The 230,686-nt window shown below is 48.3% G+C and carries 203 protein-coding genes, 4 tRNA genes, 1 other RNA gene and 1 riboswitch (2 of these 209 running past the window's edge); of the genes, 80 read left to right on the top strand and 128 right to left on the bottom strand.

The features are described from left to right. The 4 genes from J0A67_RS11280 to J0A67_RS11265 all read right to left on the bottom strand — a co-directional run. Positions 1 to 345 carry the 5' portion of a (2Fe-2S)-binding protein gene (locus J0A67_RS11280; RefSeq protein WP_206569434.1) on the bottom strand. It extends 114 nt beyond the left edge of the window, so only the first 345 of its 459 coding nucleotides appear in the window; its start codon is at positions 343 to 345; its stop codon lies beyond the left edge, outside the window. 182 nt (positions 346 to 527) lie between these two features. Further along, positions 528 to 1,418: an alpha/beta hydrolase gene (locus J0A67_RS11275; RefSeq protein WP_241265144.1), complete on the bottom strand. Its 891-nt coding sequence runs from the start codon at positions 1,416 to 1,418 to the stop codon at positions 528 to 530. Positions 1,419 to 1,695: 277 nt separating this feature from the next. Next, positions 1,696 to 2,217: a DinB family protein gene (locus tag J0A67_RS11270; protein ID WP_206569433.1), complete on the bottom strand. Its 522-nt coding sequence runs from the start codon at positions 2,215 to 2,217 to the stop codon at positions 1,696 to 1,698. Between the two features lie 149 nt (positions 2,218 to 2,366). After that, positions 2,367 to 2,750: an aldo/keto reductase gene (locus J0A67_RS11265; RefSeq protein ID WP_241265143.1), complete on the bottom strand. Its 384-nt coding sequence runs from the start codon at positions 2,748 to 2,750 to the stop codon at positions 2,367 to 2,369. A 118-nt stretch (positions 2,751 to 2,868) separates the two neighbouring features. Here J0A67_RS11265 and moaA point away from each other — a divergent pair, with 118 nt between their 5' ends. The 7 genes from moaA to moaCB (J0A67_RS11230) all read left to right on the top strand — a co-directional run bounded on the left by moaA (position 2,869) and on the right by moaCB (J0A67_RS11230) (position 8,634). Then, on the top strand, positions 2,869 to 3,849 hold the full coding sequence (gene moaA / locus J0A67_RS11260; RefSeq protein ID WP_206569431.1) for a GTP 3',8-cyclase MoaA: 981 nt from the start codon (positions 2,869 to 2,871) through the stop codon (positions 3,847 to 3,849). Beyond that, positions 3,849 to 5,036: a molybdopterin molybdotransferase MoeA gene (locus J0A67_RS11255; protein ID WP_206569430.1), complete on the top strand. Its 1,188-nt coding sequence runs from the start codon at positions 3,849 to 3,851 to the stop codon at positions 5,034 to 5,036. The genes moaA and J0A67_RS11255 overlap by 1 nt, the downstream gene beginning before the upstream one ends. Positions 5,037 to 5,039: 3 nt before the next feature. Then, positions 5,040 to 5,774 carry a sulfite exporter TauE/SafE family protein gene (locus J0A67_RS11250; protein WP_206569429.1) on the top strand — a complete coding sequence of 245 codons (735 nt, stop codon included), beginning with the start codon at positions 5,040 to 5,042 and terminating at the stop codon, positions 5,772 to 5,774. Positions 5,775 to 5,803: 29 nt separating this feature from the next. Then, a complete protein-coding gene (locus J0A67_RS11245; protein WP_206569428.1) occupies positions 5,804 to 6,043 on the top strand; it encodes a MoaD/ThiS family protein in 240 nt (79 codons plus the stop codon). A gap of 3 nt (positions 6,044 to 6,046) precedes the next feature. Beyond that, complete coding sequence (locus J0A67_RS11240; protein WP_206569427.1) at positions 6,047 to 7,114, top strand: HesA/MoeB/ThiF family protein; 1,068 nt, start codon at positions 6,047 to 6,049, stop codon at positions 7,112 to 7,114. A 6-nt stretch (positions 7,115 to 7,120) separates the two neighbouring features. Then, a complete protein-coding gene (locus J0A67_RS11235; protein WP_206569426.1) occupies positions 7,121 to 7,567 on the top strand; it encodes a molybdenum cofactor biosynthesis protein MoaE in 447 nt (148 codons plus the stop codon). A 161-nt stretch (positions 7,568 to 7,728) separates the two neighbouring features. After that, positions 7,729 to 8,634, top strand: coding sequence for a bifunctional molybdenum cofactor biosynthesis protein MoaC/MoaB (gene moaCB / locus J0A67_RS11230; protein WP_206569425.1), 906 nt, complete (start codon positions 7,729 to 7,731; stop codon positions 8,632 to 8,634). Positions 8,635 to 8,771: 137 nt separating this feature from the next. Here moaCB (J0A67_RS11230) and J0A67_RS11225 read toward each other — a convergent pair whose 3' ends face one another. Then, a complete protein-coding gene (locus J0A67_RS11225; protein WP_206569424.1) occupies positions 8,772 to 10,565 on the bottom strand; it encodes a hypothetical protein in 1,794 nt (597 codons plus the stop codon). A gap of 175 nt (positions 10,566 to 10,740) precedes the next feature. Between J0A67_RS11225 and J0A67_RS11220 the strand changes: the two genes are divergently transcribed. After that, positions 10,741 to 11,349 (top strand): hypothetical protein, encoded by a 609-nt coding sequence (locus J0A67_RS11220; protein ID WP_206569423.1) that lies wholly within the window; start codon positions 10,741 to 10,743, stop codon positions 11,347 to 11,349. A gap of 15 nt (positions 11,350 to 11,364) precedes the next feature. Here J0A67_RS11220 and J0A67_RS11215 read toward each other — a convergent pair whose 3' ends face one another. Together J0A67_RS11215 and J0A67_RS11210 are read right to left on the bottom strand one after the other, a co-directional pair. Next, positions 11,365 to 13,698 (bottom strand): glycoside hydrolase family 95 protein, encoded by a 2,334-nt coding sequence (locus J0A67_RS11215; protein ID WP_206569422.1) that lies wholly within the window; start codon positions 13,696 to 13,698, stop codon positions 11,365 to 11,367. A 97-nt stretch (positions 13,699 to 13,795) separates the two neighbouring features. Next, the gene (locus J0A67_RS11210) at positions 13,796 to 14,368 is read right to left on the bottom strand and encodes a TlpA family protein disulfide reductase (protein WP_206569421.1); all 573 of its coding nucleotides are present in this window, start codon (positions 14,366 to 14,368) and stop codon (positions 13,796 to 13,798) included. Between the two features lie 195 nt (positions 14,369 to 14,563). Between J0A67_RS11210 and J0A67_RS11205 the strand changes: the two genes are divergently transcribed. Beyond that, on the top strand, positions 14,564 to 16,843 hold the full coding sequence (locus J0A67_RS11205; protein WP_241265142.1) for a Tex family protein: 2,280 nt from the start codon (positions 14,564 to 14,566) through the stop codon (positions 16,841 to 16,843). A gap of 65 nt (positions 16,844 to 16,908) precedes the next feature. Here the strand turns inward: J0A67_RS11205 and J0A67_RS11200 are convergent, their stop codons facing one another. The 3 genes from J0A67_RS11200 to J0A67_RS11190 all read right to left on the bottom strand — a co-directional run bounded on the left by J0A67_RS11200 (position 16,909) and on the right by J0A67_RS11190 (position 18,629). Continuing rightward, positions 16,909 to 17,115, bottom strand: coding sequence for a hypothetical protein (locus J0A67_RS11200; RefSeq protein ID WP_206569420.1), 207 nt, complete (start codon positions 17,113 to 17,115; stop codon positions 16,909 to 16,911). A 43-nt stretch (positions 17,116 to 17,158) separates the two neighbouring features. Beyond that, entirely contained in the window at positions 17,159 to 17,467 is a 309-nt protein-coding gene (locus tag J0A67_RS11195; RefSeq protein ID WP_206569419.1) for a DUF3784 domain-containing protein, read from the bottom strand. Between the two features lie 211 nt (positions 17,468 to 17,678). Further along, the gene (locus tag J0A67_RS11190) at positions 17,679 to 18,629 is read right to left on the bottom strand and encodes a helix-turn-helix transcriptional regulator (protein ID WP_206569418.1); all 951 of its coding nucleotides are present in this window, start codon (positions 18,627 to 18,629) and stop codon (positions 17,679 to 17,681) included. Positions 18,630 to 18,740: 111 nt separating this feature from the next. On the opposite strand from J0A67_RS11190, the gene J0A67_RS11185 reads away from it, so the two are divergent. Further along, positions 18,741 to 19,226, top strand: a complete 486-nt coding sequence (locus J0A67_RS11185) for a DinB family protein (protein WP_206569417.1) — start codon at positions 18,741 to 18,743, stop codon at positions 19,224 to 19,226. Positions 19,227 to 19,308: 82 nt separating this feature from the next. On the opposite strand, the gene J0A67_RS11180 is transcribed toward J0A67_RS11185, so the two are convergent. Beyond that, positions 19,309 to 22,059 (bottom strand): outer membrane beta-barrel protein, encoded by a 2,751-nt coding sequence (locus J0A67_RS11180; protein WP_206569416.1) that lies wholly within the window; start codon positions 22,057 to 22,059, stop codon positions 19,309 to 19,311. Between the two features lie 317 nt (positions 22,060 to 22,376). Between J0A67_RS11180 and J0A67_RS11175 the strand changes: the two genes are divergently transcribed. Both J0A67_RS11175 and J0A67_RS11170 read left to right on the top strand, forming a co-directional pair. Then, the gene (locus tag J0A67_RS11175; protein WP_206569415.1) at positions 22,377 to 22,634 is read left to right on the top strand and encodes a hypothetical protein; all 258 of its coding nucleotides are present in this window, start codon (positions 22,377 to 22,379) and stop codon (positions 22,632 to 22,634) included. Continuing rightward, positions 22,631 to 23,404: an XRE family transcriptional regulator gene (locus J0A67_RS11170; protein WP_206569414.1), complete on the top strand. Its 774-nt coding sequence runs from the start codon at positions 22,631 to 22,633 to the stop codon at positions 23,402 to 23,404. The genes J0A67_RS11175 and J0A67_RS11170 overlap by 4 nt, the downstream gene beginning before the upstream one ends. A 1-nt stretch (position 23,405) precedes the next feature. Here J0A67_RS11170 and J0A67_RS11165 read toward each other — a convergent pair whose 3' ends face one another. From J0A67_RS11165 to J0A67_RS11155, 3 genes are all read right to left on the bottom strand, one after another. Next, complete coding sequence (locus J0A67_RS11165) at positions 23,406 to 24,452, bottom strand: toll/interleukin-1 receptor domain-containing protein (protein WP_206569413.1); 1,047 nt, start codon at positions 24,450 to 24,452, stop codon at positions 23,406 to 23,408. Positions 24,453 to 24,510: 58 nt separating this feature from the next. Next, positions 24,511 to 25,173: a toll/interleukin-1 receptor domain-containing protein gene (locus J0A67_RS11160; protein ID WP_206569412.1), complete on the bottom strand. Its 663-nt coding sequence runs from the start codon at positions 25,171 to 25,173 to the stop codon at positions 24,511 to 24,513. Between the two features lie 68 nt (positions 25,174 to 25,241). Next, a complete protein-coding gene (locus J0A67_RS11155) occupies positions 25,242 to 26,003 on the bottom strand; it encodes a hypothetical protein (protein ID WP_206569411.1) in 762 nt (253 codons plus the stop codon). Between the two features lie 74 nt (positions 26,004 to 26,077). Between J0A67_RS11155 and J0A67_RS11150 the strand changes: the two genes are divergently transcribed. After that, positions 26,078 to 26,689, top strand: a complete 612-nt coding sequence (locus J0A67_RS11150; protein ID WP_206569410.1) for a 2OG-Fe(II) oxygenase — start codon at positions 26,078 to 26,080, stop codon at positions 26,687 to 26,689. Here J0A67_RS11150 and J0A67_RS11145 read toward each other — a convergent pair. Both J0A67_RS11145 and J0A67_RS11140 read right to left on the bottom strand, forming a co-directional pair. Next, entirely contained in the window at positions 26,686 to 27,111 is a 426-nt protein-coding gene (locus J0A67_RS11145; protein WP_206569409.1) for a DUF2141 domain-containing protein, read from the bottom strand. The genes J0A67_RS11150 and J0A67_RS11145 overlap by 4 nt on opposite strands. Beyond that, positions 27,105 to 28,172, bottom strand: coding sequence for an AMP-binding protein (locus J0A67_RS11140; RefSeq protein WP_206569408.1), 1,068 nt, complete (start codon positions 28,170 to 28,172; stop codon positions 27,105 to 27,107). Before J0A67_RS11140 ends, J0A67_RS11145 begins: the two co-directional genes overlap by 7 nt. Positions 28,173 to 28,270: 98 nt before the next feature. On the opposite strand from J0A67_RS11140, the gene J0A67_RS11135 reads away from it, so the two are divergent. Further along, positions 28,271 to 29,104 (top strand): 1,4-dihydroxy-2-naphthoyl-CoA synthase, encoded by an 834-nt coding sequence (locus J0A67_RS11135; protein ID WP_206569407.1) that lies wholly within the window; start codon positions 28,271 to 28,273, stop codon positions 29,102 to 29,104. Between the two features lie 110 nt (positions 29,105 to 29,214). On the opposite strand, the gene J0A67_RS11130 is transcribed toward J0A67_RS11135, so the two are convergent. Further along, the gene (locus J0A67_RS11130) at positions 29,215 to 30,033 is read right to left on the bottom strand and encodes an alpha/beta hydrolase (RefSeq protein WP_206569406.1); all 819 of its coding nucleotides are present in this window, start codon (positions 30,031 to 30,033) and stop codon (positions 29,215 to 29,217) included. A 19-nt stretch (positions 30,034 to 30,052) separates the two neighbouring features. Continuing rightward, positions 30,053 to 31,015 (bottom strand): formimidoylglutamase, encoded by a 963-nt coding sequence (hutG, locus tag J0A67_RS11125; RefSeq protein ID WP_206569405.1) that lies wholly within the window; start codon positions 31,013 to 31,015, stop codon positions 30,053 to 30,055. Between the two features lie 86 nt (positions 31,016 to 31,101). Between hutG and J0A67_RS11120 the strand changes: the two genes are divergently transcribed. Further along, a complete protein-coding gene (locus J0A67_RS11120) occupies positions 31,102 to 31,725 on the top strand; it encodes a Uma2 family endonuclease (RefSeq protein WP_206569404.1) in 624 nt (207 codons plus the stop codon). A 44-nt stretch (positions 31,726 to 31,769) separates the two neighbouring features. On the opposite strand, the gene hutU is transcribed toward J0A67_RS11120, so the two are convergent. From hutU to hutH, 3 genes are all read right to left on the bottom strand, one after another. Further along, a complete protein-coding gene (gene hutU, locus J0A67_RS11115) occupies positions 31,770 to 33,770 on the bottom strand; it encodes a urocanate hydratase (protein WP_206569403.1) in 2,001 nt (666 codons plus the stop codon). Between the two features lie 74 nt (positions 33,771 to 33,844). Beyond that, positions 33,845 to 35,083 carry an imidazolonepropionase gene (gene hutI / locus J0A67_RS11110; protein WP_206569402.1) on the bottom strand — a complete coding sequence of 413 codons (1,239 nt, stop codon included), beginning with the start codon at positions 35,081 to 35,083 and terminating at the stop codon, positions 33,845 to 33,847. Positions 35,084 to 35,101: 18 nt separating this feature from the next. Next, positions 35,102 to 36,667 (bottom strand): histidine ammonia-lyase, encoded by a 1,566-nt coding sequence (hutH, locus tag J0A67_RS11105; protein ID WP_206569401.1) that lies wholly within the window; start codon positions 36,665 to 36,667, stop codon positions 35,102 to 35,104. 138 nt (positions 36,668 to 36,805) lie between these two features. Here hutH and J0A67_RS11100 point away from each other — a divergent pair, with 138 nt between their 5' ends. Continuing rightward, positions 36,806 to 37,672 carry a LysR family transcriptional regulator gene (locus tag J0A67_RS11100; protein ID WP_206569400.1) on the top strand — a complete coding sequence of 289 codons (867 nt, stop codon included), beginning with the start codon at positions 36,806 to 36,808 and terminating at the stop codon, positions 37,670 to 37,672. Between the two features lie 54 nt (positions 37,673 to 37,726). Here J0A67_RS11100 and J0A67_RS11095 read toward each other — a convergent pair whose 3' ends face one another. Then, complete coding sequence (locus J0A67_RS11095) at positions 37,727 to 37,870, bottom strand: hypothetical protein (protein ID WP_206569399.1); 144 nt, start codon at positions 37,868 to 37,870, stop codon at positions 37,727 to 37,729. 166 nt (positions 37,871 to 38,036) lie between these two features. Here J0A67_RS11095 and hisS point away from each other — a divergent pair, with 166 nt between their 5' ends. Beyond that, entirely contained in the window at positions 38,037 to 39,407 is a 1,371-nt protein-coding gene (gene hisS, locus J0A67_RS11090) for a histidine--tRNA ligase (RefSeq protein WP_206569398.1), read from the top strand. On the opposite strand, the gene J0A67_RS11085 is transcribed toward hisS, so the two are convergent. Continuing rightward, positions 39,395 to 39,676: a hypothetical protein gene (locus tag J0A67_RS11085; protein ID WP_206569397.1), complete on the bottom strand. Its 282-nt coding sequence runs from the start codon at positions 39,674 to 39,676 to the stop codon at positions 39,395 to 39,397. The genes hisS and J0A67_RS11085 overlap by 13 nt on opposite strands. Positions 39,677 to 39,862: 186 nt before the next feature. Between J0A67_RS11085 and J0A67_RS11080 the strand changes: the two genes are divergently transcribed. Then, positions 39,863 to 40,198, top strand: a complete 336-nt coding sequence (locus J0A67_RS11080) for a YbaB/EbfC family nucleoid-associated protein (protein ID WP_206569396.1) — start codon at positions 39,863 to 39,865, stop codon at positions 40,196 to 40,198. Between the two features lie 87 nt (positions 40,199 to 40,285). Beyond that, positions 40,286 to 41,287, top strand: a complete 1,002-nt coding sequence (locus tag J0A67_RS11075; protein WP_206569395.1) for a glycosyltransferase family 2 protein — start codon at positions 40,286 to 40,288, stop codon at positions 41,285 to 41,287. Here the strand turns inward: J0A67_RS11075 and J0A67_RS11070 are convergent. Beyond that, positions 41,284 to 41,502 carry a PspC family transcriptional regulator gene (locus tag J0A67_RS11070; RefSeq protein WP_077347269.1) on the bottom strand — a complete coding sequence of 73 codons (219 nt, stop codon included), beginning with the start codon at positions 41,500 to 41,502 and terminating at the stop codon, positions 41,284 to 41,286. The genes J0A67_RS11075 and J0A67_RS11070 overlap by 4 nt on opposite strands. Before the next feature lie 138 nt (positions 41,503 to 41,640). Here J0A67_RS11070 and J0A67_RS11065 point away from each other — a divergent pair, with 138 nt between their 5' ends. The 4 genes from J0A67_RS11065 (at position 41,641) to J0A67_RS11050 (ending at position 52,533) form a co-directional block, all read left to right on the top strand. Continuing rightward, positions 41,641 to 43,347, top strand: a complete 1,707-nt coding sequence (locus J0A67_RS11065) for a tetratricopeptide repeat protein (RefSeq protein WP_206569394.1) — start codon at positions 41,641 to 41,643, stop codon at positions 43,345 to 43,347. A 455-nt stretch (positions 43,348 to 43,802) separates the two neighbouring features. Beyond that, a complete protein-coding gene (locus tag J0A67_RS11060; RefSeq protein WP_206569393.1) occupies positions 43,803 to 47,093 on the top strand; it encodes a SusC/RagA family TonB-linked outer membrane protein in 3,291 nt (1,096 codons plus the stop codon). A 51-nt stretch (positions 47,094 to 47,144) separates the two neighbouring features. Beyond that, complete coding sequence (locus J0A67_RS11055; RefSeq protein ID WP_206569392.1) at positions 47,145 to 48,878, top strand: RagB/SusD family nutrient uptake outer membrane protein; 1,734 nt, start codon at positions 47,145 to 47,147, stop codon at positions 48,876 to 48,878. A gap of 130 nt (positions 48,879 to 49,008) precedes the next feature. Then, positions 49,009 to 52,533 carry a VCBS repeat-containing protein gene (locus J0A67_RS11050; RefSeq protein ID WP_206569391.1) on the top strand — a complete coding sequence of 1,175 codons (3,525 nt, stop codon included), beginning with the start codon at positions 49,009 to 49,011 and terminating at the stop codon, positions 52,531 to 52,533. Here the strand turns inward: J0A67_RS11050 and J0A67_RS11045 are convergent, their stop codons facing one another. Next, on the bottom strand, positions 52,534 to 53,295 hold the full coding sequence (locus J0A67_RS11045; protein ID WP_206569390.1) for a creatininase family protein: 762 nt from the start codon (positions 53,293 to 53,295) through the stop codon (positions 52,534 to 52,536). A gap of 84 nt (positions 53,296 to 53,379) precedes the next feature. Between J0A67_RS11045 and J0A67_RS11040 the strand changes: the two genes are divergently transcribed. From J0A67_RS11040 to J0A67_RS11025, 4 genes are all read left to right on the top strand, one after another. Next, positions 53,380 to 54,369, top strand: a complete 990-nt coding sequence (locus tag J0A67_RS11040) for an isoaspartyl peptidase/L-asparaginase family protein (protein WP_206569389.1) — start codon at positions 53,380 to 53,382, stop codon at positions 54,367 to 54,369. Next, positions 54,366 to 55,103, top strand: coding sequence for a copper homeostasis protein CutC (locus tag J0A67_RS11035; RefSeq protein WP_206569388.1), 738 nt, complete (start codon positions 54,366 to 54,368; stop codon positions 55,101 to 55,103). Before J0A67_RS11040 ends, J0A67_RS11035 begins: the two co-directional genes overlap by 4 nt. A 6-nt stretch (positions 55,104 to 55,109) precedes the next feature. Then, positions 55,110 to 56,648 (top strand): FG-GAP repeat domain-containing protein, encoded by a 1,539-nt coding sequence (locus J0A67_RS11030; protein ID WP_206569387.1) that lies wholly within the window; start codon positions 55,110 to 55,112, stop codon positions 56,646 to 56,648. Between the two features lie 118 nt (positions 56,649 to 56,766). Beyond that, on the top strand, positions 56,767 to 57,225 hold the full coding sequence (locus J0A67_RS11025) for a CBS domain-containing protein (RefSeq protein ID WP_206569386.1): 459 nt from the start codon (positions 56,767 to 56,769) through the stop codon (positions 57,223 to 57,225). Positions 57,226 to 57,285: 60 nt separating this feature from the next. Here the strand turns inward: J0A67_RS11025 and J0A67_RS11020 are convergent, their stop codons facing one another. From J0A67_RS11020 to J0A67_RS11005, 4 genes are all read right to left on the bottom strand, one after another. Further along, entirely contained in the window at positions 57,286 to 58,452 is a 1,167-nt protein-coding gene (locus tag J0A67_RS11020) for a trans-sulfuration enzyme family protein (protein WP_206569385.1), read from the bottom strand. Positions 58,453 to 58,550: 98 nt separating this feature from the next. Further along, positions 58,551 to 58,654: riboswitch (SAM riboswitch) on the bottom strand. Between the two features lie 61 nt (positions 58,655 to 58,715). Continuing rightward, positions 58,716 to 59,276, bottom strand: coding sequence for an aminoacyl-tRNA hydrolase (pth, locus tag J0A67_RS11015; protein WP_206569384.1), 561 nt, complete (start codon positions 59,274 to 59,276; stop codon positions 58,716 to 58,718). An 81-nt stretch (positions 59,277 to 59,357) separates the two neighbouring features. Further along, positions 59,358 to 59,930, bottom strand: a complete 573-nt coding sequence (locus J0A67_RS11010) for a 50S ribosomal protein L25/general stress protein Ctc (RefSeq protein ID WP_206569383.1) — start codon at positions 59,928 to 59,930, stop codon at positions 59,358 to 59,360. A gap of 25 nt (positions 59,931 to 59,955) precedes the next feature. Further along, positions 59,956 to 60,882 (bottom strand): ribose-phosphate pyrophosphokinase, encoded by a 927-nt coding sequence (locus J0A67_RS11005; protein ID WP_206569382.1) that lies wholly within the window; start codon positions 60,880 to 60,882, stop codon positions 59,956 to 59,958. A 265-nt stretch (positions 60,883 to 61,147) separates the two neighbouring features. On the opposite strand from J0A67_RS11005, the gene J0A67_RS11000 reads away from it, so the two are divergent. Then, the gene (locus J0A67_RS11000) at positions 61,148 to 63,865 is read left to right on the top strand and encodes a M14 family metallopeptidase (RefSeq protein WP_206569381.1); all 2,718 of its coding nucleotides are present in this window, start codon (positions 61,148 to 61,150) and stop codon (positions 63,863 to 63,865) included. Between the two features lie 109 nt (positions 63,866 to 63,974). Then, positions 63,975 to 64,739, top strand: a complete 765-nt coding sequence (locus tag J0A67_RS10995) for an EcsC family protein (protein WP_262897492.1) — start codon at positions 63,975 to 63,977, stop codon at positions 64,737 to 64,739. A 47-nt stretch (positions 64,740 to 64,786) separates the two neighbouring features. Here J0A67_RS10995 and J0A67_RS10990 read toward each other — a convergent pair. Continuing rightward, positions 64,787 to 64,859: transfer RNA gene (locus J0A67_RS10990), tRNA-Gln, on the bottom strand. A gap of 320 nt (positions 64,860 to 65,179) precedes the next feature. On the opposite strand from J0A67_RS10990, the gene J0A67_RS10985 reads away from it, so the two are divergent. After that, the gene (locus tag J0A67_RS10985) at positions 65,180 to 65,422 is read left to right on the top strand and encodes a hypothetical protein (RefSeq protein ID WP_206569380.1); all 243 of its coding nucleotides are present in this window, start codon (positions 65,180 to 65,182) and stop codon (positions 65,420 to 65,422) included. Positions 65,423 to 65,475: 53 nt separating this feature from the next. Here J0A67_RS10985 and rplI read toward each other — a convergent pair whose 3' ends face one another. The 4 genes from rplI to J0A67_RS10965 all read right to left on the bottom strand — a co-directional run bounded on the left by rplI (position 65,476) and on the right by J0A67_RS10965 (position 67,657). Beyond that, positions 65,476 to 65,919, bottom strand: coding sequence for a 50S ribosomal protein L9 (gene rplI, locus J0A67_RS10980; protein ID WP_206569379.1), 444 nt, complete (start codon positions 65,917 to 65,919; stop codon positions 65,476 to 65,478). A 39-nt stretch (positions 65,920 to 65,958) separates the two neighbouring features. After that, positions 65,959 to 66,210 carry a 30S ribosomal protein S18 gene (rpsR, locus tag J0A67_RS10975; protein WP_092729973.1) on the bottom strand — a complete coding sequence of 84 codons (252 nt, stop codon included), beginning with the start codon at positions 66,208 to 66,210 and terminating at the stop codon, positions 65,959 to 65,961. Continuing rightward, the gene (rpsF, locus tag J0A67_RS10970; protein WP_206569378.1) at positions 66,207 to 66,578 is read right to left on the bottom strand and encodes a 30S ribosomal protein S6; all 372 of its coding nucleotides are present in this window, start codon (positions 66,576 to 66,578) and stop codon (positions 66,207 to 66,209) included. Before rpsF ends, rpsR begins: the two co-directional genes overlap by 4 nt. 149 nt (positions 66,579 to 66,727) lie before the next feature. After that, positions 66,728 to 67,657 (bottom strand): DUF8428 domain-containing protein, encoded by a 930-nt coding sequence (locus tag J0A67_RS10965; protein WP_206569377.1) that lies wholly within the window; start codon positions 67,655 to 67,657, stop codon positions 66,728 to 66,730. Between the two features lie 29 nt (positions 67,658 to 67,686). On the opposite strand from J0A67_RS10965, the gene J0A67_RS10960 reads away from it, so the two are divergent. Continuing rightward, entirely contained in the window at positions 67,687 to 68,283 is a 597-nt protein-coding gene (locus J0A67_RS10960; RefSeq protein ID WP_206569376.1) for a class I SAM-dependent methyltransferase, read from the top strand. On the opposite strand, the gene J0A67_RS10955 is transcribed toward J0A67_RS10960, so the two are convergent. Both J0A67_RS10955 and apaG read right to left on the bottom strand, forming a co-directional pair. After that, positions 68,266 to 69,045 (bottom strand): O-methyltransferase, encoded by a 780-nt coding sequence (locus J0A67_RS10955; protein ID WP_206569375.1) that lies wholly within the window; start codon positions 69,043 to 69,045, stop codon positions 68,266 to 68,268. The two genes, J0A67_RS10960 and J0A67_RS10955, sit on opposite strands and share 18 nt — an antisense overlap. Position 69,046: 1 nt before the next feature. Next, complete coding sequence (gene apaG, locus J0A67_RS10950; protein WP_206569374.1) at positions 69,047 to 69,433, bottom strand: Co2+/Mg2+ efflux facilitator ApaG/CorD; 387 nt, start codon at positions 69,431 to 69,433, stop codon at positions 69,047 to 69,049. A gap of 62 nt (positions 69,434 to 69,495) precedes the next feature. Between apaG and ung the strand changes: the two genes are divergently transcribed. After that, positions 69,496 to 70,158: a uracil-DNA glycosylase gene (ung, locus tag J0A67_RS10945; protein WP_206569373.1), complete on the top strand. Its 663-nt coding sequence runs from the start codon at positions 69,496 to 69,498 to the stop codon at positions 70,156 to 70,158. A gap of 63 nt (positions 70,159 to 70,221) precedes the next feature. Here the strand turns inward: ung and lepB are convergent, their stop codons facing one another. From lepB to pyrG, 7 genes are all read right to left on the bottom strand, one after another. Beyond that, positions 70,222 to 71,298, bottom strand: coding sequence for a signal peptidase I (gene lepB, locus J0A67_RS10940; protein WP_206569372.1), 1,077 nt, complete (start codon positions 71,296 to 71,298; stop codon positions 70,222 to 70,224). Positions 71,299 to 71,313: 15 nt separating this feature from the next. Further along, positions 71,314 to 72,036 (bottom strand): 4-hydroxy-tetrahydrodipicolinate reductase, encoded by a 723-nt coding sequence (dapB, locus tag J0A67_RS10935; protein ID WP_206569371.1) that lies wholly within the window; start codon positions 72,034 to 72,036, stop codon positions 71,314 to 71,316. After that, positions 72,036 to 72,653, bottom strand: a complete 618-nt coding sequence (locus J0A67_RS10930; RefSeq protein WP_241265141.1) for a DUF5683 domain-containing protein — start codon at positions 72,651 to 72,653, stop codon at positions 72,036 to 72,038. The genes dapB and J0A67_RS10930 overlap by 1 nt, the downstream gene beginning before the upstream one ends. A 4-nt stretch (positions 72,654 to 72,657) precedes the next feature. Continuing rightward, complete coding sequence (locus tag J0A67_RS10925) at positions 72,658 to 73,569, bottom strand: ParB/RepB/Spo0J family partition protein (RefSeq protein ID WP_206569370.1); 912 nt, start codon at positions 73,567 to 73,569, stop codon at positions 72,658 to 72,660. A gap of 2 nt (positions 73,570 to 73,571) precedes the next feature. Then, the gene (locus J0A67_RS10920) at positions 73,572 to 74,354 is read right to left on the bottom strand and encodes a ParA family protein (protein ID WP_206569369.1); all 783 of its coding nucleotides are present in this window, start codon (positions 74,352 to 74,354) and stop codon (positions 73,572 to 73,574) included. A gap of 199 nt (positions 74,355 to 74,553) precedes the next feature. Continuing rightward, positions 74,554 to 76,344 carry a membrane protein insertase YidC gene (gene yidC / locus J0A67_RS10915; protein WP_206569368.1) on the bottom strand — a complete coding sequence of 597 codons (1,791 nt, stop codon included), beginning with the start codon at positions 76,342 to 76,344 and terminating at the stop codon, positions 74,554 to 74,556. A gap of 40 nt (positions 76,345 to 76,384) precedes the next feature. Further along, a complete protein-coding gene (gene pyrG / locus J0A67_RS10910) occupies positions 76,385 to 78,004 on the bottom strand; it encodes a CTP synthase (protein ID WP_206569692.1) in 1,620 nt (539 codons plus the stop codon). A 334-nt stretch (positions 78,005 to 78,338) separates the two neighbouring features. Here pyrG and J0A67_RS10905 point away from each other — a divergent pair, with 334 nt between their 5' ends. Together J0A67_RS10905 and J0A67_RS10900 are read left to right on the top strand one after the other, a co-directional pair. Beyond that, positions 78,339 to 79,112, top strand: coding sequence for a hypothetical protein (locus J0A67_RS10905; protein ID WP_206569367.1), 774 nt, complete (start codon positions 78,339 to 78,341; stop codon positions 79,110 to 79,112). Between the two features lie 125 nt (positions 79,113 to 79,237). Then, the gene (locus tag J0A67_RS10900; RefSeq protein ID WP_206569366.1) at positions 79,238 to 79,642 is read left to right on the top strand and encodes a hypothetical protein; all 405 of its coding nucleotides are present in this window, start codon (positions 79,238 to 79,240) and stop codon (positions 79,640 to 79,642) included. A gap of 47 nt (positions 79,643 to 79,689) precedes the next feature. Here the strand turns inward: J0A67_RS10900 and J0A67_RS10895 are convergent, their stop codons facing one another. Beyond that, the gene (locus J0A67_RS10895) at positions 79,690 to 80,106 is read right to left on the bottom strand and encodes a hypothetical protein (protein WP_206569365.1); all 417 of its coding nucleotides are present in this window, start codon (positions 80,104 to 80,106) and stop codon (positions 79,690 to 79,692) included. Then, positions 80,103 to 80,678 carry an RNA polymerase sigma factor gene (locus J0A67_RS10890; protein ID WP_206569364.1) on the bottom strand — a complete coding sequence of 192 codons (576 nt, stop codon included), beginning with the start codon at positions 80,676 to 80,678 and terminating at the stop codon, positions 80,103 to 80,105. Before J0A67_RS10890 ends, J0A67_RS10895 begins: the two co-directional genes overlap by 4 nt. 112 nt (positions 80,679 to 80,790) lie before the next feature. Between J0A67_RS10890 and J0A67_RS10885 the strand changes: the two genes are divergently transcribed. From J0A67_RS10885 to J0A67_RS10870, 4 genes are all read left to right on the top strand, one after another. Beyond that, positions 80,791 to 81,123, top strand: coding sequence for a DUF6249 domain-containing protein (locus J0A67_RS10885; protein WP_206569363.1), 333 nt, complete (start codon positions 80,791 to 80,793; stop codon positions 81,121 to 81,123). Positions 81,124 to 81,249: 126 nt separating this feature from the next. Beyond that, positions 81,250 to 81,723 (top strand): hypothetical protein, encoded by a 474-nt coding sequence (locus J0A67_RS10880; protein WP_206569362.1) that lies wholly within the window; start codon positions 81,250 to 81,252, stop codon positions 81,721 to 81,723. Further along, complete coding sequence (locus J0A67_RS10875) at positions 81,720 to 83,168, top strand: CCA tRNA nucleotidyltransferase (protein ID WP_206569361.1); 1,449 nt, start codon at positions 81,720 to 81,722, stop codon at positions 83,166 to 83,168. Before J0A67_RS10880 ends, J0A67_RS10875 begins: the two co-directional genes overlap by 4 nt. Positions 83,169 to 83,170: 2 nt before the next feature. Further along, on the top strand, positions 83,171 to 83,878 hold the full coding sequence (locus J0A67_RS10870) for a tetratricopeptide repeat protein (RefSeq protein ID WP_206569360.1): 708 nt from the start codon (positions 83,171 to 83,173) through the stop codon (positions 83,876 to 83,878). Between the two features lie 65 nt (positions 83,879 to 83,943). Here the strand turns inward: J0A67_RS10870 and J0A67_RS10865 are convergent, their stop codons facing one another. The 6 genes from J0A67_RS10865 to ffs all read right to left on the bottom strand — a co-directional run bounded on the left by J0A67_RS10865 (position 83,944) and on the right by ffs (position 87,602). After that, positions 83,944 to 84,156, bottom strand: coding sequence for a hypothetical protein (locus J0A67_RS10865; RefSeq protein WP_206569359.1), 213 nt, complete (start codon positions 84,154 to 84,156; stop codon positions 83,944 to 83,946). Between the two features lie 120 nt (positions 84,157 to 84,276). After that, positions 84,277 to 85,662, bottom strand: coding sequence for a S41 family peptidase (locus J0A67_RS10860; protein ID WP_206569358.1), 1,386 nt, complete (start codon positions 85,660 to 85,662; stop codon positions 84,277 to 84,279). Positions 85,663 to 85,743: 81 nt separating this feature from the next. Next, positions 85,744 to 86,454: a cell division ATP-binding protein FtsE gene (locus J0A67_RS10855; protein ID WP_206569357.1), complete on the bottom strand. Its 711-nt coding sequence runs from the start codon at positions 86,452 to 86,454 to the stop codon at positions 85,744 to 85,746. A gap of 3 nt (positions 86,455 to 86,457) precedes the next feature. After that, complete coding sequence (locus J0A67_RS10850) at positions 86,458 to 86,661, bottom strand: fructose-6-phosphate aldolase (protein WP_206569356.1); 204 nt, start codon at positions 86,659 to 86,661, stop codon at positions 86,458 to 86,460. A gap of 55 nt (positions 86,662 to 86,716) precedes the next feature. Beyond that, complete coding sequence (gene fsa, locus J0A67_RS10845; RefSeq protein WP_206569355.1) at positions 86,717 to 87,376, bottom strand: fructose-6-phosphate aldolase; 660 nt, start codon at positions 87,374 to 87,376, stop codon at positions 86,717 to 86,719. A gap of 139 nt (positions 87,377 to 87,515) precedes the next feature. Next, positions 87,516 to 87,602, bottom strand: an RNA gene (gene ffs, locus J0A67_RS10840) — signal recognition particle sRNA small type. 136 nt (positions 87,603 to 87,738) lie between these two features. Here ffs and J0A67_RS10835 point away from each other — a divergent pair. Next, positions 87,739 to 89,379, top strand: coding sequence for a M28 family metallopeptidase (locus tag J0A67_RS10835; RefSeq protein WP_206569354.1), 1,641 nt, complete (start codon positions 87,739 to 87,741; stop codon positions 89,377 to 89,379). A 37-nt stretch (positions 89,380 to 89,416) separates the two neighbouring features. Here the strand turns inward: J0A67_RS10835 and J0A67_RS10830 are convergent, their stop codons facing one another. Both J0A67_RS10830 and J0A67_RS10825 read right to left on the bottom strand, forming a co-directional pair. Further along, positions 89,417 to 89,977 (bottom strand): pentapeptide repeat-containing protein, encoded by a 561-nt coding sequence (locus J0A67_RS10830; RefSeq protein ID WP_206569349.1) that lies wholly within the window; start codon positions 89,975 to 89,977, stop codon positions 89,417 to 89,419. Between the two features lie 120 nt (positions 89,978 to 90,097). Beyond that, on the bottom strand, positions 90,098 to 90,673 hold the full coding sequence (locus tag J0A67_RS10825; protein ID WP_206569348.1) for a hypothetical protein: 576 nt from the start codon (positions 90,671 to 90,673) through the stop codon (positions 90,098 to 90,100). A 442-nt stretch (positions 90,674 to 91,115) separates the two neighbouring features. Between J0A67_RS10825 and J0A67_RS10820 the strand changes: the two genes are divergently transcribed. Further along, on the top strand, positions 91,116 to 91,973 hold the full coding sequence (locus tag J0A67_RS10820; protein ID WP_206569347.1) for an ROK family protein: 858 nt from the start codon (positions 91,116 to 91,118) through the stop codon (positions 91,971 to 91,973). A gap of 56 nt (positions 91,974 to 92,029) precedes the next feature. On the opposite strand, the gene J0A67_RS10815 is transcribed toward J0A67_RS10820, so the two are convergent. After that, a complete protein-coding gene (locus J0A67_RS10815) occupies positions 92,030 to 93,277 on the bottom strand; it encodes an ROK family transcriptional regulator (protein WP_206569346.1) in 1,248 nt (415 codons plus the stop codon). Between the two features lie 203 nt (positions 93,278 to 93,480). Between J0A67_RS10815 and J0A67_RS10810 the strand changes: the two genes are divergently transcribed. Beyond that, positions 93,481 to 94,002, top strand: coding sequence for a cupin domain-containing protein (locus J0A67_RS10810; RefSeq protein WP_206569344.1), 522 nt, complete (start codon positions 93,481 to 93,483; stop codon positions 94,000 to 94,002). A 300-nt stretch (positions 94,003 to 94,302) separates the two neighbouring features. Here the strand turns inward: J0A67_RS10810 and J0A67_RS10805 are convergent, their stop codons facing one another. The 5 genes from J0A67_RS10805 to J0A67_RS10785 all read right to left on the bottom strand — a co-directional run bounded on the left by J0A67_RS10805 (position 94,303) and on the right by J0A67_RS10785 (position 99,317). Next, positions 94,303 to 95,847 carry a toxin-antitoxin system YwqK family antitoxin gene (locus J0A67_RS10805; protein ID WP_206569342.1) on the bottom strand — a complete coding sequence of 515 codons (1,545 nt, stop codon included), beginning with the start codon at positions 95,845 to 95,847 and terminating at the stop codon, positions 94,303 to 94,305. A gap of 106 nt (positions 95,848 to 95,953) precedes the next feature. Next, on the bottom strand, positions 95,954 to 96,529 hold the full coding sequence (locus J0A67_RS10800) for a hypothetical protein (protein ID WP_206569341.1): 576 nt from the start codon (positions 96,527 to 96,529) through the stop codon (positions 95,954 to 95,956). Further along, complete coding sequence (locus J0A67_RS10795) at positions 96,529 to 97,527, bottom strand: 3-oxoacyl-ACP synthase III family protein (RefSeq protein WP_206569339.1); 999 nt, start codon at positions 97,525 to 97,527, stop codon at positions 96,529 to 96,531. Before J0A67_RS10795 ends, J0A67_RS10800 begins: the two co-directional genes overlap by 1 nt. Positions 97,528 to 97,628: 101 nt before the next feature. Beyond that, positions 97,629 to 98,327, bottom strand: coding sequence for an SOS response-associated peptidase (locus J0A67_RS10790; RefSeq protein WP_206569337.1), 699 nt, complete (start codon positions 98,325 to 98,327; stop codon positions 97,629 to 97,631). Between the two features lie 30 nt (positions 98,328 to 98,357). Then, entirely contained in the window at positions 98,358 to 99,317 is a 960-nt protein-coding gene (locus tag J0A67_RS10785) for a YheT family hydrolase (RefSeq protein WP_206569335.1), read from the bottom strand. A gap of 111 nt (positions 99,318 to 99,428) precedes the next feature. Between J0A67_RS10785 and J0A67_RS10780 the strand changes: the two genes are divergently transcribed. From J0A67_RS10780 to J0A67_RS10765, 4 genes are all read left to right on the top strand, one after another. Next, positions 99,429 to 101,078, top strand: coding sequence for a pyruvate dehydrogenase complex dihydrolipoamide acetyltransferase (locus J0A67_RS10780; protein WP_206569334.1), 1,650 nt, complete (start codon positions 99,429 to 99,431; stop codon positions 101,076 to 101,078). Positions 101,079 to 101,215: 137 nt separating this feature from the next. Continuing rightward, positions 101,216 to 101,758, top strand: coding sequence for an ATP-dependent protease subunit HslV (gene hslV / locus J0A67_RS10775; protein ID WP_206569333.1), 543 nt, complete (start codon positions 101,216 to 101,218; stop codon positions 101,756 to 101,758). Between the two features lie 114 nt (positions 101,759 to 101,872). Continuing rightward, the gene (locus tag J0A67_RS10770) at positions 101,873 to 102,538 is read left to right on the top strand and encodes a TetR/AcrR family transcriptional regulator (RefSeq protein ID WP_206569332.1); all 666 of its coding nucleotides are present in this window, start codon (positions 101,873 to 101,875) and stop codon (positions 102,536 to 102,538) included. A gap of 3 nt (positions 102,539 to 102,541) precedes the next feature. Continuing rightward, complete coding sequence (locus tag J0A67_RS10765) at positions 102,542 to 103,861, top strand: ABC1 kinase family protein (RefSeq protein ID WP_206569331.1); 1,320 nt, start codon at positions 102,542 to 102,544, stop codon at positions 103,859 to 103,861. A 19-nt stretch (positions 103,862 to 103,880) separates the two neighbouring features. On the opposite strand, the gene J0A67_RS10760 is transcribed toward J0A67_RS10765, so the two are convergent. After that, positions 103,881 to 105,059, bottom strand: a complete 1,179-nt coding sequence (locus J0A67_RS10760) for a PQQ-dependent sugar dehydrogenase (RefSeq protein ID WP_206569330.1) — start codon at positions 105,057 to 105,059, stop codon at positions 103,881 to 103,883. A 93-nt stretch (positions 105,060 to 105,152) separates the two neighbouring features. Here J0A67_RS10760 and J0A67_RS10755 point away from each other — a divergent pair, with 93 nt between their 5' ends. Then, positions 105,153 to 107,078 carry an ABC-F family ATP-binding cassette domain-containing protein gene (locus tag J0A67_RS10755; RefSeq protein WP_206569329.1) on the top strand — a complete coding sequence of 642 codons (1,926 nt, stop codon included), beginning with the start codon at positions 105,153 to 105,155 and terminating at the stop codon, positions 107,076 to 107,078. 36 nt (positions 107,079 to 107,114) lie between these two features. After that, positions 107,115 to 108,389 carry a type IX secretion system plug protein gene (locus tag J0A67_RS10750; RefSeq protein ID WP_206569328.1) on the top strand — a complete coding sequence of 425 codons (1,275 nt, stop codon included), beginning with the start codon at positions 107,115 to 107,117 and terminating at the stop codon, positions 108,387 to 108,389. A gap of 36 nt (positions 108,390 to 108,425) precedes the next feature. Here J0A67_RS10750 and cas6 read toward each other — a convergent pair whose 3' ends face one another. The 5 genes from cas6 to J0A67_RS10725 all read right to left on the bottom strand — a co-directional run bounded on the left by cas6 (position 108,426) and on the right by J0A67_RS10725 (position 112,543). After that, positions 108,426 to 109,319 (bottom strand): CRISPR-associated endoribonuclease Cas6, encoded by an 894-nt coding sequence (cas6, locus tag J0A67_RS10745; protein ID WP_206569326.1) that lies wholly within the window; start codon positions 109,317 to 109,319, stop codon positions 108,426 to 108,428. A 93-nt stretch (positions 109,320 to 109,412) separates the two neighbouring features. After that, on the bottom strand, positions 109,413 to 110,510 hold the full coding sequence (gene ychF / locus J0A67_RS10740) for a redox-regulated ATPase YchF (RefSeq protein ID WP_206569323.1): 1,098 nt from the start codon (positions 110,508 to 110,510) through the stop codon (positions 109,413 to 109,415). Continuing rightward, a complete protein-coding gene (locus J0A67_RS10735; protein ID WP_206569321.1) occupies positions 110,510 to 111,604 on the bottom strand; it encodes an AI-2E family transporter in 1,095 nt (364 codons plus the stop codon). The genes ychF and J0A67_RS10735 overlap by 1 nt, the downstream gene beginning before the upstream one ends. Before the next feature lie 80 nt (positions 111,605 to 111,684). Further along, entirely contained in the window at positions 111,685 to 112,014 is a 330-nt protein-coding gene (locus tag J0A67_RS10730; protein WP_206569320.1) for a DUF3276 family protein, read from the bottom strand. Positions 112,015 to 112,195: 181 nt separating this feature from the next. Further along, positions 112,196 to 112,543, bottom strand: coding sequence for a 4Fe-4S binding protein (locus J0A67_RS10725; RefSeq protein ID WP_206569319.1), 348 nt, complete (start codon positions 112,541 to 112,543; stop codon positions 112,196 to 112,198). Positions 112,544 to 112,660: 117 nt separating this feature from the next. Between J0A67_RS10725 and J0A67_RS10720 the strand changes: the two genes are divergently transcribed. Further along, positions 112,661 to 113,698, top strand: a complete 1,038-nt coding sequence (locus tag J0A67_RS10720) for an acyl-CoA reductase (RefSeq protein ID WP_206569318.1) — start codon at positions 112,661 to 112,663, stop codon at positions 113,696 to 113,698. On the opposite strand, the gene J0A67_RS10715 is transcribed toward J0A67_RS10720, so the two are convergent. Then, complete coding sequence (locus tag J0A67_RS10715; RefSeq protein ID WP_206569317.1) at positions 113,686 to 115,458, bottom strand: sensor histidine kinase; 1,773 nt, start codon at positions 115,456 to 115,458, stop codon at positions 113,686 to 113,688. The two genes, J0A67_RS10720 and J0A67_RS10715, sit on opposite strands and share 13 nt — an antisense overlap. Positions 115,459 to 115,783: 325 nt before the next feature. Here J0A67_RS10715 and J0A67_RS10710 point away from each other — a divergent pair, with 325 nt between their 5' ends. From J0A67_RS10710 to J0A67_RS10700, 3 genes are all read left to right on the top strand, one after another. After that, positions 115,784 to 118,045 (top strand): aconitate hydratase, encoded by a 2,262-nt coding sequence (locus J0A67_RS10710; protein WP_206569316.1) that lies wholly within the window; start codon positions 115,784 to 115,786, stop codon positions 118,043 to 118,045. A 109-nt stretch (positions 118,046 to 118,154) separates the two neighbouring features. Beyond that, positions 118,155 to 119,312 carry a porin gene (locus tag J0A67_RS10705; RefSeq protein WP_241265140.1) on the top strand — a complete coding sequence of 386 codons (1,158 nt, stop codon included), beginning with the start codon at positions 118,155 to 118,157 and terminating at the stop codon, positions 119,310 to 119,312. A gap of 126 nt (positions 119,313 to 119,438) precedes the next feature. Beyond that, on the top strand, positions 119,439 to 122,369 hold the full coding sequence (locus tag J0A67_RS10700; RefSeq protein WP_206569314.1) for a PAS domain-containing hybrid sensor histidine kinase/response regulator: 2,931 nt from the start codon (positions 119,439 to 119,441) through the stop codon (positions 122,367 to 122,369). On the opposite strand, the gene J0A67_RS10695 is transcribed toward J0A67_RS10700, so the two are convergent. From J0A67_RS10695 to J0A67_RS10660, 8 genes are all read right to left on the bottom strand, one after another. Continuing rightward, positions 122,357 to 123,289 carry a tetratricopeptide repeat protein gene (locus tag J0A67_RS10695; RefSeq protein ID WP_206569312.1) on the bottom strand — a complete coding sequence of 311 codons (933 nt, stop codon included), beginning with the start codon at positions 123,287 to 123,289 and terminating at the stop codon, positions 122,357 to 122,359. The two genes, J0A67_RS10700 and J0A67_RS10695, sit on opposite strands and share 13 nt — an antisense overlap. Continuing rightward, the gene (locus J0A67_RS10690; RefSeq protein ID WP_206569310.1) at positions 123,273 to 124,367 is read right to left on the bottom strand and encodes an AI-2E family transporter; all 1,095 of its coding nucleotides are present in this window, start codon (positions 124,365 to 124,367) and stop codon (positions 123,273 to 123,275) included. Before J0A67_RS10690 ends, J0A67_RS10695 begins: the two co-directional genes overlap by 17 nt. Before the next feature lie 58 nt (positions 124,368 to 124,425). Continuing rightward, positions 124,426 to 126,456, bottom strand: a complete 2,031-nt coding sequence (locus tag J0A67_RS10685) for a M3 family metallopeptidase (protein WP_206569308.1) — start codon at positions 126,454 to 126,456, stop codon at positions 124,426 to 124,428. Between the two features lie 24 nt (positions 126,457 to 126,480). Continuing rightward, a complete protein-coding gene (locus tag J0A67_RS10680; protein ID WP_206569307.1) occupies positions 126,481 to 127,854 on the bottom strand; it encodes a tetratricopeptide repeat-containing protein in 1,374 nt (457 codons plus the stop codon). 131 nt (positions 127,855 to 127,985) lie between these two features. Next, on the bottom strand, positions 127,986 to 130,400 hold the full coding sequence (locus J0A67_RS10675) for a zinc-dependent metalloprotease (protein ID WP_206569305.1): 2,415 nt from the start codon (positions 130,398 to 130,400) through the stop codon (positions 127,986 to 127,988). 65 nt (positions 130,401 to 130,465) lie between these two features. Continuing rightward, complete coding sequence (locus tag J0A67_RS10670; protein ID WP_206569304.1) at positions 130,466 to 132,550, bottom strand: ComEA family DNA-binding protein; 2,085 nt, start codon at positions 132,548 to 132,550, stop codon at positions 130,466 to 130,468. Continuing rightward, the gene (locus tag J0A67_RS10665) at positions 132,547 to 133,368 is read right to left on the bottom strand and encodes a PorV/PorQ family protein (RefSeq protein WP_206569302.1); all 822 of its coding nucleotides are present in this window, start codon (positions 133,366 to 133,368) and stop codon (positions 132,547 to 132,549) included. Before J0A67_RS10665 ends, J0A67_RS10670 begins: the two co-directional genes overlap by 4 nt. A gap of 72 nt (positions 133,369 to 133,440) precedes the next feature. Further along, the gene (locus J0A67_RS10660) at positions 133,441 to 134,886 is read right to left on the bottom strand and encodes a BamA/TamA family outer membrane protein (RefSeq protein WP_241265139.1); all 1,446 of its coding nucleotides are present in this window, start codon (positions 134,884 to 134,886) and stop codon (positions 133,441 to 133,443) included. Positions 134,887 to 134,960: 74 nt separating this feature from the next. Between J0A67_RS10660 and yidD the strand changes: the two genes are divergently transcribed. Continuing rightward, positions 134,961 to 135,170: a membrane protein insertion efficiency factor YidD gene (gene yidD / locus J0A67_RS10655; protein ID WP_206569300.1), complete on the top strand. Its 210-nt coding sequence runs from the start codon at positions 134,961 to 134,963 to the stop codon at positions 135,168 to 135,170. Here the strand turns inward: yidD and J0A67_RS10650 are convergent. Genes J0A67_RS10650 through J0A67_RS10630 form a run of 5 tightly spaced genes read right to left on the bottom strand, consistent with a single transcriptional unit; the run spans position 135,167 to position 140,404 of the window. Further along, positions 135,167 to 136,270, bottom strand: a complete 1,104-nt coding sequence (locus J0A67_RS10650; protein ID WP_206569299.1) for a prolipoprotein diacylglyceryl transferase — start codon at positions 136,268 to 136,270, stop codon at positions 135,167 to 135,169. The genes yidD and J0A67_RS10650 overlap by 4 nt on opposite strands. A gap of 14 nt (positions 136,271 to 136,284) precedes the next feature. Continuing rightward, entirely contained in the window at positions 136,285 to 138,123 is a 1,839-nt protein-coding gene (nadE, locus tag J0A67_RS10645; RefSeq protein WP_206569297.1) for an NAD(+) synthase, read from the bottom strand. A 28-nt stretch (positions 138,124 to 138,151) separates the two neighbouring features. After that, positions 138,152 to 138,892: a ribonuclease III gene (gene rnc, locus J0A67_RS10640; protein ID WP_317195059.1), complete on the bottom strand. Its 741-nt coding sequence runs from the start codon at positions 138,890 to 138,892 to the stop codon at positions 138,152 to 138,154. Between the two features lie 5 nt (positions 138,893 to 138,897). Further along, the gene (fabF, locus tag J0A67_RS10635; protein ID WP_206569295.1) at positions 138,898 to 140,148 is read right to left on the bottom strand and encodes a beta-ketoacyl-ACP synthase II; all 1,251 of its coding nucleotides are present in this window, start codon (positions 140,146 to 140,148) and stop codon (positions 138,898 to 138,900) included. Between the two features lie 19 nt (positions 140,149 to 140,167). Further along, positions 140,168 to 140,404, bottom strand: coding sequence for an acyl carrier protein (locus J0A67_RS10630; RefSeq protein WP_026950184.1), 237 nt, complete (start codon positions 140,402 to 140,404; stop codon positions 140,168 to 140,170). A 152-nt stretch (positions 140,405 to 140,556) separates the two neighbouring features. Here J0A67_RS10630 and J0A67_RS10625 point away from each other — a divergent pair, with 152 nt between their 5' ends. From J0A67_RS10625 to J0A67_RS10615, 3 genes are all read left to right on the top strand, one after another. Beyond that, the gene (locus J0A67_RS10625) at positions 140,557 to 140,985 is read left to right on the top strand and encodes an IPExxxVDY family protein (RefSeq protein WP_206569293.1); all 429 of its coding nucleotides are present in this window, start codon (positions 140,557 to 140,559) and stop codon (positions 140,983 to 140,985) included. Between the two features lie 7 nt (positions 140,986 to 140,992). Beyond that, positions 140,993 to 142,423, top strand: coding sequence for a pyruvate kinase (gene pyk, locus J0A67_RS10620; RefSeq protein WP_206569292.1), 1,431 nt, complete (start codon positions 140,993 to 140,995; stop codon positions 142,421 to 142,423). Between the two features lie 117 nt (positions 142,424 to 142,540). Then, the gene (locus J0A67_RS10615; protein WP_206569290.1) at positions 142,541 to 143,512 is read left to right on the top strand and encodes a fasciclin domain-containing protein; all 972 of its coding nucleotides are present in this window, start codon (positions 142,541 to 142,543) and stop codon (positions 143,510 to 143,512) included. A 166-nt stretch (positions 143,513 to 143,678) separates the two neighbouring features. Here the strand turns inward: J0A67_RS10615 and J0A67_RS10610 are convergent, their stop codons facing one another. From J0A67_RS10610 to J0A67_RS10590, 5 genes are read right to left on the bottom strand one after another with little or no spacing between them, the layout of a single operon-like run. Next, on the bottom strand, positions 143,679 to 145,265 hold the full coding sequence (locus tag J0A67_RS10610) for an NFACT RNA binding domain-containing protein (RefSeq protein WP_206569289.1): 1,587 nt from the start codon (positions 145,263 to 145,265) through the stop codon (positions 143,679 to 143,681). After that, the gene (locus J0A67_RS10605; RefSeq protein ID WP_206569287.1) at positions 145,265 to 146,029 is read right to left on the bottom strand and encodes an MBL fold metallo-hydrolase; all 765 of its coding nucleotides are present in this window, start codon (positions 146,027 to 146,029) and stop codon (positions 145,265 to 145,267) included. The genes J0A67_RS10610 and J0A67_RS10605 overlap by 1 nt, the downstream gene beginning before the upstream one ends. Then, complete coding sequence (locus J0A67_RS10600) at positions 146,026 to 146,304, bottom strand: hypothetical protein (RefSeq protein WP_206569285.1); 279 nt, start codon at positions 146,302 to 146,304, stop codon at positions 146,026 to 146,028. The genes J0A67_RS10605 and J0A67_RS10600 overlap by 4 nt, the downstream gene beginning before the upstream one ends. Beyond that, on the bottom strand, positions 146,304 to 146,681 hold the full coding sequence (locus J0A67_RS10595; protein ID WP_206569284.1) for a response regulator: 378 nt from the start codon (positions 146,679 to 146,681) through the stop codon (positions 146,304 to 146,306). Before J0A67_RS10595 ends, J0A67_RS10600 begins: the two co-directional genes overlap by 1 nt. Beyond that, on the bottom strand, positions 146,678 to 147,430 hold the full coding sequence (locus tag J0A67_RS10590; protein ID WP_206569282.1) for a response regulator: 753 nt from the start codon (positions 147,428 to 147,430) through the stop codon (positions 146,678 to 146,680). Before J0A67_RS10590 ends, J0A67_RS10595 begins: the two co-directional genes overlap by 4 nt. A gap of 132 nt (positions 147,431 to 147,562) precedes the next feature. Between J0A67_RS10590 and miaA the strand changes: the two genes are divergently transcribed. After that, positions 147,563 to 148,471 (top strand): tRNA (adenosine(37)-N6)-dimethylallyltransferase MiaA, encoded by a 909-nt coding sequence (gene miaA / locus J0A67_RS10585; RefSeq protein WP_206569281.1) that lies wholly within the window; start codon positions 147,563 to 147,565, stop codon positions 148,469 to 148,471. On the opposite strand, the gene J0A67_RS10580 is transcribed toward miaA, so the two are convergent. Both J0A67_RS10580 and pfkA read right to left on the bottom strand, forming a co-directional pair. Further along, on the bottom strand, positions 148,459 to 148,794 hold the full coding sequence (locus tag J0A67_RS10580) for a hypothetical protein (protein WP_206569279.1): 336 nt from the start codon (positions 148,792 to 148,794) through the stop codon (positions 148,459 to 148,461). The genes miaA and J0A67_RS10580 overlap by 13 nt on opposite strands. Position 148,795: 1 nt before the next feature. After that, positions 148,796 to 149,770, bottom strand: a complete 975-nt coding sequence (gene pfkA / locus J0A67_RS10575) for a 6-phosphofructokinase (RefSeq protein ID WP_206569277.1) — start codon at positions 149,768 to 149,770, stop codon at positions 148,796 to 148,798. 151 nt (positions 149,771 to 149,921) lie between these two features. Between pfkA and J0A67_RS10570 the strand changes: the two genes are divergently transcribed. The 9 genes from J0A67_RS10570 (at position 149,922) to J0A67_RS10530 (ending at position 162,564) form a co-directional block, all read left to right on the top strand. Then, positions 149,922 to 150,809, top strand: coding sequence for an aldo/keto reductase (locus tag J0A67_RS10570; protein ID WP_206569275.1), 888 nt, complete (start codon positions 149,922 to 149,924; stop codon positions 150,807 to 150,809). A 64-nt stretch (positions 150,810 to 150,873) separates the two neighbouring features. Continuing rightward, a complete protein-coding gene (locus J0A67_RS10565) occupies positions 150,874 to 153,027 on the top strand; it encodes a penicillin acylase family protein (protein WP_206569273.1) in 2,154 nt (717 codons plus the stop codon). Positions 153,028 to 153,133: 106 nt separating this feature from the next. Then, positions 153,134 to 155,140 carry a glycogen debranching protein gene (locus J0A67_RS10560; protein ID WP_206569272.1) on the top strand — a complete coding sequence of 669 codons (2,007 nt, stop codon included), beginning with the start codon at positions 153,134 to 153,136 and terminating at the stop codon, positions 155,138 to 155,140. A gap of 168 nt (positions 155,141 to 155,308) precedes the next feature. After that, positions 155,309 to 156,661: an anaerobic C4-dicarboxylate transporter family protein gene (locus J0A67_RS10555; protein ID WP_206569271.1), complete on the top strand. Its 1,353-nt coding sequence runs from the start codon at positions 155,309 to 155,311 to the stop codon at positions 156,659 to 156,661. Between the two features lie 46 nt (positions 156,662 to 156,707). Next, positions 156,708 to 157,757 (top strand): type II asparaginase, encoded by a 1,050-nt coding sequence (locus tag J0A67_RS10550; protein WP_206569270.1) that lies wholly within the window; start codon positions 156,708 to 156,710, stop codon positions 157,755 to 157,757. 86 nt (positions 157,758 to 157,843) lie between these two features. Then, complete coding sequence (locus tag J0A67_RS10545) at positions 157,844 to 159,307, top strand: aspartate ammonia-lyase (RefSeq protein ID WP_206569269.1); 1,464 nt, start codon at positions 157,844 to 157,846, stop codon at positions 159,305 to 159,307. A gap of 45 nt (positions 159,308 to 159,352) precedes the next feature. After that, the gene (locus tag J0A67_RS10540) at positions 159,353 to 160,564 is read left to right on the top strand and encodes a porin (protein WP_206569268.1); all 1,212 of its coding nucleotides are present in this window, start codon (positions 159,353 to 159,355) and stop codon (positions 160,562 to 160,564) included. A 90-nt stretch (positions 160,565 to 160,654) separates the two neighbouring features. Then, positions 160,655 to 161,929, top strand: a complete 1,275-nt coding sequence (locus tag J0A67_RS10535; RefSeq protein WP_241265138.1) for an OprO/OprP family phosphate-selective porin — start codon at positions 160,655 to 160,657, stop codon at positions 161,927 to 161,929. Positions 161,930 to 162,009: 80 nt separating this feature from the next. Next, on the top strand, positions 162,010 to 162,564 hold the full coding sequence (locus J0A67_RS10530; protein ID WP_206569266.1) for a TetR/AcrR family transcriptional regulator: 555 nt from the start codon (positions 162,010 to 162,012) through the stop codon (positions 162,562 to 162,564). 18 nt (positions 162,565 to 162,582) lie between these two features. Here the strand turns inward: J0A67_RS10530 and J0A67_RS10525 are convergent, their stop codons facing one another. After that, entirely contained in the window at positions 162,583 to 163,647 is a 1,065-nt protein-coding gene (locus J0A67_RS10525) for a hypothetical protein (RefSeq protein WP_206569265.1), read from the bottom strand. A 431-nt stretch (positions 163,648 to 164,078) separates the two neighbouring features. Then, complete coding sequence (locus J0A67_RS10520; RefSeq protein WP_206569264.1) at positions 164,079 to 165,923, bottom strand: DUF748 domain-containing protein; 1,845 nt, start codon at positions 165,921 to 165,923, stop codon at positions 164,079 to 164,081. Positions 165,924 to 166,295: 372 nt separating this feature from the next. On the opposite strand from J0A67_RS10520, the gene J0A67_RS10515 reads away from it, so the two are divergent. The 5 genes from J0A67_RS10515 (at position 166,296) to J0A67_RS10495 (ending at position 171,557) form a co-directional block, all read left to right on the top strand. Beyond that, positions 166,296 to 167,003 (top strand): outer membrane beta-barrel protein, encoded by a 708-nt coding sequence (locus tag J0A67_RS10515; protein WP_206569263.1) that lies wholly within the window; start codon positions 166,296 to 166,298, stop codon positions 167,001 to 167,003. 56 nt (positions 167,004 to 167,059) lie between these two features. Beyond that, positions 167,060 to 167,590 (top strand): GNAT family N-acetyltransferase, encoded by a 531-nt coding sequence (locus J0A67_RS10510; protein WP_206569262.1) that lies wholly within the window; start codon positions 167,060 to 167,062, stop codon positions 167,588 to 167,590. A 217-nt stretch (positions 167,591 to 167,807) separates the two neighbouring features. Further along, on the top strand, positions 167,808 to 168,644 hold the full coding sequence (locus tag J0A67_RS10505; protein ID WP_241265137.1) for a sugar phosphate isomerase/epimerase family protein: 837 nt from the start codon (positions 167,808 to 167,810) through the stop codon (positions 168,642 to 168,644). Positions 168,645 to 168,735: 91 nt separating this feature from the next. Beyond that, positions 168,736 to 169,821: a DUF6807 domain-containing protein gene (locus J0A67_RS10500; RefSeq protein ID WP_241265136.1), complete on the top strand. Its 1,086-nt coding sequence runs from the start codon at positions 168,736 to 168,738 to the stop codon at positions 169,819 to 169,821. 98 nt (positions 169,822 to 169,919) lie between these two features. Beyond that, entirely contained in the window at positions 169,920 to 171,557 is a 1,638-nt protein-coding gene (locus tag J0A67_RS10495) for an FAD-dependent oxidoreductase (RefSeq protein ID WP_206569260.1), read from the top strand. Between the two features lie 8 nt (positions 171,558 to 171,565). On the opposite strand, the gene J0A67_RS10490 is transcribed toward J0A67_RS10495, so the two are convergent. From J0A67_RS10490 to J0A67_RS10410, 17 genes are all read right to left on the bottom strand, one after another. Then, positions 171,566 to 172,333 (bottom strand): ankyrin repeat domain-containing protein, encoded by a 768-nt coding sequence (locus J0A67_RS10490; RefSeq protein ID WP_206569259.1) that lies wholly within the window; start codon positions 172,331 to 172,333, stop codon positions 171,566 to 171,568. Then, a complete protein-coding gene (locus J0A67_RS10485; RefSeq protein ID WP_206569258.1) occupies positions 172,302 to 172,997 on the bottom strand; it encodes an HAD family hydrolase in 696 nt (231 codons plus the stop codon). Before J0A67_RS10485 ends, J0A67_RS10490 begins: the two co-directional genes overlap by 32 nt. An 84-nt stretch (positions 172,998 to 173,081) precedes the next feature. After that, positions 173,082 to 173,993 carry an alpha/beta hydrolase gene (locus J0A67_RS10480; RefSeq protein ID WP_206569257.1) on the bottom strand — a complete coding sequence of 304 codons (912 nt, stop codon included), beginning with the start codon at positions 173,991 to 173,993 and terminating at the stop codon, positions 173,082 to 173,084. Between the two features lie 26 nt (positions 173,994 to 174,019). Then, positions 174,020 to 174,358, bottom strand: coding sequence for an L-rhamnose mutarotase (locus tag J0A67_RS10475; RefSeq protein WP_206569256.1), 339 nt, complete (start codon positions 174,356 to 174,358; stop codon positions 174,020 to 174,022). 166 nt (positions 174,359 to 174,524) lie between these two features. Then, complete coding sequence (fucP, locus tag J0A67_RS10470; protein WP_206569255.1) at positions 174,525 to 175,838, bottom strand: L-fucose:H+ symporter permease; 1,314 nt, start codon at positions 175,836 to 175,838, stop codon at positions 174,525 to 174,527. Then, positions 175,835 to 176,605 (bottom strand): L-fucose dehydrogenase, encoded by a 771-nt coding sequence (locus J0A67_RS10465; RefSeq protein ID WP_206569254.1) that lies wholly within the window; start codon positions 176,603 to 176,605, stop codon positions 175,835 to 175,837. The genes fucP and J0A67_RS10465 overlap by 4 nt, the downstream gene beginning before the upstream one ends. 96 nt (positions 176,606 to 176,701) lie before the next feature. Continuing rightward, positions 176,702 to 177,526, bottom strand: coding sequence for an amidohydrolase family protein (locus J0A67_RS10460; RefSeq protein WP_206569253.1), 825 nt, complete (start codon positions 177,524 to 177,526; stop codon positions 176,702 to 176,704). After that, positions 177,523 to 178,386, bottom strand: a complete 864-nt coding sequence (locus tag J0A67_RS10455; protein ID WP_206569252.1) for a fumarylacetoacetate hydrolase family protein — start codon at positions 178,384 to 178,386, stop codon at positions 177,523 to 177,525. Before J0A67_RS10455 ends, J0A67_RS10460 begins: the two co-directional genes overlap by 4 nt. 145 nt (positions 178,387 to 178,531) lie before the next feature. Next, positions 178,532 to 179,290, bottom strand: coding sequence for an SDR family NAD(P)-dependent oxidoreductase (locus tag J0A67_RS10450; RefSeq protein ID WP_206569251.1), 759 nt, complete (start codon positions 179,288 to 179,290; stop codon positions 178,532 to 178,534). A 77-nt stretch (positions 179,291 to 179,367) separates the two neighbouring features. Further along, positions 179,368 to 179,754: a response regulator gene (locus tag J0A67_RS10445; RefSeq protein WP_206569250.1), complete on the bottom strand. Its 387-nt coding sequence runs from the start codon at positions 179,752 to 179,754 to the stop codon at positions 179,368 to 179,370. Then, on the bottom strand, positions 179,744 to 180,772 hold the full coding sequence (locus J0A67_RS10440; RefSeq protein WP_206569249.1) for a PAS domain S-box protein: 1,029 nt from the start codon (positions 180,770 to 180,772) through the stop codon (positions 179,744 to 179,746). Before J0A67_RS10440 ends, J0A67_RS10445 begins: the two co-directional genes overlap by 11 nt. Positions 180,773 to 180,778: 6 nt before the next feature. Next, positions 180,779 to 181,213 carry a response regulator gene (locus J0A67_RS10435; protein WP_206569248.1) on the bottom strand — a complete coding sequence of 145 codons (435 nt, stop codon included), beginning with the start codon at positions 181,211 to 181,213 and terminating at the stop codon, positions 180,779 to 180,781. Next, positions 181,210 to 183,192, bottom strand: a complete 1,983-nt coding sequence (locus J0A67_RS10430; protein WP_206569247.1) for an ATP-binding protein — start codon at positions 183,190 to 183,192, stop codon at positions 181,210 to 181,212. Before J0A67_RS10430 ends, J0A67_RS10435 begins: the two co-directional genes overlap by 4 nt. Positions 183,193 to 183,204: 12 nt before the next feature. Beyond that, positions 183,205 to 185,118, bottom strand: coding sequence for a PAS domain-containing sensor histidine kinase (locus tag J0A67_RS10425; RefSeq protein ID WP_206569246.1), 1,914 nt, complete (start codon positions 185,116 to 185,118; stop codon positions 183,205 to 183,207). Between the two features lie 72 nt (positions 185,119 to 185,190). Further along, the gene (locus J0A67_RS10420) at positions 185,191 to 186,264 is read right to left on the bottom strand and encodes a Gfo/Idh/MocA family protein (RefSeq protein ID WP_206569245.1); all 1,074 of its coding nucleotides are present in this window, start codon (positions 186,262 to 186,264) and stop codon (positions 185,191 to 185,193) included. Beyond that, positions 186,257 to 189,406 carry an AsmA family protein gene (locus tag J0A67_RS10415; protein ID WP_206569244.1) on the bottom strand — a complete coding sequence of 1,050 codons (3,150 nt, stop codon included), beginning with the start codon at positions 189,404 to 189,406 and terminating at the stop codon, positions 186,257 to 186,259. Before J0A67_RS10415 ends, J0A67_RS10420 begins: the two co-directional genes overlap by 8 nt. A gap of 21 nt (positions 189,407 to 189,427) precedes the next feature. After that, positions 189,428 to 190,000, bottom strand: a complete 573-nt coding sequence (locus J0A67_RS10410; RefSeq protein ID WP_206569243.1) for a peptidylprolyl isomerase — start codon at positions 189,998 to 190,000, stop codon at positions 189,428 to 189,430. A gap of 135 nt (positions 190,001 to 190,135) precedes the next feature. Between J0A67_RS10410 and J0A67_RS10405 the strand changes: the two genes are divergently transcribed. Then, on the top strand, positions 190,136 to 191,374 hold the full coding sequence (locus J0A67_RS10405; protein WP_206569242.1) for a GAF domain-containing sensor histidine kinase: 1,239 nt from the start codon (positions 190,136 to 190,138) through the stop codon (positions 191,372 to 191,374). Positions 191,375 to 191,377: 3 nt separating this feature from the next. Here J0A67_RS10405 and J0A67_RS10400 read toward each other — a convergent pair whose 3' ends face one another. After that, complete coding sequence (locus J0A67_RS10400) at positions 191,378 to 192,526, bottom strand: 1-acyl-sn-glycerol-3-phosphate acyltransferase (protein WP_206569241.1); 1,149 nt, start codon at positions 192,524 to 192,526, stop codon at positions 191,378 to 191,380. Between the two features lie 87 nt (positions 192,527 to 192,613). Beyond that, positions 192,614 to 193,468, bottom strand: a complete 855-nt coding sequence (locus tag J0A67_RS10395; protein WP_206569240.1) for an alpha/beta hydrolase — start codon at positions 193,466 to 193,468, stop codon at positions 192,614 to 192,616. Between the two features lie 138 nt (positions 193,469 to 193,606). Between J0A67_RS10395 and J0A67_RS10390 the strand changes: the two genes are divergently transcribed. Beyond that, positions 193,607 to 194,698 carry an AI-2E family transporter gene (locus J0A67_RS10390; protein WP_206569239.1) on the top strand — a complete coding sequence of 364 codons (1,092 nt, stop codon included), beginning with the start codon at positions 193,607 to 193,609 and terminating at the stop codon, positions 194,696 to 194,698. Positions 194,699 to 194,707: 9 nt separating this feature from the next. On the opposite strand, the gene J0A67_RS10385 is transcribed toward J0A67_RS10390, so the two are convergent. The 5 genes from J0A67_RS10385 to J0A67_RS10365 form a co-directional block, all read right to left on the bottom strand. Further along, positions 194,708 to 194,780 (bottom strand) — tRNA-Thr (locus J0A67_RS10385). 312 nt (positions 194,781 to 195,092) lie between these two features. Further along, positions 195,093 to 195,175: transfer RNA gene (locus J0A67_RS10380), tRNA-Leu, on the bottom strand. A gap of 109 nt (positions 195,176 to 195,284) precedes the next feature. Beyond that, positions 195,285 to 196,706, bottom strand: coding sequence for an alanine/glycine:cation symporter family protein (locus J0A67_RS10375; RefSeq protein WP_206569238.1), 1,422 nt, complete (start codon positions 196,704 to 196,706; stop codon positions 195,285 to 195,287). A gap of 213 nt (positions 196,707 to 196,919) precedes the next feature. Continuing rightward, positions 196,920 to 198,347 (bottom strand): sulfatase family protein, encoded by a 1,428-nt coding sequence (locus J0A67_RS10370; protein ID WP_206569237.1) that lies wholly within the window; start codon positions 198,345 to 198,347, stop codon positions 196,920 to 196,922. Positions 198,348 to 198,588: 241 nt separating this feature from the next. Further along, a tRNA-Pro gene (locus J0A67_RS10365) sits at positions 198,589 to 198,662 on the bottom strand. A 243-nt stretch (positions 198,663 to 198,905) separates the two neighbouring features. Here J0A67_RS10365 and J0A67_RS10360 point away from each other — a divergent pair. From J0A67_RS10360 to moaCB (J0A67_RS10345), 4 genes are read left to right on the top strand one after another with little or no spacing between them, the layout of a single operon-like run. Further along, positions 198,906 to 200,084 carry a molybdopterin molybdotransferase MoeA gene (locus J0A67_RS10360; protein WP_206569236.1) on the top strand — a complete coding sequence of 393 codons (1,179 nt, stop codon included), beginning with the start codon at positions 198,906 to 198,908 and terminating at the stop codon, positions 200,082 to 200,084. Between the two features lie 13 nt (positions 200,085 to 200,097). Beyond that, positions 200,098 to 200,682 (top strand): molybdenum cofactor guanylyltransferase, encoded by a 585-nt coding sequence (locus J0A67_RS10355; RefSeq protein ID WP_206569235.1) that lies wholly within the window; start codon positions 200,098 to 200,100, stop codon positions 200,680 to 200,682. A gap of 1 nt (position 200,683) precedes the next feature. After that, positions 200,684 to 201,487, top strand: coding sequence for a uroporphyrinogen-III C-methyltransferase (cobA, locus tag J0A67_RS10350; protein ID WP_206569234.1), 804 nt, complete (start codon positions 200,684 to 200,686; stop codon positions 201,485 to 201,487). Between the two features lie 57 nt (positions 201,488 to 201,544). Next, the gene (gene moaCB / locus J0A67_RS10345) at positions 201,545 to 202,423 is read left to right on the top strand and encodes a bifunctional molybdenum cofactor biosynthesis protein MoaC/MoaB (protein WP_206569233.1); all 879 of its coding nucleotides are present in this window, start codon (positions 201,545 to 201,547) and stop codon (positions 202,421 to 202,423) included. Positions 202,424 to 202,532: 109 nt separating this feature from the next. Here moaCB (J0A67_RS10345) and J0A67_RS10340 read toward each other — a convergent pair whose 3' ends face one another. The 9 genes from J0A67_RS10340 to nirB all read right to left on the bottom strand — a co-directional run bounded on the left by J0A67_RS10340 (position 202,533) and on the right by nirB (position 217,453). Beyond that, the gene (locus J0A67_RS10340; protein WP_206569232.1) at positions 202,533 to 203,810 is read right to left on the bottom strand and encodes an alginate export family protein; all 1,278 of its coding nucleotides are present in this window, start codon (positions 203,808 to 203,810) and stop codon (positions 202,533 to 202,535) included. Positions 203,811 to 204,506: 696 nt separating this feature from the next. Further along, positions 204,507 to 205,949 carry a rubredoxin gene (locus J0A67_RS10335; protein WP_206569231.1) on the bottom strand — a complete coding sequence of 481 codons (1,443 nt, stop codon included), beginning with the start codon at positions 205,947 to 205,949 and terminating at the stop codon, positions 204,507 to 204,509. A 177-nt stretch (positions 205,950 to 206,126) separates the two neighbouring features. Then, positions 206,127 to 209,651: a molybdopterin-dependent oxidoreductase gene (locus J0A67_RS10330; protein WP_206569230.1), complete on the bottom strand. Its 3,525-nt coding sequence runs from the start codon at positions 209,649 to 209,651 to the stop codon at positions 206,127 to 206,129. A gap of 96 nt (positions 209,652 to 209,747) precedes the next feature. Next, on the bottom strand, positions 209,748 to 211,172 hold the full coding sequence (locus tag J0A67_RS10325) for an MFS transporter (protein ID WP_206569229.1): 1,425 nt from the start codon (positions 211,170 to 211,172) through the stop codon (positions 209,748 to 209,750). Between the two features lie 250 nt (positions 211,173 to 211,422). Next, complete coding sequence (locus tag J0A67_RS10320; protein WP_206569228.1) at positions 211,423 to 212,085, bottom strand: response regulator; 663 nt, start codon at positions 212,083 to 212,085, stop codon at positions 211,423 to 211,425. Between the two features lie 61 nt (positions 212,086 to 212,146). Further along, positions 212,147 to 213,955, bottom strand: a complete 1,809-nt coding sequence (locus tag J0A67_RS10315; RefSeq protein WP_206569227.1) for a sensor histidine kinase — start codon at positions 213,953 to 213,955, stop codon at positions 212,147 to 212,149. Further along, the gene (locus J0A67_RS10310; protein WP_206569226.1) at positions 213,948 to 214,538 is read right to left on the bottom strand and encodes a DUF4202 domain-containing protein; all 591 of its coding nucleotides are present in this window, start codon (positions 214,536 to 214,538) and stop codon (positions 213,948 to 213,950) included. Before J0A67_RS10310 ends, J0A67_RS10315 begins: the two co-directional genes overlap by 8 nt. A gap of 9 nt (positions 214,539 to 214,547) precedes the next feature. Then, positions 214,548 to 214,925: a nitrite reductase small subunit NirD gene (gene nirD / locus J0A67_RS10305; protein ID WP_206569225.1), complete on the bottom strand. Its 378-nt coding sequence runs from the start codon at positions 214,923 to 214,925 to the stop codon at positions 214,548 to 214,550. Between the two features lie 17 nt (positions 214,926 to 214,942). Further along, complete coding sequence (gene nirB / locus J0A67_RS10300; protein WP_206569224.1) at positions 214,943 to 217,453, bottom strand: nitrite reductase large subunit NirB; 2,511 nt, start codon at positions 217,451 to 217,453, stop codon at positions 214,943 to 214,945. A gap of 241 nt (positions 217,454 to 217,694) precedes the next feature. Here nirB and J0A67_RS10295 point away from each other — a divergent pair, with 241 nt between their 5' ends. From J0A67_RS10295 to J0A67_RS10280, 4 genes are all read left to right on the top strand, one after another. Beyond that, positions 217,695 to 218,009 (top strand): hypothetical protein, encoded by a 315-nt coding sequence (locus tag J0A67_RS10295; RefSeq protein WP_206569223.1) that lies wholly within the window; start codon positions 217,695 to 217,697, stop codon positions 218,007 to 218,009. A 61-nt stretch (positions 218,010 to 218,070) separates the two neighbouring features. Beyond that, entirely contained in the window at positions 218,071 to 220,242 is a 2,172-nt protein-coding gene (locus J0A67_RS10290) for a TonB-dependent receptor (RefSeq protein WP_206569222.1), read from the top strand. A gap of 263 nt (positions 220,243 to 220,505) precedes the next feature. Beyond that, positions 220,506 to 220,853, top strand: coding sequence for a hypothetical protein (locus J0A67_RS10285; protein WP_206569221.1), 348 nt, complete (start codon positions 220,506 to 220,508; stop codon positions 220,851 to 220,853). A gap of 753 nt (positions 220,854 to 221,606) precedes the next feature. Continuing rightward, on the top strand, positions 221,607 to 223,898 hold the full coding sequence (locus tag J0A67_RS10280; RefSeq protein WP_206569220.1) for a hypothetical protein: 2,292 nt from the start codon (positions 221,607 to 221,609) through the stop codon (positions 223,896 to 223,898). Between the two features lie 267 nt (positions 223,899 to 224,165). Here the strand turns inward: J0A67_RS10280 and J0A67_RS10275 are convergent, their stop codons facing one another. The 7 genes from J0A67_RS10275 to J0A67_RS10245 form a co-directional block, all read right to left on the bottom strand. Continuing rightward, positions 224,166 to 226,832, bottom strand: coding sequence for a glycosyl hydrolase (locus J0A67_RS10275; protein ID WP_206569219.1), 2,667 nt, complete (start codon positions 226,830 to 226,832; stop codon positions 224,166 to 224,168). A 183-nt stretch (positions 226,833 to 227,015) separates the two neighbouring features. Further along, on the bottom strand, positions 227,016 to 228,110 hold the full coding sequence (locus tag J0A67_RS10270; protein WP_241265135.1) for a fatty acid desaturase family protein: 1,095 nt from the start codon (positions 228,108 to 228,110) through the stop codon (positions 227,016 to 227,018). 62 nt (positions 228,111 to 228,172) lie between these two features. Then, positions 228,173 to 228,367 carry a hypothetical protein gene (locus tag J0A67_RS10265; protein WP_206569218.1) on the bottom strand — a complete coding sequence of 65 codons (195 nt, stop codon included), beginning with the start codon at positions 228,365 to 228,367 and terminating at the stop codon, positions 228,173 to 228,175. Continuing rightward, complete coding sequence (locus J0A67_RS10260) at positions 228,360 to 229,364, bottom strand: beta-1,6-N-acetylglucosaminyltransferase (RefSeq protein ID WP_206569217.1); 1,005 nt, start codon at positions 229,362 to 229,364, stop codon at positions 228,360 to 228,362. The genes J0A67_RS10265 and J0A67_RS10260 overlap by 8 nt, the downstream gene beginning before the upstream one ends. Before the next feature lie 45 nt (positions 229,365 to 229,409). After that, entirely contained in the window at positions 229,410 to 229,580 is a 171-nt protein-coding gene (locus J0A67_RS10255; RefSeq protein ID WP_206569711.1) for a hypothetical protein, read from the bottom strand. Positions 229,581 to 229,598: 18 nt separating this feature from the next. Continuing rightward, the gene (locus tag J0A67_RS10250; RefSeq protein ID WP_206569216.1) at positions 229,599 to 229,949 is read right to left on the bottom strand and encodes a cupin domain-containing protein; all 351 of its coding nucleotides are present in this window, start codon (positions 229,947 to 229,949) and stop codon (positions 229,599 to 229,601) included. Between the two features lie 467 nt (positions 229,950 to 230,416). Continuing rightward, a protein-coding gene (locus J0A67_RS10245; RefSeq protein WP_206569215.1) for a helix-turn-helix domain-containing protein crosses the window boundary here: on the bottom strand, positions 230,417 to 230,686 show its end. Its footprint extends 288 nt past the window's final position; the window shows 270 of its 558 coding nt (coding positions 289–558); its start codon lies off the right edge, out of view — the gene reads right to left on this strand; the stop codon is at positions 230,417 to 230,419.

Below are 230,686 nucleotides of genomic sequence, written 5' to 3'. Positions count from 1 at the left end.
TTGTGCCAAAAGCGCTGCCGCACTCATGATCTGACCGGCCTGACAGTAGCCACATTGCGGCACGTCATGCTCGATCCAGGCTTTTTGCACGGGGTGGTCGCCCGCTTCGGAAAGCCCCTCGATGGTGGTGATTTTCGAGTCTTCGGCAGCAGAGACGGGCAGCTGGCAAGAGCGTACCGCATTGCCGTCCAGATGGATGGTGCAGGCGCCGCATTGGGCGATGCCGCAGCCAAACTTCGTGCCCACCAAATCCAGGTGATCTCTCAGCACCCACAGCATGGGGGTGTTGGGATCTACGTCGACCTGCTGGGACTTACCGTTGATGTTGAGGTTGTATAGGGCCATAGTATGTTGAATTTAGAATTTCAAGTTACAGATTTGTGTTCGGGTAAGCCCTACGAAAATCAAATTGAAGGCTTTATAAATCAATTGTTTATGAGTTCTACTTGATTTCTTCGGCTGCCCAATCACCTCTTTGGCATTCTTGCATGTTTCAAACATCTCCTGAACCAATCGACGAACCGCCCTTATTTTAGGTGCTTTTCCAGAAAAGAAAAGATCGCAGTCCGGATCTCCGGTGCATCAAACATCGCCCCGAAATGAGGTGCACCCTTAACCACAATTAGTTCGGTTGGTACGCCTTTTACTTTCAGCCAAGAATTCAAAAGATGGGATTGGTTGGGGGAGACCATGTCGTCTTTTTCCCCATGGATAATCAAGAAAGGTGGGTCTTTTTCGTCCACATAGGAGACCGGACTCGCAACCTTGGCCAAATCTGGTCTATTCAAAGGTGCTGCTCCGATCAAGAGGCCTTCAGGTGATTTGGCATCTACTGCTCCTGGAAATAGTGTCAAATCAGCTGGCCCATAGAAATCAACGACGGCCTTGAACGCGAACTTTTTGCTGGTTCCCGGCATGAAGAATTCCTTCACGTCCTGATTTTTGGAAAGACCCAACATTGCAGCTAAATGTCCACCCGCAGAAAATCCCATTAAAGCAAATCGATCGGTGTCAAAGCCAAATTTGGAGGCGTTTTCGTACAAATAGGAAACCGCAGAATTGCAGTCCAGCATCTGGGCCGGGAAGGTCGCTTGGGTACTGAATCGATAGTCGATGGAAGCCAAAGCATAGCCCTTTCTCATGATTTCGGCGATGGTTTCCTTCATATAGCTCATGTCCGCGTATTTGTCGTTGCTGAGCCATCCCCCTCCATGAACCCAAATCACCAGGGGAACTTTCCCTGTTGCATTGGGTGGAAGATAGATGTCTAACAGGTGTTTTTTGAGTGTGTCGTACTGATAGGGAATATTTCCGTGAAGCATTGTGCCTTCCGGGAAAATGTTCATAACCCGGTTGGATTGCGACATGCCTAGGCTTCCGATGGAAAAGAGCAGAAGGAAAAAAAGTGCCTGTTTCATTAGCTTGGATGGGTAGAAGTCGACAAAAGAGCAGAAGAGATTTCAGCTCGCTTTGAATTTTAATTTAGCTATGTTTCTGTAGATTTTTTTTTATGCCCTATGACACTCACGGATACGTATTACCACTCGAAAAGGCCGGTAAGGCGCTTTGACTAAAACCAAACTCAATTACTGCCCAAAGGGAAAAGTTAGGCCTGAACCTCACCAAACGAGAAGTTCAGGCCTAGGAATGTTGGTTGATTTTCGTCCGATTAATCGCAACGAAAATGATCTCAGATCAGAATAGCTTTTCCTGTGGAGGAGTTGCTCCGCCAAGTCGAATGTAGACGGTTGCCTGACCTCTGTGGTGAGTCTGATGTTCAAAGGCCTTTTCCAATGCTTTGCCCTTGCTCATCTCAAATCTCCCAAAGAGCGTCGTGTTTTCAGCCAGTTTTTCCGGAGTCATGGTCTTAATGCTGCCGATCACGAAGTCGTAACTCGCCATGACAAGCTTTGTAGTATTTTCTTTTGATTGATCCTCCGCTTTTTCTGAGGCCCCCATTCCGACTGGGCTTGCTAGACCAGTTGCTGCGGCAATGAAGCCGTAGTTGGCATCGGCCAAGTGGAGCATCTGTTGGGCAAAGGAGCGCATCTCAGGAGTTGGTTTTAAATTGTACTTGTCGGCTGGCATGGCATCAAGGTATTCCTTGGTGAAGGCTTTGGCGCGCTCCCAGTCTTTGACCATATCGTCAACGGGACTCTGGGCGAGTGTGAGGGATGTGAATCCCAAAAAGAAGGCGAGGATAGCTAAGAGTTTCATGGGGATTGTTTTTTTTTGCTAGAAGTTACGAAATTCCTTACTTCACTTCTACTCAGAACAGCGATAAGGAAGATTCTTCTTGATTTAAAGGGTCGTCTGGCATTTCGACCAGTGCAAACCGGCGCTACCAATTTGCTGTGTCCCAAATCCTATCGGTCAATCATTTTTTTGGCAGCTTCTGGATAGCGATTGCCCACAATGGTCAATTCTTTGAAAACCCGGTCAATCTCCGCCAAGTCCGTGGAGGACAAATGAATAGAAGCACCTCCTAAGTTTTCTTCCAGACGATGCTTTTTGGTGGTACCGGGAATGGGCTCGATCCATAGTTTCTGTGCCAAAATCCAGGCTAGGGCAATTTGCGCGGGAGTGGCCTGCTGGGAATCAGCAATCAGCTGCAAGGTGTCTGTGACCGCTTGATTTGCTTTTCGGTTTTCCTCGGCGAATCTCGGAACCACATTTCTGAAATCTCCAGCCTCAAAGGAAGTGGAGGCGTCGATTTTTCCGGTCAAAAACCCTTGTCCCAATTTCTTCAAAAAGCATCTCAATCTCAATCCAACTCAATTCCGAAAAGTTGGATAAAATCTAAAAAAAGGACTTGTCCATTGAAAAAGGTTTAATTTCATTTCAAAATTTTATTGCCTAACATAGCGTATGCTTAAAGACAATTTTGGACGTATTCACGATTACCTGCGGATATCGCTCACTGATAACTGCAATTTCCGCTGCTCCTACTGCATGCCAGTGGAGGAGATGGAGTGGATGCCTTCGTCCAAGCTGATGAGCAAGGAGGAAATCCTAAAATTGGCAGAGGTCTTTGTGGGTTTGGGGATAAACAAGATACGTCTAACTGGGGGAGAACCCTTGGTCAGAAAGGAATTTCCTGAGATTCTGGAAGGGATTGCGAAAATGGGAGTAGAAACTACCCTCACTACCAACGGAGTCCTTATTCACAAGCATGTCGAGCAGTTGAAGTCAGCAGGTGTTCGCTCCGTGAATGTCAGTTTGGATACTCTCAATCGGGAGAAGTTTCAAAAATTGACTCGACGTGATCAGTTTGACAAAGTCTGGGAAAATATCAACCTGCTTTTGGAAGAAGGTTTTCGGGTCAAAGTGAATGCCGTGGCACTTCATGGGCTGATCGAGGATGAACTCTGTGGCTTCGTAAGAGCCACGGAAAAGCTGCCTCTACATGTCCGGTTTATCGAATTTATGCCCTTTGCCGGTAACCACTGGTCCAGCAAGCAGGTAGTCACCGCGAATCAGATGCTTGAGTTGGTCAAAGCCGAATTTCCGGTCATCAAACTGGAAGATCTCAAACACGACACCGCCAAGAAATACCAAGTACCTGGATTTGCCGGAACTTTTGCCTTCATCACCACGATGAGTGAGCACTTTTGCAGCAATTGCAACCGGCTTCGATTGACTGCCGACGGAAAGATCAAAAATTGCCTTTTTGGCAAAGATGAATTGGATTTGTTGACCGCACTTCGCTCAGGTCAGGAAGTTGTGTCTTTGATTGAGCAATCCTTGTCTAAAAAACATGCTGCTTTGGGTGGGCAGTTTACAGCCGATTACAAAAAAGCTGATCCAGACAAAATGGAAAATAGAAGTATGATTACAATCGGTGGGTAATGCTTGAATTTGTTTCTGTTTCCAAAGCCAAAGAGCTTTTAAAATCTCTCGACCTTTTCCAAAAAACTGAGCAAAGTCCTCTGGGGAAATCTTTGGGCAAATACACTTCGTCTCCGATTATTTCTCCTATGAACGTGCCCTCCTTTGACAATTCCGGAATGGATGGATATGCCTTTTCTTTTGCGGATTCGGGAGAAAGCAGAACGGTCGTAGATGTTATCCAAGCGGGATCAGCCACTGATTTTCAACTGAAAGCTGGTGAAGCAGCTCGGATTTTCACAGGAGCCCCAGTTCCAAAAGGAGCCGATACCGTCATCCAGCAAGAATGGGTTACGATAGTTGGGGATAAGGTGTTCTTTGAGCAGGAGAGAGTTACCAAAGGAATGAATGTCCGCGAAGCCGGAGCTCAATGTCAAGTGGGAGAAGTGGTGTTGCCCAGTCATTCCCTAGTCACACCTGGAACCATAGGCTTGTTGGCTTCCCTTGGAATCCAAGAGCTAGAAGTTTTTGTCTCTCCGAAAGTGGGGATTATTCTTACTGGAGACGAGATCATCGAAATCGGGAATCCTTTGGCTTCCGGCCAAATCTACAATGCCAATGGACCCGCTTTGCGGGCTTATTTGCAGCTTTTGGGTATTGAAAATATTCAGATTTTCAAAGTGAAAGACGAAGCGACTGAGGTGACTCGAGTCATTGGAGAGGCATTGGAACGTGTGGATTTGCTTTTGTTGACCGGAGGAATTTCGGTAGGGGATTTTGATTTTGTCAAACCAAGTCTTCTGGAGAATGGCGTGGAGCAAATCTTCTATAAAGTCAAACAAAGACCCGGAAAGCCACTTTTTGTAGGGAGGAAAAAAGAGAAAATTGTTTTCGCTTTACCCGGAAATCCAGCGTCGGTGTTAAGTTGTTTTGTCCAATACGTCAAGCCTTTGATCCAAGAATGGAACGGCAAATCCAATTCCTGGAATGCACCAACTTATTACCCTATTTCCAAAGACTTCAAGAAAAATGCACCCTTGACCTTTTTCTTAAAAGCCAAGCTGGAGTCTGGAAAAGCAGAAATATTACCCGGACAAGAGTCGTTCAATTTGCTTCCTTTTGGTGTCGCTGATGGCTTAGTGGAGATTCCTGAAGATCTCAGCCATGTGGAAGAAGGAAGTCTTGTTGCCTATTATAGCTGGATTTAGGACATGGAACTTTGGGATTGGTTTTTATACTTCCTAATGCCCTTTGCGGCGTTTATGTATGCTTCAGTTGGACACGGAGGCGCGAGTAGTTACTTGATGATCTTGGCTTTGATGGGTTTTGCTCCAGAGGAAATTCGCCCATCTGCGTTGATTCTGAATATGTTCGTGTCTATGATTTCCTTCCTGAATTATAGGAAATCCGGCCAATTTCCCCTGAGCCTGTTTTTGTCCCTGATCATCTTCTCTATCCCGGCGGCCTATTTGGGCGGAACCTTGTTGCTGGAAACGGGTATATACAAGAAGATCTTGGGTGTCTTACTCATATTTCCTGTATTGAGGTTTGCGGGGGTGTTTCCAATTTCGGATACCGAAAAGGTTGAGCGAAAATGGTGGATGGGTCCTATGCTGGGCTTCGCCATCGGTTTGCTTTCCGGCATGATTGGGATAGGCGGAGGAATCATCCTTTCACCAATTATCCTGATGCTGGGATGGGCAGGGGTGAAGGAAACAGCGGCCTTGAGCGCTTTGTTTATCTTTTTAAACTCGGTTTCAGGCTTCCTCGGCGCTTCGGTATTTCATATTGAGTTTTCAACCCAGTTATGGATACTGTTGCCTCTCACGATAGCTGGAGGTGCGGCAGGTGCCTATTTGGGGGCAAAAAAGTTCAGCCCTAAGTTCCTGAAATACCTCCTGGCCTTTGTGCTTGCTTTTGCAGCAGTCAAGTTGATAATTGGATAAAACGGGCAGGGAGTTGTAGATTAGTTGCCATGAATGAAGTAATACTCATCAAAGCATTTGGAATGATCGCCGAGAAAATCGGCGGGAGTGAGTTGGAGTGGAAGAATCCGGGGACCCTGGAGGCGCTCAGGGCGAAGTTGGAAAATGAATTTCCAGATCTTAAGGCCGCCAAATTTGGTTTTGCAATCAATAAGAAGCTGCTTCAGAGCGATGCGGAGATTCCAGCAGGAGCTGAGGTGGCGCTTTTACCACCCTTTTCTGGAGGATAGCCGATGAGCCGATTTGACAGACAAGAAATCTTGCCCGGATTTGGTAAAGAAGGGCAGCAAAAACTTCGGAATTCCTCAGTGTTGGTGATCGGCGCGGGAGGATTGGGATGTCCGATTTTGCTTTATCTGGCTGCTGCAGGCGTCGGGAAAATCGGATTGGCGGACGGAGATACCGTTGCGCTTTCCAATCTCAACCGACAGGTGCTGTTCGGCGTCGGAGACTTGGGAAAAAACAAGGCCGAGACAGCAGTCCGGTACTTTCAGCATAAATACGACGATATCCAGTGGGAGATTATTCCCGAATTTTTTTCCGTGGAAAATGCCCAGGAAATCATTTCAGGTTACGATTTGGTCGTTGACGGCACGGACAATTTTCCAACAAGATATTTGGTCAATGACGCTTGCGTACTGATGGAAAAGCCGCTTGTTTTCGGCGCGATCTATCAGCATGAGGGACAGGTTTCAGTTTTTAACCTGGGACCAAATTCCGCCAATTACCGGGACTTGTATCCCAAGATGCCAGCCGCTTCCGAGATTCCCAACTGCGCCGATACAGGAGTCTTGGGTGTTTTGCCTGGGATTATTGGCAACTTGATGGCTTTGGAAGCGATCAAGGTTTTAAGCGGATTCTGCAAGCCGCTGAAAAATAAGGTGCTTTTTTTCAACAGCCTGACTGCTCAAACCTATGAAGTGGAGCTTGTCCCCAGCGCGGAAACGAGGGAAGCTATGCCCCGGTCACTTGCTTCATTCGAAATTATGGACTACGAGCTGGCTTGTGAGGGCATCAAGCAATTGACCTGGTCTGAGGCTATGCGTAAAATGAATTCGGATGTGGCTTTTGTGGACGTGCGCGAACCCGGCGAAATGCCTCCGCTTGAATGCACGGGCTTGATCAAAATTCCCCTTTCAAACCTTAGCGCGCAACTGGACCGCCTCGAAGAATCGGAGGAGGTCTTGTTTTTCTGCCAAAGCGGTATCCGCAGCCAACAAGCCGCGCAACAGCTTCAGCAGACCTATCCGGACAAAAAGATCTATTCAATCCGAGGCGGGATCAATGCCTTGAAGACCTAAGCAAGCATGGAAAAAGAACGCAAACCGAAGAACATATTCGTACAGGGAGCAATCACACCCGAGAAGATCGCCCAGTCGATCGCCAACCATTCCACTAAAACGGACATTGGAGGGCATTCCATATTTCTTGGGCAAGTCCGGGCGGATGAAAAGCCCGAAGGCAAGGTCGTTGCCATTGACTATTCCGCATACGAGGAGATGGCTTTGGAAAAGGCTTTTGAAATCCGTGAGGCCATTTTTGCCAAATACCCACTGACCTGTATGCACATTTACCACAGTTTGGGAGAGGTAAAAGTGGGAGAGCTTTGCCTGTTTGTATTCACCTCTTCCAAGCACCGCAATGCTGCGATGGATGCCTGTGACAAATTGGTCGAGCGGATCAAAGCCGAGCTGCCCGTTTGGGGAAAGGAAATCCTAGACTCGGATGGCCACGTGTGGAAGGTGAATGTCTGAAGTCCATAGACCACAGTCGACTATCAACTGCCGGTAGAGTCAAATGTCCGGTGTCCGATGACGGATGTGTAAAAGACGGAAGTGCCGACTTCGATATCGATTGAGTAAGGACGACATGTTCGGTGGACTGTTGACCGTCGACCGTTGAAAAAAATAGAACCATGATCAACATCACCCATAAATCCACAACCCTAAGAAAGGCTATTGCCCAAGCTGTTGTTTGCGTGAGCAAACCGGAGACGATTCAGGCAGTAAAAGACCGAACCGTTCCCAAAGGCGATGTGCTGGAGATGGCCAAAACGGCCGGACTCTTTGCCGCCAAACGGACTGCCGACATGATTCCCGATTGCCATCCTTTACCGATTGAGTTTACCTCCGTAAGCTATGAGATAGGGGAGATGGAGATCCAAGTCTTGGTGGAAGTCCATACCGTATACAAAACCGGCGTGGAAGTCGAAGCCATGCATGCCGCTTCGGTAGTGGCGCTGACTATGTACGATATGCTGAAGCCTATAGACAAAGGCATCAGCATTCAGCACATCAAACTAATGGAAAAGCGCGGAGGGAAGTCAGACCAGAAAGCAGACTTTAGCAAGCTGCGAGCTGCTGTGGTGGTCTGCTCCGACTCGATCTCCAAGGGGCTGGGAGAGGACAAATCGGGTAAAACCATCATAGGGAAGTTGGAGGGTCTCGGCATACAGGTCACCAACTATGTCGTAATCCCTGACGATAGCGACAAGATTCAAAACGCTGCCCATGACGCCGTCGCGCAGGAAACCGACATTCTGATCTTCACGGGCGGAACGGGACTTTCGCCCAGGGATATCACACCCGAGGCGTTGGAGCCGATCTTGACCCGGAGAATTCCTGGAATCGAAGAAGCGATCCGAAGCTACGGACAGCAGCGCGTGCCCACTGCTATGCTGTCCAGATCGGTGGCAGGCACAATTGGTAAAATGCTCGTACTTGGGCTTCCAGGTTCAGCCGCCGCAGCTGGCGAGTCCATAGATGCGATATTCCCAGCAGTCTTGCATGTGTTTCATATCCTCGGAGGAGGAAGGCATTGAGGGAGTAGCTAGTATCAAGAACCTAGAGCCAAGAATCAAGATTTAGGTAGCAGGGATTGGCGTTTTTTCTCAATGCAAGATGAAGATGAAATACACGGGAGATGTGCTGCCACCGCAGAAAACTCATAACTTTTCCCCTAAATCAAAGCAGGCTTTATCGCTTCAATTTCCGCCTTCAGCGCATCCAGCTGTAGCCTTATCTTTTCGATGATTTCTTCAGAGTCCAGCTGTATGGAGTTAACCAAATCCTGATAATAGGATAGGCCCAGGTTCAGGTTTTTTCTGAATTTCTCCAGATAAGCTTCCTGCTTGGCTGAGGCTTCAGGCAGAAGTTTTTGAAATTCCTTTTTCAGGTAATCCACATAGAGCTGGGCCTCTTTGACAAAGATATGCGGGCGATCAGATTCCAGTTTCAGCGCGATCTTGCCGTAGATGTGATCAACCATTTCCTTGAGGCTGAAGACGCCTTTGAAATAGGCCAAATTGGGTCCGGGGCAGATGGTCACGGCATTCAGATTTCTTCTCGGATTTTCGCCTTGAGCCAAGATTGCCGGGGCGCTTAGTCCTTCGCAGAGACAGTCTTTTTCCAAGACCTCATTGAGATCTTCCTGACTCACTTTTCCTTCCTTGAAAAGTTCTGCTTTTAAATTCTGGTATTGACGGGAGGCAGTACAGATCGGCTTTTCGGTAAACTCTGTACTGAAACTCAGGAATTTTTTGTAGCAAGGACTGCCCGGACGGCCTTTTTCTATGCGTTCTTTGCGCTGCTCTTCTCCGCTGCTGGTTCGTAGATTGTTGAAAGGCACACCGAGGGGAGAAGCTTGGCTGAGAAAAAAGTCGGACTGCTTTGCAGCGATGATGCGTTGGATGGTCTCATCATCCACGGCCGTGGCTTCTGGTACTAGGAGAAAGGGACTTCCCCAGCCGGTGCCGTCCAGTTCATAGTAGCTTCGTAGGAAGCTGTCCTCACCTGCCGTGCCGATTCCGCCTTGGTAGGTGATTTTGATGGTTTCATTTTCAGACAAAAGCTTTAGCCCTTTTTCAGCCAAGGCTTGATTGCAGGATTGACGGATCGTGTTGATTAGCTCTTTTCTGTTGCTTTTGAAATCTTCCAAAATCGGTCCGGCGAGAAAGCCGTCTGAAGCAAAGGCATGACCGCCACAGTTGAGGCCCGATTCTATGCGGAACTCCGAGACCCAAAGGCCTTTTTTGGCCAGGAATTTTCCTTGAATCAGGGCGGATCTATAATCGCTGACCTTGAGGATAATACGTTTTTTGAGCTGACTATTTTTGTCGGGGAAAAAGTCGGCAAACTGCTCCGCATAGCTGTAGAGTGCTGGATTCATACCTGCTGAGAACACCACGGCTGCATTCAGCTTGCTTTTGGCGAAGCCTCTCAAGGAAGAAAGCGCATCAGAAAACTCTCTCGGCAGTGCTTGGCCTTCTTTGTCGTAGTTGAGCTTGTCGACCTTGGTCATGATATTGACATCCACGGATCCAGGCTTTAGCAGCGAGTTGATTCGGTTTTTCAGGTTTGGCTTTTCCTCGTCCTCTGCCTTCTGGTATTCCGCGAAAAGGTTAGCGAGTTTGCTCTCTTGCGGAAGCAGGGCGACGAGCTGGGTCATGGCCTCGCCAGTTTCCCAACTTTCGTTTTTGAGCTCTTCCACCTGAGTTTGGATGGCATCGTGCAGTAGGTCGAGGTAGGCTTGGACTCTTTTTGCACGGTAGTCCTCTTCAGTTTCCAAAATCGGCATGAAAGGAAGATTGAGCTTTGCGGAATGGATCTTTCGCATATCCTCCAGAAGAAAATCGTCCATGATGGATACGACGCTGGAAATGCCGAATCGGGCGACTTTGAGTGGGGTATCGACGGTATAGCCCAATCCCATCACCGGGATGTGGAAAGTGTGGAGTCCTGAATTCTGAAGCATTGAACTGGAAGGATAGACTGTTGAGATGCCAAAATTATCCCCGACTGTGGGCTTGAATGGCTGTTTTTAACTTTGTCTCTACCTGACTTTTGTCAGGGATTATTCCGAGAATGACTTTAGGTCGATTAGGAATAGTAACTTTTGGGTTAGATTAAGCTATCAAAATCAAACCCTTATGATTGAGAAGTTCAATGTCGGATTGCTGGACTTGCTTTCCATTCTATTGCCTGGTGGTTTTTTGGCTGGATTAGCGTGGCAATCGGGTTGGCTGGAAGAATGGTCCATGCTGCAGGAACTATCCGAAAGCTGGCTTTCTGCAGCTGCTTTTGCTGCCTCCTCATACGTGCTTGGCCATTTTATCCATATGGTGGCGAGCTACCTCGATGGCTTGCTTTTTGAAAAAATCAAGAAAAGGAGATGGCCAGATGAGACTTTGGTGAATATAGTCATCAAGATTAAGGACGAAGAGATCGGAAAAATCGACAGAAAATATTTCAATGCGTTCAAATGGTCGCTTGCCCACCTCATGCAGCATCAGCCAGCAATGTATCAAGCAGTGGAAAAGCACATCGCCGAATCAAAATTTTTCAGGAGTTTTGTGATCGTTCTCCTGTTCGCCGGCGCTTGGGCCTTTTTCCAAAACAGCTGGCTGGAGGGGAGCCTATGTTTGCTATTTGCTTTCCTTTCTTTGATCAGATATGCTTCGCAAAGGCAAAAATCGATCGACTCCGCTTACCAATATGTGATTGCGTCGATGGGGAAAAAGAGGGAGGAGAAGGGTTAAGGCTCAATTCTGTTTTCAAAACTCCATCTCGATACTCTCTCCGGCTTTGAGCTGCAAATCTATTTCGGAACCGTCGGCGAAGAGCACGACGGATTCCCCCTTTTCTGAGTAAATCTTGACTTTATTCACCTGGCCACTTTCCCAAGAAAAGTCCAAGGTAAATCCTCCTCTGGCTTTGAGGCCTTTTACATTCCCTGATTGCCAAGCCTTGGGCAAAGCGGGCAGTACACGGATCACGCCTTCCTCGTGGGACTGGAGGAGCATCTCGGCTACTCCGGCAGTGTAGCCGAAATTACCGTCAATCTGGAAGGGCGGATGCGCGTCAAAAAGATTGGTATAGAGCCCGGTGGCCAGCAATTTTTGGATGTGCTCATGGGCCATTTCTCCGTCCATGAGCCTAGCGGAAAAGTTGATCAGCCAGGCGCGTGACCAGCCCGTCCCCGCTCCACCGTTGGCTAGGCGATAGTCGAGGGTCTTTTTCACCGCTGCAAAATGATCTGGCGTCCCATCTCGTGTGATAGCATCGCCCGGATGAAAGGCGTAGAGGTGAGACATGTGTCGATGGCCTTTTTCCGGCTCTTCATATTCTCGATCCCATTCCAGGATCCGTCCGTCCGAACCCAACTGTACCCCAGGTCGAAGTTGGGCTAGCTGGCTTTGGATCTTGTCGCTCAATTCGGACCTAGACCCAACGAGCTCGATCGATTGGAGGTAGATGTTGAAGATGTCAGCGATCAATTGCTGGTCCATAGCCGCACCCATGGTGGAGGCGGCTTTAGCGCCTTTTTCGTCAATGAACTGGTTTTCGGGAGAGGTCGAAGGCGCAGATACGAGAGATCCGTCTCTGGGGTCCACGATCAGCCAATCGGAATAGAATTGGGCGATTTCCTTAAACGCTGGGAGAGCTCTTTTTTTCAAAAACTCTTGATCTTGGGTATAGAGGTAGTGCTCCCAATAATGCCTCGCCAGCCAAGCTCCGGCTCCGATCCAGCTTCCCCAGAAAGCGGTACGTGCCTGTAGAAAGGGAATCTTCCATAGGTCGGTTGTATGGGGAAGCATGGCTCCGCTCATGTCGAAGTTTTGCGAAGCGGGCTTTTTGCCGTTTTCTATCAATTGGTCTGTAAAGTCGAAAAGCGGCATGTGCAACTCGCTAAGGTTTGTGACTTCGGCAGGCCAATAGTTCATCTGCAGGTTGATGTTCAAATGGTAGTCCGCATTCCAGGGTGCGGAGATATGTTGGTTCCAAAGTCCCTGAAGGTTGGCGGGATTGGTGCCGGGACGGGAACAGGAGATCAGCAGGTAGCGACCGAAGTCAAAGAGAAGTTTTTCGAGCCTAAGATCCGTATGACCGGTCTTGGCGTTTTTGATGCGTTGGTCGGTCGAGATTTCATCGGAAGTCGGAGCTCCGAGCAATAGGCTCATCCGGTCAAACCAGGGACTATATTCTGTTTCATGGGATTGACGAAGCTGTCCCCAGCTGGCAAAGGCGATTTCGTCGAGTGTAGCTTCTGCTTTTTTCTCAAAATCCGAGTGGTAGAAGCTCGTTTCTGCGACCAGTTTGACATGGATTTCCTTGGCACCATCTACCCGTAGCCCTTCAGGTACGGCTCGGATTTCCCCGTCTTGGTTCTGAGCCAGCAGGAGTACGCGGAATTTGACCCCGTTGAGAATCGGCGCGGGTTTAGAGTCGATTTGTCCACCACGCTGGGAGACCATACCCTTCATTTCGAGGAGATTGTCGTTGAGTGCTTTAGTTTCGGCGGTGGGATGATTTTGATCGGTGGGGCGGTCCATGCGGATCAGTCCTCTGAATCCATCCGGATGGGTGGTTTGAAGTTTGATTAAAATAGCCTGATCGGGCGCAGAGGCGAAGACCTCCTGAGCGACCGAATAACCCCCGCTTTTGAATTCGGTGTGTGCGATGGCGGTGTTCAGATCCAAGCTTCTTTTATAATCCGTCACGTTATCCCAATTGAAGTCAAGCCAAAGATCTCCCATAGTCTGATGGGATCGAGTCACGTCCTTGCGGGAAAATTTCAATACGAGCAAGGAGTCCGCACTGCTATGGTCTCCGGAGATGAGGTATTCGCGGATTTGTGCTAAGTCTGCCGGTGTGCCTTCGGCCAAGCCCCAATCATCGGGCCCGCCGGGCCACATGGAATCCTCGTTTAGCTGGATGCGTTCTTTGCCCGGGATGCCGAAAATCATGGCGCCCAACCTGCCATTTCCGATGGGAAGGGCGTCTTCCCACTTTTCGGAAGGCTGTAGGTACCATAGGACGGAATTTTGGGCATGGACAGAAAATACTGCAAAAAATGCCCATAGGACTAAAATGGGGTACTTTTTCATGGGTTACTTGGGTATCTGCCAAGATTACGACAAATAGCCATTCCTGCCAACCTGTTCGCCTAAAAAATGGCTTTAAAGGGCTAGATATCCACTTTGTCTACAGGGATCTCAAGAAGTCCCGAAACTCATCCGTGTCGAAATTGCTCATACCCTGCTGGTAGAAGACGATTTTCCCTTCTTTATTCACCACCAGAGTGGTGGGGATGGACTCGCTTTCCAAGCTTTGGTTAAGTCCATAGCTGGCATGGACGACCGGAAATGCCCAGCTTTTTCCCTCCATGAAGTTGCGACTTTTGGCGATGTCGTTGTCGAGACCGATCATCATAAACTCAAGATCGGGAGTGTCTTTTACCGATTTGTACAGTTCTGAGATGTGTGGCATTTCCGCGCGGCAGGGCCCGCACCAGGAAGCCCAGAGATTGATAAATAGAACTTTGCCCCGATAGTCTTGGAGGTCGATCACTTTTCCCTCCATGTCTTTGAACCGACCCAGGTAGTCGAATTTTTGGTCTGTCAGATCCGGAATTTCAATCTTTGGCTTCATCAATCCTGTCGAAAGCAGCACAGACTGTAGACCTCCCTGAATCACAGGCAGCAGACCAGTGAAGTAGAGAAATGCAAAAAAGGCCAGTATCAGGCCCCAGGACTTTATTTCTTTTTTCCAATCCATTCTCAAGGACGATTTACGAAATACGATTTGCGAGGTTTTTTGGAACCTTGGAGGTTTTAGAGGACTCGAAGGTTTGAGATGTAGGCCCCAATCTTTCAATTTTTTGATCTTTCAATTTTACAATCTTAAAATCAGACCTTTAGTGACCAAGCGCACATATTCTCCTTTTTCCAATGTAAAGGAGGCTTAACTTGCATGGTTGACAAGAAGTACAGAATTCCCAAGAATATGCAATACGAGATTAAAATAGCTTCCGAACTTGAAGTAAAACCCCATCAGGTTCAGGCGACAATAGCGCTTTTGGACGGAGGGGCGACGGTTCCCTTTATTTCACGCTATCGGAAGGAAGCCACCGGTACACTTGATGAGGTGCAAGTCGCCGCGATTAGAGATCGGATTGAGCAGTTGCGTGAACTGGATAAGCGTCGGGAAGCCATCCTCAAATCCATCGAGGAGCAGGGCAAGCTGACTCTTGAATTGAAGAAGTCGATTGATGCAGCCGAGACCATGTCCAAGCTGGAAGACATCTATCTGCCCTACAAACCCAAGCGGAGGACCAAGGCGACGATAGCAAGGGAAAAGGGTCTGGAGCCGCTGGCGGAGCGTATTTTCGCGCAAGAGTCCTTCGACTTGGAAGCGGAAGCTCATAACTATCTCGACGCTGACAAAGAGGTGAACTCGGTCGAGGAAGCCCTTCAGGGAGCTCGTGACATCATCGCCGAGTGGGTCAACGAAAACGCCCAAATCCGTGAAAAAATGCGCAAACTGTTTTTGGAAGAAGGCAATTTTACTTCCCGAGTGATTCCTGGCAAGGAAAACGAGGCCATCAAATACAAAGACTATTTTGACTGGTCTGAGCCGATCAAGTCTGCTCCTTCCCATCGTGTTTTAGCGATGCGGAGAGGAGAGAAGGAACTCTTTTTGATGCTGGATTCCTGTCCGGAGGAGCTTTCGGCCATTGCTGTGATGGAACGGGAAATTCTGAAGAATGGCGCCAATTCCGCTGTGGATCAGGTGAAGCTTGCCATCAAGGATTCTTACAAAAGATTATTGAAGCCGAGCATGGAGACGGAAATCCGCTTGCTGACCAAGAAAAAAGCCGACGAGGAGGCGATCCGGGTTTTTGCGGAAAATCTCCGCCAGCTGCTGCTCGGAGCGCCTTTGGGCGAAAAGTCAGTGATGGCAATTGATCCAGGTTTCCGTACGGGTTGCAAGCTCGTCTGCTTGGGACCACAGGGTCAATTTTTACATTATGAGGCGATCTATCCCCACGAACCCCAGCGGAGAACTGTCGAGGCGGGCATGACGGTGAAGGGTTTGGCCGAAAAGTTTGGAATTCAGGCCATCGCTATCGGAAATGGTACGGCGGGACGAGAAACTGAAGCCTTTGTAAAAAATCTCGGCCTTCCCAAATCTGTCATCGTAACGATGGTCAATGAAGCTGGAGCCTCTATCTACTCGGCTTCAGATGTGGCCAGGGAGGAATTTCCTGACTTGGATCTGACCGTCAGAGGGGCTGTTTCGATCGGTCGCCGACTGATGGATCCTTTGGCAGAGCTGGTGAAAATCGATCCCAAATCCATCGGCGTGGGCCAGTATCAACATGACGTGGACCAAAATGCGCTGAAAAATTCTCTGGACGACACCGTGATGTCAGCAGTGAATGGAGTAGGAGTGGAGGTCAATACCGCATCCAAACAGTTGCTGACTTATGTTTCCGGTTTAGGACCGGTTTTGGCACAGAATATCGTGGATTTCCGTACCGAAAACGGACCTTTTACCAGCAGAGCTCAATTGAAAAAAGTGCCTCGATTGGGTGACAAGGCCTTTGAACAAGCCGCAGGTTTCTTGAGAATCAGCAAAGCAAAGCATCCCTTGGATGCATCAGCTGTCCATCCGGAACGCTACGAATTGGTAGAAAAAATGGCCAAGGATCTGAATACCTCGGTGAAAGAGCTGATGAGTTCGGATGATTTGCGAAATAAAATCGTTCTGAAAAACTATGTTTCCGAGACGGTAGGCTTGCCCACATTACAGGATATCCTGGAGGAATTGGCAAAGCCAGGACGCGATCCGCGGGAGACTTTTGAAGTGTTCCAGTTCCAGGACGGGGTGAACTCCATGTCCGATCTGAAAGTTGGGATGAAGCTGCCGGGCGTAGTGACGAATATCACAGCCTTCGGGGCTTTTGTAGACGTTGGGGTGCATCAGGACGGTTTGGTTCACCTGAGCCACTTGGCGGATCGATTTGTGAAAGATCCCAACGAGGTTGTGATGGTGAATCAAAAAGTGCAAGTGACGGTGATGGAAGTGGATATTCCGAGAAAGCGGATAGCGTTGAGCATGAAATCCGATCCTTTTGCGGAGCGGGGCAAAAGTCAAGGAAAGCCTGCGCCGAAGTCCCAGAAAACTGAAGAACCGCAAGGTACGATGGCCGAAAAGCTGGCGATGCTGAAAGGGAAGTTCGGAGGTTGATTATCGAAAATTAAGCCCTGGGTAATGAAAATCGCCTGGGGCTTTTTGTCCGTTGGTGTCCTGCTTTACAAGACTTTTTCACGGTTTCCCGATGGCCGGGCCCAAATCCCACCTTTGGTAGAATAGCTCACTACATTTAGGACAAGTCCCAGAAAAGCAGATATACCAGCATAGGAAAGCATTCTTCCAGAATACGAAAATTCAATTGCAAGCCAAATTGAGGCGATCAGCACGACAAGGCTTAAGATGTAAAGGAGAACGTTAATTTTCATATCGAAGGTGTTTTAGAATAAGGTTTTATCGAATGGATTGGTTTTATCTGCTTCGGTTATTGACCAAAAAATTTCCGCCGACTACTGCCAACACCATCCCCACCATCGTGGCGATGATTGCGATTGTAGTGGATAGTTTTGGGGATTCAAGCCAAATAGACGCGAGATAGCCGAGCAATGTGATTATACCCATCAGGATGAAAAGCAAGAACCCGTAAAAGCGCAGCCCGTTTTTCTCGGCATTGTCCCGCCCAGACTGCGATAAACTTCCATATCCTGCCAAAATGTTAGGATATGCCCTGAGCACCAAGCCTAATATCAAAAACAGTATTCCTATTATTAAAGCTTCCATGGTATTGATTTTCAAGAGGTTTGTTTTAACAAATTAGTGAAATATCGGAAAAGGTCAAACGCTTGGGCAGCCGACATTTTGGTATGTCGTTTTTTTTTTGAGATACGGGGAAGCTGCCTTTCCTGTAGCCGATAAGCAAGGTGAAACCAAATGCGAGCGAAAAGCCAAATGCCGAGGAGATAGAAGATGAATGATAATTGGCGCATTTTTTTTAGTTTGAGTTATTTCTGATCTCTTCCGCCAATTCTCTCAACCTTTCCTTTGCCTCGGGAGGGGAGATGATTTTTATTTGGTCTGCCAAGCAGACGACCCATCGAATAAAGCCTTCTAGGTGCGAAGTCATAAAGGTCATTTCCACACTATCCTCCGATCGTTTTTCCATCACAAAGCCTTGGTTGTACTTTTGAACCCGAAGATATTTCTCAAAGGAAAGCGGTACAGAAAGTACGATTTGAATGAGATTTTCAGCGGCGCGGACTTTGTCAATGTATTCTTTCAGAGTGGGGTGCGCTAGCGGGTCATAGGTTTCTTCGAGTGTTTTTAAGCTATTCATGCGATCCAGACGAAAGGTCCTGTAATCCTTTCTCAGCCGACACCAACCAATCAAATACCACTGCTCAAAGGCATAGTACACCCCCACGGCTTCCACGGTCCGTACGCTGGTCCTTTCTTCGTCAAAGGTCGTATAGCTCATCTCCAGCAGTTTTTTGGAACTAAGCGCATCTAGGATTACCCGAAGATGTTCGTCTTTTCCTTTTAGCTGGAGTTGGTTGCGATTGCGGAAGACGGCGACCAAAGGAGAAAGCTGGTCAAGTCGATCCTTTTCGGAGCTGCGAAGCACGGATTTGATTTTGAGCATGGCGGAGCGGAAGTGCTCTCCACTGCTCCTGTCGGATAGTTTTTCGAAGATTTTCTCCGCTACCAAAAATGCCTGTGCTTCCTCCTGCGTGAACATCACCGGAGGCAATCGATACCCTTCCACCAAAGAATAGCCTTGTCCGGCTTCCCCGATGACCGGCACTCCGGCTTCCTCAAGCGCGCGGACATCCCGGTAGACCGTCCTCAAACTTATAGAAAACCGGTCGGCGATTTCATGTGCTTTGATGACACGTTTGGACTGAAGCTGCGTGAGAATGGCCGTAAGTCGGTCGATCCGGTTCATTGTTTCTATTTTTTTCTAAAAAAATGAAAAATACGAAAAGCCTACTGACATACTGTTGTCACTAAGCTGCAGTTTCTTTGAAACAGTTAAACAACCTAACCAAAAAAAACTATGGAAACTCAAGTGAAAAACGAAACGCTGATTTCAAGGGAACAACTTCTGGCGCACTGGCAGGGACACCGGGCACTCACCCGCAGAACGATCGAAGCATTTCCTGAAAAAGACCTGTTCTCCTTCAGTATTGGAGGCATGCGGACTTTTGCCGAGCTCGCGGCAGAACTGCTAGCCATCGCCGGGCCAGGGGTAGTAGGCCTCGCAACCGATGAATGGAAAGAGCTGGATGAGCGCGATCAGGCCAAGGGGAGCAAGGAGAAGCTGCTCGAACTTTGGGATAAGACCACAGCGCAGATTGACCAATATTGGGAGCGGATTCCCGAGGGGAGATTTCAGGAAAAGCTAGTGGCTTTTGGTCAATATGAGGACCAAGGATATTGCACGCTTCTTTATTTCATCGACAATGAAATCCATCACAGAGGACAGGGCTATGTGTACCTGAGAGCTTTGGGGATTGCTCCTCCGGCCTTTTGGGAAAGATGATTTCAGTAGGCAATGATCTGTCGCGATTGGCATCTGAAAAATGGAAAAAGCCTTGGAGATTCTTTCTCCAAGGCTTTTTCAGCTAGTTATTCTGATACATCTGATTATACTCTCCCTCATCCATCCCCTTGCTGAACCTGCGTAGATTGTAAGTGAAGGACAGCATCACATATTGTTGAAGGACGTTGGTCTGCACGTCTTCGATGTAGGTCTCTGCGATGTTTCTGCGGACGTTGGCGTTTTGGCCCAAGAGGTCGTAGACCATTACGCTCACTTCTCCGCGCTGATTGTTGAAGACCTTTTTTCCCAAGCTCATGTTGACCAAGGAGAAGTTGTTGTCGTATCCCTCCGAAAGTCCGGAGTTGATTTGGTGGTTGAGGTCGAGTCTGTAGACGAAGCCCGCCCAAAATATCCAGTTGAAGTTGACCCGGAAGCGCTGCTGGAAGAACTGGTTGTTCAAACTTGGATTGACGGTGTTTTCCACTTCGTTAAAAGATGACCTCGACCAGATATTGAAGTCAATCTGGTCACTGATGCTGGAATTGACGGAGAACCCACCAACGATCCTTTGGGAGTTATTGAAGCCCACTTGATCATTGACCAAACTGGGTAGTTTGGACACTCCGCCGCCCAGGTTGACGTTCAGTTTGGACTGGATAAAATCCAGAGGCATGCCATAGTTCATCCAAGACCTGAATTCGAAGTACCCGTCTAAGTTGACGGGTTTGTTGAGTTGGGAACCCTTTTCGAGGATGATTCCGTCCTGAATTTCGGTCGGCTCCTGGGCGATGAAAGAACTGTTGGTGATGTAATCGTCAATGACGCTCGCCTGGGCGTAGACAAACCAGCTTTTGTCCGTGTCGGGATTGTTGCTTCTCAGCCTCATTCTCCATTGATTTCGATAGGACTGGTCGAGCTCGGGGTTTCCTGTTCGGAGCTGGAGTGGGTTGGAGTTGTCTATAACCGATTGCAGCTGGCTTATCTGCGGTTCGTCTGTTTGGGTATCGTAGTCGAGCTGTATGTTGGTGTTGGGTGAAAATTGGTATTCCAGCCGCACGGTAGGCAGGATACTATTGAAGTTGCGGCTTAGTTCAAAAGCCTGCGGGAATTCCTGGGAATTGTCCAACCGGGCATCCTGGTATTGGATTTCCGCTTGCATTTTCAGCTTTTCCGCGCTGTATTGATAGCCGAACTCAAGCTCTTGGGTTAGGTATTCACTTTGGAACGTGTTGCTGAGCGCTGTGTCAAGGTAGAGTGTCCCTGTCTCGAAGTCCCCACCTTCGACATCATAGGTCAATTTGTCCGAATCGTTTCCTCTGTTGCCGATTTCGTACTCTAATTCCATCTGTCCTCTTTTTCCCAAAGCCTCGGTGTAAGAGATGCCCGTCTCCCAGGAGTCGCCGGTGCGTTCACGGGTGGTGCGCTGGTCCAGGTTTTCATTTCTTACCCCGTCGGATTCATAGTAGGTGTTTCGGGCCTTGCGATCGGACTCGTCGATATTCAGGTTGTTTGCCAAATTGGCTCTCAGCGTGAGCGTACGACCAGGCTTGTCAAATTTGTGGCTATAGAGGAGTCTATTGAACAAGTCGTAGTCTTTGTAGGATCCGGTCTTGAGGTTGTCCACCTCATTGATCAAGCTGTTGCCGTCTTCGGTCTGGCCGACAAACGCAGAACGCTCTGTCTCAAATCGGGCCGAGAAGCGTGGAATGTAAAGAATTCGGTTCTTGTCGTCTATGTTGTAGTCCAAGCGAAGATGGGCTTGGTGCTCGTCATTAATGCGAAAATCTGTGGCGGTCTCCGTGTAAAACTGGCTGGATTCGTCCGTGGTGACATAGTCCCGGAAGCGGTTGACCACGCCTACATTTTCTCTTTTGGAGAAGACATAGCTTCCGGTCACCTTGATCTTTTCCGCCCACAGATCCGTGTAGTTCAGTCCCAGAATATTGGTCGTGATGATCCCTTCTTGGGGATTGGCGTTGTCTTGGGAGTTGGGGTCGCTCGAATAGTTGAGCATGTTGACGTTGTTGGTCAATCCAGTAAAGGTGATACGTCGATTCTCGTCAAAGGCATTGATACTAGCCCCAGCCAGGTAGCGCTCGTCGGTGCCGTATCCGGCCGTAGCCTTTCCAAACTGGCCCTTTCGTCGATTGGGCTTGGTGATGATGTTGATTGTCTTGAGTCGCTGTCCGTCATCAAATCCACTTAGCTGGGCTTTTTCGCTTTTTTGATCAAAGATCTCTATGCTTTGGATCACTTCTGCGGGGAGGTTTTGCAGGGCGGTCTTCACGTCGGTCCCAAAAAACGGTTTGCCATCGACCAGGATTTGGGCGATACTTTCCCCCTGTGCCTGCAGAGCGCCGTTTTCGGATACCACTCCGGGAAGCTTCTCGATCAATACCTGTGCACTGGCGTCCTTCATGGTCTTGAAGGCATCTGCGTTGTACATGGTGGTGTCACTTTTTTGAGTGCCTGTCGCCCTTCTTGCCGCGACCACGACCTCGCTCAGTGCGGTGGTTTCCTCTGCGATTGCGATCGTGCCCACATCCAAATCGCCCGTGATATGGATATTTCTGAAAGCATTGTTGTAACCCAGATACTGGATTTTGAGAATGTGGTCTCCTTCGGATGATGTTGTCAATTCAAAATTTCCCTCAAGGTCAGAAATGACTCCAGTTACTTGAGCCGAATCCGCAACAGAAAGCAGGAGGACGTTGGCATAGGGGACTCCCTGATTGCTGCTGGTGTCCAGTACTTTTCCCCGAACCGTGTAAGTCTGGGAAAAGGAGGCGCATAAGCTTGTCAAAAAAAGCAAAAAGGTTAATAGGTATTTCATGGTTTGGTTTAATTTCTCTTTTCTACACAGTGCTGTTGATGGGTAGTCGGAAGAGCGGAGGCATTAGGCTACAAAGGAAGCCATATATGGGAAGGAAGTCAGGCCAGAATTAGTTGAGCGGTAATAAAACCGATTAAGCAGTGGATCTTGTCAAAAAAAACAGAATTCACCATGCTGATCTGTGTTGGTTTATAGAGACTTGTGTGTTTTTTAACAAGTCTGACAGAAATCGTCAATGAAAATGTTTATTTTTCACTCATTAATATGTTTATAAAAACAACATTTTTTAACTTAGCAGGCATAAATCTGGAACAACTATGGAACAAGCCGAAAAGATCAGCATCACGACCAAGACTCTTGCCTCTGGCAATTGTCAGGTTAAATTTTTTGTGGAGGACCAGCAAAAGCCTCAGTATGGCTACCTGCTGGTGACCGAGCCCAAGCCGGTCGGAGATATCATCGAGGAGATCAAAAACCGCCTCGAGCAAAGAAGGATGGAAACGATGAATATCAATCCGTTTTTTCCGGTAGCACCGAGTTCAGATGATCACAATTTTTATCTCTTTTCGGCATGAGTTTTCTGGCATCCAATCTCCGTTTTTTGCGAAAGCAGAAGGGAATCACCCAGAATGACCTGGCAGATCAGCTGGATGTGCAGCGTACGATGATATCTGCTTATGAAGATGGGCGTTCCGAGCCTAAGTTGACGACCTTGCAAAAGCTCTGTGAAATCCTCGAAGTCGGAGTAGAGGAGCTTTTAGAGCACGATATTGAGAAGCTGGGAAGAAGGGCGATACAAAAACGAGGGCTCAACATCCTGACCATCGCCGCGGACGAATCTGACAAGGAAAATATCACGTTGGTGGGTCAAAAAGCCTCTGCGGGCTATTTGAACGGCTTTGCGGATCCGGAGTATATGGAGACGTTGCCGCAGTTTCACTTGCCCAATCTTTCCCGTCAGGCCACCTATCGAGCTTTTGAGCTTTCGGGCGATTCCATGCTTCCTCTTGTGCCGGGAACTATTGTGATCGGATCCTATGTGGATCAATTGAAGCAGATCAAAAGCGGAGGTACCTACGTCCTAGTGACCCAAACTGAAGGCGTGGTCTACAAGCGGGTTTTCAACTATCTTGAGGAAAATGGAAAGCTCTTTTTGGTTTCTGACAACGAGCACTACAGACCCTATGAGGTCAAGGGCGAAGATGTGTTGGAAATTTGGGAAGCGAAGGCTTTTATCAGCACCGATTTTCCGAATCCTGGAGACAAGAAAAAGCCGCTCACACTTGATGATCTGGGAGAAATGATCCGGGATATCCATGCGGATTTGAGAAAGATCCGGGGGTGATTTATCTAGTGAGCTTCAGCTCGGCGGTTACGGCTGTAGCTGGAAAATAGATGGTTCCAACCCAGGTCTGGCCGGAATTGTTCGTGCTCATTGATATGGTGCCGTTTACTCCGGTTGCGCCGTAGTAGTCCATAGCGAGATATTGCCCGTCGACCTGTCCATTACCTTCTGCTGTTTTTTGATTCAAAAGATTGTATTCGTAGTAGGCAAGGTTTACGCCTTCTTGGCTCATCATGAGAATACTCACTTTCTGTCCGTTCAGGTACAGCGACCATTCTCCCGCCAGATCAAACTCGTACTGCTCGGAACCCTGGTTTCGGTTTTCTTCGAAATCTGGCTCTCCGACGGTTCCCGAGGCCATCGCCGTGTCCTCATCAAGGAAGTCTGTTGCGACGTTGCCGGAATCGTCAATTGGGTAGGTTTCGGTTTCTGGGTTGGAGCACAATCCTACCAAGCCAATAAACACTACGAAACCACCAAGCAGCCAGAGGTAGTTTTTTGCCCACCAGCTTTTGGGCTTGGCGACGGGAGGAGAAAAAGGTCTGGGGTTAGGCTGAGGCTGTGGTTTGGGCTCCGGTATTTTGGCTATGATTTTTTCAAGCACCTTGGTCAATTCTCCCACATCGTAGTTCCATCTGGAGCTACTTAGTTCTTGGGCATGCTTTAGTGATAGCTCCTTTAAGTCTTCAGGCAGCTCGGTTTGGTCGGGCATTTCGGCTCCATTGACCAAGACGGGGATCACCCTCAGGTTTCTTCTCAAGGCTTCGGAAATTTCCTTTCTCACCCAATCGTCGGGCTTTTGGATTCGGAGTACACCTTTGGAGTCGGAGACTTTAAGCCAATGGGGCCCTATCATCGCAAGGAGCACTTTGCTTTCGCCCAGAGCCTTGGCAATAGACTCGTCAAAATTCAGCCCGGCTTCCAGAGTTTCTACATCGTAGAAAATATTTTCCTGGCCGAATACCTGCTCAAGTTTGTCTTTGAGTCTGCCGGACTCCCCCGAAGTATCCTCTCTTCGGTAGCTGATGAAAATTTTCCCGTTTGACATAATCTCTTTTTTCGCTTTAGGATATCAAATGCTAATGAAATAGTTATATAAACTGCATTCAAAATCCGCCATAGAGCAAATCTTCGCATGCCTGAATGAGAAAAATCGCGACGATTACCCCTAATACCCATTTGTAGTTTCTACCCCACCAAGCACGATATTTAGTTGCCCAGTCGCTGGACTGTATTGTCCAATCAATAGCGGAATTGGCTGAGGGAATAGGGTTGGGGCGTACTGATTGGGGAATGGGTTGAGGAATCACCAATTTTTTCAAAACCCTTACCAGCTCGCTCACGTCGTAGTTCCATCGCGAGCTGCTCAATTCTTGGGCATGTTTGAGGGAAAGCTCTCTGAGATCCTCGGGAAGATCCGCTTGCTCAGGCATGTCGGCTCCATTGACCAACACGGGGATCACTCTCAGATTTCTCCTCAATGCTTCGGAAATTTCGCTCCTTACCCAGTCGTCGGGCTTTTGGATTCGGAGGACACCTTTGGAGTCGGAGACTTTTAGCCAATGGGGCCCTATCATCGCAAGGAGCACTTTGCTTTCGCCCAGAGCCTTGGCAATCGACTCGTCAAAATTCAGCCCGGCTTCCAGAGTTTCTACATCGTAGAAAATGTTCTCCTGGCCGAATACCTGTTCAAGTTTGTCCTTGAGTCTGCCGGACTCCCCCGAAGTATCCTCTCTTCGGTAACTGATGAAAATTTTTCCACCTGTCATGAAAATGCCTGATTTGCAACTTTCTAAAGTTAGAAAAATCAGGCATTTTTTTTCAGATTTGTAAAATTTTATCCAAGCAATAAGTCATAAAACCCAGATTTGATTTTGCCGACTGCATCGAAGGATGGATCGATGTTAACCACGCCTTTTCCCAGTTCATGCCAATAGCCATCGCCACAGTCGATGTACGCCCCCCGTTTTTTGCCAGGCACTTCCTTGGCCATCTCGTAGTGGTAGTCAGGTGTGAAGACGAGCTTCATGAGCTGTATGGCGTATTCCCAGTTGATGGTGCGCGATGCTCCCCCTTTCTCAAAAATCACCTCCCGGTTGGAAAAATGCACGGTGATGCTGCAGTCAGTAGAAGTGTCTCCCTCGACTAGTCGGTAGTGGATCTGCAAAGGGGCTTCTTTGTTGACCGTTTCATAGATAGCTTGGATCAAGTCCTGCGCCATGAGTTGCCATTCTTCTTGGTTGGCGGGGATTTTTACGCCGTTGTCTTTCCCTTTTTCAATCGGAGTAACGGTGATTCCACCGTCTTCGATGTCCTTGTTGGTCCAGCGGCTTTTGTCATAAAGCTGCTGCAAGGGTTTGATCCAGACTCCGTTCAATGGGCCTTTGTGGCTGTAGTCGTCGTTGAGGGTGAAGCCTTCGTCGAGGATTTCTTCTTCGCTGAGTTCGTCCCTATCGGTGTAGTGAAGGTCCAGTGCCACGTCCAATTGACCTTTGCTCCAGTCCAAGGCGAGACGGAAAACATGGCTGTAAGGCGGGGGAACAATTCCAGAGTCGTATTCCAATACCAGGCCGCTATAGGTTTTCGTTGAAGAATTCATCGTTTTTGCTTTGCGCAAAAGTATGGTTTTTCGGCCAATTAAGTAGTTATTTTGCAGGGCTAAACCCCGTTCCCTTGGAAGAGCTTCTGGATCATATCTCTGCGGAGATTTATGAAAAATCCTATGCCATCGTCGATGGATTTGTTGATGAGAGCTTTCGAAAGGCCCTTTTGGAAGAGCAGATTGACCTTCTCAATCGGGGTAAATTCCGGCAGGCGGCGGTTGGGGTTGGGGAGAATAAGCAGATCCGAACAGAGATTCGAAGCGATGAAGTACTCTGGATGGATGCGGACAATCTCAGTGCTAATCAAGCGACCTATTGGGCTAAAGTTGAAGAGATCAAGAAGATTCTGAATCAGCGATGTTTTCTTGGATTGCGTTCATTCGAGGGGCATTTCGCCCGATATCCAATTGGATCCTTTTACAAGCGTCACCTTGATCAGTTTCATGCGGTGCCCCACCGTGTGGTGACGGTGATCCTGTATCTCAATGATTCTTGGGCTCCAGAGGATGGAGGAGCTTTGCGGATGTATTTTCCGCAGGAGGATGGTACTGAGCTCACAGAGGATGTGCTCCCTTTGGGCGGGAGGCTGGTCGTTTTCCTGAGCGCCGAGATTCCCCATGAGGTTCTTCCCACCCACAAAGAACGAATCAGCATCACAGGCTGGCTGAGGGATATAGACTAGCGGAGGTTGATGACAGTGCTTTTCGATTCGGTATCAAAACTAATTGCGGCTTTTTCGAAACTGGGAGGGCTGAAATAGATTCGGGGATTGTTGGAAAATCCATACTTCTCCGTCGGCAAACCAAGGAAACTGGTGTTCATGACTTCATTGTTGTCCGCGTCGTGGAGTACGGTGAAGGCATATTTTCCCGGAGGTAAGTCCGTCAGTTCGAGCTCTACCTTTCCGTTTTTTGGGGCAATAGCGAATTTTCTAAAAGCCTTGTCCACTTGGTCGGGAAACCCATCTTCCTGATCAAAAACCAAGATCAAAACTTTTCCTTTGTCTGACTCGGCGTCTTGGATCGTTACTCGCAAAACGTTTTCAAACTCCGCTGATTTCGGAATGGAAAAAAGAAGAATGGAAAGCAAGAATGAGATTAGCATTGAGACTCAATGGTTTTTAATCGATTTATTTTTCCGCTGTCAGTCATGACAAAGGAATTGAGGAATCGGACGCGTTTTGGGATCTCGTAGGGATGCAGGATTTCACTCAACTTCTCCAAAAGCAATTCGGATTTCTCATTGTTTTCTTCTGTCTCCAAAACTAGAACAAGCTTGTTGCCAAGCCTTTCATCCGGTTCTCCAAAGAAGAAAAACTGAGAACCGGGGAAAACTGTTTGGATAATTGTTTCACTTCTTTTCTCCAGCAATTCTGGATGGAGTTTGACACCACCGGAATTGACCGTAAAATCCACGCGACCCAGCCAGCGAAAAGAAGAGTCTGAAAGCAATTCAACAAGATCGTTGGTTTGGATCTTTTCTGTTCCGCTCATAGGAGACTTTACCCAAAGAGCACCACGCTCATCCATGCCAATTTCCACACCGGGCAGTACTTGGTAAAGGAGTTCTTCGTCATTGATTTTTGCCAAGGCAATATGCGAGACTGTCTCCGTCATTCCATAGGTCTGCCAAGCCAGGATTTGGTTTTCGGCCAGTTGCTTTTTCAGCAACTCGGAAGTTTGGACTCCGCCGATGATGAGATTTCCGACCTTTTTGAGGATATCAAGAGACTTGGGATTGTTCAAAGATTTTTCCACTTGCAGCGGTACCATGGCCACAAAATCAGGAATGAAGCCAAGATCCTCAAGCGGATTTCCACTAGGTTCAACCAGCCAAACCGGGCAATTCCAAACCATTGCTCGCACCAGCATCATCTTGCCTGCGATGTATTCCGGGCTAAGACAGCAGAGGAGGCGAGTATCGGAAGTTGTTTTGAAGAAAGCCCCCGTCGCCGTGGCGCTTGCCTGCATTTGATCCCGGGTTAGCTCGATTCTTTTTGGAGCTCCCGTGGAACCGGAAGTTTGTTGGAAAAATGTTTGATCGCCCGAAAGCCAAGCTTTACAAAATGCCAAGGCTGCCTTTTTTCCTTCTGAAAATGCGGAAGCATCCAACTCAAAGTCTGCGGCATCGCTGAAAACCTGATTTCCAATATGGAGCTGAAACATCTAAAAGGAGGGATTAGAAAGGGTTTTGTGTATTCGTCAAATTCCAGGCTAGGCTGCTATCTTGCACAAAAATCGGATTTTTAACCAAAACGAAAATCATGGAGTGGATTACTGCCAAAGAATACGAAGATATCACCTATAAAAAATGCAATGGTGTGGCTCGCATTGCCTTCAATAGGCCCGAGGTTCGCAATGCCTTTCGTCCAAAAACTACGGCCGAGCTTTACGATGCTTTTTATAATGCGCAGGAAGATACTTCGATCGGAGTGGTTTTGCTTTCCGGTGAGGGGCCATCACCCAAAGATGGAGGCTGGGCGTTCTGTTCAGGAGGCGACCAAAAGGCACGTGGAAACCAGGGTTACGTGGGTGAGGATGGCTACCATCGATTGAATATTTTGGAAGTGCAGCGCCTGATCCGCTTCATGCCCAAAGTGGTGATCGCGGTAGTTCCAGGCTGGGCAGTGGGTGGCGGACACAGTCTTCACGTAGTTTGTGACCTGACCTTAGCGAGTAAGGAGCACGCGATCTTCAAGCAGACGGATGCGGATGTGACCAGCTTTGACGGGGGCTACGGCTCTGCCTATCTCGCCAAGATGGTAGGGCAAAAGAAAGCCCGTGAAATCTTCTTTTTGGGTAGAAACTATTCCGCGCAAGAGGCTTTTGAGATGGGAATGGTGAATGCAGTGATTCCCCATGAGGAGCTGGAAGCCACCGCATACGAGTGGGCGCAGGAGATCCTAGCCAAATCCCCAACATCTATCAAAATGCTCAAGTTTGCCATGAACCTGACCGACGATGGGATGGTGGGGCAGCAGGTTTTTGCGGGAGAGGCTACCCGACTGGCCTATGGAACGGAGGAAGCCGTGGAAGGAAGAAATGCCTTCTTGGAGAAGCGTAAGCCTGATTTCAGTAAGGTGAAGTGGATTCCTTAAATCATGGTTAAGACCTTCCCAGGTTTCAAAAACCAGGAAGGTCTTATGTCAAAAAGAAGAGCTTGATTCGATCGCCAGGCTCTTTTTCTTTGTGGGGCATGGGCAGCTAATCAACTCTTTAGGAAATTTTCGATTTGCTCAATGAACCAGCCTCCAAAGCCTTTGGTTTCATAGTCTACTTGAAATCCACTCAGATGAGTCCCTTTATATTCAATTGTCTTGCAATTTTGACCAAGTTGGGATTGGAGATTTAATGCGTCTTGTGGAGAGGTGATCGTATCATCCGAAGCAGATAAGATCAAAAGTGGAGTTTCGATGGTATGGATCAGTTCTTCATAGGATTGAGAGGCTTCTGGGAGCAGAATTTCCTTACCCAACTTTTGATGACGATCTACTATTGCAGATGGATTTGTCACAAATCCCTCGCCTATGATGAAGTTGATTTGGTTTTTGATTTTAGGGTATGCTCTGGAGATGATCGTGGTTCCCATCGACATTCCCCAAACTCCGATTTCGTTGTCAGCAAACTTTTTTGAAGTGAACCCGACAACGGCTTCTAGATCTAAGGCAAATTCTGGGTAATACAGGTATTCCCTTTGTATTTCAAAATCATCACTTTTTCCAAATCCTCTGTAATCAAAGGTGACGACGGTATATCCGGCGTTAGCAAGAATCGCCGAGTGATAGACAAAGTAAGACATATTTCCCGCGTCTGGATAGGCCAAGATTAAGACGGTATCTTTGTCGTTTTTCTCATTGGCTTTGTAAATCCAGGTGTTTAATACGTAATTATCTTTGGTAGGAATCTTCAATTCTTGGTATTGCCAGTTGACGGAGTCTGGAGTTCTGATGTATTCCCGATCCGGATTAATGGCAAAAACTCTGCAGATACTGAAGAATATAAATACGAGAAGAATTAAAGGTTTCATGCGAGTGTGAGTCTTATTTCTACTGAGTCACAAACTTTTTTCTCACAATATATTCTACCGCTCTAGCCGCCAGCCTCGCCGTGGCGTTGTCCTGGTCGAACTGAGGGTTGAGTTCGACCACATCCATACTGATCAGCTTGTCGCTTTTTACGATCAGCTCAAAAACCTTAAAGGCAATCTGAGGGTTGAAACCCATCGGCGAAGGCGCGGAGACTCCCGGCGCAAAGGCAGAGGAGAAGCCGTCCATATCTATGCTGAGGTAGATCTTGTCGACAGAATCGATAAACCAAAGAATTTGCTCCTGGATAAACTCCCAGTTGTGAAGCCGAAATTCCTCCATCACGATGTATTTGGCCTTCAATCTCTCGGCTGTTTCGAAGAGGGAGCGGGGATTCGCTGCTCGCTGGATACCCAGCGCTAGGAAGTGGAAATCATTAGGGAATTCCTCGGCGAGTTGAAGAAACGGAGATCCAGAGTGTCCTTTTTCCTTGACCAATGGGCGAAGGTCAAAGTGAGCGTCTAGGTTGATGATGCCCAATTTCTCGTTCTTTTCTCCAACATAATTCAAGACTCCCCGTCCGTGGGCGAAGGCCAAATCGTGACCGCCTCCAAGCAATACCGGAAAGTGATTGCTGGAAAGCAGATCATAGGTGATTTGGGTGATTGCGTCATGGGAGGATTCCATATCCTGATCCAGCGTGAAAATATCCCCATAGTCCAAGATCGGCAGTCCTTCAGGCAAGTGCAAGGCTATCGCGCCAAGCATTTTTCGGATCACCGAAGGTCCCTCTATTGTCCCTGTTCGACCTTGATTCCTGATTACGCCTTCTTCGCTGGAATATCCCAAAATCCCGATTTTATCGGATGAATCTTGTCTGATATTTAGGTTTGCGATCGTTTCTACCGCCTGGTGCCAGTAGTCAATCTGGTCTGACTTTCTTCCGGACCAATGGAAAGGAGAGGGGTTTTGGTTTAGGTTCATGGTATTTGTATTCGAGGGAAAAGTTTAATTATGCTAACTTAAGAAAAGTTGTCTGTTAGTTTTGTTGACAAATAAAGCTTCTGATCATGAAAGAGTATCGGATACCCCAAAAGGAAAAGATCGATTTGAGCACTTTTCAGGAGCCAAATGATTCCTTTGCCGGCTATACTTACGCCGATTACCTCAAATGGGACTTTGAGGAAATCGTCGAGCTGATCAAAGGGAAGGTGTTTAAGAAAGCTGCTGCTCCTAGCAGGAGACACCAGAAAGTCTCTATGGCTTTGTCCCGAATTCTTGCAAACTTCTTAGAACGGCAAAAATGTGAGGTTTATGCAGCGCCTTTTGATGTGCGATTTTCCAGAAATCCTGAGGACAAAAAGGTGGATTCGGTAGTTCAACCTGATCTTTCCGTAATCTGCGATCCGTCGAAACTGGATGAAAAAGGCTGTTTAGGTGCGCCAGACCTGATTGTAGAGATTCTCTCACCGAGCAACAATCGAGTGGAGCTTCAGAACAAGTATGAGCTGTATGAGGAGTTTGGAGTTCGGGAATATTGGGTCATCCATCCCGTCGAATGCACGCTTCTGGTCTACACCCTGATAGAGGGAAATTATCAGTCCTCCAGACTTTTTACCATTGGAGACAAAATCAAGTCGACGGTCCTTTCTGGCTTTGTTCTGGATTTGGAAGAGGTCTTTTCGGAGGATTGAAGGCCCGGCTTTACCACAATTTGAAACTTTGAAAAAGCGGCCTGTTACAAAACACCGTTTAAAATATCCTTATCCACCAGATTGGGAAGAGTTACTTTCAGTCCCGGACTTCTTTCCATTTCTCTTTGGATAGCTTCCAAAGATCCCGAATTCCTTGCCCAAGCGCGACGGGCGATTCCGTTATTCACGTCGTAAAATAACATGGACTTCAGTCTTCTTTCAGCTTCATTGCTACCATCGAGCACCAGCCCGAAGCCGCCATTGATTACCTCGCCCCAGCCGACTCCGCCACCATTGTGAATCGAAACCCAAGTTGCTCCCCTGAAGCTGTCGCCAATGACGTTGTGGATTGCCATGTCGGCGGTAAACCGGCTGCCGTCATAGATATTGCTGGTTTCTCGATAGGGTGAATCTGTTCCGCTGACGTCATGATGATCTCGGCCGAGAACAATTGGAGCGGAAATTTCGCCGGTAGAAATTGCGTGGTTAAAAGCTGCTGCGATCTTTGCTCTTCCTTCGGCATCGGCATAGAGAATTCTAGCTTGTGAGCCTACCACCAACTTGTTCTTTTCCGCCTCTCTGATCCAGGTGATGTTGTCCTGCATTTGTTGGGAGATGGATTCCGGAGCGGTTTTCTGGATTTCTTCCAAAACATTCGCAGCGATCCGATCAGATTTTCGGAGGTCTTCCGGATCGCCTGAGGTGCAAACCCATCGGAATGGACCGAAACCGTAGTCAAAACACATAGGGCCCAAAATGTCCTGTACGTAGCTGGGATAGCGAAAATCAATGCCGTTTTCGGCCATGACTTCAGCGCCTGCTCTGGATGCTTCCAGCAGAAATGCATTTCCGTAATCAAAGAAATAAGTGCCTTTTGCCACATGGCGGTTGATTGCGGCGGCATGGCGACAAAGTGATTCTTGCACCTTTTCGCGGAATTCATCTGGGTTTGTCGCCATCAGTTGGTTGGCCACCTCGAATGAAAGTCCAATCGGATAATATCCGCCCGCCCAAGGATTGTGAAGTGAAGTCTGGTCGGAGCCGAGTTCGACGAAAAGATTTTCTTTGTCAAATCGTTCCCATACCTCAACGATGTTTCCCAAGAAGGCGATGGAGACAACTTCCTCGTTGAATTTTGCCTCAAAGACCCGCTCTACCAGTTTGTCAATGTCTTGGATCAGTTCGTCTACCCAACCTTGCTCGTGACGCTTGATGGCTGCGGCAGGATTGACTTCAGCACAAACCGTGATGCATCCAGCGATGTTTCCTGCCTTGGGCTGCGCACCACTCATGCCGCCTAGTCCTGCGGTGAGGAAAATCTTGCCTTTGGAGGAATCGCCTTTTTCCAGCTTTTTGCGAAAAGCATTCATCACCGTGATCGTGGTACCGTGGACGATCCCCTGAGGACCGATGTACATGTAGGAGCCGGCAGTCATCTGACCGTATTGGGTGACTCCCAAGGCATTGAATTTTTCCCAGTCGTCCTGCTTGGAGTAGTTGGGGATCATCATTCCGTTCGTGACGATGACTCGGGGTGCTTCCGGAGAGGAGGGAAAAAGCCCCATGGGATGGCCGGAATACATATGCAACGTCTGCTCCTCCGTCATCTCGGACAGGTATTTCATCGTGAGGAGGTATTGTGCCCAGTTTTGAAAAACCGCACCGTTTCCGCCATAGGTGATCAGCTCCTCGGGATGTTGCGCTACGGCTGGGTCCAAATTGTTTTGGATCATCAACATGATAGCCGCTACCTGTTTGGAGTTGGCCGGGTACTCATCGATTGGCCGAGCAAAAATCTTGTAGCCCGGAATGAACCGATACATGTAGATTCTGCCATATTCTTTCAATTCAGCTAAAAATTCTCCCGCCAACTCTTCATGCCAATCCTTCGGAAAGTAGCGCAGCGCATTGACCAAAGCCAACTTTTTCTCTTCCGAGGAAAGGATGTCTTTTCGCTTTGGGGCGTGGGAGATACCTGGAGTCCGCTCCTTTTTCGCGGGTAAAATGGAAGGAATGCCTTGTCTGATTTGATCTTGGAAGTTCATTGAAAAGAAGGGTTTCGAGGTAATACCTCAGTGCTTTTTGTGTTTTGTGCCTGAAATCCAGTGACGGACATTTGTCATCCGACTTTTTTTCCAGCCTTCCATACCATTGCGGGTTTCAGTTTGCCTTGATGATATAGGATTTCTCGGTAGTCGGCTGCTGGGAAAAGGACTAAGTCTGCAAGCAAACCTTCTTTGATTTTCCCTCGGTCATTAAGTCCCAAAGCTGATGCAGCCCGGAAAGTGATGCCTGCTAGCACTTCTGCGGTGCTTAGTTTTTCGAAGGTTGCGAGGATTGAAGCTTGAGCGATCAGGTCGCCCATGGGGGCTGAACCCGGGTTCCAATCTGAAGCGATGGCCAAAGCGCCACCTTGGTCAAGGATTTTTCTAGCTGGAGTGAAGGCGCATCCCAGTCCAATTGAAGCACCTGGCAGAGCGACGGCGATGGTATTGGATTGGGCTAAAATTGAAATCTCATTTTCGCCAGAAGCTTCCAAATGGTCGGCTGATTTTGCGCCTAGATTAACTGCTACACCAGATCCTCCAGTCGTGAACTGATCGGCATGGACGGTTAGCTCAAATCCCCAGGCTTTTGCTTCTTCGAAAAAGGGAGTGATTTCTTCTGGGGAAAAGGCGCTTTTCTCGACGAAAGCATCGATTCGGGAGGTCAGATTTTCTTCTCTCAAAACTGGGTAAAGTTGGCTTGAAATAAGCTCTAAATATTCCGAATTGCTGCCATCGAAATCGCGCGGTTTCATATGAGCTGCGAGACAGGTTGAAATCAGGTCGGCGCCGGTCGATTCTTGCGCCTTTTTAATGGCGCGAAGCATTTTCAGTTCTTCCTCAACCGAAAGTCCATAGCCGCTTTTGACCTCGATCGTGGTCACGCCCTCGGATAGATGGCGATTGGCATTTTTCACCGTCACAGCGGAGAGTTCGTCCAAATCAAGCTTTCTGGTTTGGGTGACCGTATCCCAAATTCCACCGCCGCTTTGCGCGATTTCGAGGTAGGATTTGCCGGCAATTCGCATGGAAAAATCCTTCGCTCTAGAACCGCCGAAGCAAATATGAGTATGGCAATCGACCAATCCAGGGATGGCTACAAATTCTCCCTCTAGCTCGAACAATTCTGCGTTGGGGAATTCGGCTTTCAATGGACTCCAAGCTCCAGCTTTTAGGACTTTGTCACCTTCGATCAGAATGCCGGCTTGCTCGATGATTTCGAGCTGTTCATCCTTTAGCGCTCCTTTGACCGGAAGATGATCTAGGGTCAGTAGTTGGGTGATCGGACCGATGAGTTTTAGCTTGTTTGTCATAGCCTTGCCAAGTTCAGCTTAATATTCAAATGTTTGGCTCCAAGCAGTTTCGAATGCAAGTCCTTCGGATGCAGCTACAGTTTTTGCCAAGTCAACCAACTCGCCGCTTTTGATCAATTCGATGGCCGTTTCCATGTCCTCGTACATAATACGATCGGAAACTACTGGTTCAATGTCTTTTCTCACTCGCTCATAAATCGCAGTCATGATCTTTCCGGACTTGAGCGGCGCATGGTAATCCATGGCTTGTGCGGCGTAGAAAAGCTCGATTCCGAGGATTTTTTCCACGTTGGCAATTACCCGAAGGGTTTTTCTCGCGCCTATGCTTCCCATGCTGACATGGTCTTCCTGTCCGAGCGAAGTCGGAATCGAGTCTGCAGAAGCGGGGAAGCAAAGCCCTTTGTTTTCGGAGGCCAAAGCAGCAGTGGTGTATTGAGGAATCATCAAACCGGAATTTAGCCCTGTTTCCTTGAGCAGAAGTTTGGGCACCCCTGGGGTGTCACCTTCGATAGAAAGATAGATTCGACGATCGGAGATGCTTCCAATTTCAGATGCGGCCAGGCAGGCATAGTCCAATGGTAATGCGATCGGTTGTCCGTGGAAATTACCCCCTGAAACTGTGTTTTCTGCATCAAAAACCACAGGGTTGTCGGTAACCGAATTGATCTCTGTTTCGATGCTGTCCTTGAGGTGTCGCCAAGCGTTCCAGCTTGCGCCATGAACTTGCGGCATGCATCGAAGCGAATATGGATCTTGAACCCGCGCGCAATGAAGATGGGAATTGACGATTTCTGACTGGTGAAGCAGGTTTAAAATGGTTTGGGCAACATGTTGGTTACCGACAAAGGGTCTCAGCTGATGCAAGGCAGCGGTAAACGGTTTGATCGATCCCATCAAACCTTCGATCATCATCGCTCCGGTGATGCTGGCATGGGTTAGTAGATTGTGCAGTCTGTCGACAATCTTGACGCCATGGGCAGCCATAAATTGGGTTCCGTTGATCAATGCCAGCCCTTCTTTTGGCCCGAGAGTCAACGCATCTTTAGAAAAATGGGCCAAAACCGCTTTAGCGGTCGTGATCTTTCCCTGGAAATGTACTTTTCCCATTCCAATCAGAGGCAAAAACAAATGGGAGAGTGGAGCCAGGTCGCCTGAGGCTCCGACCGATCCCTGCTCTGGTACGACCGGGATTACGTCGTTTTCCAGCATCCAGAGGGTTCTTTCCAGAGTATCCATGCGAATTCCGGAGAAACCTTGTGCCAACGCATGGATTTTCAATACCAACATCAGACGGGAGATTTCCTCCGGAATACAATCGCCAAGACCTACAGCATGGCTTTTTAGCAGGTTTTCCTGCAAGGTCGCCGTGTCCTCTGCAGAAATTCTCGTGGTGCAAAGTGGGCCAAATCCGGTATTGATTCCGTAAACCGCTGCTTCGCCTTGCGCAATTTGGGCGACCGCCTCGGCAGATTTGCTGACTTTTTCAATAGTCTCCGGGCTCAATGTGCCTTTGATTTCTTTTCTGGCGAGTTTGAGTGCGAGGGAAGCGGTGAGGTGATCCTGTCCGTAGTTGAATGTTTTCATGGATGTTACGGAATAAACCTGTCAGGGCTTAAAACCTGACAGGTCTGATGTGGGGTTTATATTCTTTCCAAAATTAGCGCTTAATTATGATGCTTTTTGATACTATTTTTGTCAGCATACAATAACCGAAAGTTATCAATGGAGCTAAGACATCTCTTCTATTTCCAGGCAGTGGCAGAGGAGTTGAATTACCGAAAAGCAGCCGAGCGTCTTTTTATCTCTCAGCCGGGATTAAGTAGACAAATCAAGCAGCTGGAGGAGATGCTCGGCGTTCGATTGTTCGAGCGGGATAAAAAACATGTGGAATTGACGATTCCGGGAGCGTTTTTGAAAGGTGAAGTCGACTTTGTGATCAATCACTTGGAGGCAGCCAAGAATCAGCTCAAGCTGATCGAGTCGGGAAAAGTGGGGGAGCTGCGGATCGGTTTCCTAGGTTCCGCATCCAACAGGATATTGCCGGACTTATTGGCAAGGCTGAACTCGGAACAGCCGGGGATCGCCACGAGTCTGGAAGAGCTGAGCAATTCGGTTCAGGTGGAAATGGTCCAAAAGGACAAGCTGGATTTGGGTTTTGTCCGGCTGGCGTCCGTGCCGGAAGATTTGGAAATGAGGCCGGTTTTCAGGGATACCTTTTCTCTGGTTGTGCCTGCTGTTCATGCGATCGACGAAGCAAGCTTCAAGTCAGTGTCGCAATTTAGAGAGGAATCGTTCATTCTTTTTTCCAGCGACTACTCCAATTACTACTATGAACAAATCATGGGGATTTGTCGAGATGCAGGCTTTTCACCCAAAGTCAGACACAAATCTGTCCACGCGCTGACGATTTTTAGATTGGTGGAAAATGGACTCGGAGTTGCCATTGTACCGAGTTCACTGAAAGTCGGCTATGATCTGAACGTCCGGTTTATGGAGATTCAGGGGATTTCACAGTTTACTGAGCTTTCGGTAATCTGGAAGCTGGGGAATAGAAATCCGGCTTTAAAATGGGCTCTGCCCTTGGTGTAGAAAACAAAAAAAGGCGGCCATTGGCCGCCTAAATATCTTCAAAAAGACTGGTGATTACTTACCGAAAGAAGCTTTAAGCTCTTCAATGTCTACGTTTTTGATCACCGGCTTAGCGCTCAACTGCTTGATTTTGATCACACGAGCAGTTTGGCTCTGTCTTTTTCTTTTTAGTTTTCTCTTAAGTGTAGTAACGGCCATGGCTGTATATGTTTAAATTTTTGGATTCAAAACGAAGCGCAAAAGTAAGGAAACAATTTTTCTTTGCCTACAAATCCTGAGATTTTATTCCAGACTTATAAGAGGTTTCGGACAGGCTTTTAGTGATTTTTGAATAAATTTGGGGCTCATTTACCAAAAATCACCCATGCAAAAGCCGAGTTTGCCCAAAGGCACCCGAGATTTTGGCCCTGTGCAGATGGCCCGAAGGACGTTCATTCTGGATACTATCAAGGAAACTTTTCAGCTCTTTGGCTACCAGCAGATCGAGACTCCCGCCATGGAAAACCTCAGCACGCTGACCGGCAAGTACGGGGATGAGGGAGATCAGCTGTTGTTTAAGATCCTCAATAGTGGGGATTTCATCAAAGACGTGAAAGCTGAGGATTTGGAAAAAGGTGCTTCAGCGATATTAAATAAGGTCTCTGAAAAAGGTCTTCGCTATGACTTGACGGTTCCTTTTGCCCGATACGTGGTGATGAACCGTAATGAGCTGACTTTCCCGTTCAAGCGCTATCAAATCCAGCCTGTCTGGAGAGCAGATCGACCTCAAAAAGGACGATATAGAGAATTTTACCAATGTGATGCTGACGTGGTCGGAACGGACAGTCTGGTGTGTGAGGCGGAAATTATCCTCATGATCCGACGAGTCTTTGAAAAGCTTAGCCTAAAGGACTACAGCATCAAGCTCAATAACCGGAAAATCCTTACAGGAATAGCTGAAGCGATAGGGGAGGCTGGAAAGGAAGGCCCGCTCTGTGTCGCTATCGATAAGCTAGACAAGATAGGATGGGAGAAGGTGAAGGAAGAACTTGCCCAAAGAGGCTTTGGTGATACATCGATTTCCAATCTGGCGCCTTTGGTTGCTTTGGAAAGCGACCTAGTTGGAAAGCTGGAATTTCTGAAAGGCTTCCTGAAAAGTTCCGAGATTGGACTTAAAGGAGTGGAGGAGCTGGAGCAGGTCTTCGCCATCCTCAGGCAGATGGGAGTGGATCTTGATCATGTGGATTTTGATATCATGCTTGCACGCGGATTGTCCTATTATACCGGAGCGATCTTCGAAGTGAAGGTTCACAATGTGTCGATTGGATCAGTCAGCGGTGGAGGTCGATATGATAACCTCACGGGGGTTTTTGGTTTACCAGGAGTCTCAGGAGTCGGTTTTTCCTTTGGCGTGGACAGGTTGTACGATGTACTGGACGAGTTGGGGCTGTTTCCTGCAGAAAGCCACAGCAGCACGCGTCTGCTTTTGACTTATTTCGATCAGGAGGGCTTTACCTATGCGCTTGGTCTTCTAAACCAAATTCGCAACGCGGGAATCAAAACCGAAATTTATCCGAATGCCGTTAAGATTCAGAAGCAATTTGATTTCGCCAACAAGAAAGGGATTCCTTTTGTCGGAGTATGTGGCGATGACGAGATAAAAACTTCAACTATTTCCCTGAAGAATATGGCTTCAGGAGAGCAGGCAAAGATGGATGTGTCAGCTGCAATTCAATCAGTTGGCTATTCAATGTGAAGGATAGAGCTGATTGGAAGGTAGATGCCGCCTTTTAGGGAAATAAAACTGTTTCCTACCGCCCAAACCGTCGTGTCCACGGTGTAGATTTGCTCGTCCGCGGCCTCAAATGTAATCTTCACCTTAGTTTGGAGCAGATTGCCGAGGGTTTGGGATCGAAAAAGACTGTATAGTCTTTCGTTTCTTGCCGTAAGGTCGGAAATGACTTCCTTCTTAGAAAAGGACAGCAGGGGGATTTGCTCTTTTGGGATTAATACAGTGGTATTCATGTGGTTGTGGAGTTTGGATACTAGTGTTTACTGGATATGCTGGATAAAAGTTTACCTGAAATTTGGAAGAATTTCGGTCGAGGTATGCCGACCTACCTTGAGGTAGATTTCTGCCAAGTAAATTGAAATTGAAAAGGAGCGGGAGTCTCCAAAGGATTAATTTAGAGCTTAAACAACGTAAGAAATATGTTTGATATCATGGGAATGATGGGCAAGGTGAAAGAGGCCCAAGGGAAGATCAAAGAGGCACAGTCCCGTCTGGTTCTGTTGACCGCAGAGGGAGAATCCGGAGCTGGTATGGTCAAAGTATTCGTCAATGGAGATCGGAAGGTACTGAAGATTGAGATGGATGAGTCCCTACTTACCCCGAAGGATAAGGAAATGCTCAGCGATCTGATCGTGGCCGCTACCAACAAGGCGATGGAGGCCATTGAAGTGAAGATCAAGGAGGAAATGAAAAAGGCGACAGAAGGAATGCTGCCAAATATTCCCGGGATGGATCTGGGAAGCATGTTCGGATGAAATCGAGTATGGTTCAGGTGAACAGATGCGGAAAACTCTCCGCGCAAGCGGGGTTCCAGGTGGCTAGTGCTACTCAAACCTAAACGGATGAAAAAAGCGGCCATCGTCATCTTGAACTATAACGGCAGGCAGGTATTGCCTGTCTTCTTGCCCTCTGTTCTCCAGCATAGCATCTTTGACTGCTGGGTAGTCGATAATGCCAGCCCAGACGGTTCGCTGGATTTTTTGAAAGCTGGGTTTTCCCAGGTTCAGCTGATTGCTCTCGAGTCCAATTTTGGCTACGCGGGAGGATATAACTGGGGCTTGGAAAGGCTGAAGGGGGAATATGAGTTTTTTATCCTACTCAACTCCGATGTGGAAGTCACCGCGGACTGGGATAGGAATTTAATAGATTGGTTGGACCGACACCCCGATTACGCGGCTCTACAGCCCAAAATTCTCTCTTGGCAGGATCGCAGGTATTTCGACTATGCAGGTGCAGGGGGTGGATACTTGGACGACTTGGCCTATCCCTATTGTCGAGGGAGAATTTGGGAAAATATCGAACAGGATCATGGGCAATACGATGATGCCGTAGAGGTGGATTGGGCATCGGGAGCCTGCTTCGTAGTCCGGGCAAAGGATTTTTTTGAGCAAGAGGGCTTCGATGCACATTTTTTCGCACACATGGAAGAGATTGACCTCTGCTGGAGATTCAGGAGATCTGGACGGAAGGTGGGGTGTCTTGGCAGGGTGACGGTTTTTCACCAAGGTGGGGCGACTTTGGATCGCTCTAGTCCCAACAAGCTTTATTTGAATATTCGAAACAATCTCAGCATGGTTTACAAGAATGTATCCGGCTGGAGAGTTTTTGGAATAATTGTGGCTAAGTCAATCCTCGAAATGACTGCTGCGCTGGGATATTTACTGAAAGGAAGAAAAGACTTTGCCTCAGCCATCTGGAGAGGGTATCGAGACTTCTATAGGAAAAAGGGTTTGCTTGCCAAGCCAACAAAAAAGCCGGAAATGGAAAAGTCCAGTTCCGGCCCGATACGTTTTATATTTTGGAATTATCTGATTTTGCGAAAGCGGGTGTTTTCTGATCTTTAGTCAAAGAGAACCGGATTGTTCATCTTGCGAAAATACTTGCGGATCTTCATCATCATCGCCATGCTTACATAGAGGATGATTGGTGATCCCAGGGTCACAAAAGAGGAGTATATGAAGAAAAGGCGTATGCTGTCTATGGGAAAGTGAAGTTTTTCTCCCAATCGAGAGCAAACCCCAAAGGCCCTCTCTTCAAAGAACAGTTTCAGTTTTTCCATGGTGTGGTAGTATTTTCGATCTAAAATTAGCAGAAAATGGGTTTGAAATCTATAAATCATTTTAATAACCGAATGTTTAACATCCTGGTCATCTTATTTTTACTTTCAAGCGAACCCTTGTTTTCAAAATCAAGAATAGTGCCTGAAAACAAATTTTTGAAGGATGTGCAGCTGACGCCTTCCAAATTGAAACTTGAAGGAGACTCAATCCGCTTCACTGTCATGGGGACCATACCCATTGAATCAGTCCTCACTCCGAAGAACCCCAAAGTTTCTCTAAGCTACCATGCGGAAGGCAATGAATTGTCATTGGGGGAGCTGGAACTGAAAAGGGAGGTCGCTAGCTACAAATATGAAGGCCGATTCTCGCTGAAGTTTGAACCTTGGATGACGGGCGCGACGCTCGAGGTTTTTTTCTACCAGGGAAAAAAAGAAGACCTGAAACCATTTGAAAAGCAAGTCCTCGCAAAAGGCGTCATAGCGCCTCAGCTGATGGTCAAATTGGGCGAAGTCTATCCGGATGAGCCGATACCAGTCGTCGGGCTTTTCATTACTTCCGGAGCATTGGACAAGGAGCTGATAAGGAATGAGGAATTTTCTTTTCTGTTTGATCTCGGCTCCTCGGCATACAAGTCTAGTGATGCCAATTTGGCGACGCTTAAAAGGCTTGATGCATTTTTGGAGGCAAATCCAGATGTGCAGGATTTCAAGATCACTGGCCTCCAATCTCCGGAAATCGGCGAGGGGAGAGATGCTTCCTTGGGAATGAAACGGGCGGAGTCGGTCAGTAAGATGCTCGGAGCCCGAGTAAGCCGACTATCTGAATCGCAGTTTAAGATGGATTCACGAAGGAATGACTGGTTTGATCTTCGTTTGTTGCTCCGGGACTATAAGGGAATTTCCACCAATCGCAAAGATGAACTCTATGCTGTACTCATGAACCAGGAGAGCTATCTGGAGCAAAACGAGAGATTGAAAAAGATTCCGGGGTTTTCGCAGGTGGCACAGGATCTATATCCCAGACTCCGGGCTGCCAGGGTCGAAATCACGTCCAAGCCACGGGCAGGACTGGACATGCAGCAGTCGATCAAATTGAAAGAGGCGCTTACGAAGAATGACGGCACCAATGCACTTTCTTTTGCTGAATGGGCCCTTGCAGCAGAATCTACTCAGAGTATTGAGGAAAAAGCGGCGATCTATTCCAAAATGACGGAGTTTTTTAGATCTCCCCTACCTTATAATAATATGGCGGTGGTGCGTATGCGCCAGGCTCAGAGGACTCTCGATCAAGGATCCAAAGAAATCCTTTGGGAGGAAGCCTTGAGACTGCTGGCCCAAGCCTACCGGATAGAGCCAACTCCCCATACGCTTCATAACCAAGGCCAGATTTTGGCGCTGATGGGAGACTACTGGGAGGCGTACAAAAAACTGTCCGATGCATCAACCATGTCGCTTAATCCGAATTTTTTGCAGCATAATGAGGCACTCAGGGGAGCTTTGGATATTTTGAGAGGGGATTATAAGCTTGCGACTCTTAGGTTTGACTACCGATTCACCGACCCGAAGGATTTTTTCAACAAAGGAATAGCCTACTATATGTTGGGGGACTTCCCGAATGCCAATATGGCTTTTGAGGAATCGGTGATCCAAGGTCGGAGTTTTGGGTACGGATACTACGGGCTAGCGATGATTGCGGCAGCAGGAGGGCAGCAGGAAGTAGCCCTTATTCAGTTGAAAAAAGCGATTGAAAGTAATCGCCAATTAGCAAGCCGAGCCTACACGGATCCACTATTCTACGAGATCCGGGAATCTTCAGAGTTTGCCGCGGCACTGACGGAGAAATAGAATGTCTATTGTAATCATTTGAGATAATAGGACTTTTACACAAATGAAAATTTTATAAAGATTGAAGGATAAAATTGAAATTTTGGCGAATAATATCGTCTACTTCTGAAAAAGTGAAAATGGGAGTCCTTTTCGGAATTTTATTTTTGAGTTGAGGTTTGAAAATTGTTTTAGAATATTTAACATTGACGATTAACAATTAACATTTAAACCCTAAACTCAAGCCTATGATCTATTTTACACTAGAATAGTTCCCTTCCCCCCCCAATCAGCATCACCCGATGCACTCAAACCTTCTGGTTTTATAAGCCGGTCAATCGACCAAGGTGTAATCGCAATAGCGTCTTGAAATTCAAGCAGAAGTCTATTGCAATTATTTTGAGAATAATCGCAAACGATTGCATGATCAATTAACTAATAAGTTTTTGAGATTAATCTTGTTACCCAATCTATCTATGTTTATGAAAAATGTTTACAAAATTCTAAGTGTGTGCCTTACGCTCTTAGTCCTATCCGCCGGTGCTGCCTTTGCGCAAAAAACCGTGACGGGTACGGTTCTAGATGAGTTCGGGGTAGGCCTTCCGGGGGTCTCGGTCCTTGTGAAAGGCACTACAACCGGAACCGCTACAGATATTGACGGGAAGTATTCCCTCAGTGTCGCCAATGACCAGGCTACCCTGGTATTTTCTTTTATTGGCTACGCTGCCATCGAGCAGGTAGTCGGAAGCCGCAGCGTCATCGATGTTAGTATGGCACCCGATGAAAGAACGCTGACAGAACTGGTTGTGACCGGTTACTCCATTGACTCAAGGAGAGAAACAACCGGTGCGATTGCCACCGTGGATCCTAGAGATTTGACGGTAATCCCTACTGGTAACGTCGAGCAAACCCTGCAAGGTCGTGTGTCCGGTGTAACCGTAATTACCAACGGTCAGCCTGGTACTTCTTCCATCATCCGTGTTCGCGGTTTCGGTGCCTTTGGGGGTAACGAACCGCTCTATATCGTAGACGGTTTGCCAACCGGCTCTACTGACTTCCTAAATCCGGATGACATCGAGTCGACAACAGTATTGAAAGACGCTGCTGCTGCTTCCATCTATGGTGCACGTGCTGCAAACGGTGTAATCGTTTATACCACCAAGCGCGGTGCAAGAAACAAGAAGCTTAGAGTCGACTACAATGGTATGTATGGTGTGACCGATCCAGGAAAAGGCTTGGATATGATGAATCCCCAAGACTTTGCCACTTATACTTGGCTTGCTGAGACCAATACTGCAAGAATTAACGGTGTTCCTGCAAAATACGAGCATCCGCAATTCGGCACAGGAACATCACCGGTGATGCCTTATTACCTCAGCATGATTTCACAAGATGCAGAAGGGAATTTGACGGTTGTTTCCGGCCAGCCGGGACCGCTTTCAGCTGCCGAGATTGCGCAGCAGCAGGAGTGGTACAACATCGATCCTACCAAAGGAACCGTTCGTCAATTGACAAGAGCTGCGACTGGAGAAGGTACCGATTGGTACAATGAGCTTACTGCCCCAGCTCCGCTTCACAGACACTCTCTCGGTTTCAATGGTGGTTCAGAGACCAGCAGATTCTATGTCGGATTCGGCCTTCAAGAGCAGGAAGGAATTATGTCCAATAACAAATTCAGTAGATATTCCCTGCGGGCAAATTCTGAGTTTGACGTAACCAAAAGAATCAGAATCGGCCAAAACTTCCAGGGCACATACCTCCAAAGATTAGGTCAAACGGGTGGCGAAGGCGGTCGTGGCGTTTCGAGAGACGAAAACGACATCCTCCAGGCCTTCCGTATGCCTTCTATTATCCCTGTCTATGACGAGTTTGGAGGATATGCAGGTACTGCTTCCAGAGGCTTCAACAACCCAAGAAACCCGATAGCGAACAGGGACGGGATTGCTGATAATAGAAACTTTAATGCTGCCGCGTTTGGGAACATCTATGGGGAGTGGGATATCATCGATGATCTGACTTTTAGAACCTCCATAGGTGGCCAGTACAACAACTACTATTACTGGAACTACACCCGCTTGCAGTATGAGAACTCTGAAAACAACTCTGCATTCGGCTATGGCGAAGGCTCAGGCTTCTCGTTTGGTTGGACTTTCACCAACACCTTGGCGTGGAAGAAGAAAATCGACCTGCATGCCTTTGATGTACTATTGGGCCAAGAGGCTCTCAATACAGGATCAGGGAGAAATATTGATGCTGTCGGACAGAATCCTTTCTCCCAAGATCCGGACTTCATCACCATCTCCAACCTCCCAGTAGGTACCAGACAGGTAAACTCTTCCCAGTTTAAGGGAGTAAACTTCGCATCCTACTTTGGACAAGTGAAGTATACCTACAACGACAAGTACATCGTCAGCGCGGTGGTGAGACGTGACGGTTCTTCCCGTTTCGGTGAGAATTCAAGATACGGGGTGTTCCCAGCGTTCTCTGCAGCCTGGAGAATTTCTTCTGAATCATTCCTACAGGGAGCCACTTGGATCGACGACATGAAGATCCGCGGGGGCTGGGGTCAGATGGGTAACTCCAACAACGTTGATCCTAATAATCAGTATTCATTGTTTGCAGGTAACGTAGGAGCTTCCTCCTATGATATCACGGGCAGCAACTCCGGTGCCGTGATCGGTTTTAGAAGATCCCGTATAGGTAACCCCAATGCCCAGTGGGAAACCGCCGTTACCCAAAACATCGGTATGGACGGAACGTTCTTCAACGGCCGCTTGGATGTGATCTTCGACTGGTGGAAAAAGGATACCAAAGACTTGTTGTTCCAGGTTCCAATTCCATTGACTGCGGGTAGCCCTCAAAACGTTTCCGCTCCAGCAGTAAACGTGGGTGAAATGCTGAACAGAGGTCTTGATTTCTTGGTGTCCACTAGAGGTAATCTATCGACAGATCTAACTTATGAACTTGCTGTTAACGGCAGTTTTTTGAAAAATGAAATTGTCGCTCTGTCGGGAGATTTGGAATTTATTACTTCACCAAACGCCAATCCAAGCTTTAGGGGTATTGAGCCAATCAGAAATGCGGTTGGACAGCCGCTTTCTTCATTCTTTGGCTACAATGTTATTGGCTTGTTCAGGGACGAGGAGGATGTGAACTCCCATGCAGCTCAACCAGGAAAAGCTCCTGGTCGCTTCAAGTTTGAAGATGTAAACGGTGACGGTTCCATCACCCCTGAAGACCGGGTATTTATGGGAAGTCCTGTCGCTGATTTTACCGGAGGTTTGAACTTCACCTTAGGTTACAAAGGCTTTGACCTTTCTGCATACCTCTACACTTCGATTGGAAACGAGATCTTCAACCAGTCGAAATGGTTTACCGACTTCTTCCAGACATTTGAAGGAGCAGCGATTTCCGAGCGCTTGAAAGATTCCTGGACTCCTGAAAATCTTGATGCAGAAATTCCTATTGTGGAAAGAACAGCAAACTTCTCTACCTCAGATGTTTCGAACTCTTTTTATGTAGAAGATGGGTCTTACCTGAGATTGCAGAACTTGACGCTGGGTTATTCCGCCCCAGCTTCTTTGCTGCAAAAGTGGAAGATGGAAAGAGCGAGAGTGTTTGCTTCTGTAAACAATTTGTTTACAATTACTGGATACGAAGGGCTGGATCCCCAAGTTGGTGGCAATGCTGACTTGACCTTTGGTATTGACGTAGGTAACTATCCTGTTACCCGTGGTTGGACCTTCGGTTTGAACCTTAGCTTCTAAGCAGTACAAGAAAATTTGAATCGTTTATAGACACTATAATAGATTAGACAAATGAAGAACTATAAATTAAAAATAGGCGCTTTGCTCGTTTCCGGAGCCATGATGGTTGCGGTGAGTTGTAGCGACGAGTTTCTGGAGATCCCTCCGGTTGGACAGTTGTCAGAAAGTCAGTTGAGTACACTGGCCGGTCTTGATGCATCATTGATAGCGGTTTACTCCCAAGTCAACGGTCGTGCAAACAGACTGGGATCTCCCTCCAACTGGGTTTGGGGAAGTATCCGAGGTGGTGAAGCCAACAAGGGAACTGACCCTGGTGACTTTAGTACGATCAATCCAATCCAACGCTATGAAAACAACGCCGCAGGGGGAGAAATGGGCTCGAAGTACAACGTTTGCTACGAAGGCATCGCCCGAGCCAATAGTGTGCTGAGACTGCTCCAAAATCCTGCACCGGATGTCACTCCGGCGGATATTACACGTCTTTCTTCCCAAGCGAGATTTCTCCGGGCACATTTCTATTTCGAACTGGCAAGAGACTACAATCAGACTCCTTACGTGGATGAAACCGTAGACTATGGAAGTGGCCTTGAAGATGTCAAAAATGACAAGCCGTTGTGGCCGTTCATTGTTGCGGATTTGGAATATGCCGTAGCAAACCTTCCAGCGACCCAGGCTCAAGTAGGCCGGGTTAACCAATGGGCTGCAAAGGCGTATTTGGCAAAAGTGTACATGTACACCAAAGAATTCAGCAAAGCCAAAACGCTCTTCGACGATGTCATCGCCAATGGCGTCACTTCGAATGGGAAGAAGTATGACCTCGTGCCTTATTATGACGATGCATTCCGTGCGGCAAACGACAACCATGAGGAGTCGGTTTGGGCATATCAAGCTGCAGCCAACACAGGTTCTGTGAACAATGCAAACCCAGAGTTTGACCTCAACTTCCCTTACAATACGGGGCCTTCTGGTCCGGGTAACTGCTGCGGATTCTTCCAGCCAAGCTTCACCTTTGTGAATGCTTTCAGAACATCCAATGGCTTGCCGTTGCTGGATAAATCTTACAACAGCCCTGCCAATGAAGTTAAGAGTGATATGGGTGTAGCTTCTGGCGCGGCATTCACCCCTGATGCTGGTCCGTTGGATCCTCGTTTGGATCACACCGTAGGCAGAAGGGGACTTCCTTACTTGGATTGGCAAGATCACCCAGGCAATGCTTGGATCCGTAACCAACCCAACGGCGGGCCTTATTCCCCTAAAAAGTATGTCTATGAGAAGTCAGAGCAGGGTTCCTATCAGGACAACTCTTCTTGGACTCCAGGCTATACCGGTATCAATTTCATGATTATCCGTTTTGCCGATGTGCTTTTGTTGGCCGCTGAAGCGGAAATCGAAGTGGGCTCCCTGGAAAAAGCAAGGGAATATGTCAATCGTGTCAGAACCCGTGCGATGAACTCCAAGCTAATGAGAAGTGACGGTACCATGGCGGCTAACTATGTGATCAATACCTATTCTGCGCCTTGGACTGACAAAGCTGCTGCGCAGACAGCGGTACGTCACGAGAGGCTGTTGGAATTGGGTATGGAAGGCCATAGATTCTATGACTTGCAGCGTTGGGGTACAGCTCAAGCCGAGCTGGATTTCTATTTGGCTTATGATGCAGTAAAGTTGCCTGCTGCATTGGGAGGCGGTGCAAAATACACTGAGACATACAAATGGGTTCCGATTCCACAAGATCAGATTGACTTGGTGGGAGCTGATATTCTGACTCAGAACCCAGGGTTCTAAAAATCCCAGTATGCTTGAAATTAAGAGGAGGCGTTCGCCTCCTCTTTTTTTGTTTTTTACTGCCGATCGTTTTTTTCTACAGACGGGAAAATGCTAATTTGAACCGCCCTATCTATCCCCAAAATTACCCATGAAGTATTTTGTTACCCTGATAATCCTTTCTATTGCTTTTGTTTTCACCGCCTGCAAGAAAGATTCTTCACTATTCAGTCTGAAATCACCGGACGAAACAGGAGTTCATTTCAACAACGAAATCATAGAGTCCGACTCCTTTAATATTCTGACTGATGAATATATTTTCAACGGAGGAGGAGTAGCAGTAGCAGACTTTGACCAGAATGGTCTCCCGGATTTGTTTTTTACCGGTAATCAAGTCGCAAACCGACTATTCATCAATGAGGGAAATTTTAAATTCCGAGACATCTCGGAGAGCTCAGGGGTATCTGCGGCCAATAGATGGTGTACGGGAAGTGTAATCGTCGATATCAACCTCGATGGATGGCCGGATATCTATGTAGCGACGGCAATGAAAAAAGGCTCTGGAGAGCGAAACAACCTGCTTTTTGTCAATCAGGGTAAAGATGCTTCCGGCAATGTTTCTTTTGTGGAAATGGCTGAGAAGTACGGCATAGCCGATTCGGGCAATAGCATGGGGTCAGCTTTCTTGGACTGTGACCTCGATGGAGACTTGGATTTGTATGTGCTCAACAATGAGCAATTGTCCGCAAAGCCGACCAATTTCCGTCCCAAAGTAACCGACGGTTCGGCAATCAACAATGACAGCTTCTACCGAAACAACGGGGACGGCACCTTCACTGATGTGACCCTTGAGGCTGGGATCGTCTTCGAAGGCTTCGGACTGGGACTGGTGGTGTCGGACATGAACAATGACGGCTGGCCTGATATCCATGTCAGCAATGACTATATCACCAATGACATTCTTTATATCAACAATCAAGATGGAACTTTTACAAATAAGACCAAGGAAAATCTAAGGCATCAGAGCCAGTTTTCGATGGGGGCAGACATAGCCGATTTCAACAACGATGGACTTCCCGACTTGGTCACGATCGACATGTTGGGTGAGGACAACTACCGAAAGAAAACGACAATCGGTAAGAATGTCTATCAGACCTACCTCAACAACGAGCAATTTGGCTACGAATATCAATACGTTCGCAACATGCTTCATGTGAATAATGGTCCAGGAATTCCCTTTTCCGAAATCGGACTGATGGCGGGCATTTATCAGACGGACTGGAGCTGGGCACCGCTTTTTGGGGATGTGGACAATGATGGGTTGAGGGATTTACTGATCACCAATGGTTTTCCGAGGGACATCACGGACAAAGACTTCGCTAATTATCGCGCAGACGTGGGCAACATCGCCTCCACAAGGCAACTCTTGGACTCCATTCCAATCGTCAAAATCCCAAACTACTCTTACCGAAACATCGGCAATCTTGGATTCGAGGACAGCGGCGAGGCTTGGGGTCTGAATGTTCCTTCCTTTTCCAATGGATCGGCCTTGGTGGACTTGGATTTGGACGGAGACTTGGACTATGTAGTCAACAATATCAATGACCCAGCTTTTGTTTTCGAAAACATGCTGAATGAAAAGGAAGGTGGCTCAAATTATCTGAGAGTTAAGCTCAAGGGGCCCAAAGGGAATCCCCAGGGACTGGGCGCGAAGGTGCTCGTAAAAACTGCTCCCGAGAATTTCCTTTATCAAGAGATGCAGATTGCGAGAGGATATATGTCATCTATAGAGGAGGTTCTTCATTTTGGTTTGGATTCTTTGAACTCAGCGCCCGAGTTACTGGTGATATGGCCGGATGGCAAGCGTTCCACTTTCGAAAATGTCAAGTCAAATCAGGTGGTTCAGGTGGATTATGCTTCATCCGATGTTGCCAAGGATTCGGTTGCAATTTTGGATCTGGGGAGTTTTGGAAGGATGTTTTCGGAAATCTCCGAAGAGCTGGGCATTTCCTACCAGCATCAGGAAGATGATAAGATCGATTATAATATTCAGCGTACACTGCCGCATAAGCTGAGCCAGTTTGGGCCGGCGCTTGCAGTGGGAGACTTGGACGGGAATGGCACTGAGGACCTGGTGATCGGATCGTCTTCTGGATTTGCCCCGGTTTGGTATTCACAGCGGGGAGATGGAAGTTTCCTTGAAAAGGAATTGCTGCCTGGACAAAACACGGTTTTCGAAGAGACGGGGATTCTTGTGTTGGATGTGGAAAATGACGGTGATCTTGATCTTTATCTCGTCAGCGGTAGCGCCGAATTTTTGCCTGATGCTGCGGAGTACACGGATAGAATATATCTGAATGATGGCAATGGAAATTTCACTTTGGATCAGAATTTCTCCTCAGTCAAAGCAAATGGGAGCGTTGTACGTGGTGCGGACTTCGATGGTGATGGATACATCGACCTTTTCGTAGGAGGAAGGAGCCCAATCGGGAAATTTCCGATCGCCGAGAAAAGCTTTCTGCTAAAAAATGAAAACGGGCAAATGACCGATGTGACGGACAGAATCGCTCCTGGGCTGAGGGAAGTCGGTATGGTTACCGATGCTATTTGGTCGGACGTCAACGGTGATGGAAAGGTGGATTTGACTGTTGTGGGAGAGCTCATGCCGATTACCATATTCATCAACCGGGGAGATGTGTTTGAAAAACTCGCCGACTCTGGGCTGGAAAACTACCAGGGTTGGTGGAATTCCATTGCAAGCGCGGATTTTGACCAAGATGGGGACTCTGACTTTGTTGTTGGGAATCTCGGAGGCAATAACTCCCATCACCCCAATGCCGAGCGGCCGCTAAAAATCTATGCCAAGGACTTTGACAACAACGGAAGTGTGGACCCGGTGACTTTTGCGTTCTATAAGGATAAACAAGGAGGCGCTTTCAATTCCTTCCCTAGCCATTTCTGGGATGATCTGAACGGTCAAAGCCCGATGTTCAGAAGGAAATTTGAGCGCTATAAATACTATGCCCTGAGTACGGAGCAGTCTTTTTTTACCGAAGAGGAGAAGAAAGATGTACAAATCCTGACGGGTAACTATGACCGTACAGTTTGGGTAGAAAACCTGGGCAATGGGAAATTCAAAGTACACGAGTTGCCAGTGATGGCGCAAATGGCCCCGACTAACGGTATTGTCACGGATGATGTCAATGGAGACGGTTTTATGGACATTCTGCTCGTGGGAAATGACTACGGAAATGAGATCTTCATCGGTAGGCTTGATGCTTCTGTTGGACTTTTGCTCCTGGGAGATGGAAAGGGGACATTCAAAGCTGTACGACCCATGGAAAGTGGCTTTGTGGTGCCCGGTGATGCAAAGGCTTTGGTGAAGCTGAGCGCTGTCCAAGGCTCTCCCCTCTATTTGGCTTCCCAAAACAGGGGCAAGCTACTTGCCTTCAAGGCCGGAGGTCAAGAAGGAAAAACATTGGCTTTTGGGCAGGATGTCATGGCGGTGATCTTAGAGCTGGAAAGCGGAAAGATGCAGCGCTACGACCTTGGCTTGGGATCTGGCTTTGCATCGCAGTCTTCCAGGGAAATCACTTTTCCAAAAGGTGCCAAATCAGCAGTCATGATCAATTATAAGGGGGAATTGATTCCCGCAGATGTTTTTACCAGAAACTGATCAGCGATAGAGCTGGCCTGCCCTGGCTTCACATATATCCTGGATGAGCTCTGCGACCTTGTCAGTGACATCCTCAAAATAACGCCTCCCTTTTTCAGGGGAGGCTTTTTTTGGATTGCCTATCCCTGTGTCCTCGGTGACCTCAGACCATTTACGTTCAGCCCATGCCCATTTTTCCCGGATTCCGCGGATCACGGATTTTTTCTCCACGCCATCTCCGGCTTCGTCCAGCGATAAGACCAGCTCGGGATGGAGGTGCTGAATCAGGCAGGTTTCCATTTCGTCGGCATGGTCGCCCGCTTCTTCGAAGTATTTGCTTTTGTCTAGGGATTGAAACCAATTGCAGGTAAAAAGCATCATCTCTGGAAATTTTAGCCCCAGCTCGCGGAGCATGGGTTGAAAGTTGTTGCCTCCGTGGCTGTTGAGGATAAGGAGTTTTTTGAGGCGTTGTCGGTTCAAAACTTCGATGATATCCTTGAGAATAATCAGCTGTGTGCTGGGATTAAGGTTGATGTCGAGATAAATATCGCTTTGGCCTGTGTTGACACCAAAGGGGACACAAGGCAAGACTACGACTTTCGCGCCCTTTTCCCAAGCCTTTTTCGCTCCCTCAGCAGCAATCCCATCCGCCTCGTAAATATCTGTCCCATAAGGCATATGGTAGTTGTGCGCTTCGGTGGCACCCCAGGGAAGAATAGCCAGATCATATCGAAAGGTTTTGAGGTCTTTCCAGTTTACTTCTTTCAGGATATAGGGTCTCATGTAATTGTTCTTTGGATTTAGGAAGAAGAAGGGGATTTTTAGGGCCAAATTCATAATTTGAAACCCATTTCTAAAATACAGTTCATGTCCCAAAGAAGAAAGTTTATCAAGAAATCCCTGCTCGGGTCTGCCGTTTTTTTGCCCGGTGTGGCCTCAGCCTTTAACGTTCCTGCTACCGGTAAGCAAGCCATCGGTGAAAAGCCGATCATTCTGTCTACATGGAACCATGGCCTTCCCGCCAATGCGGATGCTTGGGCAAAGCTGGAGGACACGGGAAGTATTTTGGACGCTGTAGAAGCAGGTGTAAAGAACACCGAACTTGATTTGACCAATCTTTCAGTTGGTCTACAGGGTTTGCCTGACCGCGAGGGAATCGCCACGCTGGATGCATCGATCATGACTGGGGACGGGTCCTGTGGGTCGGTCGCTTTCGTTCGTCAGATCAAGCATCCAATTTCTTTGGCCAGGGCGGTGATGGAGAAAACACCCCATGTGATGATTGTGGGCGAAGGAGCCAGACAGTTTGCGATCGCCCAAGGCTTTCCTTTGGAAGAGGAAAAACTCAGCCCAAATGCCCAAAAGGCCTATGACAAATGGAAAGTGAACAGCCAGTACAAGCCTATCATCAACATAGAAAACCACGATACCATTGGCATGATCGGGTTGGACGCCAATGGCAAATTGGCAGGCAGCTGCACCACCAGTGGACTTGCTTACAAGATGCATGGAAGAGTAGGCGATAGCCCGATCATCGGGGCAGGATTATATGTGGATGACGAGGTCGGAGCCGCCACTGCCACCGGACTCGGAGAGTCTATTATCCGAATTTGCGGAAGCTTTTTGATCGTGGAGCTTATGCGCCAAGGTCGCACTCCACAGGAGGCCTGCGAGGAAGCCGTGCGCCGATTGATCTCAAAAAACAAGGATATCAAAGATATACAAGCGGGATTTCTGGCAATCAACAAGGAGGGAGAGACCGGCGCTTATGCCGTTCATCCGGGATTCAATTTTGCGAAAGCCACCAACTCGGGAAACGTGTTGATCGACTCTGGTTCTCATTTCAAGAAGCAATGACAAAAGTCTTACTTGAAGCCCCGGTTTTTGGCCTACAGGGAGCGCTCGAAGCGGCGCAGTTTGGAATAGACCGATTGGAACTATGCGCAAACTTCCCAGAGGGAGGCGAAACTCCTAGTGCGGGAATGCTGCGCTTTTTGAAAAGTGAAGTAGATATTCCGGTATTTGTGATGATCCGACCCCGTGGAGGGGACTTTGTCTATTCGCAGAAGGAACTCATCGTGATGAAGCAAGACATCCAATTGCTGAAGGAGTTAGGCGCGGACGGTTTTGTTTTTGGGATCTTGGACCAAAAGGGAAAGGTCGATGAAACGGCCTGCAAGATGATGCTGAGGGCAGTGGGGGATAAGCCTTGCACGTTTCACAGAGCCTTCGATGCTTCGTCAGATCTGGATGATTCACTGGAAAAGATCGTGGATTTGGGGTTTCAGCGGATCCTGACTTCGGGAGGAAAAAACTCCCTAAGCGAAGGTTTGCCGATGATTCAGCGTCTGCTCGAAAAAGCCGGCGGTCGCATTATCATCATGCCTGGAGGCGGAACTAAAGCTGAGCACATCCCAATCCTGAAGAAAAGTGGTTATTTGAAGGAAGTTCATGCATCCTGCAAACTTGCCAAGCCCTCGCCTAATGAGTTTGTCAACTCTGGACTTTCATTTTCTTCCATGCCCTTGGATTATACGATGCATTTTGGTGTAGATCCGAATCAGGTGAGGGAGTTCAAAGAAGTGTTGTAAGGAACGATGCGGCGATATCTAGTTTGTCTTTTGGGATTGACGCTGTGGAGTTGCGGGCAGATCGCCGAGCGGAAACAGCCGTCTCCGAGTCTCCAGCAACTGGCAAATTCCGACTTGGACCTCTCTGGCGAGCAGTTGGCAAATGGCTATTGTGCGGCATGCCATGTGAAACCAGAGCCTGAGGTTTTGGACAAGGTGACTTGGGAAAGCAAGGTATTGCCGGATATGAGAAAGCGCATGGGCTTGTATCTCCCGGAGGATTTTGGAACTGCACTGCCCGAGGACGAGGGAATTCCTGAAGGTATCTATTCCAAAACTCCGATGATCACCCGAGAGAAGTGGGAGAAACTTTTGACCTATTACCTTGAAAACGCGCCGGAAAAGCCCATTGTGCAAGCCGATAAGCAAAGCCCCAAATTGGGTATTCCGGGATTTGATCTTGAAGTGCCCCAATTCCCAATTGTGCGGTCCAGCCTAACTACGATGCTGAAGGTACATTCGGAGTCTGGTCAACTGTGGCTTGGACATCGTTTTCGTTCTCTTTTTGTCCTGGATTCGAAAAACGGATTTGCGCAGCTTGATTCGATCCCGACTCCGGTTGCGCCGGTGGAATTGAGGTGGAACACTAACGGGACCTTTGATCTACTCTCTATCGGATTGATGGATCCTGCCAATGACTCCTTGGGAGTTTTGGCAAATTATTCCCACTCCGGCGATAATTGGGTGATCCGCCCGATCGAAGAAAAGTTGATGCGGCCAGTGCATGTGGAGTTTGCCGACTGGAACGGGGATGGAAGGGAGGATCACGCGATCAGTCACTTTGGCAACCATCTCGGAAAGCTGAGTCTCTATTTGTCCGATTCTGTTGGGTTCAAAGAGTTGATTTTAAAGAAAGATCCGGGGGCCAGACGTACAATCGCCGTTGATTTTGATGGGGATGGAGACTTGGATATGTTAGCCTTGATGACCCAGGCTAAGGAAGCCATTGTGCTATTCGAAAATCAAGGCTCAGGTAAATTCCGGGAGGAGAGCCTTCTGACTTTTCAGCCGGCATTTGGATCCAGTGATTTTCGATATGAGGATATGACTGGCGACGGACATCCTGATCTCATTCTAGTCAATGGCGACAATGCCGATCTTTCGCAAATCCTGAAGAATTACCACGGTGTCAGAATCTTTGAGAACGACGGATCGGGGGAATTTGAGGAGAGTTGGTTCTATCCCATGCATGGTGCCAGTGCTCTGGAAGTAGGGGATTTCGATCAGGATGGTAGGCAGGATTTAGTTGCGATTTCATTTTTTCCAGACAAAACGCAGAGGCCAAAGCAGAACTTGGTTTATTTCAGACAGAGCTCCAAGGGAGATTTTGACCCCTTTGTAATGGAATACACACCAGATTTGCACTGGCTGACGATCTCAAAAGGAGACCTGGATTTGGATGGCGATGTAGACTTGGTGGTTGGCACGTTTGCCTTTGATGAACTGTACAGACCAGCGACTTCCCATTGGACTCCGTTTGCTGTACTTAGAAACCTGCTCAAATAATCAACTGACGATTCGGGTTTGGCCGGAATAAATCCTTGTATTGGATTTAATTCTCGTTCTATTATTTCTCTTGTCTCTAGAAATCAGTATCTTATTATTCTTCCTTAAATAATAAGCTATGGTAAAAAGTTTTCAAGGGGTCAGAGAGGTGGAGCCGAAAGCCCCGGTACAGCAGATTTTGGTCAAAGACCAGATGAGTACTAATCTTGCTACTTTTAGTCCTGATGACTCAATAGACCAAGTGCTGGAAGTTTTAACCAAACGCAAAATTTCTGGAGGTCCGGTCTTGGATGAATCCGGAGCTCTGGTCGGAATTATTTCCCAAACAGATTGCCTGGCGGAAATCATCAGGGGGAAATATACCAACACGGTCAGGTTCCCGGCCAAAGTAAAAGAGCATATGAGTACCGCGATCGTATCCGTATCCCCCGACATGTCTCTTTTTGATGTCGCCCAGAAATTTCTAGAAAGCAAGTTCAGACGTTTTCCGGTGATAAAAGACGGACATCTCGTTGGGCAAATCAGCCTGAGCGATGTGATTCGCGCATTTCCGAAACTCAGGCATACCACCTGGTGACAAAAGCGAAAAGGCTCCGAACTTTCGGAGCCTTTTTGCTTTTGTCGAGATGGTGATCGTTTATTTTGACTTTTCGATCGCCCGCTCCACGTCCTTGATGATATCGTCGCAGTGCTCCAGCCCTACAGACAACCTCACTAGTCCATCCACGATTCCAACTTGTGCCCGCTCCTCTGGAGACAGCTTGCTATGGGTCGTGGAGGCAGGGTGTGTCACGATGCTACGACTGTCGCCCAGATTGGGTGTGATGGAGACCATCTGTAGCTGGTCGATAAATCGCTGCGCGCGAGTGCCACCGCCCTTCAGGGTCAGCGTGATGATTCCCCCTCCAGCCTTCATTTGTTTCAAGGCAAGGTCATGCTGGGGATGGGACTTTAGGAATGGATATTTCACGGTTTCCAGCTCCGGATTTCCTTCGAAATAATTGGCGACTTTCAGCGCATTTTCGCAGTGGCGATCCATTCTGATGGCAAGTGTCTCCATGCTTTTTGCCAAGATCCAAGCATTAAATGGGGAGATGGAAGGGCCCGTGTGCCGGGTGAAAAACTGCACTTCCTTGATCAGTTCCTTTTTTCCCAAGATCAAGCCCCCAATGACTCTTCCTTGGCCATCGATGTATTTCGTCGCGCTATGCGCCACTATATGTGCGCCCCATTTTGCAGGCTGCTGAAGATAGGGGGTAGCAAAGCAATTATCTACGACCAGGATCAGGTTGTGTGCTTTTGCGAAGTTTCCGGCCCATTCTAGATCGATGATTTCCAAGCCCGGATTGGACGGTGTCTCGATGAACAGCATCTTGGTATTGGGCTGTACCAGCTTGTCCCAGTTTTGATAGTCGGAAATGTCTCCATAAGACGAAGTGATTCCCCACTTGGGAAATACGCGGGTGAGAAGCTGGTGCGTAGAGCCAAAAAGGGATCTGGAAGCCAAAATGTGGTCGCCTTGCTGAAGGAGGGAAGCTATTGACGCAAACATCGCCGCCATACCGGAGGCGGTGGCGATGCCGTCCTCGGTGCCTTCCGCAATGCAAACTTTCTCGATGAGATCGGAGGAGTTGGGATTGGCGTATCGGGAATAGATGTTGCCAGGAATCTCTTCTGCAAACATTGCCCTGGCTTCCTCTGCCGAGCCAAAGGTGAAGCTTGAAGTTAAAATTATCGAGGAGGAATGTTCTCGCTGGTCAGAGCGGCTTTGGATTCGGATCGCGTCGGTTTCGAAGTGACTCATGGTTTGGAAGTTTGGAATACAACATAAAGCCAGGGCTGAAAAAGAATTTTCCCAAACGCAGAATTTGAACCAGAAAGTGGGGTAGTAGTGAATACGCCAATTTATAGTTCCCGCTAAGGGTAGGATTTGGCACCTTTCACCTGCATGGGGATGGTTGCCAGAGGGTCATCGAGCCTAGTCTCTCGCCTCTTCTTTATAAATCAGTCTCCTGAAGTGCTGCAAATTAAGCTGGAGAATTGCGTATTTCCAAATCTCTCCTCCAATCAATCGTTGAATTGGGTCATCGTCTGAGCGATCCCGATCGTGCAAAAACCAAGTATCATTTCGATTGCCTTGTCCATCATGATCGGGAGCTCGTCGAACTCTTGCTGGGTAAACCGTCCCAAGACATAGTCGACTTGTCTTCCTTTGGGGAAATTGTCGCCGATTCCCATCCGAAGCCTGGGGTAGTCCTGGCCTCCGGTGAGGGCTTCAATATTTTTCAGGCCATTGTGTCCAGCCGCACTTCCTTTGCCCCTCATTCTAAGCTTTCCGAAAGGAATAGCGACTTCGTCCACGATGACCAGCACGTTTTCCTTGGGGATATTCAGTTCTTTCATCCAGTAGTTTACAGCCTTGCCGCTCAGATTCATGTAGGTCGTGGGCTTGATGAGATGAAGGGTACGGCCCTTGTATTTTATCTCGGTCTTGAAGGCGAGGCGGTCGCTTTTCCAGGTAGCATTTTGCTTGTCGGCTAGTCTGTCAAGGGTCAGAAATCCGATGTTGTGTCGGGTAAGTTCGTATTCAGGGCCGATATTGCCCAATCCCACGATCAGGTATTTCATAGGTTTAGATTTTCTGAACTTCGAAAATAAAAAAATCCTGTCCGGTTGGGGACAGGATTAATGGTTTCTGCAAGAATTGGTTTACTCTCCTTTTTTGCCTCTGAGTGCTCTTGGAATACCAATAGTCACCACGGATACATTTGGCGAAGTAAGGATTTCGAATCCTTCTGGCTTCAGCTCGGCTACTTTGAAAGACTTACCAAGGTCAAGGTTGGAAATGTCTACAGAAATAAAGTCAGGAAGATTGCCTGCGATACCTTTTACTTTCAGTTTTCTGGTTTTGAATTCCAGCTTACCACCTTTTGCGATACCAGGAGAGCTACCTTCGATCTTCACAGGTATCTCAAATTTGATAGCCTTGTCCTCAGTGTAAGCCATGAAATCTGCGTGAAGCAGCGCCTCGCTTACTGGGTGGAATTGAGCTTCCTTCAATACGGCCTTGATGATAGTACCCTCTACGTTAAGTTCAACCAAGTGAACTTCTGGAGTGTAAATCAAGTCGCGGAAAAGGATAGCCGGAGAGTAGAAGTGAACTTGCTCAGGAATACCAGGTCCGTAAACCACGCAGGGAACATTGCCTGAATCTCTGATTTCGTTCAAAGCGGCACTGTCGAGATTTGCTCTTTTAAACCCTATAATCTCTAGTGTTTTCATATGTACTTGTATTTAAAATTGGTTCTCAGATAAACAAAGAACTGATCGAGGTGTTACCAGTCACGGCGTGGATCGCTTTTGCAAACAATTCCGCTACGCTCAGTACTTTGATTTTTGAAGACTGCATTTTGGGCGTGATGGTATCTGTGATAACCAGCTCCTCCAAGACAGAGTTTTCGATGTTTTCGTAGGCTTTTCCGGAAAGTACCCCGTGCGTGACGATGGCTCTTACTGAGTTAGCTCCTTTTTCCATGATGATCTGGGCGGCTTTGCAAAGCGTGCCCGCAGTATCCACCAAATCATCCACAAGAATCACGTCTTTCCCCTCTACGTCCCCTATCACCTGCATGGATGCGATCTCGTTGGCCCTTTTTCTGTGCTTGTCACAGACGACCATTTCTACTTCGAAGTGCTTGGCAAAGGATCTTGCCCTAGCCACACCCCCCACATCCGGAGCTGCGAAGATCATGTCTTTTAGTCTCAGGGTGTTCAAATAGGGTGCAAAGATAGCTGATCCATTCAAGTGATCCAAAGGGATGTCAAAAAAACCCTGGATTTGTCCAGCGTGCAGGTCACAAGCCATGATTCTGTCGGCGCCTGCAGAGGTAAGCATATTGGCAATCAACTTCGCGGCAATGGATACCCTTGGACGGTCTTTACGGTCTTGACGTGCGTAGCCGAAGTAGGGGATGACGGCGCATACTTTGTAGGCGCTGGCGCGTTTGGCCGCATCGATCATCAAGCAGAGTTCCAAAATATTGTCACTTGGGGGATTGGTGCTTTGGATGATAAATACCGTACAACCTCTGATGGACTCGTCAAAACTGGGAGACATTTCTCCATCGCTGAATTTTGACATGGTCAGATCGCCGAGTCTTTTGCCATAATTTTTGGCGATTTTTTCGGCTAGGTGGAGGCTGTTGGTACCTGCAAATATTTTTACCTCAGACATGGTGGATTGTTTTGGAGGACTTGGAAAGGAATGGAATCTAAGGCAAAAGTAAGGATTTTTGACAGATGGGCTACTTGCGGGACTTTTCATCCAAATAATATCGCGGTAAATTTATATTCAAGGTGACGTTGTCAGAGTTCCTTGGTTTCTGATTTTCTATTTCCCTGACCGATCCTGTAATTTTTTTGACTTTAAGGCTTTTTCGATAGCTTGTTTACCTCATGCTTGGTTTATTTTTACCTGAACTGGTACTAACCCCGACCTCATGAAAAGAATTTTAACCCTTATCCTGCTTATTGGGCTCTTGCCTTTTTTTGCGCAGTCCCAATCCATCCCCACTCCGAAATCCCACTTTGGTTTCGATATCGGCGATCCGTACATGCTTGCTGATTTTTCCCAGACGGAAGCTTATTTCAAAAAGGTCGATGCTGTTTCTGATCGCGTACAGTACACCAGCATTGGCCAGACAGAGTTTGGCAGGGAACAACCGATGCTGATCATCACCGCTCCGGGGAATTTTGCGCAGCTGGAGCGATACAAGGAAATTTCCCAACAGCTGGGTCGTGCGGAGATTAGCGAAGAAGACGCAAAAGCACTCTCAAAGGAAGGCAAACCGGTCGTGTGGATTGACGGTGGTCTTCATGCCAACGAGGTGGTGGGTGCCCAGCAGTTGATAGAAACCCTGTACAATCTTGCCTCTAGAAATGATGAAGAAACGCTGAAGATTCTGGATGAAGTGATCCTGCTCCTCGTTCATGTGAATCCAGATGGGATGGAAATCATGTCCGACTGGTACATGAGGAACGAGGATCCGGCAAAGAGAAACAAAAATATCCCCGTACTGTACCAGAAATACGTGGGACATGACAACAACCGTGACTTCTATATGAACAACATGAAGGAGTCCACGAATATTTCCCTTCAGCAATATGTGGAGTGGCTCCCCCAAATTGTATACAACCACCACCAAAGTGGCCCGTCCGGGACAGTGGTTGCTGGTCCACCATACAGAGATCCGTTCAACCATGTGTTTGATCCCCTGATCATCACAAGCTTGGATGCGGTGGGTGCAGCGATGATCAACCGCCTACATGTGGAAGATAAGCCAGGCTACACCCGTTTGGATGGATCGGTGTTTTCCACTTGGTGGAATGGGGGATTGAGAACCACTCCTTACTACCACAATATGATCGGGATTTTGACCGAGATCGTAGGCGACCCATCTCCTTTTTCCATTCCGCTGGTTCCAGATCGACTGATTCCAAACAACGGAACGCCATATCCAGTCACTCCAGGGCCATGGCCTTTTAGACGTTCGATTGATTACTCCGTCTCGCTGAACTACGCTATTTTGAACCATGCAGTAAGGCACGGGGATGAGTTGCTATACAATTTTTATCTGATGGGTAAAAACTCGATCGACCGAGGCAATAAGGACACTTGGACCAAGTACCCGAAATATGCCCAGGCGGTACAGGAGGAATTCAACGCCTCTCAAAAGAAGAAAGACGCTGATGATCCTGAGATGGCAAGCTTCGGATTTAGGGCGGGCTTGCCACTGCAGTTTTACGATTCGGTCTACCAGGATCCGTCTCGACGAGACCCAAGGGGCTACGTACTGCCGTCAGACCAAGCGGATTTTTCAACGGCGATCAAGTTTCTCAATGCACTGATCAAGTCTGGAGTATTGGTAGAAAAAGCTACTGCAGACTTTTCCATAAATGGAAAATCCTATCCAAAGGGTTCTTATGTGGTCAAGGCTGCGCAGGCTTTTCGTCCCCATGTGCTGGACATGTTTGAGCCTCAAGATCACCCCAACGATTTTCTCTATCCCGGAGGACCGCCTATTCGTCCCTACGACGCGGCGGGATGGACTTTGGCCTTCCAGATGGGAGTGGCTTTTGACAGGATTATGGAAGGCTTGGAAGGGCCTTTTGAGCGCGTGGCTTACGGACAGCTGCTTTCTCCGGAGCCGACCTCGGTTCCTTCCAGCTCAGGATTTCTACTTGATGCTAGAGCCAATGATACCTTTCTCGCAGTCAATGATCTTTTGAAGTCAAAAGTGAAAGTCTATCGCACTACGGCTCCAACTGCAGGATTGCCGACGGGATCGTTTTATGTTCCCTCATCCGGGCGAAAATCCCTACAAGAATTGGCTAGCAAGTACGGCGTAAAGGTAGCCGCTGCGTCGGGAATGCCTTCTGGTGCCAGAGAGATCAAGCCTTCTCGCATTGCTTTGTACGATTATTATGGGGGTTCTATGCCATCCGGCTGGGTTAGGTGGATGATGGAGCAGTTCCATTTTGATTTCAACCTGATTTTTCCCCAGGAAATTGATGCTGGAAATCTTGCGGACAAATACGACATCATCCTGTTTATTGGACCGGGCATCCCTGGTGGAAGCGGAGGATACGGTGGAGGAAGTCAGCCTAAGAAGGAGGATATTCCGTCTGAATACCACCACATGCTGGGAAGAATATCCGTGGAGCAATCGATTCCCCAGTTAAAGGCTTTCCTGGAGAGCGGTGGGGAGATTGTTGCCGTTGGAGCGGCTACCTCCCTTGCGTACCAGCTGGATCTGCCTGTTTCGAATGCATTGGTGGAAATATCCAACGGCGCGGAGAAGACGCTGACCGGGGATAAGTACTACATACCGGGCAGCGTGCTGCAGATGTATGTTGACAATTCTTTGCCTGCCAATTATGGGATGGCGGAGAAGGCCGATGTGCTGTTTAACAACAGCCCGGTTTTCAAATTGGCGCCTGATGCGGCTTTGAGAGGCGTGAAGCCCCTTTCTTGGTTTGGCACGGAGCCTCCGTTGAGGAGCGGCTGGGCATGGGGTCAACAGTATTTGAAAAATGGGGTGACAGCATTTGAAGCCCAAGTAGGAAAAGGCAAACTGTATGCTTATGGACCGGAAATTACATTTCGAGCCCAAGCACACGGCACTTTCAAGATGCTGTTTAATCAGTTGTACCAATAAGGGCTAATACAACAAAGGATGGTCGACTGGCCATCCTTTGTTGTGTATTCTTTGCCAAAACACATTCTGCCCCCTTTCGTAAACTTCAAAAAATCGAAATTATCAATCTTTGAAGACAGCCCTATCTCCAGATTCTAAAGATCCCTACTTGAATTATGTCCAAGCAGAACTGCTGGTATGGCTAATGAAAGTCAAAAAGCCTCCCGGGATATTCAGCCGGATGAGCCATGGAGTGCAGGGCAAAATAAATTCCTGGATTCCTGAGAAGGTTCATCGAGCGATCAGCGTAGCCATCGAAAATATGGTCAAAGCAGTGTTGACTGGTTCGGGTTGGGTATTTCCAAAATTCCACGCGGGTCTGTCGCTGAAAGAAAGGGAAGACAAAGTCCGGGTTCGAATCAAATGGTATCGCAATACGGCGTCGGCTGAGGGAGCAGTGACAGGGGCAGGTGGGATTCTCTTGGGATTGGCGGATTTTCCGGCGTTTCTCACCATCAAGATGAAAATGCTTTTTGACATTGCGGCGCTGTATGGGGTCGATGTCAAAGACTACCAAGAGCGGCTATTTTTGCTTTATGTGTTTCAGCTGAGCTTTTCAAGCCAAAAACGGAGAAATGAACTGATAGGCCTGATCGAGAACTGGGATTCCTTCAAAAACGATCTTCCAAAGGATTTGGGCCAGTTTGACTGGAAGACCTTTCAGCTGGACTACAGGGACTACATAGATCTAGCCAAGCTTGCTCAGTTGGTTCCGATCATCGGAGCCCCCGTCGGGGCGATTGCCAATTACAAATTGACCGAACATCTGGGAGAGTACGCTATGAACGCATATAGACTTAGGATGCTGCAAACTTCCCAGAGGAAACTGGATTGAATGGATAGTACCTAAACGAAAAAAGCCTCCTTTTGGGAAGCTTTTTGTTGATCCACTAGGGCTCGAACCTAGACTCTTCTGAACCAAAATCAGACGTGTTGCCAGTTACACCATGGATCAGTTTTGTTGAAGCGACTCTTTCGTCTGCTTTAAAGTGTCACAAAGGTAGATTTTTGAGTTATTTTTTCCAAATCGGCATTTGAAGATTTTTTGATCTGTCCTATAATTCCCTTGAATTCAGTCAGAAAAAAAGCGGATCAGATTAATTGGTCAGAGATATGTGCAGAAAGTGGGGAATGGCCCTGGAAGATCCGTCATGTGTAGCCGGATTCGGTGGAAATTGCTTTTTTGTTAACTTTCAGTTAGTTCCATTCCTTAAAATGGAATAGTTGTAATTTTTCAACACCAACCTTACTATAAACTAAAAGCAAAAAAGTACAATGAAAGCAGACAGAATGGAAAAATTGATTGATGAGGTCGTCGAAAAGCTTGAAAAACTTAAGGAAACTCAATTGGCGTCTGACCTGAAATGGTGCTGGGGAAGTTTCCAAAGTGACCAGAATTCCAGCGGTTTGGAGGAGAAAGGCACTTTGGCCTTGGTAGCCTTAAAAAACGCGCGAGAGAAGAATGCCAGGTCCGTAGCCAAGAAATTGGTCGACGACTTGGAAAAGGCCCTGTCGTAATGCAAAAAGGCTCGCAGTGATGCGAGCCTTTTGGTTTTGTTCTTGGAAAGAACTTATTCTCCTACTACGACAAACTTCACTTTGGTTTTCACCTCTCTGTGAAGGTCAACGTCAGCAGTGAACTCGCCTGCACCTTCAACAGGAACAGTGATGGCGATTTTCTTTCTGTCGATGTCGAAGCCTTGAGTAGCCAAAGCGTCGGAGATCTGGAGCGTAGTCACTTTTCCGAAGATTTTTCCGGAGTCACCGATTTTCGCTTTGATTTCCAGGTTTACTTCGGCAAGCTTTGCTGCAGTGTTTTCTGCTTCAGTCTTGATTTTTTCAGCTTTGTGAGCAGCCTGCTTGATGTTTTCAGCAAGGATTTTCTTGTTAGAACCGGTAGCCAATACCGCGAAACCCTGAGGGATCAGATAGTTTCTTCCGTATCCTGGCTTTACGTCTACCAAGTCATTTTTATATCCAAGACCTTTGATGTCTGTTTTTAGAATGATTTCCATTTGTAATGATCTTTTGTGATTGAACGATACAAGACCGAATTATTTCAAACCATCGGTTACGAATGGCAACAAAGCCAAATGTCTTGCTTTTTTGATAGCCTGGGCTACTTTTCTCTGGTATTTCGCAGAGTTGCCGGTAAGTCTTCTTGGAAGGATTTTACCTTGCTCATTGACGAATTTCAAAAGGAAGTTGGGATCCTTGTAGTCGATATACTTGATACCGTGCTTCTTGAATCGGCAATATTTCTTTCTAATTTCGCCTCTGTTGATTGGTTCGTTTACTAGTGTCATTGGGCTTGCTCCTCCTTAGCTTCAGCTTTTTTGTTAAATTCTCCTTTTCTTCTTCTGTCTGCATAAGCAATTGAATGCTTGTCAAGTACAGTAGTCAGGAATCGCATGACTTTCTCATCGCGTCTGAACTCAAGTTCAAACTTGCGGATGATAGTCGGATTAGCCTTGAACTCAACCAATACATAAAAACCAGTAGTCTTCTTGTCGATGGTGTAAGCCATCTTCTTCAGACCCCAGTTCTCCACATTGATCACGTCTGCCCCCTCTTCTTTTAACAAGTTCACAAACTTGTCGACAGTATCCTTCATCTGAACATCAGACAAAACGGGAGTTAAAATGAATACCGTCTCATAATTTCTTTGGAACATTTTTGAATGTGTTTAAGGAATTTGAATAAACAGACCGCAAAAGTAGAGCTTTTGCTTCTGGAATCCAAACCCTTGTCACCTATGTCCTGGTAATTAAATCAAAAAAGCCTCCGAAGTTGGAGGCTTTTTTGAGCTTTGTAGTTTGGGGGTTATTTCACGGTAAAAGTTTTGGAGCCGACTTGGTAGTTGTCCACAAAGATTTTTACCTCATGCGTACCTGAAGCGTAGTCGGAGCCTTTTTCATAATAGAATACCAAATCCTGCTCAGTATTGTCGAAAATGATGTCCTGCTTCACGGTATAGAACTGTTCAGCACCATCGATCATAAAGGTCCCAGAGCCCTTTGCCACGTCGAAGATAGGTTGAGAACTTGGTCCCAAAACCTGAACATAAACATTCCTCGGGCCTTTTTCCGCCACCTTATTGTCTGCCAAGTTGAAGCTTACTTTTAGCCTTTCCATTTGCCTGTTGCGGAAGTCTTTGGTGGTTTCGATCCGCTCTTTGCCTCTGGCGTTGACGGCGGCGATGCTGATGTTTTCGGCCTTGAGCATGGAGGCTACATCTACCTTGGCCTGGAGGTCCTGTTTCTGGATGTTGAGCTGGGCTACTTCTTCTTCGATCTCAGCCTGGGTGGTCTTCAGGTCTTGGTTTTCGGCAAAAAGCTGCTGATTTGCTGCCCTTAGCTCTAGAATCTCCTGGTCTTTTTGGGCGATAAGGCCATTGAGATTGTTTATTTTGCCGTTGAGGGCGGCGATTTCTGATGAAGAGCGCTGTTTTGTGGAATTCCGCTCGGCAATCAATTGGTCTCTGACGGCCTCCAATGCCTGTACATCGCCTCCCAATTTCTCGATTTCTTTGATTCGAAGATCCAGCTGGTATGTCACTGAATCGAGGCGCATGTTCAGATCGTTGTTTTCGGTCGAGAGGAGTAGGATTTCCTCTGTTTTCTTGGTGCGGTCCACGTAGTCCGTGTACAGTTTGATGCCGCTGATGATGACCAGCAGAATAAGAACAATGATGATGATGTTCTTATTTTGGTCTCTCTTTTGACTCGATTCCTTTTCGAAATTAGTGCTCATGTTTTTGGTTCTGTTTGTAGGCTTATGATATGCAAGAATTAGACGAAACTTTCTGGTCTTCCCGCTACCAAAATGGGGCTACAGGATGGGACATTGGACATGCTTCACCTCCACTTTATCAATATCTTTGCCAAATTGATACTAAAACCATTGAGGTGCTCGTTCCCGGTGCCGGCAATGCCCACGAGGTGGCCGTAGGGTGGACTTTAGGCTTTACAAAAATCCACCTGTTGGACATTTCATGCCAGCCCATTCGGGATTTTTTGGCCAAGCATCCGGAGTTTCCGGAGACACAGGTTCATCATCAGGATTTTTTCGACCACAATGGCAAGTATGATCTGATCTTGGAGCAGACTTTTTTCTGTGCTTTAGTTCCCCGGCTCAGAGAAGCTTATGCCAGGAAAATGCACGGCTTGCTCAAGCCGGGAGGCAGGCTTGTAGGAGTCCTGTTTGACCGGGAGTTTGGATTTGAAGGTCCTCCATTTGGAGGGACAGCAGCAGAGTACCTGACTTATTTTCAGCCGTACTTTGGGATTGAGAAGTTTGAACCCTGCTATAACTCAATTCCGGAGAGGGCGGGCTCGGAACTTTTTATCAAGCTGAGAAAGTCAGATGTCCAGGACTAGATGGGATTTTTTTCCAGGAGTATCAAAGAAAACTATCCCGCATTCGAAAAAGTCCAAGGTCAGCCTCACCTCGGGACGTGACTTGATCTCTTCCCAGGCTTTTTCCATTTCGGGTGTCCAATGAATGTCTCCGATTGCCACGATAGCTTTTGGATGTATTTTCGGAACTAGGGTGTTGAAAGAGCCAATTGTTCCTTGGTAAGTGTGATTGGCGTCGATCAGTGCAAAATCTACGGCCGGGATTGACTCCAGCGCTTCTGGGAGTGTTTTTTCGATCGGGCCTAAAATAAACTCGGTTCTTGCAGGCAGGGGATTGCGTCGGGCAATGTTTTGGATTTCTTCGGAGCCTTCGAAGGTTAATAGACGGCCTTTCGTTTTCTCACTCAAATACCTAGTCGAAATTCCTACACATGTTCCTAATTCGATCACCGTTTCTGCAGGTGTTAGACTACAGAAATATTGGTAGAGCTGAGCAAACTTGATGTTGCTGGTGGAATACCGAGTTATCCGTGAAATCGATCGATGCGCCTCGGGCACTTTTTTGGAGCCCGCCCCGAGATCCAGTACTGGAATCGTGGAAGAGTCTTTCAGGAGTGTCTCCCGGAATTTTTCTATTTCAAGATTGCCGCTTTTGTTTTCTTTTAGAAATTGGACAAGCCTAGTGTAAATCTGAAATATAAAGGGCGATTGTTGGCTGAACGTGTCTTCCTTGTCGAGCCAATGGATGAGGAAAGCCCGTATGAAGAAAAAAGTATTCCCCAAATCAATTGTGGAAGATATTGGCAATCATCTGGAATTCCGGGACGATTACTTCGACCAGATTGCCGTCAAAAAGTTTCTCCATGGTATAGGAGCCCTTCATCTTGCCGAGTCCTGACTTGAGATTGCATCCGGAGACGTAGGCGTGCGACTCGCCTGGTTCCAGCACAGGCTGCTGACCGACCACACCGCTGCCCTCGACTATCTTTGGTGATTCGGCAGCGTCAAAAATCTCCCACTTTCTTCTCAACAGTTGATATGTATATTGGCTGTTGTTTTCGATAGTTACCTTGTAGGTGAAAACGTAGTGGTGCTGATGAGGACTGGAAAATTCCGCCTGATAGGTAACTTCCACGCTTACTTTGATGCCTTTTGTGACCGCGACTACCATGGTGAATGCCTTAGAACAACAAGGGTTAAAATCTAATGAAACTAACTAAATAATCGATATTGATGGATGTAAAAATTGAAGAAAGCTGGAGAAATTCATTAAATCATGTTTTTGAGCAGGATTTTTTTAAACGACTAGTTGGCTTTGTAAGGTACGAATATCAAAATCAGGATGTTTTCCCTCCGGGCAAAGAAATTTTTAACGCTTTTCAACATTGCCCATTGGAGGCGGTAAAGATAGTGATATTAGGACAAGATCCATACCATGGTCCGGGGCAGGCTCACGGATTGTCCTTTTCGGTAAAGGCAGGTGTGCCATTTCCGCCAAGTTTGCTAAATATTCTAAAGGAAATCAAAACAGATATTGGCACCGATATGCCTGCTGACGGAGACCTGACCCGTTGGGCTGATCAGGGAGTTTTTTTGCTCAATGCGACTCTCACGGTAAGGGCAGGTCAGGCTGGCTCCCACCAAAACCAAGGTTGGGAACAATTTACCGACGAGGTGATCCGCGTCATCAGTTCTAGCCGGGAAAATGTAGTCTTCATGCTTTGGGGAGCTTATGCGCAGAAAAAGGCTGATTTGATAGATTCTAAAAAGCACCTGATTCTCAAAGCTCCCCATCCAAGTCCACTTTCAGCCCATAGGGGTTTTTTGGGCTGCCGCCATTTTTCCAAAGCGAATAGCTATCTGACTGAAAAAGGGATAGCACCCATACGATGGTAAAAAAACGCCCCGAAATTATGGACTAGCCCCCAAAAGTTGGACACTTATTGGGGGCATTTTTGATCAATTTATTCCTTTGAAGAAACGGTTCCAGCGAATCTTGCCAAACATGGATTCATATTTGTCCAATGAAAGCCACAAGAACCAGGCTTTACCCACGATGTGATCCTCAGGAACGAATCCCCAAAATCTCGAATCCAGAGAATCATGGCGGTTGTCTCCCATCATGAAGTAATAATCCTGTTTAAACGTATACTTTTCAACTTTTTGACCGTCGATGAAAAGGCTTCCATCCCGGATGTCGACCTGCTCATGACCTTCATAGTTTTCGATTGTAGAGCCATACCGCAACACATTGTCTGCAGTCATGTCGATAGTCCAGTCTTTTGCGGGTACTTGCAGCGGGCCAAAGTTGTCCCTATTCCATCCATAGTCGGAGCCTTTTGGGAAAATAAGTGGCTCATGGTCCCCAGGGCTTTCGATTCGCTTGGTGATGGATACCACCACTGGAGAGGTCCTGAGTCGCTCGATCATCTGATCTGTTCCAAAAACCATATAGCCGGCACCGTTTGTGAATGCCATAAAACTCTCCGGGTTGATGCCATACTCGGCGAAGAAATCTACTGTGAGCGGACGATTGCTTATCAAGTCGTAGGAGTATTGCATTTCTTCTGGCTTCGGAGCAGGCTGATCGTTTACCACCAATTCGCCTTCTTTGATCAAAATCACGTCTCCGGGTATCCCTACTGCCCGTTTGATATAGTTGGTTTTTAAATCGCTCGGATATTCGAATTCGACCGGATAGTTGAATACAACGACGTCGTTTCTTTCCACATCACTGAAGCCCGGCAGTCGATAGTAAGGGAGCTGGATGGCATCGGAATAGGAGGGGATATCTGTCCCCCAGATCTTTTGGTGTGTGAGGGGAACCTGGAGGACCGTCTTGGGTATTCGGGTCCCGTAGTGCATCTTACTTACAAAAAGAAAGTCGCCGACTAAGAGGGACTTTTCCATGGAGGCGGTGGGAATCGTAAAGGGTTCGAGCAAAAGCCAACGGATCAAGCTGGCTGCGACTACTGCAAAAACCAGCGCATCCAGCCATTCGCGGGTCGCTGATTTTTTCTTTTTAGGTTGACTCATGAGTTGCTAGTTGATTCAGAAAGATAGAAAATCATCCATAGAGAGCACGCCTTTTCGGCCTTGGATCCACTCAGCCACCAAAACTGCGCCAAGGGCAAAGCCCTGCCTGCTGTGAGCGGTGTGTGTGATCTCAATCTCGTCGATTTCAGAGCTGTAGCGGATGATATGGGTGCCGGGGGCAGGGTCGATCCGCTTTGCGATGATGGGGAGAGACTGTTCATTTTCGGCCGATTGTCCGACCAGGTACCATTCGCTGAGTTTGTCCGTGTTTCGCAGGATCCCTTCTGCGAGGGTGATCGCAGTGCCAGAGGGAGCATCCTTTTTTTCGGTATGGTGGATTTCTTCCAAGGAAGCTCGATAACCGCTGGTTTCATTCATCAGCTTGGCAAGGAATTCGTTGACTTTAAAGAAGATATTGACTCCGATGCTGTAGTTGGAAGCGTAGAAAAAAGCCCCGTTTTGGTCGGCTGTGAGTTTTTCGATTTCCGTTTTGCGGGAAAGCCAGCCAGTCGTGCCTGATACGACCGGAATGCCGCGCTCCATAGCCCAGGAAATGTTCTCTACCGCTGCCTCAGGCTGGCTAAATTCAATGGCTACATCGATGGTCGATGCATCCAAGCCGTCGAGCTCGTGACGGTTGTCGATGTTGATCTTGGCTGCTAGGGAATGGCCGCGGGATTCGGCGATTTCGCCGATGATCTTTCCCATTTTGCCATATCCAAGAATAAGAATGTTCATTATTTAAATTGAAGTTTCATAGTGAGTCCCATGGAAGAACCTGAAGCTGCGAAAGTACCGACATTTGGCTCAAATTTGAGAGCCAAGTCGTCGGAAATATTAAATCCCGAGAGATGTGCATCGACATTGGCATCTATGAGGTTGAGCGCATAGATGCCCGCCAGCAGCAAGATCGTCAGGTCTCTGTTCTGTCTCCAGTAGTCTACATTTCGCACCAATGCCTCTCGGTTAAGCGAGGGAAACTGGCTTTGGTCTCCATCATCATAGGCGAAAAGCGCCTCTCTGAAGGTTTGATAGCGCTTGTTGTTGTACCCTATGAAGTAGATGTCCGTCATGAATCCAGCATAGAGTAGGGGGACTTTCCAAGCTTTCCCGTTGTACACTTGTCCCGCACCAGGCAAGATGGCGGAGAGAATGGTCGCTTTTCTGGGATTTTTGGGAAGGGAGGAGTAGTCGGTCTTTTCTTTTCTTTCTTTGGGGAGCGACTCAGTTTTTTCGGACTCGTTTTGGTTTTGTGAAAATGCAGGGTTCGACAGTAGCAATACCAAAAGCAAAAGCCCCAAGGATATCCATGGGGTCTTGGGGTTTGATTTTCTGTCGCAAAATGCTGGATTCAATTTTTCAGATGATTTCGAGTATTTCGAGAATTCTGTTTAGGTCGGTGGCAGAATTGAATGGGATTTTGATTTCCCCGCGGTTTTTCTCGTCCGCTTTTAGGCCGACCTTGGTTCCAAAGTGTGAGGCCAGCCGCTGCTGGATTTTGTTTATTTCATATTTCCGTACCGGATCCAGTCCTTTTTCAGGCTTTTCCTTCTGAGGCTGACCCTCGTTAAGAGACTTTACCAAAGCTTCCACTTTGCGTACACTCAGCTCCTCATCGACGGCCTTTCTGAAGATTGCCAATTGCTTCTCCACGTCCTCCACATTGATCAGCGCCCTGGCATGGCCCATGGAGAGCTGCTGGTCGCGGATAGCGGCCTGGATTGTCGGCGGTAGCTTGAGGAGGCGTAGGTAGTTGTTGACCGTTGTCCTGTTTTTGCCTACACGATCTCCCAGCTCTTCCTGCTTGAGATTACATTCTGCGAGAAGTCTTTGATAGGAGTGTGCGATCTCCAGTGCATTGAGGTTTTCCCGCTGTATGTTTTCGATCAAAGCCATTTCCAGCATCTGTTGATCGTTTGCGGTCCGAACATAAGCGGGAATCTGGCTCAGACCAGCCAATTTGGATGCTTGAAAGCGGCGTTCGCCGGCGATGAGCTGGTACTCGTTAGGGGCAAGTTTCCTCACCGTCACCGGTTGGATGATGCCCTGTACTAAAATGGAGTCTGCCAACTCCTGGAGCGCATCTTTGTCAAAATGAACCCTGGGCTGAAACGGGTTGACCTGAATTTCATCGAGGGGTATTTCGAAAGTCCCGGTCTTTGCGACTTCCGGAAGTATTTCATGGCTTTTGTGCTTGGCAGGACTGTCTTCCAACAGCGCTCCCAGCCCTCTTCCTAATGCACTTTTGCGGTTGGGTTTATTATCAGACATGCTTAATTGGTCACTTTTTGAAGGCCGTTTTTCTGGGCTATTTCCCCGGCCAGATTGAGATATGCGATGGACCCTTTTCCTTCGGCATCGAACGCGATGACTGGCAATCCGAAACTTGGGGATTCGGAAAGCCGGACGTTTCTGGGAATGATGGTGTCGAACACCATGTTTTTGAAATGCAGCCTGACCTCTTCGACCACTTGGTTGGAAAGTCTAAGACGCACGTCGTACATAGTCAGTAGAATTCCCTCTATCTCCAAGTCGGGATTGAGGCGGGTCTGGATGATTTTGATGGTATTGAGCAGCTTGCCCAGCCCTTCCAGCGCGAAATATTCACATTGCACAGGGATTATCACCGAATTTGCCGCAGTAAGTGCATTGATGGTGATCAGGCCCAAGGAGGGGGAGCAGTCGATGATAATGAAGTCGTAGAGATCCTTGATCGGAGAGATGACTTCTTTCATCTTTTCCTCCCGATTTTCCAAGTTGATCATCTCTACTTCAGCTCCGACTAGGTCGATGTGGGATGGAACCAAATCCAAATGGTCGAGGGAAGTTTTCAGGATAATATCCTGTACGTTGGTCCCGTCAACCATGCATTCATAAATGCTGGTGTCGATCGCCTTTGGATCGTGGCCTAGACCTGAAGTAGTGTTGGCCTGCGGATCCGCATCGATGACCAGGGTATTAAACTCCAATACAGCCAGGCTTGCAGCAAGATTCATTGCAGTGGTTGTTTTTCCCACTCCGCCCTTTTGGTTGGCTATTGCAATTATTTTTCCCATGGTTTAGCTAAAGGGTAATTTGACTCCAATATTAATCAAATTCAGGTCTTTTCCTTGGGTAGGATTTTCTTTTTTTGGCTGCTACCCTAGGTGAAAAATCGTTAAAATATTCAAAAACAGTGGGATAGATGGAATCTGGGCCGCCGCTTTGCCAAACTTGACCAATTAAAAAGGAGCCCCTTGCGAAGCTCCTTTTTGCTTATTTTTTTCTGTTGGCATCGGCTGCCTTCATCGCTTCTTCCAGTTTTTGCTGAAACTTGGACTTCTTTTTATTGACGTTTTTGGCCTTGCTTTCTTCTACTTTTGCTCGGATTTTTTCATCGTCCACAAAGAGCTTGATAATCGCTTGCTGCCCGAAGGTCACGATGTTGGACACGAAATAGTAAAAGCTCAAGCCAGCAGGGTAGGAGTTGAGGATGAACATGAACATTACCGGCATGATGTAGCCCAGGTTTTTCATCGGCCCAGTGGCAGTGGTCAGCTGGTTGTTGAAGTGTGTATAGATGATCTGCGACACCGTCATCAGCAAGGTGAACAAGCTGACATGGGCTCCATAAAACGGAATGGTAAAGGGCAGCTTGATAAACTCGTCGTAAGTGGACAGGTCATTGGCCCATAGGAACGATTCCTGACGAAGTTCTACCGCATTTGGAAAGAAGAAAAACATCGCAAACAGAAACGGCATCTGGAGAAGGAGGGGCAGACAGCCGGAGATTGGGCTCACTCCCAACTGGGAGAAAAGCTTCATCTGCTCTTGCTGCATCTTGGTAGCGTCATCGCCATACTTTTCCTTCAGCTCGTCTATCTCTGGCTTGATGACGCGCATCTTTGCCATGCCGATGTAGGATTTGTAGGTCAGTGGCGACAAGGCCAGCTTGATCATCAACACGATCAGGATAATGATGACCCCGTAATTGCTGAAATACTTCTCGAGGAATGAGAAAAGGTGGACGACGATATACTTGTTCACCCAGCTGACAAAGAAATAGCCCATGTCGACGTTTTTCTCGAAGCCATCGGTCACTGTTTTCAGCGTCTTGTACTTGTCTGGCCCGAAGTAAAAACTTACCTCCGCTTTGCCGTTTTCAACCGGAATGTTGAACGAGGCGGTCATTGACCGTACAATGGATGAATCGGTCGGAGTTGTTTGCGCCAAACTCACGTTTTGGAAAACGGAATCCGCGATAATTCCGGCGGTGAAAAACCGCTGGCTGAAGCCAATCCATTTTACAGGTTCGGAGACTTGCTCTTCTTCGGGGTCGTTGCCAGCCCCAAGATTTTCGTAGGATTCTGAGGCGAGGTAATAGTTGAGCTTGGTTTGCCTTCTCGATTCGCTAAGGTCTTTTTCCTGAGCTTTGATTTGGTCTTCCCAAGTCAGGTTAAGTGCATTTCCGGTCAAGACTCCCTGAAAGCGGTCGATTTCAAATGACTTTTTGACTACATAGCTACCCTCTTCCAAAGAGAACGTGTGGACGATCTGGCCAGCCTCGGTACCGGCCGAAAGTGTCAAGACCTTTGTTTTTACCCCATCTACTTCGACTTCATCCATTTTGGGGCTGAAGTAAAGATCCGCCAAGTTCAGCGGCCCTTTTGCGCTCTCCATGGAGTAATTCATTACAGAGCTCTCTTCATCCAAAAGGATCAAGGGATCGCCATTCCAGCTTTTATATTCTTTCAAGACTACTTCCTTGATGGCGGCACCCTTGGTGGATAGGGTTACGGTTACCTTGTCGTTTTCGAGTGTGATGTCCTCCTCGGTGCCAGCGGTGAGTGGAGCCAAGGCTCCATATTGCGCGACACGCTGCACATCTACCAGGCTATCTGGAAGTACTTGCGAAATAGACTGTTGTACGTTTGCCGAAATAGGCGCTTCGGTCTGCTGAGGGGTCTCTTCTACAGCTGGGATCTCAGGGCTGCTCGCGAAAAAGAGCGAATAAACCAAAATCACCGCCGCAAACAGTATCAAACCCGTTGCTTGATTTCTATCCATAGGTATTGTTTTCCTTGCTAAGGGGCTTAGCGAAACTCTTTTATTTTACTTTTTTGCTGTCTATTGCCGCTTGAATGAATTTGACAAATAACGGTTGAGGATTGAGGGCAGTGCTCTTGTACTCCGGATGGAATTGAACGCCGACAAACCAAGGATGGTTTTTCAGTTCCATGATTTCAACAAGTCCAGTATCCGGGTTTTTACCGGTCGCGATCAATCCAGCGGTTTCTACCTGCTCCAGATATTCATTGTTGAATTCATATCTATGGCGATGGCGCTCCTGGATTTTGGTCTTTCCGTAAGCTTGGGCTGCCTTGCTTCCTTTTTTGAGGTCGCAAGCATACGAACCCAATCGCATAGTTCCGCCCATTTGGTCTATTTTCTTTTGTTCTTCCATCAAGCCGATGACCGGATATGCAGTGTTCGGATCCATCTCAGTGGAATTGGCACTATCAAGCCCCATTACATTGCGTGCAAATTCAATTACCGCTACCTGCATCCCCAGACAGATGCCGAAGAATGGAATCTTGTTTTCCCGTGCATATCTCACAGTTTCTATTTTGCCCTCAAATCCCCTTTCTCCAAATCCCGGAGCGACCAAGATCCCATCCAGCTCGCTGAGTTTGGTCTCGAAGTTGTCGTAATGGATTTCCTCCGAGGAGATGAGTTTCAGATTCACTTTGCACTCCACAGCCGCACCTGCGTGGGTAAACGATTCGATGATTGACTTATAGGAATCCGGGAGTGACACATATTTGCCGATCAGGCCGATGGTTACTTCCTGAGTCGGGTTTTTGAGTCGGCCTAGGAAATCCTTCCAATGCTCCAGGTCGGTGTTTGACTTGGATGTAAGCTTCAACTTGGACATCACCCGCTCGTCGAGTTTCTCTTTTTTCATCAGCAGCGGCACATCATAGATGGTTTCAGCATCCATGGCCTCGATCACGCTGTTCAGCTGCACGTTACAGAAGAGCGCCAATTTTTTCTTCACATCCTGCGGCAGGTGATGCTCAGTGCGGCATACCAAGATGTCTGGCTGTATACCGGCTTCCAGCAGTTGCTTGACCGAATGTTGGGTTGGTTTTGTTTTTAGCTCTTTCGCAGCACTTAGATATGGAATTAGGGTCAAATGGATTACCAGAAAGTTGTTTGGTCCCAAGTCCCATCGAGCCTGACGCACAGCTTCAATAAATGGCAAGGATTCGATGTCTCCGACGCAGCCTCCGATCTCTGTGATGACGACGTCATATTTACCGTCTTCCCCAAGTTTGTAAAAATTGTTTTTAATCTCGTCCGTGATGTGAGGGATCACTTGGACCGTTTTGCCAAGGAATTCTCCTTTGCGCTCCTTGGTGATGACATTGTTGTAAATCCTTCCGGTGGTGACGTTGTTGCTTTGGGAGGTCGTGACATTCAGGAATCTCTCGTAATGTCCCAAATCCAAATCGGTTTCGGCGCCGTCGTCCGTCACGTAGCACTCCCCATGTTCGTAAGGGTTGAGCGTCCCGGGATCGATGTTGAGATAGGGGTCAAATTTTTGGATGGTTACTGAGAACCCCCTGGCTTGCAGCAATCTGCCCAAAGATGCGGCAATGATGCCTTTTCCAAGAGATGAGGTAACACCTCCGGTGATGAAAATGTACTTGGTGGATGAGCCCATAAGAATGGAGACGGATGATTTTGATTGGAATCTTATGGGGCTCAAAATTAGGGAAATTTCCTGACTTGACTTCTGTTATCTACTTTCATTTTTGAGGATTCTCCCTTTTTTGGCTTGTGCGGATCTTTAGCATCGGGAAAGTATTTCGTGACAATAAGCGTCAATTGATTTATAGTCTTTGGCATGGGGATTACCTTAGTGCTGTGATGTCAAGCAACTTGTATGAGGTGGAGCAATTGTTTTTTAGGGTATCACTTCGCTAGACAGAGCGATAGGTCTATCTACAAAAGAGCTTTCGAAAGGAAACAAATAACTAATATAAAAAACTATAGCTATGAGACTAAGAAATAAAACTATTGCATTGGTTGACTCTTTGCAAGAGGCGAAATCGGGGAACTCTTTTGTGCAGGCTTTTCACGAAGGTGGAGTGGTAATTTTGGATCCCGTAAGTTTGTTTTCCAAGTCTAACTGGATAAGATTTGAAGAGGATATTGATGTTATCAATAAGGTCTATTCCCATCTCTTTGACGAAGTGGTGATTGCACGGAAAAAACTAATATGTTTTTGGCCTCTGACAGAACAATTGGGAAGTGAATGGGTCTCATTGAATGCGCTGTGTGATGAAAATGGCTATGAATTGGAGGCCTATAGAAATGTGTTTTTAGATGGAGATGGATACGGTTTTAGCAGTGATGTGCTTCGCTTATGGAAGAGCTTTGTGTATTTCTTGATTGAATCGCTCATGGAGGATATTAAACTAAATGAAGGTCTGGAGGAGATAGCCAAGCTGACCTCGGATCATGAAGCTATTGTTTTGTTTAAAGTGGGGGATGCCGAAAAGACAAATTATACGTATGCGGTTTGCCACGGTGTAGATGGGCTTTTGCGGGAAAAGAATCTCCAGTCGGCGAAAGACTACACTGCTTTGATCGAATTTGGATCTTTTCAGGATATGTTGGTCGGATTGCTGGATAGCAAAAATCTGAGCCAGTATCAAACAGAATTTGCGGACAAACATCTGGAAAAGGCTTATTTTAAGGTAATAGCCCAAAAAACAAGAACAAAAAATCTTATTGAATCCTGGCTGAAGACCTACTCTTTAAATTAAAAGACAAGAGCTTGGATATAGAATTGGGATATTATTTTCTAAATATTCATTAAATCTATTTATCGAATAGAAATCAATTTATATATTTCGGGGATTTTTATTAACACATATAAATCTTCACGACAATGAGAGAATTGATTAAAGAAGCTATAGCTGATCTAAAAAGAACAGATGGTTTTATCTATGTGACTGCCGAAGGAAAAAAAATTGACCTTCATGAAGCGGCCGCAAGAGGAATTGCAGTAACTCCTGTTAATCCAAAGGATGAAGTTATTAAGAAACTTGAAGCGGCAGGTTTGTTTTTAACAGACGGGAAATTTGTAAGCGAATTGAATGATCTAATTGCTGCATTGGGCGGCGGTACATCATCAAAAGGTACAGGTAAGAGACGATCTTTTTCTGAATCTGAAAAAAGTAAAATTGTAGAAGAATGGCAGAAAGTAGAAGCAGCCGGTAAAAAGACTAAAGCTGCCTTTGCAAGAGAAATAGGCGTTGGCTATCAGACATTTATTAATTGGCTGAAAGGTTAAATATAGCCTCAGATCAATAAAAAAAGACAGCGATAGCTGTCTTTTTTTTATATAGACGACTGCCGACTGCGTACAGACGTGAATACCATCGAAAATCCCAGTATAAAAAAGGCAAGGATTCCAAGCAGAAATGGGGAGCCTAGATCCGGGATGGAAATCGATAAATTCAAAAAATCAATGCTAGGTTTCGGAAGATTGATTCGTCTGAATAACTCGACGATGGAAGAATTGCCAGGCTGGGAGGGAGCCGAAAACAAACTCCATCCGAGGAGTGAGGCAATGAGTCCAATGATGACTGTCCAAGCCCCGGAAGAGATGACTGGGCTATAGTATGTCTTTGGTTGGGGTAGTGCTTCGATTTTTTTCAAAACAGACAAATGAAATTCGTCTCCAGGTGTTTCCGTTCCTGTCTCGACCATCCATTTTTTCAGGACATCCTGTGGGGTTGACGCCTTGTTTTTCATAGTAGCCCGATTAATGTTTCGTTTGATATTTTTCTGAGATTTTGTTCCAAATGTTTTCTTCCTCGAAACAGCTGCACCTTGATGTTGGTTTCTTTATTTCCGGTAATGGTGGCGATTTCTTTGATCGGGAGGTCTTCCAGATAGAATAGGGTCAGCACGGCCGCTTCTCCTGGGCTGAGCATTTCGATTCCTTTTTTTATCAAAACTGTTCGTTCTTCTCGTTGTAGGATCTCCAATCCATCCAAGAAATCTGCCGGTTCCTCTGGGTTTTCCATAATATCCTCTACCCAAGTCAGATCCCTTTTGGTCTTTCTCAGTCGCCCCATGCATTCATTATATACGACCCGATACATCCAAGTGGTGAACTTTGATTTTCCTTCAAACCGTGACAAGGATTGATAGACCTTCATAAATGTGTCTTGCGAAGCCTCTTGAGCCTCCTCTTGATTCTTTAGCATCCGCAAAGCCAAAGTATAGACGAGGCGCTGATGCTTTTGGACCAGGGAGCCAAAAGCCTTCAAGTCGCCTTGTCGGGCTAGTGTAATGTAGTAATCGTCTTCCAGAAATTGCATTCAACTCTTAGATGCAGGTGGGTCCAAAAAAGTTACGGTTTATTTTTTTTTAATTCTTCATGTAACCTTTTTATGGAATTGGACATCCAAACGGCAAACAAAACAACAAGACATGCAAGAAGATATCCTAATTCCACTGATCATTTTCTCCGCGATTTTCGGGATGGTGTACGTTTACCTGACCACTCGAAACAAGGAGCGGCTTGCCCTGATCGAAAAAGGCGCGGACGCGTCGCTGTTCAACACCGGAAAAAAGAACGGATTCGGTTCAATTATTCTCAATCTGGCACTTTTGGCCATCGGCATCGGCATCGGTGTACTCATAGGCGCGATGCTGGCACAAGCTGGGATGGATGACGATGTTTCATTCCCGGCCAGCATCTTCATCTTTGGGGGATTGGGACTTGTGACCAGCTTTTTTGTCAATAGGAAACTGGAGAAATAGCAAACTAAACCAATTCAAAAACTGCCGTCAAGCCTCCCCATATCCCGGGGAGGTTTTTTTGTGTTTTGGATTTTAAGACGTTTGGGCAAGATAATCTGACTATTTTTACGCCAAAATTCAAAACACGTGGATCAACAGGCAATCGTAAAAACCTTTCGCGACAAGGGACAAGTGACTATCAAAGAAGGAAACGGCAAGAATTTGACTTTGGTGAAAACCGACCTTTGGCAGCCCGAGATGGGAGACGGCTGGATGTTTCTACTGTTTGATCTTTTTCAGATCCGCTCGATATGTGCGGCGTTTTCCGAAGTGTCCTTGGACATCGTAGAGTTTGCCTCCAAGCCGACGATCTATCACAGTCCTGTGAATCCAGTAGTCCAGAACGCTCCGATACAAAACGGAAACGTCCGCTTCTCGCTGATTCGTGATACTAACTGGAGCAAGTTGCTTTTCGCCATTTCCCAGCCCGTACTTGCTAGGATTGGTTTGGATACCGTGTCCGCGGATTTCCAGACTGATCTTTATTTTCCGCTTTTAGGCCCAAACACAAAAGAGATGTTTCTCGGACCTGATGGAGATGTAAAAATTATCAGAGGATGAATTTCAAATCAAAGCTGGACGAGCAGGAAATATTTGAAAAAGTGGGCAAAGCGGCTGCCAAACTGGGGATAAAATCCTATGTCGTGGGTGGCTTTGTGCGGGATCTGATCCTCGGTCGCCCCAGCAAGGACATCGACTTCACCTGCGTCGGTAGTGGAATCAGTCTGGCGCAGGAAGTTGCCAGGTCTTTTGATACCCACGTTCCCCTTTCGGTTTTCAAGAACTTTGGGACGGCAATGCTAAAGTTGGACGATTGGGAGCTGGAATTTGTCGGCGCAAGGAAAGAATCCTACCGGCAGGAATCCCGTAAACCAATCGTCGAGGACGGGACCTTGGAGGAAGATCTGGAGCGCAGGGACTTCACCATCAATGCGATGGCAATATCGCTCAATCCGGAGGACTTCGGAGAGTTGGTCGACCCCTTTGATGGAGTAGGTGACTTGAAGCGCAAAATTATCAAGACTCCGCTCGAGCCGGGAGTGACTTTTTCCGACGATCCGCTGCGGATGTTGCGTGCGGTGCGGTTTGCCGCCCAGCTCAACTTTGATATCGAGGCGGATACATTTTTCGCGATAGCGGAGCATTCCGACCGGCTGAAGATCATTTCTGCGGAGCGGATCATCGACGAAATCAACAAGATTGTGGCAACTGCCAAGCCATCATATGGTTTCAAGCTGTTGTTTGCCTCTAAGCTACTGCACGAATTTTTTCCGGAAATGGTGGATCTTCAAGGTGTTGACTCGGTGGATGACAAGTCCCACAAAGACAATTTCTACCACACACTGCAGGTTTTGGACAATGTCTGCCAGATGAGCGACAATCTGTGGCTTCGCTGGGCAGCGATCATGCACGACATCGCTAAGCCTGCGACCAAGCGCTTCAATCCCAAGGTGGGTTGGACTTTTCATGGCCATGAGGATAAAGGGGCGCGCATGACCCCTGGGATCTTTCGAAGGATGAAATTGCCGATGGACGAGCGGATGAAGTATGTACAAAAGCTCGTTCGCCTCCATTTACGTCCCATTGCCTTGGTCAAAGACGAAGTGACCGACTCTGCCTTGCGAAGATTGCTCTTTGATGCAGGCGACGACATCGAGGATTTGATGAAGCTCTGCAGGGCGGATATCACCTCCAAGAACAACAAGAAAGTGCAGCGCTACTTGGAAAACTTCGACCGGGTCGACGAAAAACTGAAGGAAGTCGAGGAAAAGGATCAGGTCCGGAATTTCCAGCCGCCGGTGAGCGGGGAGGAAATCATGGAAATCTTCGGTCTTCCCCCTTCCAAAATCATCGGGGAAATCAAGGAAGAAATAAAAGAAGCTATATTGGAGGGCAAAATCCAAAACGATCCAAAAGCTGCCCGAAAACTCATGTTTGACATTGCCCGTGAAAAAGGCATCGCTCCGATCGACAACAAATCACATCATCAAGAAAACAAAGAATAACAATGAAGCGCACATTCCTACTGCTGCTGCTGGCCATCTGTGCCGGAAATCTTGCTGCCCAAACGGCAAATGACTCACTACCAAAACTGGATCTGAAGCTGAAGGCCGTATTGAATGCGACCGACCAGGCGGCATACCAGATCGCCATGTCCTACAGTGATCCTTCCATCGCGAAGGCAAAGCTGTTTGATCTGATGGTTCGAAATCCGGAAGATATCCGCTATCGAGAAGCGTTGGCAAACCTATATTTTGATGCTCAGCAGTTTGCATCTGCCGCGCTGGTGTCCATGGATATTCTCAAAATCAATGACAAAAACATTGGCGCCTTGGAAATTGCCGCCTACTCTCTCGAGCAATTGGGTGCCTTGGATCGTGCATTGCCGCATTTTGAAAGTCTTTACCTTCTGACAGGTGACAATTTCAGCTTGTACAAATCCGCATTTATCCAATACAACTTGAAGCGCTACGAGGAAGCAATGAACTCGGTGACGATGCTTGTGAAAAATGCGAAAGCGGATGAAAAAATCGGATTCCCTAAGTCCCAAACCGAAACCCAGCAGGTGGCCATGAAAGCAGCGGCTCTGAACCTAAAGGGATTGATCTACCTGGATCAAAACTCAAAGACAGAGGCGAAGACAGCCTTCAATGAAGCGATTGCCCTTGATTCCTCCTTTGAGCAAGCGAAAGAGAATCTAAAGAAGACGAACTGATAAAAGAGCAAAAACAGATATCATCAAAAGCCGGCCTCGATAGAGCCGGTTTTTTTGTTTCCGTCTTAGGGGAAAAGAAGGAGTGCAATGGTGGAGGTCGCGATGGAGAGCAGTAGACTAATCGCCAGCAACTTTGAGTAATTAGTCTCCCAATGCTTGGTTTTGTTATCTGGATCAGGCACCAGTTTTCTTACCGGTTTGATTGCCAACTGAACAACAGCAAGGCATCCGAGGAAATAGAATGTCAACAGAATCAAAAAAGTCGCTGCGGTTTCCATGCATCAAATTTAAACTCACGCAGGGGCAGTTGAAACCTCTTTTCGGAGACTTAACAATTTGTTAACCTGGGGATTCTGTTTTGAATACTTTAAAAACCAAATCCCCGGAAAAGCGCTGGACTAGTTCATGAAGCGATTTTCGATCGAGATGCCGCTACGAACTTTCTGATCCAAGGTACTACCCAAATCTTCACGATCGAGCTGTCGGTATCGGGCTCCGGATGGCATACCGGTGATTTCGGAAATGGCGGTTCTTAGAAGCAGTTCATTCACATCTCCGAGCGGAAGAAGGCGCTCCTGGGATTCTTTCAAGGAAATGTTGGGGTTAAATCCCTCGGTATAGTCCGATTGGTCGAGACTGTTGAAGCTTTGGGATACGATCGGCAAAATGCCATACTTATTCTGCTCATTTTCCTCGTCTTCAAATGGGATCGAGCCCACATTTTTCCCGGTCGTCACGTCTCCGATGAGGAACACATCCATGTAGGGCTTGAGACCATTGATGATTAGTTCGGAAGCTGAAGCTGTCCTTGCAGAGGTCAGGATATAGACTCGGTTTTCGATAAGGGAGTTTCCGAGATTTTGGGCTTTGGCAAGGAATGGGGTTTGTACGTTTCTCAATTCGGCAAATTGATCCATCAGGTAGTCATTGTACTTCGTTTTTGAAAAAATACTTGAAGAACTCACCCCCGGAGCGATCAAACTGGCCAGGTTGACTGCGGATGAGACATATCCTCCGCCATTGTAACGGAAATCCACGATCAGGTGATCGATTCCCTCTGCCTTGAAATTTGCGAAAATTTCGTCCATTTCCGCGTCGTAGGAGGTGTTGTTTTCACCTGATCCAGGGGCGAAAAAATGGTAGATCACATAGCCGATTTTCTCATTGTCGATGGTATAGACGGTATCCAAAAAATTTGGGTTTTCTGCCAGCTGCACAGCGGTGAGGGTGATTTCTGGCATCACGATGTAGGTTTCGCTTGCCTCGTCATACCTCGCATATGACAGCGTATGCATTCCTCTTATGGCCCCGAGAAGCTCGGAGTAGTTGTTGATCGTGAGTTGGGTTCCATTGATTTTGGTGATCATGTCACCGCGTTTTAGATCGACATTTGAGGCTGGGCTGTTTTTTTTGATGTAGGTGACAGAGGCATACACGTTGCTGTTCGCTTCGGATGTTTCGCGATAGAGAATAAACTCGTAGCCGGCTTCCAGATTGACTCCATTGAGCGCATCAATCAATTCCTGATAATCGGGATAGATCACCGAAAACCTATCGGTAGGCCGATTAAGCAAGGCTTCAAAATAATCCTCCGGTTCAGAGTTTTCCGCTATGGGAGTGCCGAGATCATTCAACCAATAATAGACCTCATCCATTACGTTCAATATCCAACGATTGGCTGCGGCATTCGAAGCGGGATCGATTCGGGGCTGTTCATCGTCGTTTTGACATGAAAACGCGACGACAGCCATCAGGAGAATCGAGATTGATTTGGAAAGTCTCATGGTTGAAAATTGGTTAATGCAAAAACGGAAGCCGCGCGTAGTTGTTTTAAAGGGGGTGATCTTTTTGAGCAACTGTCGGTGTCAAAATGACGAACCAAAAGAAACGTTGTGCAGCTGACTGTCCAACAGTTTGCCGTTTTCGCACTTCAATACACGGTAGGGGAATTTGCGGAGCAGCTCGTGGTTATGGGTTGCCATGAGAATGGCTGTGCCTTTTTTGTTGATCTCCTGAAAGAGCTTGAATATGCCGTCTGCCACGTCCGGGTCTAGGTTTCCGGTCGGTTCGTCAGCCAATAGGATGGAGGGCTCGTTGAGCAGAGCCCTGGCGATCACTACCCGCTGTTGCTCCCCGCCTGAAAGTTGGTGGGGCATTTTTTGGAGAGCCTCGGTAAGGCCCACTTGGATCAAAACCTCGCTGATTCGATCCTTGATTTTGGCGGCATCGGTCCATCCGGTAGCTTTCAGAACAAAGGACAGGTTCTCCCGGATCGTGCGATCGCTAAAGAGCTGAAAGTCCTGAAATATGATCCCGATTTTCCTTCGCAGGTAGGGGATTTCGCTGTTTTTGATTTTGGTAAGAGAATAGCCTACAATCTCTCCGAGCCCGGATTGGAGTGGTAGATCGGCATAAAGGGTCTTGAGTAAGGAGCTTTTTCCACTGCCTGTTCTCCCGATGAGAAAGACGAATTCATGCTGCTCTACGGCGAAGTTAATGTCTGTCAACACGGGGTTGTCGCCCTGGTAAATGGTGGCCTGAGTGACTTGAAGTACAGGCTTTGTACTGAAATCCATGGTTTAGAGTTCTAATTTTTGAAGTTTGCCGAAAGGCAGATTTTTGATTACCTCTTCCAACTGGCTTTCCCTGCCTGCCAGCCCGAATTTTTCGATGCTTTTAAGCGGGCGGTCAGCCCGGAAGTAGGCCACCAAGACGAAGTTCTCGTCCCGGATCTGGATGTAATCCGGTATTTTTGCTTTTCCTTTTACCTTGATGATGTACATGCTATGGGATTAAAAAAAGAGGCTGCATCCTTGAAGAAACAGCCTCTCTTGATTTTTATTTTCCGGCTGCCTTTGCGTGATCAGCCAGAAACTGTGCCAGACCCGAATCAGTCAGCGGGTGCTTGAGCAAGCCTGTGATCACTTTGAGCGGACAGGTAACTACATCCGCCCCGAGTTCGGCACATTTGATCAGGTGCATCGTGTGGCGCACCGAAGCTGCAAGAATCTCAGTTTCGAAGTCGTAGTTTTGATAGATATGTGCGATCTGCCCGATCAGCTCAAGGCCGTCGTAAGAGATGTCGTCCAAGCGGCCGATAAAGGGAGAAAGGAAAGAAGCGCCAGCTTTGGCCGCGAGTATCGCCTGACCTGCTGAGAACACCAGCGTGCAGTTGGTGCGGATTCCCTCGCTGTGGAAATATTTGAGTGCTTTCACCCCATCCTTGATCATGGGTATTTTCACGACGATTTTGTCGTCGATTTTTGCAAGCTCTTTGCCCTCGCGGATCATGCCGTCAAAGTCAGTGGAGATGACCTCTGCGCTCACTTTGTCATCCACGATGTCGCAGATTGCTTTGTAGTGGGCTTTTACGTTGGCCTCTCCGCTGATGCCTTCTTTGGCCATCAGGGAAGGGTTTGTCGTCACGCCATCCAATACGCCCAGGTCATAGGCTTCGCGGATTTCATCGAGATTGGCGGTGTCAATAAAGAATTTCATGGGAATAGGTTTTTTGTTAAGACTTGGCTAAAAGGTCTTAGGTTGAGATTGCGTTGGCATATGCCAACGGACAAAGTTAGAAGATAAATCAGGATTAGGAATTCCCAAAAGTATGGGATTTGGAAAATTTAGGGCAAAAAAAGAAGCGGCATCGCACCGCTACAACCGCCTACCCTTGCTTCCTTCCGGACCTGGGGGATTCAGCAGGAGCTGGTCGTGCCGCTAGGTGACAAAGGTAGGGTAAATTTTGCTCCATGCAATGCGCGTTTCCCAATTTGGGCCTATGAGTCAGGAAATCAAGTGGTAAATTTTTATCTTGGATTCTTTAAGCAGTTTATCTCCTCAACCCCCAAGTACTATTTATGAAAAAAACACAAATAGCCATTCTATTGGTCTTGGCTGGCCTTTCGGCCTGTCAGGCTCCGAAAAAGCCGCCGTACAAGTTTAAAGTTTCAGATCTTGAAACCAATCTGATCACCTTGTCTTCCGACGAGTTTAAGGGAAGAATGCCTTTTACAGAAGGTGAAAAAATTACGACGGATTTCCTTGAATCCGAGTTTAAAAATATGGGTTTGGAGCCTGGAAACGGAGATTCCTATTTCCAGGAGGTCCCGATGGTATCGATTTTTTCACAGCCTTCGGACCAGATGACTTTCAAGTCCCCCAAGGAAGATCTGGTAATTGCTGGATTGCAGGATTATGTGATCTGGACGCAGCGAACGGATTCACTCGTGGAGGTGAAAGATGTGGAGGTGGTATTTGCCGGGTTTGGGATTGTAGCGCCTGAGTATGGATGGAATGACTACAAGGGCATCGACGTCAAAGGGAAAATTGTACTGGTAATGGTGAATGACCCGGGCTTTGGAACTAAAGGTGCCTCGTTTTTCAAGGGAAATACGATGACATATTATGGCCGATGGACCTACAAATATGAGGAAGCGGCTAGGCAGGGGGCGCTGGGCTGCCTGATCGTACACAATACCATCCCCGCCGGATATGGGTTCAACGTGATTCAAAATAGCTGGAAAGCTTCCAAACTTTATCTGGATGATCGTGGAAAAGAGCCTTACAAACTTGGGTTCGAAGGTTGGGTTACTTTGCCGACGGCGAAAAAATTGTTTGAAATGGCGGGATTGAAGGATTCAGAAATGCTAGCGAAGGCCCGCAAAGCAGATTTCCAGCCGGTTGCTCTCCAAATTTCGGCATCTGCTTCCATAGAAGTCGAGGCCAAGTACAATGTTTCCAAAAACGTGGTGGCCAAAGTGACGGGGAAAACAAGGCCAGATGAATATTTGATCTATTCCGCGCACTGGGATCACTTCGGAATAGGCAAACCCGATGAAACCGGTGACTCGATCTATAACGGTGCGCTCGACAATGCCTCCGGAACAGCTGCACTTTTGGCCTTGGCAAAGGCTTTTAAAACAGACGGTCAACCCGAGCGCACGGTTGTTTTTCTTGCCGTCACGGCAGAAGAGCAAGGGCTCTGGGGCTCGGCATTCTACGCCCAAAATCCGATTTACCCAATAGAAAAGACTGTAGCCAACATCAATATGGACGGCATCAATCCCTACGGGAAGATGAGGGATGTTTCGATCATCGGGGTGGGACAATCGGAGATGGAGGATCTTTTGAACGCAGAGCTTGAGAAGTTGGGCCGGTATAGTGCTCCAGAACCCAATCCTGTGGCAGGCTACTACTTTCGATCCGATCATTTTAATTTCGCAAAGGTTGGGATTCCCGCCCTGTATTTTGGTACTGGGATCGATCATGTGGACAGAGGAAAGGAGTACGGCAAACAGTTGCAGGACGACTACACCGCCAACTACTACCACAAGCCGAACGAGGAATATGATCCGGCCAGATGGAACCTCGATGGGGCTGTGGACGATGTGCAGCTGCTTTACAACGTGGGCAGGTCGCTGGCAAATTCTGACAAATGGCCGAGCTGGAAGGAAGGCTCCGAATTCAAAGCAATTAGGAACAGCTACATGAAGAGATAAGGTGCAAGCCGGGTCGCAAGATCCGGCTTTTTGCATTTCAGCCGATTTTGATCGCGTAATTCGTCAATAGCCCAGGAAGTCCCTCCAAATCGAAACTTGCGCCTTTGATTTTGTTTCGCTCTGGATCTATCCGGTAGTTGAAGGCCTCGCGAAAGTCGGCTTTTTCCAGATTGCATTGGTCGAAAACAGCCCCGCTCAAATCCGAGCCGGCAAAGATTGCACCGTTCAGTTCTGCTTGGGAAAAATCAGTTTCAAATAGCCGGGATTTTTGGAAGTTGGATTTCTTCAGCTTTAGGTTGTAAAAGTTGCAATAATCCAGCTGACAGGCGTGAAAGTTGAATTCAAGTAGGAAGGGATTGGCCGCATTGAAATGCACGCCAAGTATTTTACAGCTGTCGAAACGCACCATTTGGAAGGAAACGCCAGAAACTTTGGCGTTGCTAAGGTCACAGTTTTTGAATGTGCAATTTTCGAAACTGGAGCCCTGAAGATTCAGGTTTGTGAAATTGCAGCCAATAAAGGTGCATGATTCGAATTCAGCAATTTGGATGTCGTCGGCTGTCAGATTTTGGAAAGTTTGGTCGGAAAAGTAGGGCATCTGGGACTACGAGAGAACTAATTTCAAATTGTCAGGATACGGTACGTATTCGTGCCGTCGGACCTGGCTGGCTTTATCGATTGTTGAAGTTCTCGGAAAATTAAGGCTTTTTGCCCAGAGCTATTCCCCGCTGAAGGAAGAGATTTCTGCTTTGAAGTTGGCTATTTCTTTTTTGGCGGTATCCCACCGCTTCCATGCAAAGAAAAGAGCGCCTCCTCCGAGCGCGGTATAGATCAATCCGGCACCGCCTAAAACCCCGGAAAGCAATAGGACAACACCCGCTGCCAAAAGGATTCCCTGTAGCCAGCTTTTTAAGAATAGTTTGGAGACTTCTTTGTCGTGGTAAAAGACTTGATCGGTACTGTGATTTTTAACGGCTATGTAGTGGCCAGTGTCTTTTCCGGAAGGAATCCCCCAAAACACGCTTAGCCGGTTGCCTTTTCGGGCCGCCAGATTGAAGTCCTGAAGTTGAAAGGCTCTTTCTTTTCCTTCGAGGCTGACCAAAAAAAGTTGGTCATGGACGATAGTGCGAGATGAGATAGAAACCGGTGCCGTTCCCCCCGTCCCTTGGTAAGTTCCGCCACCGCCACCACCGCCGTAGACTTGGGTTTCCATGCTTTTTCCGGATTCTTCTGTAGTTCCAGTAAACGAGTAGAGGCTAAATTCATTTTGATGGCTGGGCCGGAAAGTTTTCATGACGGAGATGATTTGTCAATGAAAATGCCCGATTAAAGCCCAAAATGCCAATTTGAATTAGTGGATGGTGAGTTCAATTGATTGGGTGGGGGCAATGGGTGATTTTTTGAAATGTGGCGGTAGAAAAATCACACCGATCCCCTCCGGCTTTTGTTGGTGGAGATTCATTGCTGGAAGTTCCATCTCTTGACGGTTTAAGAAAATTATCCGGCTGCATCTGGCGGGAATTGGCTGTTTTGTTATTTTTGGCCGTTTCCCCCTGGGATATGCGCGGATGAATAAATTGTCGACAAGTCTTCTTTTGTCGCTTTTGGTTTTCGCCCTTAAAGAGGACGATTTTCGATGACCACGGCATTGGATCCTAAAGTGAAAGGGCATCTACTTGTTAGCCGAGGGATTCGGCAGTTTTCCAAATCAGTAATCAAAAGGAAAGAATTAATCTATGACCACTATTGGGCTGGATATCGGGGGGTCGCATGTTTCTGTTGGCCGGGTAGAGTGGACAGGTAAAGAAGCTACGATTGTCGATTTTGGAGAGTCGGACGTGGATACTTCTCGGTCCGTTGCCGAAATAATCAATGACTGGATAGCGTTGATTAGGAAATCGGTGGGCATTGGACAGGGCCTACAAGTCGGCATTGCGATGCCAGGCCCCTTTGACTATCCAAATGGAATTTCCCTCATCAAGGATCAAGGCAAAATGAAAGCCCTTTTCGGACTTTCGGTGAAAAATCTACTTGCCGACGGCCTGAATATTGATCCTAACCGAATCGTCTTTACTAACGATGCGGAGGCTTTTCTGTTGGGAGAAAGCTTGGCCGGAGCTGGACGAGGATTTGAAAATTCCATCGGACTGACTCTTGGGACAGGCTTGGGCTCTGCGTTCAATGTGGGCGGCGAAGTCTGGGATGCGAAGCTTTGGACTGCTCCATTTAGGGATGGAAAGGCGGAGGACTACCTGGGTACAGGCTGGATTAGAAGCTACGTATGGGAGAAGTATCAGAAGGAAATCTCCGGAATGAGGGAGCTGGTCTTGGGAGAAATTGATTCGGAAATTGCGGCGGATGTTTTTTGGGAGTATGGAACGGCGCTGGGAGAGTTTTTATATCCATACTTGGTCGAAAAGCGTATCCACGGGCTGGTTTTGGGAGGAAAGATCTCCAGAGCCTCCAACTTTTTTCTACCCCATTGCCGAGCCTATTTGGATAGTTTGAGATTGGGTCTGGAAATCCGGATCTCCAAGCTGGGAGAGAGGGCCGCAATGCTGGGAGCTTGCATGCCCTTTTTTACCCGATTCTAGTGACTAGTATAAATTGGAATCCCTGCCTTCCGGATTCAAGGGATTTCTGATCCCAGCTATCCGACCCTATTGATAACGTCTTCAAAAAGTTTTTCGTTGACAACGGCCACTCCTCCGAGCAATCCGACGTCTTTGCCAAGCTGATAGAGCGCCAGTTGGGACTTTTCCCTCGATTTAGCCATACTATAGATATTGAGAGCTTGCTGTATTGGCGTGATCAGGTATTGGTTTGCCTCGGCCACGGATCCCCCGATGATGATCAATTCGGGGTTTAGCAGCTGGATGAGAATCGAAATACCCCTTCCTAGATCCAGTCCCGCTTCGGACAAGATGGTGATAGCCCGCTGGTCTCCGGCGAGCGCCGCCTCTACGACTAGACCAGGCTCCAATTCACCCTGGTGATCTCTCACCATCCTAGCCAGGATACTGTCTTTGTCCAGTTTGATCGCGTCTTCCGCCATCCGAACGATTGCCGTGCCCGATGAGACGGACTCTAAGCAGCCCTTTTTGCCGCAGGTGCAAGTGACGTCTCGGGACTCGAAAATTGGTGAATGGGAAAACTCTCCCGCAAATCCCGATGCTCCATGATAGATTTTGCCGTCGATGATTACTCCGAGCCCGATTCCCCAGCCGATGAATATCCCAAGGACATTCTTATGGTTGTGAACTGAGCCGAATTTGAACTCTGCCAAAGTCATTGCCCTCGCGTCATTTTCAAGGAATATTTTCTTCTTGAAGCGCGCTTCTAAGTTTTCGAGGAGCGTCTTTTTCCCAAATCTCAGGTAGGTGTAGTTCACTCCTCCGATGGAATCCACGAGTCCCGGCATGGAAAAACCTATCGCGATGATTTTTTCCGAAGGGACCTTAGTCTTCTCCAAATAGGTTTCGATCAGCTCGCAAAGTTGATCAAATGTCTCCTTTTCATTGTTGAGTATAATTTTGTGGTCCTCTTTTTCGTAAGCAAGTTCATGGGTGCACGAATATAGGGCGAGATGCATGTTGAACTTAGACAGATCAACGGACAGGACATAGAATGCATTTTCCGCTAATCGATATAGGTCGGGTTTCCTGCCCCCTTGGGATTCGGCACGTCCTTGCTTGATGACCTCTCCGGAGTTCATTAGGTCGGCTAGAAGCGCGTTTACGGTAGGCAGCGAAATCCCCACTTCATTACAGATTTCGCTTGCTGTATTGGCACCTTTTAGATAGAGGTTTTTGATGATTTTGATTTTGTTGAGGTAGCTCTTGATTTCTACCACTCCTTCCATTTTGGAGATGAGCTCTTGCGGGTTTATTAGGTTCATAGCGTATAGGAATGCCTGAATTAAAGGAAATTTTAGATTTCAAAAAAGACTTCCTAAAAAAAATCAGATAATAGGGACGGTCTAGTCGAGGGAAACTCGAATAATTTCCCGACCGGTTCAGGTTTTTAGAAAAGATTTGAAAATTTCTGCCCCAAATTTCTAGCGATTTGATCTTTCGCTATTTTTGCCAAAATTTTTATGAGATGGATAAAATCAAAATTGAAGCTCAATTGAGCAAAGATGAAGTTTTTGAGAATGTGGAGTCCTTCCTTTCGGAATTGGGGTTCCAAATTGCTTCAAAGGATATGAATCGACCGTGGGGTGGTTTTTTTGTCTTGGACGAGTCCCAGATCCTCCAATTCAAGGCGGAATTTTTTGATGAGGTGGAGCTATCTGATGAACAGTTGACACAGAAGTTGAGTCCGAAATTTCTCCTCGTGGCTCCTAATGCACGACTATCCTGGCAGTATCATTTCAGAAGGGCAGAGCTATGGAAGCTCATAGCTGGAAAATCAGCTATTTCAAGAAGTCACACCGACGAGCAGGGCCCGGTGACTGAAATGAAAATCGGCGCTGTCGTTTCTCTGGAAAAAGGAGAGCGTCATAGACTTATCGGAACTGAAAACTGGGGAGTGGTGGCAGAGATTTGGATGCATGCCGATCCTGAAAATCCATCGAACGAAGATGATATAGTAAGGCTTCAGGATGACTACGCCAGAAAATAAATAAGCTCGGGGGATTACCCCGAGCTTTAAAAATTTAAGTTTTAGTCCGTAGCTCAATCACCCTTAAAATAAACTACTCAAGTCTAAAAAAAACTACTGCGGACAAGCCGAAAGAAGTATCCGAATCTAAGCATAAAAATTTGAAATCCAATTAAATGGGTTTAAAAATAACCCTGTAATCCAAAAAATTATTTTTGTGATCGATTTAGAGCTTTTTTTTTAACGTTTTCCTCAGGCTTGTACGTTTTTGTTTGCGATTGTGCAATACAGGCTGTTCGATGATACTACAGCAACATTTGTTCACTGAGCTTCCACAATTTCGTCTTTTCTGAAGTTCACCAGGTCTTCAAGTCTACCTGAAGTGTTATAGTATCTCCAAGGGCCTTCCTTGAGTCCGTCTACCATCATTCCTTCAGAGGCTTTTCGGCCGTTTTCGTGGAAGAAAATCCAAATGCCTTCAGCTTTTCCCGACTTGAAAGTTCCCTCTGATTCTTTTTGCCCTGAAACATAGTAGGTAATTCTCGTGCCGTCACCGTCCTTCAGAGTGCCCTTGTCCAAGGACTTAGTACCGTCGTAGCTGAAGTATTCTCCTACGTTCTTGAGGCGACCGTTGTCCCAAAACTCTTCTTGGGTGAGTTGTTTGTTGTCGTAGAATAGTCCCCAAATGCCGTCTTCGACCCCTAGTTTGTAGGATCCGACTGATTTCAATTGGCCTCCATCATAGTAGTAAAACCACTGTCCATCCTCCATTCCGAGGTGATATTGCCCTTCTGCGATTAGAATTCCAATTTTGTTGAAATACTTCCAAAGTCCGGTCTTTAGATCGTTTTTATAGGCTCCAATAGAATATACCTTTCCGTCGGGAAAATAGCTCTTCCAGATCCCATCTTTTGCACCGCCTACATAGTTTCCCTGAACAGAGATCTCACCAGAACTGTGGTATTCGATGTATTCTCCAACGGGTACCCCGAGTTCATAGGTCTTGCGCTTTGAGAGACTTTTGTCAGGAAAGTATTCCTCCCACACTCCGACGGCAATGCCATTTTCGTATTTTTCGATGCGTGCTATACGACCAGTCTGATAGTAATATTTCCATTCACCTGTTTTGTTGCCGTTTTGGTCGTAGTATTCCTCCGCTTCAATGATTTTCGTCTCCGGGAAATAGCGCTTCCAGTCTCCGACTTTTTGGCCATTTTTGTAGTTGCCGGTCTCCAAAAGAATCGTGAACATATATCGCTTGAAACTACCTTCGAGCTGTCCTCCGGAGTAAGTGGCTTCTACCGTGACATTTCCATCCGGATCATACTCAAGATAGGGCCCCTCCCGAAGTCCTTTGGAGTAAAACTCCCGCGCGGCCAATTCGCCAAACTCGTAATAGGTGACCCATTGACCCGACTTCCGGCCGTCCTCAAACTGCCCTTCGACCAAAACCTGTGTCGGATCGATATAGGATGGATTGCCGGTCTTACCGAAAAACTCGACATATTTTCCGATCGGAATACTGTCTTGATAGATCATCTGCTTTTTCAAAACCCCATCTCTATCATAATACTTGGCAGGGCCAAAAAGCTTTCCATCCCGGTATTCCGTGGCCTCTCTTCTTTTTCCGTCAGGGTAAAATTGGGTCCAGGTGCCTTCCTTTTTTCCGGACGAGAATGTTCCTTCGGCGATTAGGGTATTGGTTTTAGGATTGTAAAACTTCCAAAGGCCTTCGCGCTGTCCATTGACTACGACTCCTGTTGCCATCAATGTGGAATCGGAGTTGAATTGCCGGATCAATTGAGGTTCCTGGGAATAGGCCGAAAAGTATAGTAAGGTAAAAACTGCCAGAAGCAAATTTCTCATGGTGGGTAGATTTGGGTGAGGTTCATGGCGAACCCAAGACAAACGATCGAAAGAAAAGATTCGACATACTTTTTACGTGCAAATCTGTTTCCTGTTTAAAATTAAGCTAATTCCTGTTTTGTTCGAGCGGAAGTTGCAGGATACCAAGGATTTTTTTCACTTCTTCGGTAAGTGAAAATGCGTTGATTTTTGGGTTTTTATCCAGTTCAAATTTCTTGATCCAAAGAGAGAATTCTCCATCACGCTTTCGGATCAGGTCAGGATCCCGGGTTTGGCTGTTGTTCAAAATCAGCTCTGGATAGTCCCACTTGTTGTCACTCATGCCAAAGTGAAACCCCTGCTCCAAAAGTGGCAAAATGGGATTTGCTCGATTTTTTCCCAACAAAATAGTGACAAAGAATCCCTTCCCAAACCAATTGAGCATACGAATATTAGCACCCTCGAGTGAATTGAAATCCCGGATCATGTCCAAGACTTGGTAGGGGAGTCCTAGGAGATCATTGCCCTTGGATATCTTGGAGCCCCGCGACCGCGGAGAGATTTTTTCAAAGTCCCGGGAGGAAATTGAATTCGCTAAGTCTTCCAAAATCTCAATGAATTGGCTTTTCAGGAAGTTTTGGCGACGGATGAGGTCGGAGTTTTGCCAAAGATCAAGATCTAAAAGTTCATTTGATTCTTCCATTACCAGCGAAGTAAAACCGACGCCCAAGTGAATCCGGAACCGAAGGCCGCTAAGCACACCAAATCTCCCTCCTTTAATTTTCCCTGTTCCCAAGCCTGAGAAAGGGCAATGGGAATCGTGCCCGCAGTGGTATTGCCCAAGTACATGATATTGTTGAAAACCTTTTCGTCCGGAAGCCCCAGCTTTTGCTGCACATATTGGCTGATTCTCAGGTTGGCTTGGTGCGGAATCAACAGATCGATATCATCTTTGGACAGCATGTTGTGGTCCAAGGCTTCGTTGATCACTTCCATGAAGCGGACAATGGCGTGTTTGAAGACCGTGTTTCCGTTCATTTTAAGAAAAAAATCCCCCCGATCTATCATCTCTTGGGAAATACGTACGCTTCCGCTGGAGCTCGGCGCGATGCAGTACAGCTCCTCTGCGTAAGCCCCTTCCGAATGAAGATGGGAGCTGAGTATTCCGGGTTGGTCCTGTGCTGTGGCACCCAAGACCACTGCCCCTGCGCCATCTGCAAAGATGACCGCGCTGGATCTGCCCTCGTCGCTTTTGTCCAAAGCGGACGATTGGATCTCGGCGCCGACGACGAGGATTTTTTTGTACATGCCGGTTTTGATAAATTGGTCTGCGACCGATAGTGCATAGAGAAAGCCGGAACAGGCATTTTTCACATCTAAGGCACCGATGCTTGTCATGCCCAACTCCCGTTGCAGCAGTACCCCATTTCCTGGAAGAAAATAATCCGACGTGATGGTAGCAAAGACGATGAAATCAATGTCCTGTGCGGCTACTCCAGCCCTCTCCATTGCCATGCGACTTGCTTTGGCCGACATGTTGGTCACTGTATCCACTCCTGGGGTAAACCACCTTCTCTCGTGGATTCCCGTTCGCTCTACGATCCACTCGTCGTTGGTGTTCATCATTTGGGAAAGTTCCTCATTGGTGACAATCCGCTCCGGAACGAAGTGTCCGGCTCCGAGTATTCGGGATTTATTCATTGCTGCTAGGGTCTACTTTTTTAAAAGTACTAAAGACTGCCAATATCGCTACTGGCGGGCAGAGACGCAAAAAATACGGTCTTGGTGCAGATTATTGAATTTTATCCGAAAAGGGTATAATTCCCAAACTGGTCCATCGGCGAGATTTTCCGGATGATCCCAGGAGAATCATTCTGAACCGAATTGACCAAAGACGAAACCGAATAGCTCAACATCAATTCCGCAGGATAAGGTTGGAGTAAGTTTAGTAGGTCGCTTTCTGAGCTGTATTTGTCGAGCCACTTTTTTTCCTGCTGCCGGTTTAAGATCACCGGCATCTGGTCGTGTACCTCCTCCACTACCTCATTGGGAGATGTTGTGAGAATCAGAAAAGTATGCTGCGATTCTCCGGAAACTGTTTCGTATTCTTCCCAAATTCCCGCAAAGGAAAACAGCTCGTCCTCCCTCAAGGTGAATCGATAGGGGATTTTGGTCTTTTTCCCCAGTTTTTTCCACTCAAAAAAGCCGTCAGCGGGAATAAGACAACGCCGACGTTGGAAGGAACTCCTGAAGGAAAGCTTCTCGTGAATCGATTCAGCCCGGGCGTTGATCAGCTTCTGCGCGACGGGTTTGTTGTGGCCAAAGTCCGGAGTCACGCCCCAATAAAAGAAGGAGAAGCCTTTTGGGCTATCCGACGTGATCACCGGCACCAGCTGCGTGGGAGCAATATTGAACCTAGGTTTGAAATCCACCAACATTTCCGCCTGAAACCGTTCCTCCAGTTCTGCTTTACTTTTGCTCAGGGAATATCTTCCACACATGATCAGGGAGTTGAATTATTAGAGCGGAAGTTAGAGATCAAAGGTTATAAATTCAACTGCCCGACGCTCAGAGTAATAGGTTTTTTCTGGGAAAGGTCCGGTAAACCCTACGTGGCCTCCATGCTTTGGAAACTCAAAATGGACCTGTTCAAGACGGTTGGCCATTTCTGTGGGGAAACAGGTGTCACTGAGGAAGGGGTCGTTTTGGGCATTTAGCACGAGTGTCGGCACTTCGATGAGTTCCAGAAACTGGAGTGAAGAATTGACCCGATAGTATTCGGTGGCATTCGAAAAGCCATGCAAAGGACCTGTGTAGATATCGTCAAACTCACGGAGCGTTTTGATTTTGCGCAGCGCTTTCGGGGAAATCTCTCCTGGAAACAGGGAGGATTTGTTTTGGACTTTTTCTTTGAGGCTGACCAAAAACCGTCTGGAATAGATGATGTTTTCGCCGGTTGAAATTTTTTCGCAGGACTTTGCCAAATCCAGCGGAACCGAGATCGCAATCCCCTTTTTTATTTTGGGATTTGAGGATTTTTGCTCTCCGAGGTATTTCAGGGTGAGGTTTCCCCCGAGGCTAAACCCCACCAAGTAGATCTCCTGATAATCTGCTTGGGCATGGCGGACTACGGTGTCCAGATCGTAGGTCGCCCCGCTATGGTAAAAGATTGCCTTTCGGTTCATTTCCCCGCTGCATCCGCGAAAGTTCCATGTGAGCACGTCGAAGTCCTTTTGGGTGAACTCACGAGCCATTCCCAGCATGTAGGGGCGGGTGCTGTTGCCCTCCAAGCCATGGCTGACGATCACCAGACGAGTACTCCCCGTGTTGAACCAGTCCAAGTCCAAGAAGTCGCCGTCGGGAGTTTCTATCCGCTCCCGCTTAGGTTTTTGGATTTCCACCTTTCGGAAAAGCGCGGGATAAATGGTTTCTAAGTGTCCACTAAAGAGCCAATTAGGTCTTTGGTAGAGGCTGTCAGAAGTCAGTGGCATGGTGAAATACGGCCTAAAACGACATGGAAAATACAGGATATAAATTTGAATAAAGCGTTTTTAAAAACTATTTTTGGACACTTTAAAAAACGAACAAGCTCGAAATTACCTATGGCCGAAATAATAAGAATGCCAAAAATGAGTGACACCATGGAGGAGGGAGTGATCGCTGCGTGGTTGAAAAAGGTAGGGGATACCGTGAAGCCGGGCGACATCTTGGCCGAAGTGGAGACCGACAAAGCAACCATGGAGTTGGAGTCTTACGAAGAGGGTGTGCTTTTATATATTGGAGTTCAAGAAAAAGATTCAGTACCGGTCAATGGCGTCATTGCCATCATCGGTGAAAAAGGCGAAGAATACGAGCACCTGCTCAACGGGTCGTCCAGCCCAGCCGAAACCAAAAAAGAAGAATCAAAGCCAGAAGCTAAGGCCGAAGAACCAGTTAAAGCTGAGAAAGCAGAAGCTCCTGCCGAAAAAATAGACACCTCCAGCATCAACGCTACGGTGATCACCATGCCTAAGATGAGTGACACCATGCAGGAAGGAACCATTGCTTCCTGGCTAAAAAAAGTCGGAGACTCTGTCAAATCTGGTGAAATCATCGCCGAAGTCGAGACCGACAAGGCGACGATGGAACTCGAGTCCTACGAAGACGGTGTGCTCCTTTACATCGGTGTGGAAGCCGGAGACAGTGTGCCTGTGGATGGAGTTATCGCAGTCATTGGTGAAAAAGGCGCAGACTACCAGACCCTGCTGAAGGCACAGCAGGGCGGAGCTAAGGCTTCCGCTCCGGCAGAAACCAAAGCTGAGCCCATTGAAGAAGCAAAAGCTGAGGCTCCAGCGGCCAAAGCTGCTCCGGCCGCCCCTGCTAGTGCACCGGTAGCTAGTGCAAGTGGTGAGCGAGTGAAAGCATCACCTTTGGCTAAGAAGATGGCGGAGGAAAAAGGATTTGACATCCGTCAGGTCAATGGATCAGGTGAGGGTGGAAGAATCGTAAAGCGTGACATCGAAACCTTTGTGCCAACAGCCGCTTCCGCGGCGCCTGCCGCCGCCGCAAGCGCTGCGCCTGCACTTGGCCAGGAAAGCTTCCGCGAGGAAAAAGTTTCCCAAATGAGAAAGGTGATCGCAAAGCGACTTGCCGAAAGCAAATTTGGCGCGCCACACTTCTACCTTACCATGGAGATCAACATGGACAAGGCCGTCGAAGCAAGGAAAAGCATGAACGAGATTTCCCCTGTGAAAATCTCATTCAACGACATGGTGATCAAGGCTACCGCGGCAGCTTTGCGCCAGCATCCAAAAGTGAACTCCAGCTGGCTAGGCGACAAAATCCGTTATAACGACCATATTCATATCGGCATGGCCGTAGCCGTAGAGGATGGGCTACTCGTACCTGTGATTCGATTCGCAGATAGTCTTTCTCTTTCGCAGATATCCAACCAAGCCAAGTCGCTTGGCGGAAAAGCCAAAAACAAAGAACTCCAGCCTAAAGATTGGGAGGGAAATACCTTCACCATTTCCAATTTGGGGATGTTCGGTATCGATGAGTTTACAGCTATCATCAATCCGCCAGACGCTTGTATTCTTGCCGTAGGCGGAATCAAAGAGACCGTCATCGTGAAGGACGGACAGATGAAGATTGGCAATATCATGAAGGTGACGCTTTCCTGTGACCACCGCGTAGTCGATGGAGCCGTCGGGTCGGCGTTCCTTTTGACTCTAAAAGGACTTCTTGAAGATCCTGTTCGGATCTTGGTATAAAAATCAACTGCCAAAAAGTCCTGTTTCGACGGGACTTTTTGTTTTAGAACGGTTATTGGTGAGAAGCAATGTGCTAATAAGGCGTCCCTAGAGAAATGCCAATAGCCAAACAGCCGATAATCTTACACTTTTATTACATGGAAAAAATCAAATCAACCACCGTCGTCGCCATCAGGCACAACGGTGAGGTAGTCATAGGAGCAGACGGACAGGCAACGCTGGGAAATACCGTGGCGAAAAGCTCTGTGAAGAAAATCCGAGTATTGCAGGGGGGAAAGATCGTGACCGGTTTTGCGGGATCGACGGCCGATGCGTTTACGCTTTTGGAAAAGTTTGAAGAGAAGCTCGGCGCTTTTGGCAACAACATGAAGCGCGCCGCGGTGGAGTTGGCAAAGGAGTGGCGTACAGACCGAATGCTGAGCAAACTTGAGGCGATGATGATCGTGGCTGACAAAGAGGATATCTTGATCATCTCTGGCAATGGAGACGTAATTGAGCCGGATATGGAGATCGCGACTATTGGTTCGGGGAGCATGTTTGCCCAGTCTGCGGCCCGTGCGATGAAGAAATTCGCCCCTCAACTATCTGCCGAGGAAATGGTGCGTGAAAGCCTACACATTGCCGCGGATGTCTGCATCTACACCAACCATAATCTGGTGGTGGAGAAAGTGAAGGATTGAGATACTTATTCAAAAAACATGAATTGGAGCCGGAAATATTTTCCGGCTTTTTTTGCTTCCAAGCCAAACTATCTCAAGCAGGATCGGTTAAATCCATAGAGCCAACACATAACTATGGAAACTGCCCCTGCCAAAAAAACTGTCAAAAAAGACCAGCGTAAACTGATCTTGGAAGGATTCAAAATCTACGTTTTGGATCACGGATCTGAGCCGGCCTCCATCTTTAAATTTGCCCAAAGCCTCAAACTCAAAGAGGCCGATTTTTATACTTATTTCACATCGTTCAAATCCATCAAGTCCTCCATCTGGACGTCGATCTTTGAAGATACGCTGGCGGAAATCCAAAAGCAGGAGGTCTTCGCGAGCTATTCTGCCCGAGAGAAGTTCCTGGGATTTCTGTTCACTTGGATAGAAGAGCTGAAGAAAAGCCGCTCCTATCTTTTGGTTTTGTATGGGGACAAAGTGAAGGCGCTCAGGGAGCTTCCGGCCGATACCCGAGAGTTCAAAAGGGCTTTCATCGACTTCAGCGAGGAGATTTTGGCGGAGGGTAAAGAAACCGAGGAAATCGCCGACAGGCCCTATGTCACGGAAAAGTACGGGGAAGCGCTCTGGCTTCAGGTGATGTTCGTGTTACGTTTCTGGGTGGATGACAGAAGCCCCCGCTTTGAGAAGACCGATGCTGCGGTGGAAAAATCCGTCAACCTCGCCTTTGACCTCATGGGCAAGAGTGCGCTCGACACCTTCTTGGACTTTGCAAAGTTTCTCTACCAAAACAAATAAACCATGGCAGACGGAGTAAAAGAACAGGAGTCTATTCCTGTTTCTAAGGTGCAGCGCGCTGCAAAATTTATAACCACCGGGGCCAAAGTGGGAGGGAACTATGTGAAGCACTATGCGAAAAAGATGGTAAATCCATCGATGGACAAGGAAGAGCTCCACCAAAACAACGCCCAGGACATTTATTCCTCACTGAGCGAGCTGAAAGGCTCCGCGCTAAAGGTGGCCCAGATGATGTCCATGGACAAAAACCTCCTGCCAAGGGCCTATCAGGACAAGTTCGTGATGGCGCAATGTTCCGCTCCGCCTTTGTCTTATCCCTTGGTGGTGAAGACATTCCAGCAGTTTTTCTCCAAAAGCCCCGAACAGATTTTTGATACCTTCTCCCGAAATGCTGTGAACGCTGCCTCCATCGGCCAGGTGCATCAAGCTACGCTGAAAGGAAGATATCTGGCGGTAAAAATCCAATATCCCGGGGTGGCCGATTCGGTTAGCTCAGACTTGAAGTTGGTACGACCCTTTGCATTGAGACTGCTCAATATGAACGAAAAGGAACTCGACCACTACATGGAGGAAGTGGAGGAACGCTTGCTGGAAGAGACAGACTATCTGCTTGAAGTGCAGCGATCCCGTGAGATCTCCAAGGCCTGCGCTTCCATCCCCAATCTCGTTTTTCCAAAATATTACAGTGAACTCAGCTCAGAGCGTATCATCGCCATGGATTGGATTTTCGGGAAACACATCAAGGAGTGGATGGAAACCAATCCCAGCCAAGCTACCCGCAACCAAGTCGGTCAGGCGCTTTGGGACTTCTACCATTTTCAGGTTCACGAACTCAAACAAGTTCATGCTGATCCTCATCCGGGCAATTTCATCATACAGGAAGATGGCCGCCTTGGTATTATAGATTTCGGATGTGTCAAGGTGATTCCGGAGGATTTTTACCAAGGATACTTCGCGTTGATCAAAAAAGAACTGGGTATGGACGAGGTGGAACTGGACAAGGTTTTCTATTCTTTGGACTTTATTTCCGACAAAGATTCTCCTGCAGAAAAAAGCTACTTCAAGCAGGTCTTTAGGGAAATGATCTCCCTCTTGGGCAAACCCTTCCATGTAGACTCCTTTGATTTTTCGGACGACTCCTACTTTGAGCAGATATTCCAGCTCGGGGACAGGATCTCCAATGACAAGATGTTCAAGAAATCCCGACAGGCAAGGGGCTCACGACATGGGCTTTACATCAACAGAACCTACTTTGGCTTGTACAATTTGCTCAACCAACTGCAAGCGGAGGTGACGACTACCAAACCAGATTGGCTCAAATGAACTTGCCTAATCCGAGACTTCAATTGGCGTAGGTCACTCTGTAGATACAGCCGGCCATGTCATCGGAGATTAGCAGACTTCCGTCTGGCATTTCCAGCACGTCGACTGGTCGTCCCCATACTTCCTGACTTGCATCGTCCAGCCAACCCGTCACAAATTTCTCCTGTGCGGTCACGCTGCCGGAAGCGTCTATGGAGGCCATGACCACTTCGTATCCAGCCTTTTTGCTTCGGTTCCAGCTGCCGTGTTTTGCGATGATTGCGTTGTTTTTATAGGCGTTTGGAAACAAGTCTCCCAAATAGAATCTCATCCCCAGCGGCGCATTGTGAGGTCCCATTTTGGCTGCAGGAGCTACATAAGCCGCCGTTTCCTTTCCTTTGTTTCCAAAGTCGGGATCCTTTATTGTACCAGCGTGCCAGTAAGGATATCCGAAATGCTGCCCGGCCGCAGTTGCGTGATTGAGTTCGCAATCGGGAATGTCGTCGCCCATCAAGTCCCTTCCATTGTCGGTAAACCAAAGCTCCTTTGTGATGGGATGCCAGTCAAATCCTACGGAGTTTCGGACTCCGTGTGCATAGACCTCGGGTTTTGCCCCAGGTTTGGTGATATCGATTCGAGTGATACTTGCAAAAATCGGATTTTCGCTTTCACAGATGTTGCAGGGAGCTCCGACGGGCACGTAGAGCATGCTGTCCGGACCGAAGGCGATGAATTTCCACCCGTGGTGTTTTTCTGTTGGATACCCGTCAAAGACCACTTCGAATTCGGGCTTGTCCAGATTGTTTTTGATATCCCCAAACTTCAGGATGCGGCTGACTTCCGCCACATAGAGATCGCCATCTTTGAAGGCGACTCCATTTGGCATGTCGAGTCCACTTGCCAAAGTGTATCTGGAATCAGCCTTGCCGTCTTTGTTTTCATCTACCAGAGCGTAGACGTTCTTTCCCTGACGGGTTCCCACAAAAACAACCCCGTCGTCTGAGATTGCCATTGAGCGGGCATTTGGGACATCAGCAGCCCAAACTTCGATTTTAAAACCAGGCTGAAGCTTGAGTCGATCAAGTTTGACATTGGCTTGTGCTGTTCGGATATCGAGCTTGTTTCCTTCGGGTCCACCAGTACTTTTCTCTTGGCAATGGGCATTGAGGCTCAGAATGCCAAGGCATAAACTCCAGACAATCGCTTTTTTGAGGTTCATGGTATTTTTGGGTTTCACATATTTAAGCTACAACAAACGAGATTGTTTTCCGAGTGGAGGCGGTATAAACGGGGCATTGGTTATTTTTGCGCCATGTTATCGATTTCCAACCTTTCCTATTTCATCGGCGGCCGCCCGCTCTACGAAAATGCAAACCTCCATATCAAGCCCAAGGACAAGATTGGCCTGGTGGGCCAAAACGGAACCGGAAAATCAACTTTGTTGAAAATAATCAACGGAGATTATCAGGCGACAACCGGTGAAGTCCAGAAAGCGAAGGACTGTACGATTGGATTTTTGAACCAAGACCTGCTTTCCTATCAGTCTGATGAAAGTATCCTGAATGTTGCCTTGGCTGCGTTCAAAGAGACCTTGGCGCTTCAGGACGAGATTGATAAAGTCTTGAAACAGATGGAGACGGATTATTCTGAGGAGATCATTAACCGGCTCGCAAATCTTCAGGAGCGTTTTGAAGCAAACGAGGGCTATACCATCAAATCCAAAGCGGAGGAAGTCTTGGAAGGGATTGGTTTCAAGTCTTCGGATTTAGAGAAACCACTTCGAACTTTTTCCGGTGGCTGGAGGATGCGTGTGATGCTCGCAAAGTTGCTTTTAGAAAAACCCTCTTTGCTGATGCTGGATGAACCGACCAACCACCTCGACTTGCCCTCGATCCAGTGGGTGGAAAATTACATGAAGAATTATGAAGGAGCGGTGATCGTCGTGTCTCACGACCAAACTTTCCTGGACAATTGCATCAGTAGTACTGTGGAGGTAGCTAACCATACCCTCACCTTGTACCCCGGCAACTATTCTTTCTATAAAGAAGAGAAAAAGCTGCGCATGGAGCTTCAGCAGAATGCCTATGAAAACCAGCAGCAGATGATCAAGCAGACCGAGAAGTTTATCGAACGCTTCCGCGCCAAGGCCACCAAGTCCAACCAGGTACAGTCAAGGATCAAAGCGCTAGACAGGATGGAACGAGTTCATGAAGTGGTGAACGATGAGGTGTCTGTCAATTTTAAGTTTAAGTTTTCAAAGCCTTCCGGCCGGGATGTCGTGGTCCTGGATCATATTTCCAAAGCCTACGGCGACAATGTTATCTTGAAAAACACCTCAGCTCGGATAGAACGCGGGGATAAGATCGCCCTCATCGGAGCCAACGGAAAAGGCAAGTCAACCCTGCTAAGAATCATTGACGGATCTGAAAAAGGCGTCACAGGGAGAACTGAAGGCTATAATGTGATCAAGGCATTCTTTGCCCAGCATCAATTGGAAGCCTTGACCCTTGACAACGAGATTCTCCAGGAGCTTTCCCAAGCCGGCAGTTCCAAGTCTGAAATGGAGCTTCGTGGGGTTTTGGGATGTTTTCTTTTTTCCAATGAAGAGGTATTCAAGAAAATCAAAGTGCTCTCGGGAGGCGAAAAATCCAGAGTAGCCCTCGCCAAGACCCTTATCTCGGAGGCAAATTTCCTGCTGCTCGACGAACCGACAAACCACTTGGATTTTCAGTCGGTGAACATTCTCATTCAGGCCTTGCAACAATATGAGGGGACTTTTGTCACAGTCTCCCACGACCGCCATTTTATCAAAGGGGTGGCAAACAAGATTTGGTATATTGAGGACTATCAGATTAAGGAATACCCTGGGACATACGAGGAGTATGAGTTTTGGCGAAGCCAGCAGGTCGACGTGAAGCAAGTACCTGTGACTGAAAAAGTGGAGAAGAAGATCACGCCTCCCATACAGAAGAGTACCACCGAGGTGCAGCAAGCCAAAAGAGAACTTAAAAAACTGGAAGAGCAGCTCGAGAAGGTAGAGAAGGAAATAGAATCCCTCGACCTGCTGAAGTCGGAGACAGAGGAAAAGATGGCCGACTCTGCGCTGTATGAGGACGAGGCTAAGGCCCAAAAAATCCAAGAAGGGTACCAACGCATCCAAAATAGCTTGGCCGAAGCCAACGCAAAATGGGAGGAACTGGTCGACAAGATCTCCTCAATTCAGGAATTGGCCGGCTAATTGACAGGATTTGGGCTGAATTCTTTACTTTGAACCATGTCCGCAAAACAACTCTACTTTATTTTCTCCTTACTATTGATCCAGTCAGGCATCCTGCAGGCTCAGGTATTGGAGGACAAGGTATTCTCTGAGCATATTCATTCCGTGCGCATGTTTCCGCTTGGCGTGCAGCAGGATAGTAAGCTGGATGCGCCAGTCATATCGCTAAGTGACGCTAGGCCTTTGGTATTGCTTTTTGACGACATCGCCTATGATCCAGAGCAATACTCAGCCAAATTGATCCATTGTGATGCGGACTGGAAAAAGTCGGCCCTTCGAGACAATGACTTTTCCATTTCCTTCAATGAATACAATATCCAAGAGTATTCTTATTCGGTCAACACAAGAATTCCCTACATCCACTATTCCTTCAATGTGCCGCGTGTCACCAAATCTGGAAACTATGTCCTGAAGGTCTACCGAAACAGAGACGATAGCGATGTGGTGCTCACTCGGCGATTCATGGTTTATGAGGAGCTGTTTGTAGTGGGAGCGGCGGTAGTTCCACCGACGGAAACAGAAGATAGGCGGGCGCTGCAGCAAATCAATGTGATGGTCAATTATTCCAAAGTCGATCTCACAGATCCAACGACCCAAGTCAAGGTTCTTATTCGCCAAAACCAGCGTTGGGATAATGCAAAACTGCTGGCAAAACCAACTTTTTTGAACCAAAATTCCAAAACTATACGATATGAGCCTTTTGACGGCTCGAGTACGTTTCGAGCAGGCAACGAGTTCAGGTTCGTGGATTTGAGGTTTATCAGAGCAACTGGAGTCAACGTCGCTGAGGTGCAGGTGGAAGAGACGGTAATCTTCGCAAATGCCTTGGCCGAAAAGCCCAGACCGGGAGGTGTTTATTCCCAATATCTCGACCTGAATGGGCAATACATGGTGTACACCAATGACCGGCCGGGAGGAGATTCGGAAGTGGAGAGTGAGTATATGTACACCACCTTCTACCTAGCGGCGGATCCGGGCAGAGATATCCGGATGCTAGGGGCTTTGACTTCTTGGGGGAACAGCCCGGAAGCCAAGATGACCTATGATCCGAAAACTGGCCACTATACCACTTCTTTGTTGCTGAAGCAAGGCTGGTACGACTACCAATATGCTTTTGAAACTCCAAACGGTTACGATTCAGACCCCATCGAGGGTAGTTTTTTTGAAACCGAAAATGAATATGAGGTGCTGGTGTACTACAGGGCGCTGGGTTCTCGCTATGACCAGCTGGTCGGCTACGTCTACCTGCATCCAAATAGGAGAAGGTTGTAAAACTAAAAAACCTTCCAAAGGAAGGTTTTCTTAGTGTTAAAGCTCTTCAGGTGAATTCCCTTCATTGCCTTCTTCAGATGTCGGAGCGACGTTTTGCCGTACGCGCTCAGTCGGCTTGTAAGGAACAAAGCCTTCCCGTTTGAACTTGTAAGTGGTAGTCCGGTTGCCAGAAGGGTGGTTTGCCAAGTCGAGCATCCCGAAACCTTTGTGGGTGAAGGCTCCCAAGCCGCATTTGAAGACGAAATCCTGCACTTCCGGAGCTGCATAAAGGGTAAAAGGTAAAGTGTAGCCCCTAACTTCATACTTGACGTCCATGTCATAGACCGCATAGATCCTAGCAAATTTCTTTTGCTGTTCCTTCAGTTTGTTGACATAAACCATGTCTGGTACCACTTGGAATTTGAAGAAGGACTCCATCTGCTCAGCGGTGTACCAGCCCGATTTTTCCATCCTGGTCAAAGTAGACTCATAAAGCAGATCGGAAAACTCGTCACTGTCCGGATTGATGAAGCGCTTGCCTGCCTCTTCGTTGAATGCCGGAGTGATCAGCACAAGAGGGGAAATACACACAAACTTGTTGTTGGTCTCCAAGGTAGGCTCGGTCTCCAACTCGGTGTATTCCGGCGAAAGGATCAAGTTGCCAAGTTCGATTTTTGGCGTGGCAAAAACCTGCTCCAGCAAATAGTCCATAAAGTCCTCGCTCTGGGAGGAAAGGACCAAGGTCACCAGGCTGGAATAATAATGCAAACCACTTCTACTGACTTTGGTCTGGCCTTTCAGGCCAGAAAAGTTGAAGTAGTTGTAGTTGAAGAACTCTTCTCTTCCTCCTTTAACAATTAGGCCTTTCAGGAATTGCGCAAGGATATACTGATGATGAAAAGGCAAATAGGAGCCTTTGTTCTTTAGTGAAAATATTAGTCTAACTCTCACGGTGATTTAAAAATAAAATGAGACAAATGGTGAATTAAAATACTTATGGGTGGATAAGCAGGTGTCAAAAGTACAAATAAAATTCAAAAAAAGTCAAACGTTAAACCTAAAATGCATGATGTCCCCATCATGGACTACATATTCTTTACCTTCAATAGCAATTTTCCCATTTTCACGGCATCCTGCTTCCGTTTTGAATTGCACGTAGTCAGAAAGTTTGATAACCTCCGCTTTGATGAACCCCCGCTCAAAATCGGTGTGAATGACTCCGGCTGCCTGAGGTGCTTTCCAGCCTCTCTTAATCGTCCAAGCTCGAACTTCCTGAACTCCAGCTGTAAAATAAGTAATTAAATCGAGTAATGTATAAGCCCCAGCGATCAATCTGTTGAGCCCGCTTTCTTCCAGTCCGTATTCGGAAAGGAACATGGCTTTTTCTTCGGCATCTTCAAACTCCGCGATCTGGGATTCCAGCGCAGCACAGAGAAGGATTACCTCTGCGTTTTCCTCCTTGACCTTTTCTTTGAGCTGATCGACAAACTTATTACCGGTTAGGATACTTGCTTCGTCCACATTGGCCACGTACAGGACAGGTTTGATAGTTAGGAGATGCAGATCTCTCACCGCTTCCAATTCCTCTTTTTCCACTTCGACCGCTCGGGCATTTAAGCCGGATGTCAGTCCCTGCTTGAATCGGTTGAGGATTTCCAACTCCGCCTTTGCTTTTGCATCGCCTGATTTTGCGATTTTTTCTATGCGTTGGATTTTCTTGTCGATAGATTCCAAGTCCTTTAGTTGAAGCTCGGTATCGATTACTTCTTTGTCAAAAACCGGATCAACGCTTCCTGCCACGTGGACGATGTTGTCATCTTCGAAGCAGCGGATCACATGGATAATGGCATTTACTTCTCGAATATTGGCCAAGAACTTGTTACCAAGGCCTTCACCCTTGGAAGCTCCCTTTACTAATCCCGCGATATCCACGAACTCAATGATGGTAGGCACGACACGCTGGGGGTTGACTAAGCTTTCCAAAACCTGAAGCCTTTTGTCGGGAACGGAGACCACGCCGACGTTTGGTTCGATAGTACAAAAAGGAAAATTTGCCGCTTCTGCTTTGGCGCTGGAAAGCGCATTAAACAAGGTAGACTTGCCCACATTGGGAAGTCCAACGATGCCACATTGTAATGCCATTAATTCGTTGCTTTAATTTTAAAGATTCTGTAGGACTTGTACCCTTCGTAGAATTCCATTACCGAAACCCGGAAGATGGTGTAAACCGGGATCGCAAAGATCATCCCTACGATGCCGGCGATTTTTGCTCCGGCAAAGATAATAACAAATATCTCAAGGGGATGTGCTTTTACCGATTTGGAGAAGATCATAGGTTGAAGTACCAGGTTGTCAGTCAGTTGTACCACTGCAAATACGGACAAAATCTTGATGAGAAAATAAGTGTACTCGGCGTCGCTGGCAAATGTGCCCGTGGAAATCCCCACCACTATTCCAAAAACTGCCCCTAGGATCGGTCCGGCATAGGGGATAAGATTGGCTACCGCGGCAAATAATGCAATCGTCAGCGCATAGTCTACGCCGGCAATACTCAATCCCAGACTAGCAATCGAAAAGATGAAGAGCATTTGGATCAATAAGCCGAAGAGATAGTTGGAAAGCAGCTTTTCGACCTTGGTGAAAGTCGCCACTGAAAGTTCGAAATAGGCATTTGGAATCAGATTGAGTAGGTTTCTTCGAAGAAGTCCGTTTTCAAGAAGTAAGAAGAAGGTAATAAAGCCTACCGCCATCACGCCGATCAAAAGGCTGCTGGTCAGATTCACTAGACCACTGAGAAAACCTCCAAAATCAAAGGTCTTGATGAAGGCGACGATGGAGCCTTTGATTTCCTCAAATAGTGACCCAGGCTTGTTTTCCAGCAGTTGATACCTGAACAGCACCCGTTCTATCTTTTCGATCGGTTCCTGGACTTGGAGGTAGATTCCCTCCAGGTCCATTTCCGAAAGAATAATCAGTTGGTTATTGATCAAAGGCAGAAAGAGCAAACTCAGCAAGAACATCAACAATACAATGGACGCATACGAGATCAAAATAGCCAGCCATCTGGGAATGTGCTGCCTTACGAGGTGGAAATCATTCAGTCGGTTGGTTAGCGGGCGGAGCAATGCCGCGATGATCAGCGACAAAATCAGGTAAAGCGTGATATTGGAAAAATACCAGCCGAATAATAGGAACGCTCCGATGAAAAGGATCAGGTAGATGAAAAACCGCTGCATACGACAAAAGAAAAGGAGGCACCTGCCTCCTCAAATATACTTTTCAACCTTGGATAAGCAACTGCCCAGCCCAATGGATATTATTCCCAGCGAAGTTCGTTGTTGGTTTCTTCTTCAGAATCTTCATGCTCAAACTGCTCAAAATCAAATTCGGGCATCAGGTCGGTTTTGACATGCTCCACCGCTTCATTGAGCGCATTGGCAAACTTGAAGAAGTCTTCTTTATAAAGGAAGATCTTGTGTTTTTCGTAGCTGAAGCTATCCCCGTTAGTTCTTCTTTTACTTTCCGTAATGGTGATGTAGAAGTCGTTGGCTCGGGTAGACTTGATGTCAAAAAAATAAGTTCTTTTTCCTGCTTTTACTTTTTTTGAGAAAATTTCTTCTCTGTCGTATCCTCGGTGATCGTCCACGGTGCTTCCGGATTAAGGTTTGGTTTATAAAATCGGTGGCCTAAGATAAAACAAAAGCCATCGAGAAATCAAAGTGAATATTTACTTTTTTTGGAAACCTACTGAGCGAGGCAGTATAAAAAGTCGAAAATCAGCACATGCAGTAATGCCTATAAAACGAAAAAAGTAGCTTTTGCTACTTTTATTCTCCATGCATAAACGCCTTTTTGGCAAGCAGTTCTTCTTCTGTTTCGGGATGATCCGGGTCATCTACGCAGCAGTCTACCGGGCATACAGCAGCACACTGAGGCTCTTCGTGAAAACCATTGCACTCGGTACACTTGGCGGTCACAATGTAATAAAACTCGTCTGATACGGGCTCTTGTTTTTCGTCTGCAGATACCACTGTACCGTCTTCAAGAGTCACTTCTTTCAGGTTGGTTCCTCCTCCCCAAGTCCATTCGACCCCACCTTCGTAAATCGCTGTATTCGGACATTCAGGTTCGCATGCACCGCAATTGATGCATTCGTCTGTAATCATTATAGCCATGGTTCAATCAATTTGAAGCTCAAAAGTACAATCTCAGGAGCTCCAAGGCAATAGAAAGTTGTCATACTAATTAATTTAATTTTATTCTAGCTTAGGCTCTTTTGGTACCTTTGCGATATGACGCAGGGACTACCGCCGCAAAAAAGGATACAGGCTTTTTCTGATTTGGGCATTCTTATCAAGAATTTGGATGCGGAAGAAAAGGCGCTTCTGTTTAGGAGAGCAAGCAACCAAAACAGCTGGTTTACCGACATTTCAATGGAGGCGGCGCTGTCAGGCCTGGCGGAGCTACTAGACGTAGAAAACTTGAAAGAATGGCTAGTTAGCTATTCCATTCCCGAAAGGAACAATCCAAAAAAGGTCGGGATATTGATGGCCGGTAACATTCCCGGGGTTGGCTTTCACGATTTGATGTGCGTACTGATTTCGGGGAACATCGCGGTGGTCAAGCTCAGTTCTTCGGACAGCATTTTTTCAAAATGGCTGATTGACCGCCTCATTCAATTGGAGCCATTGTTTGAAGAATACATCCAGATTCAAGAAATGCTCAAGGGCATGGATGCCTACATCGCTACCGGCAGCGATAATTCCGCAAGATATTTCAATTACTATTTCGGCAAGTACCCCAGTATTATTCGGGCAAACCGAACCTCTGTGGGGGTATTGACAGGGGAGGAGACGGATGATGAGATCGAGCAGCTTGGAAAGGACATTTTTCTCTATTTTGGGCTGGGGTGCAGAAACGTTTCCAAGATCTATGTAAAAGACCCAGAGCAGCTGCAGCGCCTGTTTGGGATTTTGGAGAGATTCAGTTGGGTCGCCCAAAACCACAAATATCTCAATAACTACGAATACAATAAGTCCATCTACTTGGTCAATGGAGATCCACATCTTGACAATGGCTTTTTGCTCCTTAAGGAAAGCAGCGAGTTGGTTTCTCCAATTGCCGTTCTATTTTACGAAGTGTACGAAAGCAGAGAAGACCTCAAAGGAAAGTTAGACGTTTCATCGCCAAAGATCCAATGCATCGTGGGAGATCCGAATGTGGTGCCCCAGGCAGTTGGCTTTGGACGGGCTCAGTATCCCAAGCCTTGGGATTATGCCGATGGGGTGGATACGATGAAATTCCTTTTGGGATTGAATCAGGACAACTGAGGCTGATTGGCTTTGGGGACTGTGATACGAAACTTTGTCCCTTGGCCTAGAGTAGAGTGGACGGTCATTGTGCCGCTATTTTTCGCGATATAGTCTCGTACCAGAAGGAGGCCTAGACCAGTTCCGCTTTCGTTTGACTGACCCCGAGTGGTAAACGATATTCCGGTGTTAAGCTTCCGGAGGTTTTCCTCCGGAATGCCCACACCGAAATCCTGTACGCAAAGGACGGCTTCATCCTCTCCATCTTCACAATAAATCAGAACTTTTGACCCGGGCGTTGAAAATTTGATCGCGTTGGAAACCAGGTTTCTAATGATCAATTCCATCATGTTCTTGTCCGCGATCACCCAATTGTCTTCAAAGCAATTGAGGTCCAGCGTTATGGATTTTTCCCTTGCGAGTCGTTCGAGTAGGTTTTTCTGATTTCCGATAAGCTTATTTAGATCGAGAAGTTGGGGTTGGAGATATTCTCCCCTTAGCTGCGAGCTAGTCCAGGCCAAGAGGTTTTCGAGCAGGATGGCCACCTGCTCCATGTTTTTCGATATCTCCGGGAGCATTTCCAAAAATTCCTCTTCGGTGACAATCCCGTTTTGGGTTAAGTGGATGAGCTCTTTCACTCCAAAAACAGGCCCCTTGAGATCGTGCGAAATGATGCTGAAAAACTTGTCTTTCAAGTCGTTTAGCTGCTGGAGTTCCGTAGCCTGTTTTTTGAGCTGCTCGTTGGTTTTGATCTGCTCGGTGATATTTTCGAAGAGCATCAAAACACCGGAAACTATGGCCCCGCTGTCGGAAATGGGCACACACTCGACTTTGATATCCCAGGAGTTTCCCGATTGGACTATGCGAGACTGGAGAATTTGGTGGTTTTGGCTTTCGAGAAGGTTCAATATTTCCGGATGCGAACGGAAGATCTCCCTTGCAGCTGCACCGATTTTCAGATCCAGGGGTTTTCTCCAAAACTTACCGGCAGCGGAGTTGAAGTCGACGATCTTTTGGCGGTGGTCAAAGATGATGGCACCTCGGGTCATGACCTCAAGTATTTTTTCCCGCGCCACGGGCTTGATGTTGAAAAGGTTAAAGCGCAGAATTGCGATGGAAATCAGCAAGTAGGTGAACAAAAAAGCGTAGGGTGTCATGTCCAAGCCTTCAAAAGGCTTGATCCAGGAAGCTTGGTAAAGGGCGTTGAAAATGAGGGGAAAAAGCCCTCCCATGATCAGCAATAGGGTCTGTCGGCGGAAGTGAAGATTGGCGTACTTGAACCTCTTCCAAAGGATGAACGTGCCCAGGAAGTAAAAGAAATAAGAATATATAACTTGGACTGGGTACCATAGGCCTTTTTCTATCCCCAAAATCGGAAATGGACCGCTTGTGATCAGCCAGTTGCTTTTATAGTGAAGGTGGTGCCAGGAGTTGGTGAGCACAAGCAGATAGGTCACTGCGGGCAGGACGAAGAGGCTGGGGTAGAGCCAGGGCTTGTCCTTAGTCTCGTAGCCCGTGTATTTCATGGAGAAAACTACCCAGGAAGATGGTGCCATCACCAGCCCAGCATACTGCAACTTGCTCCAAACCAACATGTCCTCGACGGTCTGTACAGTCAGTTCTATGCCATAGAAAAAGCCCCAAACCGAGCTTGCCAACATCGTAAAACCTATCCATCTCACCGAATCCTCCAGTTTGATGGCAATATAAATGGACAATCCCCCTACCACTAAGCTTGATATGATTAGAGTAAATGCATACGGATTGAGGATAAATTCCATAGGGAAAGCAGGGCGTACTTTACAAGGATAGCGATCGGGGCTTGGGTGATCAATAATAATCGATATTGATTAAACTAAAAAAAAACCATATCCGAAATTGGACTGATAGTTTGAGTATTCCAGTCGCAAAGGCTTGGTTAGAGTCGTGGTGTCCAGCATCTGCATGGTTTTTTGGTGATTTTCTAGCCCATAGGCACGGTGCAAAAAGATAAATGCTTGAGTAAAAGCAGGGAAGAGACTCGGCGATTGGTTACCTTTTTTGGGGGCTTTTTCGTATATTCGCACTCGAAAAATCGAACCTAATATCCACCTAAATATCCAAAAAATGGCTTTTGATATCGAGATGATCAAAGAGGTGTATGCCCGGTTTCCGGAGCGAATCGCCGCAGCGAGAAAAGCTGTGGGGAGACCACTTACTTTGACTGAAAAAATTCTTTATGCCCACTTGTCAGAAGGTCCTGCTTCTCAGGCCTATAAAAGAGGAGCTTCTTACGTTGACTTTCAGCCTGACAGGGTGGCGATGCAGGATGCTACGGCTCAGATGGCTCTTTTGCAGTTTATGCAGGCTGGGCGTGACCAAGTGGCCGTTCCTTCCACGGTACACTGCGATCACCTGATTCAGGCGGAAATTGGGGCTGAAAAAGACCTAAACAAAGCCAAGGATAAAAACAAAGAAGTTTACGACTTTTTGGCTTCTGTTTCCAATAAATATGGAATCGGCTTCTGGAAGCCTGGCGCGGGGATTATCCACCAAGTAGTGTTGGAGAATTATGCGTTTCCAGGTGGTATGATGATCGGAACCGACTCACACACTCCAAATGCGGGCGGATTGGGCATGGTCGCAATCGGTGTCGGTGGTGCCGATGCTTGTGATGTCATGGCTGGTTTGGCTTGGGAGTTGAAGTTTCCCAAACTAATCGGAGTAAAGCTTACGGGCAAGATGTCCGGATGGACTTCTGCTAAAGACGTGATCTTGAAAGTGGCTGGTATCCTGACTGTAAAAGGCGGTACCGGTGCTATTGTAGAATATTTTGGCGAGGGAGCTCGCTCTCTTTCAGCCACCGGAAAAGGCACCATTTGTAACATGGGGGCTGAAATCGGTGCGACTACCTCCATTTTTGGTTACGACCAAAAATCAGCTGCTTACTTCCAAGGCACAGGTCGTGCTGATGTCGCCGCAATGGCGGACGCAATTGCCGAACATTTGACTGGTGACGCTGAAGTTTATGCCAATCCTGAGAACTATTTCGATCAAGTGATCGAAATCAACCTTTCCGAACTTGAGCCGCATGTCAACGGGCCGTTCACGCCGGATTTGGCATGGCCAATATCGAAATTTGCTGCCGCGGTGAAAGAAAACGGCTGGCCAGCGAAACTTGATGTAGGCCTGATTGGCTCCTGCACCAACTCTTCCTATGAGGATATTTCTAGAGCTGCATCTTTGGCTCAGCAGGCTGTAGACAAAAAACTGGTTGCCAAGTCCGAATACACCATCACTCCAGGTTCGGAGCAGGTTCGATTTACCGTTGAGAGAGACGGATTTTTGGATACCTTTGGAAAAATGGGTGGGGTCGTTTTGGCAAATGCTTGCGGTCCTTGCATCGGACAGTGGGCTCGCCACGGCGCTGAAAAACAAGAGAAGAACTCAATCATCACCTCCTTTAACAGAAACTTTGCAAAGCGTGCGGACGGCAACCCGAACACTCACGCCTTTGTAGCTTCTCCGGAGATAGTTACTGCATTGGCGATTGCCGGTGACTTGACTTTCAATCCACTGCTTGACACGTTGACAAACTCTGAGGGAAATGCAGTGAAGTTGGACGAGCCAACTGGTTTGGAACTTCCAACTAAAGGTTTTGCCGTAGAGGACGCAGGCTACCAAGCTCCTGCAGAAGATGGGTCAAAGGTTAGCGTAATCGTAGATCCAAAATCTGATCGTCTTCAGTTATTGGACTCCTTCCCGGCTTGGGAAGGAACAGACCTGAAGGGTTTGAAACTTCTTATCAAAGCGAAGGGAAAATGTACCACTGACCACATCTCAATGGCCGGGCCATGGCTGAAGTTCAGAGGCCATTTGGACAACATCTCGAACAACATGCTGATTGGTGCAGTCAACTTTTACAATGATTCTACAAACTCTGTGAAAAACCAGCTTACCGGCGAATACGGTGAAGTGCCAGCTACGCAGCGACACTACAAGGCGCAGGGGATAGGCTCCATCGTAGTCGGTGACGAAAATTATGGAGAGGGATCTTCCAGAGAGCATGCTGCGATGGAGCCAAGATTCTTGGGAGTACGTGCGATTCTGGTGAAATCATTTGCACGTATCCATGAGACCAACCTGAAGAAGCAGGGCATGTTGGCTTTGACTTTTGCAAATCCATCGGATTATGAGCTGGTCCAGGAGGATGATACCATTGACATCCTGGGGCTGACCGAGTTTGCGCCAAGCAAGTCCTTGGACATCGTGCTTCACCACAGCGATGGCACCCAAGATGTGATTGCCGCCAATCATACCTACAATGAGGGCCAAATCGAATGGTTTAAGGCAGGCGCTGCGTTGAACTTGATCAAAGCAAACGCCTAGTAGTTTATTTAATTAATGTTCCTAAAAGCCGTAACCTGCGTGGTTGCGGCTTTTACTATTTCCCATGAGAAGATCTTTATTTCCCGTTTTATTTCTACCATGTTTCTTTATGGCGGTGAGCCTGGGATTTGCCCAAAACGAATCTGACGAAAGAGCCCTGATAAAAGTCGATAAGGGGATTAGCATTTCGAAAGACTCGCTTTTCCTGATGAACATTAGATTCCGTATGCAAAACAGATTTGGGATTCGAACCGAAAGCGGAGAGGATCTTTCTATCGAGCAGACCGACTTTAGAGTGCGGAGGTTACGCCTGAGATTTGACGGTTACGTGCTCAATCCACGTATGCAGTACTATATTCAGTTGGGATTTTCCAAGGCTGACCTGGACCTGGAAAGTGGCGGCTATGCACAGCCTATTCGGGATGCGATGATTTACTATTTTTTTGACAAAAACTTCTACGTTGGCTTTGGCCAAGGGAAGCTTCCAGGCAACAGAGAGCGCGTGGTCAGCTCGGGTAACTTGCAATTTGCCGACAGGTCAATCGCAAACGGAGTGTTTACTCTAGACAGGGATTTTGGTTTTTTTGGCTACTATACACTTCCTACCAAAGGCCGGGCAAACTACCAGCTAAAAGGCGCTATAAACACGGGAGAGGGTAGAAACCCCTCGCCAGGAGATGGCGGGCTGAGCTATACCACGAGATTTGAATACTTGCCCTTCGGCACTTTTCTCAACTCGGGCGATTACTCGGAAGGAGATCTGGAGTTTGAGCCTCGTCCAAAGCTGTCAATCGGAGTCACATACAATTATAATGACGAAGCGGTTAGGGCAAGAGGACAGCTGGGGTCAAGCTTGTATGAAGCGAGAGATCTGCAGGTCTACATCGCGGATGCGATGTTTAAATACATGGGCTGGGCGGTAATGGCCGAGTACTTCAAAAGGACCACAACTGATCCTTTTACGCACAGTGACGCCGGCGATATTCGAGTAGTGTGGGTAGGAACAGGAAACAACCTCCACCTTAGTCGAATGATTTCCCGAAAATCCGAATTGGCGTTGAGGTACGCTGCGGTGCGACCCGACTTGGAAGTGGAGGCATATGAAAACCGCGTGGAGGAGGCGGCCCTAGGTTATACTCAATATCTCAATGGACACCGTATAAAGATGCAGGGGAATGTGGGGTATTCTTGGGCAAACAGGGAATTGGATCTGATCGAGACCAGCAATTTCTGGTTTGCTACCTTCCAAGTAGAGTTTGGGATTTAATTTTCTACAATAAATTGTATTTATAATTTGCATTGCTTGCTATGAAATGCAAATTGCTGTATGTTTACAGCAAGAGGACGACTTATGGTCGTTTTCTTCTGAAAAAAGGCAGCAATTTTTATTTCCATGCAGGACAAAGGCATAAACAGCACATTTAAAAAGATTATTTTCGAATCTTCGGAGATGGTCTTCTTGGCTGACGATACCTATCCGTATTCCATATTTTACGCCAATGAATCCTTTGAGGAGCTGATCGGCGGGTCATTGACTGACCGGTCTTTGGTCGGTTTGGGCTTGGATATCAACGCCTATATATTCAAGGAGGAATTGATCCTCTCGCACGACAGAAAAGACTTTTCCTTCAAGCTTGAATTGCCCCAAGACAGCGGTTCCAATTACTTTCTCTTCTACAAGGGTAAGGAAATAAAAACTCATGGTCTTCCGAGCAAAAAGGAATCCTATCAATTTTTTACTTCAAAGCTGGATCTGATCGGCATCGGTAAATCCGACTATTTCACCTATTTGAACCCGGCTGTTTTACCCGTTTTAGGCTATGGCACCGAGGAACTCCTCAATACGAACCTGTGTCACTTTATCCATGAGAATGACATCCAAAGAGTGCGGGACGTGTGGAAGAGTCATCAGAAAAGTCAGGGTGTGACCTTTCTGGAGCTGAGATTTAAGCGGAGAGACGGGGCATATCGGCATCTCGAATGCTCAGTTCAGTTTAACCCCGATTGCTTTTTTGTCATTGCTCGAGATATTTCGAATAAGGTTTACCTTGACTACAAGGATAAGAAGCTCCTGGCTTTGAGAGAAAAGATGCCGGGACAAGCCAAAGTAGGCAATTGGAAGCTGAACCTTGAAAAGAAGACTTTGGATCTGGAGCCGGCCGCCGAGGCTATTTTTTCAAGTTTATACGGCAAACCTTATGAGGAATCGGAACTGAAGGATAGGTTCTCTAGTCAGGTCCTAAAGCAGGTGTCGACGCTTGCTCCAGCCTCCGTCGAATTTGAAGGAGTTATAGGGGTTTCCGAAGTCCGGGAATTGGCCTTTTCCGCTTTTGTGCACGAAACCAATCCGAGAGAAATTTGGGGTTTGGTATGGGATGATAGCGAGCAACAGGCGCTTCGAAAAGAATCTGACATGCGTCTGAAACTTTGGCTGGAATGCCCTGAGGCAATGATGATAGTAGAGTCAGATGGAAAGGTGTTTTTGGCAAATCGGGAGGCAAATCAGCTTTTTGGTTTTGAGGAAAGCAAGTCCATCCTTCACCTGGATGAACTGAACGACCTGCTGTCGGAACCCTCGTCTTGGTCGCAATGGCTTTTTTCCTCGTCCAATGACGGAGCGGTTTCCAGATTTTCCTCCTATTTGACAGGTCCTGATGCAGTGAGGTTGCCATTGGAAATCGCATCCAAAGAAATCCAGTTGGAGGGTAAAAATTACGTAACACTTTCATTTCGAAATATTTCCGAGAAAATCAGCTTGGAAAAGAAAGTCGAGGCAAGCAGCGATTTTCTGGTAAACCTTACCGAGCAAGTGCCTGGGGGTCTGTACCAATTGGTGTTGAATGCCGAAGGCCAGATGAATTTTTCATTTCTTTCAAAGGGGATCAACACGGTATTGGGGCTCTCTAAAGAAGAAATCCATCAGTTTACCGACATCTCTTCCGCAATCGCCAAAGTGCATCCCCAGGATTTGCCTTTGGTAATCATGTCTTCCATTGCCTCAGCCCGCAAAATGGAACCTTGGCAATGCCAGTTCCGCGTGAAATCCGGAAATGCAGGCGAAGAATACCGTTGGGTTTTGGGTGCTGCGAGACCACAGGCTATGGACACAGGAGATATGGTCTGGTATGGATACCTTACGGATATTTCTAAGCAAAAGGAATTTGAAGCCAAATTGGACGAGGCTAGAATGGCTGCCGAGAAGGCTAACCAGATCAAATCGGATTTCCTCTCGATGATCAGCCATGAATTGAGAACACCGCTGAATGCGATTTCGGGATCGGTATATTCTCTCTTTCACGAAAGTCCAACCGAAAGCCAAAAGCCTGCCCTTGATACGATCAACTTTGCGGTGGACAATCTGATCATCATGATCAATGACTTACTGGACTTTCAGAAAATTGAGGCTGGTAAATTGACCATCGAACCAAGTCCGATGAACCTGAAAGGCCTACTGGAGCAGGTCATCAAGGGCTTGACATTCCACGCCAAGGACAGCAAAAACAGCTTGGAACTGCAGATTCCTGAGGAGCTCGATATCATTGTCAGAGCCGATAAGACACGGCTTTCACAGATTATGAACAACTTGATCACCAATGCGCTCAAGTTCACCAACGAAGGCAGCGTCCAGGTCAAAGTGGAACTTTTGAAGCAAATCAGAAACAAGGTTCGGGTCTTGTTTTCGGTGCAGGATACCGGTATCGGTATAGCACCTGAGCATCAGGAGAGGGTTTTCGACGATTTCGACCAAGTCAGGCCGACATTCAGTTCAAAGTATGGGGGGACAGGACTGGGACTTTCCATCACCCGAAAGCTTCTAAACCTCATGGGAGGCAAGATCCAGCTCGAGTCGGAAGTCGGCAAGGGCAGTAGATTTTATTTTGAGCTCGAAATGGAGATCGTACAGGAGTCTATCAAGCCCGACAATGGAAGTGATCAAGCGGAATCTTTTGAGGGACTGCATCTGCTGATGGCGGAGGACAATGAAGTCAATTCCCTTGTACTGGGCAAGATTATCAGGAAGTGGGGCTATACTTTTACCCGAGTGCACAACGGAAGTGAAGCGGTGGAAGCTGCACGAAACGGCGACTATGACTGTATCCTGATGGACATTCAGATGCCTGTGATGGACGGCTTTGATGCTACTTTGGAGATCAAGAAATTCTCCGATACGCCGATCATTGCGCTGACGGCTGCCGCCAAGCTGGAAATCATGGAAAGAATCGACGAATGCGAATTCGAGGGTTTTGTAGCCAAACCAATCGACGCCAATGAATTGCTCAAGAAAGTCAAAGAAGTAACGTTGGCCAGGAATTACAAAGCCTGAGCCTGTTCGTAGTATTCCTGTACCAATTCCATATCAGGGTAGTTTTCTGCGAGCTCTTCCAGGTAGCGGATCGCCGAGATTTTATCACCTGTCATCACATAATAGATTCCTTTGTTGCGGTACGCAAAAGGGTTTTTTGAATCCATTTGAATGCTTTGGTTGATGAGTTTCAGTCCTTCATCTTTTCGTCCCAAGAAGAGGAGGTAAAGTCCCTTATTATTATAAAAGTAGGCTTGCCCATTGTCCAGGGTCAGTGCTTTGTCGACTGCGTCCAGTGCACCATTTAGATCATTTTCGCTGAAAAGTATCATGGACTTAAGGTTATGCAGATTGGGCTCACTCGGGTTGACCAGCTCAGCCTTTGCAAGTATCGCTTTCGCAGCTGCATATTCTTTTTGATAGTAGAGCACGGTGGCTTGGTTGACCAAAAGGTCTGAGTTCTGGGGGTCCAGTTCGGAGGCCGTTTGGAAAGCTTTCAACGCAGCTGGATAGTTTTTGAGTTTTTCCCCGCTTAGCCCGGATAAAAAATGGCCTTTCCAGTTCTTTTCGTCAAGCCGGATCAGGCGATCGGCGTCTTCTTCGGCTTTATAAAATTCTCCATTATCAAGATAGGAAAGTCCTCTTTGGAAAATCGCCTCGAAGTACTCCGGACGATGCTGGATTGCTCTGCTCAGATCATGGATGGTTTCATCCAGCTGGTTGAGCTGGAGATGAGCCATGGCCTTGTTGAAATAGGCGTCTGCATAAGCCGAGTCTAGGGCGATGGCTTCATTGTAAAACTCGATCGCAGACTTGGGATCGTTCTCTTCCAGCTTTTCATTTCCCTTTAGCAGGAATCGCCCTTTTTTGTCTTCAACACTGTCACAACTACCCAGCAAGGCTATTAACAAGGCAAGGGCAATATTAGTCTTCAGGTTCATTCTTAGGTATATTCTTTCTCTCTGCTTTTTCTTCACCCAAAAGTAACGCAAAAGGCCTCGTGGTATCACTGAGTTCAAAAATCTCTCGGAGAATTGCCATGGTGGGGATCACCAGTACCATACCCGCCACGCCCCAGATAGAGGCACCGACAAGTAATCCAAGGAAGGTTATGAAGGCATTCAAATTGACGTTTCCCCCTACGATTTTTGGCGTGAGAAAATTGCCTTCGATCAACTGGATGGCTTGGTAACAGATGAAAATAAGGAAGGGGTAAATCAAGCTGTCCATTGTGAGAAAAGCGTAAACGATCGGGAGCAAAACGCCAAAAAACGGCCCTACATAGGGGATGATGTTGAGAATTGCCCCTATGACCCCAAAGAAAATCGCATGTTTCACCCCTATAATTGAGTAGGCGATGATATTGAGTATGGCAAGGATGACCATCACTTTGGCCACTCCCACAATATAACCTTGGATCACCTTCCTGAGATTGGTGATTCGGAGATTGACCAAGGCTGGATCCCTGTCACGGTAGAGCATGACCATCATTTTGGTCAGGTGATCCCGGTACAGAAGAAAAAAGAACATGAATACCGGAATCAACACGATGCCGGATAGGGAACCGATCGAATTCAAGGCGAAGCTGGAAATGCTGCTACTATTCTCATTCAAGAGAGTCAGGATGTATTCGGTTTCTATTTTTCCAGCCAGATTTTCATTCATTCCTAGATTTTCCAAAGTCCAAGCGTCAATCTCCTCTGCCACGGTCACCAGGCGTTCGGACACATTGTCAAAGTCCTTGGTGAAATTGACAATGTTGTTTATGATAAAACTGATCAGGCCTACAACCATGGCAATCATCACTAGGAGCGAGATGAAGCAACTCAACGTTCTGGGTACTCGATATTTCTCCAAAAACATGCTCAAAGGGGTCAGCAGGATCGCAAAAAAACCTCCCATAAAAAGCGGAATAAGTAGGCTTCTGCCGATTATCAAGAAAAAGACCAACACTATGATAAACAGCATCACAGAGAGGGCTTTCATGTAAGCCGGCATGCTTATGCGGAGGTAATTCATAAAGTCAAAAATTTGGTTTCAAAAAAGGTAGGATATATCCTGTTATTTTGCAATCTGCTCAGATAAGCCCCGATCTCCTTAATAGCGCATCCGGCTTCGGTTCTCTTCCCCTGAACCTTTTGTATAGGATACTAGGATGCTCACTTCCACCTGCTGCAAGGACGTTTTTTTCGAAAGACTTAGCGGTTTCCTGGTCGAAGATTCCTCGTTCCGAAAACAGCTCAAATGCATCCGCATCCAACACTTCGGCCCACTTATAGCTGTAGTATCCTGATGAATACCCTCCCTGAAAGATGTGGGAAAAGCTGGTACTCATCAGCGTGCCGGGTACTTTAGGGAGCAGATCGGTCTTTTTCATCACCTCCTGTTCAAATGCCGCAATATCGGAGATTTTTTCCGGCTCGGTGCTGTGGTAGGCCATGTCCAGCAATCCAAAACTGATCTGCCTGAGGGTCATATAGCCCTGCTGGAAATTGGCAGCGTTCTTTATTTTTTCGATGAGCTCCGCGGAGATCTTTTCACCCGTCTGATAGTGCTTTGCAAAAATGTCGAGGCACTCTTTTTCATAGCACCAGTTTTCAAAAATCTGGGACGGAAGCTCCACAAAATCCCAGTAGACGCTTGTACCGGAAAGGGACTCGTAGGTGCCTCTCGCCATCATGCCATGTAGCGCGTGCCCAAACTCGTGGAATAGGGTCGTTACTTCGTTGAAAGTCAGGAGGCTTGGTTTGCTCTTAGTCGGTTTGGTAAAGTTGCAGACGATGGAGACATGGGGTCTATGGTCTTGGCCGTTTTCTATGCACTGGCCGCGGAACGAAGTCATCCAGGCTCCGTTTCTCTTGCCCGGTCTCGGGAAAAAGTCGGCGTAAAATACCGCAAGATGCTTTCCCTCCCTGTCTTTTACCTCGTAGGCAGTGACCTCCGGATGGTAGACGGGGATCTCCGAATTGGGGACAAAGGTGATTCCGAAGAGTTTTTCGGCAGTTTGGAAGACTCCATCTACCACTTTTTCCAACTGGAAAAAAGGCCGCAGCAGTTCATCGTCCAGCGCATAGCGCTCTTTCTTAAGTAGTTCCGAATAGTAGCCAAAGTCCCAACGCTCCAGATTTTCCAGCCCATCAGTTTTCTTGGCGAATTCGGCGACTTCCCGCACATCCGCCTCAGCTTTGGGTTTAGCTTTTTGGAGAAAAGAATCCAGGAAGTCCATCACAGCTTTAGGATTTTTGGCCATCCTTTCCTCCAGGACGAAGTGGGCGTGCGAAGCATAGCCCAGAAGATTGGACCGCTCATGGCGAAGTTTCAGGAGCTCCTTGATCGTTTCTTTATTGTCCAGTTCGTCGCCTTTGGCCGCTTTGGTGTTGTAGGCCATGAAAAGTGTTTTGCGAAGTTCTCGGCTTTTGGCGTAGGTCATCGCAGGTACGTAGCTCGGATAGTCCAGGGTAAAGGCCCATTTTCCTGGCTGGCCTTTTTCTTCGGCTATTTGTGCGGCTGCTTCTTTGATGCCGTCGGGCAGACCTTCGAGGTCTTTTTCATTGTCCACAAAGTAGACGTACTTGTTTGTTTCTGCCAGGACGTTCTCGCCAAATTTCAAACTCAGCTGCGCGAGCTGCCGATCGATCTCGCGAAGTTTTACCGCACCCTCAGGATTCAGCTTGGCTCCGTTTCGGACAAAGGATTTGTAGGTCTTCTCCAGCAATGTGGTTTGCTCGGCGCTCAGAGATTGCTTGTCTTTTTCCCCGAACACTTGGGCGACCCGCTGAAAAAGCTCTTGGTCCAACAGGACGTCGTTGGCATGAGCAGTGAGCAGGGGCGATATTTCTCTCGCCAGTTTCTGGATCTCGTCGTTTGTCTCTGCCGAGTTGAGATTGAAAAATATGGAGGAGATCACCCCAAGTTTCTTTCCGGATCGATCCAAGGCTTCGACGGTATTTTCGAAGGTTGGAAGCGGCTCGGACTTGATTATTTCAATTTCTGCCTTCGCCAATTGAATGGCTTCGGTGATTGCAGGAAGGAAATGCTCGGTATGGATCAGGTGAAAAGGTGCAGTCTCAAAGGGGGTGGCGTAGTCTGCCAATAGTGGGTTGGTCATGGTGTTGGGTAAGCTTACGGATACTTAATTGGGCGCAGTCCATTTAGGTGCGAGCAGGTGCCCTACTTTCTTCAATTCTGCCTCCAATTTACCGATTTGTTCAGTAAAGCTTTCCAATTGCCAGGGATGGAAAGGGATATTTTTTGATTCCGTGAGCGCAATTTGATAGGCCTCAAAATTCCCCAGACCGAAATTGGCCTCGGCTCGGTTGACTAATATCCAGAATTTCTGGCTGTTGTAGTATTCCTGAAGTTCCTGCCCGTCTTTCGTGCCGTCGTGGATCAGTGCTTGGTCGTTTTTTTCTTTTTGCTGGATCAGCTTCCAGTCCCTGTCGCAGAGGTAGAGTACCCGACTCCACGTTCGTTTTGCAAAAACCAGATCCGCGATCCTTTCCTGATCGTTGTTGACGAGGTTGGAGGTGGCATGATAGAGCAGGGTCATTGCCAGATTGATGCCGTTGTAGCGGTTGTTGAGCAGATAGTAGCTCCGTTGGTAATACAGAATAGAATTCTCCAAATGCTGCTCGCCCTCTCCGCATTCATAGAGTTTTTTCTCGACAGCACCTGCGGAAGATACCGTCTCAGGGTCGTTGGTGGTGTCCAGATGAATGGATTTGAGCAGATCTAAGGATTCATAGAGAGAAGTGACGAGATCGGGTTGGGCAGCTTTGTAGGTCGTAAAAGCGAGACGATGGGTGAGGTAGGTGTCTTTTTGGCCGGAATTGCTGGTAGAGAGCATAGCAGCGGTCTGGAAGAGGTTTTTTGCTTTCACAAAATCCTTGGTTTCTATGGCATCCTCGGCTTCCTGGATGATGAGTGACAGCGCTTTTCCTATTTCTGGGGTCTCAACTTTCCGCTCCGATTCCACCACAGCTTTCTCGATCTGTTCTTGAAGTTTTGGGGGGATCAAAGAATTCAGGTAAGTGTAAACCGGGCTGTCAGCTTGGTTTTTGTCCAGCACCGATTGGATGACACCTCCCAACGCTGCACGAAATCGTTCCACTTCCTCGTAGTCAATCGCGTCTCCCAGATGCTGATAGCTGTGTATCACCACATGGTTGAGGTCAAAAGGATAGACTAGTTTGTTTTCCGAAATGACTATCGTCGTATAGGGACGAAGGGCATGCCTCACGCCCAGCTCATAGAGCGCATTGGCGTTGAGTGTGGAAAGGTCGGCGATCACCAGGTCTGCCTGTAGCAGTTCTCGGTACATCTGCACATCGATTGACCCGGAATGAGTGATTTCGTCTGCCCGGACGCATTCGATACCTTTTGATTCGACCACTGGTTTGATCAGCAAGCGATAGGATTTGTTCAAGTCCAGCTTCCGACCGTTGATGTAGTCGGTTTTGATCCCGAAGCCCATGACGACGAAGCATCTTTTTTTGGAATTTCCCATTTTTAAAAAAACTATCTATTGAGATGGAGGAATAGATGCGAATATTCTGAAAGGTAAGCTTTTATGAATGTAATTTGTTTTTGCCGCTTCATACAAAAAAAACCGGGCTTTTGTTGGCCCGGTCTTGAGAGTTAAAAGTCAAAGTCACAACCAAAGGATTCCATCCCGATGGGGGCACCGTCGGGAATGGAAAGTCTTTCCTGTGCAGGCCACTCCTCAGGAAGGTCCAAGAACGCTTCGATCTTGTCATGCAAATATTGACGGTGGGCTAGCAGGGCTCCGCTACCGCCGGTCATTTCGCCGATTTTTTCCAAATGCATTCTAGTAATCGCACGCACGGTCTGTGATGCACTGGGTTCTTTGGAAAGGGCGATCAGATGGTCTGTGAACTTCGCCTCTGTCATCAGCTTGATCTCGTCTTTCAAGCCACCGGGCAAAGTATTGGAAAAGAGCTGGGAGGTCACTTTGTCGAGCAAATCTTGATAGCCTGGGAGAGACTTGTCCTGAAGATTCTGGAGATAGACTCTGTTCGCCCGGCCACTTTCGAAGAGAAAACCAAAGGTAGCGTCCACGATGTTTTCCGCCGGGGCAATCGGGTCAAAGGTAGGCCCAGTACGTGACGGGAAAGTCTCACGGTTTCTTCCATAGCCATAGGGTCTAGGTGGAATCAGGGCCAAAATGTGCTGCGGAACCTCAAGCTGTGCCGGGGAGATTGTCGTCAGGAGGGCATTGAGGGCATCAGCTTGATCCGCCGCACTAGTCCATTTTTGAGCTTGTTGGTTGTCTCCCTTGATCTTATAGGCATAGTCCAGGCCGCCGATTAGTTTGGTGGTAGCTTCCAATTGGTATCGATGCATCAGATACAGTGGGACAAAGACTTCCTCCAGAAGCGCTTGCGGGTCGCCGTCTTGGATGGCATTCAGCCCAAAGGATTTCATTCGGTTTTCCCTCAACTTCAAAAGCCGGGTTAGTTCAGCAGAAGCCGAAGCTCCGTTGTCCCAAAGATGGGAGCGGGGATGAACTCCACTTGGGTTTCTGGAGTCGGAGTCGGTGATGAATTCAAATCCAGCCGCATAGGTTTCTTCGAGGGTTTTCTTCAAAAACTCATCCTCACTCTGTCCGGGAGCTGGCGTTCCGTAGCCGTATTTGATCGCCCACTTGTCCCATTCTCCGATTTTTAAGTCATAGGCTTGGCTGAAATCCAGATTGCCGTCGGCATCTTGGCTGATCAAGGGATGCGGATAGTCCATCACAGAGGCACGGCCGTCAGGCGAAGTGGCATAGCTGTGCGCAACACCGATCGTATGACCAATCTCATGGGCTGAAAGTTGCTTCAATCTATCCAGTGCCATCTGCATTGCCCTGGGATCGGCAGGTTTTCCATCTTCAAATGGCTGCAAGAGTCCCTGTGCGATCAAATAGTCCTGCCTCACGCGCAGCGATCCTAGAGAAACATGCCCTTTCAGAATCTCTCCAGTTCTGGGGTCTCTCACACTAGAACCATAAGACCAGCCTCTGGTGGAGCGGTGAACCCATTGGATCACATTGTATCTCACGTCCATCAGATCCAGCCCTTCCGGAGCTAGTTCGACGCGAAATGCGTTTTTGAATCCTGCCGCCTCAAAGGCTTGGGCCCACCAGTTGCCGCCCTCGATGAGAGCCGAAGCTACCGGCTCCGGAGTTCCGCGGTCGAGGTAATACACGATTGGTTCTACGACCTCCGACACTGCGGCGCTCGGGTCTTTTTTCTCAAGCCTATGTCGGGAAATAAAGCGTTTGACCAGTGGCTCATCGATTGGTGTGGTATAGTCCTGATAGCTGATAAAGAAAAATCCTCCTCGGGGATCGAATTCTCTCATCGCATACAAGTCCGGCAGCTCGATGAAGGAGTGCCTCATGCGTACCGTGACAGCTTCTGGGCTTGGAGTGACAGATCGGAGATAGCCCCCAGCACCAGTTCCGGTAAGGGTGATGGTAGCTTCTACTTCGGTATTCTGCGGGAAGTTTTTTGTCATCGGAAAAAACAGCCCAGAACGGCTTGCGTCCACCCTATAAGTTCCCTGTCGGGATCGAGTAAGTGTTTCTCCCACGCCGTGGGCATCCTGCAGGTAGAAGTTGGTTGCATCCACGATCAGATTTTCACCCTCTTTCTGGACTATCTCAAATCCCCAAAGCACGGATTCCGCGAATGCGTCTTGGATGGACTTGGCCTCGGATGGATTGTTGGTGTAAGCTCGGAAGCCAAGGTTTTTGTGGACTAAAAAGATCTTGTTGCCCGTCCTGCGAAACTCGACTAGCCGGTCATCGCCGAGCTGGCCCCGATCCAGTCCAATATCATTGGATCCTACACCCGCAGTGAGCGAGTTTACATATAGAAATTCCTTGTTGAGCTCGTTGATTTCAAGGTAGATTTTGCCTTTTTCCTCGTCGAGGTAAAAAGGCACAAATCCCTCTTTTTTGCTCAGTTTACTCAAGTCCAGGTTTTGCGAGAAGCCTGAAAAAGCCCAAAGCGTTAAAAAACAGAGAAGGTAGAGTGGTTTTTTCATAGGGTATTTTTGCTTTGTCCCAAATTATCAAAATCAGGAGGGACTACTGCACCACTAATGGAAATTCACCGCAGAAAAAAACGGAGCATTAATGCAGTATCGGTTTGATTCGGTCCTTCAATGGTTTGAAGACCGCTGCTAATCTCCTCTCGGTCGGTATAGGAGGTACGGGCAAAGCGAAAGTAAGCCGTGAGTTTTCGGTTGATGGCATACTGCGCGAGAAGGTAATATCGCATGCCCTGTCCGTAAAACGCAGGAATGGAGAAGGTCCAAAGAACGTTGTTTTCGAATGCATAGAGTCGGTTGTCATAGACTTCAGCATCAAAAAGTGCAATCCTTCCAGTGAGTCTCCATCGATCTCTCCCATATTGGACATCCTGCAATATCATAAATCCTGGAGTGATTTCATCCTGGATTTTGACACGACTGAGCAAGATCCGCGAGCGGAGAAAAAGCCGGCTGGAGGCTTGGTTTTCCAGGCTTATCATGCCGTTGAGTTTGTTTACTGGCTGCACTAGATAGGGGAGCGAAGGTTCACCTGAGTCACTGAGGTTCCGATCCTTTTGCTCTTGCCGGATCTGAATGAAGGCTACAAGATTCCTGTTTGGCTTATAGCTGACACGACTCAGCCATTCGTATCCGGAGGAAGGGGCGTAGACTCGATACCTGAGCCAGGGGAATTTGAAAAAATCATAGTAGGCATTGATCTTCCACCGTTTTTCGGGGCGTACCTCGATTCCAAGATAAACGCCTTTTTCGTTGATTGGGCGGGTATTTTCTGCAAATCCGGAAGCGTAGAAACTGTGGAAGTTCCGGTCATAGTTTCTCCAGAGAAGTGAGAAATCGACTTGTTTGCTTAGGCTGCTAACAAAACCCAGTGCCGTGCCGCTTCCTCCGCTTTTTGATAGGGCGGACTCCCCAAAAATGAGGAAGTTTTTCCAATTGTAGTTGAAGTACATACTGCTGACATGATTGGCTTGGCCGGTAAATTCGAACTGGTTGTACACCTCAGCGGAGCGAATCCAAGGCCGGTCGAATCGGGTAAACAGCGAGTTGATGCCGGTTTGAAACTTGCCCGATGGGTGGGAATATTGGATGTTTCCCCCAAGACTGGACTCGCGAAACTGGTTTTTGGTTGCGAGTTCGCTTGGAGTTCTGTGAAGGCCCGACTGGTTGAAGGAACTTATGATCTCATCCTCCGCTTGGTCTCCCGCCGAGGCCCGACCGTCTCTGGGAGCGTTGGATAGCAGAAGAGTAGCCTGCCAGTTTCCCAGTTGTCTTGTGGCTCCGATTCCACGGAAAAAGCCAAACTCCATGGCGGCCGTGTAGGGAAGCAGTCCTATGCTGCTTCTTCGGATTGTAGGAACTGTTTCCGCTCCCTTTCCCAGACTGTACCCGGCGCCAAAAACCAAGCCTTGGCCGAATGAGGTTTGAAAGTCCCCAAAAGTGATGGTTTTCCATTTGCCCACGAAGTAGCGAGTAAAATGTAGTGAAAGGAAATTGAAACCGTACCTGGCGGTTTTTCCATCCCAAGCGAATTGCTCTCCTGCGTCTTTATCCATTGTGATCCCCATGCTGAAATCCCTCGCGTGCTGGATCCGAAATCTGAGATAGATATTGTTTGGATCCCCGAGATATCTGCTGGAGACTGTGCCGACATTACTGGTATCAGCGGGGGAAAAGCCTCTGCGCTTTTCCCAAGTACGCTGGTGTCGGAATAGGACATAAGCTTGGCGCTCTTGGACGACGCGCTCCCAGAATTTCTTTGTCTGCAAATCCGAATCCCCCAAAGTGATGAAGGGAACCAAGCGCTCAATGGTTTGGAGGTCAAATTCGGGCACAGCCTGCAGCTCGTAAAGGGACAGGAGAGGGCCAAACTCATTTCTATAGCCAATCAGTTGGCTGATTTGTGATGGATTGAGAAGGTACATCGCTTGGAGTACTTCCGCATCTGCGCGATTGACATCGATGGGATTGAGATAGAGCTGAAAGAGAACTTCGTAAATCGCCTCGTAGTCCAAGTCTTCTTCCTGAATAGGGAAAAGCCGCTCGATGAAGTCCTCCAAATCAATCTGAGGCTTTGGTGGACTTTGCGCAAACGTAGAGAGCGAACAAATAGCCAAGAATGTCACGACGGGTAGAGCCTTCATCTTTCCCCGATTTTCAGCACCAGACTCACGTGGTGGGTTCTACCCAAGGCGGAGTTTTGCCCATAAGCGTAGTCAAATCCGAATTGATCCTTTCTGAGACCAAGGCCAAAGCTGAGCCTGCCCGGATTGCTGCTGATCCCTGTCCTGAGAACGATCCAGTCCCGAAGTTGATATTCTATGCCGGCCTTGGCTATAGGATCCAGTGCGATGTCCTTTTCCATCTCCACCAAAATCCTGATCGATTCTACGGGCAGGTAAGTTATGCCCAGCTGAATTGCCGTCGGCAATCTCTGTTCGCTGTTTTGGCTGATCTTGGCGCGGTTCAGATTGGAAAAATTTGCTCCCAAAAAGAACTTGGGGCCAAGTTCGGCTATTCCGCCTAGGGAGAAAAGAAATGCATGGCCGCTGCCAAAGCCTTCGATTTGGGTTTGGAACCAGTCGAGCTTTGCTCCGATACTTACTATTCCCATGGTATTGGAGAAGCCAACTCCCAAAAGCTGTTGGTTGAAAAGTTTTCCCCCAAAGCGCGACATCCCTAAACCGAGTGTCCCAAAGTCGGTTTTCCAGCCAAAGGCCAAATCCACTGTGCTCAGTTCAGGCATGCCGTAGCGATGGTCGAAGCCTACAGAGATTTCGGAGTTTTCGATTCGGTCAAGCGCACCGATATTGTTGAAGTAAGTCCAAGAGTCGGGCAAAAACACTTTTGCGCTCCCCATCCCCTGGGTTCGGGCACCATGGGATTGGGTAAGGGGGTCGGTTTGGGCTATGCAGTGCGCAGTCACCCCAAACAAGAAGCTCAAAAAAAGTAGTTGCTTCATCAGGTTCAAAAAAGAAAATGTCTGAACCTAAATTAGTTAAAAAATAAAATTAAGGAAAGAGTTTTTTTTGATTCAGAAAGGTGCTCGGAAATTAAAAAAGAAGTTCCCTTCCCCTTGGTTGTTTACAGAGTATTCAAAGCGAAGCACCATGTCGTAAATCGCCACAACGTCGAGTCCTGCCCCATAGCCGAACAGGTATTGGTTTGCAAGTCGCGCATTTTCGGGGATATTGTTGCGGTCTTTGACATTTCCGTGGTCGAAGTTTGCGCTGAGGTACATTTTGAGTGGGAGTGTGCTAAACTGCTCTAAGGGCATGAACTGGGAAATGTCGAAGGAAAGGTCAAGCAGCTTGTAGCGAAGGGAGTTTTTTTGCACATAGAGCTGCTGCCCCTCAATTACGTTGAGCTCATAGCCACGGATGAAGTTGGGCGAATAGCCAATCCCGCGGACCAGCGTGTAGGGTTGCTGAGGACTAAGAAACCATACGCCGGTCAGGCCCGCAGCGAAGTGGAAGCGGTCGCTAAGTGTAAAATACTTGTTGGCGACAAGGTTCAATTCTACTTCATCCAGATCCTTGGTGTATAGGATCCCATATTTGGTTGCCGTGACTTGGAGCAGTTCTCCTTTAGTCGCATAGGCGGCTACGTTGCGGTTGTCGTGGCGGAAGGAATACTGCAGGAAGGCATAGCGCAGATTGTTGTCACCATGCTGGAAATAGTTGGGGTTTTCGGCGAGCACGTCTGGGCTTACCCAAGTCTTGTTGTAGCCCAATGTGAGAAAATGGTAATTGTAGAAGGATCTCCTGTAGCTGTATCGGAGTGCTGCCGAGAAGTTTTTTCTCAATACGCTCTCCGTCTCATTGGTATAGAAGACCTGGCGGTTGTATTCAGACTTGATGGGTATGGTCTTTTGGTCCGCATAGGTCAACTGGATTGCGAGGCCGTGCTTTTGCTTTTTGTCGATGTAGGGTTTGGAATAGAGGATGTCCAGTGCCTTGGTAAATCCAAGTTGGCCGGAAAATCGCAGCTTTTCGTTTCTTCCACCGACGTTGTTGTGGTTGATTTTTAGGCCATAGTTAACCCTCGACCAGTCTCTTCCCTGGTTGGTCCACCATTCGGAAAAGTTTCTGTCGGCCAGCTGAAAGATCACTGAGGGAAGCACATACCAGCGCTCTTTTACCGAAATCAGGATTTCTACTTCCTTATCCCCCGTGAAAAGCGGGGTGATTTCCACTTCTGTGAAGAGGCGGAGGTTGTAGATTTTTTGCTGGTCCGCCCTGATGATACCCATGAAAGTTTCCCATTCGTAGAGGAAGTCGGTGGTAAAATCCAGCTCCCTCAGGATGATGCTCTTCTGGGTTTTTTCGTTTCCGATGATGAAGATGTTATTGACCCTGACGCTATCCGGAGTGGAGATGCTAGCAGGGCTCAGAGTGGTGTCTTGGGCTTTGATCTCCCCAATGCTCACCAGCAGGACTGCGAATGTTAAGGTGAGTATGTTTCTAAAAAGAGGAATCAAAGGAATTCTAATTGTGTATTTTTGGTTGCAATGCTGTGTAACCGACCAAAAGGTATAACAAATGTTTCATACCCATGAGAAAGATAGCCATATTTCCAGTTTTGGTCTACCAATATATCATATCTCCGCTGTTTCCGGCAAGCTGCAGATTTACTCCCACCTGTAGCCAGTACATGATTGAGGCCATTACCAAGTATGGGGTGATCAAGGGCAGTATGCTGGGTTTCAAAAGAATCGGCAGGTGCCACCCCTGGGGCGGACATGGCCATGATCCAGTCCCCTAGACTTTTTCAGGTTTGATCCCCTTTTTTAACGCCATTCCCACCAGGACTATCCCAATCAGTACCAGCGGCACGCTCAGGATTTGACCCATGTTGAACTGCATGGACTCCTCGAAGTCAACCTGTGCCTCCTTGAGAAACTCCCACACGAAGCGCATGCCGAAGACCAAAATAAGAAACAGGCCTAACAACAGGCCATCGGGAAGCCTGGATTTATACTTTGCCCAAAGACCAAGAAGTATCAGGAAGATCAGAAAATAAGAAACCGACTCGTAGATCTGTGTGGGATACTTTGCCCTTCCAAATGTTTTCACTGTCACCAGATACCCGTCCGGCTGTTCGGTGATTTCGAAGTTCAAGGGACTTTCCACCGGTTCTGCGAGGTATTCCTTTGAAGATCTGAATTGGGTCAAGGCATATTTGATGTCCCGCTCCAGGATGCTGCCCAAATCTTCCTTGGAGAAATTGCCCTTGCTGATTTTGATGTCAAAGTTGACGGGGACAATGCCGTTGCCCTGCAGCTCGCCGGCACGGTCTTCGGGTTTGTATGCCTCGATATATTCAAATGGGACTTTCAGCGTCTCCAGAATCTCTTCCGCATCCCTTGCGTAGACGTAACCGCTGTCCGTTCCGGTGTCTTTTCCACCAATCTCTGAGTTCATCAGGTTGCCGAAGCGGATCAGCGCGCCAGTCATCGCGGTGACGATCACGATTCGGTCTACTACCCAGAGATAACTTTGCCCCGGAGTCCGCTTCGAATAAAGCCACAAGGCAAACAATATTGCTATGGCCGCACCATGCGAGGCCAGGCCACCTTCCCATACTTTGAGAATCTCTATCGGATCGCTGAGGTATTTTTCAGGCTCATAGAAGAGCACGTGTCCCAATCTGGCTCCGATGATGGTCGCGAGAACCATGTAGATGGTCAGTTTGTCGACAAGAGTTTCGTCCTGTCCTTCTTTTCTGAAAAAATAAACCATGAACTGCTGGGAGATGATGAAGCCCAAAGCGAATAGAAGGCTGTACCATCTTAGTCTTTCAAACCCCGCAAAAACCGCTTGGTTGGGATCCCATACTACATAACTCAGAAAAGATTCAAGCATAAGGTAATGTCTGATTAGATTTGGTCTAACTGTTCAAGTTCTTCGGCATATCCTCCGGACAAAATCGGGAAGCGATACCAGGTTTTTGGGTCGACGTTGAATTCATCGAGGTGAAAAGCCGGGGCTAGTCGTTCTCGCTTCCACTGGTTTCGCGACCAAAGTCGGAAGAATTTTTTGATATAGTCCTTCAAAACGGATACATCGATCTGAAGTTCTTCTTTTAAAATAAGGAAAACATCTACCGGAGACCGTCGGTCGCGGATCGCTAGCCGTTCGATTTCGACGATGACCGAATAGGGCATAAGATCCTTTTCGTCGGTCTGAGTTCGTTCCAACGGCCGCAATTCTGCAGTAGGAGTCAAGGAATTGACAAAGGTTAGTCCCGGGCGGTCGAGATTTTTCTCCGCCCATTGAAGCCAGTGGAGGATGAAATGCTTGTCAACGGCTGCGATGGGAGAGATGCTTCCGCTGGTATCTCCGTCCATTGTGGCGTAGCCAACGTCTCCTTCACTTCGGTTGGATGTGGAGAGTAGCAGGGCATTGTTCAGGTTGGCCAGCATCCAGATGATCGGAGACCGTGATCGGGCCTGGATATTTTGCAAGGTGATGTCATCTTGTTCCCAAGTGAGCTTCCGGCCGATGGCAGTTTCGATTTTTTCAGTGTAAGAATCGACTTCTTCATCAATCGTCCAAGAGTGGAATTTTGCTCCGAGGCTTTCTGCTAAGGTCTTGGCAGATTTGAAGGTGTCGGCAGAGGAGTTTTTGGTGCCTTGATAGGCGGTGGTCAGAAGTGCTCCTACAAGATCTTTTTCTATGTCTTCGCTTTCTGGCGAGAATTCAATGCCGAGCTTTTTCACAAAACCCTTGATGCCGAGTTCGGCAACGCCCCTCCTGACCATCTCTGCCACGAGCACGGCGATGGTAGAGGAGTCAGCCCCCCCCGATAGGGAAAGGACAAATCCCTTGCTTTTGCTTTTCCGCAAGTAGTCAAATAGACCAAGCGCAGAGGCCTGGACAAATTCCCACTCTTTGGCTTGGATAGGAGCGATCCCCTGTTCTTTGTCCTCCAATTCAAAAGCCAGGACCTCGAAATCCTGAAAGGACAGAAGTTGGTTTCGAGCGAGCAGTTTTCCTGATTTCCCCAGCAAAATCTCTCCATCAAAGATCATCCTTCCGGCTTCGTTGCCTAGTAGATTAACATAGCAGTAGTAGGAGTCAAACGCCTGCGAGCTAAACTCGATCAGTTCCCTGCGCTCTACCGTCTTTTTCATGGCAAAATGGGAAGCGCTGGGATTGAAGATCAAGTCCACTTTGCGGTCATGGAGGCGGTAGCCGGGCCTGCTAGATCCTCTCCAGGCGTCTTCGCAGATTTCAAAACCGTAATGAATGCTTTTGTAGTAAAAAGTCAGGTCTCCAAAAGGAACCTTTTTACCCAGAAATTCAAACTCGATGACCTCGTGGGCAAGCCAAGGGGTGAACCAGCGAAACTCGTAATGCACTCCGTCTATGGCCAAAAATTGCTTAGCCACGATACCTTTTAGCTTGGCGTTTTCGACGATGGCAACGGTGTTGTAGACTTTGTCCTGGATTCGGATTGGCAGACCCACTGCCACGGTGATGTCGTCGCAGTGTGGAATTAGTTTTTCCAGTTGACCGAGTGCTTTTTGGGGATACCAGTAGCTTAGAAATAGGTCCTCGGAGCCATAGCCAGAAATCGCCAGCTCGGGAAAACAGAGGATTTCCACTTGTTTGAGTTTCGCTTGCTGGATGGCAAGCAGTATCCTGCTGAAGTTGCCTTCCCAGTCCAGTGGAGTTTGATTGACAGTTGCTCCTGCGATTTTTATGACAGCCATTGGTAGTTGGAAGTGGCGAAAGTTAATGTTAAATGGGAATGCCTAGGACCTCGCAGGCATTTTTGGAGGCTTCTTGTTCCGCCTTCTTTTTGGTGCCTCCTTTTCCTTGGGCCATGGCTTCACCGTCAATATTAAGCTCCACAACAAATTCCTTAAAGCGTTGGTTTCCGTTGACCCGGAGTACTCTGTACTCGACCATCTTTGACTCTTTTTGTGCCCATTCGATGATCTTGCTCTTGTAGTTGGTCACTGTGCTGATCATCTCCTCGACATTCATATGGAGGAGGATGCGCTGAAGTATCAGTTTCTGGGCAAATTTATATCCTCGGTCTAGGTACACGGCACCGACGAATGCTTCGAGGATATCTCCGAAAAGCGATTTGTTCCCAATAAACTGCCTGGTGCTGACCACCTGTTCGAGGGTGTTTTTCAGTCCGATCTTGATGCCGATCTCATTTAGTGTTTCACGGTTCACCAGTTTGGATCGGGTCTCGGTCAGAAATCCCTCGTCTCGGTAGGGGAATTTTTTGAACAAATGCTCGGCAATGACGGAGCCCAAAATGGCATCTCCCAGAAACTCCAGCCGTTCGTTGGAGATCTTGAAGCCCTTGGCAGTCTCTTCCCCAAGACCGGAAGGCGTAAGCGCCAATCGGTAAAGGGATAAATTTAAAGGCTTGCGCCCAATGATCAGTTTGATCGAGGATGCAAGCCTTTTGTCTTTCGAGCTAAAGAAAAGAGTGTGGATTCCGAGTCTCTTGAAGAGGTTCACTCTGATCAGTGGTATTTTTTGAAGATGACCGAACAATTGTGTCCGCCAAATCCAAAGGTATTGCTCAGTGCGTAGTTGATTTCCCGTTCCTGCGCCTTATTGAAGGTCAGGTTGAGTCCTGGATCAAATGCTTCATCGTCCGTGAAGTGGTTAATCGTCGGCGGCACCAAATTATTGTTAATCGCTAGGATAGAAGCAATAGCCTCCACCGCTCCAGCTGCCCCCAGCAGGTGTCCGGTCATGGACTTGGTACTGCTGATGTTTAGCTTGTAGGCGTGGTCTCCGAAGATTTTTTGGATAGCCTTGATCTCTCCTACATCCCCCAGTGGAGTGGAAGTGCCATGGACATTGATGTAATCAATTGCTTCAGGCTGGAGACCTGCGTCTTCCAACGTTATTTTCATGACGCTGCTGGCGCCGAGACCCTCAGGGTGTGGGGCGGTGATATGGTAGGCATCAGCAGTCATGCCGCCACCCACGATTTCAGCATAGATTTTTGCGCCTCTTGCTTTTGCATGCTCGAGTTCCTCAAGGATCAATGCTCCAGCGCCTTCGCCCAACACGAACCCATCTCTGTCTTTGTCGAAGGGACGTGATGCGGTCTCAGGAGAGTCGTTGCGCTGGGAAAGTGCTTTCATCGCGTTGAATCCTCCAATACCCGCTTCTGACACTGCGGCCTCGGAGCCTCCGCTGATAAAGACGTCGGCCTTGCCCAGTCGAATGTAATTGAATGCATCAATCAATGCATTGGTGGCTGAGGCACAGGCAGAAACAGTCACAAAGTTAGGGCCTCTAAAACCGTATTTGATGGAGATGAATCCCGCGGCGATATCCGCGATCATCTTGGGAATGAAGAAGGGGTTGAATCTTGGAGTGCCGTCGCCCTTGGCAAAATCGGTCACTTCCTCCTGAAATGTCCTGAGTCCTCCGATCCCTGACCCCCAAATCACTCCGGAACGGGATTTGTCGAGAGTTTCGAGGTCTAGGCCTGAGTCAAGGATTGCCTGATCTGCGGTGATCATGGCGTATTGGGTGAATGCATCCATTTTTCTCGCCTCTTTCCTGTCCATAAACTGGTCGAGGTCGAGATTCTTGACTTCGCAGGCAAATTGGGTCTTGAAAAGTGAAGCGTCGAAGCGGGTAATAGGCGCAGCGCCACTCACACCAGTAATCAACCCGTTCCAGAATTCATCTGTGGTGTTTCCTATGGGTGTGAGGGCACCTAAACCCGTTACAACAACTCTTTTTAAATTCATACAATGAATTTACTGGTTCTTATTTAACGTTTGCCTCAAGGTATGTGATTGCCTGGCCAACAGTACCGATTTGTTCAGCCTGGTCGTCAGGAATGGAAATGTTGAATTCTTTTTCGAACTCCATAATCAATTCCACAGTGTCCAGAGAGTCAGCCCCAAGGTCATTGGTGAAGCTAGCTTCCATAGTCACTTCAGACTCTTCTACGCCCAGTTTGTCAACAATGATGGCCTTTACTTTTTGTGCAATTTCAGACATTTTGTGATCAGTTTAGTTAATAACACTCCGCAAAGAAATATATTTAAAAGCTAATTGGCAAAGAAATGTCCGAAGTAAATTTTTAAGTAAAAACACCGTTCGCCCCGCTCAATTTTAATTTCTAACTTTGCCCTGATCACGATTCTTCCTTCATGAAGAAGACCAAATTATTCATAGAACCCACTTTTGATTTTGAGCTCATAGGGCTCGTTTCCCCGGTCAAGGATTACAAAATGGCCTGGCTGATCAATCGGGACTTGGACTTGGATTTGGTCCGTTCTGAGGACTTGCAAATCGAGTTTCTGTCTTCGCCCCGACTGGAAATCTCCCAATATTTCCTTTCTTTACCCCATGGTTATATCCAACTTTTGAAAAATAAAGCAATCAATACTTCGCAGCAATTGGCATATTTGATCCCAGAATTGCGAAATTTGGACTACTTTCTCTTGGTACAAGACCAAACACAACAAGTCAGCATCACTACCTTTGTCGATCACCTCGCGAAAAACCCATTCATCCAAAGCGTAGTAAGGTTGGATGTTTCAAAATTAAAATCGAAAGAAAACCTATTAACGTATTAATGACCCGATGAGCCACCTGCCCTTTAAGAAAACAAAAATTCTGGCTACAATAGGCCCTGCCTCAAACAATTACGAAATGATCAAAAGCCTAGCCGCGGCCGGGGCAAATGTCTTCCGACTGAATTTTTCCCACGGAAGCCATGCGGTGCACCAGGAAGTAGTGGAGATCATCCGAAGAGTGAACAAAGAACTCAACTGCAATCTCGGGATCCTTCAGGATTTGCAGGGACCAAAGATCCGTGTGGGCGAGGTCGAAAACAACGGTGTGGAGATCAAGCCCGGAGAAAAGATCACCATCACCAATGATCCTGTCGTGGGTACGGCTGCCTTGGTCAGTACGGTCTACCAAAATCTACCTCAAGACGTAGTACCCGGTGACCGAATCCTGATCGATGATGGCAATCTAGAGGTCGTGGTGAACAGCACAGATGGAAAAAATGTAAATGCCACGGTCATTCACGGTGGGATTCTAAAGTCTAGAAAAGGAATCAATCTTCCCAATACTAAGGTGTCCGCTCCGTCTCTCACAGAAAAGGACATAGAAGATCTGAGCTTTGGCTTGGAGCAGGATGTGGATTGGATAGCTCTGTCTTTTGTGAGGTCGGCCGAGGACATCGTGGACCTCAGAAGTAGAATTCAGGCTGCCGGCAAAGAGTGTAAAATCGTTGCTAAAATAGAAAAGCCGGAAGCGCTTGAAAATATCGATGCGATCATCGAGGCAACGGACGCCATCATGGTAGCTAGAGGTGACTTGGGTGTGGAAGTTCCCATGGAAATCGTACCGCTATGGCAGAAAAAGATGGTAGAAAAATGCAAGTTGGCCTGCAAGCCGGTCATCATTGCCACCCAGATGATGGAAAGCATGATCCAAAACCCAAGACCAACCCGCGCCGAGACCAATGACGTGGCCAATGCGGTTCTGGATGGAGCAGATGCGGTGATGCTTTCTGCCGAAACTGCTTCGGGCAAATATCCGGTAAATGCGGTAAAGGCAATGACGAGCATTATCACCTATTTGGAAGAAAATGCAGAGATCTATCATAACCTCTACAAGATCCCGGAAGATGAGGAGACCTTCCTGAGCGATAATCTGATCCTGATGGCAGCCCGACTTTCCCGAAACGTGAAAGCCAAAGCAATCGTGGGGATCACCTATTCCGGTTTCACGGGATTCAGACTGGCTTCTCACCGTCCGCTTGCAAATATTTTCGTGTTTACCCGAAACGAGAAACTCTTGACTCAAATGTCGTTGGTTTGGGGTGTGAGGGCCTACTATTATAGCAGCCAAATTTCTACGGATGCTACTTTCGAAGACATCGAAAACACCCTCAAAAATGATAGCCACGTCAAATCGGGAGATATCATCATCAATACTGCAAGCATGCCTCTAAAGGAAAATGGTAGAACCAACATGCTGAAGATTCACGTGGTGGAATAGCGGCAGGAACTATAGAAATAAGGATGGTGGGCCTAGTTGCCCACCTTTTTTTTGCCTTGTTTAAAACAAATTGTTTAACAAAATGATTATAAGGTTAAACAAAACAAACTATTTGATATGATCAAGTTCCCAAAAATCCTTCTAACTATCATGGTGCTCTTTGCATTTGTTTCATGCGATGACTCAGATGAGCAGCCCGTAGAAAACCCTACTTTGGCGCAAGCCGCCACCGACGCGGGTTTGACCACTCTTCTTAGTGCAGTGGAAGCCGTTCCCGGCCTTATAGACGTACTTCAGGCAGAGCCTTCGATCACCGTGTTCGCACCCTCCAACGATGCTTTTGCAGCTGCCCTGAGTAGTTTTGGCGTATCAAACCTCGACCAGCTTGTTGCCAAAATAGGCGGGGAAGAAAATCTAGAGACCGTGCTTGGATTCCATGTGGTTCCCGCAGTTGCTTTTTCAAGGGACCTAGCGGCGAGCAACACGTTTACCACGCTGGCTGGGCAGGATTTGACAGTCAATGTGGGTAGCTCCGGAGTCACTGTGACCGATGCCTTGGGAAACACAGCAAACGTGATAGCAGCGGATGTTGCCATTGATAATGGTGTGGTTCACGTGATCGACGGTGTTCTTCTTCCGGAATTGGATTTGCCGAACGTTGTAGAAGCAGCCTCAGCGGCGAACCTCACCGTGTTACTGGACGCAGTGAACGCAGCCGGAGTTGGTCAAACGCTTCTGGATGCCGAAGATATCACCGTTTTTGCTCCTGATAATAGCGCGTTCGCGGCGCTTCTTGCCGAGCTTAACTTGAATTCATTGGAAGAGTTGGTGGGTGCTATCGGACTAGAAGGAGTTCAGAAAGTTTTGGGCTTTCACGTCGTTCCTGCAGTCGCTTTTTCCTTTGACCTGGAAGAAGGAAGCCAAACTGTTCCAACCTTGAGTGGAGAAAACTTGACTGTGGTGCGGTCGGGTAATGACGTGTCCGTAACCGATGCCGCAGGCAATACCTATCAGGTCGTGGCCGCCGATGTCGCAATAGAGAACGGCGTAGTGCATGTAATAGATGGTGTTTTGCTGCCCACTTTGTAGTAGGTCTTTATTCTAGGCATTGGTAGAAGGCTGACTCAAGACGAGTCGGCCTTTCTCTTTTTTCCCGACAACAGAGACGCCGACATTTGGGATTTTCTTTGAGACTAGTTCGAATCCTTGCATCCCGAAAAACTAGTTTGAAAAGATGTCCCGGCAAGCTAAATGCCTATGTTTTTCTGGCAGCCGTTTCCTCATCGGGGCCAATAGGGGACACGAGGATTACTTTCTCCCGATCTACCACCACGGAGCCAGGGGCAGAACCTTTTACCTTTCTGACGAACTTGGCTTGGGTGTAGATCACTGGAGCAAGCGATTCGGTTTTGAGTTTAGAGTAAAATGCAGCCAAACCAGCGGCCCTTTCCAGTACGGGATTGGGGAGAGCGGTAATTCCCTTCATCCGGATGACCACATGAGATCCAGGCACTTGTCGGGCATGAAGCCACAAGTCGTCTTTGTGTACAAAAGTCCTCAACATTTCGTCATTGTCTTTGGCGGACTTTCCTACCAAGATCGTGAAGCCCTCAAACTCAAAATCTTTGAACGGCAAGCCAGTAGTTTCCTTGGTGATTGCTTTGTCTTGTTTGTGGGTCTTCTTGTAATTTTTGAGTTCCCTGAATTCACCTATTGACACAATGGCTTCGATTTTTTGTTCAAGTTCAGCTTTCAGATTTCGCTTTGCGGCTATGATCTTGGAAATTTGGTCAAGTTCGATCTGGCGGTTTTTTGATTTTCGGTAAAGCGTCTCGGCAAGGTGCTGGGGCTTTTGGTTGGGCTTCAGCGCCACTTTTATTCGATTGCCGGTGTAGAAGTCCAACAGCTCTGCTTCCGATTTCCCACCCTGAAATTCGTGGAGGTTGGCCATGATCACATCCGCAAGTTGGCTCGGAGGGGGAGAGTTTTTGAGTTCATCCAGTTTGGATGACGATTTTGAAATGTACGATTCAGCCTTTTTCAGTTGCTCCTGATAGCTTTTTAGGATTCCGTTTTTTTCTTTTTCAAAATTCCCCTTGATCAGCGCGAGATAAAAGAGTTCGTTGGTAGCCAGGATTGGATCTGAGAAGGTTTTGACCGGATTGGGCTCGGGCAATAGACTGAGCTGCACTTCTCCCTGCCTCTCCACCAAAGTGAAAAGCGGAGTGTCCAGCAAGTCCAGCAAATCCAGCATTAGCTTCCACTTTTCACCAATCGGAGCGTCTGGATAGCCTCTTTCCTTCAGCCAAGTGCGTGGAATTGCGCCCAAAGTTGGCAGAAACTGGGAGGCATTCCCTTCGAGGGAAACGAACCGCTCCTGACTGAGGTCAAGTGGCTTTTCAAGTGTCCGCCAGTCCAAGTCCCTGTCCTCTCGGATCTCGTTGCGAAATAGGATCGAAGGTTGGGCAGCTTGTTTCGCTTGGTACAACAGCACATTGCTTCTATTGCCGTGGAGTTTGAAAACAAGCTTTTTCCCCGATTCCAAGTCAAAATAGAAAGCCCGCTCAAAATGGAATACCGAGCATTTTTCGATTCGGTCACCGACGAGCTCATGAAACAGGTCTATGCTATTGCGCTTGGCCCGGTGGAGTTGGCTCGGGAAAGCCAGGAAGACCTGGGGCGGCAGTAGGTGGGCTCGGATGAAATTGCCTTCTCCGGCCGCTTCAGTCTCCAGAATCAACTCATCCTTACTTTGGGAAAAGCAGGAGGCAATGCGGCTTCCCACAAATTTTTTATGCAGTGCGGGAGCGAGGTACTTGAGAAAATGGTAATTGAGATGCATCAGCCCAAAGTTAACTCTAGCCCGTCGTAGGCCAAGGCAATTCCCTGGGGAAGTTGGGCGTCAATCTGGGCATGGAGTCCCAGCCGATGCGAAATGTGTGTGAAATAGGTCTGTTTCGCCCCGATTTTCCTCGCTACCTGCACGGCCTCGTCCAAGGTAAAATGTGAAATATGCGGGTCAATCTGCAGGGCGTTCAGTACCAGTGTTTCCGTACCCTCCAGCAGCTCCATGGATTCCTCCGGGATGTAGTTAGCGTCGGTGATGTAGCTAAAATCCCCGAAACGAAATCCAAATACAGGCAGCTTGTAGTGCAAAACCGGGATGGGGGTGACTACCAGCCCATTCACATTGAACTGGCTATCGCTGATCTCCACTTGCTCCACCTGAGGTACTCCGGGGTATTTCTTGGGGTTGAAAATATAGGCATACTCACGCCGGATTTGCTCCAATACATTCCTACGGGCGAAAATAGGCATGTCCCTTTTCTGGGCAAAGTTGAAAGGGCGTATGTCATCAAGGCCTGCGGTATGATCCTTATGTTCGTGGGTAAAGAGTACTGCATCCAGTTTTTTTACCCCTGACCGGAGCATCTGCATCCTAAAGTCAGGCCCGGTATCGATTACCAGCGAAGCCTCGGGAGTTTCGATATGGATGGATGTCCTGAACCTTTTGTCCCTAAAGTCCAGCGAGCCGCATACCATGCAGTCGCAGCCGATCACGGGTACTCCCTGGGAGGTTCCGGTTCCGAGAAAATTGACTTTCAAAACTTCAGCGAGGTTTGGCGGAGTTCACTCAGAAAATCCTGATTGTTTTTTTCCTTGAAATCCTTTGGGTCGAAGTTTAATTCGTTGATGATGTCCACCAAGGCGTTGATTTTCCCTTCGAGGGGAAAGTACTTGTTGACGATCACTATTTTGGTGTCCTTCAATACACAATAGCCAGATTTGAAATTTCCTTTTTCGTACCTGAGGATATATTCCGAGGCGGCGAAGAGATTTTCCATTTTGTCCAAAAAATGCTTCGTGTACTTGACTGCCATCAGCTGAGGAATTTTTTGACGGTAGCGAGTACCTTGTCGTAGTTGAGGGGCTTTTGGAGGAAGTCGTCGAAGCCAAATCTGCGAAACTCCTCAGGGGTGTAGTTGTGGATGTTGCCGCTGATGGCGATGATGGGAAGTTTGCTGATCGACTCATCCTCGGATGCGCGGATTTGTCTGGTGCACTCGACCCCGTCCATGACAGGCATGCTGATATCCATCAGGATCAAGTCGAATTTTTCCTTGCCCAGAAGATCAAGAACCTGCTGTCCGTTTCGGGCGGCCTTTATTTGATAGTTTTCAAATGCCAGCACATTCTTGGTCAGATTGATGATGATCGAACTATCCTCGCCTACGAGGATGTTTTTTGGTTTGCTCATGTTCCAAAAATAGGTTCTTGACTCAAAAAATCTCGGAATTGGCGGATTTCATTTTTTAAATTTTTCAGTTGCAGATAGAATTCGCAGGTTTTTCCGAGTCTGCCCAGCTCCTCGGCTTTCACCGAAGCCTGAAAAATGCCCATCGCGCCCAAAGTTCCCGAATTGCCTTTCACAGTGTGGACCTTTTCAAGCAATCCCGAGATGGGACTTTCCGGGGCATAGGCGGCAATCAGACGTTCTGTCTCTTCGCATTCGGCCAGAAAATCGTCAAAGATCTTCCATATGGCCTGCTTGGAGTTGTACTTGAGCAGCTGCTCGAGGATTTTTCTGTCCAATATTTCCAGCTCTCCTTTTTGGATCGAGTCGGAGGACTCGTTATTCGGGTTGGTTTTCAGGTAAAACTGGACTAAATGGAGAAATTCCCGGGGGCGGATAGGCTTGGTGATAAAGTCATCAAAACCCTCTTCCAGGAAACTACTCCTGTCCGACTCGTCAGCATAAGCAGTCACCGCAAGGATTGGGCAGGACAGGTGGGTTTCTTGACGGATTTTTTTCATAGCGGTGATGCCGTCCATCATCGGCATCTGTATGTCCATCAGGATAAGATTGAAGTCCGCGGATTTCGCAAGTTCCAGTGCCTCAAGCCCATTTTTTGCCGATTCGTACGAAAACAGCTGTCCGATCAGGTTTTCGAACAGCTTTCTGTTTAAGTCGTTGTCGTCTACGATCAATACCTTTTTGCTTTTCATCTGGTTAGGATTGACTATTGGTGATCAGTCGAATTCTCGCATGATCGATAGATTTCTTTCTGTGCGATATTTTTGCTATGCTCGATTTCATGGCATTCCTTTGGGCTTTTGGGAGATTAAAAATTCAAAACTTTGGCGGTACAGAAAAATCTAATTCTGGTAGTCGGCCCGACCGCGGTGGGGAAAACTGACCTTTGTATAAATCTAGCCAAAAAATTCAAGACCGAGATTGTTTCCTGCGACAGTAGACAATTTTACCGGGAGTTGAACCTAGGCACCGCCAAACCCAGTCCCGACGAACTCAGCCAAGTCCCGCACCACCTCATCAATTCGCTCTCCATCGAGGACAATTATGACGTGAGGCGTTTTGAACATGATGCGTTGGAGATATTGGATACCATTTTCAAGGACGGCTCCATTGCAGTCATGACCGGGGGTTCGGGACTTTTTGCGGACGCGGTCACCCGCGGCTTTGACGAGATTCCCGATATTGACCCTGATATTAGAAAGAGAGTGATCTCAGACTATCAATCCTATGGCTTGGACTGGCTCCAGACCGAGGTGAGCAGGGTGGATCCCGAGTACTATGCCTTGGTGGATAGGCAAAACCCCCAACGACTGATGCGGGCACTGGAAGTCTTCTTGGGTACAGGCATTAAATTCAGCGGATTTAGACAAAGGAAAAAAACAGAGAGGCCATTCCGTGTGATCAAGATAGGATTGGAAAGAGAGCGAGAGGAGCTTTATCACCGGATTGATCAGCGTATGGACCAGATGATCAATCAGGGACTTTTCGAAGAAGCCGAATCACTTTTTGAAAAACGGCATCTCAATGCCCTGCAGACCGTAGGCTACTCTGAGATCTTCGGCTACCTAGAAGGCAACTATGACAGATCCGAGACGATTCGCCTTCTGAAAAGAAATTCGAGGAGATACGCCAAGCGGCAATTGACCTGGTTTCGCAGAGATCCCGAGATTCGATGGTTTCATCCAGACCAGCTTGAAGAAATCCTGTCTTGGCTGGAAACTCAGATCACCTGAAAGCCGCTGAGTTTCGCCACCCAATTATAGGGTGCTTTTTTGATCAGGACGTTGTATTGGTGACGGTTGATTTTCATTTGCCGAACGATCTCGAGGCTTTTTTTGGAGACCTTGTTTTCAGGATTTGTTCTTTTCAGATTTTCCAGGACGGCATCCGGGTCTGCAATCTCACCAAGCAACAGTCCGAGTTCAGGGTGGTTTAAGCTCAGTTTTGAAAGTAATTCGCGCTGTAGGTTGAGCTTACGCTGCATGGTGTTTTTTACGGTGAGAAAAAAAAGCAGGCAGGCCCCACCTACAGTCAAAAACAATGGAATAAATCCCATACTAAATACTTAATATGTCGAGTAGTGAAAGATGGTCGGGGTGGAGAGGTTTTGTTTTTCCAATGCATTCGGCAAATGGGGTATAGACGAGTTCATTGTTCATGACGCCGGACATGCAATTGGTCTTGCCCGCCAAAAGTCCATCCACCGCACCCATTCCACATCTGCTTCCCAGTACCCTATCCTGCGCCGTTGGAGTTCCACCGCGCTGGATATGGCCAAGAGTGGTCACCTTAAATTCCTTGGTCGGATCCTTGATTTTTTGTTTGATCATTCCCATGATTTCTTCGGCGTTGCCCAGTTCGTCACCCTCGGCAACCACGATGATGCTGGAGGACTTGGATTTTCGGAGACCTTTCAGGGACTTTACCACTTTGCCTAAATCGGTTTTGGTCTCGGGGACCATCACGAATTCGGCTCCTCCGCCGATCCCGCACTCAATGGCGATGAATCCTGCGTCACGTCCCATCACTTCCACAAAGAATATTCTGTCGTGGGCAGCTGCAGTATCCCGGATTTTGTCGATCGCATCCAAGGCTGTGTTCACCGCCGTGTCAAAACCTATCGTGAAGTCAGTTCCATAGATGTCGTTGTCTATAGTGCCAGGGCAACCAACCGTGGGGATGCCAAACTCTTCGTAAAAAACCTTGGCACCGGTGAAAGTCCCATCACCTCCGATGGCGACCAAGCCTTCGATTCCCAACGCGCTGAGATTGTCATAGGCTTTTTTCCTTCCCTCGGGGGTTCTGAATTCCATGGATCTGGCGGATTTGAGCATAGTGCCGCCGCGTTGGATAATATTGCTGACGGAGTGTGAGTGCATACGCTTGATATCCCCTTCTATCATTCCTTCGTAGCCCCGGTTTATCCCGTAGACTTCCAGACCCCGATATATTCCTGTTCTGACTACCGCGCGAATACAGGCATTCATTCCGGGAGAATCCCCGCCTGATGTGAAAACGGCTATTTTTTTCATGGTTATAGGTTTTAGGCGCCCCAAAAATAGAGATAATAGCAGGAATACTTCACTGTATTTTGAATTTTGAAAACGAAATTAGTGGATTCAGAGCACTATTTGAAAATTAATAAATCAGGGCTTTGCCTTGGGGAAAATTAACCTAAATACAATGCCGGATTCTGCAGATCCAAGCTTGCTTTTCCTACCTCCGATTGCACTGGGCTGCATGTCGCTGCCACATACATATCCCGAGTCGGAAAAAATAATCCATCATGCGATCGATCTGGGGATTGGTTTTTTTGACACGGCGGATCTATACCAAAAAGGGAAGAACGAGGAGAATGTCGGCCGGGCCGTCAGAACCAAGAGATCGCAGCTGGTGCTTGCTACCAAAGTCGGAAATCAATGGACTCCAAGCGCGACCTCCTGGACCTGGAATCCCAGGAAAGGTTACATTCTGAGTGCTGTTGAGCAAAGCCTCAAGCGACTCCGCACAGACTATATCGATCTCTACCAGTTGCATGGGGGTACTATGGACGACCCTTGGGAGGAGATCATCGAGACATTTGATTTGCTTAAAAGTCAGGGAAAGATCCGAGAATTCGGCATTTCATCCATCCGGCCCAATGTGATCCGGAACCTGTTGGACTTGAAAACTCCGGCTACCGTGATGCTGCAATACAGTCCTTTGGACAGGCGCCCGGAGGAGACGATATTTCCGATGCTGGAAGGCACTGCGACCCGAGCCCTGGTTCGGGGCGCTTTTGCAAAGGGAATTTTGATCGACAAGCCTGCTGCTGTTTTTTTGGATTTCACAGCGGAAAAAGTTGCTCAAATCAAGGCCGAGATCGCCCAGTTCGGTTTTTCTCCGGAAGCCATACTGATCCGTTTTGGATTGGTGGAGCCGGCGGTCTCTTCCTTGGTGGTTGGGGCCAGTAGCCATAGCCAGGTGGAAAAACTCCAAAAGGCTCTTGTGGAAAGTCGATCGATTCCGGAGGAGCTGCTTGCGAGGATGAAATCCATTCTTCCAAAGAACTTCTATCAAGACCACCGATAAGAATGGGATTGTGGGGTTTTTCGAAATCGCTTACTTTCGGGAAACTTCCTTTTCACCCTTCCACATGCTGAAGCGATTTACTTTCCTGATTTGCCTTGTTGCTCTCTTTTCCTGCCAGACACAAAATCTCAACGATGAAATCAACCGATGGGAGGAGCAGGCAGCACGTGTGGAAATCCTGCGCGATGACTTTGGAGTGCCGCATATTTATGGCAAAAGCGACGCGGATGCGGTCTTTGGCCTGCTGTACGCCCAATGCGAGGACGATTTTCGAAGAGTGGAGCGCAACTACGTTTGGGCAATAGGTAGGCTCGCCGAGCTGGAAGGGGAGGAGGCACTTTACTCTGACTTGCGAGCTAAGCTCTACATGACGGAATCCGAGGCCAAAGCCGCCTATGAAACCACCCCGGATTGGCTCAAGGAGCTATGCGGGGCTTTTGCGGACGGGATCAACTATTACCTGCAAACCCATCCGGAGACAAAGCCCCAAGTAATCACCCGATACGAGCCCTGGATGCCGATGTTTTTCTTTGAAGGGTCTATTGGAGGTGACATAGAAAGCATCTCTACCGAGCGCCTGAAGGCATTTTATGAGCAAGATTCAGCCTTGGCTTGGAATGAAGCAGACGACGTTCTGATCGAGCCTCAAGGGTCAAACGGCATAGCCGTTGCGCCAAGCCTGTCGGAGTCCGGCAATGCCATGCTACTGATCAACCCCCACACCTCATTCTATTTTCGTCCCGAAGTTCATGTCGTCAGTGAGGAAGGCCTCAACGCATACGGCGCGGTGACCTGGGGTCAGTTTTTTGTCTACCAGGGCTTCAATGAGAAAACGGGCTGGATTCACACGTCGACCTTTGTGGATTTCAAGGATGAGTTTGAGGAGGAAATCGTCGAATCGGAAGGTAAGATCCAATACAGGTATGGAGAGGAGCTCCGAGATGTGGAAATGCAGACCGTCACCTTGAAATACCAATCCGGTGATGGACTGAAGGAAAAAGAATTTACGTTTTACCGTACGCACCACGGGCCCATCACCCATCAGAACGGAGAGAAATGGGTCGCGACCAAGATCAATTGGGATCCTGTCAACGCACTTTCCCAAAGTTATACCCGCACCAAGCTGGCCAATTATTCTGAGTTCAAGGAGATGATGAACATCCGTACCAATTCCTCGAACAACACCGTTTTTGCGGATGCGGACGGAAACATCGCCTATTTTCACGGCAATTTTATCCCCAAGCGAAACCCTGAATTTGACTTCTCCAAACCGGTGGATGGCAGCAACCCAGCAACAGATTGGCAAGGACTACACAGCGTGGATGAAAGCATCCTTATTCTCAATCCCGAAAATGGCTGGATACAAAACTGCAATTCCACACCTTTTACCGCCGCCGGAGATTTTAGTCCCAAACGGGAAGACTATCCTGTATACATGGCTCCAGACGCAGAGAACTTCCGTGCCGTCCATGCAGTCAAAGTTCTAAGTGAGACTTCGAAACTGAATTTGGACAGCTTTATCAGTTTGGCTTATGATCCTTATTTGCCCGCCTTTGAATACCTCATTCCCGAGCTGCTAGGTGCAGTGGGAGTAGGGGAAAATGAAGAGCAAAAACGGATTTTGGAGCTTCTAAGTGCTTGGGACTACAGAACATCCAAGGAATCTGCTGCGATGTCTTTTGCCCATTTCTATGGGGAAAACTATCAACGGGCCTTCCGCAGCGCTAGCCGATTTGTCAATGAGATACCCAATGCCAAAGTCCCGAGTGCCGATGAAATAAAGGAAGTGTTTGAAGCTACCATCGCTCAGATGAACCTTGACTTTGGTACTTGGAATAAGCCCTGGGGGGAAATCAACCGATTTCAGCGGCTGAGCGGCGCGATCGACGCGGGATTTGACGATGACAAGCCCTATGTCCCAATCGGTCTGGCTTCCGGAAATTGGGGCGCACTGGCGGCATATGGGGCCCGGGCTGGCGAAAACACCAAAAATCTCTATGGCTATCGTGGCAACAGCTTTGTTGCGGTTGTTGAGTTTGGCGACGAGGTAAAAGCCAAGACTATACTGGCTGGAGGCCAAAGCGGCGATCCCACTTCTCCCCACTTTTTTGACCAAGCCCAGCGCTATGCCGATGTACAGTTTAAGGACGTGGCATTCTATCGGGAAGACGTGGAGAAAAGGGCTGTCACACGCTATCACCCTGGGGAAAGCAGGTGATCTGAGCTATTGTGTTTGAAAGGGAAGTTTTTCAGCTATCCGACTGACTAATATCAGGGAAGAGGCGAGAGACAGAGATTAACTTGGATCAAAACTTTCCAAGACAATGGCCCTCCTTCATCCCGGACACAGCTTTCCCATCGGGGCTTCCTGCACTAAGGAGGGGGTCAATTTTTCCCTTTTTTCAAAGCATGCCGAGCGGGTGGAGCTGCTGTTCTTTCAGCACAGGGACGATTTGGAACCATCATCCATCGTGCGAATGGACCCACGCGCCAACAGAACTTACCACTATTGGCATGTCTTTGTGCCGGACATCCGGCCTGGGCAGTTGTATGGCTATCGGGTTTTTGGTCCCCAAAATCCGGGGCAGGGTATGCGGTTTGATCCCTCCAAAGTATTACTTGATCCCTACGCCTATGCTGTGGCATTTTCGGAGCCTTGCCCCAAATCGGTTGTCGTGGACATGGCAGCCTACGATTGGGAAGGGGATCTCCCGCTCTGCCGTCCTTTTTCTCAGACCATCATCTACGAGATGCATGTTTCGGGCTTTACGAAAAATCCCAATTCGGGACTTTCAGACAAACTCAGGGGTACCTATGCCGGCATGATCGAAAAGATTCCTTATCTGGTGAATCTAGGAATCACCGCAGTAGAGCTAATGCCGGTGTTTCAGTTTGATCCCAAGACCGAGGACGGACGCATCAACTATTGGGGATACAATCCAATCAGTTTTTTTTCTGTTCACGAAGGGTTTTCGAGCAAAAAGGACCCCACTGGCGCATTGGATGAATTTCGGGACCTGGTCAAAGCGCTGCACCGCGCCGGTATCGAGGTGATCCTCGATGTGGTATATAACCATACCGCCGAGGGAGGCGAAGGCGGGCCAACCTATTCCTTTCGCGGTATTGATAATCCGCTGTACTATTCTCTCGAAGAAGACCAGTCTAAATACAGAAACTACTCCGGGTGTGGCAACAGCCTGAATGCGAACAATCCCATTGTCCGGAGAATGATCATCGACAGCCTCCACTTCTGGGTGAAACACATGCATGTAGATGGGTTTAGGTTTGATCTTGCATCCATCCTGTCGCGCGATGGACAGGGCCGTCTGATCGAGAATCCTCCCATACTTTGGGATATCGAATCTGATCCCGTCCTAGCTGGCACGAAACTTATTGCAGAGGCTTGGGATGCGGCCGGACTGTATCAAGTCGGCACCTTTGTGGGAGACAGTTGGAAAGAATGGAATGGGAAGTTTCGGGATGATGTGCGGAGTTTTCTTCGGGGAGACCGGGGGACAATCCGGGCCTTTGTCAGCCGTATGATCGGAAGCCCAGATATCTTTGGCCACCAGGATAGGGAACCCGAGCAAAGTATTAACTTCATTACCTGTCACGATGGATTTACGCTGTACGATCTGGTCAGCTATACCAACAAGCACAACGAGCTCAACGGTGAGGGAAACCACGACGGAGCCAATGAAAACCTAAGCTGGAACTGTGGGGTGGAAGGGCCGAGCAAGGATATAGGGATTGAGTTTTTGAGGGAAAAACAGATGCGGAATTTCTTCACCACAGTGCTGCTTGCAGTGGGAGCTCCGATGATCTCTATGGGCGACGAAGTCAAACGTACCCAGCTCGGCAACAACAATCCCTACTGCCAAGACAACGAGCTGAGCTGGTTTGACTGGGATCTGGTATCCCAAAACCAAGGCCTGCTTCGCTTTGTCAAGCTTCTGATTTCCCAGCGACTGCGACGTGATGCCAGCCAAGAGGCAAATGCCATGAGCCTTAAGGAACTGCTGGATATGGGACGTGTAACTTACCATGGAATAAGGCTGAACATGACCGATTGGTCGGACGATTCCCATGCCCTTGCCTTCAGTGTGGAGTCCATCACCCAGACCCTCTCCATGCATATCATGATCAACGCCTATAGCGAAACCTTGGAGTTTGAAATCCCAAAAGCCAAGCTCGCGGAGAGAAATTGGAGAGTGTGGATGGACACCGGCAAGGCTTCCCCCCAGGATCTCTATGAATGGGGCAAGGGGCCCGAATACAGCGACGAAAGTTTGGCGGTAGAAGCCCACTCTATAGTAATTTTGGTGTCTTAGGGGAGAGCTGGTATTATCTGAGAAACTTTTTGTTTTAAGCTGACTTTTGTCAGCGAAAATGGCTGGGGAATTAATGACTTTTCAAATGGCATAGAGGGATTTAGCTATCCGCGCAGTCTTCTATGTTGGTATGGTATTCGGCTAATTTCAACTTTAGAAACCTATCTCATGATATTTCTTCAGCTCGCTGTCGTACTGGTCTGCATTTTCATCGGCGCGCGCATGTCGGGGATAGGCTTGGGCGTGATGGGAATGATCGGTCTTTTGGTGATGATCTTCGGGTTCGGTTTGGTTCCATCGGATCCACCGCTTGAAGTGATGTTGATCATCATGAGCGTGGTCACTGCTGCGGCAGCGCTTCAGGCAGCTGGCGGTATGGATTATCTCGTGAAGATCGCCGGTCAGATCCTCCGTAGCAATCCCCGACAGATTACGATTTTGGGCCCACTGATCACCTATGCGTTTGTCCTTTTTGCTGGCACTGCACATATCTCTTATTCCATCATGCCCATCATAGCCGAGGTGTCAATCAAAAACCGAATCCGACCCGAGCGGGCGATGAGCATGAGCGTGATCGGTGCCTATATGGCGATCACCGCCAGCCCGGTGTCGGCGGCTGCCGCTGCGATGCTCACGGTCTTGGCAGCGACTGGTCTCGGCTTGTTTGATATCCTGATGGTCGCCATCCCCGCTACGCTGATCGGATTATTCGCCGGGATTTTGTTCGTCTGGAAGCGTGGGAAAGAATTGAGCGAAGATCCGGAGTTTTTGGAACGGATGAAAGACCCTGCTTTTGCCAAAAATCTAGAGGGAAAAAAAGACGCAGCCGACGCGGAGGACGCACCCGGAGCGGTAAAATCCGTGGTCATCTTCTCGCTCGCGGTGGCTTCGGTAGTCATCTTCGGCTCTTTTCCCCAGTTCCTGCCTGATTTTGGCAATAGACCCGACTTCAACCCCGGTTTTGCGGTGAGCGAAGCCGGTCACTTGCTGATGCCTTCTATGATCATGATCATTATGCTCGCGGCCACGGGTCTAATTATCCTATTTGCCAATACCTCTGCTGGCAAGGTCACCAAAGCGAGTCTTTTTTCTTCAGCAGGTCAGGCTACCATAGCTGTCTTCGGTGTGGTCTGGATGAGCAGCACCTTTATGGATAATAATTTTGAAGCGATCCAAAACACCCTGGGAGAGCTGGTGGCGTCCTTTCCCTGGTCATTTGCGATAGCTTTGTTTGTGCTCAGCATGCTGCTCTACAGCCAAGCCTCCACCGCAAAGGCATTGATGCCCTTGGGCCTTGCGCTGGGCTTGCCGCCCGCCTATCTCATTGGAATCTTTCCTGCCGTGAATGGACATTTTTTTATTCCCGGCTATCCCACGCTATTGATGGCGATCGAGTTTGACCGCACGGGCACAACCCGAATCGGCAAGTATGTGCTCAACCACAGTTTCATGCTCCCCGGTCTGGTGACTACCATCGTCGCCGTGGTCGCAGGGCTACTGCTTCAATCAGTTTTGCTTTAACCGATTCCCTAGATCACGAATACCTAAATCCAAAAACCCACAAACCATGAAAAAGCTATTCACGATTTTACTAATCGTAGGCCTCGCCTGTCAGGCTTGGGCGCAAGACTTGCCAAGAGTAATCATTCTGGCGACCGGAGGAACCATCGCAGGAGCAGGCGCTTCTGCCGACCGCGCCGGTTATACCGCTGGGAAAATTCCAATTGATGACTTGATCGGAACCATCCCCTCGGTAAAGAAAATTGCCAATATCAGCGGTGAACAAATCGCTTCGGTGGGAAGCCAAGACATGACCATCGAGATCTGGAAAAAATTGGCCATACGGGCAAATGAGATTTTTGCCAACAACGAAGCCGATGCCATCGTGGTCACCCATGGTACCGACACCCAAGAGGAGACAGCCTATTTTCTTGATCTGGTGATCCCCTCGGACAAGCCTGTGGTATTGACGGGCTCCATGCGTCCGGCGACCGCCATCAGCGCCGATGGTCCCAAGAACCTCTATGATGCCATCACTGTCGCCATCCATCCGGATACCAAGGGCCGTGGCGTGTTGGTCAGCTTCAACGAAGGGATCTACGACGCTCGGGAAGTCATGAAGATGAGCACGACCAAGACCAATGCCTTTGACTCCCCCAATACCGGAGCAGTAGGACAGGCCTACGATGGCAGGGTGGAATATTATTCCAGCTCGGTAAGAGAGGTGAATCCCCCCAAGCCTATTGTGCTGACGGCTGACACCAAGCTGCCTCGAGTGGACATAGTGTACATGTATGCAGATGCATCGGCGGATATGATCGATTTCCTGGTTAGCAAGAAGGTGGATGGACTCGTGATCGCAGGCGTCGGCAACGGGAACTTCAACAAGGCCTACATGGATGCTGTAAAAAGAGCTGTGACAGCAGGCGTGATCGTATGTCGTGCCAGCCGAGCTCCTTCGGGCAGAGTGGTACTGCATGACGAGATCAACGACGATGAACTGGGAACCATTGTTTCCGATGACCTCACTCCCCAGAAAGCGCGGGTACTGCTGATGCTGGCTCTCACCCGATCCAAGGACAAAAAGCAACTCCAAGAGGCATTCTTCACCTATTGATCATTCTTTAGGATTTCTGTCGGACCAGCTTGAACGGGATTTCGCCGAGCTGCTCTTGCCGAATCTTAAGACTAAATCCAAGCACGATGAAAAAGACAAGAAAAATCGGATTGCTGATTCTTTTGCTTCTGGCCGGTGGGCTGGCGGTAGAAGCACAACAAACCCGAACAGAGCATGACCTTCTTGGGGAAAAGCAGATTCCTGCGGACGCTTACTATGGTGTACAGACTGCCCGAGCCCTTGAAAACTTCCCCGTAAGCGGAATCAAGACCAATTTCTACCCAGACTATGTCAAAGCCTACGCGATGGTCAAGCTGGCTGCTGCACGGGCAAATGCGGAAGACGGAAGATTGAACCAGGAAAAATTGGAGCTTATTGAAAAAGCCTGTCAGGCAATTATCGAAGGAAAATACCACGATTATTTTCTCGTGGACATGTACCAGGGTGGAGCAGGAACTTCGGCGAATATGAACGCAAACGAGGTGATAGCAAATATCGCCTTGGAAATGGGCGGCCACGAAAAAGGACGGTATGACATCATCGAGCCACATGACGATCTCAATATGGGGCAATCCACCAATGATGTGTACCCAACGGCAATCAAGGTTGCCCTCTTGCTGCATAACGACAAACTGGTGGCGGAACTGGAGATGCTTTCACAAGCCTTTCATGCCAAAGGCGATGAATTCAAGCATATCCTGAAGATGGGGCGTACCGAGGGACAGGATGCCGTACCGATGACCTTGGGCCAGGAGTTCCACGCATTTGGAAACCAGCTGGACGCAGAGATCAAGAGTCTCAAGGATATGGAGAAATATCTTTACGAGCAAAATATGGGTGCAACCGCGATTGGTACAGGCATCACCGCTTCGCCGGGCTATGCGGAGCACTGCGCGACACATTTGGCCAAAATTACCGGCAAACCGATGTACCTCAGCAAGGATCTGATCGCCGCGACCAGCAGCCAGCAGGGCTTTGTGATGTATTCTTCGGCTCTGAAGAGTACCGCGGTGGCCTTATCCAAAATCAGCAGTGACCTGATCTTTTTGGCATCTGGGCCAAGAACCGGGATTTTTGAAATCAACTTGCCAGCGCTTCAGCCGGGATCGTCGATCATGCCTGGCAAAGTGAACCCGGTCATGCCCGAGCTTATGAACTTGGTTACATTCAAAGTCATGGGCAATGACCTGACCGTCACACTCGCAGCACATTCTGGCTTGCTCCAGCTCAATGCCTACGAACCTGTTGAGGCCGTGGCGATCATGGAGTCACAGGGCTTGCTTTTCAAAACCCTCCCGCTTTTCCGAACCCAATGCATAGACGGAATTACTGCCAACGAGGACGTGACCACGCGCTACATCGAGCGAAGTGTCGGCATTGTTACGGCATTGAATCCCGTCTTGGGATATGATAAGACCACCGAGCTGGCCAAGGAAGCCTTGGAAACTGGCAAGGGAATTATTGAGCTGATCCGGGAAAAGAAACTCCTGACCGAAGATCAAATCAAGAAGCTGTTGGATCCCGAGGCTCTCACTGGGCAGAAGGAATAGATTGATCACCAATTTGGAAATTCAGAAATCAGAAATCACATCCCTATGAAATCACCAAAAAACATCCGATGGATTCTGCTGCTTTTCCTTTTTCCCATGCAGGTGTGGGCACAAAAGCAGGAGCGACAGGTGGGAGATACGACGTATTACAAATCTCTGATTCCCGAGGCCAAGCAAGGCCTCCTAAAGAATGTCAGCATGATTGCCAATATGAATTTTGCTTTCAGAAATGAATTTGTCGACGGAGAGTATACCCAATCCAGGTTCAGAAATGAGCAATTTCGATTGGAGTTGAGGGGGCAGGTACACGAAAAAGTGTACTTCCGCTTTCGGGATCGCTACACCCGGGCGCAGACTTCGGAGTCGGTGGACAACCTGAGCCGTTCGGTGGATCTGGCCTACATTCGGGTGGATCTGAGCAGCAAGTGGAGTGTGTCCCTCGGCAAGATGTGCGCCGACTGGGGAGCTTGGGAATTTGACTGGAATCCTATCGACATCTACGAGTATTCAGATATCGTCGAGTATGCCGACAATTTTCTCACAGGTGTTGGATTCAGCTATACCCCAAGTCCCAAAAATCAATGGACCTTCCAGGTGCTCGATTCCCGAACCAAAACCTTCGAAGAGCTATACGGTCAGCAACCCAATTTCACTGAGTCTAAGGCACCCTTGGCTTTTGTGGCCAACTGGAGGGGAAGCTTGTTTGAGGGAAAGGTGAAAACGATTTGGTCCTATTCACTCTTCAATGAAGCGCAGGATGCAAATGGCAATGGTGCCAATATGAATTATATCGCCTTGGGCAACGAGTTTAACTTCGACCGATTCCGGTTTATTTATGACTTCAAGTGGAGTGATGAAGAGCTGGACCGCACCGGCATCGTCAGTGAGACAATCCCCAACGACCTCTACAACTACTCCGTGGGCAATACGCTCTATGTAGGGCACTGGGTCAACCTTCGATACATGGTGAACCCCAAAGTCCACTTTACCTTCGTTGGGATGCTGGATATCGCTAACTGGAAAAACAGCTTCAACGATCCGGAAAACACCACCGGAGAAGAACACATCCGCAATGCATGGGGCTTTATACCCGCAGTGGAGTATTATCCCTGGGACAATCTGAATTTGAAGTTTTTTGCCAACTGGGTGGGTAGAAGCTACGATTATTCGGATTACGCCCAAGCTCGATTTGGTGCCCAGAATTACAACACCGGTCGCTTCACCATAGGATTTATCTCACCGCTTGGTATCCTGTAGTTATTTCCCAGAATGCTTCTGTCTCAAAGGAAAACCATAAATCTAGACCGTGGAGGAAAGTTACCTTTGGTAATAGTACCGCCAAGATCGATGCTTACGTTGATCTTGGTGGTCTTTTTTTTGAACTCGGCTAGGAGCTTCGCCCAAGACACGACCGCAGTAGTAATCCCAGATGGTACCATGGGGGAAGTTCTGGAGCCGATCGATACTTTGGAAGAAAAGAAGTTTCCCCGTAACGTCAATATTTTTACCGGTCGCTACTCCAGTTTTCGGATTGGGATGGGCTTTCTCTACGAATTTGCGGGATTTTCCCAGGATGAAGCCGGTCGAAGGCAAATGGATTCTGCGGGAGTTGTGCTGGAAAACCAGTTTAAAGTTCGGGATTTCCGTGTGTTTGCCTCCGGTCAGCTGACCACCAGGCGCGTGATTTCTTGGAAGATCGGCCTAATGTACGACGGAGCAGCCCGTGAATGGCTGATGCGTGAGACGGGCCTCACCATTGCTGTACCGGAAATCTCAGGTCATATTTTTGTCGGGAGAACCAAGGAGGGATATTCCCAAAACAAGGTCATGAACGGCTATGCTGGCTGGACCATGGAGCGGCAGATGGGACTCGATGTGATCCCCATTTTGGCCGACGGGATCAAGTGGATTGGTTTTTTTTCCAAGCATCGAATTTTTTGGAACGTGGGGATTTACGACAATTTCTTCTCGAAACATCAGGGCTTTTCTACCTACAACTGGCAAACGGTGGCTCGGGTCGGATGGTTGCCCATCTCCAACTCCGAAAAAAAGGTACAACTCCACATGGGGATGAGCTACCGCTACGGGCAGGTGTATGAGGGGCAGATTCGGATTAGATCCAGGCCGGAGGCGAATCCGGCTCCGTTTTTCATTGATACGGACCTTCTCCAAAGCGACTATTCCAATCACCTGGGACTGGAGGTCTATTATACGAAAGGCAAGCTGATGCTAGGTTCGGAATACAACTTCCACAAGTTTGACCTGAACTCGGGCGGCAAGGCACTTTTTCATGGAGGCGATGCAGTAGTGAGCTATATTTTCACGGGCGCCTCAAGGCCGTACAGCACGGTGAGTGGGGTCTACTCTTTCGTGCCGGTGAAGAAGTCGGTTTTTCAAGGGGGATGGGGAGAGCTGGAGGGCGTATTCCGCGTATCCAATCTCGACTTAGAGGACGGAGGAGTTCAAGGCGGAAAGTTTTGGAGGCTTACTCCCATGGTCAATTGGTACATGACGAGATACCTCAGACTGGAGGTCGCCTATGGATATGGAGTGCTGGACAGGTTTGGGCTGAAGGGAGCGACCCAGTTTTTCCAGACTCGAATCCAGTTGGCTATTCTTTGAATGCAGGTGGCCTTTCTCTAAATTGAAAAAATTAAGTGCCTGTTGATAATTGATTGTTTGGGCAAAAAACCGCGGAGTTTATGGTTTCGAAAGGTGACAGTTCTAGCGCTTGGCTGAATTTGGGATATCAACTTTTTTCGGAGGAAGGGCACGAGGGGCTTCAAGTGGAGCGGCTGGCTAGAATCTTGGGCAAAAACAAATCCGGTTTCTACCATTTTTTCGGTGACAAAGACGTATTCCTAGAGCGCCTGATGCAGATGCATGTGTCGAATGAAGAACGTCTGTTTCCGGAGTTGACGAAGCTTCAGGAAATCGATGGGCGCTTTATCGAACTCATTTTGGCAAACAAGGAGACAATACTTTTTCAGACCCAGCTGGTCAAAAACCGCGACGTCAGGCTTTTTCAGGATACGTTCGTCAAAGTCAACAAAATGGTTGAGCAAGCTATCGGACAGGCTTGGGTTAGATTTTTGGGTGTGTCGGAGGCAGTTGCCCTGAAATATTGGAGGCTGATCCGCGATACGTTTTACGCTAGGGTCACCCGGGAATCCTTCCATCAGGAATGGGTAGTCGATTTTGTGAAGGAAGCCAAGCTGATTCTGCGAGAGGCACAGCGAGACTCGGCTTCCATCTGACTTCCTGAAGTCCATCCTTTACTTTTCGTGGCCCAATCTGTTGATTTCAGAGAGTAATTTCACCACCCGCTGGTCAAACTGCTGGTTGAGTGTCGTGAAATCATCCTTTCTGATCAGTTTTCCCTGGCTGGTAAAAAAGAAGTTGATCTTCTGCTCAGTAGGGAAAATCAAAAAGCGGGAATTGTTTCCCAGCTGGACAAGCAAGGCATCGACCGACGGGGACTGTGTGGACACTGTTCGTCCACTGAGTAGATTTCTCAACGTCCCATTGCTAAGGTCCTCGACGCTGATAATCTCTGTCATTCCTATTGACAAAGGAGGCTTCTTTTTGAGGCGAGCAATGATCTTCTTGAAAAATGCCTTTTGGGTCGGCTCTTCAATGGATACCGCTAGGTTTTTCTCCCGCTGAAAACCGAAATCGTTGTAGATGCCGATGAGGCTGTCAAAGAGTGTTCGGTTTTCGGCTTTTGCTTTTTTGGCAGCGTAGGCAATTCGAGAGAGTAGGTATCCCAAGCTATCACTCTGGCCCTTCAGGATGATTTCCTGATTTTCGGAAATAAAAAGGGTCTCCCCTGAATCCGGCTGCTGGAATGCTTCCTGATCCTTCAGCGGAGAGGGAAGATTGGCGATCGTAGCGACCTCAGTCTGATGCTTTGCAAAGAGTTTGTCGAGGAGATCCGTGATAAAAATGGATTTTTTGATCTGGAGAGAGCCGTGGTTTTCGAGTAGCAGTCTGGCAAGAATCAGAGCGGTATGGTGGATGTTGAACAGGATAAATTTGCCGTCGATGAGCTTACGTACTCCGAGGGTGAACTTGTCCAGCGTACTATCCACTGCGATGACCAGGTCGATGCCATTTTTCTCTGCGTCTTCGAATACTGCCTTGAGGTGGCGAAAGGTAAATGTATCGTCCAGGCTGGTTAAAGGCTCGGAGATATTCTGCCAGCTGAGGTCGATTTCAAGATTGGAAAGCTTGGCTTCGAGTTCCGTCATCGGCCGATCGGAAGTGATCAGGACTTTAAGTCTCTCGGTGTTGGCAGGATTTTGATCTTGAATTTCTTGGTTTTGGACACTGCTGGTCATCGTACTTTTGGTTTTCGTTTGTTGGTAGTTCAAGAATGTTGTACTCGACAGGTGGTATTAAGCTCAGCCACCTTTTGGGCTTTTACCGGTCTTGGCAGTTTTACACCCCATCGATTCGAGCGGAAGCCTTTTTTTGAATCCCCTTCATGTCGAGCGCTTCGATCGGGCAATTTCGGTGTTAGAAATAAAATCAGGATTACGTTTAGTTTACGGTTCGGAAATGTCAGGTCAAAAAATCAGCGCAGGGATGAACCGTAACGGGGAATTTTATTTCTGCCCAAAGGTAGTAAAAAAAGGCTGTTCAGAATAATGTTCTGGGAAATGGCTTTGTCCTGACCACATCTGACGCCAGGCGAACTTTCTGTTGCAGCACCCTGGCGTGGCGGTAGATACATTTTCGGCATTTAGCTCCGGTTTTTTTTGGCGTCGGGCTAGTTTCTTTTCTTTTCCTGCCTAGCTTCCTTTTTGGCTTCCTTCCGGGTTTCTTTTTTCAGCTCGTTAAATTCCCGACGGTTTTCTTTGGACATGATCATTGTTTCTTTCATTCCGTTCAGGACGGATTTGATGATGATGTTGACAAAGCCTTTGTTCAAATCCCGTACGGCCGCAAAATGTACGGATCGCTCTGGAGCAGTCTCGGAAATCGGGTTTTGGGATATGAGTACAGTGTTGGCTCCAAAGGTCACGAGTGAATTTTTCCATTTAGCCTGATCCTTGAGCTGCAGGTCCACCTCGAGGCCGTGGTAGAGGAATTTCATCGTCCCAGAAGCGCTGCTATTTGAGGCCAAGCCCTGGAATACGATTTCGTCCGCAGTTCCATTTTTAATCTCAGCCGGTGTATAGGCTTTGATGATTGGGTTGAGATGTGTCAGATCAAAGGTCGCCAGCCTCCCTTCAAATTTGAACTGCGGTTTGAGGTAGCTGAACCTCAGATTTAACCTAGCTTCGACCCTACCTGCCAGGTAGGCTATTGCGTTGAGTTCGAGTTCCTTCTCCGGTGTGAGATTGCTGAGGTTTCTCACCTCTGCGGTTCCGTTGGAAATGTGCACTTTGGCATTGGACCCGTCTGCTTTTCGCTCCTCGTTGACTAGCTCGGCATGGTTGACTTTCACTGACCCGATCCGCAAGGGATTTTCGATTTTGGCGATGCTTTGGCCCAGGTATTCGGGAAAACGGTTGATGTCCTTGGGCTTGGTGTTGTCCTTGTAGATGGATGCCGAGACGCTGTCGAGGACGATTTCCTCGATGAATATTTTGTCCGCATACATCAGGGAGTCGAAGTTTACGCCTTGCATTGCAAGGGAAGAAACCGTTCCGGAAAAATGCGCTGTTTGGTAACGGAATTTCTTCTGTACCTCCGAATTGGACAAGTTGGGTTTGAAGCTAAGGCCCTTGAGCAGGATGGACTGGTCGCGATAGGCAAGCTGGAGGAGATCCATAGTCAGATGATAGGTGCTGTCTTTGGTGTGGATGTCCAGCGAGTCAATCCCTGCCTGCATATCCTGAAACTTGAAAATCAATGTGTCTAGGTTTTTCCGCACGTTTACTGAGTCGAAGGCCAACCTGAACTCGAGAAATTTAGCTTGTTTCAGCGGGCCTTCAGTCAGATTTCCCGTGAATTGTTCCAAAGAAATCGCTATGTTTTTGAGTGAGATCATATCTTCTCCTTCCTGCTGGTCTATGAATAAGTCGAACAGGGAAATGTTGAAGTTTTTTATCTTAAAATCCCGTTTTTTCACGGAATTGACGACATGAAACGAAGCATTTTCCAATTCGAATTCCCTTAGGAAATAAGCCTCCAGAGTTCTCTTTTTTCCCGCTTCCTCTGAAGCCTGGGATGGCTTGAAGGGGAAAAGAATGGGGTTGGAGCCGTTGACGTCAAGCTTTACTTCCGGTCTCTTGATCAGGATCTTGTCCAGGGATAGTTCGTGGGACTCCAGCAGCAGTCTGATGTCCACTTGTTCCAAGGTAAGGCTTTCGGTATGGAGGCGGATAAAGCTATTGATATACGGATAGTCTACACTCTCTTTGGGCTCGATCGAAACGTTGAACACGCTGATGTTTCCCTCAAGTGGATTCAGTCTCAGGTTTTCGAACTTCAGAGAGTAGACTTCCGAGATGAGGCTGGACTCGAAGGACATCCTAAGAGCAGAGGAAATGAGTTTGTTGAAGTTGAGATAGATGACAAGCCCCGCACCTAGGACGACCAAGGTAAGTATCAGTAGGATTTTCTTGGTGAGGGACCATTTTTTCATGGGGATTGATCCGGGAATCATAGCAATGGTGCGCTGGTTTGGCTATTAAAGGGTCTTCACAATTCCTTGCCCCTTTTAGGAAAGATTCGCAAAGCTGGAATTCGGGTCATGGGTGCTTTTCGAGGCAGAAACTTTGCGGTCGGAGGCACTCCCATTCCGGATCGGTTTTTTCCAATTTACACCAAAAATCACTTGGTTACTGCGTGAAAACCGTTTGGGAATCAAAAAGTTTGCGTCTTTTTTTCAGCCTTCAGGTTGGACTTCGAAAGCAAGGTCAATTTCCCTTGGGTCCGTTTTTTTTTTCGCACAGCCAGCTGTGATCACGCTGTTTTTTTGCATTGTTAAGACCAATCGATTCGGCTAACTTAGAGCCTCACGATTTTCCACCGCCTGATGACTAGATTCTTTACTGTTTTTGTTTTCGTTTTCCTCGTATCATTTTCCGCGCAAGCCCAGCTGCTCATCGTCGCCATATTTGGTGACCAGCTCAACTCCGGGAAAATAGAATTTGGCCTGGATGGCGGATACAATCGCTCTTGGTACCTGGCCAGGGACGATGCGAAGGGTTTGAATAATTTCAATTTGGGTTTCTTCTTTCATGTCAAAATGAACGAAAACAGCACGGGTTTTATCTCCACCGGGGTGCACGTCAAGTCCAATGTGGGAGCCAGCGGCATGCCTACCTATGCGATAGGCGATCCCGATTTTGATGACGTTTATGCAGATGGTGAGCTGATCACCAAGGTAAACGTCTTCTATGTCCCGATCATGTGGCAGCAGCGAATGGGGAAAATATACGTGGAGGCAGGCATACAGCCGGGATTGCGGGCCAAGGCATTTGACTATTTTAGAATTGAAGGCTACGGCGGAGACCTGGAATATAAGAAAGACGTCAGAGATGATTTTACCCGGCTGGACTTCGGAATGGTCGGTGGGCTAGGCTACAGGTTAAAAAGTGGCTCCGTAAGTCCCAGTATTGGCGTGAACTATTACTATGGCCTTGTGGACGTTTACAAACCCGACACTTACAACCTGAAGAATTCCAGCTTGTATGTCTATGGCAGGATTCCCATTGGAGCAGGGGGGAGCAAGGAAAAATAGCCTAAGGACGTAGTCTCGGGTCTACTGGCTGAAATTGACACTAAAACCACTCAAACATGGATGTAAAAGTCAGAGTGAGTAGAGTAGAATATTGGCAGGAGATCCTAGACCTTTACCGCCGGGTCGCTTTTATTCCGGGAGGCTTGTCGAGGTCCCCTGATGAGGTTTCCGTAGAATATGTGAGAGATTTTTTGAAAAAATCCCATGAGTCTGGCGTGAGCCTGATCGCTTTTTCGGGCATGCAGATCGTGGGGGAGGTCCATGCCTTCAAGCTGAACCCCAAGGTCTTTTCCCATGTGCTTTCGGAGCTGACAGTAGTCGTTGACCCGAATTTTATCGGAAAGGGCGTGGGCAAGGCGCTCTTCTTGGCTTTCTTGGCCGAAGTGAGATCCAACCGGCCCGATATCCTTAGAGTGGAATTGATTGCCCGCGAAAGCAACGCCAAGGCCATTCAACTGTATGGATCCCTGGGTTTTCAGCAGGAGGGAAGAATGGAAAAGCGGATCAATTCCGGCAAAGGCCACTTTGAAGCGGATATTCCCATGGCGTGGATCAACCCCAACTTTCGTCTATCTGAAGAAGCTTGAGCTCACACCAACATTGGGCTGAATATCTTTCCTCAGTGTCGAAGCCAGCCAGACTACTACCAATTGGACTTCTGGGACTAGATCTTTGGAAGATTTTTTGTCTAAATCGATTGCGCAGAATTTGTGACGGTCGGCTGGCCTTGGTCGATATTTTATTCCTATTATTAAGCTTATGATGGAAAAAGATTTTTCGAGACGGACCTTTATCCAAAAAAGCATGGTTGCAGGATTCGGGCTTGCAGCTCTGCCATGGATGTCCGCAATGGCTTCTCCCAAGAAGTCGGGGATGAAGTTTGGCTTGGTCACCTACGAATGGGCCAAAGATTGGGATCTCCCGACCCTAATCGCCAACTGTGAAAAAACCGGGGTTTTGGGAGTCGAGCTTCGTACCCAACATGCCCATGCCGTCGAGACCAACCTCACCTCGAGCCAACGTGAAGAGGTAAAAAAACGATTTGCTGACAGCTCGGTGACCTGTCTAGGATACGGCAGCAACTACGAGTACCACAGCCCAGATCCGGCCAAGCTCAAAGAAAATATAGCGGGCACAAAAGAATACATTAAGCTTTGCGACGACATCGGTGCAACAGGGATCAAAGTCAAACCAAACAATCTGCCGGATGGAGTTCCCCCAGAAAAAACCATTGCGCAGATTGCCGCTTCCTTCAACGAAGTTGGCAAGTTTGCCCAGGATTATGGGCAGTTGATTCGGGTAGAGGTCCATGGGCACCTGACTCAGAATATCCCAAACATGAAGGCAATCTTTGACCAGGTCACTGAGCCGAATGTCAAGGTGTGCTGGAATTCCAACCCCGAGGACCTTTTGCCTCCAGGTTTGGAACAAAACTTCCATACCCTCAGCAAATGGTTTGGAGATACGGTACACGTCAGAGAGTTCAATGTCGGAGATTACCCTTACGCTGAGTTGATGAAGCTTTTTTCAGGGATCAACTATGAAGGCTGGATCCTCATGGAGGCCCGCACCCAGCCGGAGGACAGGATAGCGGCTTTGAAAGAGCAGTTGAAAATTTTCAATGAACTGGTAGCCCAATAAAGACCCAAAGTGGGTATAGAATAAGCATGGCTGCTGAAAAAAAACCTGACAGCAAAACTCCAAAATACAACCACTGTTAATATTAGTTTAAATGATTCAATCCAAAAGAAACTGCCTGATGATGGCAGGAGTGATGATGGTTGCTTCTTTGACTTCCTGCTCCCAGGAGAAGTCTGTCGAAGAGAGTGCCGATACTCAGGAGACTATGAAAATCGCCCTAGTCAGAGATGATGCGAGCAAAAAGGTGGATGTCCTCGTCGACGGAAAGCTTTTTACCGCCTACATCTATCCAGACACCATCGCAAAGCCGGTGTTGTATCCTATCCAATCGGCTGCGGGAAACAGCCTGACCCGAGGCTATCCATTGGATCCCAGACCGGGTGAGCGGGTGGATCACCCCCACCACATTGGTCACTGGTTCAATTTCGGCGATGTGAATGGACTGGATTTTTGGAATAATTCCTCTGCTATTCCAATTGAAAAAAGGGATAAATACGGAAGCGTAGTCCATACGGGAATACAGTCTGTCAGTGAGTCTGCAAATCAAGCCGAGTTGGCAGTGACAGCTGACTGGAAGTCTCCTGACGGTACCATTCTGCTCAAGGAGAATACCCAGTTCATATTCAAAGCAGACTCTATCAAGCGCGTGATCGAGCGAATCACCACGCTGACAGCCCAAGATCAGGAAGTCAAATTCACCGACAACAAAGAGGGTATGTTTGCCATCCGCGTAGCTAGGGAGTTGGAGCATCCTTCGGACAAGCCGGAGATCTTCACCGACGCAAGCGGAATCGCCACTGCTGTGCCTACACTCAACAACGAGGGCGTGGTCGGAAAGTACCGAAGCAGCGAAGGCCTCGAGGGCGACGCGGTTTGGGGCACGCGGGGTAATTGGGTGAACCTCACCGGTGAGGTAAAAGGTGAGAAAGTTGCCTTGGTCATCGTGGACCATCCCTCTAATCCGGGCTATCCGACCTATTGGCATGCGAGAGGCTATGGCTTGTTTGCGGCCAATACGCTGGGACAAAAGGCCCTCAGCGACGGAAAAGATGAGCTGAATCTCAAGCTCGCTCCGGGAGAATCAGTGACTTTCAAGTATGAAATCCTTGTGTATTCGGACGCTCAGCCAGACGACTCAACCCTCAAAGCCGAGGCAACCTCTTTTGGGTCACGGTAAGACCTGCATTCAAAATACGGAAGCTGCCAATCGGCAGCTTTTTCTTTTTTTGGATTTTTGATTTTGCTAGTTTCCAAGAAATAAACCCTTGATTTTCCATGAATAAGACTCTAATCTTTTCCGTCTTCATTTTCGTTTTTCTTCCATTTTTCACTTTCAGCCAAAGTTATCAGGCGGATATCATCATCTACGGCGGCACTTCCGCTGCGGTCACCGCTGCAGTCCAAGCCAAGAATATGAACAAGTCGGTGCTTGTGGTTTCCCCCGATAATCATCTTGGAGGACTCTCCTCCGGCGGACTGGGCTATACCGATACCGGAAACAAATCTGTGATCGGAGGCTTGGCACGGGAATTTTATCATCGCCTCTATCTACACTACGAGCAGGATTCCGCCTGGAAATGGCAAAAGCGGGAGGACTACGGCAATAAGGGCCAAGGCACGCCGGCTATTGACGGAGCTAACCGCACCATGTGGATATTTGAGCCGCATGTCGCTGAACGCGTGTTTGAGGATTTTGTAAAGGAAAACGGGTTGGAGGTCCATCGCGAGGAGTGGCTGGATCGGGAGAAAGGAGTGAAGATGCAAGGAGGAAAGATCGAGTCTATCCGGACGCTTTCAGGAAAAACCTATACGGGGAAGGTCTTCATAGACGCGACCTACGAGGGGGATCTCATGGCAGCGGCGGGTGTTAGCTACCATGTCGGGCGTGAGGCAAATGCCGTCTATGACGAAAAGTGGAATGGCGTACAGGTAGGAGTATTCCAGCATGGGCACTATTTCCAGGATTCGATCAGCGCCTATTTGGTTCCGGGAGATGCTTCCAGTGGCCTTTTGCCGGAGATTTCTGCCAAAGCACCGGGAAAAAACGGGGCTGGAGACCAGCGTCTCCAAGCCTATAATTTTCGAATGGCGCTGAGCAGAAATCCCGACAATCGCGTGCCGTTTCCAAAGCCTGCCAACTATGATCCAGCTCGCTATGAGCTGCTGGCCAGGGTTTACAAGGCGGGTTGGACGGAGACATTTGACAAGTATGATCCCATCCCCAATCTGAAGACGGACACCAACAACCATGGACCTTTCAGCACGGACTACATAGGCAAAAACTACGATTATCCCGAAGCCAGCTATGCGCGGAGAAGGGAGATCATCAAGGAGCATGAGGACTACCAAAAAGGCTTGATGTATTTTCTATCCCATGATCCTGCGGTGCCAGAGGACGTCCGGGCCGAGATGGCTAAATACGGGCTTGCGAAAGATGAGTTCGTGGACAATGGAAACTGGCCTCACCAAATTTACGTGCGCGAAGCCCGCCGCATGGTCGGCGAGTACGTGATGACAGAGCATGATGTTCTGGGCGCGAAGGAAGTTCCCAAGCCTGTAGGAATGGGTTCCTATTCTCTGGATTCTCACAATACACAGCGTTTCATCACGCCAGGCGGCTTCGTCCAAAACGAGGGCGACATTGGCGTCCACCCCAAGCAGCCTTACTCCATTTCCTATGGTACTTTGATCCCAAAGCGCGAAGAATGCACCAATCTGCTGGTGCCAGTATGCGTGTCAAGCTCACATACAGCCTTTGGTTCGATCCGCATGGAACCAGTCTTTATGATCTTGGGACAATCGGCCGCTGCCGCCGCTTCACTCGCCATCGATGGAGGGAAAGCTGTTCAGGACGTGGATTACGAAGGCCTTCGAAAAATCCTTTTGGAAGAAAAACAAATCTTGGAAAATTAAGGCTCAGCTCAGCCCTTCAGGTATTTGTTCGGGATATTACCTGAGACGAAATAGGTCCCATATCGCTTCTGAATCAGTTGGGCGACTACCTCAGAGATGACTTCCTCTCGGCGGTGCATCTGCGGAAGAAGCCCCATCATCGCATAGCTAATGGGGTTGACTGCTGGAATCAAGGTCTCCCAAGGATAGCCTTTGCCCCAAATCAATCCTTTGACGGTAATGTCCAAATCGGCGCCATGATCCAAGCAGAAATCGAGCATTTCCTTTGACTGGTTGCCGTTTTGGTTGACCGTATGAAAAATCGGGGTTTGCCCGCCAAATCCAAAATCATCCGTTCCGGCGGGCGCGTTTACGTCGAGACCCCAGTCTACCAGAAGTTTCGCACAGGTAAAAAGGTTGAACTCCGCGCAAATGTGCATAAGAGAAATCTCCAAAAATGGCGTGTAGGCGCAGGGCAGACTGTATTTTTGGTGAATACCTTCCGGGTTTTCCAAGACGGCCTGTTTGAGCAGGTCGGTGTCGTCAAGGAGTACAGCTTCTAGAATTGGGTCGTTCAGACCATGGCTGCATTCCAGAAATATTTTTACACACTCTTTAAATCGTGGGCCTCTTGTGTATTCTCCGATTAGGACATGGATGAGCGGTTGGTTGTTTTCCTGACTATAGGATTTAGATTCCAAACAGGCCCTGATCCCCGCGATATCGTGGAGTTCAACTGCCGTATTGAGATCCATCTTTTCCATGTCAGTCCATCGTTCTGATGAGTTCCGCAGCATCTGAGATACAGGTGACTTTGGCAAAGCGCTCGTGCTCCACCTCATGCTCGATTTGCTCGTGAACCCACGTGATGTGGAAAGGAATATGGATCGCATGTCCACCGAGTTCGAGTACCGGCAGGATGTCGGATTTCAGACTGTTCCCCATCATCAAAAATTCCGAGGGCTGTACATCCAGATGACGGATGAGCTTCTCGAAATCGGACGTCCGTTTTTCGCTCATGATCTCGATGTGGTGAAAGTATTTTTCCAATCCGGATTTTTTCAGCTTTCTTTCCTGATCCAGCAGGTCTCCTTTTGTAGCCAATACCATGCGGTAGTCGCCGTTTAGACTTTGGAGCACTTCTTCGACTCCGGGAAGCAGTTCCACGGGTTTTTCCAGCATTTCCCTTCCGATGCTGATTACTTTTTCCACCAAAGCAAGGGGCGCCTTGTGGTCGGATATCCGCATGGCGGTCTCAATCATGGAGAGCATGAAGCCCTTGATGCCATAGCCGTATAGTCCGAGATTTTCAATCTCGGTGCGGTAGAGTTCCTTCATGATTGCATGCTCGGGCATGAAATCCTCCAGCAGGCCTGCAAACTTTTCCTCGGCCTCCCGGAAAAAAGGCTCATTTACCCAGAGGGTATCGTCAGCGTCGAAGGCGATTACTTTGAGGGGCATTTTTTTTAGAGTATCAGATACCAAGTATCAAGTATCAATAAACTTGAACCAAGAAGCAATAGCCGAGATCCAACAACAGGATGTTTATAGCTCTTTCATCCAAGCCAAAAGCACGTCTCTCCAGGTTTCAACAGAACCCTTTCCCAGTCCAAAGGCAAAGCCGTGTCCGCCGCTTGGATAAATGTGCAGGGAAGCTTTGACACCGTTCTTATGCAAGGCAGTGTAGTACAGCAAAGAGTTTTCGATCGGAACGCCTTTGTCATCCTGGGCATGAACCAGAAATGTAGGAGGAGTCTCTGCATTGACATTCAGCTCACCCGAGAATCGGTCTATCAGGTCTTGGCTGGCATTTTCTCCGACCAGATTTTTCCTTGAACCCGAGTGTACTGCCGCGTCGCGGAAGGAAATCACGGGATAAGCCAAAATAGAAAAGTCCGGACGTGCAGAAAGTGCATCGACTGCGTCTTTTGGACGCTCTACTTCATGGTTGTATTGGGTGCTCAAGGTGGAGGCTAGGTGCCCTCCCGCGGAGAAGCCCATGACGCCGACCTTGGCCGGGTCGATGTTCCAGGCGGCTGCATTTTGTCGGACGAGGCGGATGGCTCGCTGTGCGTCCAGGAGGGGTACTTCCTTGGGATCGGTGAGGGACTTGGAGAGGGGTAGCCGGTATTTAACGACGATACCCGCGATTCCCTGGGAATTGAGCCACTTGGCAAAGTCAGTTCCTTCCCAATCATAGGCCAAAATGCCGTAGCCGCCACCGGGAAATATCACCACCGCCTGCCCAGTAGCAATCTGCTTGGCAGGGAGATAGACCTCAATCGTGGGAATCTGCACATTGGCTATGCGGATGATGCCCTCCTGTCTGACTTCTTCCTGTAGATCCATCGAAGTCTGAAGCGGAGGGGTGCCCTCCCACAGCGGAAGAGTTTGGACTTGGGCGTGAGCGAAAGCGGTCATCAGTGCAAAAATCAGGGTTAGGATGGGTTTTTTCATGGGATGCTCAGGTAGAAATTGAAGGTTTAGCCAGCGGAAAACTCGAAGATCTTCTCGGTGATCGCCCATCTCCAATTTGCCGGCGTACCGGGAAGGTTGGTCTGATACTGCCCGAGAAAGGCTTCCCATTCCTGCACTTTTGGATTGGCGTCGTCCAGCTTTGCTTTTTTCTCAAAACTAAAATCATTGTCGGCAACCAGTATCATGGACAGTCTGTTTCTCCAGCGATAGATACTCATCTCCACAATCCCCGCCACCCGGATGCTTTCGAGAATATCGGGAGAAACGGATTTGTGGCAGTCCACGTAGGCTTGGATCGCCTCGGGTTCATCTTTGAGATCACAGATCAGAAGGAAAGTCTGCATATTGATTTACGATTTAAGTTTTTTGATTTACGATGCTCCAGGAGACAACTTTTGTCTTTCTCTAGCAAAACCAATTGAATTAGGGCCAAACATCGAAAACCGAATATTGAATCTCCAACATCCGACAACAGTCATCGGACATCCGACATTTCTATATCTTTCAAACTTAAAATTGCCCAATTCTCTTCACCCTCACAGCAAACAAAAACACCATCAGGAAGCATGTCATGGGAAGAAAGAAGGAGAAATTGACTTCGGGCACTCCCAAGACTAGGGTGTCGGTGTATCCCGCTCCGCCCAAGTCCAGGATCATTCCTTGCAAAGTCGGCATGATAGCCCCTCCTACGATGGCCATCACGAGAAAAGCAGCCGCAAATTTGGAATCTTCCCCCAAGCCGTCGAGGGCAATGCCATAGATAGTCGGAAACATCAGCGACATCGCAAAGCTGATTCCCACCAAGGAATACAGCCCTGCCATTCCCTCCAAGAAGATGGTTCCAAGCGTAAAGGCCATCGCCAACAAAGCAAATCCAGCCAGAAGCTTTGACGGAGGCATCACGCGCAGGAGGAAGGTACAGACCCATCGTCCAACCAAAAACACTCCCAAGGATGCATAAGCATAATTGACGGCATTGTAAGTATTGATGCCGATGGACTCGGCATATTGGTATATGTAGGTCCAGACCATGATTTGGGCGCCTACGTAGAACATTTGGGCGAAAGTTCCCTCGACGAAGTTCCTGTTTTTCAGTAGTCGATTCATGGTTGGTGCAAAATCCACTTTGCCGGAGGAATCTGCATTTTCCGGCATTTTCATCATCGCGATGATCACAAAAATGACCAGCACGACCAGCCCCAGCATCACGTAAGGATTCCGGATCACCATTAGGTCATTGGTCTTAATTGCTGCCTTGGCGGTGGCATCGAGACTGTCGAAAATCAGGTTGCCGTTCTCATCGGTATTGTTGGATTGCAGCGCATTGAGGATAAAGGTTTTGGCCACGAAAAGACCAGCCAGGGCACCCATCGGATTAAAAGCTTGCGCCAAATTCAGACGCTGGGTGGCTGTAGCCTCCGGTCCCATGGATAGGATGTAGGGATTGGCAGTTGTTTCCAAAAAGGCAAGTCCAAAAGTCAGGATATAAAGTGCAGCCAAGAAAAACCCATAGCTTTCCCATGCCGCAGCCGGGTAGAAAAGGCAGGCTCCCAGGGCGTAAAGCCCAAGGCCTAGCAATACGCCCGTCTTGTAGGAGTACTTTTTGATAAAAAACGCAGCAGGCAAAGCCATGGTGAAATAGCCACCGTAAAAGGCTAGCTGCACCCAGGAGGCTTGGGTGTTGTTAAGCTCCAGTACTCGCTTGAATGCCGCCACCATGGGATTGGTGATGTCGTTGGCAAAGCCCCATAGGGCAAATAGCGAGGTGATGAGGATGAAGGGAAGAACTAGGTTTTTTGGGACGAGGGCTGGTTTTTGGGTCATAGGGAGCGGTCAAGATGGGTATAGCCACCGTCCACATAGAGATGCTGTCCGGTGATATGGGAGGCTTTTTCGGAAAGGAGAAAAATGGCCATGGAGGCGATTTCCTCAGGGGTAGTCATGCGCTTGCCCAAGGGAATCCTATTGCTGATCTCCTGGAGTTTTTCCTCCGGGTTGGGAAAAGACTGAATCCAGCTGGCATACATGGGGGTGTATACTTCTGCAGGCAAAATAGCATTGACACGGATCTGATAGGGAAGGAGCTCAACGGCCCATTCCCTCGTCAGAGCTAGTTGGGCACCTTTTGCGGAAATGTAGCCGGAAGTGCTCCCTTGGCCAGTCACGGCGGTTTTGGAGGAGATATTTACGATGGCGCCTTGGTGCTCCTTCAGCTGTGGAAGTGCATAGTGGGCCAAGTAGTAGTAGTGAAACAAGTTTTTCGCCACGGAATTGGCGTATGCATCCGGGTTGCCATGCTCCAATCCAACGCCGTCGTTAGCACCCGCATTGTTGACTATCCCATCGATCCTCCCAAAAGTCTTGAGGGTGAGTTCTATCACCTCTTTGGCCTGTTCGGCGGAAAAAAGACGGATGGGGATTTGAAGTGCTTTGCCTTTGGCGAGGTCGATGATTTCGGAGGCTTCTTTATCCGAAGGGTCCACCATTACAGGGATGGCTCCCTCCTCGACCAATCCACGGGAAATTGCCCCGCCGATTCCCTTTGCTCCACCGGAGATGATGAATACTTTGTTATTTAGGTTAAGGTTCATTGTCATTTTTCAGTTTCCTGTCTCAATTTGCAGCTGGAAGCTTTAGCGGAGCCCAAACCAATGCCGCAGCTAGAGCCCGTTTAATTTCTTTTCTCATCAAATCCTGTAAAACCCAGCAGCAGTTTCTCCGAGGATTTTGGTTTTTTCCGAGGGGGAAAGCGACGCGGTAAAGTCCTCGATGACTTGCCAATAATGCTCGTATTCCCCAGCCACCAGGCATACTGGCCAATCGCTGCCGTACATCAGGCGATCAGGCCCGAAGAGCTCAAGCGCGATTTCCAAGTATGGGAAAAGCTGCGCGGGAGTCCAGTTTTGCCAATTTGCCTCGGTAATCATCCCGGAGACTTTGCAGTGCACTAGCTCTCGCTCGGCCAAAGGTGCCATGCCTTTTTTCCATTCTTTCCATTCTCCGTCTTTGATATAGGGTTTGGCCAGATGATCGATGACGAAGCGCTGATCGGGGCATTTTTTTACCAGTTCAAGAGTGGCGCTTAGATGGTTTGGGAAAATGAGGATGTCATAGCTGTAGCCACGCTTTCCGATTTTTTGTACGCCCCGGACAAATTCCTCCTGTAGCATGTACCGTGGATCTCTAGCTTGGAGAACCTCTCTGAATCCTACGAGTCTGGAAGAATCAGCATATTGGTCTAGGACCTCGTCGAGCTGCTCACTTTTCAAGTCAGCCCAACCGACCACTCCCTTTATCCACTCGTTTTGGCTTGCCAAATCGAGCAGGAAGTCGGTCTCTCGGATGCTTTCCTCTGCCTGAACGGCTATGCATCCATCAAGCTTGGCATCTTGCAGCAATGGAAATAGATCCGCTGGAAGGAAATTCCGGCGGATCCGACTCATCTCGGGACTGATCCAATCCTGGCGCTTGGGGTCGTATTCCCAAAAGTGCTGATGGGAGTCCAGTCTCATGCCTCGGGATCATTCATTGCGACCTGGCGGGACACACCGAGGCCGTCGATGCCAAGCTCCACGATATCACCGGGGGCAAGGTATGTCGGTTCAGGCTTTAGCCCCATGCCGACTCCTGCTGGTGTTCCCGTAGAGATTACATCTCCCGGTAGCAAAGTCATGTACTGGCTGATGTGTGCGATGATGGTAGGAATGTCGAAGATCAAATCCGAGGTGTTGCTGTCCTGAAGCATCTTGCCGTTTAGCTTGAGCCATAGTCTAAGCTTATGGGGATCCGATATTTCATCGGGGGTAGCCAGAAATGGGCCTAGCGGAGCAAAATGGTCCGCGCTTTTGCCTTTTACCCACTGGCCTCCGTGGCGAAGCTGGAAATCCCTCTCGCTTACGTCGTTGTGCAGACAGTAGCCGGCGACATAGTCCAAGGCATTTTCCTTGGTGACGTACTTGGCGCGTTTGCCGATGACTACGGCGAGCTCTACCTCCCAGTCGGTTTGTGCGGAATTTTTTGGAATATAGATAGGGTCAAAAGGGCCGCAGAGAGAAGAAGTCGCCTTCATGAAAATGATGGGAACCTCCGGTACAGCCATGCCGGATTCAGCGGCATGCATGCGATAGTTGAGACCCACGCAGATGATTTTGGAAGGGCGGGCGATGGGAGAGCCGATTCTGGCATCTTGGGGTATTTCAGGAAGGCTGGCCTGATTAGCGTCCAACCAAGCTTCCAGACGTCTCAAGCCGTCCGAACCCAAAAAGGTTTCATTCCAATCTTCTCCAAAAGTGGAACAGTCCAGGTATTTTCCGTCTTTATCCTGGATTCCCGGCTTTTCTTTTCCGGCTTCACCAAATCGTATGAGTTTCATGTTTAGTTCTAGTATTTAGTAATGAGTATCAAGAGTCAAGAGATTGGAATCTAGTATGTTGAAGCAAAAGCATTTCAACTATCGAGATTGATTTCTCTGGACTAATTTGACAATTTATAAACGTTTCAATTTTACAATCCTAAGTCTACATTTTCAGCCCCATGAAGCCGCCGTCGATGTTGAAATTGGCGCCAGTGATGAAGCTGCCGGCATCGGAACTGATGAAAAAGGCCAATTCGGCCACCTCTTCAGGAGTGCCCATTCTTCCTATGGGCTGGGTAGCTGCCAGTTTTGCAAACATTTCCTTTTCCTGACCGGGGTAGTTTTTTGCCAGAAACCCGTCGACAAAAGGCGTATGGACGCGGCCAGGAGAGATGCAGTTGCATCGTATGCCGTCCTGTACGTAGTCCCTTGCCACGCTTAGGGTCATGGATAGTGCGGCCCCTTTGGTCATGCTATAGGCAAACCGGTCTGGAATCCCGATAGTCGCGGCGATGGAGCACATGTTGAGGATGGAGCCACCTCCGTCCTCTTTGAGTTTGGGGAGACAAGCTTTGATGCAATTGAACATCCCTTTGACATTGACTTGGAAAAGGCGCTCGAAATCTTCCTCTGACGTATTTTCTACTTTGCCGATATGGGAGATTCCCGCATTGTTGATCAATACGTCGATCTTCCCCGGGACGCTTTGGATGAGTTTTTCAAGCTGGGCATAGTCGGTGATGCTTCCCTCGAGGAATTTTACCGGGAATCCTTTTTCGTGTTCTTCGATTTGGACTTTGGTGGCTTCGGTGTGGTTGGTGTCGATGAAGTAGACGTGGCAGCCTTCAGCGGCAAACTTCTTTACCATTGCGAGGCCAATGCCACTGGCTCCACCGGTGATCAATACTGTTTTTGAATGCATTAGTTACAGGTTAGGGTCAAGGTTCTTGTCGAAACAAAAAACAAGCAATCAAGAATGGACAAATATAGCAAGGACTTTTAATGCTTCCCGACCAGTTTTAAGATCTGCTCGATATTTTGGAAGGTGATGGGTTTTTCAAAAAAGCCGACGACAGGGGCGTAGTTCTTTGCCTTTTCGGCATTGGCACTGGCGACAGAGGAAGTGATGAGAATGACGCTAGGGCAGGTTTTCCGGACGTTTTCGAACTCGTTCATAAATTGCCAGGCGCTCATGTCCCGAAGGTTGATGTCCAGCAAAATGAATTTTTGGTGTGCTGTATCATGGTTTCCTGACAGATAGGCCAAGGCTTCTTTTCCCGAGTGGAATGGGCTGAGCTGCAGGTTTGGATCGACGATGCTGAACATCTTTTGGAGCATGACCAAGAGCACCGGATCGTCGTCTACTAGGATCAGTTCAGTCTTCATTTTTGTCCAAGTGTTCGATTGTTTCGGATTTTCTGCTGATTTCGCGGATGATTTCATCCAGTTCCCCGGCCGAGTCCCTGATATAGCCCATCAGCTTTTTACTCTCGGCGTTCAAATCGGAGGTTTCGGTATCGAGGAGATTGACTAGTCCGAGTAGGCGGGCCAGGGGAGCTCTGACGACATGGGACTGAATCCACGCGATTTCCATCAAATTCTGGTTTTGTTTTTCGATGGTTTCGATGTGTCGATTTCGATCCGTGATGTCGTTGATAATGACCAGCATGGCGTTTCTTTCATTGAAAGGCAGCCTTTTGTAGGTAGTTTCCACAGTAATCGTTTCGCCTGATTTCTTCAGGTGGCGAAAAACGTTCTTTTGAACCGAGGATGGATCAAGCAGCAAGTTTTCCAGTTCTTTCGCTATGCCATGGCTCTCGCCCTTTGGCCGAAGATCGGCAATGCTGAGGGCGAGAAATTCTTCCTCGGAATACCCATAGTGGTTGATGGCGGCTTGGTTGATGCTGAGGAATTTCAGTGTATCCGCATCAAAAACCCACATGGGCAAGGGGCTGAGCTGGAAGAGGTCACTGTACCGTTTTTCAGACCGCTGGATCTGGTCTGTGAATTTTTTCCGTTGTATGGAGTAGACTATCGTCTTGTAAAGGATGGTGGGAGTCAGTTCGTCTTTGAGCAGGTAGTCCGATACGCCAAGCGACAGGGATTTGATGGTGAAATCCAAGTCAGAAAATCCCGTGAGGGCGACCACGGGCGTGTCCCCGGCAAGCTCCAAGATCTCCACGATCAATTTTTCCCCGGAGAGGTCCGGCAGCGTCAGATCAAGGAAAATCAGGTCGAATTTTCCGGGTGGATTTTGAAGTATCTTTCTGGCGGCCTGGAAGGTTTCGATTTGTTTTAGGTTGGCTTCCAGAATATTTTCCGCCAAATATTCCTCTATCAGGACAAAATCTCCGAAGTTGTCTTCGATGACGAGGATATGGTAAGCCTTTTTGTCCTTATGCATGGTACCTCAAGTTCGGGGAAGCCGAGCTATACTCAGCCAAAACTCTTCGATTTTGGAGGTCACGTGTAGGAAGTCACTCACCTCCAGTGGCTTGATGATGTAGCAGTTTGCGTGCTCCTGGTAGGCTTTCAGAATGTCTGACTCGGAGGAGGAGGTTGTCAGCATGATGATGGGAATATGCTTCAGGTCCGGATGGTTTTTGACGCTTTCCAATACTTCATGGCCATTTTTTTTCGGGAGATTAACGTCTAGGAGAATCAGGTCCGGCAGTTCATTGAGGCTCTGTTTGGCTTGGGTCATCAGATAGAAAAGCGCCTCACTTCCATCTCTGAGGGTATGGAGTTCATTGGCGATCTTGCATTCCTGCAAGGCTTCGGTCGTCAGCAAAATATCTCCTTCGTTGTCTTCCACCAACAGGATCTTGATAGGGGGTCTGGTCATGTCTTTTTAATTGTAAAAAGAAACTTACTTCCCAGACCTATCGTGGATTCAGCCCATATTTTTCCTCCATGTTGGCTGACGATTTTGCGGCAAGTGGCGAGGCCCATGCCGGTTCCAGGGTATTTTTCTTTGGGATGAAGGCGCTTTAAGATTCCAAATATGTGCTCAAGATAATCACCGTCTATACCTATTCCATTGTCCTCGACAGAAAATTCCCAAAAATGTTCCAGGTCTTTTCCCGAAATGACAATTTCGGGCTTGACGTCGGGATTTCTGTACTTCAGTGCGTTGCCGATGAGATTTTGAAACACAAGCTGAAGTGGGGTTTTCACCCCTTTGATGACGGGAAGTTCCCCCACCCGAATTTCCGCTTCGGATTCTCTGATCAGATTTGATTTTAGCTGGATGACCTTCTCCACCAGCTCTCGGGTATCGATAAACTCGGTGGCGGAGGATTCAAATCCCACTTTGGAATATTCCAGCAGGTCGTTGATCATGACGGTCAGCCGCTTGGCTCCGTCCATGGCATAGGAAATGTAGCGCTTGGCTTTGTCATCCAGATCCGGGCCATAGTTTTTTTCAAGCAGGGACATGAACGAACTGATCATCCTCAAAGGCTCACGAAGATCATGGGATGCGAGCGAGGCAAAAATCTTCAGTTCTTCGTTTGCGTTGCTCAATTGCTGATTGGCTTGGATTAGATTCAGTTTGTCGGTCTTCTGTTTGGTGATGTCCTGGGTTGCCCCGATCATCCGCACAGCCTTTCCCTCCGAGTCTCGGATGATGAAGCCTTTTTCCCGCACATAGGCATAAGATTGATCGGCCTTTCGGCCACGGAACTCTATTTCCCAGCGATTGGAGCTCCCGGAGAGAGCTTCCTGAAGTTTGGATTGGACATAGTCCTGATCCTCTGGGTGAATCAGATCGACTCTGAATTGTTTCTGCCTTTCAAGTTCATCTTGTCCATAGCCAAAAATCACGGAAAATTGGCTGGAACGGTACTTCTCATTGGTCAATAGGTTCCAATCCCAAATGGCGTCTGAGGTAGCTTGGGAAGCAAGCTCGAAACGTTCATTGGCCAAAAGAATCTCCTCGGTTTTCTCCTTTAGCTTTTTCATCAAAAGAGAGGGCTGCCGAGCAAAATTCCACATCAGAAAGCCAAACAAGGCTGATCCGATCAAGCTCATGAAGCCGTGTAGGATGAGTCTGGGTATTGCCGTGCTTTTTTTGAGCTGAAGGGAAAGTGTCCAGTTTCCTATCCCCAAAAATACTTCAGCTTTAAAGCCATTGAACCTCTCAGAATGTTCTTCCGGGAGGAAATTTTCCAACAATCCCGAGTTCGGATTGACTTTCGAAAGCTGCACCCAAAATGGGCTTTCTTGCTGTCTATCCAGCGATGCCGTACGGAGCAGGTCATTGAAGTAGATGATGACGGCGGAGATCCCCGCGAATTTTTGGTCTTTGAATAGGGGATACCTTCCGACGATTGCATTGCCTCCCTGTTTGAGTTGGAGTGGCCCTGAGAAATAGACCTCATTTCTCAGTATCGCTTCCTCCACTTCCTTTTTGGTCTTGGGGTCTTTGAGGACATCGTACCCGATCACGGTTTCGTTGCCAGACAAGGGGTAGACCGCCACTATTCGCCCGCTGTCCAAGAGCTGCAATACATCCACATGAGGGTTGCTGGAAAGTAGTTGTTGACCGATGTTTTGAAAGTCTTCCTCGACCCCTCTTTGATATTGCGCAATAAAACCCAGCGTTTTGGCCGCCGAGACTCCGTCATTGAGCGCATCAGTGAGGAGATTTTCAAATTCGTTCAATTTGAACGTGACCAGTTCCCGCTCTGAGGCAAGCCGTAGCTGATAGCCTGCAAATGTAAAAAACAGCGCAAGAGCCAGGGAAAAGGCAAAAGCGATCCACCCGGTCAGCCTTGGGCTGAAAAACAGAAGCTTGTAGATTCTCTCTTTTGCTTTTTTCAATGCCCTTTGGATCTATTTCTTGACAGTAAAACAAAAAGTACTTCCCTGTCCGGGAACTGAGTTCACCCAGATTCTTCCTCCGTGGAATTCGACTATTTTTTTACATATCGCCAGCCCGATGCCTGAGCCGGAGTATTGTTCTTTATGATGCAGTCGCTGAAAAATAACGAAGATCTTCTCGATAAATTCAGACTCGATTCCGATTCCATTGTCCCGTACCGAAAACTCCCACTCGGTTTCCGACTCTTTGCCCTCAATCCATATTTCAGGGCTACTTTCTCCGGTCTGATACTTTAGACCGTTGTTGATGAGGTTTTGGAAGAGCTGCACGATGGTACTGCTGTGACAGTTGATGTTCGGCAGCGGGCCGATGTGGATAAGCGCATTTTTGTCCCGAATCAACTTTTTGTTCAGCAGGAGTACTTCCTGGACCAGGTCGGCGGTGTTGGCGACTTGTTTGGATTCTGGCTGGGTTCCTATTCTCGAAAATTCCAGCAGATCGAGAATGATGTCCCGCATTCGCTTGGCTCCATCGACGGAATAGTGGATGTACTGCAGGCCTTTTTCATCCAAGACATGGCTGTATTTGAGCTTGATCAGTCCTAGGAAGCTGGTGATCATACGGAGCGGCTCCTGCAGGTCGTGGGAGGCGACATAGGCAAACTGCTCCAATTCTTTGTTTGAGATTTCGAGCCCGCGGTTGGATTCGGCAAGTTCCACGTTGAGTTTTTTCAGCGATTCCTCATAGGTTTTGCGATGGGTGATGTCCATGGAATAGCAGCAGATGGCAACCACTTCCCCCGCTTCAAAAATCGGTTTGAAACTGACCTCCATGTAACCGCCTTTTTCCATGATAGTCACTTTTCGCACGATAGAGAACGTTTCGCCTGCAAGAGCCCGGTCATACCAAACTTTCCATTCCTGGATGAATTCCGCTGGCAAGTCAATGCCAAAGACCAGGTTGTCGCCTGGAGAAACTACCCAATTGAAAACGTCCTTCATGGCCCGAAGAAACTCGGTATTGGCTGTGACCAGACGGTAGTCCCGGTCCAGAGCCCAAATCGTCTCCGGGGATGCGTCAAGGACAATGGAGAGCTTCTGTCGGTCAGCTTTGAGTGCTGCTTCTGTGCGTACAAGCTGGGTAATGTCCCTGGCCACAGCAAAGACTGTCTTGGATGTCTCGTCCAGCGTCGCGGACCAGTTTAGATAGACGACTGAGCCGTCTTTTTTGAAATAGCGATTTTGAAAATCAGAAGAGGAGTCTCCACTCATGATCTTTTTTCTGCTTTCCACCGTGGCTTCAAAATCATCAGGATGCACTAAGTCGCGGAAGGACTTACCCTTTAATTCCGACTGGCTATATCCAAGTATTTTTTCACAGGACTTTGAGGCTTTCAGGAAGGCGCCGTTTTCATCGGCCAAGAAGATCAGATCTTGGGTAGTATTGAAGATGTTTTCGAGGTAGAGGTTGGATTTTTGGAGATTTTCCTCCTTCTGCTTTTCCTGAGAAATATCCCTCGATATGCCAAACAACCGGATGGCCAAACCCGCGGAATTCCGATCTACCATGCCTTCCGAGATCAAGTGACGGATCGATCCGTCCGGAAGTACAACCCTGTTTTCGATCTTCAGTAAATCCCCGGATTCCAAGGCTTTTTGCATGGCGTCATCCACTTGCTTCCTGTCGTCGGGATGGATCAACTCCAGTGCTAGGTCGATGGGTGGAGTCGCTCCATTGGGGTTCAAACCCAGTATTCGATACATCTGTTCAGACCAAGTGGATTGGCCTGTTGCCAGATCCAGCTCCCAGTGTCCGATGTTGCCGAGGGACTCGATTCGTCGAAGTAGGTCAGAGTCGGAATTCAGGCGGTTTGGCGGAGGGGAGTCAGCAGCAGAATATTCTTTGGGTTTGTGGCCAATTCCCATTGATTTGTAATTAAAAGCTAAAAGATAGTGGGTTTCGGTTTCTTCGCCTATGAAATGTCGGATTCTGTAAATCTAAAGCTTGACGGCCTCCCCGGTTTTCACTGATTCATCGCAGGCAAAAGCAATTTTCAAGCTATTGAGCGCGTCATCGAGATGATCGCGAAGGTCGACGTTGTCGACGATGGCCTGCAGAAAGTAGCGCTGCTCGCGGTTGCAAAGCTCCTGATGGTCGGGCTCTTCGGTCATGTCTATCCATTCATCTTTTCTCGTGAAATGATTTTCGGGGTCGATGTCTGCATGGTGTAGGCGGATTGATTCAGTCTTGGTATGGCTGTCGACATTATCTGATTTTCCCGCAGCACCAGCATCTTTGGCCACGATGGAGACTGAACCTTTTGGGCCGAAGACATCCTTCACGAAGAATGCCGTTTCGCTGACCATAGGGCCCCATCCAGCTTCGTACCAGCCCACGGATCCGTCTTCAAAACGGATCTGAAGCTGCCCGTAGTTGTAGTTGTCCTTGGCTATGTCATCGGTCAATCTGGCTCCTATTGCCGTGACGGAAAGAGGTTTTGACCGAGTCATTTGGCACATCACATCGATGTAGTGCACACCGCAGTCTACGATAGGACTGAGTGATTTCATCAGATTTCGGTGGACATCCCACATGTATCCCTGACTTTGTTGGTTTAAGTTCATCCGCATTACTAGGGGCTTGCCCATTTTTTGTGCTTCGGAGATAAATCTGATCCAAGAAGGATGGTGTCTGAGAATGTATCCCACGACGACTTTTTTGCCGGTCTCTTTGGCCTTTTCGATGATTTTTTCGCAACCCAAAATCGTATCAGCCAAAGGCTTTTCAATAAAAATGTGGCACCCTGCATCCAGGGCCTTCAGTGCAAACTCCTCGTGTGTATCCGGATAGGTGGAGATGCAGACGGCATCGGGTTTGGTCTTGTTCAGCGCCTCATGGAAATCGTCATAGAGGGCGTAGGAGGAATTCAGCGCTTCGTTGATTCGGGCCTTGCTGTCACCCCGGGCTACCAGGCCGCAGATGTCAAATTCGGACATATGGTGATAGGCTGTTGCATGGGAAGCTCCCATGTTGCCGCAGCCTACGACAAGGATTCGGATAGGTTTATTCATTTTGGACATTTGGGTTAGGTTGTGGGCTAGGCGCCTGCTCATCAAATTCTGCGTCTAAATTATCCTCCTTGGTGGATTTGCCCACTTTTATCTCATAGTTTTCCGCATTTCCGGTGATTTTGACCGGGATTCCAAAGACTCCCAAAGGTGGGAGGCCCAGCCTCATGCCGATGTTTAGGTCGCCATCCAGGCTCACTTGGCCCTCTAGTCTTGGCCTGAATCCCGCGATTCTCATTTTAGTTCGAGGGATAGTAATCAGGTTGTTGGCGATAGTGCTTTTGATCTCTATGTCATTCAGCGTCGGATCGTTGAGCTCCTCGGTTTCGGTTTTTTCCGCTACCGTATTCATAAGTTTGAATCCTTTCAGCTTAATGTCTTTCAGTCCAAGGCTCCCTTCACCCTTTATCGACGACAGGATCGGATACATGTCGGCATCTAATCTTCCTCCGAGCTGGTACTCCAAAGACGCCTTGCCTTCCGCATATTCCGCAAAAGACACCATCTCCCTGAAGATCGGTACCTCCTGATAGGCTCGCTGGATGTCAAAGTCTCTCGCGTCGATCTCGTACTCAAAGTCGGCGGAGAAAGGGGAGGTGGCTCGGTAGGCGCCTTGCATCGCTACCCGAGCACCCACGATGCTAAAACTCGTTTCGTTTAATAGGATCTCCCGGGGCGAAGTGCTCAGCTCGCCCGTGAATTCGCTGACCTGATAGTCTCCAAAGCGTACGGATTCCGCGCTGGCGGATACTTTTAGCTCAAGGTTGGAAGGCGGTACGATCACTCCCGTTACCACCCCAAGGGTATCGTTTTTGAGGGGTTCAGCTTCGCCAAAAAACATAAAGTCGTCCAAGTCGACATAGGAGGTTTTGAGAGCCATGCTGCCTCGGAGGGTTTCTTTGTCGTCCGCCAGATATCCCAGATAGTTGGTAAACTGGCCAGAGGCGACAAATTCGTTATCAGAGTAGCCGAACAGGAAGTCCTGAAACTCGATCTTGTCCTGAGTGAAATTCAAGCTGCCTTTTTCCAGCCTTATCGGCTTGGGGAGCAGGTCCGTCCTGATTTGGATTTTTTCGATTTCCAAGCTGCCCCGGTTGTCCAATTGGCTGATCCTACCCGCTGCTGCATCGCTTTGTTTTCCCTTTAGACTCAAGTCTGCCAGCAGGTAGCCGTCGACCTGTGATCCTTCCATTCCGAAGACTTGGGAAAGCTTTCCTAATTCCAATCGGCCTTGAGTTTCGATGTCATATTGGATGTCTTCGAGGTTTTTGATATTCGCCCTGAGCACAAAAGGACTCTCGGCAAGGGTGAATGAGAGGGCTTGGATGTCAAATTCAAGGTCTGCGAAAGAGTTGGTGGGATTGGCCACGGCAAGGCTGCAAGTGATATCCTGGATCGGCTCAGGAAAATAAGGACTTTGGATGTATCCGTCCTCAAGTCTAAGGGTAGTATTAACGACAGGAGAGATTTTTTCGGCAGGGAGATAGTGTCCTTGGGCCAGGAGCTCAAGTCTAAGCTGACCTGCAAGTTGGAATCCGGAGTCCAAAGGATAGAATTTGGGGATGTCCTTTAGGTCAAAGCTGCTGCTGAGATTGGCGTCGATGCGCTGGTTTTCTCTTCCAAAGTACTTGAAAAAGCCATCCGTGATCTGATCCAATACTTGAAAATGAAGCCTTGAAACCTCTAGGTTTACATGGTTTGGCAAGCTATCCGGCGAGTTGGCTGCCACTTCTATGGTTAGGTCTTTGATGGGCTCGGGCAGCTCCGTCCAGTGCAGGTAGCCCTCTTCAAGCTTTGCTGAAAAATCGAAGACAGGAATAGTCCGAATGATAGGTTTCTGATCTCGGAGGCTAGTAGGATCGGCCTCAAAGCGATAGTTTCCCTGAGCGTGAAAAAGTAGGTCCAGCTGGCCGCGATAGTCCAAACCCTCCGTACCTAGCGCGGCGTGAAGGTGGGCCAGGTCCAGCTTGGCTTGCAGATCCGAATCGATTCTCATGGGATTCAAGCCCTGCAAATGGAGTTCACCCGTGAGAAAGCCATCCCCCAGATCAAATCCAAGGCTGTCCATGTCGAATATCAGCTGGTTGGGGTCGAGTTCAGGTATCTGAAGGTTGATCCTGGCGGTCATTCGCTCGACACCCGGACTTGTCGCAGTGCGTGCAATCATCCCATCATGAAGTCTTAAGTTGAGGACAAGACCGGGGAACTGGTTTTTCTCGGGAAGGTAAAATCCCTGAAATGAGCCCACAATGTCGCCTTTCCCCCCAAACTTGGTCTCCTCAAAACCCGGAATGAATTCGGGTGGAACCAGGGACAACATGTCTTTCAGATCAGCATCAAATGACTCCAGGATAAAGTTCATGTCGTATCCCCCGGGGATAAACTCGAAGGCACCGACAAAATTGAGGGGGAGATCATTGATTTTTAAAGCATTCCTTTCAAATGTGAGTGCGGTAGTCTCGGTGTTGATCCGGGTGACGAGATCAGCTGAAAGCCTGTTGCGATTGAAGATCGGAAGCTCATCGTATACCAACTGGAATTCTCCGATGAGGACATTGCTTTGGAGGTTGAGCTGCCCGTCTACCAGATTGCCGCTTCCGCGGTAGTCCAAGCTATTCGCTTCGCAAACCAAATCCAGGGAGGTATCAAAGTACAGCAAGCGGCTGCCTTTCAGCGAAAAATTTTCAATCTCAAACTCAAAAGCGCTGGAATCGCCTGGAATGCTGTCCGGCTGGCTAGGTGGGAAGACATCGAAATTGGAATTGCCCCTGATGTCCCGCAGGATCTTAATTGTCGCACGCTCCAGATAGATTTCATTGATTTTCACGCGGTCTGAAAAAAGCGAGGTGATGCCCACCCCAAAGCCCAGTTCGTTGGCGTGAAGCAATGTGTCTCCGGCAAAGGGCGGGGATCCGCCCAAGAATAGATTGTCCACGGAGAGCGTGAGCGAAGGGAAATGCCGGAAAAAAGTCAGGTGTACGTCGTCAAATCGCAGCTCGCTCGACACTTGCCCATTCAGGGCTTTTTCGAGCTCAGCTTTTAGCTTCTCCTGAAAGAAAAAAGGGAAGACGATTAATACAAAAAGTAAAAAGGCGGCCGGCGCAAGTCCAAATTTGAACCACTTTGATTTCAAGAATCTATTCATCCTAGTAAGGTTGGAAAAAAACTAGTTTTCGTTGGCGTTTTTCAATGCCGATATTTCCTGCGCACTGAGGTAGACTATTCGTATTCTCAAAGTGATCGGCACCTCCGGCTCGTCCTGCTCATCGCGATCTACGGCCACTATCCTGTTGACTATTTCCATTCCTTTGATCACTTCACCAAAGATCGTATAGTCCCCATCCAGTCGAGGGATTCCCTGCGGGTTTTGGACGATGTAGAATTGGCACGTGGCTGAAAGCTTCCCAGGATTGTCGTCCCGTCCGGCGCCTACTGCGCCGTACACATGCTTGAGCTCCGGGTGAAACTCGGGCTCTAAAAGGTATGCTGGATCCTTGAATCCAGCAGGAGTGTCTGGGCAACCGCCCTGTGCGACAAAATTGGGGATCACCCGATTGAAAGTCAACGAATCCCAATAGCCGGCTTCGGCCAGTTCTATGAAGCTCTCGCGGTGGTTTGGGGTGCGGGAGTCCAACTCGATCAGGATTTCACCGTATGGGGTGAGTATTTGGCCAACGGGAAGTTTGTCCGTTGTAAAAAAGAAGCTGAGTAAAAAATGGAACAAAAAGACCGAATTCATGGAGTAGTTGGGTTAAGAATGCCGACGAGGGCAGTTAATATACATATTTCAGGAGGTTATTTAAATTAAACTCTGGCATTGGGAGGATTATGAAAAGCTTACTACATTGGCGGCGATCACCACCCAAATACCCAAATGTCTGGAGAAAAAAGCATTGACAATCAGGTTGTTGATTTGATTTCGCCGATTCCAAATAACGAATTTGAACGGTTGCTGGCCTTGAACGAATTGGAGTTGGACTACTCCGATTTGAACCGATCCCTTGGCGATTTGACAAAGCTTGCTGCGAAGATAGCCGGGACCTCCATCTCATTCATCAACTTGATCGATACATTTACCCAGTGGAGCGTATCTTCTTTTGGCATGGAAGTCAGCCAGACTCCCCGAGAGGAGTCCGTGTGTCAGTACACGATCCTCGAAGAAAACTCCAAGGGACTGGAAGTGTCTGACCTGGCAGCAGACGAGCGGTTTAAAGATCGGGATTATGTGACCGGAGATCCTTTCCTAAAATACTACTTTGGCGTCTCCCTTAAGATCGATGAAGGCCTTGCGATTGGATCGCTCTGTGTGATGGACGATGAATACAGGAGCCTCAGCAACGAAAAAAAAGAAATGTTGGAAATCGTGGCAGAAGAGATCGTCAAAAGGATCAAGACACTACACGCTATCAGTACACTCAAAAAAAGACTTCAAGAGAGCGATACTGTCAAAAACAACGTTGCGCATGACATCCGGGGGCCGCTGGGAGGCATAGTGGGTCTGACCGAGATCATCGAACTACAGGGGGAAAGAAATACGCTGGAGGAAGTCCTTAGCTACATTTCCCTCATCCAAAAAAGCGGAAAATCCGTGCTCGAGCTGGCAGACGAGATCCTTTCCAAATCCAGCGTCATGGGTAAACCCAAGGAGCATGAATTTACACTCGCGACGCTCAGGGAAAAGGTAATCGACCTTTTTGGCCCCCAGGCCATGAGCAAAAAAGTGAGACTTAGGGTCAATCATGCTACCGAGTATGCGTCCCATCCATTTTCCAAAAACAATATCCTCCAGATTCTGGGCAATCTTATCAGCAATTCCATCAAATTCACCCCTGAGGGAGGTGAGGTAGTGGTGAACTTGGAGATCGAGGTGGAGGATCGCTTCCGACAGCTGCTCCTCAAGGTGAAGGATAGCGGGGTGGGGATGCCCAAGGAAAAAATCGACCAAATTGTCAATGGCAACGCGGCTTCTTCTTCGGGAACTTCCGGGGAAAAGGGCTATGGCTTTGGGCTCAACTTAGTCCAGCGTTTGGTGACGAATCTTGGAGGCCGAATCTCGGTCAACTCCGAGCCGGGAACCGGCACTCAGTTTGAGTTGACCCTTCCCCTCTCTTAGGGCTTATTGCGAAAGCGGCTGCGCAGCTGCGGCCTTTATGCTGTTGTCCACGGGATAAGCGTACATCGATAGGAAGCTTTTCACCAAGAACGGATTCGAGATGTCGATTTTTCCGTGGAGTCTTTTTTCAAAAGACTCTTTCTCTCCAAGTGTATAGAACGCTTCGTACGCTTTCGTTCCGGTCAGAAGATCATGGGCGATGTAGTTGCTAGGCCATAGTCTATAGCCGCCCCATATTTTTTGGTCTATCACTGCTGCCAGTTGCGACAGTTTTTCGCTTTGGGTGAGGTCTGCGTTGGATATTTCCCTGATCTCCTCGTCGAGGATCCCATTGACTTGGATGTGGATTCTTTTTTTCGTGCCCATTATGCCCCTTAGCAAATTCACAAAGTCCTCGTTTTCGCTTTTGATGTACTTTTCGTCTCTGGACTTGGCCAATAGTTCTGGCATTTTCAGGATGTCCGTCGGGTCGTATTCATAGGAGATGGAGATCGGCACGACCTTGATTTTTTCAAAAAAGCCGAAAGGATTTTCTCCGGCTTCGGCAAGCGTGAGCATCTTGAGGACACCTTTGTGAGTGATGTCGTTTCCATCTTTGGTTCTGCCCTCGCGCTGGGCCGTCCATACCGATCGGTTTTCCCTCAGCAGGGACTTGCTAATGAACTCGGACACGAGCAGGGAGCTTTCAAAAAGCGCCCTTCCTGATAGGCCTCGGCGGATAGCAAAGTTTCGGTTGAGTCGGGAGAGAGTATGGAGGAAAGGCTTCTTGATCAAGTTGTCGCCAATCGCCGAGGTAGTCATGACCAGCCCTTTCTCGTAGAGGCAGGAATTCAGCAACGAAGTGTCCAGTATGATGTCGCGATGGTTGGAGATGAAAAGGTAGGCCGTATTCGGCTCCAAACCTTCAAATCCCCCAGTGCTTAGTCCCTCGGAACTTCTTTCCAACACCTTCATCAGTGCAGGATAGATGAAATTGATCTGAAAGTCCCTTAAAGAATGCGTGTGGTGCATGAGGTCTTTCCAATGGGAAGGAGGGTCATTGGGAAAGGCAAAATTCATCATGGCCTCTAGCATAGGATCGTCGATGATCTTTCTGATCGCAGCGTTTGCTTCGGAATCGTAAAAAGGCCTTATCGAATCAAATTTGGACATAGGAGGGTTACTTTGCTTTCGCAAAAAGCAAAAATTAGCTGAATAATAGAAGCTATTTTAGGTTTAGCGGGAGACGCTGCCGGTCAATCAGTCCCGTCTCAGATACTTATCGATGAAAAGCAGATGCACCGGAAGCGCTGCTGTCCAGTAGGGCCAAGTATGGGCCCCTGGACGTTCGATGTATTCGTGGGGAGTTCCGTTTTCGAGCATGAGCTGGTGCATCTGCCGGTTAGTCTCGATGAGGAAGTCGTCCACACCGCAGTCTATGATCAGGGCGATTCCATTGGCCTTTATCCTGTCCACCAAACCAACGGCGGTGTAGGGGTTGAAGGTCGGCGCGTCATAGTTCAGATCCGCGCCCAGCATGGCTTTTTGGCTTTCCTTGCGAAGTTTACGGAAGTCATCTGGTACTTTCCACATACGGGTATCGATGTTCATGACACCGCTCATGCTGCCGGCAGCCACAAAGAGTTCCGGGTGTTTTGCCGAAAGCGTGATAGCTCCATGTCCGCCCATGGAAAGCCCGGTGATCGCGCGGGATTCCCGGCGGGCAAAAGTCCGGTATTTTTTGTCAATGTTGGGAATCAACTCGGCGGTCAGATAAGTCTCATATCGCACGGAGTCGAGTAGGGGGCTGTCGTAGTAGTAGCTGGAGGGACCAACACCGGGAGTGACGATGATGAGCTTATATTCCTCGGCCATTCTTTCGACGAGACCGGGCTCGGTGGTTTTTTTGTGCCAATCACTGAAGGCTCCACTTCCCCCATGCAGGAGGTACAGGACGGGGTATTTTTGACTTCCAGTTGGATAGGAGGACGGGGTCGTGACGGCAGCTTTGAGGGTTTTGTTCATTGCCTCACTGTAAATTTCGATAGTGTCGGTCTTTGCCTGTCCAAAGGCCCAAAGCGGGAAAAAGGCAATAAGGCTGATAATACGGTTCATGGGTTGGTCTTCATTGGGTTTCGATCTGGAAAATAGGCAATCTTATCGAAGACTCAAGCGCTGTTTTCCTGGCTTCCACGCCTATCCCAAATATCTTATTTTGTATATTCTTGCCGGTCTTGAGTTTTTCCCAAAGTTATGAATCGATTGCAGCGCATAGCCAATTTCCTCCTCATCCTTGTGTTGGGAGCACTTGTCCTCAAGGAGGGGGATTTTATTCTGGTTCCCCTGGTTTGGGGGATTTTTTTTGCTTTTGCACTGTACCCTATCTCCTCTTGGCTTGAGAAAAGAAGAGTTCCCAGGGCATTGGCGATCTCGTTCAGCATCCTGTTGGTTGGCTTGTTTGCGCTTGGAATGGCCTATGTCCTTTTAAACCAAATGGTTGGCCTGATTAAGGACGCGCCGGAAATTGGGGGTAATCTGGAAAGCAAGTTTAGTCGATACTTGGGTGAACTGAGTACGGTCTTTGGAAGAGATCTAATCAATCCCAATTGGGACTCAGACATAAGCTCCTTCCTTTGGGGAGGCAAGCTGACCGAGACGCTCTTCGCTACTGGGAAATCGCTCACCTTGGCTGGGATAATTCCCCTCTACGCCTTTTTGCTGATGTATTACAAGGATTTTTTTATTGAGTTTTTGATACGCTTTTCCTCCAGAAATCAAGAGCTCGTCATCAACTGGGCCAAGGATTCTGGACGGGTAATCCAATCCTATTTGGCTGGAATGATCCGCGTCACGGGAATCGTAGCGGTCCTGGCGGGAATCTTCTTCTATCTGCTTGGGGTCAAGTATTTCCTGCTTTTTGCCGCGTTTGTCGCACTGATGAACCTGATCCCCTATGTTGGGGTCTTCGTTTCTTCGTTTTTCGCCATTCTCTACGTATTTCTTACCACGGATTCGCTGCTTTATCCATTGCTGACTTTCGCCGTGCTTTGGGGTATTCAGCTTTTGGAAAACAACATCATCACCCCTCTGGTGGTAGGCTCGAAAGTCAAAGTGAATGCCCTCGCGGTCATCTTGGCAATCTTGCTCGGGGGATGGCTATGGGGAATATCCGGGATGATTCTCTTCATCCCGCTCACTGGGGTGCTGAAAATCACGCTTGAGAGAAGCCACGGACTCAAGCCTTTTGCTTACCTGTTGGGCGATGACGTGCCGATCAGCGAGGAGTCCGAAAACTTTTGGAAGCTCGCACTCAGGAAATTTTCCAAAAAGGGAAAGCCAAATTAGGGAGATGAGAGCCTCTTACAGGACTTGAACCTGCGACCCACGCTTTACGAAAGCGTTGCTCTACCAACTGAGCTAAAGAGGCTGAAGGACAATCATCTAAGCTTTAAACTAGCTCAGTTGGCGCCACCCTGCAAGCCGGCTGCTCGGTAAAACCTTCCGAATGGAAGGTTTCTTCACCCTCGCCCCTCAACTGAGCTAAAGAGGCATAGTGCACCGAGGCAGCATTCGAAAATACCTCAGATGGCCCAAGCCTGCAAGTTGAATGCTCGGTAAACAATATTTAAAGGGCGTTTTTTATTCTTGCCCGTCGACTGAGTCAAAGAGGCTCAAAATGAACTTGCCGGGGCGAGTAAAAAAGAAAAGCAGACCTGAAAGATCTGCTTTTGTTCAAGTGTGCGGATGAATGGATTCGAACCATCACACCCAGAGGGCGCTGCCACCTGAAGACAGTGCGTCTACCAATTTCGCCACATCCGCATCGTTGAATTGGTGTGCAAATAACGCAAATCCCAACAATCCAAACAAAGCCTCGGGTCAATAAAATAGAACTTTCCTTATGTGAAAAAGCAATCCTATTGACCGCCAATTACTTCCAAAGGTCGGTGTTTTCTATTCCTGCATCTTTCGCAACAAAAACCGGTATTTTGCCTTCGGCCTTTTGCTTTTTATAATCTTCCCAAGCGCGGAATGCTGGTTTTCTGAGAAGCAAAATTGCGACAATGTTTAGCCATGCCATCATTCCGACTCCTATGTCGCCTAGTGTCCAAGCGACCTCGGCTGTTTTGATCGAGCCATAGAAGGTAGCGCAAAGAATGGCAAGCTGCAGCACGCGAACGGCCCATTTTGCAGACTTGTTTCTCGTCAAATAGCTAAGATTTGTCTCTGCAATGAAGTAGTAGGCCATGATGGTGGTGAAGGCAAAAAACAGGAGAGCTATCGCGACAAAGCCCTTTCCGATTGCCGGGAAATGGGTGCCGATTGCAAACTGTGTAAACTCAGGTCCGAAGGGAACACCGGGAAGATTCTCTACAATGAAGCCTCCTTCAGGATGGACTACGTTATACTGGCCCGTGAAAAGGATCATCAATGCTGTAGCTGTGCAGACAAAAAGAGTATCCACGTACACGGAAAAAGCCTGAACCAAACCCTGTGCTGCCGGATGTGTGACCTCCGCCGCCGCGGCCGCATGGGGAGCGGTGCCCTGGCCCGCTTCGTTGGAATAGATTCCCCGCTTCACGCCCCAGGCGATAGCCATGCCGAATACGCCACTGAATGCTGCCTCGATGTTGAATGCTGATTTAAATATCAGTGCAAAGATCGCCGGTACCTCGGCAATGTTGAGAACGATGATGATCACTGCCATCAGGATGTAGGCCAAAGCCATAAAGGGCACCACGACCTCTGCAACCTTGCTGATCCGCTTGACTCCTCCGATAATAATCATGCCGAGAAAAAGGGTGACCCCAAAACCGGTATAGTGGACAGGAATATCAAAGGCGTTTTGGGCGCTAAGCGCGATACTGTTGCTTTGTACTCCCGGGAGAAACAAAACCGTACTGAGGATCGTGGCAAAAGCAAATAACCAGGCGTACCATTTTATTCCAAGTCCCTTTTCTATGTAGTAAGCCGGACCACCTCTATACAGTCCTCCACTTACTTCCTTGTAAATCTGGCCCAGCGTGGACTCTATAAAAGCGGAGGAAGCGCCCAAAAAGGCGATAACCCACATCCAAAATATGGCGCCTGGCCCACCCATGGCGATGGCAGTGGCCACACCCGCGATGTTCCCGGTGCCCACCCGGCCAGAAATGGCAATCGCAAAAGCCTGAAATGAAGAGACTCCCTTTTCGGAGGACTGCCCCTTAAAGAGCAGGCCGACCATCTCGCGGACATAGGTTAGTTGGATGAATTTGAGTGCGAAAGAAAAATACACTCCGGCTGCCAAGCACAAAAAAATCAACGCATTACTCCATATTATTCCGTTTATAGCATCTATAATTTCCTTCATCTAGCTCTGTTTATTTGTTTGGGGATAAGTAGAAATTCAAATTCAAGTGGTGAATTTGAGGGTAAGTACCACAAAAAACTTTAAAAACTTGATGGGTGGGTCAAAAAATGATCTCATTTCCTGTCGGCAACAGGTGGTTTTGCCAATCAGGGTTTTACCAAAAAAAGTGGAGGCAGACTCTCCTAATCTGCCTCCACGGATTGATTTCTTTTTCTAATCTATGACTCCATGCTTCCTCAATCCGGGACCTTCAGACTGGGTGAGTTTATCACCCATGTCAGCCCGGGCGATGTTGGCCATGGAGTCAAGCTGGGCAAGTATCTCCGGATATACGTCTTTCACATCATTGGATTCGGACGGATCGCTTTCCAAATCATAAAGCTCCGTGTTTTCAAAATCGAGGTAGAGGTAGTCTACCGGAAATCCGTCATTTCTCAACACGGTGCCCTCTGGTATAATCCTATACCGGTGTGGATAGACCACTTTCCATTTGCCAAAGATTACCGCTTGCAGCTCGTTTTGGTTGTAGTAGGCGTAATATGGCTTGTCCTCCATTTCTTTCCCTTGGATCAGCGGCCATATATTTCTCCCATCGATTTTCAATGTAGGAAGTGGGGATTCAACCAGAGAGGCAAGGGTCGGGAAAATATCGATGGTCATTGCTGCTTCATCCTGCACCTTTCCCGCCGGTATTTTTCCAGGCCAGGCAAAAATGGCCGGTACACGGATTCCTCCATCCAAAGAAGTTCCCTTTCCTGCCCGCAGCCCACCGGTGGTTCCTGCATGCCCGCCGTAGGAAAGCCATGGGCCATTGTCGGAAGTGAAGATGATCAGTGTGTTTTCTTCCAGCCCCAGCTCTTTCAGTTTTGCCCTTACCTGTCCCACGGACCAGTCGATCTCCATCATCACGTCGCCGTACATGCCTTGTTCGGATTTTCCTTTGAACTTGTCTGATACAAACAAGGGCACATGCGGCATGGAGTGGGCTAGATAGAGGAAGAAAGGCTGCTTTTGGTTTTTCTCTATGAAATCAACCGCCTTCTCAGTGTACCAAGTGGTCAGCTGGCTTTGCTCATCCAAAATCTGAACCGCTGAGTCACCTTCGTAGAGCGGGAGTGGGGGATAGTAATCCTTGGTTTCCGGATGATGAGGCCACATGTCGTTGGAATAGGGCAGTCCGAAGTAGGTGTCGAAGCCCTGTTTGGTCGGCAAAAACTCAGGCTGATGCCCCAAGTGCCACTTGCCGACGATTCCGGTGCTGTAGCCTTGGCCTTTTAGCATTTCAGCAATAGTAGTTTCGTCTGGGTTGAGGCCGTGCTTAGCCGAATGGTCCAGCGCACCGAAGATCTCGAGTCTGTTGGCGTAGGTGCCGGTGAGTAAGGCAGCCCGGGAAGCAGAGCAGACGGCGTGGGGGACATAGAACTGGGTGAATTTGGTGCCGTCGTTGGCCAGCTGGTCCAAGTTGGGGGTCTTCCAAGCTGTAGCTCCGTAGCTGCCGAGGTCTCCATAGCCTAGATCGTCCATGAAGATGAGAACGATATTGGGTTTTGCTGGGATGACAGACTTTTCTTCTTCTGTTTTCGACTGGCAGGCAAATGTACTGATCAAAAGCCCGGACAAAAGGAAATAGGTAATTTTCACTTCTTCTATTCTTGTTTTAAAGACGGCCTGAATTTGAAAATTTTTAGGGGAATACCCATCCTTGATTTCTCTATCGGGGTAAATTTTTATCCAATTGCCCTAAAAAAGTACTGGGTTTGAAAGATAAAGTAGCGGTCTTCGCCTAAGGAGTTTGGACGATAGCCTCACTTGATCCTAATGGATGAAGTCGCCGGGTATAAAAAAAGACAGATCGAAAATTTTCAACCTGTCTTGCTTAAAGTCGGGGTGGCAGGATTCGAACCTACGACCTCCACATCCCAAATGTGGCGCGATACCGGGCTACGCTACACCCCGAAAACTTGCCTTTTTTGTAGGAAAAAGGATGGCTTGAATTGCTCCCCTTTTCTAACGGCTTGCAAACATAGTGATTTTAATTTTTGGCACGTGCCTAGCTTTAGAAAAAAAGCTGCTTTTTTTCATTTTTTGAAAATCCCCAAGCAAGCGAATTGAAATTTTGTGCAATTTCTCTAAAAAAATACGTATAAAGTAAGTATATATACGTAATTTTTGTCTACATTTCGATACAATTCAAGAAAGATGATGGTATCAGTAAGTTCAGCCTTTTCCCTTATCGCTCAGCATGCCCAAAATCTTCAAGCGGTCAAACTCCCCCTGAAGCAGTCTCTGGGACATTACCTTGCTGAGGATATACTTGCGCCTATTTCCCTTCCTTCCTTTCGCCAGTCTGCCATGGACGGCTACGCCATCCAAATGGGTTCAGCCCAATCTTATGAAGTAGTGGGTGAAAGCAAGGCGGGGGACTTCTGGAATTTTGATCTTGGGGAAAACGCGGCTGTCCGTATTCTTACCGGTGCCAGGGTGCCTGACATGGCGGACACGGTAGTCGTGCAGGAAAATACGCGCATGGATGGATCCAAAATCCACCTGAAACGCATGCCAAGACCTTTTGGCAATATCCGCTCAATAGGAGAACAGGTCATGAAAGGAGACTTGGTCGCAAAAAAGGGCTCAAAGGTAAATGCCACTCTACTGGGCTTTTTGGCCAGTTTTGGATTGGAGGAAGTTTTAGTCATCAGTAAACCCAAAATTACAGTAATCGTCACCGGGAGCGAACTGCAGGCGGCTGGCTTGCCTCTGCATCCCGGTGGCGTTTACGAGTGCAATGGGACTGCGATGGAGGCGGTGCTCGCCGAGCAGGGCTTTCAGGTGGAAGCATTACATCATGTCCCTGACGAGCGATCGGCTACGATAGAAGCCGTCTCCCAGTCGCTGGGTGCCGACGTGCTCCTGATATCCGGTGGGATTTCGGTTGGGGACTATGATTTCGTGAAGGCTGCGTTGCAGGAAAGTGGCGTGGAGGAGGTTTTCTATCAGGTCAACCAAAAGCCCGCCCGACCGATTTGGTTTGGAAAAAAGGGCAAAACCCTAGTCTTTGCCCTTCCGGGCAACCCTGCCGCAATGGCGACTTGCCTGCAAGTCTACGTATTGCCTTTGCTTCACAAAATCGCTTCTGGTGCCGAACTTAACCTGAACCTTGAGAAAGGGATACTCTTTGGGGAGGTGGAAAATGCCTGCGGGAAAAGCAGGTTTCTCTGTGCACAAGAGAAAAACGGAATGGTGACGATTCTAGAAAAGCAATCCTGCAATACGCTTAGCGGTTTTGCGAGAGCCAATGCTTTGGTTTTTATTGACGAGTCTGTCCCGGGATTGGGATTTGGAGACAAAGTGCAGTTCCTACGTTTGAACAGTGCTTAAATTTAGTAAAGCGGTGGAAAACTTGAACCCGACGCGAGCTGCCTATATCCTTTGCGGAGGCAAAAGCTCCCGTATGGGAGAGGAGAAGGGATTGGTTGCATTTCAGGGAAAGCCCTTTGTGCAATGGATCCTGGAGGCTGTTTTTGTTTTACAGGGAGATCCTGTTTTGGTGACGGGAAATTTGGCCTACGCGGATTTTGGGGTGGAGATGATTGCCGATAGAATTGTGGACAAGGGACCCGTGGGCGGCATATACACCGCACTCAATCATTGTCAAACTACCCAGGCCCTGATCCTGAGCTGCGATATTCCGAAGATAGACTCCGATACCTTGGAGTTTTTGATCGTAGAAGCCCAAAAACATCCCGGTAAGATCACCTTCCTCTCCGACGGCAAAAACGACTATCCCCTCATCGGGGTCTATCCCAAAAGTTGCTTGCCAGCTTTCGGGGAAGCGATAGAAAAAGACGAACTGAAACTCCGCCGACTCGTGGAGAGTCTGCCTCACAATCGTATTGTAATCCACCCCGAAAGCGTCTCTAACCTGCAAAACATCAATACCAAATCAGAACTCATCACCCTATCAAACCTATACTGACATGAAAACCGCACCCCAAACTCCCCGCTTGACGCTTATCGGAGCTGGTCCAGGCGATCCGGAATTGCTTACGCTCAAAGCCGTGAAGGCCCTTCAGCAAGCGGAAGTGGTGCTCTACGATGCCTTGGTTAACGAGGATATTCTGGACCTGGCGGAAAATGCCGTAATAGTCTCTGTCGGAAAGAGAAAAGGAGCGCACTCTTTTACGCAAGACGAAATCAATAAGCTCATCGTGACCTATGCCCATGAGTTTGGCTCGGTGGTGAGACTGAAGGGTGGCGATCCATTCGTATTTGGACGGGGAAAGGAGGAGCTGGAGTTTGCTGCCCGGCATGGTGTGACGTGTACGGTGATTCCAGGCATATCCTCCTGCATTGCCGTTCCCGCTTCGATTGGTATACCAGTTACCTACCGAGGTGCATCGGAGAGCTTTTGGGTAATTACAGGCACCACCAGCTCGCATCAACTTTCCGAAGACGTGGCCTTGGCAGCGCAATCCACCGCAACGGTGGTGATCCTCATGGGGCTTTCCAAACTTGAGGAAATCACCCGGATTTACAAGAAAATGGGTAAAAGCAAGACCCCAATCGCCATCATCCAAAATGGTACGCGGGTAGATCAGCGGGAAGTCGTCGGCACGATCGGCAACATCCTGAGGCGTGCCAAAACAGCCTCCATTAAGGGCCCAGCTGTGCTGGTGATCGGCGAGGTAGTCAACTTGGCTACCGTGGAGGCCAAGGTGGGCGAAGACTATATTTTCGAAGATGAGTTCGTTTTACAAAATCTGGGGGCTTTTCCTTTTTGATTATCCGCGTTTATGCCAGTAGCTTGCTTAATTGGGAAAAATCGCGGCAAAGTGTAAATGGAAGGCATCACCTCAAAAAGTACTCGACTGCAGGAAGTAGAGGCCGAGGCAGTGCTGAGCGTGAGCAAGCGCAACACTGTACAAGCCATCCTTGAAAAGCGTGTTCCCAAAGGAGATGTGCTAGAGATGGCCAGGGTTGCGGGGCTTTTTGCGGTCAAAAATACCCACCTGATTCTACCCCATATATATCCCTCTGCGATAGAATTTGCTGCGGTGGACTATCAGATCACTGATTTTGAAATCCATATTTCCATCCAGATCAGCTCGGTAGGCAAATCCAGTTTGGAAGTGAACGCTATGCACGGTGCGTCCATCACGGCGCTTACAGTGTATGATATGCTGAAGCCTATCGACAAGGAAGTCAGCATCGTCAGGCTGGCTATGGTGGAAAAATCCGACAAGTATAACCACAGTAAGTACTCCAAGCGCTTTGACGCCGCACTTGTCCTCTGTTCCAATGCGGTGGTGAAAGGCATTAAATCCGATACGGCAGGCCAGGCCATCCTCGAAAAACTCAAAAGCCTGAACGCGGATATTACTTCCTACAACATAATTCCTGACGACTTGGAGCTGATCAGGGAACATGCAAAATCGCTCGCTAAGGAAAACCAGCTGCTTGTGTTTAGCGGCGGCACGGGACTGTCCAAGACCGATCTGACTACTGAAGCCTTGCTGCCGATCTTGGATAGAAGAATTCCGGGGATAGCCGAGGCAATGCGGAGCTACGGTCAAGTCCGCACACCTTATGCGATGTTTTCCAGAAGCCTTGCCGGCATGATCGGAAACTGCCTGGTGTTGGCCATTCCTGGCTCCACCCGCGGGGCTGAGGAGTCCATGGATGCGGTCTTCCCAGATTTATTGCATGCCTTGAAGTGAAAGTCGGGATTCGGGAAATATTCTGACGACTCCCTAGTTTGCTTGGCTACAATTACTCCAAGTCCGATTAACACCGCCGCTTATACTCGGTCCTCCCCACCACGCGCTGTTACTCGTCCTTCCAGCTGTGCTTAAACAGCGTAGGAGTTACGATGAGTTGCACCCATCCCCAGTTTTGGGTTTTGGCGGCTTGGACCCCGCCTTTGACAGCGGCCATGCTTTCCGTGTCAAAAAACTGTGAATAGCCGGCGTTGAGCTTGATGTTTTTTGCGATGGTTTTGGAAAATACCAGGTCGAGTTCAGATCCCAAGTACTTGCTCTGTCCATCCCGGAGTTCGGCGTTTGAGGAGAAAAAGTGCATTTGAGCGGAAAGGTTGGAGCTTTTTCCCGTCGGCACCAAAGCTGTGAAATATCCGTCGTTTAATCCGACGTTGTTCGCGTGGTTTCCCACATAGAACAGATCCATATAGCCGTTAAACTTGTGGTTGGTGCCGTAGAGCGGGAAGAAGGATTTTTCCTTGGATTCGGACACTTGATCTGAACCGCTGAGCGACTCAAATCCTGCCATCAGCGCTACTTTGCCCAGCTTGTACCTTGCTTCCAACATGTACTGGTAGGCATTTAGAGCGGTACTTGGAGCCGATTTGCCAGTCTGCAGATACGCCGATCCCGTCAGTGTGAGGGAAGAGAGCGGGAAAGAAAAATACGCTCCGGTCGTTTGCCGGTAGTAAACACCATCGGGCTGCGGAGCCGCTTCTTCCGTGAATTTCTGGAAGCCATTATTCATAAACATAAAGCTGAGTGAGGCTTTTTCCCAAGTCTTTTTCGCGTGTAACATTTGCATGACCTTGTAGGAATACATGCCATTGATTCCATAGGCAGAACCCTCGTTTTTCTGGCTTTCCTGGTTGAAGGCAAAGGCTAAATCGGTTTTGAAGCCGCTTCTGGCGTAAGTGACCATCGCCGCATCGTGAAATCTTCCCTGCATAGTCCAGTCCACCTCGCCCAGCATACGCTGGTCGTCGTAGGAGAGCGTCTGTCGGCCCAGCTTCATAGACCAATTTTCGCTGAAAGCGTAGCCCAGCCAGGCTTGGAACAGCGAAAAGGAGTTGTTTTCATCGTTAATGGCCAGTTGGCGCGTGTCGCCCCAAGTACTCACGTCTTGTACACTCAGGTGGAACTTGAGCTTGGAGTCGAAGTAATCTACATTGAGGCGGGAGCGCTGAGTGACAAAGGCTGCCGGATCTGCACCTTCGGGGAGCAAAGCTCCATAGCCATGACGGTATTCAAAGCGGGGCCGGATGTCGGCGTCCATGGAGACGGTCTGGGCTTTAGCTTGCAGGGAAAGCAACGCACATAGACCAATAGCGTAAAGAATCTTTTTCATAACAGGTAGAATAGGTTGCTATGAAGATAAGTATAAATACTTATTATTTGCAAAATAAATACGTAAATAAATAAGTATTTTCATGCTTATGAAATTCGTCATTCTGAAGGGCGTCACCTGCTTCAGGGTTCTTTGGCAGGCCACGGCCCTGAAGTAATCTTCTTGAATTGAAATCGGAAAAGAATGGTTCTGAGATAAAAATCAGGGCTGGTTTTGCCTTGCGGTGATGGGAGAGATTTCAGTTTTCGTGAACATGTTTTTCGGATTGCAAATCCTGGATTACTGCTTCGGAATTGCAAATTCCGAAGTGCAGATGCCGCGTATCTTAGGAAAGGACCTCGGAATGGTCAAACCTTTCAATAGCCTCGAGTGCAACTGGAGATGCCAGAAGATCCCCAAGGTATCAAATCCCCAAGGGGGTTGAACCTTTGGTGAATGGTGCAAAGAGTCTTACCCGCAAGATGGACACCCTTCGGGGCAGGTTGGATCGAAAAATAAACCGAATCAAACCGGACATGATTTGGATCGCAAAACCGACCCAGAAAGGTTCGATGAATCAGCAAACCGGTTCAAAGTCGGGCATAACTTTTTACCCTCAGAGGCAAACCAGTTAGGTTCGGAAGTGAACTTTTACCCTTGTTGGTGAACCGGTTAGGGTTTGGGGTGAACTTGTGTCGGGGATTGGATGGAGGCTTTTTATTCCGTCTGCGTTACAAAGGTCTTCTTGGCAAAATTGGTCTTCGGTGCTTCGCATAGGGGACAATGGTAGCTGGGGGGCAGGCGTTCGAAAGGCGTGTCTTCAGCGATTCCTTGGCTGAGATCTCCGTAGCTACTGTCGTAGACAGTGAGGCAGTCTCGACATTGATATACCTCTCGGCTAAGCTGCTCCTTGGGTTTTGCTGCTTTTTCGGGAAGGGATTTTTCCTGTCCCAGCTGCTCAAAATAGATCTTGCTCAGTTCGATGAGTAGCTCCGGCAAGTCGGATTTGTCCACTTCCTGCACGTACACGAGGTATTCCTGTGTATTTGGATCGAAGTTTTTGGCGTGCAGCAGGTTGTAGGTGCTACGGATCTTCAGGCCTTCCAATTGTATCGGCGGTTCGTTTTTCTCGATGATCACGGAAGTGAAATAGTACGCTTTCTTCGTGTAGTCAGTGATCGCAAAAGTGAGTCCGTAGGTGCTGATGTCATGCTTGTCAAAGTAGGAGACCAGGTATTTTTTCAGCTTGAGGGCGGACTTGTTGGCCACGGGAAGGTGCCAGTTGAGTTCCAGCATGGAGTGGCGGACATTGATTCCATATTTGCCCAAGAGCTTTTCCCATTCCAGCTTGTAGGGTTCTTGGATTCCTTTGATGATGAGGGATTTCCAAGGGGTGATGGAAATTTTTCCAATCCGACAGTCGGAGCATAGGTCGCATAGCGCTTTGAGAAAGTCGATGTAGTACTTGTTGTTTCTCCAATACAGGCCCATCCAATAGCTGTCCGAGCCGACGCGGTTGATCCCTTCGTAGTATGGAAATGGATAGAACGGCACCTCCAGGGGCTTGTCCACGGTGCGGTTGTTGAGATCGGCAATGTCATTGACCAGGTCAAAAAGGAAGTCGACCGTCTCCGGCTCCTCCTGCAAGATGTCTTCGATGGCCACCGAGACTTTTGCCAGGTCCCAGCTGTATATCAGAGCGGGAAACATTTGGTTGCTTTCCCAGTCGGGCAGTCGCACAAACAGATACCAATAGTCCTCGTGCTCCGATGCGATAAAATTGAGGTGTCCTGTGAAGAGCGGGACAAGGCGCTGTTTGGGGTCGGTGATGTTGATTTTCAAGGCGGACTGCGCACGAAACTGCTCCAAGACGTAAAGGTAGCGATCGCTGGTAAGCCAGGGGGTGTTGGGGAATATGTCGGAAGAAACATACGAGGATACGATGTTTTCCGCTCCTTCCTGTTCTGGGGAGATGATCTGAAATTTGTCCTGGGGATCGATGAAGAAGTCTCCGTCCTCTTTGATAAAGAGGATGTCCTGTCGGGAGCCTAGGGAAATGGTATCCAAACCAGCAGACTCCGCGATTTCAAGGATTTGCTTGAGCTCTGCCGGAGAAAGCACCCCGCCTTTGACTACTACTCTGGAAAATGTCTGTTTCATTTCTTCACGATTCGTTTTTATGCTTTTTTGACCATCGGCTTTTATGCCTTTAGCTGATTTGTCTATCCAAAGGAACGCTAAACTTTAGCCTTGCCGACACTTCGGTCTTCCGTCATCGGTCTTCCGTCCCGAATGAAGAAGCAAATCCGATTACTGTCAAAGTTGCGGATACTCCCATTACACTTTCACCTTCGCCTGACTGAGGATTTCCCTCACTTCCGTTTTGCAGCTACCACAGCCCAAGCCTGCGCCGGTCTGCGTGCAAAGTGCGGAAAACTCGGTGCAGCCTCCCGCGATTGCCTCTAGGATGTTTCCTTCGCCCACGCGGCTGCAGCTGCAGACCAGCTTTCCGATCACCGGTCGTGCCTCCGAGTTGCCCATGAGAAGGGATTTGCGCTTTTCGGACAGCTCGATCTTGTTTTCGATCAGGCTTTTGAATTCCGCAAACTCGCTTTTGTCGCCCATCAACACGGCACCGATCAGTAGGTCATCCTTCACGATGCACTTTTTGTAATAGCGACGGCTGATGTCCGTAAACACGATCTCCTCGTAGCCTTCTTCGTTTTCCGGCACAATGATGTCGCCGATGCTGCAGAGCTCCAGGTCTTTGAATTTCAGGATGTTCATCAGCACTGAGCCGCTGTAGGTGCTGCTGATATCGCCGGCGATGAAGTTTGCCAATATCGTCGCCTGCTCCTCGGCAGCGGAAGTGATGCCAAAGAGCTGGTTTTCAAACTCCGCAATCTCGCCGATGGCGAAAATATTGGCGTAGTTGGTCTGTAGGTGCTTGTTGACCTTTACACCACGGCTGCAGTTGATGCCGTTTTCCCGGGCAATCTTGATGTTGGGCTGGGTGCCTATCGCATACACTATGGCGTTGGCCTGGATGTTTTTTCCGCTCTTCAGGGTGATGCTCAGGTTTTTGGAGTCCGGGTCGTCAAACACGGTGCTGACCTCGTTGTCAAAATAAATGTGTATTCCCCGCTCCTGCACGTCCAGTGCAAGCAGCTTGCTGGAAATCAAATCAAGCTGCCGCTCCATCAGGCGTGATGCCCGCTGTACGATCGTGACCTTCACCTGGGTATGCTGCAATGCTGCCGCAAGCTCCAAGCCAAGCAAGCCTCCTCCCACAATGACCACATGTTGAACCTCGTTGGGAAGGTGGGTTTCGTCAAGATAGGCTTTGAACCTGTCCGCATCGCCTCTGCTGCGCATGGTAAAACGGCCGGGAAGATCTAGCTGAGCGTCTTTTGGCACAAAGGCCCGGCTGCCGGTGGCAAGGATCAGTTTGTCATAGGAATGCTCGATACCGTCGTTGTCCCAGACTTTCTGGAGTTCCGGGTCTATTTTTTCTATAGAAAGATTGGTGTGAAGCGCGATCTTGAGCTTGGAGAGCTCTGCTTCCTTAATCTTGAGCAGCTGCTCCCAGGTGAGTTCCTCAGTGACGTATTCCGGCAGCAAAACCCGATTGTAAAAGGGGTGGGGTTCTTTGGAGAATACATGGATTTCGTCTCCGGAATTATGCTCGCGGTAGTTTTGGATAAACCGAAACGAAGCCGCTCCCGCCCCCACGACGATGATTTTTTCCTTGGGCTTTTGATACTTGGTGACTGACACGGTGGTGTACTTGAAGTCAGGCTCCTTGGACTGGGGATCGACTCTTGTGAAGGTGAGGTTGTTGGCGCGGTTGAGGTCGTTTTCGAGCTGTTTGCCCCAGTGCATGGGCAGGAAAACCACGCCATTGCGAACGGAATTGGAGATCTTGGCCCGAACGCGGACGATGCCGTTTTTGCTTTTCACCTCGACTACGTCCCCGTCCTTGATCTTGTAGATGTAGCCGTCAAGCTGGCTGATTTCCAACACGGGTTGGGAGTAGTGGGTGCGCAAGCGGGCGACCTTCCCGGTTTTGGTCATAGTGTGCCACTGATCCCTGATGCGTCCCGTCGTCAGTACAAATGGATATTGGGCGCTTATTTTTTCAGACGTGTTCTCGATCTGTGCAGGGATATTGAAGATTGCTTTTTGGCTGGGCGTGTAGAATTTCTTGTCGGTAAAGAGCCGGTCAGTTCCGGGATGTCGGTAGGCAGGCACCGGCCACTGTATGCTACCTTCGTTTTTCAGGCGATCGTAGTTGAGGAAGGATATGTCGATGTTGGTGCCTTTGGTCATGGCGCAATATTCTTCGTAGATCTCTTCCGCGTTTGCAAAGTTGAAGCCACGAAAGCCCATCCTCTTCGCGAAATCGCAAAGGATCTCCACGTCGGGTCGGGCTTCTCCAGGAGGATTGATCCCCTTCGTAAGGTAGGAGATGCGCCTTTCGGAGTTGGTCATGGTGCCTTCCTTTTCCAGCCAACCCGCTGCGGGTAGCACCAAGTCGGCATAGGCGACCGTGTCTGAGCGATGGGAGATGTCCTGCACGATGACAAATTTCGCATTGGTGAAGGCTTTTTCCACCTTGCCAAGGTTGGGCAGGCTGACCATGGGGTTGGTACAAATGACCCATACGGCCTTCATCTCACCGCTCGCCAGCGCGTCAAACATCTCCGTGGCGGTGTATCCTGGATTGGGAGAGATCTGATCCACTCCCCAAAAGTCGGCGACATCCTGTCGATGCTGTGGATTTTGGAGGTCCTTGTGGACAGCAAGAAGATTGGCCATGCCGCCTACTTCCCGTCCGCCCATGGCATTGGGCTGGCCAGTCAGCGAAAAGGGACCGTTGCCGGGCTTGCCGACTTTTCCGGTCACCAAGGACAGGTTCAGCAGCGCAAAGTTCTTGTCCGTGCCGATGGAGCTCTGGTTGAGTCCCATGGCCCACATGCTGATGAAGCCCTTGGCCTTGCCGATCAGCTCACTCACTTCCTTGATCTCATCTACGGTGATCCCGCAGAGCGTCGCGGCATCCTTGAGCGAGGTTTCCATCACCTGCTTGCGGTAGGCCTGGAAATTTTCGGTGTGGTTTTTCACAAAGCTTTCATCCGCATAACCCGTCTCTATCAGCCTGCGGCCGATGGCATTGTAGAGTATGATGTCGGTGCCGGGGATGAGCTGTAGATGGATATCGCCAAAGCTGGCCGAGTCGGTCTTGCGAGGGTCGACCACGATGACCTTGACATTGGGATTCTTTTCTTTGTGCTTTTCCAGCCTGCGAAAAAGAATGGGGTGGTTCCAAGCGGGATTGGCACCCGCGATCAGGAAGACATCCGCAAGCTCGATGTCCGCATAGGAGATGGGAACGGAATCTTCGCCAAAGGTTTTCTTGTAGGCAACCACCGCCGAACTCATACAGAGCCGGGAGTTGGTGTCTATGTTGTTGGTGCCGAGAAAACCCTTCGCCAATTTATTGGCGATATAGTATTCTTCTGTGAGGCACTGGCCAGAGATGTAGAATCCGACGCTGTTGGGCCCGTATTTCCGGATTAGGGATTTGAAGACGGCGGCAGCCCGGTCCAATGCCTCGTCCCAAGTGACTCTTTCCCGCGCATGCGCCCGACTCCAGCGCATCTCTGGATAAAGTATGCGGTCGGAGGTATCATTGACCACGTAGTGGAGATTCATCCCTTTGGAGCAGAGCATGCCTGTATTGACGGGATGCTCAGGGTCGCCCTGCACGCTGACTTTGGCTTGGGGATTGACATCGGCGAGGATGCCGCAGCCCACACCACAGTAGGAGCAGGTGGTTTTTATTTTCTTCTTAGAATTCACGGGTAAGAGGTTGGCCTGAAGAAGTATAAAGCGAAAGGCACTTTCCCCGAGAAGAGTTGCCGGAGAAAGTGCTTTTCGGAAAGTCACTCATGCAATTTAGTCCTCCAATCGGATTAATTCAGGGCTTAGCTGCTCCATTTCTTTCTTGGCGATTTTTTCGTCTTCGAGACTGAAGCGTATAATGAGCGTGGCGATGCCGGTGACAACGATCAGCACCCCAATTTGAAGATAGCCGCTAGAGACTGCCCCGGCTTCCGCGGCGACTTGCGCTGCCTTGAGTGCGTCAGCGCTTAGGGATTCCCCTCCCTGCAGTATGCCTGTACCAGCTTCCGCTGATTTGTATTTTAGGAAAAGGGCGGTGATGAAGGCGCCAAAGTTGCCGCCAGCTCCCACGATGCCGGAGATGGAACCGATCGCTTTTTTGTTGATAAAAGGAACGACGGAGAAGGTGGCACCCTCGGCCATCTGAACGGTGAGGCTAAATCCAATCAGAAGAGCGATGCCGATCACCAGGCTCGTGGCAGTGGAAAACAAGCCCAACATCAGGCCTTCCGCCACAATGATAGCGGCCAGGAACCACACCCGGCCCTTGAGGCCGTTTACTTTGCCGTATCGGTCGCCAAACCAGCCCCCCAGTGTCCGGGCAAAGATGTTCATCAAGGCGAAGGAAAGGACGAGATTGCCCGCGGTGATTCGGCTCAGGCCAAAGGTGTTTTGCAGGTAATCATCCATCGTGCCGTACACCGTGAGCTCGATGCCGAAACATGCGGCATACACGGCAAAAAGTACCCACACTCGGTAATCCTTGGCCGCTTCCAGGAAGCCGACGCTGTCCTTTTTGCTTTTTGGAATCCTTTCGCCTCTGGCGACTAGGTCTGCATAGTTTCCGGCAGGAGTGTCTTGGGTAAAGAAATAGTAGAGTAGGCCAGTCAGAAAGCAGATGGCTCCGATGATGACCATGGAATATCTCCAAGCCTCGGATTCTGCGATGCCGAAAGCGATGACCAATGCTGCCAATAGTGGCATTCCTAGCCTGTTGGCGCCACCGCCAAGGTTGCCCCAGCCGGCCGACGTGGCATTGGCCGTACCGACCACATTGGGGGCAAACATCAGGGAGGTATGTACTTGGGTGATGACAAAGGATGCTCCGATGAATCCGGTGAATAATCTACAGATATAAAATTGCATCGGCGTCGTAACGAGCCCGCTCAGAATGACGGGAATCGAGCCCAGCACAAGCAGCCAGGTGTAGCAGATTCTCGGGCCGTACTTGTCGCAGAGCTTGCCGATGAGCAATCGGGAGAAAATAGTCCCCGCCACGGCAAAGACCACCGAATTCCATTTCTGTTCAGCAGTCAGGCCCAAATCCCTCACCACGTCAGGCATGAAGGGGATGATGCCAAACCACGCAAAAAAACAGATGAAAAACGCGAAGGATGTGATCCAGAAGGTCCGGATCGGCACGCTTTTGATATCCCTGAGATTCAAACGCGTCGCTTTGAGTTGGACTTGATTTTTCATGAGATTAGTAGTTGTTAGTCAATGGTTATCTCGCACAAAGGGTGCAATCCTATGACGGGGCTAGTCTTTCACATCTGGGAAGTATGAGTCTAGCGTGACTTTGGATTACTTACTTTTGCTTGATATAAAAATAAGTAAAAATACTTATTTAATCCAAGTGATACGTAAATTATTTACGTAAAAAAATCAAAAGCTCATCTCTTTTTGCAGAAATGAGCTTTTGTTACTGCTGCGTGGTACTTAGTTTTTACTAGATCAGGTTGAGTTCCTTTGATTTTTGGGTGAGCTCGATCAGGTTCTTGACATTCAGTTTCTTCATCAGGTTAAACCGATGTACTTCGGCTGTGCGTCGGCTGATTTTCAGGGACTCGGCTACGTCGTTGTTGCCTTTGCCGTCCAAGATGAGCTCCAGTATTTGTTTTTCCCTGTTGGTGAGCTGGGAGATCTCCTCGGACTCAGCCAAGGGTTTGGGGCTCGGCTTGGACTTTCCTTTCACGAAATTGTCGATGATGATCTGGGAGATGTCACCGGAAAAATATTTTCCTCCAGCTGCGATAGCGTGAAGGGCTTTGAGAAATTCGGCTTTGCTGCTTCCCTTCAGCAGATATCCGTCAGCACCGGCTACTATTGACTCGACCACGTATTCCTCGGAGTCGTGCATGGACAGCACGAGTTTTTTGATGTCTGAAAAATCTTTAGTCAGGTGCTTGACCACTTCTAAGCCGTTCATTTGCGGCATCCGTATGTCTACGATCAGGAGGTCTGGCTTTTCTTGGGCAATGACCTTGAGGGCTTCCTTTCCGTCCGAGGCTTCCGCGATGACCTTGAAATCGGTTTCGTTTTCCAAGAGGGACTTGATGCCGTCACGGACGAGCTCGTGGTCATCCGCCAGTACGATTCGGGTAGGGTTCATTTGGATCTAAAGTTATTACTTAGTAAAGTAAGCGATTTTTACGTAATCCTGCGAGCCAAAATTAGACCAGGGGAACATTCAGTGTTACTTTGGTGCCTTTTTCCGGAGCGGAATTAATGAAAAGACGGCCGTTGATGTACTTGATGCGCTCCTGCATGAAGGTCAGCCCCATGCCTCCGTCTTTGTCGGGCTTGGGCTTCAGTGTCTTTTTGTCAAAGCCCTTTCCGTTGTCGTCCACGGTGATACTGAGGATTTTTTCGCTGTGGGAGATGGTCACCAAAATCAAGGAAGAGTCGGCATACTTGATCGCGTTGTTGATCGCTTCTTGGGTGATGCGATAGAGGTTGATCTCGACTAGCGAATCAAGGCGTCGACTGAAATCCGACTTGTTCATCAAGATGATGTCCTTGCCGGTGAGCTTGGCCAGTTCCTGGGTAAGTTCTGTTAGGGCTGGTACCAGTCCGTAGTCCTTTAGCTCGGGAGGCGTGAGGTTGAAGGTGGCCGTGCGCACGCCCTTGATGATGTTGGCGGTGAGTTCTTTGAGCTTGTCGAGTTTAGCTTGAGCCTTTTCGCCCTCGCTCAGATCCACGCTTTCCAGGAGATATTTGAGCCCGGTAAGCATCTGTCCTATGCCGTCATGGATGTCCTTTGCGATGCGGTTTTGTTCGTTTTCCTGGTTTTCTATGATTCGGCGGCTGATGACATGCTGCTGCTCTATCTTTTCCTCGAAGCTTTCCTTGGTCAGTTGCTCTACTTCCAGCTGGGCTTCTTTACGCTTAGTGATATCCATGCAGATGATGATCAGCTCGGACTTTTCCCCGGAATGAAAAGGGATCATGGAAAAGTCAAGCCAGAGATCCTGTCCTCCCGGACCGGTAGCTTTGACCTCTCCCTGCCAGCCCGCTTTTTTGTTTTCGGCAATGATGCGGTCTATGGTCTGCCGCTCGTTTTCCAACGGGGAGAGGATGTCCGAAAACTTCGCGTTTTGGTTGAACTTCTGGAACTTCAGTAGCTTTGCAAAGCGGTCTCCTATGTGCGTGATGTGGCCGTCGGTTGAGATTCGCGCAAATAGGAGGATTTGGTCCATGGCCTGGCTCAATGCACGCAGCTCACGGACCGACTTCTCCTTGGCCTGACTGAGGATGTCTGCATTCTGGGCCATTTTTATGGCTTTTTTCTCCGACTCCATCAGGGCGCGGATGCTGGCCTTCATGGCTCTGGCCGAGGGCCAAAAGATGATGAGAAACTCAGCGAGGAGGACGAGCAGGGTGAAAAGCGTGATGATGAGCTCCAGCTGCTCGAGCTTGTTTACTTTTTCCTTGGCCTCAAAGTCGTATTGGTTGACGATGGCTTCCATCTTGGACAGAAACTCCCCGCCGCTTGCCAGGATCTTGGTGCTCAGCCGAGCTAGCTGGGCTGAGTCCGGAGCGGCTTCTTGTGACATTCGCAGTAGCGTGTCTGTGTTGGCCAGCATAGACTGGAAGTCAGGCTCTATCCTGGCAAACATTTTTTGGATAGCAGGGCTGTTTTTGGGGTTTATACCCAGTTTTGGATCACCAAACTGGAGGCCTCTATGGGCGTTTTCCCAAGTAGCCTTGGTAGCTAGAAGGGAGTCGCGCAGGGATCGTCGACCAGTCTCGGAGACTTCCGCTGTCAGGAGCAGTACTTCCTTACCAAGCTTTTGGCTGAGCATACGCTGCCGACCCGCCACGTTGACCAAGCGGCTGTCATCCTCCTGGTCGGCCAAATACCGTCGGATCAAAATCTGGCTGGTGATCAGGGAAATGGCTATCGCGCCGAGGGCGATGATGTAGAGGCGCCGAAGTCTGTTGAAGGTGACCTGGTCAAGGGTATTGTTATTCTCAATCATTACTTTCGAAAAGTGCTTCCCGGATAATGGCGAGGCTTTGGGAGGAGAAATTGAGTTTGAGCGCTTCTTTGTGGGCTTTTTCTGACATCTTGCCCCAGGTCTTTCTCAGGATGTCCTTGATTTTTTCAAATTCGTGCTTGGCGACAAAGTCCTCCAGGTAATATTCCAAAAATACCAGACAGACCACGTCTTCCAAGGTTTGGGTCTCGGCATCGGTCTTAAGTTGTTTTTTGCGGATCAGAAACTTCACCCGGGATATAAATGCCTCGTCAAACCCCACTTTTTCCAAGATATTTCCGGTAAGGTCTGCGTGCATTTTTTTGAGCTCCTCCCTCCAGGTAAGATAGCCCACCCGGTCCATGGGATACTCTGAACGTTGGATTTTCCAGCGTGCGATATGCTGCGCACGGGCTGCGATCCTCAGTTGCTCAGAGGCCTCAGGCGCAAAGTCGACCAGTTTTTTGCTCATCCGGTGGGAGTAGAGCAGCTCTTTGGGGAAGTCCTTTCCTTTCCATGGCTCTTTGGTGGGGTCTTCCGTGTTGATTTGGTCGATGAGCTGTATAGCGAGATCGTAGGGGGTCATAAGGTTTGTTTAATCGGCAAAACCAATATAGACATTTCCGTCCTCAACTTTGACCGGGTAGGTGGCGATGCTGTAATCTTCCCCGTTAAGATTGGAGCCATCCTCTAGCGAAAATGTCTTCTTGTGCATGGGGCAGGCGAGCTTGGGAATGCCCCCGGCATCGCCGCTCAGACCACGTGCAAGTACCATTTCCATCTTGTGGGGACAAAGATTTTGGCAGGCGTACCACTTCTGCGTGCGGGTGAAATGGTAGACTGCTATTTGTCGGGACTTGTGCTTGATGCAGGCACCGGCGTTTTCGGGAAAGTCATTTACAGCTCCGACCCAGATCCAGGAGATCACGTCGGCATGCTGGACGGTTTGGTAGAGATTTACGATTTCTTCCATGATTTCTTAAAATGATACTACCAGGGTTTGGGCATTTTTTGTTCACGAAGTGGGACAAAGACCAGCTGGTCATCAGACTCGTCGGTGTTGACAAAAGGTTTGAACCGTTTGAGCGTTTCTGGGTCTTCTATCGCTTCTTTCCATTCGCAGGCGTATTTCTCCACCAATCCGTCCATTTCCCGCTCAAACTCCTCCGCCATGCCGAGGCAGTCGTCCACGACTACTTTCCGCAGGTAGTCTATGCCGCCTTCCAGCTTGTCCAACCAGGTAGCTGTCCTGACCAATGGGCCTGCCGTGCGGATGTAATAAATGAGGAAACGGTCGAGGTATTTGATGCAGGTCTCATCGTCGAGCTGGGAGGCGAGCAGAATGGCGTGTTTCGGACTGGCTCCGCCATTTCCGCAGACGTAGAGGTTCCAGCCTCCTTCGACGGCGATCACCCCAAAGTCCTTGCCTCGGGCCTCGGCGCACTCGCGGATACATCCGGAGACACCGCCCTTCAGCTTGTGCGGTGAGCGGAGGCCCTTGTAGCGCTGCTCGATTCGAATCGCGAAGCTCACGCTGTCGTGCATACCAAAGCGGCACCAAGTGGAGCCCACGCAGCTTTTGACCGTTCTCAGGGATTTGCCGTAGGCGTGGCCGCTCTCAAAGCCCGCGTCGATCAGCTCTTTCCAAATCAGGGGTAGTTCGTTGAGCTGAGCGCCAAAGAGATCGATGCGCTGTCCGCCGGTGATTTTGGTGTAGAGGTCGTATTTCTTGGCGACTTGGCCGAGTACCACAAGTTTTTCGGGAGTGATTTCACCTCCTGGGACACGCGGTACCACGGAGTAAGTTCCGTTTCGCTGGATGTTGGCTAGGAAGCGGTCGTTGGAGTCCTGGATGGCGGCCTGCTTGTTCGCAGTCTCCATGAAGATGCTGGCGAAGATGGAGGCCATCACCGGCTTGCAGATTTCGCAGCCATGTCCCCTGCCAAATCTGTCCAAGGCCTCGTCGTAGCCGATCACCTTGTGCAGCTTTACCAGATCGAAAAGCTCCTGCCGCGTGTATTCGAAGTGTTCGCAGATGGTTTCTTTGACTTCTTTGCCCAGTGATTTCAGGGTTTCTTTGACCAGATCTGCGACCATGGGCTTGCAGCCCCCGCAACAGGTCGAGGCTTTCGTTTCCTTGATCACACCCTTGAGATCCTGACAGCAGCCACTCGTGATCGCATTGCAAATGGCACCCTTGCTGACCGACTCGCAGGAGCAAATCTGGGCACTGTCCGGTAGGTCCAAAACAGAACCGAGCGCGTTTTTGGATTCGCCTCCGCGTGCGCCCAGGATGAGATCTTCGGCATTTTCCGGAAGTTTCATCCCGTTGATATAGAGCTGGAACAGGGTATTGTAATCTGAAGAGTCCCCAACCAGGATGCCTCCTAAGAGCCTTGTTCCGTCTTGGCTGACGTTTATCCGCTTGTACACACCGCGCTGCTTGTTTTCGAAGCGTATGGCCACGGCTGCGTCACCTTCGATGAAGGGGTCTCCAAAAGAGGCCACCTCAGTGCCCACGAGTTTGAGCTGTGTGGACATGTCGATAGTAGGGCTCATCAGTTTCTCTCCGCTCATGATCTGATCGAGGGCGACTCCGGCCATCTCGTAGCCGGGCGCTACCAAGCCGTAGATGTTTTGGTTGTATAGGGCGACTTCTCCGATGGCGTAGATACCTGGGACGGAGGTTTCCATCTTGTTGTTTACAATGATTCCACCTCGCTCACCGACTGCAATTCCGGAGTTTTTGGCCACCTCGTCACGCGGTCTGATTCCCGCGGAAATAATGATCATATCTGTGTGCAGGCTGGTGCCGTCGGTGAATTCAATCCGCTCGACCTTGCCTTCGCCGATAATTTCTTTGGAGTTTTTGCCCAAGTGGACTTTCATCCCAAGGCTTTCGATCTTGGATTGTAGCAAGTCGGAGGCAGGTTGGTCCAGCTGCCGGGGCATTAGCCGCGGAGCAAACTCGATCACGTGGGTACTCATGCCGAGTTCCTTACTCGTATTGGCCGCCTCCAGACCCAACAGCCCTCCGCCCAATACGGCGGAATGGAATTTGCCTTGGGCCTTTAGCTTTTCAGCATAGCTCTGTATCGCTTCCAAGTCTTCTATCGTACGGTAGATGAATATTCCTTCTTTCTCCGATCCTTTGATGGAGGGTATAAAAGGGGAGGAACCCGTAGCTAAGACTAGGTAATCATAGTCGAAACTTTCGTTTTTGTGGGTGGCTACCTTTTTGTTTTCGGTGTCGATCCAGGAGACGAGCTCCGAGGTACGTAGAGTAATGCCGTTGTCCTGGTACCAGTTTCTCGACGCCATGAGGAGCTCGTCCGGAGACTCCAGCGTAAAGTATTCGCTCAGATGAACCCGGTCGTAGGCGGGCCTGATCTCTTCTCCAAATACCAGGATGTCAAATTGACTGCGATGGGGGTGGGCAATGAGTTTTTCGCAAAACTTGTAGCCTACCATCCCGTTTCCAACCACTATAATCCGTTTCATTTCTACGTATTTTGAGTTAAAAGTAAGTAAATATACGTATAAAAAAAATGTGTATCCAAGAAAATATTTATTTTTCTACGTAAAAATATTTAAAAAGAGGTTTTTTTCAGCTATAGCCTGTACGTAGAATAAGTAAGTGAGACTGCGAAATGTTGCAAAAATGACTTTAAAGGCTTTTTTCTCCGATTGGAGTGGGCAATTCGGTCTTCTTCTAGTTTCGCTGCAATCGCTATCTTTGGGCATGAAAGTTTTCTCCTTGATACTCGGTTTATTCGTGTTGCTCATGACGGTGACGCCATGCTGTAGTGGGGAGGAAAGCTGTACGGAAAGTGAGTTGGCTTCAGAATCTTCCGATGGGAGTGCAGAGGATTTAGGGCACGAACTTCCCTGTTCTCCGTTTTTTTCCTGCGGCAGCTGCATAGGTTTTGTTCAGAAAGAAGGAATAGGGTTCCTATTTGACTTTTCTTTGGAACTGATTTCCAAGGAATACCAAACTTTTTATTTGGCTTCAGCAAAGGGCTTTTTTGAGCTGCTGCTAAAGCCACCGGCGATATAGACGGGCCGCCGCTAGATCCCAAGTAGGGATCTCTATCTTTTTTACACCCTATTAACAAATCATGATGAAGTATGTATTGGCCTCTATGGCCATGTTTTGGGCGATTTCTGCTTTGTGCCAAAACACCTATCGCGCACAAGTGATAGACCATGAGACTGGCGATCCCGTGCCCGGTGCAAGCTTGCTGTTGGAGGAATTGGATAAAGGCGCGGTGTCTGGAGCTGATGGTCAGTTGACGCTGGAAAATATTCCCAATGGTGCCTACACCCTAGAATTGCGTTTTTTGGGTTACGAAACCCTGCGCTTTGATCGGACTTTCCCCCTGGAATCCGGGGAGGTGGAGATACTCTATCTCCATCACCACGAAGACGAACTGGAGGAGCTTGTCGTTCGCTCAGTGCGGAGCTCCCGCCTAATCGAGGATGTGCCCACCCGTGTCGAAATCATAGCCGGGGAGGAACTGGCCGAAAAAGGCAACATGAAACCTGGCGATATCCGCATGCTCCTCAATGAAAGCACCGGAATCCAAACCCAACAAACTTCTGCGACAAGCTATAACTCCAGCATACGCATTCAAGGCTTGGACGGCAAATACACCCAGCTTATCCGGGATGGCTTGCCTTTGTACTCTGGGTATTCGGGTGGTCTGAGTCTCATGCAGATCGCTCCCTTGGACTTGAGTCAGGTGGAGGTGATCAAAGGCTCCTCCTCAACGCTCTACGGTGGAGGGGCAATAGCCGGTCTGGTCAACCTGATTTCCAAAACACCCGCTAAGGAAGCCGAGTTGGGATTTCTCCTCAACGGAACCTCTGCTTTGGGCTTGGATGCAAGCGCATTTTACTCGGAGGATTTTGGAAAAATCGGCACGACGGTATTTGCTTCCTACAATATGGGAACAGCCTACGACCCGGCGGACCTAGGACTCACTGCCATCCCGAAATTTGACCGGCTTACTTTGAATCCGAAAATTTACTGGGAGATCGGCAAGTCCTCTGAATTGATGGTCGGGCTCAATCTGATGCGCGAGGATCGACTTGGAGGAAACGTGGATTATATCAAAGGCGAGCCCGTGGCAGATCCCTACTATGAGAATAATGAGACCCGCAGGATTTCCAGCCAACTCAATTACTCCAATCGGCTTGCCTCAGGGGCTGTGTTGACCTTGAAAAACAGCGTCAGTTTGTATGATAGAAGTATGGAAGTGCCCGACTATTTGTTTTCAGGCAAGCAGTGGTCTTCCTTTTCGGAGCTTAATTTTTCCAAAGGGAGTAAAAAGACCGAGTGGATAGGAGGACTGAATCTGTGGACGGACACATTCATCCAGGCCGAGGGAAACGAAAATGCTCCTCTGGACTACGACCTGAACACTTTTGGGGGATTTATTCAGAATATTTGGAATGCCTCTGAGCAATGGACGTTGGAGTCGGGATTTCGGCTGGATTACCAAGAGGAATACGGTTTGTTTGCGCTGCCTAGGATATCGGCCATGTTTGAGCCTACTGAACTACTGACTTTTCGCCTTGGCGGCGGCTTGGGTTATAAGCCGCCCACGGTCTTTTCAGAAGAAGCTGAGCGACTACAATTCCAGAATATCCTGCCTATCGATCCCATCCAAGTGCACGCAGAGCGATCCGCTGGAGCCAACTTTGACGTCAACTATAGGCTTGCACTAGGAGAGGAAGTCACCGTGAACCTCAATACGCTGCTGTTTATGACCCAAATCCAAGATCCTCTGGTTTTGGTGGCTGAGGGATCCTACTACGAATTCCAGCAGCCAGAGGGGATTTTGAACACTAGGGGATTGGAACTTAACATGAAATGGGCTTATCGGGATCTAAAGCTGTTTTTTGGATATACCATGGCAGATGTCAGCCAGCAATACGATGGAGAGCTTCAATCCTATGCCCTCGTGGCAAAGCATCGACTGAACAATGTGCTGATGTACGAAAAGCACGAGAACTTCAGGGTCGGCCTGGAAGCCTACTACTATAGCCCCCAACTCCTCAATGATGGCAAGACGGGCAAATCCTACTGGATTATGGGATTGATGACTGAAAAAAGCTTTGGCGAGCGACTATCGGTATTTTTGAATTTCGAGAACTTTCTGGACACCCGGCAGACTGGCTTTGACACCATTTTCACAGGCTCGATCAGTGATCCCCAGTTTCGGGATATCTATGCCCCCGTCGATGGTTTTGTCATCAATGGGGGAGTAAAACTTCGGGTTCTTTGAGTCCGAAACATGCATACGTTATTGCATTTCGTGCCATCGACCTGCCCATATCGGGCAGGTTTTCTTTTTCTTACCTTATTCAATTACATCATTTTGTTTTTGCAAATACAAGTAAATCAACTAGCTTAGGCCACTGTAATGGAGTAGAAGCATGGTGCCGGAAAAAACCTTTTTTATTTGTTTTTAGTTTAAAATACCCAGTACAGGGTATTTTTCAGGGTGCCTTGCTTCCTAATTTTGTCTAATACTAAACTTTTTGTAAGATGAGAACAGCAACCATTGTTAAGAATGTAAATCCTATGCCGGGAATCAGCCTATCCCCTCTGAAAAGGGATTTGAAGCTGGAAACTTGGATTGGCGGCCCAATTCTAAAGATTAAAGAAACCGGTGAAGCCGGGAAACTTCCGAATCTCAGAAATAGGCTGAAAACCAACTGTGAGAAGAAAAGACTTCTTGCTAAACAAAATCAAAGGAGAAATACCTCGGAGGTGAAGAGCAATGCTGAGGACACCCCAAAATTCATTATCGACTACATGCCCATCTGCTCGGAGGAGGATTTGGAGATGTTTGCACTAGCTATGGCTAGTGAGCAGAGGAAAATGACTGATTGATTTCTCTGCCCAGCTTTTTTACTTGAGGTCTAGCCCTGAAACTTCAAAGAAAGCTACGATCAGCCTGCAACGAATCCGGCAGCAAGTTGGGTGGTCAGGAGTTGTTACTCGGAAACGTTTTATTTATTGACTGAAAGCTTGTTCGAGTCAACAATGAGGTTATTCTCCCGGGGGTAAGGCAATTCCAAAAGTCATCGATGAATGCGGCTCTTCCGCCACTTGGTGGAAGGGCTTTTTTTGTTGAAAGGAATTGTACTTTTCAGACTCGTCAGGTCAGCACCAAGGATACAAATTGCAACGACAGATAATAGTCGTGCCTCCCTTGCAGCAGAATAGCGCTGTCCATGGCATGTGTTTTGAAAAACGCATTCATCCTAGACGGAATTTATGGTTATGTTTGACGCCGACTAAAGTTACAACCGGTCCCAAAATGGTTTTGTACTAATTCAGAATAGTTTTGTCTCCGAAGGAAAACGCGGGAATGATATCATGCACCTGGACCATAGATGTCATGTTGAATGCATTGAAATATCGCTCTGTCTTGAATTCGATGGGTAGAGAAATAGCTGGTTTGGGGACTGGGCTCCTTGCCATAATCACGCTTACCGATGCCCGAAAGCGGCTGTGTCAAAATTTCCGATTGTCATATGGAGCGTAGCCGATGATCGGGTTGAAAACAGAATCGTCAGCCAGCCATAGTTCATTTCTAAGGCTGTTTCGGAAAATCATAACTTTCAGATACATATCGGATTAATGAAAAAAATCGAAAGAAAAAATCAAGCTATCCTTTTGGCTACCCTGTTATCCTGCTTAGTGTTGCTGGGTAGTAAAATCAACAGCGAAGTGGTCTTCAGTACAGAATATTTCAAGGTGAAGATTGACGAGCGGGGATATGTCATTAGCATGCAGGATATCGCCACCGGTTCCCGTCGGGAGTTTAGCCCCGCAGACAAACCTTCGCCTTTGATGAGGCTGTATGATGAGGAAAGACAGCAATATTTCGAACCGATAAAGGCGGTATACAATTCTTCTTATAGCAAGCTGGAACTAAGCTATGACAATGGTTCCGTGGCTACGGTCAGAGTCGAGCCCAAGGATAAATATCTGAAGCTGACCCTGGAGTCCCTCAGCCCCCGCAACGGCGTCGATGACATCGAATGGGGTAGCATCCACACCAATATCACCAATCTTTTGGGGGAAATCATCGGGGTGGCCCGGGATACCAGCGAGGCGGTAAATTACGCCATCGGCTTAATGGCCCTTGACGAAAACACCCTCGGTGGGCTGTCCACTACCATAGGGGATGCTGCACCGTTTCAATACATCATCCACTCTCCAGATTCGACTCGGTTTCCGCTGCCCGAACACCTTCACGAGGGGCAGATTTTCACCCTTGGAGGTGACGGAATAAGCGATGTTGCGTTTTATGCGCACAAGGAGCCGTATTACCGAATCATGTATGGCAACGCCGCCGCGGTGGACCACAAGGGTCGAATTTCCATTGCCTACCATTCCCGGGATCGGGACCGTGAGCGGGAAGTATTGTTTTCCCTCATCCCCAATATGAAAGCCAATATCCCCAACCATCTGCAAGTGCAGCGGGTCCCTGGGGTGGACTTTATAGGCTCTTCCGTAGCTTTTTGGGGAAGTCCGGATGATCTTGCCCTGATGGATGTAATCCAAACCATTGTCCTGGATGAAGGATTGCCCTATCCCAAAGTCAGCGGAAAGTGGGTGAAAGATCCCGCAGCCTATAAGCCCGATGCCTTGACCCACGGAGGCCGCTATGACAGCATCCTTTCCTATACCAATAGACTGGGATTCAAAACGGTCAGCCTCTATGATCAGGGTTTCCTCAGACCTGATCGCGGAAACGAAGGATACATAGATGGAAAGGACTTTGCGAAAAAGACGATTAAACTTAGCTCAGGAGCGCTTTCCCATCGGGAGTTTTCCGATAGGGCCGCAAAGCTGGGAATTACGATCGGCCGGACCACCATTACCAATTCCATGGCTCCTGGCACAAAGGATACAAGTCCAATTCCCAGTGACAGTATATGGTATCAACAGAAACGCCTCTTGGCCAAAGAGATCAACGCAACTGACACGCTGATCTACGTCGACGATCCGACCTACTTGGATGAAATCGGGAGTTGGGAAGGGCATACCAAAGAATTGAACATCGTGAAGATAGGAAAGGAGCTGATCCACTATCTGGGCGTGTCGGAGTCTGCTCCCCATCGACTTCTAAACGTCACCCGTGGCTACTGGGATACCCAAAAATCAGCCCATAGTCAAAATGACACGATCTACAAGCTCCAGGTGACCGTGGGCTGGGGATATGAGGGTGTGGTGCCCAACTTGCAGTTGCAGGATGAGATCGCCAAACACTACGCGGATGTCTGCGCAGTCAATGGCCTGTCCTACTATGATTTTGACGGGCAGGAGTTTTTGTTCAACAACGGCCACGGCTATTACTCTACCAAGCGTTTCTTCCGGACCATGTTTGATGCCGCGGAGAAGCGTGGTGTCCCGCACATCCGATTCACCGGTGCGACGCTTTCCGAAGGGTCTTGGCACTACCAGAGCATCTGGAATGTAGGCGGCGGCAAAAACCTCTATGATGCAGAGACCAGAGAATGGGGAAGCAGCACCAGCCAGGGCAAAGACCTCAGGGATGTGACCTATGCCAATTTTTTCCCGGTAGGTATGGGAGGGAATTTCCGAATCACGGCAAACTCAAAAGTAGAAGAATACGAACACATCCAAGCCGTCTCGGTGGGAATAGGGTCGACCTATAGCTTGATCTTGAACCAGGAAGATGTGGAAAGCTGCCCCGAGAAAGACGCGATTTTTCGAGTAATCCGAACTTGGGAAAACGCTAGGTCTGCCAATGCCTTCCCAAAGGAAGTGAAAAAGGATCTGGTCAATCCCAAACGAAGCTGGAGGCTAGTTGAACTGGATCAGGATAACTGGAAGCTCTATGAGGTTATTGATGGAGTTTTGGCCAATGAGAGAATGCTGACTAGGGCAGCGGGCTATTGAAATTGTTTAGTTAGCTGCCATCCTTTATGGACGGGATTGATGACCCGGTGACAGTCACCCATCCTTCATGATTCTGTTTTGCGGATTTTTCGAATAGTGCTCTCGCTCCGAAATCCTTGCATGGAGCCATTGACTTAAAGTATGCACCAATGGAATTCTTCCCGGTAGAACAACCCCGCCCAAGAGAATTGCCTCTGGCTTAAATTTGTCCGGGGCAACTGTTATTGATGATAATTGTTTCTCAGATATAAGATGTTTCGTTCCCTCTTATCGAACTCCATCTTCATTCATTCCCTGAATTCTAAGCTCACCAATCAGTCCAGAAGGCATCGGGTTCCAGACTTTAGCGTCAAAGGGCTGATAGTCCTTGTTGACCATGTTGATCTCGTGGAAGATCTTCCATTCCTTTCCCGAGAGTTCCAAAGCTCGAATCCGGTTGGCAGAGAGGTTGGTGACTTCGATTCGAAGGCGATTGTCCTGGTCTTTGAGCTCAGGCAAGACGATCTCGAAAGGATTGGCCCAGAGCGTGCCGAGGTATTCATCGTTGAGATATATCCGGGCGCTTTCCCTCACATCGGGAAGCTGCAGCAGCCAGGCGTCCGATTTTCCCGCGGGTTTGTCAAAGCTTAACTCGTAGACAGCGGTGCCGCTGAAAGCTTCGGCTTCAGCATTCAGCTCCGTCCAGGATTTTAGCTCCGTCAGTTTTTGGGGAGCAGGAATACTAGGTCCCCCTTCCAGAAAGCTCAGCTGGTATGGCCCTGAAATCGTCTTGGCGGTTCCTGACGCTTTCCAATACACCCATTTTTCTGTTGACCCACTTTTCCCCGTCTGGATGAACAGTGACTTTCCGGCTTTGAGCTGTATTCTGACTAGCGTTTTGCCGTCGACAGTTCGGGTTTGGGCAAGCCCCGTCCTTTCTGTATCCGGGTCAAAAAGCGCATAGCTATCGCTTTTCACATTAACCGGAACAAATGCATCGACATATTGAGCCAAATGATTGACCAAAAAATAGCTGTGTCCTTCTTCGGTTTTTCTGCGAATAAATTTCAATCCACTATCCACCAGCATTTCCGCCATGATTCGTTCGGCTTTTAGGGTTTCCAACAGATCTTCGGAGACTTCCACCGCGTTGTTCATCTTCTTCAGTTGAGTCAGTCTTTGCTCCAAATCAAAGTGGCCGGGCACCGATTTGGGCTTTCCCAGAAAGATCACCTGCCCACCGGAATCTTTCAGCTCCAACAGCTTGCGAAGGGTCTCAATGGGCATATGAGCCACCTCAGGCACGATGACAGCTTGATAACTTCCGCCGGGGAAGATAATTTGTCCATTTTCCACGCGGGCACCTTGCAGAAATTCATCTGAGAAAAAGTCTAGAGAGTAGCCTTCCTTCATCAGTTTCTGGCCAGCTCGGTAAAACGGCGTCTCCAGCAGCCATTCGTTCAGGGAGTGGATCTTGAATTGGAAAAACGTATTGCCTTCGTAGTATTTTGCCCAATTGTCATAGACCGGCCAATAGAGTGCGATCTCATTGTCCGGTTGCCCGCTTTGCAGGATGCGTTGACAGTTTTCAATGTAGTTGAACAGGGCTGAAGCATCTCGCCAGATAGACAGCTGCGGACTGAAGTTGACCGAGGCATAAAACTTCCACCCCGGCCACTCCGCTTGGGGATCGGTGTAGGTGGCGCCATGGAGGAAAATATGGTTGATTCCGCTGAGAAAAAGTTCTTCCAGCTCCGGCTTGGTCTGGGAAAGCGCGGTTTTGAAATGATCGCGAAGCCATGTAAAGGTTTCCGAGGAAACCAGGGGCTTGCCTGTCATGTGGGCGGCAGAAGAAGAAAACTTGAGCATCATGGGATCTGCATCGCCCGGCCGGATATCGCTTTCTTCCCGTCTCAAACCTGGGATGTCAAAAGGCATGGAGCCAAAGGTCTCGCATTCGGGAATATCCGCTGAGGCGTAGAGGTCAAGGAGGTTGCCGGGAGATCCGTGGGCTTGGAGCTTGGTCAGAAAGCCTTTGGAATGGGCCCAAGCGGTCCAAGGTCGATCAAATTCAACTTTGAGCAAGTCGCCCAAGGTTTCCCGGTAGTCGCTGCGTACTCGGTTGGCCAGTTCAGAATCCACTTTTTCGATCAACAGATTCAGGTAAGGCTTGAGATCATAACCCCTTAGTTTTTCAAAAACGTCAAAAAAGCCTAGCGTAAAATCCGCCCCGTACACTTCGAAGCTATCGTTGAAGATTGCACGGATGGAGGCTTTCAGCTTTTCGTCATAGAGTACCACATAGTCTGTAAAGGCTGCGCGGGAATAATGGTCCAAGGTGTAGCCTTCTCCGCCGGGCGCTGCCCGCTTGACTTTCTGCCCAGTCTTGGCTTCATACACCGCGTAGACTTTTACATCCCGATCTGCTGTCCAAAGCAAGCGGTCTCCTTGTACTTTGTCACCGAGGTTGAGGTAAAAGTCCCCCTGTCCGTATGCAACTACAGCCTCCAGTTTGGAGTTTGGGTTTTGTGCATTCAACACCTGGTCAAAGGTTTCTCCGGCTTTCACCTCAAAGGATTGATGTTCTAGCCGCTTTGCTGCATGCTCAGGCTCCACCTGGGGGCCTCCGTAGGGCCAACCTGTCCCCAGCACCATATCTACCCCCATTCCGAGACTGTCGGCCAGATGCGTAGTGTATTCCAGCATTTCTAAATACTGAGGGGAAAGAAATGGTAGGAAATTTTCCTCCTGTCCCTTTACTCCATAGATGGGCGTGATCTCTACGCCGCCTATCCCTGCCTGCTGAAAGGCCGTCAACTGGGCTTTTATACCGGCTTTGCTCACTGCCGAGCCCATCCACCACCAGCGTGTCCAAGCTTTGGTGCTTTGGGCTTGGAGCGTCAAAAAGTTTAGGCAGAACAGGAGAAGAAAGAGCGCCAGTCTTTTCGTTATCATGGGTTTTTACTAGTGGTCAAGTCCTGAATATAGGACTGCCAAGCGCAATTAGCATCCTGCGCCAGCCAATAATTGCATGTGGGGAATTTTTAGAGTCGGTGATATGCAATAGGAGGTAGGGGGAGTCACGGATTCCAAGTTTGCATTGGAAGGTCGCATGTCAAATCAAGAAAGGCCTGGCAACTAAGCCCCGATCTGTTTTGGGGCACCCAGCCGCTGAAGCATCTTGATATGGCTGAGGAGCGCTCCTCCAAAAGACTTTTTGACGTAATAAGGCAAGTTGTATTCCTTGGCAGTCTGGGAGACAATCTTCGAAAGGCTGCGATAATGGACGTGGCAGATATTGGGGAATAGGTGATGCTCGACTTGGAAGTTGAGCCCGCCGATCATCCAGGAGAGCCAATTGCTTTTGGGTGCATAATTGCTGGTCGTGGCCAGCTGGTGAACAGCCCAATCCTCGCTGACTTTCCCGTTTGGCTCAGGCAGCGGAAAGGAGGTCTCAGACACAATGTGGGCGGTCTGAAACACCATGCTGATGCAGATGCCGGTGACGAAGTGCATACTTAGAAAAGCCAGGACGATGATCCATGCGGGCAGGGGAACCATGATCAATGGCAAGGCCAATGCGTAGGAATAATAGAGTATTTTCCAGGAGATGATTTTGTAGAGTGTCCTGCGAAATTCCCTTCGGTCTTTGAAGAAACCCATCTTTCGGTAGCGGGCTGCCCTGATGAAATCTTTGGCAGTGATCCACGATAGCGTGGACAAGCCATAGAAAATCCACACGTAGAGGTACTGGAAGCGATGGATCCAATAGCGCTTGGCGTGTGGGGAAAAGCGCAGGAAAAACGGCGCATTCATGTCGTCGTCCGCTTGGTCGATGTTGGTATATGTGTGATGGAGTACGTTGTGCTGGATCTTCCAGACATTCGCATTGGCACCGATGAGGTTCATCGTATATCCCACGAGCTTGTTGACTGTCTTGTTCTTAGAATAGGAGCCGTGAATCGCGTCGTGCATCACGCCCATCCCGACTCCGGCCATTCCCAGGCCAGCGGCGATGTAGAGGGCGAATAGTGGCAATGGACTAGAAACCCAGCCAGTGCCGATGATTACGAGTGGAGCAAAGAAAAGGGAGAGCATAACTACTGTCTTTACTACCATGCTTGTGTTGCCATAGATGGTTTTGTTGTTCGTTTTGAAATAGTCATTCACTCGTCCCCGGAGGGCTTTCATAAACTCGGCATTCTCTTGCCTCTGGAATTTTAGCGTTTTCATTTGTTTGTTCTTTAGGATTGAATGCCGCCACCTCGCCTGTAAGGGCTGAGCTGTGTCTGGCATCAATAGGTTTGGAGCTCGTCAAATAGGAGCTTTAGTTCAAGCCTGGTTTTCTTCAACTTCTTCGAGAGGCGATCCAGCATTTTTTCCCGCTGCCCTTCACCGAACTCAAAATCTGTGTCGAGCAGCGTCGAGAATCTCTGCTTGAGCATTGCCTTTTGCTCCCTCCAACTTCGGGTTATGATTGGTTTATCCATCGTCAAAGGGGGTTGCTAGGAGCGTTCTGGTCGTCAGACCCCCGGTTTTACTGATTTTGAACGTGCGAGTGGGCAGCGGTTGAGCTGCTGCGGCAGAGGAAATCGAGCTGAAGTCAGACTCTAGGAAGCCTTCCAGGGCCCTTAGGATACTATCGTCCAGGCCTTCATCAAATTTCCTCGCAAATAGGTCGTCAGAGCTTGCCAAAAACTCCAAGTCATCGATGGTGAAGGTCTTGGGACGGAGTTTAATTTCGCCATCCGACACCCATATAATGGCTCTTTTGTCGTCACTGACAATAGCCTCTTCAAAGGAAGTGTTCATCAACACAGTCTGGAAGAACGACTCGTCGGCGAGCAGGGTGTTGAGGTAGAAGTCCTCAAATTTCTTTACTTCCGGGCTGAAGCAGAGAAACTCACAGCAGGCTCGTGTCACGATCATCCATTGTCCTCCGATGTAGGAGGTGATGCCCTGCATGTAGGGTCTCCGGTAGATAAAGCCCTCGAAGCCATTGTGGGTCTCTGTGAAGTGGTTGTCGATCCGGTTCATGGTTTCCGGTCTCTCCTGCGCTTGGTTGTCGGCTTTTATGAAGTTTGTTCGGGGGTGCTTACCTAAGAAACCACGGATCGATCGTTGGGAATGTAGCGGGAAGTCCTGTCCGCTCAGGTTGATGAAGAAATCCCATTTAAGATTATGCGTCAGCAGGTATAGCATCCCGTTGAGTTCGGACTGTACCATGCTGAAACCTCCCCAGCCCACATTTTCCCGATCCATCACATAGGTGTTGGGATAGTCCATCAGAAAGGATTCCACGATCAAGTTGGTCTTTGGATCCGCTTTCTTGTCCACATGGATTAGGTAGTGGTTTTCCGGCTGGTAAATTGCCCTGAACAGGCGCTTAAACTGCTCCGGAAATCGGTGGACCAGTATCAAGTAGGCAATGTTCGGTAATTTTTGCAGCGCATTTACTCGCTTCGGTAGGTTTTCAAGATTTGTCATTTTTTGTTTGTGTTTTTTTTATTGCATCGGATGTAGGCGATTCCTTTAGAGCAGCTCCCTTTCGAACAGCGCCAACTCCTTTTTGTGCGGCAAAGCCACGAACACACAGTAGTAGATGCCGGCATAATACTTCCGCACCGTCAGCTCCACACTGGGATCGGCTTTCGTAGCCACCTTTTCCCCCACCTTGTATTTATTGATGTACTCGTTTTTCATTCTTTCGTGCAATGCGTTTTAAAGGTGAATGTCCTCATAGCCACTCTTGATGAGAGTGGAGAGCATCTTGAAGCGGGTATTCGCCATCAGGCTGTTGGCCGCATGGGCAGGGATAATGATCGCCTGGCCCGCTTCGAGCTGGTTGGATTTTTCGTCGATAAAGACTTCCGCCCGCCCGTCGATGATCTGGATCAGATTGTCAAAGGGGGAGGACTTGGTCTGCCAAGTTTCGCCGGTATCAAACGACGATATGGTGATATAGCCGGTGTCCTTTCTCAAGATGGACTTGGTGACTATGGATCCTGGAATATATTCCACGGCATCCACAAGGCTCAACACTTGGCCTTTTTCAAATTCAGTATGTTCCATGGGTAATTTTGGCTTGGGTGAATTGCGGGACGGATTACTTGGGGGAGAAGGCTATTCCTGCCCGTCTTTTTCCTTCCTTTTGGCGGCTTTGGAAGCCCTTTTTTCTTTCAGACTTTTAGCCGGCGCTTTTTTGCCTTGTTTCTGGTTGCCTTCTTTTTCTTTGGACATGTTGTTTGGGAGTGGCTTTCATTCAGTCAGTTAGGCGGAACTATCCACTCTTCCAAAGCTAGTCTACCTAGTCCCGATAAGCGTTACATCGAGAAAAACGGATCTTACATATATCCCACATTTGCCAAAATGTCAACCAAAGTGTCAACAAGAGGACATTGGTCGCAGAGGCTTCCTTTACCATCAGAATAGGAAAGCAACCTTGAAAAGGGGATCGTGTTCTCAAAAAAAATGGGACAATTACAACTGCAAGAAAAGGGGACGGTCTAGGCTTCGTGATTAATTTTGTCTGGTGCCTTCTAAATGTCCTCGAGATTTTGCTTGCGCTTGTTTTTCAGCTGCTTGTAAAAAGTGGGGGTGAGGCCGGTGATCTTCTTAAACTGGTTGGACAGATGGGCGACGCTGCTGTAGTGTAGCCGATAGGAAATCTCTGTGAGGCTAAGCTCATCATAGATCAGCAGTTCCTTGGCGCGCTCGATCTTGTGGTTGATGATAAACTGCTGGATCGTAATGCCTTTCACTTCCGAAAAGATATTGGCCAGGTAGGTGTAGTCATATCCGAGTTTTTC

The sequence above is a fragment of the Algoriphagus aestuariicola genome, assembly GCF_017254835.1.
GTDB classification, from domain to species: domain Bacteria; phylum Bacteroidota; class Bacteroidia; order Cytophagales; family Cyclobacteriaceae; genus Algoriphagus; species Algoriphagus aestuariicola.
This window is presented reverse-complemented; position numbering and strand designations above follow the sequence as displayed.

What these genes read in the sequence shown, in the direction of transcription:
- J0A67_RS11275 (WP_241265144.1), bottom strand. Translation starts at nt 1,418, where the DNA reads ATGAAACAGGCACTTTTTTTCCTTCTGCTCTTTTCCATCGGAAGCCTA.
- J0A67_RS11270 (WP_206569433.1), bottom strand. Translation starts at nt 2,217, where the DNA reads ATGAAACTCTTAGCTATCCTCGCCTTCTTTTTGGGATTCACATCCCTC.
- moaA (WP_206569431.1), top strand. Translation starts at nt 2,869, where the DNA reads ATGCTTAAAGACAATTTTGGACGTATTCACGATTACCTGCGGATATCG.
- J0A67_RS11255 (WP_206569430.1), top strand. Translation starts at nt 3,849, where the DNA reads ATGCTTGAATTTGTTTCTGTTTCCAAAGCCAAAGAGCTTTTAAAATCT.
- J0A67_RS11250 (WP_206569429.1), top strand. Translation starts at nt 5,040, where the DNA reads ATGGAACTTTGGGATTGGTTTTTATACTTCCTAATGCCCTTTGCGGCG.
- J0A67_RS11245 (WP_206569428.1), top strand. Translation starts at nt 5,804, where the DNA reads ATGAATGAAGTAATACTCATCAAAGCATTTGGAATGATCGCCGAGAAA.
- J0A67_RS11240 (WP_206569427.1), top strand. Translation starts at nt 6,047, where the DNA reads ATGAGCCGATTTGACAGACAAGAAATCTTGCCCGGATTTGGTAAAGAA.
- J0A67_RS11235 (WP_206569426.1), top strand. Translation starts at nt 7,121, where the DNA reads ATGGAAAAAGAACGCAAACCGAAGAACATATTCGTACAGGGAGCAATC.
- moaCB (WP_206569425.1), top strand. Translation starts at nt 7,729, where the DNA reads ATGATCAACATCACCCATAAATCCACAACCCTAAGAAAGGCTATTGCC.
- J0A67_RS11225 (WP_206569424.1), bottom strand. Translation starts at nt 10,565, where the DNA reads ATGCTTCAGAATTCAGGACTCCACACTTTCCACATCCCGGTGATGGGA.
- J0A67_RS11220 (WP_206569423.1), top strand. Translation starts at nt 10,741, where the DNA reads ATGATTGAGAAGTTCAATGTCGGATTGCTGGACTTGCTTTCCATTCTA.
- J0A67_RS11215 (WP_206569422.1), bottom strand. Translation starts at nt 13,698, where the DNA reads ATGAAAAAGTACCCCATTTTAGTCCTATGGGCATTTTTTGCAGTATTT.
- J0A67_RS11210 (WP_206569421.1), bottom strand. Translation starts at nt 14,368, where the DNA reads ATGGATTGGAAAAAAGAAATAAAGTCCTGGGGCCTGATACTGGCCTTT.
- J0A67_RS11205 (WP_241265142.1), top strand. Translation starts at nt 14,564, where the DNA reads ATGGTTGACAAGAAGTACAGAATTCCCAAGAATATGCAATACGAGATT.
- J0A67_RS11200 (WP_206569420.1), bottom strand. Translation starts at nt 17,115, where the DNA reads ATGAAAATTAACGTTCTCCTTTACATCTTAAGCCTTGTCGTGCTGATC.
- J0A67_RS11195 (WP_206569419.1), bottom strand. Translation starts at nt 17,467, where the DNA reads ATGGAAGCTTTAATAATAGGAATACTGTTTTTGATATTAGGCTTGGTG.
- J0A67_RS11190 (WP_206569418.1), bottom strand. Translation starts at nt 18,629, where the DNA reads ATGAACCGGATCGACCGACTTACGGCCATTCTCACGCAGCTTCAGTCC.
- J0A67_RS11185 (WP_206569417.1), top strand. Translation starts at nt 18,741, where the DNA reads ATGGAAACTCAAGTGAAAAACGAAACGCTGATTTCAAGGGAACAACTT.
- J0A67_RS11180 (WP_206569416.1), bottom strand. Translation starts at nt 22,059, where the DNA reads ATGAAATACCTATTAACCTTTTTGCTTTTTTTGACAAGCTTATGCGCC.
- J0A67_RS11175 (WP_206569415.1), top strand. Translation starts at nt 22,377, where the DNA reads ATGGAACAAGCCGAAAAGATCAGCATCACGACCAAGACTCTTGCCTCT.
- J0A67_RS11170 (WP_206569414.1), top strand. Translation starts at nt 22,631, where the DNA reads ATGAGTTTTCTGGCATCCAATCTCCGTTTTTTGCGAAAGCAGAAGGGA.
- J0A67_RS11165 (WP_206569413.1), bottom strand. Translation starts at nt 24,452, where the DNA reads ATGTCAAACGGGAAAATTTTCATCAGCTACCGAAGAGAGGATACTTCG.
- J0A67_RS11160 (WP_206569412.1), bottom strand. Translation starts at nt 25,173, where the DNA reads ATGACAGGTGGAAAAATTTTCATCAGTTACCGAAGAGAGGATACTTCG.
- J0A67_RS11155 (WP_206569411.1), bottom strand. Translation starts at nt 26,003, where the DNA reads ATGAATTCTTCAACGAAAACCTATAGCGGCCTGGTATTGGAATACGAC.
- J0A67_RS11145 (WP_206569409.1), bottom strand. Translation starts at nt 27,111, where the DNA reads ATGCTAATCTCATTCTTGCTTTCCATTCTTCTTTTTTCCATTCCGAAA.
- J0A67_RS11140 (WP_206569408.1), bottom strand. Translation starts at nt 28,172, where the DNA reads ATGTTTCAGCTCCATATTGGAAATCAGGTTTTCAGCGATGCCGCAGAC.
- J0A67_RS11135 (WP_206569407.1), top strand. Translation starts at nt 28,271, where the DNA reads ATGGAGTGGATTACTGCCAAAGAATACGAAGATATCACCTATAAAAAA.
- J0A67_RS11130 (WP_206569406.1), bottom strand. Translation starts at nt 30,033, where the DNA reads ATGAAACCTTTAATTCTTCTCGTATTTATATTCTTCAGTATCTGCAGA.
- hutG (WP_206569405.1), bottom strand. Translation starts at nt 31,015, where the DNA reads ATGAACCTAAACCAAAACCCCTCTCCTTTCCATTGGTCCGGAAGAAAG.
- J0A67_RS11120 (WP_206569404.1), top strand. Translation starts at nt 31,102, where the DNA reads ATGAAAGAGTATCGGATACCCCAAAAGGAAAAGATCGATTTGAGCACT.
- hutU (WP_206569403.1), bottom strand. Translation starts at nt 33,770, where the DNA reads ATGAACTTCCAAGATCAAATCAGACAAGGCATTCCTTCCATTTTACCC.
- hutI (WP_206569402.1), bottom strand. Translation starts at nt 35,083, where the DNA reads ATGACAAACAAGCTAAAACTCATCGGTCCGATCACCCAACTACTGACC.
- hutH (WP_206569401.1), bottom strand. Translation starts at nt 36,667, where the DNA reads ATGAAAACATTCAACTACGGACAGGATCACCTCACCGCTTCCCTCGCA.
- J0A67_RS11100 (WP_206569400.1), top strand. Translation starts at nt 36,806, where the DNA reads ATGGAGCTAAGACATCTCTTCTATTTCCAGGCAGTGGCAGAGGAGTTG.
- J0A67_RS11095 (WP_206569399.1), bottom strand. Translation starts at nt 37,870, where the DNA reads ATGGCCGTTACTACACTTAAGAGAAAACTAAAAAGAAAAAGACAGAGC.
- hisS (WP_206569398.1), top strand. Translation starts at nt 38,037, where the DNA reads ATGCAAAAGCCGAGTTTGCCCAAAGGCACCCGAGATTTTGGCCCTGTG.
- J0A67_RS11085 (WP_206569397.1), bottom strand. Translation starts at nt 39,676, where the DNA reads ATGAATACCACTGTATTAATCCCAAAAGAGCAAATCCCCCTGCTGTCC.
- J0A67_RS11080 (WP_206569396.1), top strand. Translation starts at nt 39,863, where the DNA reads ATGTTTGATATCATGGGAATGATGGGCAAGGTGAAAGAGGCCCAAGGG.
- J0A67_RS11075 (WP_206569395.1), top strand. Translation starts at nt 40,286, where the DNA reads ATGAAAAAAGCGGCCATCGTCATCTTGAACTATAACGGCAGGCAGGTA.
- J0A67_RS11070 (WP_077347269.1), bottom strand. Translation starts at nt 41,502, where the DNA reads ATGGAAAAACTGAAACTGTTCTTTGAAGAGAGGGCCTTTGGGGTTTGC.
- J0A67_RS11060 (WP_206569393.1), top strand. Translation starts at nt 43,803, where the DNA reads ATGTTTATGAAAAATGTTTACAAAATTCTAAGTGTGTGCCTTACGCTC.
- J0A67_RS11055 (WP_206569392.1), top strand. Translation starts at nt 47,145, where the DNA reads ATGAAGAACTATAAATTAAAAATAGGCGCTTTGCTCGTTTCCGGAGCC.
- J0A67_RS11050 (WP_206569391.1), top strand. Translation starts at nt 49,009, where the DNA reads ATGAAGTATTTTGTTACCCTGATAATCCTTTCTATTGCTTTTGTTTTC.
- J0A67_RS11045 (WP_206569390.1), bottom strand. Translation starts at nt 53,295, where the DNA reads ATGAGACCCTATATCCTGAAAGAAGTAAACTGGAAAGACCTCAAAACC.
- J0A67_RS11040 (WP_206569389.1), top strand. Translation starts at nt 53,380, where the DNA reads ATGTCCCAAAGAAGAAAGTTTATCAAGAAATCCCTGCTCGGGTCTGCC.
- J0A67_RS11035 (WP_206569388.1), top strand. Translation starts at nt 54,366, where the DNA reads ATGACAAAAGTCTTACTTGAAGCCCCGGTTTTTGGCCTACAGGGAGCG.
- J0A67_RS11030 (WP_206569387.1), top strand. Translation starts at nt 55,110, where the DNA reads ATGCGGCGATATCTAGTTTGTCTTTTGGGATTGACGCTGTGGAGTTGC.
- J0A67_RS11025 (WP_206569386.1), top strand. Translation starts at nt 56,767, where the DNA reads ATGGTAAAAAGTTTTCAAGGGGTCAGAGAGGTGGAGCCGAAAGCCCCG.
- J0A67_RS11020 (WP_206569385.1), bottom strand. Translation starts at nt 58,452, where the DNA reads ATGAGTCACTTCGAAACCGACGCGATCCGAATCCAAAGCCGCTCTGAC.
- pth (WP_206569384.1), bottom strand. Translation starts at nt 59,276, where the DNA reads ATGAAATACCTGATCGTGGGATTGGGCAATATCGGCCCTGAATACGAA.
- J0A67_RS11010 (WP_206569383.1), bottom strand. Translation starts at nt 59,930, where the DNA reads ATGAAAACACTAGAGATTATAGGGTTTAAAAGAGCAAATCTCGACAGT.
- J0A67_RS11005 (WP_206569382.1), bottom strand. Translation starts at nt 60,882, where the DNA reads ATGTCTGAGGTAAAAATATTTGCAGGTACCAACAGCCTCCACCTAGCC.
- J0A67_RS11000 (WP_206569381.1), top strand. Translation starts at nt 61,148, where the DNA reads ATGAAAAGAATTTTAACCCTTATCCTGCTTATTGGGCTCTTGCCTTTT.
- J0A67_RS10985 (WP_206569380.1), top strand. Translation starts at nt 65,180, where the DNA reads ATGAAAGCAGACAGAATGGAAAAATTGATTGATGAGGTCGTCGAAAAG.
- rplI (WP_206569379.1), bottom strand. Translation starts at nt 65,919, where the DNA reads ATGGAAATCATTCTAAAAACAGACATCAAAGGTCTTGGATATAAAAAT.
- rpsR (WP_092729973.1), bottom strand. Translation starts at nt 66,210, where the DNA reads ATGACACTAGTAAACGAACCAATCAACAGAGGCGAAATTAGAAAGAAA.
- rpsF (WP_206569378.1), bottom strand. Translation starts at nt 66,578, where the DNA reads ATGTTCCAAAGAAATTATGAGACGGTATTCATTTTAACTCCCGTTTTG.
- J0A67_RS10965 (WP_206569377.1), bottom strand. Translation starts at nt 67,657, where the DNA reads ATGAGCACTAATTTCGAAAAGGAATCGAGTCAAAAGAGAGACCAAAAT.
- J0A67_RS10960 (WP_206569376.1), top strand. Translation starts at nt 67,687, where the DNA reads ATGCAAGAATTAGACGAAACTTTCTGGTCTTCCCGCTACCAAAATGGG.
- apaG (WP_206569374.1), bottom strand. Translation starts at nt 69,433, where the DNA reads ATGGTAGTCGCGGTCACAAAAGGCATCAAAGTAAGCGTGGAAGTTACC.
- ung (WP_206569373.1), top strand. Translation starts at nt 69,496, where the DNA reads ATGGATGTAAAAATTGAAGAAAGCTGGAGAAATTCATTAAATCATGTT.
- lepB (WP_206569372.1), bottom strand. Translation starts at nt 71,298, where the DNA reads ATGAGTCAACCTAAAAAGAAAAAATCAGCGACCCGCGAATGGCTGGAT.
- dapB (WP_206569371.1), bottom strand. Translation starts at nt 72,036, where the DNA reads ATGAACATTCTTATTCTTGGATATGGCAAAATGGGAAAGATCATCGGC.
- J0A67_RS10925 (WP_206569370.1), bottom strand. Translation starts at nt 73,569, where the DNA reads ATGTCTGATAATAAACCCAACCGCAAAAGTGCATTAGGAAGAGGGCTG.
- J0A67_RS10920 (WP_206569369.1), bottom strand. Translation starts at nt 74,354, where the DNA reads ATGGGAAAAATAATTGCAATAGCCAACCAAAAGGGCGGAGTGGGAAAA.
- yidC (WP_206569368.1), bottom strand. Translation starts at nt 76,344, where the DNA reads ATGGATAGAAATCAAGCAACGGGTTTGATACTGTTTGCGGCGGTGATT.
- pyrG (WP_206569692.1), bottom strand. Translation starts at nt 78,004, where the DNA reads ATGGGCTCATCCACCAAGTACATTTTCATCACCGGAGGTGTTACCTCA.
- J0A67_RS10905 (WP_206569367.1), top strand. Translation starts at nt 78,339, where the DNA reads ATGAGACTAAGAAATAAAACTATTGCATTGGTTGACTCTTTGCAAGAG.
- J0A67_RS10900 (WP_206569366.1), top strand. Translation starts at nt 79,238, where the DNA reads ATGAGAGAATTGATTAAAGAAGCTATAGCTGATCTAAAAAGAACAGAT.
- J0A67_RS10895 (WP_206569365.1), bottom strand. Translation starts at nt 80,106, where the DNA reads ATGAAAAACAAGGCGTCAACCCCACAGGATGTCCTGAAAAAATGGATG.
- J0A67_RS10890 (WP_206569364.1), bottom strand. Translation starts at nt 80,678, where the DNA reads ATGCAATTTCTGGAAGACGATTACTACATTACACTAGCCCGACAAGGC.
- J0A67_RS10885 (WP_206569363.1), top strand. Translation starts at nt 80,791, where the DNA reads ATGCAAGAAGATATCCTAATTCCACTGATCATTTTCTCCGCGATTTTC.
- J0A67_RS10875 (WP_206569361.1), top strand. Translation starts at nt 81,720, where the DNA reads ATGAATTTCAAATCAAAGCTGGACGAGCAGGAAATATTTGAAAAAGTG.
- J0A67_RS10870 (WP_206569360.1), top strand. Translation starts at nt 83,171, where the DNA reads ATGAAGCGCACATTCCTACTGCTGCTGCTGGCCATCTGTGCCGGAAAT.
- J0A67_RS10865 (WP_206569359.1), bottom strand. Translation starts at nt 84,156, where the DNA reads ATGGAAACCGCAGCGACTTTTTTGATTCTGTTGACATTCTATTTCCTC.
- J0A67_RS10860 (WP_206569358.1), bottom strand. Translation starts at nt 85,662, where the DNA reads ATGAGACTTTCCAAATCAATCTCGATTCTCCTGATGGCTGTCGTCGCG.
- J0A67_RS10855 (WP_206569357.1), bottom strand. Translation starts at nt 86,454, where the DNA reads ATGGATTTCAGTACAAAGCCTGTACTTCAAGTCACTCAGGCCACCATT.
- J0A67_RS10850 (WP_206569356.1), bottom strand. Translation starts at nt 86,661, where the DNA reads ATGTACATCATCAAGGTAAAAGGAAAAGCAAAAATACCGGATTACATC.
- fsa (WP_206569355.1), bottom strand. Translation starts at nt 87,376, where the DNA reads ATGAAATTCTTTATTGACACCGCCAATCTCGATGAAATCCGCGAAGCC.
- J0A67_RS10835 (WP_206569354.1), top strand. Translation starts at nt 87,739, where the DNA reads ATGAAAAAAACACAAATAGCCATTCTATTGGTCTTGGCTGGCCTTTCG.
- J0A67_RS10830 (WP_206569349.1), bottom strand. Translation starts at nt 89,977, where the DNA reads ATGCCCTACTTTTCCGACCAAACTTTCCAAAATCTGACAGCCGACGAC.
- J0A67_RS10825 (WP_206569348.1), bottom strand. Translation starts at nt 90,673, where the DNA reads ATGAAAACTTTCCGGCCCAGCCATCAAAATGAATTTAGCCTCTACTCG.
- J0A67_RS10820 (WP_206569347.1), top strand. Translation starts at nt 91,116, where the DNA reads ATGACCACTATTGGGCTGGATATCGGGGGGTCGCATGTTTCTGTTGGC.
- J0A67_RS10815 (WP_206569346.1), bottom strand. Translation starts at nt 93,277, where the DNA reads ATGAACCTAATAAACCCGCAAGAGCTCATCTCCAAAATGGAAGGAGTG.
- J0A67_RS10810 (WP_206569344.1), top strand. Translation starts at nt 93,481, where the DNA reads ATGGATAAAATCAAAATTGAAGCTCAATTGAGCAAAGATGAAGTTTTT.
- J0A67_RS10805 (WP_206569342.1), bottom strand. Translation starts at nt 95,847, where the DNA reads ATGAGAAATTTGCTTCTGGCAGTTTTTACCTTACTATACTTTTCGGCC.
- J0A67_RS10800 (WP_206569341.1), bottom strand. Translation starts at nt 96,529, where the DNA reads ATGGAAGAATCAAATGAACTTTTAGATCTTGATCTTTGGCAAAACTCC.
- J0A67_RS10795 (WP_206569339.1), bottom strand. Translation starts at nt 97,527, where the DNA reads ATGAATAAATCCCGAATACTCGGAGCCGGACACTTCGTTCCGGAGCGG.
- J0A67_RS10790 (WP_206569337.1), bottom strand. Translation starts at nt 98,327, where the DNA reads ATGTGTGGAAGATATTCCCTGAGCAAAAGTAAAGCAGAACTGGAGGAA.
- J0A67_RS10785 (WP_206569335.1), bottom strand. Translation starts at nt 99,317, where the DNA reads ATGCCACTGACTTCTGACAGCCTCTACCAAAGACCTAATTGGCTCTTT.
- J0A67_RS10780 (WP_206569334.1), top strand. Translation starts at nt 99,429, where the DNA reads ATGGCCGAAATAATAAGAATGCCAAAAATGAGTGACACCATGGAGGAG.
- hslV (WP_206569333.1), top strand. Translation starts at nt 101,216, where the DNA reads ATGGAAAAAATCAAATCAACCACCGTCGTCGCCATCAGGCACAACGGT.
- J0A67_RS10770 (WP_206569332.1), top strand. Translation starts at nt 101,873, where the DNA reads ATGGAAACTGCCCCTGCCAAAAAAACTGTCAAAAAAGACCAGCGTAAA.
- J0A67_RS10765 (WP_206569331.1), top strand. Translation starts at nt 102,542, where the DNA reads ATGGCAGACGGAGTAAAAGAACAGGAGTCTATTCCTGTTTCTAAGGTG.
- J0A67_RS10760 (WP_206569330.1), bottom strand. Translation starts at nt 105,059, where the DNA reads ATGAACCTCAAAAAAGCGATTGTCTGGAGTTTATGCCTTGGCATTCTG.
- J0A67_RS10755 (WP_206569329.1), top strand. Translation starts at nt 105,153, where the DNA reads ATGTTATCGATTTCCAACCTTTCCTATTTCATCGGCGGCCGCCCGCTC.
- J0A67_RS10750 (WP_206569328.1), top strand. Translation starts at nt 107,115, where the DNA reads ATGTCCGCAAAACAACTCTACTTTATTTTCTCCTTACTATTGATCCAG.
- ychF (WP_206569323.1), bottom strand. Translation starts at nt 110,510, where the DNA reads ATGGCATTACAATGTGGCATCGTTGGACTTCCCAATGTGGGCAAGTCT.
- J0A67_RS10735 (WP_206569321.1), bottom strand. Translation starts at nt 111,604, where the DNA reads ATGCAGCGGTTTTTCATCTACCTGATCCTTTTCATCGGAGCGTTCCTA.
- J0A67_RS10725 (WP_206569319.1), bottom strand. Translation starts at nt 112,543, where the DNA reads ATGGCTATAATGATTACAGACGAATGCATCAATTGCGGTGCATGCGAA.
- J0A67_RS10720 (WP_206569318.1), top strand. Translation starts at nt 112,661, where the DNA reads ATGACGCAGGGACTACCGCCGCAAAAAAGGATACAGGCTTTTTCTGAT.
- J0A67_RS10715 (WP_206569317.1), bottom strand. Translation starts at nt 115,458, where the DNA reads ATGGAATTTATCCTCAATCCGTATGCATTTACTCTAATCATATCAAGC.
- J0A67_RS10710 (WP_206569316.1), top strand. Translation starts at nt 115,784, where the DNA reads ATGGCTTTTGATATCGAGATGATCAAAGAGGTGTATGCCCGGTTTCCG.
- J0A67_RS10705 (WP_241265140.1), top strand. Translation starts at nt 118,155, where the DNA reads ATGGCGGTGAGCCTGGGATTTGCCCAAAACGAATCTGACGAAAGAGCC.
- J0A67_RS10700 (WP_206569314.1), top strand. Translation starts at nt 119,439, where the DNA reads ATGCAGGACAAAGGCATAAACAGCACATTTAAAAAGATTATTTTCGAA.
- J0A67_RS10695 (WP_206569312.1), bottom strand. Translation starts at nt 123,289, where the DNA reads ATGAACCTGAAGACTAATATTGCCCTTGCCTTGTTAATAGCCTTGCTG.
- J0A67_RS10690 (WP_206569310.1), bottom strand. Translation starts at nt 124,367, where the DNA reads ATGAATTACCTCCGCATAAGCATGCCGGCTTACATGAAAGCCCTCTCT.
- J0A67_RS10685 (WP_206569308.1), bottom strand. Translation starts at nt 126,456, where the DNA reads ATGACCAACCCACTATTGGCAGACTACGCCACCCCCTTTGAGACTGCA.
- J0A67_RS10680 (WP_206569307.1), bottom strand. Translation starts at nt 127,854, where the DNA reads ATGGGAAATTCCAAAAAAAGATGCTTCGTCGTCATGGGCTTCGGGATC.
- J0A67_RS10675 (WP_206569305.1), bottom strand. Translation starts at nt 130,400, where the DNA reads ATGAAAAAACCACTCTACCTTCTCTGTTTTTTAACGCTTTGGGCTTTT.
- J0A67_RS10670 (WP_206569304.1), bottom strand. Translation starts at nt 132,550, where the DNA reads ATGAAGGCTCTACCCGTCGTGACATTCTTGGCTATTTGTTCGCTCTCT.
- J0A67_RS10665 (WP_206569302.1), bottom strand. Translation starts at nt 133,368, where the DNA reads ATGAAGCAACTACTTTTTTTGAGCTTCTTGTTTGGGGTGACTGCGCAC.
- yidD (WP_206569300.1), top strand. Translation starts at nt 134,961, where the DNA reads ATGAGAAAGATAGCCATATTTCCAGTTTTGGTCTACCAATATATCATA.
- J0A67_RS10650 (WP_206569299.1), bottom strand. Translation starts at nt 136,270, where the DNA reads ATGCTTGAATCTTTTCTGAGTTATGTAGTATGGGATCCCAACCAAGCG.
- nadE (WP_206569297.1), bottom strand. Translation starts at nt 138,123, where the DNA reads ATGGCTGTCATAAAAATCGCAGGAGCAACTGTCAATCAAACTCCACTG.
- fabF (WP_206569295.1), bottom strand. Translation starts at nt 140,148, where the DNA reads ATGAATTTAAAAAGAGTTGTTGTAACGGGTTTAGGTGCCCTCACACCC.
- J0A67_RS10630 (WP_026950184.1), bottom strand. Translation starts at nt 140,404, where the DNA reads ATGTCTGAAATTGCACAAAAAGTAAAGGCCATCATTGTTGACAAACTG.
- J0A67_RS10625 (WP_206569293.1), top strand. Translation starts at nt 140,557, where the DNA reads ATGAAGAAGACCAAATTATTCATAGAACCCACTTTTGATTTTGAGCTC.
- pyk (WP_206569292.1), top strand. Translation starts at nt 140,993, where the DNA reads ATGAGCCACCTGCCCTTTAAGAAAACAAAAATTCTGGCTACAATAGGC.
- J0A67_RS10615 (WP_206569290.1), top strand. Translation starts at nt 142,541, where the DNA reads ATGATCAAGTTCCCAAAAATCCTTCTAACTATCATGGTGCTCTTTGCA.
- J0A67_RS10610 (WP_206569289.1), bottom strand. Translation starts at nt 145,265, where the DNA reads ATGCATCTCAATTACCATTTTCTCAAGTACCTCGCTCCCGCACTGCAT.
- J0A67_RS10600 (WP_206569285.1), bottom strand. Translation starts at nt 146,304, where the DNA reads ATGGCAGTCAAGTACACGAAGCATTTTTTGGACAAAATGGAAAATCTC.
- J0A67_RS10595 (WP_206569284.1), bottom strand. Translation starts at nt 146,681, where the DNA reads ATGAGCAAACCAAAAAACATCCTCGTAGGCGAGGATAGTTCGATCATC.
- J0A67_RS10590 (WP_206569282.1), bottom strand. Translation starts at nt 147,430, where the DNA reads ATGAAAAGCAAAAAGGTATTGATCGTAGACGACAACGACTTAAACAGA.
- J0A67_RS10580 (WP_206569279.1), bottom strand. Translation starts at nt 148,794, where the DNA reads ATGGGATTTATTCCATTGTTTTTGACTGTAGGTGGGGCCTGCCTGCTT.
- pfkA (WP_206569277.1), bottom strand. Translation starts at nt 149,770, where the DNA reads ATGAAAAAAATAGCCGTTTTCACATCAGGCGGGGATTCTCCCGGAATG.
- J0A67_RS10570 (WP_206569275.1), top strand. Translation starts at nt 149,922, where the DNA reads ATGCCGGATTCTGCAGATCCAAGCTTGCTTTTCCTACCTCCGATTGCA.
- J0A67_RS10565 (WP_206569273.1), top strand. Translation starts at nt 150,874, where the DNA reads ATGCTGAAGCGATTTACTTTCCTGATTTGCCTTGTTGCTCTCTTTTCC.
- J0A67_RS10560 (WP_206569272.1), top strand. Translation starts at nt 153,134, where the DNA reads ATGGCCCTCCTTCATCCCGGACACAGCTTTCCCATCGGGGCTTCCTGC.
- J0A67_RS10555 (WP_206569271.1), top strand. Translation starts at nt 155,309, where the DNA reads ATGATATTTCTTCAGCTCGCTGTCGTACTGGTCTGCATTTTCATCGGC.
- J0A67_RS10550 (WP_206569270.1), top strand. Translation starts at nt 156,708, where the DNA reads ATGAAAAAGCTATTCACGATTTTACTAATCGTAGGCCTCGCCTGTCAG.
- J0A67_RS10545 (WP_206569269.1), top strand. Translation starts at nt 157,844, where the DNA reads ATGAAAAAGACAAGAAAAATCGGATTGCTGATTCTTTTGCTTCTGGCC.
- J0A67_RS10540 (WP_206569268.1), top strand. Translation starts at nt 159,353, where the DNA reads ATGAAATCACCAAAAAACATCCGATGGATTCTGCTGCTTTTCCTTTTT.
- J0A67_RS10535 (WP_241265138.1), top strand. Translation starts at nt 160,655, where the DNA reads ATGCTTACGTTGATCTTGGTGGTCTTTTTTTTGAACTCGGCTAGGAGC.
- J0A67_RS10530 (WP_206569266.1), top strand. Translation starts at nt 162,010, where the DNA reads ATGGTTTCGAAAGGTGACAGTTCTAGCGCTTGGCTGAATTTGGGATAT.
- J0A67_RS10525 (WP_206569265.1), bottom strand. Translation starts at nt 163,647, where the DNA reads ATGACCAGCAGTGTCCAAAACCAAGAAATTCAAGATCAAAATCCTGCC.
- J0A67_RS10520 (WP_206569264.1), bottom strand. Translation starts at nt 165,923, where the DNA reads ATGATTCCCGGATCAATCCCCATGAAAAAATGGTCCCTCACCAAGAAA.
- J0A67_RS10515 (WP_206569263.1), top strand. Translation starts at nt 166,296, where the DNA reads ATGACTAGATTCTTTACTGTTTTTGTTTTCGTTTTCCTCGTATCATTT.
- J0A67_RS10510 (WP_206569262.1), top strand. Translation starts at nt 167,060, where the DNA reads ATGGATGTAAAAGTCAGAGTGAGTAGAGTAGAATATTGGCAGGAGATC.
- J0A67_RS10505 (WP_241265137.1), top strand. Translation starts at nt 167,808, where the DNA reads ATGGTTGCAGGATTCGGGCTTGCAGCTCTGCCATGGATGTCCGCAATG.
- J0A67_RS10500 (WP_241265136.1), top strand. Translation starts at nt 168,736, where the DNA reads ATGATTCAATCCAAAAGAAACTGCCTGATGATGGCAGGAGTGATGATG.
- J0A67_RS10495 (WP_206569260.1), top strand. Translation starts at nt 169,920, where the DNA reads ATGAATAAGACTCTAATCTTTTCCGTCTTCATTTTCGTTTTTCTTCCA.
- J0A67_RS10490 (WP_206569259.1), bottom strand. Translation starts at nt 172,333, where the DNA reads ATGCTGCGGAACTCATCAGAACGATGGACTGACATGGAAAAGATGGAT.
- J0A67_RS10485 (WP_206569258.1), bottom strand. Translation starts at nt 172,997, where the DNA reads ATGCCCCTCAAAGTAATCGCCTTCGACGCTGACGATACCCTCTGGGTA.
- J0A67_RS10480 (WP_206569257.1), bottom strand. Translation starts at nt 173,993, where the DNA reads ATGAAAAAACCCATCCTAACCCTGATTTTTGCACTGATGACCGCTTTC.
- J0A67_RS10475 (WP_206569256.1), bottom strand. Translation starts at nt 174,358, where the DNA reads ATGCAGACTTTCCTTCTGATCTGTGATCTCAAAGATGAACCCGAGGCG.
- fucP (WP_206569255.1), bottom strand. Translation starts at nt 175,838, where the DNA reads ATGACCCAAAAACCAGCCCTCGTCCCAAAAAACCTAGTTCTTCCCTTC.
- J0A67_RS10465 (WP_206569254.1), bottom strand. Translation starts at nt 176,605, where the DNA reads ATGAACCTTAACCTAAATAACAAAGTATTCATCATCTCCGGTGGAGCA.
- J0A67_RS10460 (WP_206569253.1), bottom strand. Translation starts at nt 177,526, where the DNA reads ATGAGACTGGACTCCCATCAGCACTTTTGGGAATACGACCCCAAGCGC.
- J0A67_RS10455 (WP_206569252.1), bottom strand. Translation starts at nt 178,386, where the DNA reads ATGAAACTCATACGATTTGGTGAAGCCGGAAAAGAAAAGCCGGGAATC.
- J0A67_RS10450 (WP_206569251.1), bottom strand. Translation starts at nt 179,290, where the DNA reads ATGCATTCAAAAACAGTATTGATCACCGGTGGAGCCAGTGGCATTGGC.
- J0A67_RS10445 (WP_206569250.1), bottom strand. Translation starts at nt 179,754, where the DNA reads ATGAAGACTGAACTGATCCTAGTAGACGACGATCCGGTGCTCTTGGTC.
- J0A67_RS10440 (WP_206569249.1), bottom strand. Translation starts at nt 180,772, where the DNA reads ATGCATAAGGACAAAAAGGCTTACCATATCCTCGTCATCGAAGACAAC.
- J0A67_RS10435 (WP_206569248.1), bottom strand. Translation starts at nt 181,213, where the DNA reads ATGACCAGACCCCCTATCAAGATCCTGTTGGTGGAAGACAACGAAGGA.
- J0A67_RS10425 (WP_206569246.1), bottom strand. Translation starts at nt 185,118, where the DNA reads ATGGGAATTGGCCACAAACCCAAAGAATATTCTGCTGCTGACTCCCCT.
- J0A67_RS10420 (WP_206569245.1), bottom strand. Translation starts at nt 186,264, where the DNA reads ATGAATAAACCTATCCGAATCCTTGTCGTAGGCTGCGGCAACATGGGA.
- J0A67_RS10415 (WP_206569244.1), bottom strand. Translation starts at nt 189,406, where the DNA reads ATGAATAGATTCTTGAAATCAAAGTGGTTCAAATTTGGACTTGCGCCG.
- J0A67_RS10410 (WP_206569243.1), bottom strand. Translation starts at nt 190,000, where the DNA reads ATGAATTCGGTCTTTTTGTTCCATTTTTTACTCAGCTTCTTTTTTACA.
- J0A67_RS10405 (WP_206569242.1), top strand. Translation starts at nt 190,136, where the DNA reads ATGTCTGGAGAAAAAAGCATTGACAATCAGGTTGTTGATTTGATTTCG.
- J0A67_RS10400 (WP_206569241.1), bottom strand. Translation starts at nt 192,526, where the DNA reads ATGTCCAAATTTGATTCGATAAGGCCTTTTTACGATTCCGAAGCAAAC.
- J0A67_RS10395 (WP_206569240.1), bottom strand. Translation starts at nt 193,468, where the DNA reads ATGAACCGTATTATCAGCCTTATTGCCTTTTTCCCGCTTTGGGCCTTT.
- J0A67_RS10390 (WP_206569239.1), top strand. Translation starts at nt 193,607, where the DNA reads ATGAATCGATTGCAGCGCATAGCCAATTTCCTCCTCATCCTTGTGTTG.
- J0A67_RS10375 (WP_206569238.1), bottom strand. Translation starts at nt 196,706, where the DNA reads ATGAAGGAAATTATAGATGCTATAAACGGAATAATATGGAGTAATGCG.
- J0A67_RS10360 (WP_206569236.1), top strand. Translation starts at nt 198,906, where the DNA reads ATGATGGTATCAGTAAGTTCAGCCTTTTCCCTTATCGCTCAGCATGCC.
- cobA (WP_206569234.1), top strand. Translation starts at nt 200,684, where the DNA reads ATGAAAACCGCACCCCAAACTCCCCGCTTGACGCTTATCGGAGCTGGT.
- moaCB (WP_206569233.1), top strand. Translation starts at nt 201,545, where the DNA reads ATGGAAGGCATCACCTCAAAAAGTACTCGACTGCAGGAAGTAGAGGCC.
- J0A67_RS10340 (WP_206569232.1), bottom strand. Translation starts at nt 203,810, where the DNA reads ATGAAAAAGATTCTTTACGCTATTGGTCTATGTGCGTTGCTTTCCCTG.
- J0A67_RS10335 (WP_206569231.1), bottom strand. Translation starts at nt 205,949, where the DNA reads ATGAAACAGACATTTTCCAGAGTAGTAGTCAAAGGCGGGGTGCTTTCT.
- J0A67_RS10325 (WP_206569229.1), bottom strand. Translation starts at nt 211,172, where the DNA reads ATGAAAAATCAAGTCCAACTCAAAGCGACGCGTTTGAATCTCAGGGAT.
- J0A67_RS10320 (WP_206569228.1), bottom strand. Translation starts at nt 212,085, where the DNA reads ATGAACCCTACCCGAATCGTACTGGCGGATGACCACGAGCTCGTCCGT.
- J0A67_RS10315 (WP_206569227.1), bottom strand. Translation starts at nt 213,955, where the DNA reads ATGATTGAGAATAACAATACCCTTGACCAGGTCACCTTCAACAGACTT.
- J0A67_RS10310 (WP_206569226.1), bottom strand. Translation starts at nt 214,538, where the DNA reads ATGACCCCCTACGATCTCGCTATACAGCTCATCGACCAAATCAACACG.
- nirD (WP_206569225.1), bottom strand. Translation starts at nt 214,925, where the DNA reads ATGGAAGAAATCGTAAATCTCTACCAAACCGTCCAGCATGCCGACGTG.
- nirB (WP_206569224.1), bottom strand. Translation starts at nt 217,453, where the DNA reads ATGAAACGGATTATAGTGGTTGGAAACGGGATGGTAGGCTACAAGTTT.
- J0A67_RS10295 (WP_206569223.1), top strand. Translation starts at nt 217,695, where the DNA reads ATGAAAGTTTTCTCCTTGATACTCGGTTTATTCGTGTTGCTCATGACG.
- J0A67_RS10290 (WP_206569222.1), top strand. Translation starts at nt 218,071, where the DNA reads ATGATGAAGTATGTATTGGCCTCTATGGCCATGTTTTGGGCGATTTCT.
- J0A67_RS10285 (WP_206569221.1), top strand. Translation starts at nt 220,506, where the DNA reads ATGAGAACAGCAACCATTGTTAAGAATGTAAATCCTATGCCGGGAATC.
- J0A67_RS10280 (WP_206569220.1), top strand. Translation starts at nt 221,607, where the DNA reads ATGAAAAAAATCGAAAGAAAAAATCAAGCTATCCTTTTGGCTACCCTG.
- J0A67_RS10275 (WP_206569219.1), bottom strand. Translation starts at nt 226,832, where the DNA reads ATGATAACGAAAAGACTGGCGCTCTTTCTTCTCCTGTTCTGCCTAAAC.
- J0A67_RS10270 (WP_241265135.1), bottom strand. Translation starts at nt 228,110, where the DNA reads ATGAAAACGCTAAAATTCCAGAGGCAAGAGAATGCCGAGTTTATGAAA.
- J0A67_RS10265 (WP_206569218.1), bottom strand. Translation starts at nt 228,367, where the DNA reads ATGGATAAACCAATCATAACCCGAAGTTGGAGGGAGCAAAAGGCAATG.
- J0A67_RS10260 (WP_206569217.1), bottom strand. Translation starts at nt 229,364, where the DNA reads ATGACAAATCTTGAAAACCTACCGAAGCGAGTAAATGCGCTGCAAAAA.
- J0A67_RS10255 (WP_206569711.1), bottom strand. Translation starts at nt 229,580, where the DNA reads ATGAAAAACGAGTACATCAATAAATACAAGGTGGGGGAAAAGGTGGCT.
- J0A67_RS10250 (WP_206569216.1), bottom strand. Translation starts at nt 229,949, where the DNA reads ATGGAACATACTGAATTTGAAAAAGGCCAAGTGTTGAGCCTTGTGGAT.